Source organism: Pedobacter planticolens (genome assembly GCF_014172375.1).
Classification (GTDB): Bacteria; Bacteroidota; Bacteroidia; order Sphingobacteriales; family Sphingobacteriaceae; genus Pedobacter; species Pedobacter planticolens.
This window is the reverse complement of record NZ_WNXD01000002.1, coordinates 1-230,686: the sequence shown is the minus strand read 5'-3', so window position 1 is coordinate 230,686 and position 230,686 is coordinate 1. Positions and strand designations below refer to the sequence as shown.

Annotated in this window: 200 protein-coding genes (1 of these 200 cut by a window edge); 109 read left to right on the top strand and 91 right to left on the bottom strand. The window is 36.2% G+C overall.

The window, feature by feature from the left end; genetic code table 11:
- Window positions 1-6, bottom strand: the 5' portion of a protein-coding gene (locus GM921_RS09675; protein ID WP_182922444.1) for a hypothetical protein. The gene continues 1,041 nt to the left of window position 1, outside the view; 6 of the gene's 1,047 nt are visible here — the first part of the coding sequence; it begins with the start codon at window positions 4-6; its stop codon lies off the left edge, out of view.
- Window positions 7-322: 316 nt separating this feature from the next.
- On the opposite strand from GM921_RS09675, the gene GM921_RS09670 reads away from it, so the two are divergent.
- Complete coding sequence (locus GM921_RS09670; RefSeq protein WP_182922443.1) at window positions 323-1,537, top strand: ImmA/IrrE family metallo-endopeptidase; 1,215 nt, start codon at window positions 323-325, stop codon at window positions 1,535-1,537.
- Window positions 1,538-1,539: 2 nt separating this feature from the next.
- Complete coding sequence (locus GM921_RS09665) at window positions 1,540-2,169, top strand: P63C domain-containing protein (RefSeq protein WP_182922442.1); 630 nt, start codon at window positions 1,540-1,542, stop codon at window positions 2,167-2,169.
- 28 nt (window positions 2,170-2,197) lie between these two features.
- Here the strand turns inward: GM921_RS09665 and GM921_RS09660 are convergent, their stop codons facing one another.
- A complete protein-coding gene (locus GM921_RS09660; protein ID WP_182922441.1) occupies window positions 2,198-2,764 on the bottom strand; it encodes a hypothetical protein in 567 nt (188 codons plus the stop codon).
- 397 nt (window positions 2,765-3,161) lie between these two features.
- Between GM921_RS09660 and GM921_RS09655 the strand changes: the two genes are divergently transcribed.
- The 5 genes from GM921_RS09655 to GM921_RS09635 all read left to right on the top strand — a co-directional run bounded on the left by GM921_RS09655 (window position 3,162) and on the right by GM921_RS09635 (window position 10,556).
- Window positions 3,162-5,171 (top strand): reverse transcriptase domain-containing protein, encoded by a 2,010-nt coding sequence (locus GM921_RS09655; protein WP_182922440.1) that lies wholly within the window; start codon window positions 3,162-3,164, stop codon window positions 5,169-5,171.
- Entirely contained in the window at window positions 5,172-5,837 is a 666-nt protein-coding gene (locus GM921_RS09650; protein ID WP_182922439.1) for a hypothetical protein, read from the top strand.
- Window positions 5,815-7,476: a hypothetical protein gene (locus tag GM921_RS09645; RefSeq protein WP_182922438.1), complete on the top strand. Its 1,662-nt coding sequence runs from the start codon at window positions 5,815-5,817 to the stop codon at window positions 7,474-7,476. The genes GM921_RS09650 and GM921_RS09645 overlap by 23 nt, the downstream gene beginning before the upstream one ends.
- Window positions 7,477-7,660: 184 nt before the next feature.
- Window positions 7,661-9,247 (top strand): type I restriction-modification system subunit M, encoded by a 1,587-nt coding sequence (locus GM921_RS09640; RefSeq protein WP_182922437.1) that lies wholly within the window; start codon window positions 7,661-7,663, stop codon window positions 9,245-9,247.
- 43 nt (window positions 9,248-9,290) lie between these two features.
- A complete protein-coding gene (locus GM921_RS09635; protein WP_182922436.1) occupies window positions 9,291-10,556 on the top strand; it encodes a restriction endonuclease subunit S in 1,266 nt (421 codons plus the stop codon).
- Here GM921_RS09635 and GM921_RS09630 read toward each other — a convergent pair.
- The gene (locus GM921_RS09630) at window positions 10,549-11,733 is read right to left on the bottom strand and encodes a restriction endonuclease subunit S (protein ID WP_182922435.1); all 1,185 of its coding nucleotides are present in this window, start codon (window positions 11,731-11,733) and stop codon (window positions 10,549-10,551) included. The two genes, GM921_RS09635 and GM921_RS09630, sit on opposite strands and share 8 nt — an antisense overlap.
- Window positions 11,734-11,800: 67 nt before the next feature.
- Here GM921_RS09630 and GM921_RS09625 point away from each other — a divergent pair, with 67 nt between their 5' ends.
- The 5 genes from GM921_RS09625 (at window position 11,801) to GM921_RS09605 (ending at window position 21,752) form a co-directional block, all read left to right on the top strand.
- On the top strand, window positions 11,801-12,727 hold the full coding sequence (locus tag GM921_RS09625) for a tyrosine-type recombinase/integrase (RefSeq protein ID WP_182922434.1): 927 nt from the start codon (window positions 11,801-11,803) through the stop codon (window positions 12,725-12,727).
- Window positions 12,728-12,801: 74 nt separating this feature from the next.
- Entirely contained in the window at window positions 12,802-15,675 is a 2,874-nt protein-coding gene (locus GM921_RS09620) for a type I restriction endonuclease subunit R (RefSeq protein ID WP_202985648.1), read from the top strand.
- Window positions 15,676-15,695: 20 nt separating this feature from the next.
- Entirely contained in the window at window positions 15,696-16,835 is a 1,140-nt protein-coding gene (locus tag GM921_RS09615) for a hypothetical protein (RefSeq protein ID WP_182922433.1), read from the top strand.
- Window positions 16,835-18,751, top strand: a complete 1,917-nt coding sequence (locus GM921_RS09610; protein WP_182922432.1) for a phospholipase D-like domain-containing protein — start codon at window positions 16,835-16,837, stop codon at window positions 18,749-18,751. Before GM921_RS09615 ends, GM921_RS09610 begins: the two co-directional genes overlap by 1 nt.
- Window position 18,752: 1 nt before the next feature.
- A complete protein-coding gene (locus GM921_RS09605; protein WP_182922431.1) occupies window positions 18,753-21,752 on the top strand; it encodes a DEAD/DEAH box helicase family protein in 3,000 nt (999 codons plus the stop codon).
- 51 nt (window positions 21,753-21,803) lie between these two features.
- Here GM921_RS09605 and GM921_RS09600 read toward each other — a convergent pair whose 3' ends face one another.
- Complete coding sequence (locus tag GM921_RS09600; protein WP_182922430.1) at window positions 21,804-23,246, bottom strand: aminotransferase-like domain-containing protein; 1,443 nt, start codon at window positions 23,244-23,246, stop codon at window positions 21,804-21,806.
- A gap of 1,257 nt (window positions 23,247-24,503) precedes the next feature.
- On the opposite strand from GM921_RS09600, the gene GM921_RS09595 reads away from it, so the two are divergent.
- On the top strand, window positions 24,504-27,749 hold the full coding sequence (locus GM921_RS09595; RefSeq protein ID WP_182922429.1) for a dsDNA nuclease domain-containing protein: 3,246 nt from the start codon (window positions 24,504-24,506) through the stop codon (window positions 27,747-27,749).
- A 27-nt stretch (window positions 27,750-27,776) separates the two neighbouring features.
- On the opposite strand, the gene GM921_RS09590 is transcribed toward GM921_RS09595, so the two are convergent.
- Window positions 27,777-28,175, bottom strand: a complete 399-nt coding sequence (locus tag GM921_RS09590) for a hypothetical protein (protein ID WP_182922428.1) — start codon at window positions 28,173-28,175, stop codon at window positions 27,777-27,779.
- A gap of 126 nt (window positions 28,176-28,301) precedes the next feature.
- Here GM921_RS09590 and GM921_RS09585 point away from each other — a divergent pair, with 126 nt between their 5' ends.
- The 9 genes from GM921_RS09585 to GM921_RS09545 all read left to right on the top strand — a co-directional run bounded on the left by GM921_RS09585 (window position 28,302) and on the right by GM921_RS09545 (window position 35,865).
- Window positions 28,302-28,898 carry a UPF0758 domain-containing protein gene (locus tag GM921_RS09585; RefSeq protein WP_182922427.1) on the top strand — a complete coding sequence of 199 codons (597 nt, stop codon included), beginning with the start codon at window positions 28,302-28,304 and terminating at the stop codon, window positions 28,896-28,898.
- 302 nt (window positions 28,899-29,200) lie between these two features.
- Window positions 29,201-29,584 carry a single-stranded DNA-binding protein gene (locus GM921_RS09580; protein ID WP_182922426.1) on the top strand — a complete coding sequence of 128 codons (384 nt, stop codon included), beginning with the start codon at window positions 29,201-29,203 and terminating at the stop codon, window positions 29,582-29,584.
- Between the two features lie 14 nt (window positions 29,585-29,598).
- Window positions 29,599-30,060 (top strand): hypothetical protein, encoded by a 462-nt coding sequence (locus GM921_RS09575; protein WP_182922425.1) that lies wholly within the window; start codon window positions 29,599-29,601, stop codon window positions 30,058-30,060.
- 184 nt (window positions 30,061-30,244) lie between these two features.
- Entirely contained in the window at window positions 30,245-30,784 is a 540-nt protein-coding gene (locus GM921_RS09570; protein WP_182922424.1) for a PRTRC system protein E, read from the top strand.
- An 11-nt stretch (window positions 30,785-30,795) separates the two neighbouring features.
- Window positions 30,796-31,014: a PRTRC system protein C gene (locus GM921_RS09565; RefSeq protein ID WP_182922423.1), complete on the top strand. Its 219-nt coding sequence runs from the start codon at window positions 30,796-30,798 to the stop codon at window positions 31,012-31,014.
- The gene (locus tag GM921_RS09560; RefSeq protein ID WP_182922422.1) at window positions 30,998-32,167 is read left to right on the top strand and encodes a hypothetical protein; all 1,170 of its coding nucleotides are present in this window, start codon (window positions 30,998-31,000) and stop codon (window positions 32,165-32,167) included. The genes GM921_RS09565 and GM921_RS09560 overlap by 17 nt, the downstream gene beginning before the upstream one ends.
- The gene (locus tag GM921_RS09555; RefSeq protein ID WP_182922421.1) at window positions 32,160-32,870 is read left to right on the top strand and encodes a PRTRC system protein B; all 711 of its coding nucleotides are present in this window, start codon (window positions 32,160-32,162) and stop codon (window positions 32,868-32,870) included. The genes GM921_RS09560 and GM921_RS09555 overlap by 8 nt, the downstream gene beginning before the upstream one ends.
- Window positions 32,867-33,661 (top strand): PRTRC system ThiF family protein, encoded by a 795-nt coding sequence (locus GM921_RS09550; RefSeq protein ID WP_182922420.1) that lies wholly within the window; start codon window positions 32,867-32,869, stop codon window positions 33,659-33,661. Before GM921_RS09555 ends, GM921_RS09550 begins: the two co-directional genes overlap by 4 nt.
- Window positions 33,662-33,825: 164 nt before the next feature.
- Window positions 33,826-35,865, top strand: a complete 2,040-nt coding sequence (locus GM921_RS09545) for a DUF4365 domain-containing protein (RefSeq protein ID WP_182922419.1) — start codon at window positions 33,826-33,828, stop codon at window positions 35,863-35,865.
- A 49-nt stretch (window positions 35,866-35,914) separates the two neighbouring features.
- Here GM921_RS09545 and GM921_RS09540 read toward each other — a convergent pair whose 3' ends face one another.
- Window positions 35,915-37,354, bottom strand: a complete 1,440-nt coding sequence (locus GM921_RS09540) for an AAA family ATPase (protein WP_182922418.1) — start codon at window positions 37,352-37,354, stop codon at window positions 35,915-35,917.
- Between the two features lie 188 nt (window positions 37,355-37,542).
- Here GM921_RS09540 and GM921_RS09535 point away from each other — a divergent pair, with 188 nt between their 5' ends.
- Together GM921_RS09535 and GM921_RS09530 are read left to right on the top strand one after the other, a co-directional pair.
- Window positions 37,543-38,250 carry a hypothetical protein gene (locus GM921_RS09535; RefSeq protein WP_182922417.1) on the top strand — a complete coding sequence of 236 codons (708 nt, stop codon included), beginning with the start codon at window positions 37,543-37,545 and terminating at the stop codon, window positions 38,248-38,250.
- A gap of 462 nt (window positions 38,251-38,712) precedes the next feature.
- Window positions 38,713-40,149 (top strand): amino acid permease, encoded by a 1,437-nt coding sequence (locus tag GM921_RS09530; protein WP_182922416.1) that lies wholly within the window; start codon window positions 38,713-38,715, stop codon window positions 40,147-40,149.
- 324 nt (window positions 40,150-40,473) lie between these two features.
- On the opposite strand, the gene GM921_RS09525 is transcribed toward GM921_RS09530, so the two are convergent.
- Both GM921_RS09525 and GM921_RS09520 read right to left on the bottom strand, forming a co-directional pair.
- On the bottom strand, window positions 40,474-41,202 hold the full coding sequence (locus GM921_RS09525) for a hypothetical protein (RefSeq protein WP_182922415.1): 729 nt from the start codon (window positions 41,200-41,202) through the stop codon (window positions 40,474-40,476).
- Window positions 41,203-41,486: 284 nt separating this feature from the next.
- A complete protein-coding gene (locus tag GM921_RS09520) occupies window positions 41,487-43,199 on the bottom strand; it encodes an ATP-binding protein (protein WP_182922414.1) in 1,713 nt (570 codons plus the stop codon).
- A gap of 706 nt (window positions 43,200-43,905) precedes the next feature.
- Between GM921_RS09520 and GM921_RS09515 the strand changes: the two genes are divergently transcribed.
- The 3 genes from GM921_RS09515 to GM921_RS09505 all read left to right on the top strand — a co-directional run bounded on the left by GM921_RS09515 (window position 43,906) and on the right by GM921_RS09505 (window position 47,861).
- Entirely contained in the window at window positions 43,906-44,538 is a 633-nt protein-coding gene (locus GM921_RS09515) for a DUF6266 family protein (protein ID WP_182922413.1), read from the top strand.
- Between the two features lie 381 nt (window positions 44,539-44,919).
- Window positions 44,920-45,609 (top strand): hypothetical protein, encoded by a 690-nt coding sequence (locus tag GM921_RS09510; protein WP_182922412.1) that lies wholly within the window; start codon window positions 44,920-44,922, stop codon window positions 45,607-45,609.
- Window positions 45,610-45,707: 98 nt separating this feature from the next.
- Entirely contained in the window at window positions 45,708-47,861 is a 2,154-nt protein-coding gene (locus tag GM921_RS09505) for an alpha-L-fucosidase (protein WP_182922411.1), read from the top strand.
- A gap of 164 nt (window positions 47,862-48,025) precedes the next feature.
- Here GM921_RS09505 and GM921_RS09500 read toward each other — a convergent pair whose 3' ends face one another.
- Window positions 48,026-48,886 carry an AraC family transcriptional regulator gene (locus GM921_RS09500; protein WP_182922410.1) on the bottom strand — a complete coding sequence of 287 codons (861 nt, stop codon included), beginning with the start codon at window positions 48,884-48,886 and terminating at the stop codon, window positions 48,026-48,028.
- A gap of 147 nt (window positions 48,887-49,033) precedes the next feature.
- Here GM921_RS09500 and GM921_RS09495 point away from each other — a divergent pair, with 147 nt between their 5' ends.
- The 3 genes from GM921_RS09495 to GM921_RS09485 all read left to right on the top strand — a co-directional run bounded on the left by GM921_RS09495 (window position 49,034) and on the right by GM921_RS09485 (window position 55,046).
- A complete protein-coding gene (locus tag GM921_RS09495) occupies window positions 49,034-49,720 on the top strand; it encodes a GNAT family N-acetyltransferase (protein WP_182922409.1) in 687 nt (228 codons plus the stop codon).
- A 389-nt stretch (window positions 49,721-50,109) separates the two neighbouring features.
- Entirely contained in the window at window positions 50,110-53,157 is a 3,048-nt protein-coding gene (locus tag GM921_RS09490) for a SusC/RagA family TonB-linked outer membrane protein (RefSeq protein WP_182922408.1), read from the top strand.
- Between the two features lie 11 nt (window positions 53,158-53,168).
- Window positions 53,169-55,046, top strand: a complete 1,878-nt coding sequence (locus GM921_RS09485) for a RagB/SusD family nutrient uptake outer membrane protein (protein ID WP_182922407.1) — start codon at window positions 53,169-53,171, stop codon at window positions 55,044-55,046.
- A gap of 97 nt (window positions 55,047-55,143) precedes the next feature.
- Here the strand turns inward: GM921_RS09485 and GM921_RS09480 are convergent, their stop codons facing one another.
- The gene (locus GM921_RS09480) at window positions 55,144-55,506 is read right to left on the bottom strand and encodes a hypothetical protein (RefSeq protein WP_182922406.1); all 363 of its coding nucleotides are present in this window, start codon (window positions 55,504-55,506) and stop codon (window positions 55,144-55,146) included.
- Window positions 55,507-55,669: 163 nt separating this feature from the next.
- On the opposite strand from GM921_RS09480, the gene GM921_RS09475 reads away from it, so the two are divergent.
- The 6 genes from GM921_RS09475 (at window position 55,670) to GM921_RS09450 (ending at window position 60,700) form a co-directional block, all read left to right on the top strand.
- Entirely contained in the window at window positions 55,670-56,551 is an 882-nt protein-coding gene (locus GM921_RS09475; protein ID WP_202985647.1) for an urea transporter, read from the top strand.
- A 25-nt stretch (window positions 56,552-56,576) separates the two neighbouring features.
- On the top strand, window positions 56,577-56,882 hold the full coding sequence (locus GM921_RS09470) for a GNAT family N-acetyltransferase (RefSeq protein ID WP_182922405.1): 306 nt from the start codon (window positions 56,577-56,579) through the stop codon (window positions 56,880-56,882).
- Between the two features lie 74 nt (window positions 56,883-56,956).
- Entirely contained in the window at window positions 56,957-57,547 is a 591-nt protein-coding gene (locus tag GM921_RS09465) for a TetR/AcrR family transcriptional regulator (protein WP_182922404.1), read from the top strand.
- A 13-nt stretch (window positions 57,548-57,560) separates the two neighbouring features.
- Complete coding sequence (locus GM921_RS09460) at window positions 57,561-57,785, top strand: hypothetical protein (protein WP_182922403.1); 225 nt, start codon at window positions 57,561-57,563, stop codon at window positions 57,783-57,785.
- A gap of 4 nt (window positions 57,786-57,789) precedes the next feature.
- Window positions 57,790-59,067, top strand: a complete 1,278-nt coding sequence (locus GM921_RS09455) for an MFS transporter (protein ID WP_182922402.1) — start codon at window positions 57,790-57,792, stop codon at window positions 59,065-59,067.
- 178 nt (window positions 59,068-59,245) lie between these two features.
- Window positions 59,246-60,700: a glycoside hydrolase family 30 protein gene (locus tag GM921_RS09450; RefSeq protein ID WP_182922401.1), complete on the top strand. Its 1,455-nt coding sequence runs from the start codon at window positions 59,246-59,248 to the stop codon at window positions 60,698-60,700.
- Between the two features lie 9 nt (window positions 60,701-60,709).
- On the opposite strand, the gene GM921_RS09445 is transcribed toward GM921_RS09450, so the two are convergent.
- The 3 genes from GM921_RS09445 to GM921_RS09435 are packed head-to-tail and all read right to left on the bottom strand — an operon-like array spanning window position 60,710 to window position 62,860.
- Window positions 60,710-61,552: a hypothetical protein gene (locus tag GM921_RS09445; RefSeq protein WP_182922400.1), complete on the bottom strand. Its 843-nt coding sequence runs from the start codon at window positions 61,550-61,552 to the stop codon at window positions 60,710-60,712.
- Between the two features lie 22 nt (window positions 61,553-61,574).
- Window positions 61,575-61,979 carry a hypothetical protein gene (locus GM921_RS09440; protein ID WP_182922399.1) on the bottom strand — a complete coding sequence of 135 codons (405 nt, stop codon included), beginning with the start codon at window positions 61,977-61,979 and terminating at the stop codon, window positions 61,575-61,577.
- Window positions 61,979-62,860 carry a hypothetical protein gene (locus tag GM921_RS09435; protein WP_182922398.1) on the bottom strand — a complete coding sequence of 294 codons (882 nt, stop codon included), beginning with the start codon at window positions 62,858-62,860 and terminating at the stop codon, window positions 61,979-61,981. Before GM921_RS09435 ends, GM921_RS09440 begins: the two co-directional genes overlap by 1 nt.
- A 367-nt stretch (window positions 62,861-63,227) precedes the next feature.
- Here GM921_RS09435 and GM921_RS09430 point away from each other — a divergent pair, with 367 nt between their 5' ends.
- From GM921_RS09430 to GM921_RS09410, 5 genes are all read left to right on the top strand, one after another.
- Entirely contained in the window at window positions 63,228-65,201 is a 1,974-nt protein-coding gene (locus GM921_RS09430; RefSeq protein ID WP_182922397.1) for a DUF1800 domain-containing protein, read from the top strand.
- Between the two features lie 7 nt (window positions 65,202-65,208).
- The gene (locus GM921_RS09425) at window positions 65,209-66,480 is read left to right on the top strand and encodes a DUF1501 domain-containing protein (protein WP_182922396.1); all 1,272 of its coding nucleotides are present in this window, start codon (window positions 65,209-65,211) and stop codon (window positions 66,478-66,480) included.
- A gap of 146 nt (window positions 66,481-66,626) precedes the next feature.
- Window positions 66,627-68,189 (top strand): M20/M25/M40 family metallo-hydrolase, encoded by a 1,563-nt coding sequence (locus tag GM921_RS09420; protein WP_182922395.1) that lies wholly within the window; start codon window positions 66,627-66,629, stop codon window positions 68,187-68,189.
- A gap of 147 nt (window positions 68,190-68,336) precedes the next feature.
- Window positions 68,337-69,854, top strand: coding sequence for a glycoside hydrolase family 10 protein (locus GM921_RS09415; RefSeq protein ID WP_182922394.1), 1,518 nt, complete (start codon window positions 68,337-68,339; stop codon window positions 69,852-69,854).
- A gap of 1 nt (window position 69,855) precedes the next feature.
- Complete coding sequence (locus tag GM921_RS09410; protein WP_182922393.1) at window positions 69,856-70,050, top strand: hypothetical protein; 195 nt, start codon at window positions 69,856-69,858, stop codon at window positions 70,048-70,050.
- 101 nt (window positions 70,051-70,151) lie between these two features.
- Here GM921_RS09410 and GM921_RS09405 read toward each other — a convergent pair whose 3' ends face one another.
- The 4 genes from GM921_RS09405 to GM921_RS09390 all read right to left on the bottom strand — a co-directional run bounded on the left by GM921_RS09405 (window position 70,152) and on the right by GM921_RS09390 (window position 76,721).
- Entirely contained in the window at window positions 70,152-71,006 is an 855-nt protein-coding gene (locus GM921_RS09405; protein WP_235969817.1) for an N-acetylglucosamine kinase, read from the bottom strand.
- A gap of 18 nt (window positions 71,007-71,024) precedes the next feature.
- The gene (locus GM921_RS09400) at window positions 71,025-72,338 is read right to left on the bottom strand and encodes a TolC family protein (protein WP_182922392.1); all 1,314 of its coding nucleotides are present in this window, start codon (window positions 72,336-72,338) and stop codon (window positions 71,025-71,027) included.
- Window positions 72,328-75,456: an efflux RND transporter permease subunit gene (locus tag GM921_RS09395; RefSeq protein WP_182922391.1), complete on the bottom strand. Its 3,129-nt coding sequence runs from the start codon at window positions 75,454-75,456 to the stop codon at window positions 72,328-72,330. Before GM921_RS09395 ends, GM921_RS09400 begins: the two co-directional genes overlap by 11 nt.
- A gap of 146 nt (window positions 75,457-75,602) precedes the next feature.
- Entirely contained in the window at window positions 75,603-76,721 is a 1,119-nt protein-coding gene (locus GM921_RS09390; RefSeq protein ID WP_182922390.1) for an efflux RND transporter periplasmic adaptor subunit, read from the bottom strand.
- Window positions 76,722-76,865: 144 nt separating this feature from the next.
- Here GM921_RS09390 and GM921_RS09385 point away from each other — a divergent pair, with 144 nt between their 5' ends.
- Window positions 76,866-78,674: a M61 family metallopeptidase gene (locus GM921_RS09385; protein ID WP_182922389.1), complete on the top strand. Its 1,809-nt coding sequence runs from the start codon at window positions 76,866-76,868 to the stop codon at window positions 78,672-78,674.
- Window positions 78,675-78,851: 177 nt separating this feature from the next.
- On the opposite strand, the gene GM921_RS09380 is transcribed toward GM921_RS09385, so the two are convergent.
- The 3 genes from GM921_RS09380 to GM921_RS09370 all read right to left on the bottom strand — a co-directional run bounded on the left by GM921_RS09380 (window position 78,852) and on the right by GM921_RS09370 (window position 80,967).
- Window positions 78,852-79,328, bottom strand: a complete 477-nt coding sequence (locus GM921_RS09380; RefSeq protein ID WP_235969816.1) for a hypothetical protein — start codon at window positions 79,326-79,328, stop codon at window positions 78,852-78,854.
- A gap of 473 nt (window positions 79,329-79,801) precedes the next feature.
- Entirely contained in the window at window positions 79,802-80,116 is a 315-nt protein-coding gene (locus GM921_RS09375) for a hypothetical protein (RefSeq protein WP_182922388.1), read from the bottom strand.
- Window positions 80,117-80,250: 134 nt separating this feature from the next.
- A complete protein-coding gene (locus GM921_RS09370) occupies window positions 80,251-80,967 on the bottom strand; it encodes a pirin family protein (RefSeq protein WP_182922387.1) in 717 nt (238 codons plus the stop codon).
- A gap of 242 nt (window positions 80,968-81,209) precedes the next feature.
- Here GM921_RS09370 and GM921_RS09365 point away from each other — a divergent pair, with 242 nt between their 5' ends.
- Window positions 81,210-82,352 (top strand): putative sensor domain DACNV-containing protein, encoded by a 1,143-nt coding sequence (locus GM921_RS09365; RefSeq protein WP_182922386.1) that lies wholly within the window; start codon window positions 81,210-81,212, stop codon window positions 82,350-82,352.
- Window positions 82,353-82,361: 9 nt separating this feature from the next.
- On the opposite strand, the gene GM921_RS09360 is transcribed toward GM921_RS09365, so the two are convergent.
- A complete protein-coding gene (locus tag GM921_RS09360; protein ID WP_182922385.1) occupies window positions 82,362-82,523 on the bottom strand; it encodes a hypothetical protein in 162 nt (53 codons plus the stop codon).
- Between the two features lie 446 nt (window positions 82,524-82,969).
- On the opposite strand from GM921_RS09360, the gene GM921_RS09355 reads away from it, so the two are divergent.
- From GM921_RS09355 to GM921_RS09335, 5 genes are all read left to right on the top strand, one after another.
- The gene (locus GM921_RS09355; protein WP_182922384.1) at window positions 82,970-83,257 is read left to right on the top strand and encodes a hypothetical protein; all 288 of its coding nucleotides are present in this window, start codon (window positions 82,970-82,972) and stop codon (window positions 83,255-83,257) included.
- 28 nt (window positions 83,258-83,285) lie between these two features.
- A complete protein-coding gene (locus GM921_RS09350; RefSeq protein ID WP_182922383.1) occupies window positions 83,286-83,639 on the top strand; it encodes a PadR family transcriptional regulator in 354 nt (117 codons plus the stop codon).
- Window positions 83,640-83,650: 11 nt separating this feature from the next.
- Window positions 83,651-85,261: a PspC domain-containing protein gene (locus tag GM921_RS09345; protein ID WP_182922382.1), complete on the top strand. Its 1,611-nt coding sequence runs from the start codon at window positions 83,651-83,653 to the stop codon at window positions 85,259-85,261.
- A 106-nt stretch (window positions 85,262-85,367) separates the two neighbouring features.
- Window positions 85,368-87,818 carry an outer membrane beta-barrel family protein gene (locus GM921_RS09340; RefSeq protein WP_182922381.1) on the top strand — a complete coding sequence of 817 codons (2,451 nt, stop codon included), beginning with the start codon at window positions 85,368-85,370 and terminating at the stop codon, window positions 87,816-87,818.
- 17 nt (window positions 87,819-87,835) lie between these two features.
- A complete protein-coding gene (locus GM921_RS09335; protein ID WP_182922380.1) occupies window positions 87,836-88,207 on the top strand; it encodes a hypothetical protein in 372 nt (123 codons plus the stop codon).
- Window positions 88,208-88,283: 76 nt separating this feature from the next.
- Here GM921_RS09335 and GM921_RS09330 read toward each other — a convergent pair whose 3' ends face one another.
- From GM921_RS09330 to msrA, 3 genes are all read right to left on the bottom strand, one after another.
- Complete coding sequence (locus GM921_RS09330) at window positions 88,284-91,007, bottom strand: carboxypeptidase regulatory-like domain-containing protein (protein WP_202985646.1); 2,724 nt, start codon at window positions 91,005-91,007, stop codon at window positions 88,284-88,286.
- A 302-nt stretch (window positions 91,008-91,309) separates the two neighbouring features.
- Entirely contained in the window at window positions 91,310-91,942 is a 633-nt protein-coding gene (locus GM921_RS09325) for an NAD(P)H-dependent oxidoreductase (RefSeq protein ID WP_182922379.1), read from the bottom strand.
- A gap of 198 nt (window positions 91,943-92,140) precedes the next feature.
- Entirely contained in the window at window positions 92,141-92,740 is a 600-nt protein-coding gene (msrA, locus tag GM921_RS09320; protein WP_182922378.1) for a peptide-methionine (S)-S-oxide reductase MsrA, read from the bottom strand.
- A gap of 223 nt (window positions 92,741-92,963) precedes the next feature.
- Here msrA and GM921_RS09315 point away from each other — a divergent pair, with 223 nt between their 5' ends.
- Window positions 92,964-93,926, top strand: coding sequence for an isopenicillin N synthase family dioxygenase (locus GM921_RS09315; protein WP_182922377.1), 963 nt, complete (start codon window positions 92,964-92,966; stop codon window positions 93,924-93,926).
- Between the two features lie 180 nt (window positions 93,927-94,106).
- Here GM921_RS09315 and GM921_RS09310 read toward each other — a convergent pair whose 3' ends face one another.
- Both GM921_RS09310 and GM921_RS09305 read right to left on the bottom strand, forming a co-directional pair.
- Window positions 94,107-95,939 carry a serine hydrolase domain-containing protein gene (locus tag GM921_RS09310; RefSeq protein WP_235969815.1) on the bottom strand — a complete coding sequence of 611 codons (1,833 nt, stop codon included), beginning with the start codon at window positions 95,937-95,939 and terminating at the stop codon, window positions 94,107-94,109.
- Window positions 95,911-97,542: an amidohydrolase gene (locus tag GM921_RS09305; protein WP_182922376.1), complete on the bottom strand. Its 1,632-nt coding sequence runs from the start codon at window positions 97,540-97,542 to the stop codon at window positions 95,911-95,913. Before GM921_RS09305 ends, GM921_RS09310 begins: the two co-directional genes overlap by 29 nt.
- Window positions 97,543-97,726: 184 nt before the next feature.
- Here GM921_RS09305 and mutL point away from each other — a divergent pair, with 184 nt between their 5' ends.
- The 7 genes from mutL (at window position 97,727) to GM921_RS09270 (ending at window position 105,760) form a co-directional block, all read left to right on the top strand.
- Window positions 97,727-99,577, top strand: a complete 1,851-nt coding sequence (gene mutL, locus GM921_RS09300) for a DNA mismatch repair endonuclease MutL (RefSeq protein WP_182922375.1) — start codon at window positions 97,727-97,729, stop codon at window positions 99,575-99,577.
- 2 nt (window positions 99,578-99,579) lie between these two features.
- Window positions 99,580-100,287, top strand: coding sequence for a rhomboid family intramembrane serine protease (locus GM921_RS09295; protein ID WP_182922374.1), 708 nt, complete (start codon window positions 99,580-99,582; stop codon window positions 100,285-100,287).
- Between the two features lie 88 nt (window positions 100,288-100,375).
- Window positions 100,376-101,125, top strand: coding sequence for a rhomboid family intramembrane serine protease (locus tag GM921_RS09290; RefSeq protein ID WP_235969814.1), 750 nt, complete (start codon window positions 100,376-100,378; stop codon window positions 101,123-101,125).
- Window positions 101,125-102,243 carry an endonuclease/exonuclease/phosphatase family protein gene (locus GM921_RS09285; RefSeq protein ID WP_182922372.1) on the top strand — a complete coding sequence of 373 codons (1,119 nt, stop codon included), beginning with the start codon at window positions 101,125-101,127 and terminating at the stop codon, window positions 102,241-102,243. Before GM921_RS09290 ends, GM921_RS09285 begins: the two co-directional genes overlap by 1 nt.
- A gap of 47 nt (window positions 102,244-102,290) precedes the next feature.
- Window positions 102,291-103,751, top strand: coding sequence for a cysteine--tRNA ligase (gene cysS / locus GM921_RS09280; protein WP_182922371.1), 1,461 nt, complete (start codon window positions 102,291-102,293; stop codon window positions 103,749-103,751).
- A 144-nt stretch (window positions 103,752-103,895) separates the two neighbouring features.
- A complete protein-coding gene (locus GM921_RS09275; protein WP_235969813.1) occupies window positions 103,896-104,750 on the top strand; it encodes a nuclear transport factor 2 family protein in 855 nt (284 codons plus the stop codon).
- A 131-nt stretch (window positions 104,751-104,881) separates the two neighbouring features.
- Window positions 104,882-105,760 (top strand): glycerophosphodiester phosphodiesterase family protein, encoded by an 879-nt coding sequence (locus GM921_RS09270; RefSeq protein WP_182922369.1) that lies wholly within the window; start codon window positions 104,882-104,884, stop codon window positions 105,758-105,760.
- 1 nt (window position 105,761) lies between these two features.
- Here the strand turns inward: GM921_RS09270 and GM921_RS09265 are convergent, their stop codons facing one another.
- From GM921_RS09265 to GM921_RS09255, 3 genes are read right to left on the bottom strand one after another with little or no spacing between them, the layout of a single operon-like run.
- Entirely contained in the window at window positions 105,762-106,724 is a 963-nt protein-coding gene (locus tag GM921_RS09265; protein WP_182922368.1) for an AAA family ATPase, read from the bottom strand.
- A 3-nt stretch (window positions 106,725-106,727) separates the two neighbouring features.
- A complete protein-coding gene (locus GM921_RS09260; protein WP_182922367.1) occupies window positions 106,728-108,089 on the bottom strand; it encodes a peptidylprolyl isomerase in 1,362 nt (453 codons plus the stop codon).
- Between the two features lie 59 nt (window positions 108,090-108,148).
- Window positions 108,149-108,634, bottom strand: a complete 486-nt coding sequence (locus GM921_RS09255) for a hypothetical protein (RefSeq protein ID WP_235969812.1) — start codon at window positions 108,632-108,634, stop codon at window positions 108,149-108,151.
- A gap of 213 nt (window positions 108,635-108,847) precedes the next feature.
- On the opposite strand from GM921_RS09255, the gene GM921_RS09250 reads away from it, so the two are divergent.
- Together GM921_RS09250 and rdgB are read left to right on the top strand one after the other, a co-directional pair.
- Window positions 108,848-109,459, top strand: a complete 612-nt coding sequence (locus GM921_RS09250; protein ID WP_182922365.1) for a hypothetical protein — start codon at window positions 108,848-108,850, stop codon at window positions 109,457-109,459.
- Window positions 109,452-110,030: an RdgB/HAM1 family non-canonical purine NTP pyrophosphatase gene (gene rdgB, locus GM921_RS09245; protein ID WP_182922364.1), complete on the top strand. Its 579-nt coding sequence runs from the start codon at window positions 109,452-109,454 to the stop codon at window positions 110,028-110,030. Before GM921_RS09250 ends, rdgB begins: the two co-directional genes overlap by 8 nt.
- A 6-nt stretch (window positions 110,031-110,036) precedes the next feature.
- Here rdgB and GM921_RS09240 read toward each other — a convergent pair whose 3' ends face one another.
- Window positions 110,037-112,268: an OstA-like protein gene (locus tag GM921_RS09240; protein WP_317170972.1), complete on the bottom strand. Its 2,232-nt coding sequence runs from the start codon at window positions 112,266-112,268 to the stop codon at window positions 110,037-110,039.
- 71 nt (window positions 112,269-112,339) lie between these two features.
- Between GM921_RS09240 and tilS the strand changes: the two genes are divergently transcribed.
- The 3 genes from tilS (at window position 112,340) to bshA (ending at window position 115,419) form a co-directional block, all read left to right on the top strand.
- Window positions 112,340-113,674, top strand: coding sequence for a tRNA lysidine(34) synthetase TilS (tilS, locus tag GM921_RS09235; RefSeq protein WP_182922363.1), 1,335 nt, complete (start codon window positions 112,340-112,342; stop codon window positions 113,672-113,674).
- Window positions 113,674-114,156, top strand: coding sequence for a hypothetical protein (locus tag GM921_RS09230; protein WP_182922362.1), 483 nt, complete (start codon window positions 113,674-113,676; stop codon window positions 114,154-114,156). The genes tilS and GM921_RS09230 overlap by 1 nt, the downstream gene beginning before the upstream one ends.
- 123 nt (window positions 114,157-114,279) lie before the next feature.
- Entirely contained in the window at window positions 114,280-115,419 is a 1,140-nt protein-coding gene (gene bshA, locus GM921_RS09225; protein ID WP_182922361.1) for an N-acetyl-alpha-D-glucosaminyl L-malate synthase BshA, read from the top strand.
- A gap of 1 nt (window position 115,420) precedes the next feature.
- Here bshA and GM921_RS09220 read toward each other — a convergent pair whose 3' ends face one another.
- Complete coding sequence (locus GM921_RS09220; RefSeq protein WP_182922360.1) at window positions 115,421-116,527, bottom strand: lactonase family protein; 1,107 nt, start codon at window positions 116,525-116,527, stop codon at window positions 115,421-115,423.
- 135 nt (window positions 116,528-116,662) lie between these two features.
- A complete protein-coding gene (locus tag GM921_RS09215) occupies window positions 116,663-118,123 on the bottom strand; it encodes a pseudouridine synthase (RefSeq protein ID WP_182922359.1) in 1,461 nt (486 codons plus the stop codon).
- A 219-nt stretch (window positions 118,124-118,342) separates the two neighbouring features.
- Between GM921_RS09215 and GM921_RS09210 the strand changes: the two genes are divergently transcribed.
- On the top strand, window positions 118,343-119,116 hold the full coding sequence (locus GM921_RS09210; protein WP_182922358.1) for a lytic transglycosylase domain-containing protein: 774 nt from the start codon (window positions 118,343-118,345) through the stop codon (window positions 119,114-119,116).
- 167 nt (window positions 119,117-119,283) lie between these two features.
- Window positions 119,284-120,336 carry a ferredoxin--NADP reductase gene (locus GM921_RS09205; RefSeq protein ID WP_182922357.1) on the top strand — a complete coding sequence of 351 codons (1,053 nt, stop codon included), beginning with the start codon at window positions 119,284-119,286 and terminating at the stop codon, window positions 120,334-120,336.
- Between the two features lie 69 nt (window positions 120,337-120,405).
- Here the strand turns inward: GM921_RS09205 and GM921_RS09200 are convergent, their stop codons facing one another.
- On the bottom strand, window positions 120,406-121,284 hold the full coding sequence (locus GM921_RS09200) for a pirin family protein (RefSeq protein WP_182922356.1): 879 nt from the start codon (window positions 121,282-121,284) through the stop codon (window positions 120,406-120,408).
- 78 nt (window positions 121,285-121,362) lie between these two features.
- Between GM921_RS09200 and GM921_RS09195 the strand changes: the two genes are divergently transcribed.
- Genes GM921_RS09195 through GM921_RS09185 form a run of 3 tightly spaced genes read left to right on the top strand, consistent with a single transcriptional unit; the run spans window position 121,363 to window position 122,611 of the window.
- A complete protein-coding gene (locus tag GM921_RS09195) occupies window positions 121,363-121,695 on the top strand; it encodes an ArsR/SmtB family transcription factor (protein ID WP_182922355.1) in 333 nt (110 codons plus the stop codon).
- A gap of 16 nt (window positions 121,696-121,711) precedes the next feature.
- On the top strand, window positions 121,712-122,179 hold the full coding sequence (locus GM921_RS09190) for a DUF6428 family protein (RefSeq protein ID WP_182922354.1): 468 nt from the start codon (window positions 121,712-121,714) through the stop codon (window positions 122,177-122,179).
- A 9-nt stretch (window positions 122,180-122,188) separates the two neighbouring features.
- Window positions 122,189-122,611 carry an arsenate reductase ArsC gene (locus GM921_RS09185; RefSeq protein ID WP_182922353.1) on the top strand — a complete coding sequence of 141 codons (423 nt, stop codon included), beginning with the start codon at window positions 122,189-122,191 and terminating at the stop codon, window positions 122,609-122,611.
- A gap of 115 nt (window positions 122,612-122,726) precedes the next feature.
- On the opposite strand, the gene fabV is transcribed toward GM921_RS09185, so the two are convergent.
- On the bottom strand, window positions 122,727-123,935 hold the full coding sequence (gene fabV / locus GM921_RS09180; RefSeq protein ID WP_182922352.1) for an enoyl-ACP reductase FabV: 1,209 nt from the start codon (window positions 123,933-123,935) through the stop codon (window positions 122,727-122,729).
- 239 nt (window positions 123,936-124,174) lie between these two features.
- On the opposite strand from fabV, the gene GM921_RS09175 reads away from it, so the two are divergent.
- Together GM921_RS09175 and uvrA are read left to right on the top strand one after the other, a co-directional pair.
- Entirely contained in the window at window positions 124,175-124,435 is a 261-nt protein-coding gene (locus tag GM921_RS09175) for a hypothetical protein (RefSeq protein ID WP_182922351.1), read from the top strand.
- A gap of 486 nt (window positions 124,436-124,921) precedes the next feature.
- On the top strand, window positions 124,922-127,768 hold the full coding sequence (gene uvrA, locus GM921_RS09170) for an excinuclease ABC subunit UvrA (RefSeq protein WP_182922350.1): 2,847 nt from the start codon (window positions 124,922-124,924) through the stop codon (window positions 127,766-127,768).
- Between the two features lie 261 nt (window positions 127,769-128,029).
- Here the strand turns inward: uvrA and GM921_RS09165 are convergent, their stop codons facing one another.
- The 7 genes from GM921_RS09165 to GM921_RS09135 are packed head-to-tail and all read right to left on the bottom strand — an operon-like array spanning window position 128,030 to window position 133,419.
- The gene (locus GM921_RS09165) at window positions 128,030-128,566 is read right to left on the bottom strand and encodes a 4'-phosphopantetheinyl transferase family protein (RefSeq protein WP_182922349.1); all 537 of its coding nucleotides are present in this window, start codon (window positions 128,564-128,566) and stop codon (window positions 128,030-128,032) included.
- Window positions 128,556-128,807 (bottom strand): acyl carrier protein, encoded by a 252-nt coding sequence (locus tag GM921_RS09160; RefSeq protein WP_182922348.1) that lies wholly within the window; start codon window positions 128,805-128,807, stop codon window positions 128,556-128,558. The genes GM921_RS09165 and GM921_RS09160 overlap by 11 nt, the downstream gene beginning before the upstream one ends.
- 1 nt (window position 128,808) lies before the next feature.
- Entirely contained in the window at window positions 128,809-130,086 is a 1,278-nt protein-coding gene (locus GM921_RS09155) for a beta-ketoacyl-[acyl-carrier-protein] synthase family protein (protein WP_182922347.1), read from the bottom strand.
- A complete protein-coding gene (locus GM921_RS09150; RefSeq protein WP_182922346.1) occupies window positions 130,076-130,525 on the bottom strand; it encodes a 3-hydroxyacyl-ACP dehydratase FabZ family protein in 450 nt (149 codons plus the stop codon). The genes GM921_RS09155 and GM921_RS09150 overlap by 11 nt, the downstream gene beginning before the upstream one ends.
- Before the next feature lies 1 nt (window position 130,526).
- On the bottom strand, window positions 130,527-131,615 hold the full coding sequence (locus GM921_RS09145; RefSeq protein ID WP_235969811.1) for a type III polyketide synthase: 1,089 nt from the start codon (window positions 131,613-131,615) through the stop codon (window positions 130,527-130,529).
- Window positions 131,576-132,286 (bottom strand): methyltransferase domain-containing protein, encoded by a 711-nt coding sequence (locus GM921_RS09140; RefSeq protein ID WP_202985644.1) that lies wholly within the window; start codon window positions 132,284-132,286, stop codon window positions 131,576-131,578. Before GM921_RS09140 ends, GM921_RS09145 begins: the two co-directional genes overlap by 40 nt.
- A complete protein-coding gene (locus GM921_RS09135) occupies window positions 132,286-133,419 on the bottom strand; it encodes an NAD(P)/FAD-dependent oxidoreductase (RefSeq protein WP_182922345.1) in 1,134 nt (377 codons plus the stop codon). Before GM921_RS09135 ends, GM921_RS09140 begins: the two co-directional genes overlap by 1 nt.
- Window positions 133,420-133,534: 115 nt before the next feature.
- Here GM921_RS09135 and GM921_RS09130 point away from each other — a divergent pair, with 115 nt between their 5' ends.
- Entirely contained in the window at window positions 133,535-135,034 is a 1,500-nt protein-coding gene (locus GM921_RS09130; protein ID WP_182922344.1) for an NAD(P)H-hydrate dehydratase, read from the top strand.
- A gap of 45 nt (window positions 135,035-135,079) precedes the next feature.
- Here the strand turns inward: GM921_RS09130 and GM921_RS09125 are convergent, their stop codons facing one another.
- The 4 genes from GM921_RS09125 to GM921_RS09110 all read right to left on the bottom strand — a co-directional run bounded on the left by GM921_RS09125 (window position 135,080) and on the right by GM921_RS09110 (window position 137,929).
- Window positions 135,080-135,913: an anti-sigma factor gene (locus GM921_RS09125; protein ID WP_182922343.1), complete on the bottom strand. Its 834-nt coding sequence runs from the start codon at window positions 135,911-135,913 to the stop codon at window positions 135,080-135,082.
- Between the two features lies 1 nt (window position 135,914).
- Window positions 135,915-136,466: an RNA polymerase sigma factor gene (locus GM921_RS09120; protein WP_182922342.1), complete on the bottom strand. Its 552-nt coding sequence runs from the start codon at window positions 136,464-136,466 to the stop codon at window positions 135,915-135,917.
- Window positions 136,467-136,530: 64 nt separating this feature from the next.
- Window positions 136,531-137,412, bottom strand: coding sequence for a lipoyl synthase (gene lipA, locus GM921_RS09115; RefSeq protein WP_182922341.1), 882 nt, complete (start codon window positions 137,410-137,412; stop codon window positions 136,531-136,533).
- Between the two features lie 103 nt (window positions 137,413-137,515).
- The gene (locus GM921_RS09110) at window positions 137,516-137,929 is read right to left on the bottom strand and encodes a GNAT family N-acetyltransferase (protein ID WP_182922340.1); all 414 of its coding nucleotides are present in this window, start codon (window positions 137,927-137,929) and stop codon (window positions 137,516-137,518) included.
- A gap of 125 nt (window positions 137,930-138,054) precedes the next feature.
- Between GM921_RS09110 and GM921_RS09105 the strand changes: the two genes are divergently transcribed.
- Window positions 138,055-138,459 (top strand): OsmC family protein, encoded by a 405-nt coding sequence (locus tag GM921_RS09105; protein ID WP_182922339.1) that lies wholly within the window; start codon window positions 138,055-138,057, stop codon window positions 138,457-138,459.
- A gap of 49 nt (window positions 138,460-138,508) precedes the next feature.
- Window positions 138,509-140,023: a malate:quinone oxidoreductase gene (locus GM921_RS09100; protein WP_182922338.1), complete on the top strand. Its 1,515-nt coding sequence runs from the start codon at window positions 138,509-138,511 to the stop codon at window positions 140,021-140,023.
- A gap of 141 nt (window positions 140,024-140,164) precedes the next feature.
- Here GM921_RS09100 and ytxJ read toward each other — a convergent pair whose 3' ends face one another.
- The 3 genes from ytxJ to GM921_RS09085 all read right to left on the bottom strand — a co-directional run bounded on the left by ytxJ (window position 140,165) and on the right by GM921_RS09085 (window position 141,973).
- Window positions 140,165-140,497 (bottom strand): bacillithiol system redox-active protein YtxJ, encoded by a 333-nt coding sequence (gene ytxJ, locus GM921_RS09095; RefSeq protein ID WP_182922337.1) that lies wholly within the window; start codon window positions 140,495-140,497, stop codon window positions 140,165-140,167.
- Window positions 140,498-140,689: 192 nt separating this feature from the next.
- Window positions 140,690-141,181 (bottom strand): 6,7-dimethyl-8-ribityllumazine synthase, encoded by a 492-nt coding sequence (gene ribH, locus GM921_RS09090; RefSeq protein ID WP_182922336.1) that lies wholly within the window; start codon window positions 141,179-141,181, stop codon window positions 140,690-140,692.
- A gap of 123 nt (window positions 141,182-141,304) precedes the next feature.
- Window positions 141,305-141,973, bottom strand: coding sequence for a tetratricopeptide repeat protein (locus GM921_RS09085; RefSeq protein ID WP_182922335.1), 669 nt, complete (start codon window positions 141,971-141,973; stop codon window positions 141,305-141,307).
- Window positions 141,974-142,097: 124 nt separating this feature from the next.
- On the opposite strand from GM921_RS09085, the gene recF reads away from it, so the two are divergent.
- Window positions 142,098-143,201 (top strand): DNA replication/repair protein RecF, encoded by a 1,104-nt coding sequence (gene recF, locus GM921_RS09080; protein ID WP_182922334.1) that lies wholly within the window; start codon window positions 142,098-142,100, stop codon window positions 143,199-143,201.
- Window positions 143,194-143,484: a DUF721 domain-containing protein gene (locus tag GM921_RS09075; protein WP_182922333.1), complete on the top strand. Its 291-nt coding sequence runs from the start codon at window positions 143,194-143,196 to the stop codon at window positions 143,482-143,484. Before recF ends, GM921_RS09075 begins: the two co-directional genes overlap by 8 nt.
- Before the next feature lie 35 nt (window positions 143,485-143,519).
- On the opposite strand, the gene GM921_RS09070 is transcribed toward GM921_RS09075, so the two are convergent.
- From GM921_RS09070 to GM921_RS09060, 3 genes are all read right to left on the bottom strand, one after another.
- Window positions 143,520-143,693 (bottom strand): hypothetical protein, encoded by a 174-nt coding sequence (locus tag GM921_RS09070; RefSeq protein ID WP_182922332.1) that lies wholly within the window; start codon window positions 143,691-143,693, stop codon window positions 143,520-143,522.
- A 59-nt stretch (window positions 143,694-143,752) separates the two neighbouring features.
- Window positions 143,753-144,523 (bottom strand): FKBP-type peptidyl-prolyl cis-trans isomerase, encoded by a 771-nt coding sequence (locus tag GM921_RS09065; protein WP_182922331.1) that lies wholly within the window; start codon window positions 144,521-144,523, stop codon window positions 143,753-143,755.
- An 88-nt stretch (window positions 144,524-144,611) separates the two neighbouring features.
- The gene (locus tag GM921_RS09060) at window positions 144,612-145,031 is read right to left on the bottom strand and encodes a nucleoside-diphosphate kinase (protein ID WP_182922330.1); all 420 of its coding nucleotides are present in this window, start codon (window positions 145,029-145,031) and stop codon (window positions 144,612-144,614) included.
- Between the two features lie 114 nt (window positions 145,032-145,145).
- On the opposite strand from GM921_RS09060, the gene GM921_RS09055 reads away from it, so the two are divergent.
- From GM921_RS09055 to GM921_RS09030, 6 genes are all read left to right on the top strand, one after another.
- Window positions 145,146-146,156: a DHH family phosphoesterase gene (locus tag GM921_RS09055; protein ID WP_182922329.1), complete on the top strand. Its 1,011-nt coding sequence runs from the start codon at window positions 145,146-145,148 to the stop codon at window positions 146,154-146,156.
- Between the two features lie 54 nt (window positions 146,157-146,210).
- Window positions 146,211-147,203, top strand: a complete 993-nt coding sequence (locus GM921_RS09050; RefSeq protein WP_182922328.1) for an FKBP-type peptidyl-prolyl cis-trans isomerase — start codon at window positions 146,211-146,213, stop codon at window positions 147,201-147,203.
- Window positions 147,204-147,299: 96 nt separating this feature from the next.
- A complete protein-coding gene (locus GM921_RS09045; RefSeq protein ID WP_182922327.1) occupies window positions 147,300-148,067 on the top strand; it encodes a TatD family hydrolase in 768 nt (255 codons plus the stop codon).
- A 65-nt stretch (window positions 148,068-148,132) separates the two neighbouring features.
- Window positions 148,133-148,531, top strand: coding sequence for a GxxExxY protein (locus tag GM921_RS09040; protein WP_235969810.1), 399 nt, complete (start codon window positions 148,133-148,135; stop codon window positions 148,529-148,531).
- Window positions 148,532-148,698: 167 nt separating this feature from the next.
- Window positions 148,699-149,715 (top strand): asparaginase, encoded by a 1,017-nt coding sequence (locus GM921_RS09035; RefSeq protein ID WP_182922326.1) that lies wholly within the window; start codon window positions 148,699-148,701, stop codon window positions 149,713-149,715.
- Window positions 149,716-150,096: 381 nt separating this feature from the next.
- A complete protein-coding gene (locus GM921_RS09030; protein WP_182922325.1) occupies window positions 150,097-151,512 on the top strand; it encodes an MBL fold metallo-hydrolase in 1,416 nt (471 codons plus the stop codon).
- 466 nt (window positions 151,513-151,978) lie between these two features.
- On the opposite strand, the gene GM921_RS09025 is transcribed toward GM921_RS09030, so the two are convergent.
- From GM921_RS09025 to GM921_RS08995, 7 genes are all read right to left on the bottom strand, one after another.
- On the bottom strand, window positions 151,979-153,493 hold the full coding sequence (locus tag GM921_RS09025; RefSeq protein ID WP_182922324.1) for a glycosyltransferase family 39 protein: 1,515 nt from the start codon (window positions 153,491-153,493) through the stop codon (window positions 151,979-151,981).
- A gap of 786 nt (window positions 153,494-154,279) precedes the next feature.
- Window positions 154,280-156,238, bottom strand: coding sequence for a beta-N-acetylhexosaminidase (locus GM921_RS09020; RefSeq protein ID WP_182922323.1), 1,959 nt, complete (start codon window positions 156,236-156,238; stop codon window positions 154,280-154,282).
- Between the two features lie 58 nt (window positions 156,239-156,296).
- Complete coding sequence (locus tag GM921_RS09015; protein ID WP_182922322.1) at window positions 156,297-156,749, bottom strand: hypothetical protein; 453 nt, start codon at window positions 156,747-156,749, stop codon at window positions 156,297-156,299.
- A 5-nt stretch (window positions 156,750-156,754) separates the two neighbouring features.
- Window positions 156,755-157,264 carry a GNAT family N-acetyltransferase gene (locus GM921_RS09010; protein WP_182922321.1) on the bottom strand — a complete coding sequence of 170 codons (510 nt, stop codon included), beginning with the start codon at window positions 157,262-157,264 and terminating at the stop codon, window positions 156,755-156,757.
- Complete coding sequence (locus GM921_RS09005) at window positions 157,264-157,596, bottom strand: 1-deoxy-D-xylulose-5-phosphate synthase (RefSeq protein WP_182922320.1); 333 nt, start codon at window positions 157,594-157,596, stop codon at window positions 157,264-157,266. The genes GM921_RS09010 and GM921_RS09005 overlap by 1 nt, the downstream gene beginning before the upstream one ends.
- Before the next feature lie 83 nt (window positions 157,597-157,679).
- Window positions 157,680-159,098, bottom strand: a complete 1,419-nt coding sequence (gene dacB / locus GM921_RS09000) for a D-alanyl-D-alanine carboxypeptidase/D-alanyl-D-alanine endopeptidase (RefSeq protein ID WP_182922319.1) — start codon at window positions 159,096-159,098, stop codon at window positions 157,680-157,682.
- A gap of 195 nt (window positions 159,099-159,293) precedes the next feature.
- On the bottom strand, window positions 159,294-160,286 hold the full coding sequence (locus tag GM921_RS08995) for an aspartate-semialdehyde dehydrogenase (RefSeq protein WP_182922318.1): 993 nt from the start codon (window positions 160,284-160,286) through the stop codon (window positions 159,294-159,296).
- Between the two features lie 50 nt (window positions 160,287-160,336).
- On the opposite strand from GM921_RS08995, the gene GM921_RS08990 reads away from it, so the two are divergent.
- Window positions 160,337-162,139 (top strand): lamin tail domain-containing protein, encoded by a 1,803-nt coding sequence (locus GM921_RS08990; protein WP_182922317.1) that lies wholly within the window; start codon window positions 160,337-160,339, stop codon window positions 162,137-162,139.
- Window positions 162,140-162,209: 70 nt separating this feature from the next.
- Window positions 162,210-162,548 carry a YtxH domain-containing protein gene (locus GM921_RS08985; RefSeq protein ID WP_182922316.1) on the top strand — a complete coding sequence of 113 codons (339 nt, stop codon included), beginning with the start codon at window positions 162,210-162,212 and terminating at the stop codon, window positions 162,546-162,548.
- Between the two features lie 43 nt (window positions 162,549-162,591).
- On the opposite strand, the gene GM921_RS08980 is transcribed toward GM921_RS08985, so the two are convergent.
- From GM921_RS08980 to GM921_RS08920, 13 genes are all read right to left on the bottom strand, one after another.
- Window positions 162,592-163,467 (bottom strand): TIM barrel protein, encoded by an 876-nt coding sequence (locus GM921_RS08980; protein ID WP_182922315.1) that lies wholly within the window; start codon window positions 163,465-163,467, stop codon window positions 162,592-162,594.
- 23 nt (window positions 163,468-163,490) lie between these two features.
- Window positions 163,491-164,720, bottom strand: a complete 1,230-nt coding sequence (locus GM921_RS08975) for a nucleoside permease (protein WP_182922314.1) — start codon at window positions 164,718-164,720, stop codon at window positions 163,491-163,493.
- A gap of 66 nt (window positions 164,721-164,786) precedes the next feature.
- A complete protein-coding gene (locus GM921_RS08970; RefSeq protein WP_182922313.1) occupies window positions 164,787-165,482 on the bottom strand; it encodes a 3-keto-disaccharide hydrolase in 696 nt (231 codons plus the stop codon).
- Between the two features lie 18 nt (window positions 165,483-165,500).
- Entirely contained in the window at window positions 165,501-166,958 is a 1,458-nt protein-coding gene (locus GM921_RS08965) for a Gfo/Idh/MocA family protein (RefSeq protein WP_182922312.1), read from the bottom strand.
- Between the two features lie 22 nt (window positions 166,959-166,980).
- A complete protein-coding gene (locus GM921_RS08960) occupies window positions 166,981-167,364 on the bottom strand; it encodes a c-type cytochrome (RefSeq protein WP_182922311.1) in 384 nt (127 codons plus the stop codon).
- 7 nt (window positions 167,365-167,371) lie between these two features.
- Window positions 167,372-168,424, bottom strand: a complete 1,053-nt coding sequence (locus tag GM921_RS08955) for a sugar phosphate isomerase/epimerase family protein (protein ID WP_182922310.1) — start codon at window positions 168,422-168,424, stop codon at window positions 167,372-167,374.
- A 3-nt stretch (window positions 168,425-168,427) separates the two neighbouring features.
- The gene (locus GM921_RS08950; RefSeq protein WP_182922309.1) at window positions 168,428-169,585 is read right to left on the bottom strand and encodes a Gfo/Idh/MocA family protein; all 1,158 of its coding nucleotides are present in this window, start codon (window positions 169,583-169,585) and stop codon (window positions 168,428-168,430) included.
- A complete protein-coding gene (locus GM921_RS08945; protein ID WP_182922308.1) occupies window positions 169,585-171,285 on the bottom strand; it encodes a GMC oxidoreductase in 1,701 nt (566 codons plus the stop codon). The genes GM921_RS08950 and GM921_RS08945 overlap by 1 nt, the downstream gene beginning before the upstream one ends.
- A gap of 19 nt (window positions 171,286-171,304) precedes the next feature.
- The gene (locus GM921_RS08940) at window positions 171,305-171,961 is read right to left on the bottom strand and encodes a gluconate 2-dehydrogenase subunit 3 family protein (protein WP_182922307.1); all 657 of its coding nucleotides are present in this window, start codon (window positions 171,959-171,961) and stop codon (window positions 171,305-171,307) included.
- A gap of 218 nt (window positions 171,962-172,179) precedes the next feature.
- Entirely contained in the window at window positions 172,180-173,088 is a 909-nt protein-coding gene (locus tag GM921_RS08935; protein ID WP_182922306.1) for a sugar phosphate isomerase/epimerase family protein, read from the bottom strand.
- A gap of 50 nt (window positions 173,089-173,138) precedes the next feature.
- The gene (locus GM921_RS08930; protein ID WP_235969809.1) at window positions 173,139-176,036 is read right to left on the bottom strand and encodes a TonB-dependent receptor domain-containing protein; all 2,898 of its coding nucleotides are present in this window, start codon (window positions 176,034-176,036) and stop codon (window positions 173,139-173,141) included.
- Window positions 176,037-176,283: 247 nt separating this feature from the next.
- The gene (locus GM921_RS08925; protein WP_182922304.1) at window positions 176,284-177,303 is read right to left on the bottom strand and encodes a FecR family protein; all 1,020 of its coding nucleotides are present in this window, start codon (window positions 177,301-177,303) and stop codon (window positions 176,284-176,286) included.
- Between the two features lie 97 nt (window positions 177,304-177,400).
- Window positions 177,401-177,967 carry an RNA polymerase sigma factor gene (locus GM921_RS08920; RefSeq protein WP_182922303.1) on the bottom strand — a complete coding sequence of 189 codons (567 nt, stop codon included), beginning with the start codon at window positions 177,965-177,967 and terminating at the stop codon, window positions 177,401-177,403.
- A 189-nt stretch (window positions 177,968-178,156) separates the two neighbouring features.
- Here GM921_RS08920 and GM921_RS08915 point away from each other — a divergent pair, with 189 nt between their 5' ends.
- Both GM921_RS08915 and GM921_RS08910 read left to right on the top strand, forming a co-directional pair.
- Window positions 178,157-179,104: an NAD-dependent epimerase/dehydratase family protein gene (locus GM921_RS08915; protein ID WP_182922302.1), complete on the top strand. Its 948-nt coding sequence runs from the start codon at window positions 178,157-178,159 to the stop codon at window positions 179,102-179,104.
- Window positions 179,105-179,188: 84 nt separating this feature from the next.
- Window positions 179,189-179,917, top strand: coding sequence for a YebC/PmpR family DNA-binding transcriptional regulator (locus GM921_RS08910; RefSeq protein ID WP_182922301.1), 729 nt, complete (start codon window positions 179,189-179,191; stop codon window positions 179,915-179,917).
- A gap of 57 nt (window positions 179,918-179,974) precedes the next feature.
- Here GM921_RS08910 and GM921_RS08905 read toward each other — a convergent pair whose 3' ends face one another.
- The 11 genes from GM921_RS08905 to GM921_RS08855 form a co-directional block, all read right to left on the bottom strand.
- Window positions 179,975-180,751: a carboxylesterase family protein gene (locus GM921_RS08905; RefSeq protein WP_182922300.1), complete on the bottom strand. Its 777-nt coding sequence runs from the start codon at window positions 180,749-180,751 to the stop codon at window positions 179,975-179,977.
- A 197-nt stretch (window positions 180,752-180,948) separates the two neighbouring features.
- The gene (gene bglX / locus GM921_RS08900) at window positions 180,949-183,246 is read right to left on the bottom strand and encodes a beta-glucosidase BglX (protein WP_182922299.1); all 2,298 of its coding nucleotides are present in this window, start codon (window positions 183,244-183,246) and stop codon (window positions 180,949-180,951) included.
- Window positions 183,247-183,272: 26 nt separating this feature from the next.
- A complete protein-coding gene (locus GM921_RS08895) occupies window positions 183,273-184,601 on the bottom strand; it encodes a glucoamylase family protein (RefSeq protein ID WP_182922298.1) in 1,329 nt (442 codons plus the stop codon).
- Between the two features lie 10 nt (window positions 184,602-184,611).
- Window positions 184,612-186,294, bottom strand: a complete 1,683-nt coding sequence (locus GM921_RS08890; protein ID WP_182922297.1) for a glucoamylase family protein — start codon at window positions 186,292-186,294, stop codon at window positions 184,612-184,614.
- Between the two features lie 62 nt (window positions 186,295-186,356).
- Window positions 186,357-187,259 carry a LamG-like jellyroll fold domain-containing protein gene (locus GM921_RS08885; protein ID WP_182922296.1) on the bottom strand — a complete coding sequence of 301 codons (903 nt, stop codon included), beginning with the start codon at window positions 187,257-187,259 and terminating at the stop codon, window positions 186,357-186,359.
- Window positions 187,260-187,270: 11 nt separating this feature from the next.
- Window positions 187,271-188,818 (bottom strand): RagB/SusD family nutrient uptake outer membrane protein, encoded by a 1,548-nt coding sequence (locus tag GM921_RS08880; protein ID WP_182922295.1) that lies wholly within the window; start codon window positions 188,816-188,818, stop codon window positions 187,271-187,273.
- 27 nt (window positions 188,819-188,845) lie between these two features.
- The gene (locus GM921_RS08875; RefSeq protein ID WP_182922294.1) at window positions 188,846-191,872 is read right to left on the bottom strand and encodes a SusC/RagA family TonB-linked outer membrane protein; all 3,027 of its coding nucleotides are present in this window, start codon (window positions 191,870-191,872) and stop codon (window positions 188,846-188,848) included.
- Window positions 191,873-192,126: 254 nt separating this feature from the next.
- Window positions 192,127-195,030 (bottom strand): ligand-binding sensor domain-containing protein, encoded by a 2,904-nt coding sequence (locus tag GM921_RS08870; RefSeq protein WP_182922293.1) that lies wholly within the window; start codon window positions 195,028-195,030, stop codon window positions 192,127-192,129.
- A 70-nt stretch (window positions 195,031-195,100) separates the two neighbouring features.
- Window positions 195,101-195,472: a DMT family protein gene (locus tag GM921_RS08865; RefSeq protein WP_182922292.1), complete on the bottom strand. Its 372-nt coding sequence runs from the start codon at window positions 195,470-195,472 to the stop codon at window positions 195,101-195,103.
- Window positions 195,469-196,398, bottom strand: a complete 930-nt coding sequence (gene trhO / locus GM921_RS08860) for an oxygen-dependent tRNA uridine(34) hydroxylase TrhO (RefSeq protein ID WP_202985643.1) — start codon at window positions 196,396-196,398, stop codon at window positions 195,469-195,471. Before trhO ends, GM921_RS08865 begins: the two co-directional genes overlap by 4 nt.
- A 149-nt stretch (window positions 196,399-196,547) precedes the next feature.
- Complete coding sequence (locus GM921_RS08855) at window positions 196,548-199,001, bottom strand: DUF5686 and carboxypeptidase regulatory-like domain-containing protein (protein WP_182922291.1); 2,454 nt, start codon at window positions 198,999-199,001, stop codon at window positions 196,548-196,550.
- 141 nt (window positions 199,002-199,142) lie between these two features.
- On the opposite strand from GM921_RS08855, the gene kbl reads away from it, so the two are divergent.
- The 10 genes from kbl to GM921_RS08805 all read left to right on the top strand — a co-directional run bounded on the left by kbl (window position 199,143) and on the right by GM921_RS08805 (window position 208,006).
- Entirely contained in the window at window positions 199,143-200,330 is a 1,188-nt protein-coding gene (gene kbl / locus GM921_RS08850; RefSeq protein ID WP_182922290.1) for a glycine C-acetyltransferase, read from the top strand.
- A 28-nt stretch (window positions 200,331-200,358) separates the two neighbouring features.
- The gene (locus GM921_RS08845; protein ID WP_182922289.1) at window positions 200,359-201,291 is read left to right on the top strand and encodes an alpha/beta hydrolase; all 933 of its coding nucleotides are present in this window, start codon (window positions 200,359-200,361) and stop codon (window positions 201,289-201,291) included.
- 118 nt (window positions 201,292-201,409) lie between these two features.
- Window positions 201,410-202,450, top strand: a complete 1,041-nt coding sequence (pheS, locus tag GM921_RS08840; RefSeq protein ID WP_182922288.1) for a phenylalanine--tRNA ligase subunit alpha — start codon at window positions 201,410-201,412, stop codon at window positions 202,448-202,450.
- The gene (locus tag GM921_RS08835; RefSeq protein ID WP_182922287.1) at window positions 202,450-202,863 is read left to right on the top strand and encodes a Rieske (2Fe-2S) protein; all 414 of its coding nucleotides are present in this window, start codon (window positions 202,450-202,452) and stop codon (window positions 202,861-202,863) included. Before pheS ends, GM921_RS08835 begins: the two co-directional genes overlap by 1 nt.
- The gene (locus GM921_RS08830; RefSeq protein ID WP_182922286.1) at window positions 202,863-203,438 is read left to right on the top strand and encodes a TetR/AcrR family transcriptional regulator; all 576 of its coding nucleotides are present in this window, start codon (window positions 202,863-202,865) and stop codon (window positions 203,436-203,438) included. The genes GM921_RS08835 and GM921_RS08830 overlap by 1 nt, the downstream gene beginning before the upstream one ends.
- A 50-nt stretch (window positions 203,439-203,488) precedes the next feature.
- On the top strand, window positions 203,489-204,631 hold the full coding sequence (locus GM921_RS08825; protein ID WP_182922285.1) for a hypothetical protein: 1,143 nt from the start codon (window positions 203,489-203,491) through the stop codon (window positions 204,629-204,631).
- Between the two features lie 672 nt (window positions 204,632-205,303).
- Window positions 205,304-205,414, top strand: coding sequence for a phenylalanyl-tRNA synthetase subunit alpha (locus GM921_RS08820; RefSeq protein WP_182922284.1), 111 nt, complete (start codon window positions 205,304-205,306; stop codon window positions 205,412-205,414).
- Between the two features lie 178 nt (window positions 205,415-205,592).
- A complete protein-coding gene (rlmD, locus tag GM921_RS08815) occupies window positions 205,593-207,023 on the top strand; it encodes a 23S rRNA (uracil(1939)-C(5))-methyltransferase RlmD (RefSeq protein ID WP_182922283.1) in 1,431 nt (476 codons plus the stop codon).
- The gene (locus GM921_RS08810) at window positions 207,020-207,589 is read left to right on the top strand and encodes a hypothetical protein (protein ID WP_182922282.1); all 570 of its coding nucleotides are present in this window, start codon (window positions 207,020-207,022) and stop codon (window positions 207,587-207,589) included. Before rlmD ends, GM921_RS08810 begins: the two co-directional genes overlap by 4 nt.
- Before the next feature lie 3 nt (window positions 207,590-207,592).
- On the top strand, window positions 207,593-208,006 hold the full coding sequence (locus tag GM921_RS08805) for a hypothetical protein (RefSeq protein ID WP_182922281.1): 414 nt from the start codon (window positions 207,593-207,595) through the stop codon (window positions 208,004-208,006).
- A gap of 119 nt (window positions 208,007-208,125) precedes the next feature.
- Here GM921_RS08805 and GM921_RS08800 read toward each other — a convergent pair whose 3' ends face one another.
- A complete protein-coding gene (locus tag GM921_RS08800; protein WP_182922280.1) occupies window positions 208,126-208,836 on the bottom strand; it encodes a head GIN domain-containing protein in 711 nt (236 codons plus the stop codon).
- Between the two features lie 135 nt (window positions 208,837-208,971).
- Here GM921_RS08800 and GM921_RS08795 point away from each other — a divergent pair, with 135 nt between their 5' ends.
- The 4 genes from GM921_RS08795 (at window position 208,972) to hemH (ending at window position 212,192) form a co-directional block, all read left to right on the top strand.
- Window positions 208,972-209,481, top strand: a complete 510-nt coding sequence (locus GM921_RS08795) for a phosphoribosyltransferase family protein (protein ID WP_182922279.1) — start codon at window positions 208,972-208,974, stop codon at window positions 209,479-209,481.
- Window positions 209,482-209,534: 53 nt separating this feature from the next.
- On the top strand, window positions 209,535-210,158 hold the full coding sequence (locus GM921_RS08790) for a lysophospholipid acyltransferase family protein (protein ID WP_182922278.1): 624 nt from the start codon (window positions 209,535-209,537) through the stop codon (window positions 210,156-210,158).
- Window positions 210,159-210,217: 59 nt separating this feature from the next.
- Complete coding sequence (locus tag GM921_RS08785; RefSeq protein WP_182922277.1) at window positions 210,218-211,066, top strand: 4-hydroxy-3-methylbut-2-enyl diphosphate reductase; 849 nt, start codon at window positions 210,218-210,220, stop codon at window positions 211,064-211,066.
- Window positions 211,067-211,178: 112 nt separating this feature from the next.
- Window positions 211,179-212,192 (top strand): ferrochelatase, encoded by a 1,014-nt coding sequence (hemH, locus tag GM921_RS08780; RefSeq protein WP_182922276.1) that lies wholly within the window; start codon window positions 211,179-211,181, stop codon window positions 212,190-212,192.
- 2 nt (window positions 212,193-212,194) lie between these two features.
- Here hemH and GM921_RS08775 read toward each other — a convergent pair whose 3' ends face one another.
- Window positions 212,195-213,403: a 3-deoxy-D-manno-octulosonic acid transferase gene (locus GM921_RS08775; protein ID WP_182922275.1), complete on the bottom strand. Its 1,209-nt coding sequence runs from the start codon at window positions 213,401-213,403 to the stop codon at window positions 212,195-212,197.
- 66 nt (window positions 213,404-213,469) lie between these two features.
- Between GM921_RS08775 and GM921_RS08770 the strand changes: the two genes are divergently transcribed.
- The 6 genes from GM921_RS08770 to GM921_RS08745 are packed head-to-tail and all read left to right on the top strand — an operon-like array spanning window position 213,470 to window position 219,153.
- A complete protein-coding gene (locus tag GM921_RS08770; protein ID WP_182922274.1) occupies window positions 213,470-214,780 on the top strand; it encodes a UDP-glucose dehydrogenase family protein in 1,311 nt (436 codons plus the stop codon).
- 2 nt (window positions 214,781-214,782) lie between these two features.
- Window positions 214,783-215,772, top strand: a complete 990-nt coding sequence (locus GM921_RS08765; RefSeq protein WP_182922273.1) for a UDP-glucuronic acid decarboxylase family protein — start codon at window positions 214,783-214,785, stop codon at window positions 215,770-215,772.
- A complete protein-coding gene (gene galE / locus GM921_RS08760; RefSeq protein WP_182922272.1) occupies window positions 215,772-216,791 on the top strand; it encodes a UDP-glucose 4-epimerase GalE in 1,020 nt (339 codons plus the stop codon). Before GM921_RS08765 ends, galE begins: the two co-directional genes overlap by 1 nt.
- Window positions 216,792-217,358 carry a hypothetical protein gene (locus GM921_RS08755; protein ID WP_182922271.1) on the top strand — a complete coding sequence of 189 codons (567 nt, stop codon included), beginning with the start codon at window positions 216,792-216,794 and terminating at the stop codon, window positions 217,356-217,358.
- A gap of 2 nt (window positions 217,359-217,360) precedes the next feature.
- Window positions 217,361-218,413 (top strand): dTDP-glucose 4,6-dehydratase, encoded by a 1,053-nt coding sequence (gene rfbB / locus GM921_RS08750; protein WP_182922270.1) that lies wholly within the window; start codon window positions 217,361-217,363, stop codon window positions 218,411-218,413.
- Window positions 218,414-218,415: 2 nt separating this feature from the next.
- On the top strand, window positions 218,416-219,153 hold the full coding sequence (locus GM921_RS08745; RefSeq protein WP_182922269.1) for a tyrosine-protein phosphatase: 738 nt from the start codon (window positions 218,416-218,418) through the stop codon (window positions 219,151-219,153).
- Window positions 219,154-219,180: 27 nt separating this feature from the next.
- Here the strand turns inward: GM921_RS08745 and GM921_RS08740 are convergent, their stop codons facing one another.
- Both GM921_RS08740 and GM921_RS08735 read right to left on the bottom strand, forming a co-directional pair.
- A complete protein-coding gene (locus GM921_RS08740) occupies window positions 219,181-220,413 on the bottom strand; it encodes an ABC transporter permease (protein WP_182922268.1) in 1,233 nt (410 codons plus the stop codon).
- A gap of 89 nt (window positions 220,414-220,502) precedes the next feature.
- On the bottom strand, window positions 220,503-220,856 hold the full coding sequence (locus GM921_RS08735; protein ID WP_182922267.1) for a HesB/IscA family protein: 354 nt from the start codon (window positions 220,854-220,856) through the stop codon (window positions 220,503-220,505).
- An 89-nt stretch (window positions 220,857-220,945) separates the two neighbouring features.
- Here GM921_RS08735 and GM921_RS08730 point away from each other — a divergent pair, with 89 nt between their 5' ends.
- The 3 genes from GM921_RS08730 to dnaA all read left to right on the top strand — a co-directional run bounded on the left by GM921_RS08730 (window position 220,946) and on the right by dnaA (window position 224,654).
- On the top strand, window positions 220,946-221,476 hold the full coding sequence (locus GM921_RS08730; protein WP_182922266.1) for a DUF7935 family protein: 531 nt from the start codon (window positions 220,946-220,948) through the stop codon (window positions 221,474-221,476).
- A 5-nt stretch (window positions 221,477-221,481) separates the two neighbouring features.
- Window positions 221,482-223,029 (top strand): acyl-CoA mutase large subunit family protein, encoded by a 1,548-nt coding sequence (locus tag GM921_RS08725; RefSeq protein WP_182922265.1) that lies wholly within the window; start codon window positions 221,482-221,484, stop codon window positions 223,027-223,029.
- A 194-nt stretch (window positions 223,030-223,223) separates the two neighbouring features.
- Entirely contained in the window at window positions 223,224-224,654 is a 1,431-nt protein-coding gene (gene dnaA / locus GM921_RS08720) for a chromosomal replication initiator protein DnaA (protein WP_173272629.1), read from the top strand.
- 122 nt (window positions 224,655-224,776) lie between these two features.
- Here the strand turns inward: dnaA and GM921_RS08715 are convergent, their stop codons facing one another.
- The 5 genes from GM921_RS08715 to GM921_RS08695 form a co-directional block, all read right to left on the bottom strand.
- Window positions 224,777-225,316 (bottom strand): NUDIX hydrolase, encoded by a 540-nt coding sequence (locus GM921_RS08715; RefSeq protein ID WP_182922264.1) that lies wholly within the window; start codon window positions 225,314-225,316, stop codon window positions 224,777-224,779.
- Between the two features lie 6 nt (window positions 225,317-225,322).
- The gene (locus GM921_RS08710) at window positions 225,323-225,715 is read right to left on the bottom strand and encodes a hypothetical protein (protein ID WP_182922263.1); all 393 of its coding nucleotides are present in this window, start codon (window positions 225,713-225,715) and stop codon (window positions 225,323-225,325) included.
- A 115-nt stretch (window positions 225,716-225,830) separates the two neighbouring features.
- Entirely contained in the window at window positions 225,831-226,610 is a 780-nt protein-coding gene (locus GM921_RS08705; protein WP_182922262.1) for a TPM domain-containing protein, read from the bottom strand.
- 11 nt (window positions 226,611-226,621) lie between these two features.
- A complete protein-coding gene (locus GM921_RS08700) occupies window positions 226,622-227,068 on the bottom strand; it encodes a TPM domain-containing protein (protein ID WP_182922261.1) in 447 nt (148 codons plus the stop codon).
- 77 nt (window positions 227,069-227,145) lie between these two features.
- The gene (locus GM921_RS08695; RefSeq protein ID WP_182922260.1) at window positions 227,146-227,727 is read right to left on the bottom strand and encodes a LemA family protein; all 582 of its coding nucleotides are present in this window, start codon (window positions 227,725-227,727) and stop codon (window positions 227,146-227,148) included.
- A gap of 216 nt (window positions 227,728-227,943) precedes the next feature.
- Here GM921_RS08695 and GM921_RS08690 point away from each other — a divergent pair, with 216 nt between their 5' ends.
- From GM921_RS08690 to GM921_RS08680, 3 genes are read left to right on the top strand one after another with little or no spacing between them, the layout of a single operon-like run.
- A complete protein-coding gene (locus tag GM921_RS08690) occupies window positions 227,944-229,482 on the top strand; it encodes an NAD(P)/FAD-dependent oxidoreductase (protein WP_182922259.1) in 1,539 nt (512 codons plus the stop codon).
- 35 nt (window positions 229,483-229,517) lie between these two features.
- The gene (locus GM921_RS08685; RefSeq protein WP_182922258.1) at window positions 229,518-229,985 is read left to right on the top strand and encodes a DinB family protein; all 468 of its coding nucleotides are present in this window, start codon (window positions 229,518-229,520) and stop codon (window positions 229,983-229,985) included.
- Between the two features lie 22 nt (window positions 229,986-230,007).
- Window positions 230,008-230,367, top strand: coding sequence for a CoA-binding protein (locus GM921_RS08680; RefSeq protein ID WP_182922257.1), 360 nt, complete (start codon window positions 230,008-230,010; stop codon window positions 230,365-230,367).
- Window positions 230,368-230,686: the final 319 nt, after the last annotated feature.

Below are 230,686 nucleotides of genomic sequence, written 5' to 3'. Positions count from 1 at the left end.
ATCCATCTGATTTGGTTTGAGGGTTAATTTATTTGGTCAAACAGTATTGATGTATTGGACATCAAGGTGTTTAAGCTAAGATAGTTATTTATTCCATCAATAATTTACGGTTTACAATATTCTGAACTCAAACTTCACGTTGAGCCCTCAATGTTTTGCTTGCCATGGATGGGCCTTGTGTTTGGGCATCATGTTCATTCTTTCCAGCTGCTTAGATTTAAATGTGGATAAAAAGTCGGGCATTTTCGCCCGACTTTGTTTTTTATTGCTTTTATCAGCATATTTTGTTATATATTTGTTAGGGGAAAACGCCTGATACTACATGGACAATAAAAACAGACACTCGGATATCGATAGACTTTTGAATAGGATCTTTACGGAGGACTCCAAGGTCAACTATTACCCTTTGCAGGAGTTGTTCGAACAGAGGCTTGAGTACTTGAACATCACCAAGCACCATGCGCAGAATATTCTGGATATTGATCATAAGACGTTGAGCTCCATACTTTCTGGCGATGCAAAAAAGGTCGATTTTGTTACCATTCTAAAACTGTCAGATTTTCTGGAGATATCCGTAGAGGAGATCATTAATAAATACTTCAAGCTGGTCCATGACATCCATCATGAAAGCATTACAGCGGCTAAAAAGCGGAGCTTTATTGTCAATAATTTCAATTTGACCAGCTTAAAGAAGATTGGGTTCATTAATAGTATCAATGATTTTGAGCATATCGAAAAAGCAATTGTGACTTTCTTTGGGTACGAATCCGTGTTCGACCACAACAAGCATCGGGTTACCGCGGCATTCAGTAGCGGCAAAAGGAGTACGAATAAGGAAAACTTGAGTTTCTGGTATGCAGCTGCCTGTCAGAGCTTGGACAAAACACCTAATCCCTATCAATATGACCGGGAGGGACTGATCGAGTATTTTCCGCAGATCAGGTGGCATTCAATGAACGTAGAAAGAGGTTTGCTGCTGGTAGCACAGGCACTGTTCAAGTTCGGTGTAACCTTGATTGTAGTTCCAAAGTTTACCACTGATCTCCATCTTCGCGGAGCAACAATGAAATATAGGGACAAGCCGTGCATCGTGCTTACAAAATATACTGCATTCTATGGCAGCATGTGGTTTGCATTGCTGCACGAACTCTTTCATGTTTTGTATGACTGGGAAGAAATCAGGAACGAAAAGTATCATATTACAGGAGAAACGGAATCGATCCATATCAGTGAGCCTGAGGCCGATAATTTCGCTAGGCAATATTTATTTGCCGATCAGAAGATGGATGTTGTGAAATCCCATATTTCCGATGCGAAATTTGTAAAGGCCTATGCCGAACAAAATCATGTTCATCCTAGTATTATCTATACTTTTTACTGCTGGGACACTGCTAAGGACTCTGATTATGCAAGGTTCAATAAGTTTATGCCAAATTTTGACCTGGTGCTGGAAAGGTTTAATACCAGTGAATTTTCGAAATTTAGCCCTGTTCCGAAAATATCTAACAAAAGGAACGTGGACATTTATACAATTTGATTATGAAGGATAAAAAAAAGACAACCAGCGGAGAAAACGCGGTTGACAAGGAGCTTAAAAGGACCCTGGACAGAGAAGAACAGCAACGGCTACTTTTTGGAGCGGATGCACTTTTGCCCCAAAAGTCGTTTGATATCGAACTGGAGAAACACCAGTTGCGCAGCGGTCTGGAGTTCACGATCAGGGAGGTTAAGGACGTCATCAGCGAACTGGCAGGAGCATACTACCCAATGTTTCCAAACAGCATTCCGTTTTTCAAGTTGATGTTCAAATTGTGCGGATGGGACAACCTGGATGCCAACGCGTTCATTAAACCACCAGTGGTTGCCATTTATATCAAGAAGTATATCTATGCGCGATTTGCCCAAGAAGTGCTTCCGACGCTGTTATTAAAGGAGAATCCCTTGGTCAGCGGCTACATTAAGAAATACAAGCTGTTCCAGTTCCTTAATGCTGATGGATTGCGGCTATTGGAAACGTACATTCAACAGGCGATTGCGATGATGCAAGAGTCAAAAGATTGGTACGACTTTGAATTGAAGTACACCAAAGAATACAATTTGCCCATGCAATTAAAATGTGTAGAGGTTAAACCTGTAAAAGTAGTGAAGCTTTATCCCGATCAAGCTTAGTGTAGATGCAATTTGGTCACAATACATACTAACGGTGTTTTTCGGGACTGGTCCGAGACCGATTTGCAGTTTCAAGCTGTTCTGTAAGTAAATCAATTCGTTTTTTTGATTGTTCAGCTAAGGTTTTGATACTATCAACCTCATCGTTTGTTTGTTGAAACCTGTTGGAATTGGCTGTCTGAAGATAGATGTTCCAAGCGCCAAAACAAAGTAGAACAAAGGAAAACAATAGCGTTGTGTTTTTTCGCTTTTCGTCTTTTGCCTTCCAATTGAACTCTATTTCTTTTCTTTCACTTTCCTGCTGGGCTAAATTCCTTGATTCGACCACTTTCACTTCCTCTCGTTGCGCCTTTTGCTCAAAAGTTCCATTTTTGATGAACCTTTTCCCGTCCACAGTGAGCTGGTAGGTTCCGCCGCCGTCTTCGAAGATCTTTTCTGCCAGGCCCATATTTTCGAGTTCGTCCAGGCAGTAGTCAATATCATCGTGACGAAGTGGCAATTCCGCTTCAAAATCCATGACTGATTTTCTTTTTTGATGAAGGTCGAGCATGATCCTGTCCATCAGTCTGAAATCCTCCATTGTAGTTTTTTTCATCACAAATTTAAATTAGTCCATCAACGCAATTTCTAAAAATTCACTGGTTAAAACAAGGAATATCCAGAATACAAAGAGATATACCCTATCCGACAAATCATGTGCGGAGGATTTAGAACAAAATATTATACCATATCGTTGCCAAACCAAGTTGGATAAATAATGTACACTAAATTTGAGTTTAGTTTTATTATATTTGAATTTAATAGGGCCTGCTAAGAAATTGAATCTTTATGCTGGGTTTTTCATTAAACCAATGATCGGCATACCAGCCAAGTTTTCTTGGGGAGAACGGTTATATATACTATTGAGATACATCTTGTTACTATTTTGTTTGATATATTGAATTTTGCAGGCCCTTTTTATCTAAATCCATGTGAATAGTCCATTTAAGCAGATGGCCGAGGAGCACCGCTCTGAATTAAAGGCAAAGTTCCAAGAAGTCGCTACAAAGAAGGATTTTTTTGACCTACTGATGCGTGCTATAGAATGTCTACCGATAAGCAACAGCGAAACTCATCGGTTTAAGGAAAGACTAAAGAATTTCCACATCACCGATAGCAGGGAAAACTATCATAGCTTTACGGTCAGAAAATCGTCTGGAAAGGACAGGTTAATTAACGCGCCTGTCGCACCGCTTAAATTTTTTCAACGACTTGTTAATGTAGTATTATCGTGTGTATTCGAAGCGCATCCAAATGCCTTTGGCTTTAGAAAGAATGGTTCCATTGTACAGAACGCTTCATTGCATGTAAACCAGCATTACGTTTTCAACATTGATTTAAAGGATTTTTTCACATCAATTGACGATGTTATGCTCATTTCAGCCCTTGAAAATGCTCCTTTTGGGTTTAAAGGCAAAAAATCCCTTCTAGGGCAAGAAATAGTGAGATTGTGCACTATGAAAATGGATTTGGCAATGCCTGGTCAGGGAACCCAAAGCAGCAAAGAAGTTCGTGTACTACCTCAAGGCGCCCCGACTTCGCCGCTATTATCGAATGTAGTCTGCCTAAATTTGGACATAAAGCTCACCGGATTAGCTAAACGATTTGGCATCACCTATTCCAGATATGCCGATGACATTACATTTTCCTCTAATAGAATGGTTTTTGGTCAAAGCTCATCCTTTCTACAGGAGCTCAAAAAAATAATCATTGAGCAGAAATTTTCGATCAATGAATCCAAGACCAGGTTACAACACATGTCCCAAAGACAGGAAGTCACGGGCTTGGTCGTGAACAAAAAGATTAATGTAGAACAAAAGTTCATCAAGGCTGTAAGAATGTACCTATATTATTGGGAAAAATATGGCTATCCAAATGCCCAGGGAAAATATTATGCAGATCAGGGAATAGACTACTATTACCCGGAATCAAAGTCGCTGTTAGATACTCTTGATGGTAGGCTCAATTTCCTGAAAATGGTAAAGGGTGAGGATGATAGCACTTATGTCAAATTGGCGCAGCGGTTTAAAAAACTAAGTGGCAGTTTATCGACAAGAAAACACGCTAATCTTAATCCAACCTCTAGTGAGGTCTTTGAAGAACATCGTCCAGTTGATGTAGCAACCTTTCTACGGCTTTTCCAGCATGGTGAAGGCTTAAAGTACCTGACACACGATTATGATCTTCCGGGAAGAGAATTTCAATACGATAAAATCATGGACCTTGCCGGAAGGGAGTTTAATGGTGCGTTCAGGAGCTATTCCATTACGCGATCCCTATACGCCCGGGCAAAGCATTTTTGCTTTGAAAGAAGGCCAAAATGGTGGCGATGGGAAAATGGCAAAAAAATAGATATCAATGTTGGCTGGGGCTCTCCGGAACTCAAAGAATGGATAGCTGATAATCCGGGTGTCCATCCTATCCGGATGAAGGTCTTTCGGGACCAGTTTATACGTCCATTTAAGGAAAGCATACAGTTCAGGGCGCCAATGTTGCACCAGGCTGTTGTGCAAACCTTGGAGGAGAAGTTTGGAGAAGAGTTCCAAAACTTCGAGATCGAACTGATCAATTTAGAGAGTGCAGAGTTTTTTACTGATGTAGATATTTTTCTGGGAGGGGTAAGGCATATTTTGGATGGTATCCTCGAAAGAGTTGATGTCTCGAAAAGAATTAGGATCGAATTTAAGCGGCAAATTTTCGGTAATCATAACATGAAAATCCTTGAAATTACACACATTCGCTCCAAATGCCACAGAGATGCTAATATCGTCGATTTGATGAACGGCAATTTCCGAGAAGTAGCAAGAGCTTTTAAGGGCCTCTGTAACTGGTCAATTACTTCCAGTTTTTCTGACGGCAATTATACCTTGAAGGTGTTGGATGATAATCCGGGCTCACCTAGCAAAATGAGCGTTGATGAAGACGCAGTCTATGGTTTCACGCATACCTTATCTTTCTATTAGATGATTTATCTGATCGATGACAACCGAAGGTCCCAGCAGAAAGAATATGGATGCGATTATTTGCAAGCAAAAACGTATAACCATATCTTGGAACCGGTATATATATTAACTGCTGTTGATGATATTTCACGCTTTGAAAATGCATCCTGCATCCTTCTGCATGAATCTTTCCCCGATTTCAATGCTGCTGGACAGGTGCAACTTGGGAATACAGCAGTGGCGGAGAAGGTTAGGGGATTAGCTCGTGAAAAAAATATCCCAATCGTCATCTTCAGCAACGGATTTATCGAAATCGAATATACCGCTGTCAAATCGAGTTCTATTACAGGAATGAACAAGCGGCTCATGTACAGAAATCTAAAGGATTTTTTGGATAATTTTGTAGAGGAACAGCGTATCGAACTTCGCATTTTGATATATGGTAAGAACTTTATTTATAAAGAATTGCTGTTTTTGTACAGCAGGATTGCAAGTGTCATCAATAGCGGAGAATTAGAAGGTCAAAGGAAGAAAGTAGAGTTGCTTGTGATCAGATTTGCTGAACTCTGCAACTCAAAGGACAAGGTGGCGAAAGCATTTGCGGAACTGGAAATGCATGCTTTTTTGAAGTACTTAGAAAAAATCATTAATGCTGTAAACAAATATGGAGTCAACATTTATAATTAATGATAGCGAAAACGCTTTTACAAAAAAGGTAATTTCTGAATTGAAGATCACTCCGATCGACTACTATGATTTACGTGATGATATTGAGATCGATAGGTTCGTAACGGAAAATCTAAAAGATAAAAAAGTGGAGAGGTTACTGATCCCAACATCTCTTGGGGAAAATTCTGATAATAACATTGGTATCCGTATCGGGCTGCACATACGGCTTAGCCAGAATATTGGTGAAAAATACCTGGTGCCAATTATCTTTATCTCGGATCGGTCTCTTGAAACGCTACTTCTAGATCAGGATAACCGTTATTCATTGATTGCGGCGACCCAGGGCAGTGTGCTTGTTGGACAGGATGTAGAAGAAATTGCAGCCCACCTAACTCATATCAGACCAGCGGACAAAAATGATTTTGGGTCAAAAGTACTTAATAATCTAATTATTAAAGGTTCGGAAACGATGGGCCCACATTCGCTGGCAAATGAATGGGGAGTTATCCAGTTCGATAAGGTTGCCAACCTTGCTAGCCTACTCCCATCATCTCCTGCTTATGCAAAACGAAGCTCTTTATTCTTTAAGTACCTGTCAGCAAAAAACAGATCGAAATTGATTAGTCTTGGATCGCCCGCTGCTGCTATAGGGACCGGGCCAAATCTGATACCTGCTACCGGAAAGAAAATTCTTTATATTGACGATGAAGGATACAAGGGCTGGACAGCTGCATTGGGTAAGGCATTCCATGGAGGTACTCTTGCCGCCATTACTGGGGAGCATCTTTCGGAAGCGGATTTCTTTGCCGAGATCAGCAGCAAACTGGCCATGGATTGGGACCTTATCCTGCTCGACCTTCGCCTTTTGCCGCTTAAAGAGGATTTGGGCGGGCATATTCTTCCAATTGCAAGTTATAGTGGCACAAAAATCCTGAAGGAGATAAAGATGGGCAATGAAGGGGTGCAGGTAATTATCTTTACTGCCTCCAATAAGGCATGGAATATGCGTGACCTGCAAAAGCTTGGTGCGGATGGTTACTATATCAAAGAATCCCCAGAATATCTGATGCCGGATCATTTGAGTCTTGAAAACTATAACAGCTTTAAGGCACAGGTGCTGGAGTGTTTTGCCAAGGTACATTTAAGACAGCTATATGTTGCGAAGGAAAATGCCAAGGCCCAAACTGTAAATACTCTTGTGGATTTTATGGCTTTTTCGGCCCTCGCACTGGATGAATTCTTCACGCTTTTAAAACTTGACCTGAGAAAAAGTGCATTTTTGAGCCTCTTTCAAATAATAGAACTGTACGCCAAATCTGTTATCTCAGGTTCCCCGGTATCGGTTGTTGACCTTAACGGGGTTACGGTATGCATTAAAATCGGGCTCGATTATCAGTTAGTTTTTCATCAGGATGCTATAAATGGAAATTATTTTGAGAAAGCTGTGGGGTTAAAAAACCCATATAAAGATTCTGCCCTTGGAAATATTTCATTTGTGATCGCATTTAAGTTTGGCCAGGGGAATGTGGAGCTGAGGAAAGTTGCCGATCTGGTCAAGAAGCGAAATGATATCGCGCATACGGGTACTGCAAATCCAAACATGCAGGATTTTGACGATCTAATTGGCCTGATAACTCTCTTTAGATCCAATTCTTGATTATATTTTATGGCTAAGTGGCCATAGTATATAAATCTAGGTTGCATTTCAGGCATTTTGAATTCAATAGTGTGTAATCCTTAATGAGGTTTGTGCTAATCTTATAGGTGCTATTTCGATTTTTTTAAGTTAATAGTATTTAATAGTTTTACTTGCGGGGAAATGCCCCTATTAAACAGTTATAATGTCAGAAGACCAAAAAAAGATTTTAGAGCAGCAGCTCTGGAATATAGCCAATACGCTTAGGGGAAAAATGAATGCGGACGAATTCCGCGACTACATTTTAGGGTTCATCTTTTACAAGTACTTGAGCGAGAAGATGGAGATTTTTGCCAATGAGATCCTGAAACAGGACAAGATCAAGTTTAAAGAGATGTCTCCAAAGATGGCTGATTTTGAGGAATCCATTGAAGTGATCCGGGAAGAAGCATTACAAAAACTTGGCTATTTTCTAAAGCCAGAGGAATTGTTCAGTGAACTTGCAAGACGTGGCAAGGGAAATAACGAAGATGAAACTGCATTTGAGGAGGCTAAGACCAATTTCATTCTTGGAGACCTGCAGAAAGTGCTGACCAATATCCAGTTGAGTACAATGGGTACAGAAAGCGAAGAAGATTTTGATAACCTGTTCGAGGATATGGACCTCAACAGTACAAAGCTTGGCAAATCTGCAGAAGCAAGGAATGCGATCATTTCTAAGGTGCTAAACCATTTGGATAAGATCGATTTTAAACTGGAACATACAGAGCTTGACGTACTGGGCGATGCTTATGAATACCTTATCGGCCAATTTGCAAGTGGTGCTGGTAAAAAGGCGGGTGAGTTTTATACACCTCAAGAAGTATCAAAAATATTGGCCAAAATCGTAACAACAGGTAAGCACAAGCTAAAATCGGTCTACGATCCGACATGTGGTTCGGGATCGCTATTGTTGCGCGTTGCTAGAGAGGTGAAGGACGTAGCCATGTTCTACGGTCAGGAAATGAACCGCACAACGTACAATTTAGCTAGGATGAACATGATCTTGCACGGTGTTCATTACAGGCAGTTTGATATCAAATCTGAAGATACCTTGGAATATCCACAGCATGTGGGACACCAGTTTGAAGCAATCGTGGCTAATCCGCCATTTTCTGCGCAATGGAGTGCTAATCCTCTGCATCTCAGCGATGACCGTTTCAGTCAATATGGTAAACTTGCCCCTGGAAGTAAGGCAGATTTTGCATTTGTACAGCATATGGTGCATCATTTGTCCGATAATGGAATCATGGCGATTGTCCTTCCACATGGTGTGCTTTTTAGAGGAGCAGCAGAACAGCATATTCGAAAACACCTGATAGAAAAGAACAATTATTTAGATGCTGTAATAGGATTGCCTGCAAATATTTTTTATGGTACGAGTATTCCAACTTGCATTCTTGTTTTCAAGAAATGCAAGGAAAGTCCTAATGATGTACTTTTTATAGATGCGAGCAAGGAATTTGAAAAGGTGAAGACGCAGAATATGCTCCGTGATGAACATATTGATAAAGTTGTCGACACTTATCGTAACAGAACGGTTATTGAAAAGTATAGTTACAGTGCATCATTAAAAGAAATAGAAGAAAACGATTATAATTTGAACATCTCAAGGTACGTAGAGACCTTTGAGGCAGAAGAGGAAGTCGATATACATGCTGTAATGGCGGAAATAAAAGAGCTTGAAATTAAAAGAGCGGAGTTAGATAAGGAGATTGATGTTTATTTCAAGGAATTAGGCCTAGTTTTTTAATTGGAAATCCTTAATGTAATCTAAAGAGATATTGAATACTGCAATGGAAGAAACGAGAAAAAATAAAAGCAATGTTCCGAATTTGAGATTTCACGGGTTTGACGGCGAATGGGAGTTAGATAGATTAGAAAATCTGGATATTAAAATTATTGATGGAGATAGGGGTAAAAATTACCCTAATGGAGGTGATTTTTCAGATGAAGGTTATTGCTTGTTTTTGAATGCAAAGAACGTAACAAAACTCGGTTTTTCATTTTCTGAAAAAAGTTTCATCACAAAACAAAAAGATGAATCATTGCGGAAAGGAAAGTTAATGAGATCAGACCTTGTATTAACCACTCGTGGATCGATTGGCCATGTTTGTTATTATGACGCATCAATTCCATTTGAGAATTTGCGGATAAATTCTGGAATGGTTTTGATAAGATGTGGTCAAAATAAAGTGCAATCAGAATATTTATATAAATATTTTAATTCAAAACAATTACAGAACATAATATCGATGGTATCTTTTGGAAGTGCGCAACCTCAATTGACTGTGAGCGAAATTTCCAAATTTATGATCTCTTTTCCACAAATCAATGAGCAGAATAAAATTGCATCTTTTATATCTTTAATTGATGAGCGCATAGAAACCCAAAGCAAAATAATTAAGAATTTAGAATCTCAAATGCGACTGCTCCGCGATAGTATATTTTCAAGAACATATCGATTTAAAAGTATAAAAGGAATTGATGTTCAGCAGTGGAGAACTGAAAAATTGAAAGATCTTTCACAGAAATGCATTTTTAAAAATAAGGATTCAAAAATTACATCTGTATTTACTAATTCTGCAGTACAGGGCATAGTCAATCAACGAGATTTTTTTGAGCGTGACATAGCAAATAAGAATAACATAAGCGGATATTACATTGTTGAACGCAATGACTTTGTTTATAACCCCAGAATATCAAAAGAAGCACCGGTCGGTCCAATATCAAGAAATAAAATCGGTACAGGTATCATGTCTCCATTATATACGGTCTTCAGATTTTTTAACGAAAATGTAGATTTTATTGAACAGTTTTTTAAAACCGAAATATGGCATCGGCATATGGCTGAAATCGCTAATTTTGGCGCGAGATCAGATAGAATGGGCTTTTCAAGTCATGATTTCTTTGAAATGCCCATCGTTCTTCCCGAAATTAATGAGCAAGAATTGATTGCTAAATTTCTCACTTTAATTAACGATAAGATTGAGGTTGAAAAAAAAACTCTGGCAATGTATAGTAGCCAGAAAGAGTTTTTAATTAGAAATTTATTTATATAAACAAATTGGTTAGAAAATATTTTTTCTGTGAGTTATATTTTTCCAAAATTAATTTTTCAGTTCTTAGTTTTTGATCCATCAAGAACAGTGTCTGACCGATTTTTTCTTGCTCTAATTTTGAACATACTTTAATATTTATTTTACCAAGATCATTTGCTGATATTGCTGGATAACTTGTTCCAGTGCAGCGAATCATAACTTGTTTGTTGAATTTTGGCTGGTTTAATAAATAATACATAAAGGTGGTGCTACCATTCGCTCTTATCTGAGCATACCCTGTTGAAGCAACCCACTGTCGATTATCTTCAGAAATATAGATTAAGTTATTCATCTGATAGGGCCTAACACATTGAAAAATAATATCTAAATTTTGTAGAACTCTTGCTGCTCTACTCGGAGCTTCAATCTTTTTAAGGAATTGTTTTTTTTGAAGAACACCCTTTGCTACTGATTCAAGGTCTATATATCCAAACTCTTCTTCTAAAGGTGGTGATTTCGGATTAATCACACATTCTTGGTTTAAAGTTGTCTCTTTCCAGTGTCCATTTATTCTAGGAAATCTAATTTTTTGGTCAAAGAGCATTTCACCTAGCTTTATGATTGAGGATTCTAACTTCTTAATTATTTTGCTTTGGGTGTCGATTCTTATATCGATAAGGGATAGAAAATGAGAAATTTTTGCCTGCTCCGCATCCTGAGGAAGGTATATATTTAAAGAGTTCAGAGATTCTTGATTTATATTAGTATTCGCACTTGTAGAACTTAATGAAATCAGGTCATTCCGAAATTTTGGATTGCAAAAACAATATTTCTTATAATTGAGGTCAATTTTAATTTTTGTATCTCTAAATCTTATTAAAAAGCCACTATAGACTGTTTTTGGCAAATCTTCCATAATAACAGAGGTTTCTCCAACACCTGATTTTTTCACCGAAGATCTAATGAATAATACATCACCTTTTCTCAATTCATATGCGTCAATTTCCTTTTTGTTTGCATTTACTAACCCAAAATGCTTCCCAAAATAAATAGTTGGTTTTCCGAACACGTCCATTAAGTTTATAAAGGGCACTCCATGGCCAAAGTCATCACTTGACTTATTAATACCATTTTTAAACTCGCCGATTTCTTCTAAACTTAGTTTGCTCCAATCTGAACTAAAGCCCGTAAATCTCAAATTCGGAACATTGAGGATGTGGGAATTGCATTGTTCTTAACTTTCGGGTTTTAACCCTTAACAGATTATGGACAAGAACAAAACAATCTCCGAGATCATCCAATTGTGGAAGACCGACAAAAAACAGTACATCAAATCCTCTAGCTTTTCAGCCTATGCGCTGCTGATCGAAAACCATCTCATCCCCGCCTTTGGCGATCGGTCCGAGCTCAATGAGATCGATGTGCAGGCCTTTGTGCACCAGAAACTGGCCGCTGGACTGGGCCAGAAGTCGGTCAAGGATATCCTGATCGTGCTGAACATGGTGCTCAAGTTTGCAGGTAAGAGAAAGTGGCTGGACTATGTGCCCTTTGATATCCTTTATCCCACCGATAGGGAAAAGAGCGAAGTGGCGGTGCTGAACCGTTCCGATCAGAAAAAAGTAATGGGGTATGTCGAAGCCAATTTTACCTTCCGCAATCTGGGGATCTTCATGTGCCTGAGCGCTGGGATGCGGATCGGGGAGGTCTGTGCGCTGAAATGGGAGGACGTGGATACCGAGCAGGGGGTGATAAGGGTGCGCCGGACGATCCAGCGGATCTATGTGGTGGACGAAGGGGAGCGGCGGACCGAACTGGTGATCGATACGCCAAAGACCAAGAATTCCATCAGGGATATCCCAATGGGAAAGGATCTGCTTCGGATGCTCAAGCCGATGAAAAAGATCGTGAACAGCTCGTTTTTTGTGCTGACCAACGAGGCCAGACCGACCGAGCCGCGTACCTACCGGAGCTACTACATGAAAATGATGGAAGAGCTGAAGATGCCAAGGCTGAAGTTCCACGGGCTGCGCCACAGTTTTGCGACGCGGTGCATCGAAAGCAGGTGCGATTATAAGACCGTGAGCGTGCTTCTGGGGCATTCGAATATTACCACCACGCTGAACCTATATGTGCATCCTAACCACGAGCAGAAGAAAAAGTGCATCGACCAGATGTTCCGGGCGTTGAGATAGGATGTTCCTATTTTTTACATTTCCCGCTTATTTAACCAACCCGTTTTTATTAACCGATTACTATTGTTACTTTCATGGCAACGCAATCACCAAATAATTATATGTCCAAACAGTCAGAACAGATCCTAGAAGAACAGCTGGTTTTACAGCTGGGAAAACTGGGCTATCACTATATTTCCATTGCCGATGAAAAGGCGCTGCTGGGCAACCTGAAATCCCAGCTGGAAAAACACAACGGCATTTTGCTGTCCACTGTTGAATTCGATAAGGTACTTAATATACTCAACAAGGGCTCGGTCTTTGAAAAGGCCAAGCTGCTGCGCGAGCGCCAGCATATCGTTCGCGATAACGGTGATAACCTCTATTTCGAGTTCTTGAACGTGGAACACTGGTGCCAGAACCAGTACCAGCTCACCAACCAGCTCAGCCAAGAAGGAAAATACCGCAACCGCTACGATGTGACCTTGCTTGTCAACGGGCTGCCTTTGGTTCAGATCGAGCTTAAACGTCGGGGCCTAGAGATGAAGGAGGCCTTCAACCAGATCAACCGTTACCAGAAGCACAGCTTTGGCGCAGGCCAGGGGCTGTTCCAGTACGTGCAGCTCTTTGTGATCAGTAACGGGGTGAACACGAAATATTTTTCCAATTTCGGGATCCACCGCCAGGAATACCTGCAGACTTTTCACTGGACGGATGAATCTAACAAGCAGCTCAATAACCTGCTGACCGAGTTCACCGATACCTTTTTAGAGCCTTGCCATGTGAGCAAGATGATCTGCAAGTACATCGTGCTCAATGAGACCGAAAAAAAACTGATGGTGCTGCGGCCCTACCAGTACTATGCGGTGGAGAACATCATCAAAAAGGTGACCGAGAACACCGTGCTCAATGGTTACGATGTAGAAAAGAACGGCTACATCTGGCACACCACCGGAAGCGGAAAGACGCTAACCAGTTTTAAGGCCAGCCAGGTACTTTCTAGGATTCCAGCGATCAAAAAGGTGGTATTTGTGGTGGACCGAAAAGACCTTGACTACCAGACCAACCAGGAATACGACAAGTTCAGCAAGGGCTGTGTAAGCGCGGCCGATACCACTGATGACCTGATCCGAAAGCTCAATGATCCTTCGGTATCGATTATCGTGACCACGATCCAGAAACTGAACAATGCGATCACCGGGCGCAGCATCGCAAGGATGGCCAAGATCCAGCACCAGCGCATGGTATTCATCTTTGATGAGTGCCACCGTTCGCAGTTCGGCGATACCCATAAGAATATTGTTTCCTATTTCAGTAATATCCAGCTGTTCGGCTTTACCGGAACGCCCATCCTTGCCGAAAACGCGGACGGGGAGAAAACGACCTCCAGCCTTTTTGGCAAGTGTCTGCACAAGTACGTGATCACCGATGCGATACGCGATGAGAACGTGCTGCGCTTTTCGGTAGAGTACGTGCAGACCTTTAAGAAAAAAGAGCATATCATTGATCTGAAGATCGCCGATATCAACGAGGCCGAAGTATTCGAGGCACCAGAGCGAAAGGAGGCGATCGTGGATTATATCCTGCAGTACCATTCCCAGAAAACCCAGAATGGCGCCTTTTGCGCAATGATGTGCGTACAGGATATTGATTCTGCGATCCAGTACTATGAACTGTTCCGAAGGAAAGGCAAAGCGGATGAGCACAACCTGAAAGTGGCGACGATCTTTAGTTTTGTGGCCAACGAAGAGGAGATGGGATTTGTGCCTGGAGAAAGTGGTGATAGCGGTAGCGAAGCCATCCGGCCTCACCGCCGTGAACTGTTGGATGAGTACATCGAAGACTTCAACCAGCTGTTCGGTACCTCGCATAGTACCAAGGACTCGTTAAGTTTTTATAACTACTATAATGATGTCGCCAAAAGGGCGAAATACAATGAAGTGGATATCCTATTGGTGGCCAATATGTTTCTGACCGGTTTTGATAGCAAGTATGTCAATACGCTGTACGTGGACAAAAACCTGCGCTACCATGGACTCATCCAGGCCTTTAGCCGGACCAATCGAACGTTTGATAAGAACAAGACCCAGGGAAATATCGTCTGCTTCAGGAATTTGAAGGATAGGACCGATGAGGCGATCACGCTTTTTTCCAACAAGGATGCGATCGATGAGATCATCGTGGAGCCCTATGTAGACTATGTCGAAAAGTTCAATGCCGGGGTAAAAAGGTTGCTGGAGATCGTGCCGACGGTATCGGATGTCGATGGACTGAAATCTGAAGAAGAGGACCTGAGCTTTGTGCTGGCCTTTAGGGCGCTGATCCGTTTGCAGAAAAAAATGGGCCACTATAACGAGTTTGACTGGAAGGACCTAGATATCGATGAACAGTTGTTTGCCGATTATACCAGCAAGTACCTGGACATCAAGGAAAAGATTGGTGACAGGGATCCTGGAGAAAAGACCTCGATATTGAACGATATCGATTTTGAGCTGGAACTTATCAGGCGTGATACGATCAACGTGACCTATATCCTGCAGCTGCTCATCAAGCTCAAGACAAAGAATAATGGCGCCGACCGCAAGTCGATCGAGGAAGAGATCGCCAATTTGTTGAGTACAGAAGTTTCTCTGCGCAGCAAGCGCGAACTGATCGACCGGTTCATAGTCGAGAACATGCCCAATATCACCGATGCGGACGATATCGCCAGCGAATTCGAAAATTTCTGGGGCATCGAGCAGAAAAAAGAGTTTTCACGATTAGTGCAAGAGGAGAACCTTTCTGCCGAAAAGACTGAAAGATTGATCGAAAACTATCTTTTTGCCGAGCATGAACCGCTAAGAGATGAGGTGATCGAGCTGATCGATGGGGAAAAGCCCAGTCTGCTGCAGCGCAGGAAGCTCGGAGACAGGATTCTGCTTCGGATCAAGGATTTCGTGGATACCTTTATGAACGGTGTAGCCGGTTAACAATTGATTTTTAAACTGCTATGTATTTTTTAACGCTCCAAGACCCTAACTATATGGTCAAAGGTTCCCGAGATCCCCTTGGATTTCAGGTGGCCTGGCAAGGTGCCGGTAGACACCTTATACCAGAACTTTCTACTGTTTCATCCAGTCTCCGTGATTTCCATATCATTGGTTTGGCCAATGCCTGCAAAGGCGAGTTTGATATTACAGATAGGGATTATCCAGCTTTTTTTCTTTGTTTGGAACAGTTGATGGCCTATGCCAGGCTCCAGAAATTTGCCGGGGAAGAAGGTTTTAATGGTATTGATCGTGCAAGAAAGATGATGGATGATAGCAGGGATCATGTAGAAATCTCCGTGTCCAACCAATTGCTGTCCAATCAGAGGAGCTATGGTATCTGGGGCAAGTACAGTAGACCATTTAATGATATGGGCCTTGCAAATGATGCTCGCTTTCAACAGGTGCAGCTCCAAAAACTAAAGTATAATCCCCTTCTTGAACAGCTGGTGTCGCAGCTCGCGAAAAAGCGAGGAACTTCTATTAAGGTCAAAAAGTCTGATGTCGGTGCCCTCGCAACTCCCTTATCAATCTCTTCAGCGGATGAACGGGATTGTTATATCGACCATTTGCTTACTGATACCTGTCATGGCCAATTATTAGATATGGTTAAAAGTTTCCCTGAACTTGTGGAAATGGAGTTCTATGAACGCCTTGATTTTATTATTGACAAAGCAATCGATCGGAAATTGGCTCAGGTACTTTTTAGAATCAAAAATACAGAGCGCATATTATCTCCGCTCAACAGGATATTCAGGTATCTCCAGTGCAAATCCTCTTGGACCGACGGGGAGCTTGCATCGGATGAGTTTATCGGTGCATGGGCTGCTACATTTGAAGGACACGAAAACTCCTATCTATCACCAGAAATTGGCAGGCTACTTGGTAGGGATAATCTTGAAACTGTCAGGGGATTAGTGCTAGTCAACGAAACAGTGTGTGCACGACGAAGATCAGAGCCCTGGATGCGCTTCAATGCTGCTGGGCTAGAGGTGAACCATTTTGAGGGCGCGTTTTTCTCAAGTGATTATGATCCTATGCGGAACCATGATTATACATATTTTATCAACACATGGTTCAATCTTTTTAAACAATTGAACTAATGGATAGGCATATTCTGAAAGAGCAGTTACGAGATGCCATTAATGGAAAACGGGTATTAGCAGCCGTATTTTACTCCTTTACATTCGATCCGCATTTTTTTGAAGATTATGTCATGCCGTTACTTGTGCCTTCACGAACATTTAGCGATGAGCACATTTATAATAATATCCTTTGGAGGCGTTGCCAGAAGGAAGGTCTTATACCCCATATTACTGTTTACTGTGACCATTTCGCAAAGGATTCGACCATGGCGCCAACATTGGGCTACCAAATGCGCTGCATCAGGCTGCCGGCGAAAAATGGTGCTTTGGTAAATTTCCATCCCAAGGAAAGCTATGTGTTATTGGAAGGTGGTACCATATTGCACCTGAACTGTTCGGCTAACTTGACAGCATCTGGATGGTGCGAGAATATTGAAACGGTCAGTTTGCGCAAACTGCTGCGAAATAGTCGGCCGAAAATTACCCGAAAAAACTTTTACCAAGGTACCATCAACGCAATCGCTGGACTTCATGGGAACGGAATGCTGTCTATTGCCGAAGAACTTATCGAACGGGAGCTGAACTACATTGATGATGATGGCCAGTATTTTTGTAATACCGAAAAATCATTTATGGATGTAATGGATAAGCTTATTGAACAGCATAGGCCGCACTTACTGGAAATCATTTCGCCGTATATGTATGGCGAGGCGTTGCTGCTTGGCCACTTGAACAAACATGGTGTTGGTCAAATCAGGTGCCTAATCCCATCGCTCAAGACCAACGAGATCCTGTTGGAAAAGCAAGTGTTTCTGTCTATGCGCGACAAAGGTGTCCAATGGTGCGGCTGGACGGATGTAAAAATCTCGGGAGAGGCGCGGAATTTGCATGCAAAAGTCTACAGGCTCTATTCAGAAGACGTTACGATAACCATTACGGGCTCGGTAAACTTTACCTATCCTGCATGGTCCTATTTTAGTAGCGATACCGATAACCAGGCCAATATAGAGTCTGCCATCATCTATATAGAGGGAGCTCAAGCTCCGTTGCTTGTTCCACGAGATATCAATGAAGATGAAATGGTATTTTTGGAGAAATCGGATATACTGACCACGGAATCGACTGACCCTGGTCTAAGAAATGCTCCCGACCTTTCTTTTATCCTAAACTGGACGGATGGTACCCTTGCCTATGCACTGCCGAAAGCATCGAAGGAACCTATACCATTTAAAAGCATCCTTGCTGGAAAACAAATTAGCGAAAAGAAGGGCAAATTTACACTTTCCGATAGGGATATATCTTGCCTGAGCAAAAATGCACTGATAGAAATTGTAATGGGCGAAAATGTTTATAGCTACTATCCTTTGCAACTGGGTGTGGAATGCCGGCCATTGGGTTTCGATATAACCGCAGTGACAATATTAAGGTTCTGGATGTTCGAGGATATTGAGCAGGTGGAAAACTTGTCCTTAGAACTCGCAAACCAGCTCACAGGAGAATCGGGTGAGATCGGTGATGAAATTGAAGACCAGATATCGCTGCTCAATGAATTCGCCCACCATTTTACTGCGCTGAACAAGTTGGAAGGTAGGTTGTTCGGTCAACATCTTGCCGGAAGGGCAGCACATGATGATATCAGCTATTATCTGCTTTCAGAGAACCTTGAAACTGTTCCTTTTTATATCAATGGCCTATGTGGACAACTCGAGAGGCACCTGGTCAGCCATAGTTTTGTTTGGATGGTCCTTCAGGTGCTGATAGTCAGGTTCTATGACAGATCGCTGTCGGTTTTTGTTCGCAAGGAGCAGTCTAAAGTCCGCAGGTCGCTTAGACAGAAACGTAATGGTCTGGCTGTATATGCACTTTCGCTCGAAAAAAAGGTAGATGGGCTGCCGGAAAAATCACAATGGGTAATCGAACAGCTTAAAAAATAGTATGGCCTACAAACAGATCGACATTTCAAGCGTCATCGACCTTAAGTCACATGATGGTATTTCTGAGAAGATTGCCCAAAGGCAGTTCGATGTTATAAAAAAAGGGTTTGAGTATTTATCCAACGCTGAGAACAATGTAATTTACATCGCAGATGAGGTCGGACTTGGAAAGACCTACATCGGGCTTGGTATAGCAACCTTGCTAAAACATGCATCTACAAAAAAAGGGCCTTATTGCGATGTCATGGTGGTGCCGAAGAAAAACCTGCAGGATAAATGGCTGAAAGAACTTCGGAACTTTGGCTCGCACAACTATCTCACTAGCAGCGCAGGGCACTTGGCTTTGCTCGAAAATGATGAAATCATCAAAGACAGACTTAGGCCAATTGAGGATAGTGAACCTTTTTCCATCTTGAGAATGACATCCTTTAGCAGCCTATCCAGTTATCGAAAGGGACATCGGGAGTACCTAACAAATGAGGTCTTTGGCAATAACGGCTTTTGTAGGGAAATGCTTTTAAGGGCGCGTGATCTTAAGTATTTTAATAAGGATTTTAAAACAGAGCTGCTGAAATTAGTAGCGTGCTTGCTAAACGCGATGTCCAATAGAATTGACTGTCTGATTGTCGATGAGGCACACAATTACAAACATGGCCTTGGCGTGAATGCCTCGAACCGAAATATAGCAACCATGTTGTTACTGGGGGCCGGAAGAGATGATAAGATCCTAAGCGATTTCCCCGAGCTGAAAGACAGGATGAAGTCTTCCTTGGCCAAAAAGGTTATCTGTCTCTCGGCCACTCCAAAGGACCGTGACATTATGGAGGTAAAGGCTCAGTTGGACTGTCTACTGAAGAAACACCCACTTCGAAAATGCACAGAGCGTGAAGAGGTGTTAAATGCACTGCCAGGTATATTGATAAGGGGTAATATGGAATATTTCCTAGAGGAACAGATCTATTCCAGAAACCAATGCAGGCACGAGCATCGCAATGGGAACGTGGATCTTGCCGAAAAAGCAGTGCAGATCGAACTAGGGAATGGTTTCGATAGTGTTTTCTGGCAGCTCCTTCAGTTCCAGTCTATCCGGCATCTTTCCCAAAAACCAAATGCATCCTTTGAGATCGGTATGCTAGCTGGTTTTGAAAGCTATCAGGTCGATATGGATAAAAAGGTAGCGGCGCAGACTGACGACGATGGAAGAGATGTGGTTCAAAAAGAATACGAAATCGTGCAGCACCGTAACCAAAAAGACAGTGAGGATGCCAACATCATTAGGGAGATAGTAAATTCATACAGGAAAAATTTTGGTCATCAGCCACCGCCACATCCCAAGCTTTCAAGGTTGGAAACAGAGGTTACGAACCAGATCACAAATCAGCAGAAATCGTTGATCTTCGTGCGAAGGATTGCAACAGTAGATGAGCTGGTTAAGCGTCTTATACTTCGGTATGATAGAGACATCATTCTAAATGGGGCGTTAAAGTTCACGGGCAGATATACCAAGTATGAGTCTGAAGATGTGGGGTTGATGAAAAAGGCATTCGCAAATTCCCATGATCAGGAGAGGATCAGCCATGCAGTTTCTTCATTCGCTGCATTCCCACAAGTTGTTAAATGGTGGCGAAAGTTGTCGAGCCCGGCAAAGTCTGACCTAAAAGACATGATCAATTATTGCTATCTAAGGGGTGAGGCAGATGTTTCCAAGGTGATCAATATGATTATTTCTACAAAGAAGCCTTCACGTGCTAACTTGAGCACGGTTCTCCATGCCCTAGAACTTGCAAGTGAACGGTATTTTGAGCAGATTGACCTAGAGGATTTTACTGCTGCGGAAAACGAAGAAGAGGAATTACGATACGATTCTTTTTTTAAGTCGTATTTTACCAAGAGACATAAAGAAGGCTTTCTTTTCAAGCAGAAGGTTTACCGTGAGAATTTCTTTGATCTAAACATTTTTTTAGTAATGCTGAGTGATCCCAAGCTCAAGGATTTAGCGCAAAAAACTGCATGGAGAACAGATTTTAGTTTAGCAAGTGCCGAACGGTTGACAGGCAAGCGTTTCACGGTAGCACAGGAACTGTTCAGAAATTCCCTTTTGCAAGAGGATCCAAAACCTATTGATGGCCGCAGGTACCATGCCAAAGAATTAAAAAAACAGACCTTTATCACTGAGCTTTTGCTGATCCATTGTAAAGATGAGTTATATAGCTGGGTATCGAAACACTCGACTGTTTCAATGAGAGAGTTTCTAATCCATTTTATGGCTTTAAATGCGCTGCTTATTTCTATATTCCAGAATGGAAGTGGTCTTTTACCTGCATTCGTTGCCAATTCAACAGGAAAAAAAATCAACAAAGAGTTGATTAATCTATTAGTGCCAACAGATGCCCCGTTTCATTTTGTGTTCCAAGAAGTCAGAACCATTTTAAAAGATTATAACTTGATCATCTCAGTTAATTTCCAGCATCGGGATTCCCAGAAGATACTTTCCCAGCTGAACAATATGTCTCCAGTCGTTGGCGCGAGCGGACAGGATAAAAATAGAAGCACGATTGCTACGCGGTTTCGTATGCCCGGTTTTCCATATGTACTGGTCGCCACGGATATTTTCCATGAAGGAGAAGATCTCCATACCTATTGCCAACAGGTATACCATTACGGTATAGCTTGGAACCCAAGTGGAATAGAACAACGTACGGGCCGGGTAGATAGGATTAATTCTTTAAGCTATCGATTGCTTAATAGCACGGGAGTTCGCACTTTTTCCAATAAGGTGCAGGTTTATTATCCGTATCTGTCGAAATCGGTAGAAGTCAACCAGGTTGTCAAGCTTCTTGGCCATATCAATACCTTTGTCAGAGATTTTAATAATATTGAAAATTCAAACAACTATGACAGCACTGTAGGCTTGACTGACCAAGTGACTGAGGACGATATTCCCAAGGCCATTCAGGAGAGACTTCATTCAAAATATGATATCGAGTTTTTCCAAGGATAATAACTGCTCACTTCGGGACGTTCAGGAAGTGACAACTTTTGACCGAGCCCCTTAACGTTTTTGCTTTGAAAGCATTAATCGGAGCTTTATAGCCACTTTCCTACATTCGACTTCGCTAAGCTGACTGAAATCGAGACGCATCATATTTATTGGGTCAGTCGAACGCCGCCGGTAATTTGTTGACTTTAGTATGTGACCTTCATTCTTAAGTATTTCTATTATTTGAACAAGATCTTCGTTTTCAGGGAAACTTATCCAAAGCGCCGTACCGTATTCTGGCAACTCGTAGGTTATGCGTTTGCCAAGCTGATGACGCAATATTTCATCCAGCGCCCTTAGATGCTTTAGTTTAATAAGCCTGATTTGCCTAGAAAGCGGGATTATTTCATTAGTGTTCAAAAGATTTCGGATATTCTTTTCTTCATAAGGATCTCGGTATCCTTTATCTATTTCAGTTAACAGGCTCAAATGGCTAATGAATGGGATGGGGGCAATAACCGCCCTAAGATGCTGCATATAGGCCGTTGTTCTACTGATTGCGCAACAATGTATGACATGACCGTTATGTTCGTTTTGGGCCATGGGTTTTAAGGGCGACTTTCCCCACCAAAATTCATGATCATCATCCTCTTCAATAATGTAGAAGCCATTCTCCATCGCCATAGCGATCAGTCTCAGTCGGGTCGCCTCATCCATTTTTTCACAAAATGGATATGAACTGTTTGGTCTCACATAGATTGCTCTTATTACAGTCTTTGATAGAATGAGTTCAATTCTTTTCAAAATATTGATATAGGTTGTCTCGATATTAAGAATCTCATTATTACAGTGCCGTAGCGAATGGCAAACAATCGTATCCAGAGGAGCGGTATTTATAATAACACCACTTTCAGAGGAAATCGAACTGAAAATTGCGTTTAGGCATTCAGCACGGCCCCTGACCAACCGCAGATTTTCAGGCACGATCTTAAATCCTCGGATTAGAATATAAGCGAATACATATTTAGTCAGCTTATCTGGTCCCCATATTCCTAAGACGACACCAGTGTTTAGATCTGAAGAAAATTTTCTGGCTAATTTTTTAGGCAATACTGTCTTTTCGATCAGGGGGAGTCCGATTTCGACGAACTGTGTTGTTGTTTCAGTTGCACAATTGTTAAAAGGAATATATTTTAACAACGGAATAGGCAGCTGGGTTAAATTGGGGCCAGCTTTGTCGGAAATCTGGTCGGTCGGCAAATGTTTCGCAACAGTTGCTTTGCTGCCCCTCTTGTGAGCAAGCCATCCTATAGCGATCAGCTTGGTATAGACCCGAAGTGCCGTATTGCAATTGACCTTATTCAATTGCGCAATTGCCCGGTGCGAGGGAATAATCTCTCCAGGCAGCACCGCCCGGCTTTTGATCACTTCGATCATGAACTCTTCGATCTGAAGGGAACTGGGCTTTTTTCCCGTTATCGGGATTTCCCACAGCGAAAGGTCGTGTTCGGGCATAGGGTACTTGAGGATCTATATCTGGTTCAGGCCACGAATCTAGTACATTTATGGCAAATCGCAGGATCAGGGAAGTGGCCTGGCTTTTATTTACGAAACCGCCCTATCAATACGCCGTATATTCGGGGGGAGCGTTTGATGAAATGTTATGTTTTAATTGACTTGTCAATTTATTTTAAATTTTTCTCGTTGTCTATCAATGGGTTAGCAGTGGCCTGTTCATTTTGGTGAAGACTGCCCCAAATTTATGCTTGTCATGGGACCCAAATTTGGTGATTGCCGTATCGGTCCTTGGTTGGGCAGGGCGGGGCCGGTTTTTGGTGTACATTAATTCTTTTTATTTAATTGAAAATCAGATGCTTATACATAGATACGTCTGACCCTTTAGCAAACGTGTCTATGTATAAGAAACTCAAATACATTTTTGAATATTCCTTTTATCGTTATGTAGTAATGAAATAATGATATCCTCCACCACATCCTGGAAATGGATCATAGCAATCCTTAACGATTGTGACGTTTGAACTGTGTTATCGGTAAATCGTCTCACGCTCAACAAGGTTTCCATCCTTAAATTTTTCTTTGATCGACTGGGGCTTGTTCCTTAATGCCCATTTAAAAATCCAATCGGTCAGGTTCCTGGCGATCGAAAACTTAACTGCCAGCCATGTGATAATGCTACTCAACATATTGTCAATTTTTAATTCCTTATTTATATAATAACTACTTTGCTCTATTTTATTTTTTTGCCGCTAAAATGCCATTCGCTAATATACCAGGCTACTTTCAAATGGTAAACGACAAGTCGTTTTAAGTACCGGTAGCATTACATCTCAAAAGTGGGAAGATTGAAATGCTTCCCAAAGGACAGGCTATCTCACTCGAATTGACTTTGGTATTAATATTATGTACTGTAACTTTTATTCTTTACCATACCCTATAGATAAATTTGGTTGTTTTTATCATAATCCAATTTGTGCGCTATCACGTCAATTATTTTCAAATGGCGTGCTAACGAAATTATTGAAAACGATATTTAAGATATACCCGAGGTATAGCCGAAATAGCGACGATTAAATTGACATAAAATCATAGGTTGTCAATACGGCTCGCCAGTTATTCCATGGTTAACGATCCAATCACCTAAATATCTTTACGATCTAAACATGTTGAGAAAGAAAGCTTCTAAACATGTCAAACAACATGATAATTGGATAATTTCAATACATCTTATTCTTTTATGTACTTTAGCTATATATGGCGCTCTCAACTCTGGTCATCTTTTCAAAGGACACTGATGCTGAACAAGTAATAAAGGGTTACAACTATCAGTTTCTGCGCACTGTTGAAACATGGCTTGAAAACTATCTTGCGAAAACAGATGGAACTATCTATTGCGAGTACGAAGACGATATCTTTGTGCTCGACCAAAAAAACAGAATAGCCGATTTTAGGCAGCTGAAACTTTATTCTTCCAAGAATTTCTCTTTCTCCAGCCAAGAGGTCATCAAGGCAATCAGCCACTTTTTTGTCTTATTTGCGAAATACAACAATAATAACAACCAGCTCCATTTTACTTTTGAAACAAATGTTTCGATTTCGGGGAACTATGCGGGAAATGATGCTGCATTATTACGCCAATGGATGGAGAACCAGGAGTCTTTGAGCCCGGAACTGAAAAGCGAGTGCGCCAATAAGGTCAGAACGATCGTCCTTGAATATGCTATGCCATTTGGCAGCGATACAAAAGATGTTTTGCTCCGAAAGAAAATCAACCGGGCAAAACTTCAGTTAGAAAAACTTCCACAAAAGGTATGGGAAGATTTTATCTATACAATCAGATGGCAGTTCGGCCAAATTGATGCGGACAGGGCTATAGAAAATTCAATAGCCAACTCCTACCGATCGATCAGCGAAATTGAGTTCAGTGCGGCAGAAAAAGTTCCAGAAACAATATTTACAAAACTTTACTATCTGGTCTCAGAAAAGTCAATGGGAAAACGGCCGGAAGACCGAAAAGTCGACCGCACGCTTTTGGAATCGGTACTATTGAAATCAGGGGATATCGGAGACCAATGGTATGAAGCGGATTATGCAATTTGGAAAGATGTCGAAAATGTGCAGTATTTTTTGGCTTCAGAATTCCATCAGATCCTACATGCCTCAAGCTACTGCAGGCGAAAAACCTACCTTGCCGACCATGCTCCTTTTTGGATCAGCCTACTTGAAAAATATATCAGCCTGGAACAAATACCAGAGTTTTGGAAGTTTCGGGCCGTTTGCGAAATTTGTTGGCTAAAATTCCCTATCAGACGCAATGTTAAACCTACTGGAAGCCTGAAGGGTATGGAAAAATACATTGCACAACTTTATGCTCAAAAGTTCGATGTAACCGACAAAGAGCAAATGGAGGATGCCGTAAACCTGTTTGGCAATATCCGCGGCGCCAAGGCACTAAACGAAGTCGATCTTGATATTGTAACAATTGATTCGTGGGCTTCAGAGCTTGGTAGCATCTTACACACGGCCCTAGAGGGAAACCTAAATGATGACCAAAAATGCGATTGTCACGAAATGCTTGCGAACTTGCTTATGCAAAAGGCAGTGGTTGCAGATTCAAAAGCCCTCGACAATATATTTGTCCATTTTGAAGCGATAATTATATTGTCACCGACTGCGCCTAAACATGATGTGGTCCGCTTATCAAGACGGATAAACAGGTATGTCGAAATTATGATCTATCATCATGCCGATATCAGATTGATCGAACGGCTTGAGGAAATATCTGATAAATTGATGCCAATTGCAAATGCCAAGAAAGGGGAACTGGCTACTGCGGATATATATCGCCAGAGATCGCTAAAATATGTCAAATCCGATGAACCAAAAAGTATTCTCAGAGCATTGGACTACCTCCATAAAGCTAAAACTATCTATTGCCAAGATGCCACCATGGACATGTATATCGGTTCCATGTATTTGCTTTCAGTCCTATATACCCATGCTGGGAACAACTATGCAGGTAAATATTATGCCATGAGTGCGATATGGAGCGCTAAAGACGCATCTGCGCTTCATAAATACATGTCGAACGGTTTTGCCCATATATTGAATAATGATTTTAGGCAAGGAGCGTGGATAAGCTGCTTAGAGACATTTAGGAACTATATCAGAACCAGGGTAGATTTTACAGATCCCGTTATGGATCCTTCTACCGATTATTTGCTTGCGGAGGCCATAAATCAAATATCGATCATTCTCTCAATCTTACCTAGGCATATCCCAGAAACACTTCAGTTGTGCCAAGATACAATCCGTGAAATGGGCACATTATACACGAATTTTATAAAGCCGATCAAAGATGATGTGGACGATACCATTGCAACTGTTGATATTCCTGAATTTGTCCGCCAAAGGTGTGATGATTCTTTCGTGAACGATCTTGGACCAAATCGAAGAATTAGGTTTAGGGCATTGGGGAGCACTTGGAATATCGAATTTCCAAACACTTGGAAACAGACAAGCCTAGCAGAGGAAGTTGTAGCCGAATTGCAGATTATCCTTCTGCAATTTGGCTTGGCAAAAAACGATATGCACTTTCTAAGGGGGCATATCACGGTACATATTGAGATTTCAGATGTCAACCGCATGCCCCAACAGATGGAATCTAATGAAGAATATGCTTGGAAAATCTTTACTGCAGAGGCAAAGAACATGGAAAAGTTCACTATTCAGATGCAGGCTTCGAGAATCACAATGGCAATCAAAATCATCCTTGAGGAACTAAGTTTATTGCCTGATAGGGAATTTCAGATAGAGGTCGATAATTTCTTCAAGGAAGAAAATCTTGCTGGAAAAACGCTTCCAGGGTATCTTTATCAAAGATTGTTCAGAAACCTGATCCCGTCTAAAAATTTTGAAAAATCAAAAAAGCATACCATCGCGCATTTACCAATCGACATCTCCCTGAACGAAACAGAAGCATTGCGCTGGGATTCATCTTTAAGCGATCTGTACGATAAGGACAAATCATTGGACATGATCAAAGACAGATATGAACTTACTCATGAGGTTATACACCTTACGATAGCTGAACTGAAAAACGATCCTGAATTTGTAGGCTTTGTAAAGGAGCTAAGGGAAAAAGGGTGGTTGGATTGGCAAATACTAATGGCTATCTATAATTCTGTTCTCAATCACAAAACTAATGGGTACGTTAGGAGAGAGGATTTTCCTTCTAATGAAGCATTTGAAAAGGAGTATCAGAGGGTTTTTCATGTGCTGAAACATAAAAATGAATCTTTGGATTTCAGGCCTCTTTCCCTTTCTCATTTTCGGACAGCTAGATTTACGTTGGAGCTTGAACAGACTACCGTCTATGTTCTAAAAAATTTCGGGCTAGAAAATAAAAGCAGATTTCCGAATTTCTCCGCCATTAAGGAATTGCTAGATATCCGCTTTAATTTTGCTATTGACGATATACCAGAGCTCAGCTACCTATAGCTAAGTGGTCCCTGAACCTAATTTTAGCTAAATTTCTACCTGTTTAGGGTTGGTTACAATCATAACTTTTTCCTCTGGAAGCTCACGCCAACCATAATCGTAAATAAACCGATATTCTCCCGCCCTGGTAGATAGGTTGCTGGTAAAGTAATGGAAGTTAAATCCTTCGTCCAGTAGCTTATATCGGCTGACTGTTTTTGGGCCATGTTCATCGATTCCTTGTTGGGTCAAAATCTTGTAATTACGTTTCAATATGTTATTAATTTGTCTAATGAATATCGGTTCGTACCATGCCAGTTTTTTTCGACGTTCCCTATTGCCGTTATTACGGCAGGTATCATTGCAATAGGCTTTATCGGCCCTACCGAAAAGTTCTTTTCCGCAGAATGCACAGTCGCGGTGCTGGGGTGACAAGAGTGATGCCATGTCCTTAACTTTGTTAGCTGTCAATGGATTATCCGATTTATAAACGGTTAGATCGGTTATTTTGTTTGTGATACGGCTATCGGGTCTGGACCTGCTGAACTTTGGGGTTCACCAATTCTGATAGTTATGAAAAGCAATATCATGTACAGCGAGGAATTTCCCTCGGGGCCGATGCGCCACTATTTTTTTGATTATAAGCAGGGGCCGCTCGGCCACCGATTTATGCAGATCACCTGTAGCGAGAAGCAACCGGATGGGACATATGCCAGAAACCGTGTCGTGTTCTTTGAGCGGGACCTGCCCATGGTTGTTCAGGCACTTTCCTCGCTCTGCCATCATGCAGGACACCTGAAATTTTTTGTGCCCAAGGAAGCACCATTTGAGGTCAAGCGTGAAAAAGGCATCCCATCTTGGGAACCTGATATGCGGCCACGGAAAAGGATGCTGGCCCATGGGCCGTCTGCACTTTCTGACGCGGAACTGGTTGCGATACTCATCGGTTCCGGTACGCCTAAGGAAACGGCGGTAGCCTTGGCCGCCAGGATGCTCCATGCTTTTGGCGGACTTAAAGGTCTGGCCGGGGCAAGTTATAAACGGCTTGGTCGGTTTACGGGGATGGGCCTTGCTAAATGCAGTGCGATACTTTCTGCCATTGAGATTGCGGTACGACTTTTTTCAGATACCGCCAAGCTCAAACTGCTTCCTCCACCTTCCGATCCTTAATTTATTTTATCGCCCTTATTGTTGATCAAGCTATTTTTTAAGTGGTTTTAATTGATGGTTTTGGCAAATGTCTTTTTCAACGAAACGGACAAAAAGGCGGCGAATTTCGTGACCTCCGCTGGCTGCGCACGCATAATGGCCAGCTTCGCTGTCCACCCTTCGGGACTTATAGTGCTCCGCTGCGCTCTCGAGGTCACGGTCTTCTTTGCTTTCTTTTTTTCCGTTTTTTCTTTTGAAAAAATCTCTTGAGAGGACGGTCGAAAAGGAGCAACAGTTCAAATTTTTTACTTAAAAAACCAGTTATGGAAATTACAGGAAGATTGACCGCTGATGCAGAGGTTGCAACGGTCAAAACAGACAAAAAGGTGGTTCGCTTTACCGTTGCGGTCAATGACAGCTACCGAATGGGAGAGGAACGCAGGGAGATTACGAACTATTTTGAATGCTCGTATTTCAGAAACGAGTGTATTGCCGAATACCTTAAAAAAGGGGGTATAGTGCAAGTGTTCGGGCGTGTTGGCGTTCGTGCCTACATCGCAAAGGACGGGGAAGCAAAAGGTGCTTTGACCTGCCATGTTTCGGAAATCAAATTGTTTGGCGGTACGCCCAAAGCGGAAAAAGCGGAAGGCTCGACCGCAGTTTTACAGGTGGCAACAGCAGACAAAGAGGACGATTTGCCATTTTAAAATAGGGGGATGACATGGAAAGCATAGATAAGGATTATCTCAAAAACGAAATCGAAAACTTTAAGTCGCAGTTCTGCCCTTACGGTTACTTGGATATCCAAAAAGCGGTAGCTGATGCGATTGCATCGGGGCATGATGGGGACTGGGCATTTGAGCAGGTAGAGCAGTTTAGCGAATCCTGCGAAACCAAGATAGCGAACATCGACCCCTGTTATGTGGTGATGGATTCCATCCTGCAGATTGCAAGAAATGAAATCGAGGAAATTTCGGGATTTGATTTGCAGAACGATGCAGGTTTTGATGTGTACGGAAACTTTATGGGTTCTACCTATCTGTACAAGGATGAAGATGTAGAGAAACTCAAGGCTGTGCTTTCAGAGCATCCCCTTTCGCTTGGCAGTTTGTCGGACTCTGCAAAGTATTTCCTTTCGGAAATCGAAATTGATGTCGAGGAACTAATCAACATGGAGGATTAACAAATAGGTTATGGTAACTATCTGTATATACGATTCGACCGATACCCAAGAGGAAATGGAGTTCCTCTTGGAAGAAATCCTGCGCCTTTTACGTGCAGGGTTTACTAGCGGTTTTTATCCGCATTGGGAACTCGTCAAAGAGTTCAATACCGATTTGCCCAACTAACCATTCAAAAAACAAAACATGGAAACAAATTTTTTTAGCCAAATCAAGCAGTTGCCAAAGGCGGGTGCTTGGAAAATAAACATTGCCTTTGTGCAAGATGAAATCATGCTTGTTTCGGTACTGCTGGAAAAGGAAGCAGATGGCAAGGCACTCGCACCGATTGTCTTTAACGGTACGGCAAAGGAACTTGACGAGGGGTTTTTTGGGGCGATTTCTGCGCCCGTTCAAAGTACCGCAGAACTTTTTGCTAGTGTTGATGCCCATCTCTTGAGCATCGAAAAAGCCAAGAACGAAATCAAGCCAAAAACGGAAAAGAAACCTGCTGAAAATGGTTCGCCAACTGCAAAGATAGAAGATAAGGCAGAGCGCAAAAAGCGTTATGACGGTCTAATCGAAAAGGCAAAAACGCTCAACGGGCAGATGAAATACGAAGAAGCGTTGGCGGTATTGCCATCGAGTGAAGATTTTCCCGAAAAGGGCGAAGAACTCGATGGACTGCGTACAAAGCTGGAGGAGCGCAAAGCGCAGAAAGAGAAAATGTCATTGTTCACTACCTAAACTTAAGTCTCATGCTGATTACAGAAATTTTAAAACGGGTGTTCATCTTTGAGGTGAACCGCAGGGAAATCAGATTGGACGACCCCCGCAGAGAGTTCTCGCCCGAAGAAGTGAAGCACTTCTATTCAGGGTCCTACCCGATACTCACCAATGCGAACATCGAGGGTCCCGAAATCAAAAGGGACGAGGTGCAGTACCGTTTCATCACTACGCTTGGAACGAAAGGCTGAACATGAAAACCAAGAAAGCAAAAATAGTAGCAATCAAAAACTATACAAAGATATGGCACTTGCACCAACAGTTAGGGCGTATGGCGGAAAGACTCAGCACACCGTTAGAACAGGCAGATTTGCAATCCCACAAAAGCAGAAGCGCACCAAGAGATTTGATAGACATGCTTTTCTGAAACAGGAATTTGCACCCCTGCTGTCGGATTTCCATGATGAACTATTCTATCAAAAAGAAATCGAAAAGGGGTTTTACTGCTCGGCAAAAAACCTGTGCAAGCTGTACGGGTGGGAGGAATTCCCATTAAGCCCAATGCCTTATCCCTTTAACCTAGCTGTGGGGATGGATATTTTAAGGGAACGGTTGAAGATAGCAGATGGGGATTTGGATATCCGACTTTTGCAGGATTCAAATTTCCCTGCAAGGATCGCTACGGTAAAGACCTGTCCATCGGGGAGTGTGCTGTTTTATCTTCCCGTTGCACCGATGCTTAGGCTGATTGAAAAAAAAGAAAGCCAAATCGTGGGCGAATTATTGCTGTCCGTTTACGCTTACCTTTTCCAAGTGGTCGGGATTGAACATTTTGCAGGGGAAGAATCCTATCTCGGCTACACCTATGCCATGCTAGAAGATTGGTGGGACAACGATGAGGATTATCAGCAAGAGGACAAGGTAGCACATGATGTTTTCTTCTCTGAACTATGGGAAAGGGGAAAGGTTTCGCTGATGATGATGGCGCAAAGGGAAAACTTTGAACTGTTCGCCCATCGGATGGAATGTTTTAGCGCAAATACAACAGCAGAATGGGAGTTTGAAGAGACCGCAAGGGAAATCTTTGCCCTTTATCAGCAATACCCTGCTCGTGGCATAGGCGGAAACATATTTCCCCCATTTGGGAATGACGGGGACGAGGCGACCATTCGGGTGGAGCAGTACATGCACTTTTTTTGGGACTTCAATGAAATGGTACATGACCAGTTCATGGACTGCATCAACGCCGAACTGAACGAATGCTGTCTGATAGACGAACCGACCACGCTCCAATATTTTGATGTCCCACAATCCAAAGATACCCATGACCATGATTTTGAAACAAGGCTATTCGCCCTGCTCCATGAACTTTCCGATAACATAATTGATTTATCCCATGAATGACCTAACAGAAATCATTGCCGATGGCTATAAGCCATTTAAGGCGTTGCTCTTTTATCGGGGCAAAAAAGAGGAATACTATATCGAAAGCTATGATATCGGTTTGAGTGGACGGGCAATCAATGCCCATCCGCTTTCAGTTGACGAAAGCCAACAATTGGCAGATGCGCTCGACAATAGCGAGGAACTCAAAGCTACCTATCTAAGGGGAAACGGAATGTTTCCCCAAAACCTGCTCTACCTCAACAGCGAAAAGGATGGCTTTGCAGTATGGCATACACCTTCCAAACAAGTCAACCTGTTCTTCAAAGCAGATTTGGGGATAGCTGATGGGATGGCACAGATACCGCCCATGCTTTGGAAAGCGGGCAAGCACTCTTTGCAGGTTTTTGCAATGAAAACCGATGACCGTCCAATCGAATCCGAACAGCTTTTCCATGCCCCATTTTTCAATGTATATGAAAGTGGAGCGGTCTGTATGGGGAACGTGAAAAAACAGATTCCCAATGGATGTTCGCTAATAGAGTTCATGTCCCTTTGGGAGAAATTCTACTTCAACAGCACCTTTAGCCACACGCTGAACAGCGGTGCGGTAGATGGTGAAAAAACCGTCGCACTATGGAAAAGGCAGATGGAAAACCAGACTGCTTTTCCCTTAGCCAAACTTGTTAAATCCAAGATTTCACTTAAAACACTACTGAAATGAAAAAGCAGAAAGAGCGTGTACATATCGTGCCATCCTATTTGCTGAACCCGACCAATCCCATTTCCATCAATCTCATTGGTGCAGGTGGTACGGGCAGTACTTTCCTTACCGCACTTGCAAGGATGAACTTTGCACTTCGGGAAATGAACCATTGCGGTTTTGAGGTAACCCTGTTCGACCATGACGTAATCGAACCATCCAATTTGGGCAGGCAACTGTTTGCCGAAAGTGAACTTGGTCTGAACAAGGCGGTCGCCCTGATCAACCGCACCAACAGGTTTTTCGGCTCAAAATGGAAAGCGGTGGATGAACGGTTTGAAAAGGTGGCATCGAAAACCGACAGCTATTTGGCTAACATCACTATTTCCTGTGTAGATACCGTAGAATCTAGAAAATGCATTGCAGAAATCCTAGTTCCACAGGAGCGTTTGAAGAACCACAGGGACAGACCACTGTATTGGCTTGATTTGGGAAATGGCAGGGATTCGGGGCAGGTACTGCTTTCTACCATCGGGGAAATCAAACAGCCCGAATCGGAAAAGTTCAAAACGGTAGCTAGTCTAGCCGATATTTTTGAAACCTTTCCTAATATCCTTGAGGGTGTATCTGACATAGAGGAACCTAGCTGTTCACTTGCACAGGCACTAAACAGACAGGACTTGTTCATCAATTCGGTGCTTTCCAACATGGGCGCATCGCTCCTTTGGTCGATGTTCAGATTAGGCGTTCTAGAATCTAGAGGTTTCTTTTTGAACCTTTCGGATTTTCGCTCTACGCCAATTCCAATCTGAAATAGGCTGGAAATTTAATTACAGGAAGATGGTTCAGTCCATTTTTTAAAATTTTTCCAAGTGCCTGATAAGTGCTGGTTAGAAATTCAACCATTTAAGCTTTGTACTGCTAGCAAACGTATCTTTTAAATTTATTCGATATCTTCGTAGAGCCAGATAAATTAATGACCAGAGAAGAATTCGATAATCAACCACTGCCAAAGTCGGATGCCAATGCCAACCTGGAAACAGTTTCCCGGAACAAGTTGCGTGCGATGTTCGAGGTTGAAGATTTTGAGATCCGTGACGAACTGCAATATGACAGGGGAATTGACTTTTTTATCGAAGTTAAACTGAACGGCAATCATACCAACCTCAGGTTTCCGGTACAGCTTAAAGCGACGAACTCTTTGTCAAAGAATATAGATGGAAGCATTTCTTTATCGATACCTGTAGTAAATATAAACTATCTCCTCAATGACGGTCTACCTGCCTTTTATGTTTTGTACCATGCCGATGAGGATATATTTTATTACGAACGTGCCAAAGAGGTTGACGACAGACTAAGGGAAAAATACCCGAACGCTCACTATCCCCAGAGTTTTACCATCAAATTCAAGAATCTGCTGAATGGGGATGTCATAGGAGGCATTCGCACCGAAATCCTCAGCCATGGCTATCTTAGGCGAGCGATCAACAAAGCACTGAAGCTTTCCGAGGATGGCAAAGAGCTCACCGAACCAGTTGTTATCCAAAAAAACCAGCATGTCTATAGCCCAATCGAAAACATAAAATTTCTGGAGAACTTCGGATTCCGTTTGCTGAATGATGGCCGCTTTTCTGAAATTTTGGATATTGAAAAGCGTTGCTACCCTCAGGAAATCACGTCCCCTACATTTCATTTTATATGCGGAACCGCCGCCCACTACAAAGGATTACATTACGATGCACTTCGCCATTATAAGCTAGCGGACAGGTATGTAGAGGCACTTGATCCAGAAGTGAGGAATATGCTGTTATATCACAGGGCGCAATCAAAGCTTAACCTGGGAATGATCGATGCTGAGCAAAGTGAAGGTTATATGGAAGCATTGATGGATTCGGAATATTTGGGTCTGTTTCTTAGGTTGCAAAAAGCGTTCAAGACTTGGTATATAAGTTCAGATAGGAATTCAGAAAAATTATTACGGTTTCATGAAGAAGTCAATTCTGTTTTGGCTTCACCGCACTGTAGTCCAAGCATAAGTATGATTGCGGAAAGCTATGTCCTGAGTGTTGAAGGTCATCGCCTGAATGATCAGTTGTTGGATTATCTTATAAAATTAAGGGATTCCATGGGGACCTACTCTCTCTCTCCAAAAGCGTCTAGGCTAAGGGACGAAGAGGTCAGCCAATACAACCAACATTTCACGGAATTGAAAGCGAAAGCACAAAAGGGAGGAAACCAGTTTACCTATCATGCGATATGCCTGAACGGGATTAAGATTTTATATATCAAGACATTCTACGCAGATATCGTTATGGGGATGGATAGGGCTACCTTGACTATTACTTCCCACTTATCAGAAGAAGAAAAGGAACTGCTCAGGGATCAAGCGGCATGCGCGGGACACATCGCACTGATGTATGAACAGATTGGGGTTTCCGATAATATGATTGCTGCGCTATCCCAACAGTATGAGCTGTTGCATTTCGTTGGTGATTTGGAACTGGCAGAATCTGTGCTGAAGGACATGGAAAATCGAATAAAGGATAATGAGTGGCATGGACTTGAATCTAAAGTCACTTATCTTAGGAACGGAGGAACCTCGCATGAGCTCTTTACTGCATTTGTAACATCAACTATTTCCAAGGTAAAAGAGAAAGAACAACAAGGTGTCATTTTACAGAATGAAATCGAAAAGATGGATATGGAGGACCGTCAAAGTAAGCCGTCAATAACAGGAGAGAAAATTTATCTCCAGGTTTTTCCCTTGGGCAGTTTTTGCTTTTCAAAAGAGAAGCTGGAAAGTGTTTTTGAGGTTTTGAATGTTACCGCCAGCGCAAAGGAATGCATAATGAATATAATGAAAATTGGTGCTATGCCAATTGTCAATGCTTTCCGAAACCCCATTGTCAATGAGGGACCAGATGGAGGCTTCTCGGCAGAAAGAGGACCTGAGAGCCTGGAAAGAATACACAAGGTACGTAAAGACCTTCGAGAACTCGGAGCCTATAGGATATAGCCAAAAATCTGTACCGTTGCAGTGATACGTCGCATTAGCTTTTTTTGGATTATATATCAAACAATGCGTCCATGGTAATTTCTTTCTGGACAAGGCCTGGATAATTAGCCGCATTCTTTACCCCAAAGGTGGTCATCATAGTAAGAAACAATGTTTTTTTTGTTTTGGTCTGGTTCCGGAAAACAGTAAGCTTGTTCTCCAGTTCGGTTGCATATCCCTTACTGATCTCAAAAGTACCTGAAGAGAACTTCATTTCACAGATGTTGATGCATGAATCATTCCTATCGATCAACAAGTCTATCTGCGCTCCTTTTTCTGTTTTTGTTTTTGGCTGGTACCTCCATACAGACACCTCTGCATATACAGCCTCGATCCCGATCGCTTTTTTTAGTTGTGGGATATGCTTCATACAGATGCTTTCGAATGCACTTCCGCTCCAGCTTGTCCAGGAAATCCCCGTGCTGAACCTAAGCCATGTCCCACTTCCGGTTGCCTTGCTACCTTCAATGAACTTGAGGTAAAAAAGTGAATATTCATCGGTAAGCTTATAAAGCGCATCCTTACTGGTTTTTCCGAAGGGAATGTAAGGGCTTATGAATCCTGATTCGCTGAGTTCTTCCAATAACTTGGTTGCATAACCGCCACTTGTCAGTTTACATGCTTTGATGATTTCTGTGCGGCTCATTCCTTTGCCTTTTTTTGCCAAGGCCTTAACGATATCTATATGGTTCTGTGCACTATCGAAAAGGGAATGGTACAGGTTCTTGAATTCATCATGAAGTAGTCCGTCTTTGGTAAAGCACAACCTGTCTATCGTCTGGGCTGCGCTGTCACCGGGTTGGATTTCCTTCAGGTACTGGGGAATGCCTCCCATAGCCATATACAGCTGTAAAAGCTGGTATTTATCGAGGTTGATATTTCTATGTTTGAGATAGGCAGCTGTTTCACCAACTGTAAAGGGCAGGAGCCTTATTCTTTTTGTTACCCGGTTGTGCAGCCCGCCACGGTTATTGATAACCTTTTTGATCATCCATGAGGCAGCCGATCCACAGATTACTACAATAAGGTTTTCTTCCTTGGAAGCCCAGCTGTTCCAGAAATTCTCAAACGCGGGAAGAAAGCCGGATCTTGGAGTATCGATCCATGGGAATTCATCTATGAATATTACGCTTCTACCTTTTTCCAGCAGCGGAGAAAGATATTGCTTGAGCATGCTGAACGCCTGTAGCCAACTTGTCGGTGTGGCCAAAGGTATGGTCGTTCCAGTAGCTGCTGTCAGGGCAAGGCTGAAGCTTTCCAGTTGCTGTTCTAACGAGGCATGGTGTATTCCGGAAAACTCAAAAACCGGTGGTTTTGAAAACCCGTTCCTGATCAGAAAGGTTTTTCCCACACGTCTACGACCGTAAACGGCAAGTAGTTCGGCTTCCCCGGATTTTTCTATCATCCCGAGTATTGCCTTTTCCTCTGTTCTTCCTATTACTTTTTCCATAAACCTAAATTTTATTGGTATAAAGGTATGAAATAATTAGTTTTGGCGCAATATAAATTTTATACCACGCCAAAACCATGTTTTTTAATTGTGTTTTGGCGCAGTATAGTTTTTTATAACGCGCCAAAACTATAGGTGTTGCAAAAAAAAATTCAGTAATTTGTAGTCCAACAAACCAGATAGCTTAGATGAAAACAAGCCAATTCCAGTCCCTGCTCAACAGGCTGAACAAAAGAACCGAACACAAAGATATTTTCCTTTCCCCGTTATCAAAAACAGTCGATTACGGAAAATATTGGGATGAGCTCCCTACACCAAAAATGTCGATCAGCTCTGGTGACGGACCATATTCCTTTTATTTTATAAAGAACGAGCATGGTGTTTATGTAGCGGTCGTACTGGACATGTGTACGGACCTGCATTGGTACGTGGGTCCAAAACACAGGAAGAAAGGGATTTTGACCAATGCGATGGCACAGGTCATATTGCCTGATCTATCCACAGGAAGGGAAACCCAACAGATTTCTATCGATCCACAGCAGCTTTCAGAAGAAGAAGTGGAAGCGAGCCAAGCAGTAGCCCTAAACCTGGGCTTTGTTTTTAGGGATTCCGGGGACAGGGGATTTGTTTACGAACTGGACCTGGCCAAACTCAAAAAAAGAAAGCCTTCAATGGCTTCCAAGGGAATGAGCGAGGAGCGCCTGAAGGAACTCAAAAGAAAGCTCAACTATCATTCCCGTTCATTATGGGTGATCGAGTCCGAAGTGGCCGCTGCATTCGGAAATGTCCGTTATAGTACCCAGTTGATGGAGCTCGTCGATGGGATAAGAAAACATACCTGGAAATTAGAAGATGTCTATTATGATTTTAAGAAAGCGAACGGGGAACAAAGCTAGGGTTTGCCCATGCTGCGCTAATAAATAAAAAATGTGTTTTTATTTTGTGAATTAACTGATTATCAGTAAATTTGAAGTAGAAAGCAATTGCAACTAGATACAAGTTTTCAAAGCAGTGAGTTATTCGGTGAGTCCAAAATGAACTGTTTGTAAAACGTTGAAAATAAGACATTTAGCGAGTAGGTTCGATTCCCCTACGGGCTACAAAAAAACCATCAATCACATCCGATTGGTGGTTTTTTTATGTCCTTATCTTTCGCCCAATCTCTTCACCTACAAAAATTCCTCACCTAATTTTTACGCTTGATCTAAATAAAGCTTTCAAGTTTAAATAACTCCATGCAACCAAAAAATGAAATCCAAACAGGTTAAATAAAGGAAATTTTAAAATAATCAATATAAGTTCCCATTTTTGTTGAAATTTTTAGGGATACACCTAGTGTAAAGTAAATTTCATAGATTTTGAAACAAACAAGCGAAAAACCTGAGGGTACAAAACTCAAAAGAGGGTTACAAAATAGGCATATTCAGTTAATTGCTCTCGGCGGAGCGATAGGGACGGGATTATTTCTAGGTATTGGTCCTGCAGCTGTATTGGCTGGCCCATCTGTAATTTTAGGCTACGCACTAGCAGGTATTATTGCCTTTTTTATTATGCGCCAGTTAGGCGAGATGGTAGTTGAAGAACCTGTTTCGGGTAGCTTTAGCCACTTCGCCAATAAGTACTGGGGATCTTTTGCTGGCTTTGCTTCTGGTTGGAACTATTGGGTGCTGTATATCCTAGTAAGTATGTCGGAGCTAACGGCCATTGGTATTTACGTACATTTCTGGTGGCCTGAAATCCCACTGTGGACATCAAGCCTTTTCTTTTTTATAGTTATTAATGCCTTAAATCTTACTTCTGTTAAGGTGTATGGCGAGGTAGAATTCTGGTTTTCTATTATAAAAGTGGTAGCCATTATTGCCATGATTATTTTTGGTGTTTACTTGCTGTTTAGTGGTAATGGAGGCGAACAGGCAAGCATTCAAAATTTGTGGAATGACGGCGGGTTTTTCCCGAAAGGTTTGTTAAATGTAGATGGGAAAGGGGGTTTTCAAGGATTGTTTGCTGCAATTGCATTAATCATGTTTTCATTTGGTGGACTAGAATTAATTGGGATAACAGCTGCGGAAGCTGAACAGCCCGAAAAAACAATTCCAAAGGCTACTAATCAGGTTATTTACCGAATTCTGATTTTTTATGTGGGTGCGCTCGTAATCCTATTTTCGTTATCCCCATGGAAAAACATTACCACAGATAGTAGCCCCTTTGTTATGGTATTTGAAAGTTTAAAAGGCTTTCAGTTTAGTCTTTTAGGCAAAACCATTTACTTTACAAGTTTAATAGCTAATGTGCTTAATGTTATTGTGTTAACGGCAGCGCTGTCTGTTTATAATAGTTGTGTTTACAGCAACAGCAGGATGTTATTTGGGTTGGCAGAACAAGGAAATGCACCTTCATTTTTATCGAAGCTCAATAAGAACTCAGCGCCTATAAATGCAATTCTAATATCAAGCTTGTTTGCAGCAATATGTATTATCATCAATAAGCTAATGCCCGATAAAGCATTAGAGATTTTGATGTCATTGGTTGTGTCATCACTAATTATCAATTGGCTAATGATTAGCATTACTCATTTGAAATTTAGAAGGAGTAAAGACGCTGATCAGATAAAAACCAAGTTTCCATCTTTTATCTATCCATTATCAAATTATATATGCCTAGTATTTCTGGTGGGTATTTTAGTAATTATGTGGCTAACAGGATTAAAAATGTCAGTTGAGTTAATTCCAGGATGGATTTTACTACTTTATGTTTGCTACCTGTTTGTGAGTAAAAGGAAAAGCAATAATCGCTGAAATAAAACACAGTTGTAGGATTTGCTATTTATCTACTAATGCATTATAATACCCATTTGTAATTGTATAAACGTATTTGAGAGCGGGATTTTTTGTTTTACATACGTGTTAAAATATTCGAGAATTCACATACCAACAGTGAGTTTTACAGTAAGGTGCAATTTTGAGCGATTTTGGAGTCACTATTGCGAGATCAAATGCCGAATGACAACTGGTTCCATCATGGAACATCTTGACTTGAATGTGCTGCAATTGCTAGCTTTGTTAAGCGACTGAAAAAAGTTTGTGATTAATTGAGAGGTATTCCAAAAGTATCCACATCTTTCACGGTGCAGGGTTGTTATTGAAAATTAACACATTGGACCCTATACTTTTTGGATAATAGACCTGATAACCAAAAATCTTGGTTGGGAAAGGAAGTTCTTGTTTAACTCTCGAGCCTCGGGAATAGAAATATGGCCCACGGTAATATTTTAAAGAGTCAAGAGGTTCCGAGTTGAACGAAATCTTAAATATCATCTTTTTGGTCAGAAGATAATCCAAGCTTTTAACAAAATAGTTATCCAGTCTTTGCCCTGGCTTTAAGAATAGCGGTTCCTGCATATTCAGAACATTCAAGATCGTAGTTTGCTCCTTTGGCGCCACTTTGGTATAGGCCTTCAGTAAACTGTCCTGATAGTTTCTTAGGTAACGGATGTTTGGACTAAACTTTTTACTTAGGCTATTTGCATCGTCATAAAATGTGGTATGGTTGATTTTGTTGGTTTCGGGATCAAGCTGATAAGTATGAGTATCAATATTGATCTCCTTCCAAACCTTGCCTTCTTTTTGATAAAAATGTACTCCCGAAAAGGATGCAAATAGATCAAAGCCGGGTATATAAATAGCCTTATCGGTATGATTAATAATGGAAACTGACATAGCTATTTCTTTTTTTCCAGTGCTGGTTTTGTTTTCCAGCATTTTAAATTGAACCTCTATGGGCTTTTGTACTTGTGAAAACCCAGCAAATGAGATAAGGGTTGCCAATGCTAAACTAAAAATTTTTTTCATGATCTTTTTTAACTAGGGAAAAGCTGTAAGATTTGATGGAAATCACATGCTGACTTATCATGGATTAGCAATACTTTATTAATTTAAAACATCAAATCATTGGTATATCAAGTTATTAATTGTAAAGCAATAAGTTATATTTCATTGTGTTGGTGTTCTTCACTTGCGTTTTTCAAAATAGGCTCCAACACCTCCAAAAGCTCCATTAATTGTTCTAAATATTTCCCGTCACCGCTACTTTGAAACTAGGCTTTTATGGTTAAAACCATAAAAGCCTTTTTCGTTTATTCAATTGTTTGGAGATTGATAGGGATAGTAAACCAAAAGGTACTTCCCTTGCCAAGCTGGCTCTCTACTCCGATTTCTCCATCATGACGTTTAATGATCTCTGAACAGATATAAAGCCCTAATCCGAGCCCCGAATAGTTCTTGCTTTCGTAACTTGCCCTATAATAGCGATCGAAGAGATGAGGAAGAGTTTCAGGTGAAATTCCTGGCCCTTTATCTGTCACCGATATTTTTGCGTTGCTGCCTTGTTTTTCTATTTTTAGGTTAATTGTTAGCGATTTGGGTGCGTACTTAACTGCATTGTTCACAAAATTAACAACCACCTGATCAATCCTGTGCTGATCTGCATGGATCTTAAGGTCACTATCACCCTCAATAATAAGCTCATATTTTCCGCCAACACGTATATGATTACAACATTGCTGGAGCATTTCTGCTATTGAAAAAGTTTCCAAATCCAACTTAAGCTGACCCTCAGCCATTCGATTCATATTTAAAAGATCGCTAACCAACACGTCCATTTTCTCCATGCTCCGATTAGCCTGCTCTATAAGCTTTATATGTGTAAGCGAAGTTGGATTGTCTTTTATTCGATTTAGAAGCTGTAGTGATGCCTTTAGGCTTGTAACAGGTGTTTTTAGCTCATGACTGGCAATACTAAGAAAATCGTCCTTACGTTGTTCAAACAGCTTACTCTCGGTAATATCCGAAGTCATTCCAACCATTCGATCAACCTTTCCATTCTTGTCATATCGTGGTCTTCCATGGGCACTAATCCAATGGATAGAACCATCACGCCACTTAACTGGATATTCTGCCTTATAAATATCATTCCTATCGATGGCAATCTTTACCAAGTTCTTAATCCTATCACGATGATCAGGTAATATTGCATTGAAAAGATCAGGATAGGTAAATGGTTCATCTTTTCCATAACCATAATTTGCCTTAAACTGCGGTGTACTGTTCATTACTCCAGTAGACAGCATTACTTCAGTTGACCCAAGTTTGCTGGCATCTAATGCTATCTCTAATCTTTCTCTCACTTCTAGCGCCGAATTACGAGAATTAATCATCTCCTCATGCGACATTTTAAGCTCTTCATTTGTGGCCATCAGTGCTTCATTGATGGTTCTCATTTCCTCCTGCTGTTCAATAATTATTGCATTTTTTGTCTGATGCTTTTCAATTTCTTCAAGTGCAGAGAGGCGTAATTCAATCTGATCCATAATGGCAGCTGCCATTCCAGCCAATATTTGCCTTTCTTTTTTAGAAAATATCCTTGGTGTTTTGTCTATGACGCAAAGGGTACCGATAAGAAAACCATCATGTGTGGTAAGCGGCGCTCCCGCATAAAAACGAAGACCAAATTCCCCTGCAACATTGGGGTTAGCTATAAGGCAGGGTTCCTTCAGTGCATCTTCAAAAACGGTCACTTCTGGGTCAAGAACTGCGAGTGCACAAAGGCTTTTGCCACGATTTGCTTCCTTTGCATTGCCCATGCCAACATTTGCCTTGAAAAAAACACGTTCTGCATCAACAAGCGATACAAGGGAAATAGGAACTTCAAAAATCTGGGTGCATAACCTAACAATGTTATCAAATGATTCTTCCGATGGACTATCCATGATGCGGTAGCGTTTTAGCGCTACCAATCTTTGAGGGTCGTTGGCGGGAATGATGTTCTTCCCAAAAGTATTTTCGATCATCTGCACTTGCGAGGGTCAATTCAATTAAAAGTACTTAATTGATATGGGTTTTCCCATTGCTTCATCTAAATTTTATACAACTATAGGGAATAAAGCTAGGGTATACGTTAACAATATGCCATTTTCTATTAGAATTTTGCAGATACTCAAAAGGTTACACGTTTAAAGCAAGAAATTATGGACGAGTTAAGAAATTGCAAGATATGAGCAAAACGTATTCAGCAGAATTTGTTAACTCTAAAATCCAAGGGCATTGTATAAATCTCTCATCCCAGCTACAAATGCCACTTTACGATAAGTAGAGCAGGGTTTTTGCTTTTGAGGAAATTCGATCTTTCATAAGGTATTTAATATTAATAAGAGAAGCAAAAATTGTTTTAAGGCGATACTGCTGAGTGCCAACTTTTTTTGTTATAGTTATCGTCCGATAGTATGGAGGTCAGGCTTGAGAATGCTTACTATTTAAATTAATTTAACAGGGATTAAACAGGGGGTTAACAGGGACTTTACAGGGACAAAACACGGATAAATCCCTATATAGCCCCTGTAAAATCCCTGTTTATTTTGAGTAAAGCATTAGTTATACTTTAAGTTGTCAATAATCTTTCCTACCTTGTTAACGATGACTAGATAAATTAGTCACAAATCTCATTACCATAGTAATGGCATCCCTCTTGAGATTTACACAATACTAAAAACTTAAGAAATGGCAATACTAAAAAACGGAGCTAAGGGTGGCTTCTCGGGTAAGGTAGGCTCTGTTATAGGCTATCAGTTAAATGGTCAGGATGTTATTAGGGGATGGTCAAAAAAAAGAACAAAGAAACCTAGTAAACTAGAACAGGCGAATAGAGATAAGTTTGCACAGATGCAGACATGGCTCAAACCACTCTTGGACTTTTTGCGTGTTGGTTTTAAAAATTATGCGCCTACTTATCAAGGCTTTGTAGCAGCAAAATCTTACAACAGTAAACACGCATTCAAACAAAATGCCGACGAGACTTATTTAATTGATCCGGCGTTGGCATTGGTGAGTTTCGGTTCTATGCCCTTACCACAAACTATAAGCATGGAACTGAATGGCAATGAAATTGTTTTTAACTGGAGTAAAGAAGGAAACTATCAGGGAATAGACCAAGCTATGGTATTGGCCTATGTTCCAAAAACTGGCGAGGCTGTGTATGATCTTGCGGCAGCAAAACGACATACGGGCACAGCTATACTTCCAATGCCACCCAATTCTGCTGGCCATGAAGTGCAGGTTTATATAGCTTTTGTAGCTTACGATCAAAGTGCACAAAGCAATAGCTATTATTTAGGTGTACTATCGTTAACTTAGTGACTTAAGTCACCTCAATGCCGTTTATTCTATAAACTAGGTAATGTTTTAATGTTTCTACATTATTTTTAAATTATTTTACGCAATCGTTTGCGTGTTATTATTTTTATTCCAATATTTGATTGCTTTATGTTATACATGATTTGAAGTCTTTTTAGCTATAAAGGAGATTTTAAAAGGTGTATATGATGCAATATGCTTAATAGTGAGGGAGTTAGTATGTATTTAGGTTTTATATTCGCAATCGTTTGCGTAGTGCTTTATTTCTGCTTTTTTAGATAATAATTTACATTTAATTCATAAAACATGCTGATCCTAATTACAATTTAAAGTCTACTCAATGCTCGCTTAATATTATTTGAAAAAACAATGTCCTTAAAAATGATGCAATTATCTAAAGTCACTGTGCAATTTTTACCAGAAGGTGGAAGTTGGCTGAGCGATAAAAAACAGAAAATGGCTTTTAAAGCTATCGGTGTAGACGGAAAGAGTTTAATTATACATGGAGAGATAGTAGATTCTAAAGAGATTAAAATTGTTGAATTTCAATCTAATGTTAAAGGGATGGGTTCTTTTGTCTTTACACCACAGGCTGGTGAAAAGTATATTGCAAGGATAGAAACAGCTAATGGTTCTTTTAGTAAAACCTTGCCTTTAAGCACTAATAAGGGAACGACATTACAGGTAAATAATAATCTAAATTCTGATTCAATTCATATAACGGTTCATTCGGATTTACGTGATCAGGAACTTACGTTGGTTGGACTGGCTAATGAGCAGTTGTATTTTATGACGCAAATTATGGCTAATAAGCAAGTAAGTAATTTTGTTTTGCCTAAAAGTATGTTTCCAATTGGGGTTTCACAAATTACCTTGGTTAACAAAAATGAACAAGTTTTAAACGAACGATCGTTTTTTGTGAATAAAAGCGGTCAATTTAATGTACAAACGACTAATACCCTATCAAATGCAAATTTGAGGGGGAGCATTGAAGAACCTAGCTATTATTTTAATATGCCTAGCGAACAAAAATTCAATGATTTAGATATTCTAATGCTAATGCAAGGTTAAAACCCTACAATTTAGTTTATCAACTCTCAAATGTGATATTTTATGCTTACTATTTAAGCATTATTTGTTTATTTGCATCGACCACAAATCAAAATCATATGCAACTTAAACCTCTACTTGTTCTAGTATTAGCGCTCAGCTTATCATCCTCTATTCATGCTCAAAATTATCAAGCTAACTGGCAAAGTTTAGATACTAGGCCTATTCCAACATGGTTTGGTCAAGCTAAGTTTGGTATATTTATTCATTGGGGAGTGTATTCTGTTCCCGGATGGAGTAAAAAAGGCGACTATGCCGAATGGTATCAAAATGGATTAAATAGCAAAGATACTGCTCGTATTGCGTATCAAAAAAAGCGTTTTGGCGATCGTAGCTATTATGATCTGGCTAAAGATTTTAAGGCCGAATTGTATAACCCAGATGAATGGGCTAAAGTTATTGAACAATCGGGTGCAAAATATGTAGTGCTAACCTCTAAACACCATGATGGTTACGCCATTTGGCCAAGTAAAGAAACAGATAAAACCTGGGGATTTCCTTGGAATTCGGTTACTACTGGTCCGCATAGAGATTTATTAGGAGATTTGTTTACTGCTTTGCGCAAAACTAGCGTGAGGCCAGGTATGTATTATTCTTTGTACGAATGGTATAACCCATTGTATCAAAAAGATAAAAAAAGCTACGTGGATAAGCATATGTATCCGCAAATGTTAGATTTAATTAATACCTATAAACCTGATGTTTTTTGGACGGATGGTGATTGGGATCAGCCAGCAGAAACTTGGCGTTCGCAAGAGTTTTTGGCGTGGTTATATAACTCAAGTCCGGTTAAAAATTCGATAGTAACCTACGATAGATGGGGTAGTGGTATTCGTTTTAATCATGGGCAGGTATATACACCAGAATATCAGCCAGATCTTGATTTTGAAGATCATGCTTGGGAAGAAAGCAGAGGCATGGGATATTCTTATGGTTACAATCGTGGAGAAGATGCTTGGGATTATAACACTACACAATCACTGATTATTTCTTTAATAGATAAAGTGAGTAGAGGCGGTAATTTTTTATTGGATATTGGGCCAGATGAACACGGAAAAATTCCACCAATTATGCAGGAGCGTTTATTGCAAATGGGCGATTGGTTGAACCTGAATGGAGAAGCAATTTATAATACCATTAGATGGAAAAATGCTTTTCAATGGAGTGAAGGAAATCAGAATTATCAATCTAAAAAAGTGGAAGGAGATTGGAAAACTACTAACGATTACATGACTAAAATCACCATTGATCCAGATCCAGGTTTTGCGGTGAAAGAGGTTTTTTATACGTATAATCCTACCACTAATTCATTGTATGCTATTTTGCCAAAATACCCTTCTAGCAAAAAAATCACTTTAAAAAATATTGTGTTGCCTACAAATGCTTCAATAAGCTTGTTAGGTAGTACAGCGAAAGTAAGTTGGCATACTCATAATGATGCAACAGAAATTAATTTACCAGAGTATGATCCAAATGTATTTAAAACGCCGTATGCGTATGTACTAAAAATTGCAGGGTTTGGTCAGTTTGCACATAAACCAGAAATTGATGTAGTTCAAAATAGCAAAACTTTACAAACTACGGTTCAGCTAACAACTAATGCAACAGCAATTTATTATACAACCGATGGTACAGAACCAACAACTAAATCTGCCAAGTATAGCAAACCCTTTAATGTAACCACTAAAAGCACTATTAAAGCTATCGCGATGCAAGAAGGCGCTTTAACAAGTAATGTAAGTGCTAAAGAAGCAAATGTTTATCAGTGGAAAGCTGCGACTAAAGTTGCTGCAAAACAAGGAATAAAGTATGAATACCTTGAGCTTGAAGGTAAGATTAATATGGAAACCATAGCAAATGCTGCAGTTAAAACCAAAGGAATTACCGGTACTTTATCAATTGACAAAAAAGAAAGAAAAGATAAATTTGCTTTCCGTTTTACGGGATATGTGTATGTAGATAAAGATGATTTATATACTTTTTATCTAGACTCTGATGATGGAAGTAAACTTTGGATAGATAGTGAAGAGGTGGCAGAAAATGATGCTGCTAAAGGCAAACCAAAACCAAGTGGAGCAATTGCACTAAAAAAAGGATATCATAAAATTGATTTACGATACTACGATAGTGGTGGAGGTAATAATCTAACGGTAAGTATGGAACCTTTAAATGGTAAGAAAGCAACAATTACAGCCTCGCAATTATTTCATTAGAAGTATTGGCCGTCTTTGCGAGGAAGAATGACAGCTTGTCCCGACTTTTCGGGAAAGCAATCTTTATTGTAGGATAGATTGCCTCTCCCGATGAAAAATCGGGATCGCAATGACGAGCGAAAGGACTAAACTTCACATCAATTCTTAACCCGAACTTTCGTTGTTTAATCTGTGATAAACGACTTTTGATACTGCAATGGACTTTTTCCTGTTATGCTTTTAAAGTACTGATGAAAGCTGGCGAAGTTGTAAAAACCACTATCGTAACAAACTTCTTTTACACTTGCTTTGCCATCCATTAAAAGTTTGCAGGCATGACTAACTCTAATTTCATTGATAAATCTGGAGTAGGTTTTCTTGCTTCGCGATTTAAAATATTTACAAAAAGAATTGGGACTAATTTTAGCTACTTCGGCAATAGTTTTTAGGTCAATTCGCTCCTTGAAATTAGAAATCGTATAATTATAAATAGAGTGCATGCGATCTTTTTCTGATTCTTGAAAGTGGTATTTGAAACCTACAGAAACTAAATACTTTAATTCTTTGGCGGCTGCAATAGATAATAAAGATTCCATTAGGTTAATAATTTTCCGACAGCCATCGGTTTCAATTACCTTGGTAATTAGCTTTGCAATTTCTTTTTTTGCAGGTCCCACCACTTGCACGCCTAATTGTGCATGTTGTAAAAGGTCTTTCAATTCCTTGTTTTCCGGTAGGCTCAAAAAATCAGATCCCCAGAAATTTTCATTAAAGTGAATTACCCTTACATCCACATCGTGATCATCTTCTGTAATATTATCAAAACGCCAATAATGCGGCACATTACTACCTACTAAAATTACATCACCAGTATTAAAAGTTTCTATACTGTCGCCAATGAACTGCATACCACTTCCTTTTGCAAAATAAATGAGTTCTACTTCTGGGTGGTAATGCCAGTGACTATTAATATCTGCAACAGTATCTTTTCTCGAACTAAAAGAATGAATTAAGTCTGTTGATACTTTTAAAAGTTGCGGTTTCATAATTACATTAATGAAAAAAATTCAGCATTATTGTTAAATATCAGTTAAAAATAAATAAAATATCATAGTATCGCTTATTATTTAGATTGAAAAATAATAATTCGGCTTTTTGATATCTTTGCGTAACAGAAGAAAATAAAAGGCAAAATGGAGCATATACTAGATAACCCGATTTACAATTCACTACAAGCTGCTCACCACATTTTTGCTAGTGGAACAGAGAATGTAAAATATTATTCGGGAGATATTGCACCATTTGCAGGATTAAAAGATAATTCGATAGAAGATTTTGAAAGCCTTTATGAGAACAGCGCTGAAGAAAGTACATTCGTAGTTTTTACACCAGTAGCATATGATATTCCTAATCGATGGAAATTAGTTCATCAAATTGATATGTTTCAAATGGTTTATGAGCCTAAAGAGCTTCCTACAGAAAATGATTTAGATTTTATGAATTTGGATATATCTCATGTGGAAGAGATGTTGGCGCTTGTTAAATTAACAGAACCTGGTCCATTTCGCTCAAGAACAATAGAACTTGGAAATTATACTGGTGTATTTAATGAAGATAAATTAGTTGCAATGGCTGGTCATCGGTTTAATCCAACGCCTTATGTAGAAATTAGTGCAGTGTGTACTCATCCAAATCATTTAGGAAAAGGATATGCTTTTGGGCTTATTCGCGAACAAATCAAAAGAATACTGGAGAAATCAGAAACTCCTTTTCTACATGTAAGAAACGATAATGATGGTGCGGTTAAACTGTACAAAAAATTAGGATTTCATATCAGAACTGAAATGATTGCTTATGTGTTTCAAAAAATAGCAGTTTAATCCAATATTTTTACTATCCCAATGGGAAAACACCACATAAAAATTCAGACTTTTTCAGCAAGGCTGGTGTTTTTCTAGTTATTCTTAGTTAACAATTCACGCGATTTAACAAAGTTGCTAATCTCAAATAGCTTATTTCTGAGCTATTATAGAGCATTCTGTATTTTTTTTCAGTTATTTTTCATTGTGCGTGAAGCGTATTGCTCAAAAAATCTTAAACGCGTCACAGCAATATTACGGTGCGATTTTATTGGTTTTGCATTGCGGATTAAGCGTATCATAATATTTATAACTATCTAATTATAAGCTATTTATGCTATTTTTTATTTTGTTATTCTGTAAATTTTAAAATAGATTTACCTTACAAAACTATTCTAACCAAATGTAACATGAGAAAAAAAATTACCCTACTTATTAGTATGGTCCTTTTCACCTACGTATTCTGTTTCGCTCAGGATGTCGCAATAAAAGGTAGTATAAAGGACAAGAATGGAACTCCATTACCAGGGGTTTCAGTAAATGTTAAAAATTCAAAAGCTGCGGTTTCGTCCGATGGTAATGGGGCATATTCAATTACCGCCCCTGGCAATTCAACTTTAGTATATTCTATGATAGGATATAAAACCCAAGAGGTTGCAGTGAATAATCGAAGTCAAATCAACATTGAATTAGTCGAGTCTGTAAATGAACTTTCAGATGTTGTGGTAGTAGGCTACGGTACAGCGCTTAAGAAAGATGTAACGGGAGCAATATCTAGCGTAAAAGCGGCGCAGCTAGAAAATGAAAATCCACAAAGTGTTGCCGATATCCTTAAAGGAAATATTGCAGGCTTAGCGGTTAGCATGAATACAAGTGCTAAAGGTGGAGGTGATTTGTTGGTAAGGGGAAAAACGACCTTAACAGCAAGTACATCACCATTAATTGTTTTAGATGGAGTAATTTACATCGGGCAACTTTCAGATATCAACCCAAATGATATTGAAACAATTGATGTATTAAAAGATGCAAGTTCGCTTGCCGTTTATGGTTCTAAAGCTGCAACTGGTGTGGTAGCCATTACTACTAAAAAAGGTAAATCGAGTACACCTACAATTAACTTCAATACCAATTTTGGGATTGCTACACTTTCTAAAGATCAACCAGTTTATGATGGACCTGGCTTTTTAGCTTGGCGTGGAGATGTAGCAAGAAGCACAGGAACCAGCCCAGCGTATATTTATAATGATCCTGATAATTTGCCCGCTGGTGTTACCATGACGCAATGGCTTAATGGACAAACTACTACAAATCCAAAAGATCTTTGGTTAACCAGATTAGGCCTGCTTACTAACGAAAAAAATAACTACTTCGCTGGTAAAACTATAAATTGGTATGATTTATTATTCCGTACTGGTCAACGCCAAGACCATACCTTAAGCATGTCTGGCAGAAAAGATGAGATCAATTATTACATGTCTCTCGGTTATTTAAAAAATGAAAACCTAATTGAAGGTGGCGAATTTAGTACAGTTAGAACCAGAGTAAATTTAGATGCAAAAGCTGCTAAATTTTTAAATGTTGGTATTAACTTTCAATATGCCGACCGCGATGAGGGCTCTATAGAAGCAGATTGGGGCCAATTAACAAGTTTATCTCCTTATGGTGATTATTACAATCCTGATGGTTCATTAAGAAGAATTCCAACTGATGACAATGGTTTGAATGCAAGAAATCCGTTCTTAAACCCAACCTATAACAGCAGAATGGTAAGATTAAATACTTTATTTGGAAGTATTTATGCCAAGGCAACTTTACCATTTGGAATTACTTACCAACTAAATTTTAGTCCGGGTATAGATATGTACCGTACATTCAATGCATCTTCTTCATTAAATCCGAACGTTACCACGCCGGGCGGTTCTGCTACACGAGCGCAAGAAACAAGATACAATTGGCAGGTTGATAATTTGCTGAAATGGAATAAAACGATTGGTAAAATCCACAATTTTGATGTTACCTTCTTAGTAAATGGTGAAAAATACCAATCATGGTATACCTTATCAGGAAATGAAGGATTTATTCCGAGTGATATTCTTGGGTACCATAACTTAGGTAGCGGTATTAAGGCAAGTGTGAGTAGCGATGATCAGGCTTATAAAGGTGATGCTTTAATGGGCAGAATCAATTACTCATTAAAGAGTCGCTATAACTTTTCTTACACTTTACGCCGTGATGGTTTTTCTGGCTTTGGGGCTAATAATAAAAGAGCAACCTTCCAATCTGCAGCAGTAGCTTGGACATTTACAGAAGAAAGTTTCTTGAAAGATATCAAATGGCTTAATTATGGAAAGCTAAGGGTTTCTTACGGGGAAAATGGAAATAGAGTGGTAGATCAATATTCGAGTTTATCTGCCGAAGATTTGGTGAAATATCAATCTGTAAATGCAAGTGGAGTGCCAGCAGAAGTAAATGGCTTAATTGGTGGCGCTAGAATTGGAAACCCAGAATTGAAATGGGAGAAAACGAAATCATTAAACGTTGGTTTAGATTTTGGAATAATTAATAACAGAATCAACGGTGCCTTAGAGTACTATGATAAAAAAACATCAGATTTATTGATTAGTCAAACCTTATCAAACGTATCTGGAGCATCTAATGTAATTTCTAATATTGGTGCAGTTAACAATAAAGGTTTTGAACTTTCTATCAGTAGTAAAAACATCACCTCTGGTAAAATTTTATGGAATTCTAATGTGATATTCTCTTTAAACAGAAATAAAATCATCCGCCTTGCGACACCAAATAATGATTTGGGTAATGGATGGTTTATTGGAAAAGACATTGACGTAATATGGGATTACAAAATTTTAGGGGTATGGCAAACTAGTGAAGTTGCTGAAGCCAACAAATTTAATAAAGGGATAAAACCAGGTGATTATAAATTACAGGATGTTGATGGTAATTACATTTATAACGATGCAGACAAGCAGTTTTTGGGCTATCGTAATCCTCGTTTTACTTGGGCGGTTAGAAATGAATTTAATATTTATAAAAGCTTCGACCTTTCGTTCCAATTGATCTCAAATTGGGGACAAAAAGCGCAGGATAACCAAGGTTTAAATCAACCAGGTAGTGTTGGTTTTGGTCGGACTAGTTCTTATGTTGTTCCTTACTGGACAGTAGATAATCCAACAAATGAGTATGCTCGTTTAAGTTCTGGCTTAAGTGGAACCAGTTTTAATGTGTACAGAAAAAGCTCATTTATTAGATTAAATACGGTAGCGCTTTCTTATACATTGCCAACTGATTTAATCAGCAAAGTGAAATTACAAAGTGCAAAATTGTATTTCAACGTTAATAACGCAGCACTTTACGCACCTGATTGGAATACATGGGATCCGCAAAATAATGGTCCAACACCAAGATATTATACACTAGGACTAAATATTTCATTATAGAATTTATAGATATGAAAATTTTAAATAAAAGATTAATTATAGCACTGGTCGTTTTAATGACTGCTGCTAATAGTTGCAAGAAGGCTGATCTTGATTCAGGATTTCTCTCGAAATTTGAGCCAGAAGTGGCTTTAAGTAATGTTGCCGGAATGAAGGCTGCATTAGCAGGATTGGGCTTAAATGTTAGACAAGAGTTTTTTGGAGATATGGCTCCGATAGTTACAGAATCTATTTTCTCTGATGTAGCTGTAGATGGCACAACCGATAAAAGTACGCAAGCTCAGGACATGAATACCAGAGTAACGCCTGATGCTGAGTTAAATAACCCGGATTTTAATAGAATTGGTTTCTATTGGATAGAGGGTTTTAAAGGCATTAGGTATGCGAACACGATTATTAATAACATCGATAAGGTTACGTTTAAAAATGATGCTGAAAAGAATTCAATCTTAGGATCAGCCTTATTTTATCGTGCTTACTATTACTACAGATTAGTTCACCAATTTGGTGATGTGCCGCTAATTTTGAAAGATTTAACTGAACCAAGGCTTGATTATTTTTCTACAAAGCGTGATGTTATCCTGAAAAAGATGAAAAGTGATTTGTTGTTTGCTGAAACTTGGGTATTAGATAACGTAGATAGAGGTGAAGTAACAAAAGGTGCAGTAAGTCATTTATTAACAAAAGTAAACTTGGCTTTGGGCGATTTTGATGATGCCATTACATCTGCAAATAATGTAATTAATGGAGGAAAATATTCATTAATGAGAACCCGTTTTGGAAGTACTGCAGGAGATGCAACAAAAAATGTGGTGTGGGATTTACATAGAATGGATAATAAGGCAATTGCAGCGAATAAGGAAACTTTATTTTTAGCAATTGATAGAGAAACACTTGCAGGCGCAACAGCTTTTGGCTCTCAGGTAATGCGCAATTGTGTGCCTGCATGGCATTTTGCAAATCTAAGAACCCCATCAGGATTAAACCCAGCCATTGTAGATGGTGTTACGGTAGAAATTCCGTTAACGTTAATGTATGGTAGAGGAATTGGTAGGTATCGCGGAACGCCATATAGCACCAAATACATCTGGACAGACAATACTGATTATCGCCATGCGCCAGGTATGTGGATAAACATGACTGATTTGGTGTATAATAACCCAGCGTTAAAAAATTCTTCTAATCCAACAGAAAAAGCATTGTATGGCAAACCATTGGTTGATGCAACCCCTGCAAATATCAACAACATGTTTTTGAATAAAGGCTTAGATACCATCCGTCACTTTTTTGGCTGGCCACATTATAAAACGTTTATCAATACAACAAACGCTTTGGCAGTTGATAAATATTGGTCACCACCTAGAGGAACGAACACCGATTGGTACATTTTTAGATTGGCAGAAACGTATTTGTTAAGAGCTGAGGCTTATTATTGGAAAGGTAATTTACTGTTAGCAATGGCCGATATTAATCAGGTAAGATCAAGAGCAAATGCAACTTTACTTACAGATCCTAATTTGGTAACTATCGGTACAATATTAGATGAACGAGCTAGAGAATTGTATTATGAAGAGCCACGTAAAACGGAATTAACCCGTATTGCCTATATTTTTGCAACTACCGGCAAACCAGCATACAATGGTAAAACATACAATTTGGCAAGCTTTTCTGACAATAATTTTTTCTATGATAGGATAATTGAAAAGAATGATTTTTACAAGAATCAAGTGCCTACAGTTTCTGGTGTAAACTTCAAAATATCTCCATATCACGTTTTATGGCCAGTTCCTGGAAGTGCGCAACGATTTAATACAAATGGGCGTATTAATCAGAATAAAGGATATAGTGGGTATGAAAACAATGTTGCACCGCTTGATAAAATCCCATAACTAGTTATAAGAACAGAATTGGTAGTTTATAAGTTAGAGGCAGTGCTTGAAAAAGGCTGCCTCTTTTTTTATTTTAATAGAATTGATTTTTACAGACTTAGTACTTCCTTCTTAAATCCAGTTTCGGGATTTTAGTAATCAGAAAAAGCGCAACCGTTGTTATTACAATTTGTAAAATAACCAGACTTATTGCGAACGTATTAAACTGAGGAGAAGAAGTCTCTAAATTGAATAAGCGATGTATATTTTTGAGAATCAAAATAATGAGCAGATACTTTGCCCAAGTAAAACGTCTTTTAATTAAAAAGACAGAAAAATACCTCAGCCCTAAAAATACGCCAGCAATAAATATATCTCCCCAATCATCGAGTCCACGAACAAAGACTATTACAAGTCCAATTATAAAACTGCATAGCACCAGATTAGAGGCAATTGTATAGTTTTTACTAAATTTATTCATTGGAGATCATCAATACAGATAGTTTCAAATATCGAAAATTCTTTTTTAAATTCCATATAATGAGAATTAAGCTACAATAGATAAAAGCATGGTATCAAAATATCAAATAAATCGACATATTTGTTTAACCATAGCATATATTTTTTAACCAAAAATGAACGTAATGATGGCAAAAAAACAATCACTTTTTATTGCTATTGCACCTTTTCTTAAAGGCGTTGCACAAATTATGTTACAAGAAAATGCTTGGACAGGTTTGCTTTTTCTTGTTGGTATATTTTGCGGTTCATTAACAATGGGCTTGGCTGCAATTTTTTCTGTGCTAGTTGGAACGTTTACTGCCAAGTTCTTTAAATATGATGAAGGCGAAATTAATAGTGGATTGTATGGCTTTAGTGCAACGTTAGTTGGTGTAGCCCTAGTTGTTTTTTTCGAACCAACAATTATGATTTGGCTTACTATTTTTATTGGTTCCATGCTAGCTACTAGTATTCAGCACTTTTTTATAGTCAAAAAGATACCTGGATTTACTTTCCCTTTCATTTTGGTTACTTGGGGGTTTTTAGCAGTATTTCATTATTTTCCTGCATTGGTAACACTTCAGCCACAAACTGTAGATGTTGCTGGCAATAGTGATTTAATTCTTTTTCCTCATGCCATTGGGCAAGTTATCTTTCAAGGGAGTGTTTGGGCAGGAATCGCTTTTTTTATTGGGGTGCTTATTCACAAACCAATTGCAGCAGTTTACACATTGATAGCAACACTAATAAGCGCAGGTATAGCCTACCAATTTGGAGAACCTTTGCACGATATTTATTTAGGTCTGTTAAGTTATAATGCAGTTTTATGTGCCATCACTTTTGCGGGTACAAAACGAGTTGATTTTATATTAGCCTTGCTATCTATTGTATTATCGGTGTTAATTATGATTATGATGAGAAAGCTAAATTTACCAGCATTAACATTCCCTTTTGTAGCTGCTACTTGGTTTAGTTTAATTGCGAAACATATATTTCAAGCAAAACGACAAGAAATCCCTCAATAATTCTAATCAATTAATTCAAAATATCATGGAAGATATTAAGCTAAATTTAAATGATAAAGGTCGTGGTGCTTTTGTTATTATGGATGGAGAAGAGCAACTAGCAGAAATGGCATTGTCTATTTCTGGCGGAGATTTAATTGTATATCATACAGAAGTTGCACAAAAAGCAGAAGGTAAAGGATTAGCGAAAAACTTGCTTAATGAAATGGTAAGTTATGCCCGCAAACACGGACTTAAAGTAGTGGCACTTTGCCCTTATGTTCATGCTCAATTCAAAAGACATCCAGAAGAATTTGAAGATATCTGGAAGAAGTCCAAAGAAGATTTATAGTTGATGGATTTTTAAATTACACAAAGAATACAAATTAATTTATAAGTGAATGAATATTCATTTATATTTGTGCCATGAGAACTAGAGATGAAGATAAGGTCAGCTTAGTTAAAAAAATGGCTATTAAAAGTGTAGTTAAAGATGGTTTTGAAGGGTTTAGTATGAACAAACTTGCCAAAGCTTGCGAAATATCTGTCGCAACACTTTACATTTATTACAAAGATAAAGACGATTTGCTCATCAGCATTGCTAAAGAAGAAGGTGATGCCATGGGCGATGCGATGATTAAAAATTTTGATCCAACAGTTTCTTTTGAAGAAGGAATGCGGGTGCAATGGCAAAATCGATATGCCTACATGCTCGAAAACCCATACTCTATCTCATTTTTTGAACAATTACGTAACTCAACGTATCAAAGCCGATTTTTGGATAATTACATGCAGAAATTTAAACTAGTTATTGGGCAATTTATGGATAGTGTGGTAAAAAGAGGTGAGATTAATCCTATGCCATTAGAAGTATTTTGGTCTATAGCTTACGCACCATTGTATGCGCTAGTTCGATTTGATACTGAAGGTCATAGCGTTGGAGGCAGGCCTTTTAAAATGACAGACAAAATGTTATGGCAAACTTTCGATTTAGTCATCAAAGCCTTAAAAAATTAATTTTAAATCCCTTATGGACAATTTTGATCATATCTTATTATTTAAAACCGACATTAAAAGCGAAGATTGCAAAGCCAAACTACAAGCTATTTTAAATGGTTATGAAGGTATTGAGCAATGGAATGTTGCTTTAGATGACCAAGATTGCATATTAAGAATAGTATCTCACACGTTAAATCATCAACAAATTATAGAACTTATTACTAATCATGGTCACTTTTGCTGTGAATTAACCTAATCCAATGAAACAAGAAGTTATTCCATTCACAGGCTATCAAAAATTAGTGATTTTTCTTTTAGCAATTACACAATTTACCGTAATATTAGATTTTATGGTAATGTCGCCATTGGGCGATATTTTAATGAAATCAATGAGTTTAAAACCATCTGCCTTTGGTATTGCAGTTTCTGCCTATGCCTTTAGTGCAGGTATTTCTGGCTTACTTACAGCGGGTTTTGCCGATCGTTTTGATCGAAAAAAATTATTGATGTTCTTTTATTTCGGCTTTATTGTCGGAACATTTTTTTGTGGTTTAGCGCACACGTATGTTGAGTTGGTTGCTGCAAGAATTATTACGGGTTTATTTGGCGGTGTAATTGGCTCAATTTCAATGGCAATTATTACCGATTTATTTAGCTTACAACAACGCGGACGAGTAATGGGATTTGTACAAATGGGTTTTGGTGCTAGTCAGGTTTTAGGTGTGCCAATCGGACTTTATTTAGCGAATTTTTGGGGTTGGGAAGCACCTTTTTTAATGGTAGCATCGCTGGCAATTATTATTGCAATCATCATTTTGATTAAGTTAAAACCAATTACAGCACATTTAGCCATTCAAAAAGATAAATCAGCACTCTTGCATTTATGGCATACAGTAAAAAAACGTAAACATCGTATCGGTTTTACATCAACCGCATTATTATCTATTGGTGGTTTTATGATGATGCCATTTGGTAGTGCATTTGCCATTAATAATTTAAAAATAACCAACGAGCAATTACCCATGTTGTTTATGATATCAGGCTTAAGTTCGCTCGTTATTATGCCAATAATTGGTCGTATGAGTGATAAAATTAGCAAGTTTAAAATATTTGCGGGTGCTACTATTTGGATGATGGGAATGTGCGTATTGTACACAAATCTTTCTGCTACACCATTTTGGATTGTAGTTATTCTTAATATTTTAATGATGATGGGGGTGATGAGTAGAATGATTCCTTCATCGGCCTTAACAAGTGCAATACCAGAAATGGAAGATCGTGGCGCTTTTATGAGTATTAATGCATCGTTACAACAAATAGCTGGTGGTGTGGCTGCGGCAGTTGCCGGAATGATAGTAGTTCAAAAAACTAAATTTAGCCCGCTCGAAAACTATAATATTGTTGGCTATGTAATTGTTGTAATTTCCATTATCAGCATATTTTTAATGTACAGAGTGAGTAAAATGGTTACTGAGAAAAGTAGCGAAATAGATTTAGCTAAAGTAGAGGAAGAAATCGTATTAAGCGAAGGAATTTAACGAGTTGCTTGCTTGGCAACCACTACAAATCCACTACTCAATTTGTAAACTAGTTGGTTTTAAGAGATTAGGCAAACCTTTGCGTAGAATTATAAGTTTACGGTTGGTCTAGCTATTGGTTTGTGCCTTTAAAATGAGGAAATTGCAATTCGTTTTATCGAACCAATTTTAAATACAAATGAACAAATCCAAAAAAATCATTTTATTGGCTGCTTTAACTTTTGCTAACGTAGCATCTTTTGCACAGCTAAAATCAACTTCTTTTTCGACTAAAAAGATAACAGTTTATACTACTGTAAAAGGTTCAGATAAACCGATGGAAGAAACAGGGGTATTAACCTTTAAACCTCTAAAACAACCTGTAGAAACGCAGACTTTGGTTTTTGTAGATCCTAGTAAAACTTTTCAAACGTTTTTAGGAATTGGAGGAGCAATTACAGATGCCTCTGCAGAAGTTTTTGCAAAAATGCCTAAAACAGCCCAGCAAGAATTATTAACTGCGTATTACGATAAAAAGAAAGGTATTGGCTATACAATTGCTCGTACAAATATCAATAGTTGCGATTTTTCTAGCGATATTTATACGTATGTTGAAGAAAACGATAAAGCATTAAAAACATTTAATATCGATCACGATAGAAAATTTAAAATACCTTTAATAAAACAAGCTACAGCAACTGCTGGAGGAAAAATCAATCTATTTGTAAGTCCATGGAGCCCGCCAGCATGGATGAAAACCAATAATAACATGTTAAAAGGTGGTTCTTTATTGCCAGCTTACAATCAATCTTGGGCAAATTACTATGTGAAATTTATTCAAGCCTATGAAAAAGAAGGCATACCAATTTGGGGCTTAACCGTTCAAAATGAACCAATGGCAACTCAAAAATGGGAATCGTGTTTATATACTGCCGAAGAAGAAAGAGATTTTATTAAAAAATTTTTAGGCCCAACGTTGCACAAAAATAATATGGCTAGCAAAAAGCTAATCGGTTGGGATCATAATCGTGATTTAATTTATCAACGTGCATCAACTTTGTTAAATGACCCGCAAACAGCTAAATATCTTTGGGGCATTGGTTTTCATTGGTATGAAACGTGGACAGGAAGCAGTCAAAATTTTGAGAATTTAAAAAGAGTGCATGAAGCTTTTCCTTCAAAACAATTAATTTTTACTGAAGGATGTGTAGAGAAATATAGTTTAGATCGAATTAACGATTGGTCATTAGGCGAACGCTACGGATTTTCTATGATTAACGATTTTAATGCAGGTACAGCTGCCTGGACAGACTGGAATATCCTTTTAGATGAAAACGGTGGACCAAATCATGTGGGTAATTTCTGTTTTTCGCCAATTCATGCCAATATCCAAACGGGGAAATTAATGTATACCAATTCGTATTACTACATCGGTCATTTCTCTAAATTTATTAAGCCAGGGGCGAAAAGAATTATTAGCTCTCCAAGCCGCTCAATGCTGATTAGCACAGCGTTCCAAAATCCTGATGGTTCTATAGTTGTAGTGGTAATGAACAGCACCGACCAAAAATTACCTTATCACTTATGGATGCAAGGAAATGCAGCAGAAACGGTGAGTTTACCGCACTCCATTTGTACATTGATTATTAAGTAAGTAGTATGGTCAGCGAATTTGCTTATTCTTTTCCGAAAGACTAGTAGATCTAGAAACGGCATAGGAAATTCCTCCGCTAGAAACTTGGTATCCTGTAGAAACCGTGTACACTAATTTTTCGGCAATTATACCCGTAGCATTATCTAAAACATACGTGCCATTAGAATTGCTATTAAGCAATGTAGTAAAAATAGAACTGCTAAATTTTATAATGGTATTTTTTTCGTTAATGTCTTCTATCCAAAACTTTGTCACTAATTTCTGCTTATTAATTTGAACAGAATCAGTCCATGCGTAACCTTTTTTATAGGTGCTATTAATGTTCATATCAGCCAATAAACCTAATAAAGCTCCTTTTTCAAATGTTTCCATTTGTATACCTGCAAATGAGATTAACGTATCGGTAGCTAGTTCGCTTTTATATTCTGTCGAAGATAAAAGCACACCATATTTATCAATTGCAATATCAACAGGTTTATTCAGCATAAAATTTAATGCCTTTTCAATTTTAGAAGTACTATCTCCCTTCACTTCCGAATTATAATGGAATTGTTTACCAAGCGCATCAATTAAATTATCCATTTTTTTAATGGTTACATTTAATCCATAACCCTTATCATCAGCAGTAGTTACTTTATATAATTTAGTAAGAGAAGAAGTGGTATTAACAGTTAAAGTTTGATTTCCACGTTGAACCACAGCTTTAGAATTTGATAGAACTTCTCTTTGAAACTCGTTACCTATTTTAAAATTGAAAACACGATGCTTCTCTTGCGCCTTACTAGTAAAAGACAGCAAAATAAATGAAAAGAGTAAGGTTATTTTTAAAGTTAACTTAATATCGTTATACATGAAGATGGCGTTAATTTTAGACTTAAGGATTAGTTAATCTTAATTCTGGAAGCGGCGGAATTGGCGGAACGGGAGGTAAAATAGGAAGTGCTGGTAAAGTAATAGCTGTTGGTGTAACTGGGGCAGCTGCAGCCGCAGTAGTTGTTGCAGGAGTTGGAGCTGGCGGAGGTACAGGAGTTGCTGGAATAGCCGGGATAAGGTTATTAGGTACTACTGTATTTACGGGTGTTAAAGTAGGCATTGTTGGTGTAGCCGGAACCGTAGTTGGCGTAGCTGTTGGTGCTACGGTTGGTACAGATTTTGGTAATGTTGGCGTAGGCAAAGGAACTTTCCAATCGGAATTATTACTACTACCACTCTGCGCACTTGCGTCTTTTACACTAAAGGCTGCTATAATTAACAGCAAAATAAAAATGTGCTTTTTCATTAGTTAATATTTTTATTGCGTTTACCTAAATAAATTGGATAGGATAACGTTCCTAGCATAGAAACTTTATCGCCCGAATATTTTGTTAAATTATAAACTCCTAATCCAAGAGTAAGGGCATTGTTTTTTATTGGCCTTACACCTGTAGAGAACCCTAAGTTTAATCCAGACCATTCTGCATTAATATTTATTTGATCAAACACCTCATACGAGACATTTGCGAAAACTCCTGTGCCATATTTACCTTTACCAGCAGCTATATCAAATGGGCTTTTGTGTAAAAATCTTCCAGTACCAAAACCAATGGTATACCCTAAAGCAGAATAGCCAGCACGTTTAGAGCGAACAGTTTGTACAGCATGACTAAAAGCAATATAATAGGTCCCATCTGGAGAATCTGATACATCTGGATTGGCAAACAATTGAACTCCACCAACAGAAATACTACTGGCCTTAAATATTTGTCTATTAACAACTAGGTTTAGTGAAAGATCACGTAGTTCAGTCACTCTTGTCACATTTACACTGGCAGAAATATTAACGCTTTTTTCAGGATTACCAAACGTAAGGCCGAATGCAGATACTAAATCTGGTTTATTACTGTATGCTGTAGGATAAATACTACCTAATACACCAAATGCATAAGTACCATAACTACCCCATGCAGATGGAGTCATCAAACTCTGTATTCCATTATTTGGTAACATGGTTTGCCCAATTAATAAAGGACCTTTTTCTGCAATTAAAGAATCCATTTTCTTTTTTAATTCTTTTTCGAAATTATTTTGAGCACATGCAAGTTTAGGACTAAGCATATACACAGCAATTGCAAAAAGAAAACCAGTTTTTAATAGATGATTTATTCTTATTGCCTTAATCATGAATTTGGAGCATTAATGTCTATTCTTTTGAGCGTTAAACTTAGGCTAACTAGGTAAAAACCTAATTAACATTTACAAAGTAAATAAAAGTTATAACAAATAATTGCTTTTTTTTAAACAAATACTATTTAAGTGTTTAACACCCAAATATTTGAAAACCTAGTTTGTTCTTTACAGTAACAGTTAAAACTATGAACTTTCAGTCCATATAGCTTTCAGCTCCTAAAAATTTAGCCACAGGTTAGTAGATAGATCCGATTATAGTTTAATCTGTGGCGATAAACTTAAAACTTCAATTCATTTTTTTCGTTAGTACTATTAATCCTTCTCTAATTTTCGTTGTCATAGCATTGTAATTGCCAACCAGATGAAAAAAAATATTCACAACTTTTATGTATGCAGCATCACATTTATTTGTGCACTGTTGCTTTCTTCCTATGTAAGAACCACGCAGCCAAACGAGCAAATTTCGTTGCCGTATAAAAAGGCAGGTTTAACAGAGCAACAAGCTGCGGCACATTTATTAAGTCGTTTTACGTATGGCGCCAAAGAAGGCGATGTAGAACGAGTGATGAAAATGGGCCTAGAAAAATGGTTAAAGCAACAACTAGATGGTGATCTAGAAGACACTGCCTTAAACGGAATGCTTGGCAATTTTGATGCAATAAATTTAACCAATACAGAGGTAGAAAATATTTTTCCGAGAAATGTAGTTAGGCTTGCGGTAAGAGATGGTTACATCCACAAAGACTCAGTAAACAAAGCCAATAGTAAAGAATATAGAGCAACATTAGCTAACTATATGAAAGAAAAAGGTTTTAAACCTCAACAAGAATTATATCGTCAGTTCATCAACCAAAAAATACTAAGAGCCGCTTATACTCATAATCAATTAAAAGAATTGATGACCGATTTTTGGTTCAATCATTTTAATGTGGCATTGAGCAAAAACCAATGCGCTTCTTTTATTCCAGCCTACGAACGTGATGTGATACGCCCAAACGTTTTTGGCGATTTTGACAAATTAGTATTGAATACAGCTAAATCTCCAGCAATGCTGATGTATTTAGACAATTTCAGTAGCACAGGGACTAATATTCCTGTTCTAGAATCTGGAGGCGATATGATGATGAGCGATCAAACCGCACAAAGACGTAAAAGAGGTCAACTTGCAGCTCAAGTCGCTAAAGCTAAACTCCCTCAAAATAACAACAAAAAACAAGGACTAAATGAAAATTATGCCCGCGAAGTAATGGAACTGCATACATTAGGTGTTGATGGCGGCTATACGCAAAGCGATGTTACGCAAGCAGCCAGAATTTTAACCGGCTGGACAATAGCACCAATGGGCGAAAATGGGTATGGTTCACCAATGAAAAAAATACTAGAAAAAGCAGGTGATGATAACCTGAAAAAACGCGGTTTTGTACACGATGGAGATTTTCTTTTTGTGATGAACCGCCATGATAATGGAGAAAAAACAGTTTTAGGACAGAAATTTCCCGAAGGTGGTGGATATGAAGAAGGAGTAGCATTATTAGAAATGTTAGCTCATCATACTTCTACAGCAAAATTCATTTCTAAAAAGATTGCTACACGTTTTGTGAGCGATAACCCACCACAAAGCCTAATAGATAAAATGTCCAAAACATTTTTAAGCAGCAATGGCAATATTAAAAGCGTATTAATGACCATGGTTAGCGCACCAGAATTTTGGTCGGCAAATGCCTTAAGAGAAAAAACAAAATCTCCTTTTGAACTTGCCATAAGTGCCGTTAGAAGTTTAGACGCAAAAATTAATCAGCCGTACCAATTATATACATGGATTAACAAAATGGGCCAACAAATGTATTATTACCAAGCTCCAACTGGTTTCCCAGATAGAGGTCAGTATTGGATAAATACAGGTTCACTATTAAACCGCATGAATTTTGGTTTGGCCCTAGCTTCACAACGTATCCCAGGTATTACGTTTAATTTAGCGGCGCTGAATGATAATCACGAACCAGAAAGTGCAGAAGCCGCCTTATTAATTTATAGTAAATTGATGATGCCAGAGCGAAAACTCGATGAAACCATAGCAAGACTAAAACCCATGTTAAATGACCCGAACTTAGAAGGGAATGTGGCTAAAGCTGCTGCAAAAACTGCACCGCCACAACAAATGAATACTATGGCAAATGAAGATGCTAATATAATGGAACAGGGTACGGATAAGGAAAAACTAAAAGGAAAAAAAGCATTGTTTAACAAAGAACCAGCACAAAAAGCGGGTACAAATACAATGCTTGCTCAAGTTGTAGGGGTTATTATTGGATCACCAGAATTTCAACGTAAATAAATTTATCATGACTTCAAGAAGAGGATTTATCAAAGCTGGAGGCTTAGCCTTATTTGGAATAAGTTTAGGAGGCATACCAGGGTTTTTAGCTGATGCTGTTGCTGGAACGGTAGCGCCAGGCTTATTTAAAAAGAAAAAAATAATGGTTTGCATCTTTCAAAGAGGTGCAATGGATGGGTTAATGGCAGTAACACCTTTTACCGATCAATATTTAAAAGCAGTTCGACCAAACTTATTCATGTCAGCTGCGCAAGGCGGAAACCAAAAATCATTAATTGATTTAGATGGTAGATTTGGTTTACACCCATCAATGAGTGCTTTTGAACCTATGTTTCGCGAAAAACGACTGGGAATTGTACACGGTATTGGATCGCCAAATAATACACGTTCTCACTTTGATGCACAAGATTTTATGGAATCTGGAACGCCATTTAATAAAGGAACGGCAAGCGGTTGGTTAAATCGTGCAGTTGGCTTGTTAGGTCATGAAGCGGCAACTCCTCTACAAGCAGTGAGCTTAACTTCATCATTGCCAAGATCATTTTATGGCGATAATCCAGCAGTTGCAATCAATAATTTGGCAGATTTTAATATTCAATTAAGAGGAAATCAAGCAGGTGCCAATATGGCTTCAAAAAGCTTTGAAGATTTGTACGATCAAACTTCATCGGGCTTACTAAAAAACACTGGTAAAGAAAGTTTCGATGCCATGAAGATGTTGCAAAAAACGAATGTTAAAGATTACAAACCAGAATATAATGCTGTTTATCCAGCTACCGCATTAGGTAATTCATTAAAACAAATTGCCCAATTAATTAAAATGGATGTAGGCATGGAAGTTGCCTTTGCAGAATCTGGAGGTTGGGATACACACTTTAATCAAGGTACAGACACTGGGATCTTTGCCCGCAATGTAAATGATTTGAGCAACAGCATCATGGCTTTTTGGACAGATATGGGTAAATATCAAGACGAAGTAACCGTAATGACTATGACAGAATTTGGACGTACCGTTGCTCAAAATGGAACTGGTGGTACAGATCATGGTCGTGGTTCTTGTAATTTCATTTTAGGCAATAGCGTAAGCGGTGGCTTGGTTCATGGATTAATGAATCCCTTAGCTAAAGAAAACTTAGAAGATGGAAGAGATTTAGCGGTAACGACCGATTTTAGAGCCGTGTTTAGCGAAGTAGCAGATAAACATTTGGGTATTCATAACGATACTATCTTGTTCCCAGATTGGAAAGGGAAACAGATTGGAGTGATGAGAGGAGTTTAAAAGTATATCGTATTTAGTTCTTAATATTTAGAGATGGCTCGTGTAATTACGAGCCATTTTTTGTTGTAACTTATTTGATGATTATTGATTAAAACTAATGCAATTCTTATCTTTCAAACAGGAAATAAACTAACAAAACTTATAAAATGAAAACTACCCAAAAATCTAAATTGTTGCTGTTTGTAGCAGCAATGCTGAGCAGCAGTTTAACTTTTGCACAAACCAAAGAAGCCTTTGTGGCAAATGTTACTAAAGAAGCAACTGAAAACTCACAATTAGAAAAATTAGCTCACGAACTATTTGATGTAGTTGGCCCAAGATTAGTTGGAACACCGCAAATGAAACAAGCAGGAGATTGGGCAGTTAAAAAATATAGCGATTGGGGCATCTCAGCCAAAACTGAGAAATGGGGCGAATGGCGTGGTTGGGAAAGAGGAATTACCCATATTGATTTAACAAGCCCAAGATTAAGAACTTTAGAAGGCACACAATTAGCATGGAGCCCATCAACTAAAGGGAAAGGTATTAACGCCGAAGCAATTGTATTGCCATTAGTTGCAGATTCAATGGCTTTTGTAAACTGGTTGCCCAATGTAAAAGGCAAATTGGTATTAATTTCCCAAGCTCAAATTTCTGGCAGACCAGATAAAAACTTCGAAGATTTTTCTACGAAGGATGGCTTAGCGAAATTTAAAAAAGATAAAGACGATGCTGCAAAAGCATGGAGAGATAGATTAGCTAAAACGGGTTTAAATGCTAAAAATTTAGCTTTGGCGATAGAAAAAGCTGGTGCTGCTGGTATCATCATCAACAACTGGAGTGCAGGTTGGGGAGTAGATAAAGTGTTTGGTGCCAATACAACTAAAATTCCTACGGTAGATTTATCTGTTGAAGATTATGGCTTAGTGTATCGCTTAGCAGAAAGTGGAAACAAACCGAACCTTAAAATTCAATCAGAATCTAAAGAGTTAGGTGTAGTACCAACTTTTAATACGTTTGCAGAAATAAAAGGTACAGAAAAACCAAATGAGTATGTAATGTTATCAGCTCACTTTGATTCATGGGATGCATCTAGTGGTGCAACTGATAATGGAACAGGTACTATTATGATGATGGAAACGATGCGTTTGTTGAAAAAATTCTATCCAAATCCTAAGAGAACAATTTTAGTTGGGCATTGGAGTAGCGAAGAACAAGGCTTAAACGGTTCAAGAGCTTTTGTAGAAGATCATCCAGAAATTGTAAACAACTTACAAGCCTTATTTAACCAAGATAATGGTACTGGAAGAGTAGTTAATATTGGTGGTGCAGGTTTTGCAAAAGCGCAAGACTTTTTACCTAGATGGTTAGCTGCAGTTCCTGATACCATTAAAAATCAAATCAAAACAAGTTTCCCTGGCACTCCAAGTGGTGGTGGTTCTGATAATGCCTCATTTGTTGCAGCTGGAGCATTAGGCTTTTCTTTAGGCGCATTACCTTGGGATTATTTCAGTTATACTTGGCACACTAATCGTGATACGTACGATAAAGTTGTATTTGATGAAGTGAGAAACAATGCAATTTTAGCGGCGATATTAGTTTACATGGCTAGCGAAGATCCAGAAAGAACATCTAATGAGAAAGCTGTTTTGCCAGTTAACCAACGTACTGGTCAGCCTGGTGTTTGGCCAGCCCCAGTTAAGGCAAACCGCAAAGGTGGTTTAAATTAAATTGTAAATAAACTAAAGAACTGTCAGTCTGAACTTGTCGAAGACCCTTTGTAATAGAAGGCGTTTCGACAAGCTCAACGTGACAAATTTGATATGAGTTTCGGTCGGTGAGACACCAACCGATAACCATTTGAAAAAGAATCTATCATGTTTAAAAAATCTACACTACTTGTTTCATTCGTTTTATTATGCTTTCAACTTTGTTTAGCTCAAAACGATGTAAAAAATAACCCACCAAAACCAATGCGTGAATTTAGAGCCGCTTGGATTGCAACTGTAGCTAATATCAATTGGCCAAGTAAACCAGGATTAAGCACTGCTGAACAACAACAAGAAGCCATCGCATTGCTAGATTTATTGAAAAAACTAAATTTCAATGCAGCCATTTTGCAAATCAGACCTCAGGCAGATGCCTTGTATAAAAGTGATTTAGAACCTTGGTCGTATTTTTTAACAGGCGAACAAGGTAAAGCACCAGAACCTTATTATGATCCATTGCAATTTTGGGTAGAAGCAGCACACGATCGCGGATTAGAATTACATGTGTGGTTAAATCCTTATCGTGCCCATCACACATCTGGTGGAGAAGAAAGTGCAACTTCCATTGTAAAATCAAGACCAGAATTAGTGGTTAAATTAAAAGATGGACAATACTGGATGGATCCATCGAAAAAAGAAGTGCAAGATCATTCGGCTGCGGTGGTAAGAGATATTGTGAAACGTTATGATATTGATGGCGTTCATTTTGACGATTATTTTTATCCGTATGATTCTTATAATGGCGGTGCCGATTTTCCTGATGACCAAAGTTGGACTGCTTATCAACAAGGTGGTGGTAAATTATCGAGAGGCGATTGGAGAAGGGAGAGTGTAAATACTTTTATAGAGCGTATTTATAAAGAAATTAAAGCGGAGAAGAAGTATGTAAAATTTGGTATTAGTCCATTTGGTATTTGGCGACCAGGTTACCCTGAATCTATTGAAGGATATGATCAATATGATAAATTATATGCGGATGCTAAATTATGGTTAAACAAAGGTTGGATAGATTATTTCAGTCCTCAACTGTATTGGAAAGTAAACGATATTCCGCATAGTTTACCAGTATTATTAGGTTGGTGGCAATCTGAAAATACAAAAGGCAGACATTTGTGGCCAGGTATGAATGTTGGTTTAGGTGGCGATGATAAGAATGTTGATGAAGTGATTAATCAAATTATGATTACCAGAGGGATGTTGCCAAACAGTAAAGGTGCACTGCATTGGAGCATTGCTGGTTTAGTAAAACATGAAAAACTGAGACAAGGATTAGTAGATGGGCCATATAAAAAAGAAGCGATAGTGCCAGCTAGTGAATGGTTGGATAAAAAAGCACCTGATATGCCTATTGTAACTGTTGCACCTAAAGATTCGCTATGGCAAATTAAATGGAATCATCCAGAAAAGAGCGATGTGTTTAGATGGATTGTGTATTATAAATATGGTGATAAATGGAATTATCGCATTATGAACCGTAACGATAGTAGCCTAGATGTGTTAGTGGCGATCAGTAAATCAGCGAACATTAAAGATAAATTATTGCTTACTGCATTTGGAGTTACTGCTGTTGATAGAACTGGGAATGAAAGTGAGTTTCACGAGTATTTAATTGGGCAAGGGAACTAACATGAAAAAACATTCGAAAGAACAAATTGAAGCTACAGCTAATTCTATTATGGAACATTTTATTCCGAAAGATGCTGCAGAACAAAAGCTGAGTTTTCACTTTACCATTCCGCCTTCTTCAAATTATAAAGTGAGTTATGAAAAGGATGCCAAAGGGAATTGGGCTTTTAAAGACTACGAGGTAGATGAGAAGTAAGTTTTTCTTTTAATAAACCATGTCAGTCTGAGCTTGTCGAAGACCCGCTAGATAAATCCTTCGACAAGCTCAGGATGACAAATGCCTAACTGAGTTGCAAGCTAAGCAGTTATTCCTTCTTTTTTAAGGATGTATTCAAAAATACCTTCAATAGGTTTCTGTAAAACCTTGCCAACTTTAATGTTATTCTCTGCAAAAACAGCTCTTAATTCATCTTGATAATAAAAAGCAATGGAACCTACAAAATGACATTCGAGGGTTTTGTAGGTTTTATAGTCTTTAATATTGGTATCTATAAATTCTTGAAAACCATCTTTTAGTATTTGCTGAATAAAAGGATGGGTTTTGTGCCCAACCATAAAGCGACTAAATGCTGCTAAATAAGAGTTAGGGAAAGGCTTTTGATAAATATTGGTAATTACACTGTCTTTATCTACCTCAAAATCTTTTGCAAAGGCTTTGCTCAGCTCTTCGGGCATGGTGTTGTATAGGTAAGAAACCAATACTTTTCGACCGAAATATGTACCAGAACCTTCATCGCCTAGTACATAACCTAAACCATGTTTGCCAGCGTGTACACTAGTTCCGTCGTAATAAGAAATGTTAGAACCAGTACCCAAAATGCAGGTTAATCCTTTTTTATCGCCGCAAGTTGCATAAGCAGAACCAATCAAATCGTGGTCTACACTAATAAATGCATTTGGAAAAAAAGTGGAAAGTCCATTAGAAATAGTTTCATGTTTATCTGGAGATGAGCAGCCCGCACCAAAGAAATATACTTCTTTCATCATATTTGCGTATGCAGAAATATCTTTGTTTTTAGAAAGAATTTTAACCACGTCTTGGGCATTCACAAAATAAGGATTTATCCCTTGTGTGCTAAACTTAATTGTGTGGTTTGGGCTGTAGGCCATCCAGTCTGTTTTGGACGAACCGCTATCTGCAACTAAAATCATGCGCTAAAAATAGTAATCTTATTGAATATTTAAAGTGCCGCTTAACTCTTTTAATGCAATTTCTGCCAATTTAGCTTGATATTGGATTTCTAAATACCTACTATTCGCATCTAAAGCATTTCTTTGAGCCTCTCTAAGCTCCAATGGAGCAATACTTCCTAAGCGATATTTTTCTAAAGTGATATCTAAATTTTGTCTAGCAATATCAACGTTTCCACGTTCTAGTTTAACTAATTCTAAGTAAGTGCTATAATTTTGATAAGCCGAAGTTAATTGCGCAATAATGTCTTGTCTGGTTTTAGTTAAGGTCAATTCTGATGAACTAATCTCAATTTTCGCATTGCGTTCATTTTGTCTTTGCAAAAAGCCATTAAATATATTTATGCTTGCCGTTAAGCCATAGGTTAACCCATTAGCTCTAAGACTGGTGTTAAAGCCAGTTGGCGTGGTACTGCGATTAAATTCATAACCACTGTTTAAACTTACTTGAGGATATCTTCCCGCTTTAACTTGTTTTAAAGTTAATTCAGCAATTTTTTTATTGATAAAAGCATTTTGCAAATCAGGGTTTAATTGTTCTGTTTGTCCAACAAGTTCAGTGTAGTTTAAGTTTTTATCAATATCAATCTGATCGTTAACCGAAAACCTAATGTTTACATCTCTAGCCATCAATTGGTTTAAAGTCACCATATACGTAACCAAAAGATTTTTTTGTTGTAAATAAGTTGAGGTATCGGTATTGTAATCTACTTTGGCAGAAAGCACATCTAATTTAGAACCGCGACCAAGCTCTAGCTTATTATTAGCAATTTTTAAGCGAAGATCAGAAACATCCATTGCGCTATCTGATGCTAACACCAATTGCTGTTGTTTAGCCAAATTGTAATACCCTGTAATTACGCTAGAAACTGTGGTTAATATTTGTGCTTTAAGATTGATTTGTCCTTGTTGCTCTAATGTTTTTAATCGATCGTAATTGGCAAACATTCTAAAACCATCAAAAATGGTCCAATCTAAACCCACACCATACGACATGTTTGTACTTCTAGCGCCATCGGTTTTTCTTTGCGTACCGGTAGATTGAGTTTGAACTGTATTTTGTCTGCTTCCGCCAGTACTAAAACTACCAACTGCAACAGGTAATATGCCTGCATTGCCTAAATTCACATTGTTTTTGGCAATGGCAACATTGTTGTTTACTAATTTAATGTCGTAATTGTTTTGCAAAGCGATACCAATAGCATCTTGCAGGCTTAATTTTTCTTGGGCAAACACACTATTTGCACTAGCGAGCCATAGGGCGATAAAAAATATAAAGTGCTTAGTTTTCATTATTTAATTCTTTCTCTCTTGCTTCATCAGCCAATGCTGAATTTAATGAATCTGTTAAATCTTTATTCTCTTTATGTTCTTTACTCCAATACGAATAGATAGCTGGGATAACGAACAACGTTAAAACCAACGAGAATAACGTTCCGCCTACAATTACAATACCCATACTCATACGGCTTTTTGCAGCTGCACCCAAAGCCATAGCAATAGGTAATGCGCCAATGGCGATGGCTAAACTTGTCATTAAAATTGGTCTTAACCTCGAAACAGCTCCTTCTCTAATCGCATCATGTACAGATTTACCTTGCTCTTTTAACTGATTGGCAAACTCTACAATTAAAATACCATTTTTAGTTACCAAACCTATCAGCATAATCGTACCAATCTGACTAAAAATATTCCAACTTTGGCCACATAACCAGAGGGATAAAAATGCACCTGCAACTGCCATTGGTACTGTTAAAATAATAATAATCGGATCTTTAAAACTTTCAAACTGTGCCGAAAGAATTAAATAAACCAATACCAATGCTAAGCTAAAAGCAAACATGGTGTTAGATGAACTTTCTTGAAAATCTCTTGATTCCCCACTTAAATCGGTGGTAAACGTTTCATCCAATACTTTTGCAGCAATATCATCCATGGCTTTAATTCCATCTCCAATACTTTTTCCTGGTGCTAAACCAGCAGATACCGTTGCTGATATTAAACGGTTGTTTCTATACAATTGCGGCGGACTACTTTCTTCTTTCGCAGTAACTAGGTTATCTAACTGTATCAATTCTCCTTTATCGTTTCTTACATATACCGAACTTAAATCTAAAGGATCTTTACGGTCACTTACATCAAACTGACCAATTACTTGATATTGTTTTCCATTCATAAAGAAATAAGAAAAACGTTGACCGCTTAAACCTAGTTGTAAGGTTTGGGCAATATCTACAATAGAAACGCCTAAATTTTTAGCCTTATCTCTATCAATAGTTAAATTAATTTCGGGCTTGTTAAATTTAAGGTTAACATCTGATGTTGAGAAAGTAGGATCTTTAGAAACCTCATCCATAAACAAAGGAACTTTCTCACGTAACTTCTCAAAGTTTTGAGCTTGTAAAATATAACTGATTGGTAAGCCACCACGTCTGCCAACAGAAATAGTAGGTTGCTGGTTTACGGTTACTTTACCTTCCGAATATTTTTTAGTGATTTTAGTTAGTTTATCGGCAATGTCTTTTTGACTACGCTTTCTTTCTGAAGGATCTGTTAAACCCATTCTCATGAAACCAGAGTTGGTAGCACCCGCACCGCCAAAACCTGGAGAAGTAATGGTAATGTTTACTTTTTTCTCTGGAATGGAATCCGCTACCATTTGGCTCAACTTAGAAATAAACTTATCCGTATACGCAAATGACGAACCTTCTGGTGTGGATACGTTTACGTTTATGGCACTTCTATCATCATAAGGAGCAGTTTCTTTTGGTAATAAATTCCAAAACAAAACTATTAAACCCGTACATACTACAATAATTGGAATGGCTAACCATCTTCTATTTAAAAATGCATTTAAATTAGATTTATAACTCTCATTTAATTTTACAAAATAAGGCTCGGTAAAACTGTAAAATTTAGATGGTGTATGCCCGCCCTTTTTCATCAAGTAAGCATTTAACATTGGCGTTAAGGTTAGCGATACAAACGCCGATATTAATACAGCGGCACCAATTACCACCCCAAACTCCCTAAACAGTCGCCCAACAAAGCCTTGCAAAAAGATTACGGGTAAAAATACCGCGGCCAACGTTACTGAAATAGAAATAACAGCAAAGAAAATTTCATTAGAACCTTTAATGGCAGCTTCAATAGGCGAGTAGCCTTCTTCTACCTTTTTAAAGATGTTTTCGGTAACTACAATACCATCATCTACCACCAAACCTGTGGCGAGTACAATAGCCAATAAACTCAATACATTAATGGAATACCCAAAAATGTACATGATAAAAAACGTGGCAATCAGCGATACTGGAATATCAATTAAAGGTCGTAATGCAATTGCCCAATCTCTAAAAAACAAGTAGATAATTAAAATTACCAATAGTAACGATAGTAAAATAGTTTCGGCAACCTCAGTAATAGATTGTTTAATGAAAATAGTACTGTCTTGCGAAACATTTAATTTAATATCGCTTGGCATATCTGCCTTTAATTTATCGTAGCGTTTATAAAACTCTTTGCTAATATCTAAATAGTTTGCCCCAGGTTGAGGAATAATAGCAACAGCTACCATCGGTTTCCCCGATTCGCGAAGTACAGTTTCTTCGTTTTCAGAACCCATTTCTACTAAAGCAATATCTTGCAGTTTAACTACATTGTTGCTATCGCTTTTAATAATTAGGTTATTAAACTCGTCTGCAGTGGTTAATTTACCTAAAGTTTTAACTGTAAGTTCGGTTGTTGCGCCGGTTAATTTTCCCGAAGGTAATTCTACATTTTCTTTATCAAGCGCAGCTACAATATCTTGAGATGTTAAGCCATAAGAAGCCAATCTATTAGGGTCTATGCGAACACGCATGGCATATTTACGTTGCCCCTGAATTTGCACGCTACTTACACCAGGGATGGTTTGAATTCTATCTGCAATTACATTTTCGGCAAAATCACTTAAATCCGTTACGCTTCTCTTATCACTTTGTATAGTCATAGAGAGAATGTTGTCCGAATTTGCATCAGCTTTGCTTACTACGGGTAAACCATCTATATCTTTTGGTAAACTACGAGCAGCTTGAGAAACTTTATCGCGAACATCGTTAGCTGCTTCTTCAATATTTTTACCTAAATCAAATTCTATGGTAATGTTACTTGTACCCTGATTACTTGAGGATGAAATATTTCTAATTCCATCAATAGCGTTGATAGATTTTTCTAAAGGTTCGGTAATTTGAGATTCAATAATATCTGAGTTTGCACCAGGATAGGAGGTACGCACCGAAACAACCGTTGGATCTATAGATGGATATTCACGAACCCCTAAAAAGTTGTAACCAATTACCCCAAACAGGAGAATTAGTAAGTTCATTACAATTGCAAGAACCGGTCGCTTTATACTTGTGGTTGATATACTCATTATTTTTATTCGTTCATTAGTTCACTTGTGTCATTAGTTCACTTGTGTCATTAGTTCAATGGTTCATTAGTTCATTCGTGTCAATTGTTCATTGGTTAGATTGCTTAGCCTAATGAACCAATGAGCTAATGAACTAATGATTATGCCTAATGAACAGCATCTTTCTTTTTACTGCCGGCTATTTTAACTTTCACATCTGCATCTGGTTTTAATGACATTGCGCCCGTAGTTAATACAGTATCGCCAACGTTTAAGCCCGAAGTAATTACAATATTATCGGCAGTACGTGTACCCGCTTCTACTTTAACCTGTTTTGCTTTTCCATCTTTACTGATGTATACCATTTTTCCGTTTAAAACTGGAATAATTGCTTGTGTTGGTATTAAAATAGCATTCTCTTGTGTAGTAAGTGCTAGTTTAACTTTTGCAAATGAACCCGGTAAAAGTTCATTGTTTGGGTTTGGCGCTAACGCTTTTAGTTGCATGGTTCGGGTTTGTTGATTGATGCCTGGTTCTATGGCAAATACTTTTCCTTTAAAATGTTTGTCAGACCCATCGGTAGTAAAAGAAATTTCGGAGTTTAATTTAATCTGACCAATGTATTTTTCTGGTACCGAGAAGTTAATCTTAACAGGATTAGTACTTAAAAGATTGGCAATTACTGTAGCTGGTGTTAAATATTCACCAACAGAAATAGAACGCAAACCTATTTTTCCACTAAAAGGAGCTACGATGGTAGTTTTAGCTAATTGTGCTCGTACAATTTGTGCTTGTGCTTTTAACGATTTTAAATTCGCCAAAGCAATATCATATTCTTCCTGACTGATAGCACCTTTTTGTAGCAATTGTTTTGCTCTGTTTTCGCTAGTGGCCGATAAGTTTTGTTTAGTCAATGCATCTTGCAATTGCGCCTGAATATCTTTATCGTTAATTTTTAATAAAACAGCACCCTTGTTCACATTGGTTCCCTCTTTAAAATAGATGCCAGTTACCAAGCCAGAAACCTCGCTACGTAACACAACAGATTCGTTGGCTTCTATGGTACCTGTAATTTCTAAATCGTTGGTAAAAGAACTGGTTTTAACTACAATACCATCTACAGATAAAGAAGAACCACCGCCGCCGCCACCTTTTCCGTCTTTTGCACCCTTTCCACCTTTTGGTCCGCCGCTGCCTTCAATTTTTTTGTTTTCAGAAATTCTATAGTATATTAAATAAGCTAACCCTAAAGCGAGAAGGGTATAAATGATATATCTGATCTTCATATGTGTTTTATGATTTGGATAACGTACAAAAATATTTAATTGTTTCCTTTATAGGATGATGTACTTAATATGTTACAGCTTATTAATTAATTTAGCTTCCTAAAAAAGCAAGAAGTTCTATTTTTGCGTTAAAAGATTTCAACTATGTTTATAAAAAAATCAATTTTCGGATTAATTGTATTCCTATCCATAACTATGGCGGCCAAATCACAAGTTAAAATAGCTTTTCAAGTAAGCTTTACAGAGCCACAAGCGCACTACGCAGAAGTAGAGATGAACATGGCAGGTATTGCCACTAAAAATTATGTAGATGTAAAAATGCCAGTATGGACACCAGGTTCTTATTTGGTACGTGAATTTGCTAAAAGCGTAGAAGGTTTTGGCGCTACAGTTGGTGGTAAAGCTGTTAAAGCAGAAAAAGTAAATAAAAATACCTGGAGAGTTTACACTGCTAAAGCAAATGCTGTAAAAATTAATTACCGTGTATATGCTTTCGAAATTTCGGTACGTACGGCATTTATCGATGCTTCTCATGCATTCTTATCGTCGGCAAATATTTTTATGTTCCCTGCCGGGATGATAAAAACACCGAGTACTGTAAAAATTATTCCGTTTACAGGATGGGATAAAGTAAGTACAGGTTTAGAACCAGTAGCTGGACAAAAATTCACTTACACTGCACCAGATTTTGATATTTTGTACGATAGCCCACTAGAAGTTGGTAATCAAGATATATTTGAGTTTACAGCTGCGGGTGTAAAACATGAAGTAGCTATGTATGGTGGTGGCAACTACGATAAAGAGCGCCTAAAAGTAGACATGGCTAAAATAGTTGAACAAGAAACTGCTGTTTTTGGCGAAAACCCGAACAAACATTATACATTCATTGTACATAATTACGCACAAGGTGGAGGTGGTTTAGAACACTTAAATTCTACTGTTTTAGGTGCAAGCAGAAATGCATACAGTAGTGAAAGAGGATATCAAGGTTTCTTAGGTTTAGTTGCACATGAATATTTCCATTTATGGAATGTGAAAAGATTACGCCCTATTGCCTTAGGCCCATTTGATTATGAGAATGAAAACTACACCACAAACCTTTGGATTGCAGAAGGATTTACTTCGTATTATCCAAACAAAGTGATGTTAAGAGCAGGTTTAATTAATCCAGAAGGTTTTGTGAATGCTAATTTAGGCGGCATTGGTACGGTAATGAATACGCCAGGATCCAAAATTAACTCTGCTGCAGAATCTAGTTTCAATGCATGGATTAATCCAGCGTATCGTCCATCAGAAAACGGGAATAACACCTTTATCTCTTATTATTCGAAAGGACAAGTAATAGGTAATTTAATGGATTTAGAAATTATCAATGCTACAAAAGGTGCTAAAAGTTTAGATGATGTAATGAAGGCAATGTATTTACAATGCAAAACTTTAAAACGTGGCTATACTGATGCAGAATTTAAAGCAATGGTAGAGAAAGTAAGCGGTATCAGTTTTACTAACTTCTGGGATAAATATGTTACCGGTACAGTAGATATTGAGTATGCTAAATATTTTGCCTATGCAGGTATTAATGTAGTGAATGAGAACGAAGGCAAAAGCATCCCTTATTTAGGCGCTAGTGTTGCAAGAACTTCAGTAGGAACTGGTAAAGTTATTATTGGTAGTGTTAGTCGTGGTTCTGGTGCTTGGAACGGTGGCTTAAACGTGAACGACGAAGTAGTTACTATTGATGGCGCACCTGCTGAAATGGCGTTAGAAAAAATGAGCCAAATTACCAGCAAAAAAGTTGGAGATGTAATTAAGGTAAGCATTGTAAGAGATGGACTTAAAAAGGATTTAGACATCACCTTAACAGCAAACCCTGCCGTAAGATTTATAAGCACCATTAATGAAAATGCAACTCCATTGCAATTGGCAGTTCGCAAAAAATGGTTTGGTAATTAATCGATCGATAGAACGTCATTCCCGTGAAAACGGGAACCGTAATGCGTAAAAAAACCTCTTATTGCATTACGATCCCCAATCAAGTTGGGGATGACGAGCAGTGTTGGGAATGACGCAAACAAAAAATCCCGTTAGGTTTTACCTAACGGGATTTTTTATGAGTGTAATTATTTGTTCTTAAAAAGTAAAACGTACACCTAAACCAACATCTCCGCTATAAAAATCAGTATCAGGAGTTAATTGTAAAGTTGGGATCCAATCTAAAGATAAATTGATTGGAGCACCGTTAAACTTGTAATCCAAACCTAAAACACCGTTTAAGCCTAAGTAAACATCGCCATCATAACCTTTTACTTTTACAGAGCCAATTGTACCACCGCCACCATAATACCAAGTTAAGCCAGGAGCACCATTAATAGGATTGTATACTTCATATAAACCTGTTAGTCTCAGATAATCAACGTTTTTGTTGCTTCTAAAGTTTCCAATAAGCTCTAACATGGCGTTTTTGTTTAAGCCAGTTTTGAAACTTATTCCATTAGCAGATCCAAAGCGACCACCAATAGCATTTTTGTAAGACTGAGCTTTCACAGTAGATGTGCTCATTGTTAAAATGGCAACGCCAGTAATTAAAGTAAATAGTAATTTTTTCATAAATCAAATATTATATATTAAATAGTTTTCATCAACATAACAAGATTTGTGCCGTAGTGTTTGATTAAAGAAGATTTTTTAAATTTTTATTTGAATAAGAAGCTATTTACGCAGCAAGATTTAGGCTTTATAGTAGCCAATTGTAATATGCTTTTGTCTCTTTGTAGGTTTACAAAGCCACGTTGTAGGTTTACATAGCCTCATTGTAGGTCTACAAAGCCACGTTGTAGGTCTACAAAGCTTCATTGTAGGTTTACAAAGCTCCATTGTAGGTCTACAAAGCCTCATTGTAGGTTTACAAAACCTCATTGTAGGTTAACAAAGCCTCATTGTAGGTCTACAAAGTCTCATTGTCGGTTAACAATTGGTCATTGTTATATGCTTTTTGCTCAATGTAATATTACAATTGAGAATTTTCTGTGAAATCCTGAACAAAATAAAGGTCAAAAACTATTTTGTTTAGCCGCTTTGTACTAGTGTTTGGTGTTGCTGTTTAAAGCTTGATGTATTTCTGCAAATAGTAATCCGCTTCCGCCACCGTAATGTTTTACAATGGGTAAGTTTGGTTTGCTTTTAACTAAATGCGCTTTTAATTTCAATTCTTCATCTTCGTCAATGCCAGCACCAATAAGTACAATTTTAAAATCCTTTAGTAAACAAACATCAAATGCATCATCTATAGAGAAAGCAATAGTTGCTTGCCATATTCCATCTCTATCAATTAACCTAGCAATGGTTTCCATGATGGGTTTATTAGTGCCTATGATTAGTATTTGAATGAGTTGCATTTCTGTTTAATTAAATTAGTTATAAACCTTTAGCCCGTCATTCCCAACTTGATTGGGAATCCTAATGCGATAGTAGGTTTTTAGTGCATTACGATTCCCGTTTTCACGGGAATGACGAGCGTGGTAAGTATTTATTAAAATTCCATCGGAACTTCCATTAACAAAAACTCTGCATCAGCTATTGCTTTTATTTCAACCGAATTCGTATCCCAAATACCAAAGCCATCTCTGGTATCTAAAGCCTCACCGTTTACTTCTACTTTTCCTTTTAGTACAAAAACATATAAACCATTTCCTTCTTTATGAAACGAATAAGTTTTAGTCGTGTTAGCATCAAAATTGGCTAAATTAAACCAAGCATCTTGATAAATCCATACCCCTGCATCGTCTTTATTTGGCGATAAAATCTGCACAAACTCATTTTGTTTATTGGCAGTGTTTACTTCAATCTGATCGTATCGTGGTGTTACATTTCTTTTGTTGGGGAACAACCAAATTTGTAAAAACTTAGCAGGTTTTGTTGCATCAGGGTTGTATTCAGAATGATAAATTCCTGTTCCAGCACTCATCACTTGTATTTCTCCAGCTTTAATAGTTGCCGTGTTTCCCATGCTATCTTTATGTTGTAATTCTCCTTCCAACGGGATAGAAATAATCTCCATATTATCATGAGGATGTTCTCCAAAGCCCTTTCCACCAGTTACAATATCATCATTAAGAACTCTTAACGCACCAAAATTAATGCGTTCCGGATTGTAATATCCAGCGAAGCTGAAACTCTGATAACTTTTTAACCAACCATGATCTGCCACCCCTCGGGTGTTAGCTTTGTGTACTACTGTTTGTGCCATAACTGTTATAATTTATTGATACAAAGATAAGCTCATAGCTGTTATTAGATATTGATGTAGGATAAGAAATCTTAAACCACATAGGTACATAGCACACATAGTTAAGCGAATTAAAGTCTGTGTTTTCTATGTACCTATTGTGGTAAAAGAAATAATCTATATGGTAAAAAATAAAAAGTCGATGAAATGTAAACAGTAGCTACAAAACTTAAAAAGCAAACCGAAAAACATAACTTAGTGAAATGGTAAATAGAGCAACATACCAAGCGGCTAAATTAGTTGCTTCTAAAATAGAATTGCATTTTGCAAAACACTTAGCAGAAGCTAATGCCAAAGGCGAACAAGATTTAGCCCCACAGCCGCCTGCACGTGTAATTGAAGCCATATTAGATGCTGCTTTTTGGTCGAGCTTGCGCAAAGAAGAAGGTCATTCTCCAAAAATATCTATTGCTTTTTTACCACCAGAACAAGCAGGGAAACCCTTACTTTTTAATCAGAAATTACCCTTAAACCCAAATGTATTAACCAAATTGGCACCAGGCGTAGAGCGTGGTGGTATTCATATTGGTGTATGGCACGATGGGTATAACCTACATATTTGGGGCACTACCTTAAATATTCCAAACTATTGTTTTGTGGTGGATGTTTCGGAGCCAGCGCTACTGGTAATTAAACACCGTAGAATTTACGGCTTCGGCAAATACACCAACGTAGCAGTATTAAAAGGCGACCAGATTAAAATTGTAGAAGACAAAAGTGTGGCTAGCCCAGATTGTCCTTCTATGTTGATGTCGTTATTAGATTTAACTGCACATTCTTATTGGAATGACTCTGCAAATATTTTAATTCAATTAGCAGTTTCTATGCGGGCGCATGGGCGAGGAGGGGCGCTATTGGTTGTTCCTCAAGATACAAAAGACTGGGAGTGTTCGGTAATTCAACCTATTAGTTATGCATTAAACCCATCTTTTAAAGGTTTGGCAGATTTAGTGCATAAAGATAGACCTGATGCGAGTGAGATATTTTGGCAAAGTGCGTTAAAGAGAGAAGTAGATCATTTAGCTGGATTAACAGCAATTGACGGCGTAACTATTATTACGGATCAATATCAATTGTTGGCATTTGGTGCTAAAACTGGCAGATCAAATAGTAGCGGACATATTCAGGAATTATCTTTTTCTGAACCGATTAATGGTGGTGATGCGGTGGTTGTTCATCCCGCAAAAATTGGAGGAACTCGACATCTTTCTGCTGCTCAATTCGTATTTGATCAAAGAAATGCACAAGCTTTGGTGGCTTCACAAGATGGACACTTTACCGTTTATAACTGGTCGCCCACTTTAAATATGGTGCAAGCTCACCGAATTGATACGCTATTGCTATAAAATTTCTATTTAATTAGTAAAAAGTACAGCGCCAATAATTCCCATCACGTATAACAGAACCATTACCAAACGGTCTGTTCTAACTCTTTCCTTTAGTGTTAATGGGCTGACTACTTTCACCACTTTATGCCTAGCATAATGGATAATTGGTAGGTGTAATTTGATAATCATAGGATGATGTTTTGATAGGATATTTTTCTTATTACAAAACTTAAGCCAATGATTAAGAAGCTATTAAATTGTTGAAAAATTTTATTTTTCTTAGTGTAGTTTGATGGTTTTGTCCTGCTGATCGTAGCTGAAACATAATCTTTATTGCCATTCCAATAAAACGCGTCATTCCCGTGAAAACGGGAATCGTAATGCGTAAAAAGGCCTGCTACTGCATTACGATTCCCAATCGAGTTGGGAATGACGAGCATGGAGGAGAACCTTTTTTAAATTTAAGATAATCGAATTGAGTCTTCGACTACGCTCAGACTGACATATTATAATTCTGTTGTACTATTTCTTAAACAGGTTGAAGTATACACGGTTCTTTTTTTATGAACGATTATCATCCTAACCTTTAGCAATGCAGAATTTTACTCTTTAGTCTCCTCAAAACCGTCATTCCCGTGAAAACGGGAATCGTAATGCGTAAAAAGGCCTCCTATTGCATTACGATTCCCAATCAAGTTGGGAATGACGAGCGTACAGGAGAACTTATTTTATGTCAGTTTAACCCAATTTCTACGACAAATAATTGCCTAAATCAAGGTGGTGTTTGTACACTAAATTTATCAAAATCTATAGATTATGCCGGTGATTACAAATTTTTAGTTGAAGGCATTAAAAATTATTATATTGATTATCAGTATTTTATATCATTTTATAAAATAATTATAGTACTATGTATTGCATAATACTATATGAAACATATATCTTTGTTTTATGATAGCAGAAAATACGCAAACACAAATGCGAAAAGGCATACTTGAATATTGTGTGCTTTTAATTATATCGAGAGGAGAAATTTACGCCTCAGATATTATCGCCGAATTAAAGCAGGCAAAACTACTTGTAGTTGAAGGAACTTTGTATCCTTTACTAACCCGCTTAAAGAACAACGGATTGTTGAGTTACAATTGGGTTGAATCTACATCTGGTCCGCCACGTAAATATTATGTGCTTACCGAAGATGGCAAACAGATTTTAAAACAATTGGATACCACTTGGGAAGAATTGGCTTATGCCATTACCACTTCGCAGCATGGTGCAACTAAACCAACAGACGCTCAAAATTAAACACAGCAAACATGAAAAAGACACTTATAATAAATATTGGTAACTCCATCATTCACATTGAAGAGGATGCCTACGAGATATTAACGACTTACCTGATTGAGATTAAACAACATTTTGCTAAAGATGCTGATGATTTTGAAATCGTAACGGATATTGAAAATCGCATTGCCGAAATGTTTTCGGAAATTTTACAAGCTGCTCAAAAGCAAGTTATTGAATTGGCCGATGTGCAGAGCGTAATTGCACAAATGGGTCGTGTTCAAGATTTTCAGACAGAGGATGAAGAAGAAGCTCCAAAAGCAAATCCATATACAAACCACATTGGTAATAAAAAACTGTATCGCGATACAGATGAAGGTGTAATCGCTGGAGTTTGCGTAGGCGTTGGTCATTATTTAAATATAGAAGCCCGTTGGGTAAGACTAATTGCTTTCTTGTCGATATTTTTAGGCGGATCGGGTATATTGGCTTATTTCATTTTATGGTTTGCGATGCCAAGAGCGGTTTCTAGATCAGAAAAAATGGCAATGAAAGGTGAGGCAACTAATTTGTATGGTTATCAAAGAAGTTTTGATGAAGAGCTTGCTGCTTTTAAAGAAAACATGAAATCTGCTAATGCACACCTTGGGCCAATGGTTAAACGTTCAGGGAACTTTATTACCGAATTGATTGACGTTTTAGGCAAATTTTTAAGCGGTACGGGCAAAGTAATTATGAGAATTATTGCAGGCTCATTTATTGTTTGCGGTTTTGGTATGATGATTTGTTTGATTATATGCTTAGCTGCATTTTTAGGTTTCTGGGATTCGAACGCGTATGATTATTTTCCTTTATCTATCATAAACCAAGGTTTTAGAAGTGAAATTGTATTGGGTGCTTTTGTAACCCTATTTATTCCGGTGTTGGCATTGGTTTTATTTGCCGTAAGAGTTGCCTTTAATAGAATGGCAATTAATAAAACAGTTTCTTTTGCTTTATTAATTATCTGGTTGATCGGTGTCTCTTCAACAGTTTATTATGCTGCTAAAATTTCATCAGAGTTTCAAGAACATGCAGAATTGGTGCAAACTATAGAGTTAAAAACTTATCCAACCTATGTAATTGATGTAGATAAAAGTATGGCTTTGAGTAAAGATGATAGCTTAGCATATCGCATTAACGAAATGGATTTTGGAAGACGGATCATTGTTGATGACTCTGACGATCATCCTTTTAGAGTTCCACGTAATGTGCGTATAGAAATTATAAAAAGCGAGAACAGTAAAACTACGATGGTACAAACCTACGAATCGCAAGGGAAAACATTCCAAGTTGCACTACAAAATGCGCAAAACATTAATTATAAATACACCCAAACAGATTCATTACTAACGCTTAGTCCGAGATTAGATTTGAAAAAAGAAAGTATTTGGAGAAACCAAGAAGTACATATTACATTAAAAGTACCTGTTGGCACCCATCTATTTTTGAATGATAATATTTACAACTACCTACAATTCTACTATTATTCTTGCAATACAGATAATGAAAAAGATAGCGAATACAGAGAATGGGTAATGACGGAAGAAGGTTTAAAATGTAAAAGTGAATTGGACAAACCACAAGAAGAAACTCAACCTTAAATAATTTTATCAGCCGATAGCTATCGGGTCAGAGCAAAGCGAAGAAACTCTATTTAAATGCCACATTCGCTTTGCTCTATTTGATAAACTCAACAACAGAGAAATCATGAAAAATTTACTAGTGTTAATTACATGCCTTTTGGTGTGCGGGGCTTCTTTTGCCCAAAAATTAAATAAAGTTTCTGGCAAAATAACAAATGAGAAAGCCGAAAACGTACCGTACGCCATTGTTAAACTAGTAAGCTTGCCAGATAGTGCGCTTGTTAAAAGTGCATCGGCAGATTTAGATGGTGGTTTTGTTTTAGAAGATGTTAAAACTGGAGATTACCTACTGTTGATAAATATGGTTGGATATAAAAATTCAACAACTGCAAAATTTGTAGTTAGTCAAGATGTAATACTTCCGACAATTAAAATAGAAAGTTTAACCAAACAACTAAAGGAAGTTACCATACAAGGCAAAAAACCTTATATAGAACATAAAGTAGATAAAACGGTTTTAAATGTGGAAGGTAGCATTGTTTCATCGGGCAATAGTGCGTTGGAACTTTTAGAGAAAGCACCAGGAGTTACAATTGATCGTCAAAATGACCAGATTAAATTGAATAATAAATCGGGTATTACGGTTATGATTGATGGTAAAACCAACTTTTTATCTGGTGCAGATGTAACTACTTTGCTGAGCAATATGAGTAGCGATCAAATTGCAACGATAGAATTGATTACCAATCCGTCTTCAAAATACGATGCTGCTGGTGCAGCAGGAATTATAAATATTAAACTAAAGCGTAATAAGGCTTTTGGTACTAACGGAAGTTTATCATTAAATACTGGTCAAGGCGTAATGCCTAATTTCCCGAAAGATATGTATCGCGTTGGTTTGAGTTTAACTTTAAACCATAGGGTAAACAAATGGAATGTTTTTGGAACAGGTGCTTTTAATAGAAAAGTAGCTTATAATACAACAAACGTACTTCGTAATACTTTAACCAGTAGTTTGGCAAGTTCTTTTAATCAGAATTTTTTAAGAAATACAAAAGGTGTTGCTTACATGGGTAAATTGGGTGCAGATTATTACCTGTCTGATAAAACAGTTATTGGCGTAATGGTTGATGCAAATACGATAAATACCAAGCTGGATAATGTTAGTCAAACACATATTAATGAAATGCAAAACAATGTTGCAACTACTAATTCGGTTAATCAATTGGCACTTTCAAATTCTCCAGTAGGAAATGTTACCGCAAACTTTAACCTAAAACATGATTTTAATAAAGAAGGAACAAACTTAACTTTCGATGCGGATTACTCTGGTTTTAGTAATGAAAAGAATGATAATTTTAATGCGAAATATGTAGACAACGCAGGGTCTTTAACCAAAACCACTGATTTAAGAAACTTTACTGACGCTCAAATAGATGTTGTAGCTGCAAAATCTGATTTTACCTGGGCAGTAAACAAAACAATAAAAGTAGAAGCAGGTTTAAAAAGTAGTTATGTAGTTACACATAATGAGTTAGTTTCAGAACAATTTTTAAGTGGAGCTTGGCAAAACGATGTGGGAAAATCTAATAACTTCATTTATAAAGAAAACATTAATGCAGCCTATACTAACTTTGCTAAAGAATGGAAGAAATGGCAAATCCAATTAGGATTAAGAGCAGAATACACACATTCTAATGGTAATTCTGTAACGAGCAATAAAGTAGTGGACAGAAATTATCTATCTATCTTCCCAACATTTTTTGTAAACCAAACCTTAAATAAAGACAATAGCATTAATTACTCTTTCAGTAGAAGAGTAGATCGTCCAAATTATCAGCAATTAAATCCATTTGTTTTTTACATGGATCCTTATGCATTGGATGAAGGAAATCCGTACTTAAAACCACAGTTCACCTATAATTTTGAAGTTGGGTATAACTATAAAGAAGTATCATTCTCTTTAAATTATGCTGATACTAGAGATATGATTACTCAAATTAGTCAGCAAAATGAAGAGACAAGAATTATTAATGTAATTCGTAAAAACTTAGGAAGAGCACAAACCTATTCTGCCAGTTTATATTTCCCTGTTAAGGTGGCTAAGTTTTGGAGAATGCAAAATAACGTAAGTATGTTTTTCTTGAAATTTGATGATGGCAATTTAGAAGGCGCAAAATATACGGCTAATAAAGTAGCTTATAATTTAAATACTAATCAGTCATTTACTTTACCTCAAAACTTTTCATTGGAAGTTAGTTTTTGGTTGAATTCGCCAAGCATACGTGGAGTAGAGCAAACTACAATTACGCAATATGCGGTAAATGCTGGTATTCAGAAAAGCCTGATGAATAAGAAACTGAAAATTAGATTGAGCATGGATGATATCTTTTTAACCAACCATTGGGAAGGGAAATTGCAATATCAAAACGTGAACTTAAATGTTGTTAATCACTATTTAAGTAGAAGAGCTGCGTTTACAGTTAATTATGCTTTTGGAAATCAGAATGTGAAATCTGCAAGAAATAGAAACACAGCAACAGATGATATTAAAGGTAGGGCAGGAAGTAATTAACTTTAAAAAACAACAACATGAAAAATAAACTTTATTTAATCGCACTTATTTGCGCTATGCTAGCAGCATGTAATTATAATGGATCTAACCAATCTATTAGCGTTAGAAAAACAGAAGCGGCATACAATTTTGAAGCTTCTTATCCCGAAAGGAAAACCGCAAAAGTAATAGCATACATTGAAAGCACTTTAAAAGATGATCATCTTTTCCCTACTGAAAAAAGTAAATTGAATTCGGAAGTTGTACTAACAGATAGCACTCGGTTTTATTTAAAAGCGGAACCAGGTTATATTGTTATCGATGTGAAGAAGCAAAAGAACTCTTTTACTTCTTATCAAAAGATGGAAGAACTATGTATGGGTATTAAAGATGTAATTAGCGAAAATTAAAAAGGCCGATGAAACATCAGTCTCTATGTTAAATTTAGGTGCGGCAGAGATGCCGCACTTTTATTATGTACTATCTTTATTTAACCGTATAACGATAAACTGCTCTGCCTACATTTCCATTTTTATCAATACCTTCTACTACGGCACGGTAAGTTCCTCTGCCATCAGCATTAAAAAACTCGAAACTCACATTGCCTTTATCATCCGTAATTAATTTAGGATTCCAATAAATGGTAGTGCGTAAATCGCTATTTGGGTATGTAACCGATGGAAGATATTTTGGAGAATAAAACTCACGTTCTTTGCTATATCCCATTGGATTAAAGGTAATGATGTTTGTTTTTGGTAACATATCCATCAACTCTTGTTTGCTTATTTTCTTACCAACTGGTGCTTTTTTAGTGTTAATTACCAATACCCCTTTTGTTCCATACATTCTATCCACCGTTCCTAAATCATCTTTTAAAAATATTTCTACAGACTCAACTTCGGCAGCATTTACACTATTAACTTCTATAGCATCTACTGGATTTCCATTAATAAAAATTTGAACTGGAGTTCTCCCACCTTGATTATAATCTCTAGAAATATAGAATTTATCAATATCAAAAGTTAGTCCAGTAGCCATTGTTTTTAAACAAGTTAAAAACTGAGCACATCCAGTTGTAAGACGATCTCCAGTAATTAAATGATCGGGTATAGAACTTAAACCTGATAAAGCGCCATGGTCTGCATGACTTGGTTTTTTAACCGCTGCACCTTTAATTTCTACCGTTTTAAGGGTGCGTAAGTATCTGTATTGTTTCTGACTGTTACTTAAATAGGCAGAAAGAACGGTATCAATATTGGTTACTTCATCTGCTACGTTACTATTTTTTGCAGCGCCAGCAGTAGGAATTCCATCTAACATAATCATTAAATTAGCCGCATTAGCATTGTATTTAGCGCTAACTACTACTTGCGAAGAGTCTGGGAAAGTTAAATTCTGAAAATTAAATAATCCCATGTTACTTGTAACAGTTTCTGAAGAAATGGGTTTGCCTGGAACCATTAAACGCATGGCGCCCTTTTTTATCGGCATGCCCGTACGATCTCTCAATGTACCTGTAATGTTAATTCCTTGTTCTGGTAAATACGTAACAGCGGGATAATGGCCAGCCAAAATATCTTTATAAGTAAATCTGCGATATCCTTGTGTAAGCATCAACTTATCTAAATCAGCTAGTTTCTTCTCGTCAGTTTTGGTGAAATAGTAATTAGGTTTTTCGATGTAGCCTTTTAAATCTGAGGTAAGCAACAACGAACTTAAAATAGTGGTTTCGTTATTTTCATCTACAGGTACTTTTTGTTCATCAATAACCGACACAGAAAAATCGCCAGCAGTTGGTAAGCCAGCACTTTTAGCATCTAAAGTCATTTTTACTTTTTGACGAGGTTTGTAAACAGGTAAATCTGATTTAACAGCCAAATTCATTGCATCTGTATGCAAAACAAAAACTAATCGTTCACTTAATGGCTCATTATTAGCATTAAACAATGTAATTTGAACAATCCCCGATGGGAAATTCTTTTTAGGAATTTTAGTGATAATTACTTGATTTTTAAGATTGGCTTTAGCTGCATAATAAATTACACTAGAGTTTTGCGCTACAACAAAAAACGATTTATCTGTATTAGCTTCATAAAATGAAGTATTGGCTAATATTTTAAGGTTAATAAACTCTGCGTTCGAATTAATTACTTGCAAGCTGATACCCGAAGCAGCAGCTTTAGGTAAATCGTAAGTTTTTATAGTACCATCTTTAAATGTAACCTTAGCTTTGTAGTTTTTTCCACTTTCTGGAGTAATATAAAACGAACCCATCCCCGCGTAAGAAGAAGTGAACGTAGTCAACTCATTATTCTGATCGTCTATAATAACTCCCTTTGCATCAACTCCTAAACCCGAAACTTTAAGCGCTTTAAAACCAACTTGATTAGGTATACCGCTAATTAATTGTCCTCCTTCTGGGAAAAACTGAAAATCAACGTTATTAGCAGTTTGTTTTAAGTTAAAACTAGCACTTGCCACTTCCTTATCAGCAATATTAATATCGGCTATGATTGTTCCTTTTGTAATAATCTCTTCGGTTTTACTGTTTACCACAACATTTAAAATACCATTTTGGTCTGTAGTTCCTTTACCTCTTAACACAACATCGTAATTAGAAATAACTTTCCAGTTTACGGTTTTATTCGCATAGGGTTTCTTAGCAGTATCTTTAAATTGAATTTTAGCTGTGGTTTTTAAATTCTTATCGCTCTGCTCATTACTATATGAAATATTGGTGATTAACTGTTTATCAATTGCCTCGCCAAGCACAATGGTTTTCGTAAAGAAATAATCATTACTAAAGTTCAACATCCATAAGGTATAGGCTCTCACATAATAATTTCCCTGCTTATAATTTTGCATGTTAAGCGGAATATTTCCATACGCAACACTATTTTTAATGGGTAATTTAACAGTTTGCACTAAAGAATCTTGCGCATTCCAAACTTCTACATACACTATTTTACTTAGGGGCGAAGGTAAATTTTGCTCTATCGTAACATAGGCTTTAAACCACATGGTATCTGCAACTGCATAATACGGTTTGTCAAAATGCAGATAAACTTTCTCTACAGGTTGTTCATCAGATAATCTTTTAGTCTTTGTAATGATGTTGTTTAACGCAATACTATCCTGTTGTGCAAATGCAGATAAATTAAGGACAAAGGTAAAAGCGACTAGCGTAAAGAGAATTCTCGTAAATTTCATCAAATTGGATTAAGCGTATGAAACGTTTGCTAATATATTGATTATTGATTGATGGATAAGCATTGTAACCAATCTTTAACATATTTTTACAATTGAAATTTAAGGCAAAAAGAAACGGATGCCTTGTTTTCAAAGCATCCGTTTCGCTTTTTAGAGCAGGTCGTCATTGCGAGTCTCCGATTTTTCATCGGGACGAAGCAATCTTTCTAATCATGAAAGATTGCTTCGTCGCTACGCTTCTCGCAAGGACGATTTGATTATGCAACAGTCCTTAAGACTATCATTTAATCGAACTCAGTTTATTATTTAAATTCAATCACAAATTCTGATAACGGCTGACGAACTTTTTTCAAGTTAACTAACCAATCACCAGCTTCATCGCGATAGCCTAAAGCTATAATTGCAACACTTTTTAATCCTTTTGCTTTTAATCCTAAAATTTCATCGTATTGCGCATTGTCAAATCCTTCCATTGGTGTTGCATCTACTTTTTGTATCGCTGCTTCGGCCAATGCTATTCCAAAACCAATATAAGCCTGACGAGCTGCATGGTTAAAGTTTATTTCTTCACCTCGTGGAACATAATTGCCAACTAACATTTTTTGGTAGTCAGTTGTGCTTTCTGGTGGCGTACCGCGTTCGTTGTGTGTGTGCGCAAAAATGCCATTAATCCTATCTTCAGTATAATCATCCCAAGCTGCAAAAACCAAAAGATGAGACGAATCTATAATTTGAGATTGGTTAAATGAATGTGGTAACAATGTTTGTTTTAAATCTGGGTTAGTTACCACAATAACTTTATAAGGTTGTAAGCCAGAAGAAGTTGGTGCTAAACGAGCAGCTTCTAAAACCTGATCTACTTTTTCTTGTGGAACAGCCTTGCCGTTCATTTTTTTAGTGGCATAACGCCAATTAAGTGCTTCTATTAAACTCATTTTATTTATATCAATTTTATAATACAAATGTGATTAATATAAATTGATCTCTTCTTGATGTATGATAAGTAAATTGTCATTTTAGGCGTAATGACAATTAGATTGCGAAATGGATTTTTGGCCACAGATGCGCACAGATAACACAGATTTTTTAGAATAGATAAATATTTAAGCCTAAAATCTGTTAATCTGCGGCTATCAATTCTTCAACTTTGCTCTAAACAACTTCTCCAACTTCTCCATTTTAGGTAAAATCACCAAACGACAATAAGGAAGCTCACCATTCTTTATAAAATAATCTTGATGATAATTTTCAGCCACATAAAAAGGTTCAGCTTTTACAATAGTAGTTACCACAGGTTTTCCAAAAGCATTATCCTTATTTAGTGCCGCTTTATATTTCTCAGCAGTCTCTTTTTGTTCATCACTATGGTAAAATATTACCGAACGATACTGCGTACCAACATCTGCACCCTGTCTATTTAAAGTTGTAGGATCATGGCTTTTCCAAAAAACCTCTAACAATTCATCGTAACTAATTTTTGCAGGGTCATAACTAACCTCAATAACTTCAGCATGATTAGTAGTTCCAGTGCAAACTTCTTCATAAGTAGGGTTAGGAACATCGCCACCTTCATAACCAGATTTTACACCCGTAACGCCATTTAAACGTTGAAATAAAGCTTCAGTACACCAAAAACAACCCATTCCGAATGTTGCTTTTTGTAGTTTTTGTTTTTGAGCGTCAGCATCTTGCATAGATAAAAGAATTAAAACCATAATTGTGATATATTTCATCTTGATTTATTTTACTACGTAATAATACGTAAAACAAGATATTAAAGTTTCTTAAAATTAAAAAAGGACTTCCCTTTGATAATGTGTATTTTTAATTGCGAATTCATTAATTTGTTAATAACTTAACCTATTGTTATATAGTTTGTTTAGTAACAAAAAACAGAGCGATTGAGTTTTATTAACATATCTTTTCTAAATTTAATGTTCATTTAATAAAAATATTATGTCTACACCGTATATCCCTTGCCTTGATTTAGGTACATACATCAATGGTAATGAAGAACAACGTAAAAAGTTTTCTGACGAATTAGGAAGAGCTTTTAACGATTCTGGTTTTGTAACCATCACCAATCATGGCGTAAGTCAAGAATTGATTGATAAATTATATAAAAATATTAAAGGCGTTTTTGCTTTGCCCGTAGAAACCAAACGCAAATACGAAAAAGTAGAATTAGCTGGTCAGCGTGGTTATACAAGTGCTGGTAAAGAAACTGCAAAAGGAGCTAAAACAGCAGATTTAAAAGAGTTTTGGCAAATTGGTCAAGAAGTAAGCGACGGCGATGCGATAAAAACTGAATATCCTGATAATGAAGTATTAGAAGAAATACCAGAATTTAATCCAGTAACCAGAGAAATTTATCAGAAACTGGAAGAGAATGGTAAACATTTATTACGTGCCATTGCAACCTATTTACAGTTGCCAATTAACTATTTCGATAAACACGTGCACAATGGAAATTCTATTTTAAGAGGGATTCACTATTTCCCAATTGAAAACCCAGAAGCATTACCAGATGATGCTGTACGTGCAGGAGCACACGAAGATATTAACTTAATCACCTTATTAATTGGTGCAAGTGCCGATGGTTTAGAAGTTTTAACACGTAGCGATGAGTGGTTGGCTATTAAAGCAGAACATACAGATATCGTTGTAAATGTTGGCGATATGTTGCAACGTTTAACTAACAATAAATTAAAATCTACTACGCATAGAGTGGTAAATCCGCCACGAGAATTGATGAAAACTTCACGTTTCTCAGTTCCATTTTTCTTACATCCGCGTAGCGATATGGATTTAACCTCATTGAACTCTTGTATCGATGCAGAACATCCAAAAGTATACAGCGATATGACTGCTGGAGAATATTTAGATGAAAGATTAAGAGAGATAGGGTTGAAGAAATAAGCTTTCGCTATTCTCTGAATGACAAGTAAAAAAGGGTTTCACATTGTGAAACCCTTTTTGTTTAACCTTTTTGAGAAACATTGTTTTTAAAACTAATCACATTTTATCTACTTTGCCATCCTCATCTATTAATTTGATGTTTTTGATAACGAGGGGCTAGATTCTTCGCTTGCGCTCTATCTATTTCTTTCCTTTATCAATTGCCCTATTAATTGCATCTTGTATGCGAGGGCGAATATTCATTCTGCCTAATTGTTCGCTTACCGTTGGGTTAACACGATTAGATAAAAAGATGTAAACTAATCCCCTAGATGGATCTACCCAAACACCAATCCCTGTATAACCCGTATGCCCAAAAGTTTGAGAAGATGCCAATTCTGATGGATATTTTTTAGTCAAATCTGGATCCCAACGGTCAAAACCTAAACCTCTTCTGCTAACATTAGATTGTTTGCTGGTAAAAGTTTCTACGGTTTGAGGTTTAAAATATTGTTCGCCACCGTAGGTTCCTTTATTTAACAGAAGTTGATAGTAAATGGCTAAATCGTTAGCGTTTGCAAATAACCCTGCATGACCAGCAACGCCACCTTTTAAGGCTGCGCCTTGATCATGTACATAACCTTCTAATAAGGTTTTTCTAAACACCTGATCGTCTTCTGTTGGTATGATTTGATCTTTACTGAAACGATTACGCGGCAAATAGCCTGTGCTATGCATCCCCAATGGGGTATAAAAATTATCTAGCACATATTGTTCTTCGGGTTTTTGGGTAATATGCTCTACGATATCTTGCATTACGTACATGCTAATGTCGCTGTACACATACGTTCCACGTGTTTTTATAGGCGAGTTTAACATTTTTGGCCACATAAAATCGCTAAAAAACCCTTTTCTTATGTAATATCTATCGGCTACTTTGGTGGGGAATGCGGCTGATGAATCTCTAGCATAATCGCCTTCTTTTATGTAGTTATGAAAAGGAATGTACGGAATAAAGCCTGCTTGATGCAGCATTACTTCGCGAACATTTATGGCGTTCATTGGTGTATTACGAGCTCTTGGAATGTAATAGCCAATGTTGGTGTCTAACTTCAATTTACCTTCCTCTACTAAACGCATTACGCTTGGGGTAGTTGCTGTGATTTTGGTTACAGATGCTAAATCGAAAATATCAGTTACTTTATCTGGCATCACATTATCGTAGGTATGGTAACCGAATGCCTTATTGTAAATCACTTTACCATCTTTAGCTACTAAAACTACCATGCCTGGCGATGCTTTTCCAGCAATTCCTTCGGCAACAATTTTATCAATTTCGTTTAAATCTTCACTGTTTACATTCGCGTCTTCTGGAACGGTATATTTTAAACGTGTAACTGTGGTTTTAAAACCAGAACCTGCAGTATATTTTCCAGAAAATACTTTGCTTAATGTTTGTTGTGCAGCTATTCCGCCAAAAATGATTTGAGGAATAACCATAGCGGCTTCGTTGTTATTTTGTGGGCTCCAAACTATAGGTGAGTTTAAATTATCAAATGAACCTAGGCTTTTTCCATCGCCGAATACGGCTAAAACTACATCTTTATGTTTTGCTACATCGCTTATAAAGTTTAAAAAGCGACCGTTAGTTGCCATTTGATCTGTAATAGGGATGATAACAGTGGTGTAATATTTCAAATCGTCGGCTAAATCATTTAGCGTAGCTGAATCACGGTATTTTTCAGCGCTTAGTGATTTTACATCAGCATATTTATTTAATAAACTATCAAATGATGATTGGTATGCAAAACCTAAGTTGATGGAAACGAATTTTTTATCTGCCAGTTTAGTAACGGGAACAAAACCTTGTTGATTGTTTAATAAAACCGAACTATTGGCAATGGTAGTTATGTTTTTTAATCGGTTTTCGTTTTGTTTGTGATCTTGGGCGCATGCACTTAAAGTAAAAATTAGGATTAAACAAGCGGCGATTGTGCCAATTAGGTTATTTGTTCTCATATACTTTTTCTCCATTTAGGTAGGTTTTTAATACTTTGTTTTGTAATATCTGTTGGTGATTTGCTTTCATGATGTCGTTTTCTAGGATGACGAAATCTGCAAATTTGCCAACTTCTAGGCTTCCTTTTTCTTTTTCTTCAAAATTTGCTTTTGCTGCCCAAATCGTCATTCCTCTTAAAGCTTGCTCTGGTGTTAAGGCGTTTTCCATTTGAAATCCACCTTGTGGGAAATCTTTAGCGTCTTCTCTTACTGTTGCTGCATAAAAAGTAAGCATTGGGTTTATTTGTTCGACCGGGAAATCGGTTCCTAAAGGTATCCAACCATTTTGATCTAGTAATTGTTTGTAGGCGTAGGCACCTTTTACTCTTTCTTTTCCTAAACGATCTGCAGCCCAATACATATCTGATGTGGCATGTGTAGGTTGTACAGAAGGCACAACGCTGGCACTACCAAATAGGTTAAAATCGCTTTGTGCTACAACTTGAGCGTGTTCTATTCGCCAACGCTTGTCATTTTTGCCGCCTAAAACTTGGTTGTATATTTTTAAAATGGTACGGTTTGCAGAATCGCCAATAGCGTGTGTACACATTTGAAAACCGTGTTCGTTAATTTTTTTTGCTACTTCTTCAAAGTGTTTACTATCACTTAACAGGAAGCCAGATTTGTTTGGCATATCACTATACGGATGTAATAAACAAGCGCCACGAGAGCCCAAAGCGCCATCGGCATATACTTTGAACGAGCGCACATTTAGTCGATCTGTTTTTATTTTACCACGTTTAAATAAGTAATCGTAGTTTTTTTCGGCATCTGAAAGCATCACATACAAACGCATTTTTAGTGTTTTGTTGTTATGCATTTTTTCGATAAACTCAACTGCATCAAAATTTAAACCGCAATCATCAATTGTAGTTAAGCCAGCAGCGAAACAGTTTTTTTGCGCATCTAACAACATCTTTGTCGCTTTTTTCTCATCTGGAGGAGGGATTTTATTTGCAACTAATTCTACTGCATTATCTACAAGTAGGCCAGTTAATTTTCCATCTTTTTCTACAATCTCACCTCCAGTAAGTGTAAATGATTTGGTAATGCCTGCCGCATTTAAAGCACTTTGGTTTGCAATAGATGCATGTCCATCAATTCGTTCTAATAAAACCGGTCTGTTCGGAAACAATTCGTCCAGTTTTTCTTTACTCGGAAATTGTTTGTTTTGCCAATCGTTTTGGTCCCAACCTCTGCCAGTTAACCAACCATCGGGATGTGTTTTTGCAAATTCAGTGATACGATTTAATACACCTTCCCAGCTTGTTGTTCCTGTTAAATCTGCACTTTGTAAGCTTTCGCCGTAGCCAAAAAAGTGAGCATGTGCATCAATAAAACCTGGGTAAACTGCTTTTCCATTTGCATCTACTTCTTCCGTTGCACCATATTGTTTAAGAATATCAGCACTGCTACCAACGGCTAAAATTTTGCCATCTTTAACAGCCATCGCCTCTGCTATATCAAATTTGTCGTTGACGGTATATATTTTTGCATTATAGATGAGTAAATCTGCTTGTGGTTTGCCGCAACCAAATAAAATTAGCAGTAAAGCAAATAGAGGGAGTATTCGTTTCATCTTTTAAAGATATAAATCAGTTTACAGTTTTTAAGTAACAAAATTAACCACAGATAAAAAAGGATGAACACAGATAAATGTTTTTTTATCTAAATCTGTGCGCATCTGTGGTGAAAGAAATAGCAATTTGACAATTAGATTAGCCTTATTTTCGCTAAATTAGCGCCCTTACTCGAGAATATAAATGTCTGATATTATACAACTTTTACCCGATAGTGTTGCCAATCAAATTGCAGCAGGAGAGGTGGTGCAAAGACCTGCATCAGCGGTAAAAGAATTACTAGAAAATGCCATAGATGCAGGTGCGGATAAAATACAATTGATTGTTAAAGATGCTGGAAAAGCCCTAATCCAAGTTATAGACAATGGTTGTGGCATGACGATTACGGATGCTAGAATGTGTTTTGAGCGTCATGCAACTTCTAAAGTTCGCAAAGCGGAAGATTTATTTGCCATTCGTACCATGGGTTTTAGGGGTGAGGCAATGGCATCAATTGCTGCGATTGCGCAAGTAGAAATGAAAACCAAACGCCATGAGGATGAATTGGGTACATTGATACAAATTGAAGGCGCTTCTTTTATTAAACAAGAACCTGTTGCTACTGCAAATGGCACCAGTATTTCTATAAAAAACCTTTTTTACAACACACCTGCTCGACGGAATTTTTTAAAGAGTAATCCGGCAGAAATGCGTCATATTATTGATGAATTTCAACGCGTTGCATTGGCAAAACCACACATCGCTTTTAGCTTACATCACGATGGGTTAGAAGTTTATCGCTTGCCAGCATCTGCCATGAAACAACGTATTGTGCATTTGTTTGGTAATAATTACAACGAGCGATTAATTCCGGTAGAAGAAGAAACAACCATTATTAACCTAAAAGGATTTATTGGGAAACCAGAATTCGCCAAAAAAACCAGAGGAGAACAGTTCTTTTTTGTGAATGATCGTTTTATTAAGGATGCGTATTTAAATCATGCAGTAAATAAAGCATATCAAGAATTATTACCTGATGATAACTTTCCGTTGTATGTGTTGTTTATTGATATTGATCCTGCAAAAATTGATGTGAATGTTCATCCAACTAAAACTGAGATTAAATATTTGGATGAAAAATCAATTTATGCGATTATTCATTCGGCAGTAAAAAGATCATTAGGTAGATTTAATATTAGTCCGACTATTGATTTTAACCAAGAAACTGGTTTTAGTAATATGATTAGTCATAAAGCGCCAGAAGATATTGTGCCACCTAGCATTGCTTTTAATCCAGATTTTAATCCTTTTGGCGCAGAAAAAGCAATTAATAGTGGAGGAGGCGGTTCTTATCAAAGAAGCCCGGGTCAAAGCATGGCTCCAAGTAAAAATTGGGGTTCGTTGTATGAAATAAGTAATCATCATGTTCCAGAGCAAGTTTCTATAGATTTAGGAAATCAGAAAGATGATCAATTTGAGCCTGTTCAAAAGCAATTTATGCAGATACATCATCGTTATATTGTTTCTCAGATTAAATCGGGAGTAATGATTATCGACCAACAAGCTGCACATGAACGAATTTTATACGAACGATTTTTGTTGCATTTGGACGATAGAAAAGGAGCATCGCAACAAAGTTTATTCCCGCAAACAGTAACACTTAGTCCTAACGATTATGAGTTGGCCAAAAGTTTACTAGATGATATTAAAAGTTTAGGTTTTGAAGTAAGAGAGTTTGGTAAAAATACTTTAGTAATTGAAGGTATTCCAGTTGATTTAGGGAGTACAAATATTAATGAAACTCAATTGTTTGAACATTTAATTGAGGGTTTTAAAAACTCGCAACAAGAACTTAAATTAGATAAACGAGATGCATTGGCCAGAAGTATGGCGAAAAATAGTGCAATAAAAGGAGGGACGGCTTTAAGTCAGCAAGAAATGAATACCTTAATTGAAGAACTTTTTGCCTGTAAAACACCTAATTTTAGCATTAGCGGAAAACCTGTTATACAAACAATGGCTTTAACAGAAATTGCTCAGAAATTTGATAAATAAATATGAATAATCTAAATATACCGCCAGTTGTAAAGAATTTACTCATTATTAATGTGATTTTCTTTATTGCGACTCTTATGTTTAAAAACGGTGATGAATTTACATTGGTAAAGTATTTGTCTGTATTTTATTTCGATTCACCTTTCTTTAAACCATGGCAACCCGTTACTTATATGTTTATGCATAGTCCAGTCGACTATTTTCACATCATATTTAATATGTTTGCCCTATACAGTTTTGGAAGTGCCTTAGAAGTAAGATGGGGAGCAAAAAAATTCTTTGTCTTTTATTTTGTGACAGGGTTAGGTGCTTTGGGGCTACAATGGGCTGTTCAAGCTTATGAGGTTTATTCGGTTTTAGGAAGCATTACATTTGATGTTACTCAAACTCTTAACATAAGTCCGGATAAAATGCAACTCCTTAATGATATTTATGCCGGACCAATGCTTGGTGCTTCTGGTGCTATCTTTGGTTTGCTGGTTGGTTTTGGTATGCTCTATCCAAATGCGGAGCTATTTATTATGTTTATCCCAGTGCCAGTAAAAGCGAAATATATTATTCCAATTTATATATTGGTAGAATTATTCTTGGGCGTTGGTAAGTTTCAAACCTCGGTAGCCCACTTTGCCCATTTAGGCGGGGCTTTAATTGGCTTTATTTTAGTGAAACTCTGGAAAGATAAAAATACCCCTTACGATTATTATGGTTAGCAATTTGTGGCTTGATTTTAAATTAAAGTTTTTTAAATCTGATAGTGTTGTGTTACCATACATTGGTATTAACACTATAATTTTTGTTTTGGTTTCAATATTTTCGTTAATAAGTTTTCTTGCAGGACAACAGGGGTTTATAACGAATTTAATTAACGAATATATTACATTTCCGGCTTCTTCGAACCTATGGTTAACTCGGTTTTATACTGTTTTAACGTATCAGTTTTTTCATGCTGATTTCTTTCATGTTTTGTTTAATATGTTGTGGTTGTATTGGATGGGACAACTGTTCTTAGATTTTTTAAAACCACGCCAATTTCATTTTGTATATTTTGCCGGAGGTGTTTTTGGCGCAATATTTTTTGCCTTAATATATAATGTTTTACCAGCTTATAAATCATTTGCTGATAGCGCCATTTTAATCGGGGCATCAGCCTCAGTAATGGCAATTTTTACAGCCATAACAACTTTGGTCCCAAATTTTAGCATTCATTTATTGCTAATTGGTCCAATTAGAATCAAATATCTTTTGGCCGTATACATCTTCTTAGATATTATAGCCATAGAAAAATTTGATGGTGGAAGTCTCTCACATTTAGGAGGTGCATTATTAGGGTTTATCTACATTAAATTATTGCAGAATGGAACAGATATTACCAAAATATTTGAGCGAAAACCAAAACTGAAAGTAGTTCGAAATGAAAATGTAAAAAAACAAGAGTTCGTTGTTAATCAGAAAGAAATAGATGCGATATTAGATAAAATTTCTAAAACTGGATACGATAAATTAAGCAGAGACGAGAAAGAAACTTTGTTTAAGGCAAGCAAGAATTAATGAAAAAAAGTAAATTAACCTTTTTCGATAAACTGATTATTTTTATAGCACTAATAGCTGCTGTAGGCTTAGTCTGTGGAGCACTTGCCGGTAAAAATGATCCTCGAGAACATATCGTTTTAGCTTTTTTCGGATTAGCGTATCCTTTTTTTCTATTGGCAAACGTAATTTTATTACTGTGGTGGGTTTTACGTAAAAAATGGATTTTTTCTCTACTAACACTTGTTATAATTGGCGCTGGTTGGCATTCATTAATCGCCACATTTGGTCTTTTCGGCAATGCTGGAAAAAATGAAAAAACGGAAACTAGTTTAATTAGAGTAATGACTTATAATGTGCATAATTTTAAGCCCTATGGCGAAGAAATAACGCAAGAAGTTAAAGAAAAGATGTTGGGAATAGTTAAGGCACAAAACCCTGATATCATCTGTTTTCAAGAGTTTTATAGTCGTTATAAAGGGCCATACGATACGGTTGATAGTTTAATGAAATTATTAGATACGAAATATTATTACTTTCAACCTACCATGAAAAGCCAGTCGGAAGCTATTGGTTTGGCTATTTTCTCCAAGTATCCAATAAAAGATAAGGGTAATATTGTTTTTAATCCAGATGCAGGAAATGAAAGTATTTTTGTTGATTTGGAAATTAATGGTCAACCTTTAAGAGTTTATAATGTTCACTTACAATCCATTTCATTTGGAAGAGAAGATTATAACTATTTGGAGAAAATTACCAAAGAGATGGATGCAGAAATGAACTCCTCGAAAAGAATTTTAAGGATGTTGAAAAGCGCTTTTAAAAAACGAAGTTCACAAGTTGATTTAGTGAAGGCACACATGAAAACTTGCACCACACCTTATATAATTGCTGGCGATTTTAATGATACGCCAGCGTCTTATGCTGTTACTAAAATGACAGATTCGCTTAATAATGCTTTTATTAAACAAGGACAGGGATTAGGAAGAACTTATAATGGTAAATTTCCCAATTTTCAAATCGATTATATTGCCACCACTAAAGATATTGAGGTTACAAATTATCACATTATCCAAGCTAAATTATCCGATCATTTTCCTTTACGTAGCGACTTGCGCTTAAAAACAACTAAGCACTAATGTTGGCTTCATCTATCTATTAAACGCTTTTTATTTACATTTACAGCATGAAACAAGATCTTCAATTATACAATACCATTTCACGAAAAAAAGAACTATTTAAACCATTAAACGCCCCACATGTAGGTATGTACGTGTGCGGACCAACAGTTTATAGTGATGTGCATTTGGGTAATTGTCGCACTTTTATTTCATTCGATTTAATTTTCAGATACTTAAAATATAGTGGATATAAAGTTCGCTATGTAAGGAATATAACCGATGCTGGCCATTTAGAAGGAGATAGAGACGAGGGCGATGATAAATTTGCAAAAAGAGCCAAACTAGAGCAATTGGAACCAATGGAAATTGTTCAGAAATATACATTAGGTTTCCACGATGTGATGCGAGTGTTTAATACCTTGCCGCCAAGTATTGAACCAACTGCAACCGGGCATATTATCGAGCAAATTGAAATGATAAAAACAATTATCGATAATGGTTATGCTTATGAAGTTGATGGAACCATATATTTCGATGTAGAAAAATACAGTCAAAAATATAACTACACCATTTTAACCAACAGAAATTTAGAAGATATGTTGGCAAATACCAGAGAGTTAGGCGGACAAGACGATAAACATGGCAGATTAGATTTTGCGCTTTGGATTAAAGCTAAACCAGAAACGTTGATGCAATGGGCCTCGCCCTGGGGCATGGGTTTCCCGGGTTGGCATATCGAATGTTCGGCAATGAGCGCTAAATATTTAGGTCAGGAATTCGATATACACGGTGGCGGAATGGATTTAGCTGCAACACATCATACCAATGAAATTGCGCAATCTGAAGCTTGTAATCATCATCAACCCGCAAAATATTGGATGCACACGAATATGTTAACGGTAAATGGTACGCGTATGTCTAAATCGGCAGGTAATGGGTTCTTGCCAGGAGAATTATTTACAGGTAATCATCCGCTGTTGCGTAAAGGATATAGCCCGATGACGGTTAAGTTTTTCATGCTTCAAGCACATTATCGCAGCACACTAGATTTTTCTAATGATGCTTTAGATGCATCCGAGAAAGGTTTTAGAAGATTAATGAATGCGGTTAGCTTATTGCCAAAACTTACAGCAAGCGATAATAGTGAGGTAGAAATTGATCCGCTCCGAATGAATTGTGAAAATGCAATGAACGACGATTTCAATAGTCCTGTGGTAATTGCAGAATTATTTGAAGCTGTCCGAATTGTGAATACTGTTTATGATGGTGCTTTAAAAATTTCTGCAACAGAATTAGATAAATTAAAAACCTTAATGCAAGATTTTATCTTCGATGTTTTTGGTCTGAAAGATGAAGATGCCAGCAATACAGAGCTAAATGAGGTTTTAGATATGGTAATCGCACTGCGAAAAGATGCCAAAGAAAATAAAGATTATGCAACTTCTGATATGATTAGAGTTGGCTTGCAAAACATCGGCATTCAATTAAAAGATAGCAAAGACGGAACAACTTGGAGTAAAAGTTAAACAATATCAACAGAAACATATTGAAATCCGTACTAGAAACTATTTATAAAGAAAAGCCATCCACATAATGTGTAATTGTTAATTACTTTTTAGGAAGTCTTATCGTTCAAATCATATATTCGCAACACTATTTTACTTATCATGATGAAAAAGATTATTTATTCAGTTTTAATTGCCACAATTAGCGTGAGTGCATTTGCGCAAAAATCAGATGGCACAACCAAATCTTTGGTAAACGCAGAAAAAGCATTTGCAGAAGAAGCAATTAAAGATGGAACAAAAGCTGCATTTAATAAATATGCAGCATCCGATGCGTTGGTTTTTAGACCAAATCCTGTAAATGCAAGAACTTTTTATGCTACTGCACCAGATATGAAAAATTTAAACTGGACACCAACTTTTGCAAGAGTATCGAGAAGCGGAAATTGGGGTTTTACAAGTGGAAATTACGTAGTTAACGGAGAGAAAAAAGCTTATGGACATTATCTTTCTGTTTGGAGAGTGGAAAATGGCAATTGGAAATTCATTTTAGATTTAGGTGCTGAAACGAACAAGCCTTTAAATAAAACAACAACAAGTTTTGCAGAACCTAAAGACCATTTTATTCCAAAATATACCACAGAAAAGGAATTAAAAGCAGGTAGAGAAGTTATTCTGACTACAGAAAAAACATTAAATACTACGTTGAAATCATATGGGGCAAGTGCTTTTTCGGGTTTTTTAAATAAAGATGCACAATTGATGTTTCCAGGAACCGAAACAATTGTTGGAAAAGAAAATATTCAAGCATTTAATAATAGAATGATTGATAAAATTAGTTTGAAAACAACTTCAGCTGATAAAGCATTAGGGGGAGATTTAGCCTATACGTATGGTGTGGCTACTGTAGATTATAAAACTGATTTACGAGAAAGTTTTCATTATGTATTTATCTGGGAACGTCAATCTGATGGAAACTGGAATATTATGAGCCAAATTTTTACTTTGGCAGAACGTTAACCAAAATAACCAAATATAAATCTTAAGGATTTTGGCTTTGCTGAAATCCTTTTTTGTTGGTTTATGTTTGTGCGATTATCAGAACCGAATAAATTTTAAAATTTGGCGTTATTATTGACTACAACTCAACTATGAAAAAACACCTACTATTAATTTCATTATTAAGTATTTCTCTGAGCGTTTTAGCTCAACAAAAATTCGATGTGCAAGGTCATCGCGGTGCTAGAGGAATCATGCCAGAAAATACAATTCCAGCAATGATAAAAGGATTGCAACTAGGTGCTACAACCTTAGAAATGGAGATTGTAATTTCTAAAGACAAAAAAGCAGTAGTTTCTCAAGAACCTTATTTTAATCACGAATATAGCTTAACACCTGATGGAAAATCAATCTCATTAAAAGACGAAAAAAAATATAACATCTTTAAAATGGATTATGAAGAAGTAAAGAAATTCGATGTAGGTAGTAAAATCCATCCTCGTTTTCCTGGTCAGCAAAAAATTAAAGCCTATAAACCTTTATTGGGAGAATTAATAGATTCCGTTGAAACGTATGTGAAACTGAATAAATTGGCAAAACCAGATTATAACATCGAAACTAAGCTAATCCGCAAAGGTGATGTTGAATTTCAGCCAAGTCCAGAAGAATTTGTAGATATCATCATGGAAATTGTGAAAAAGAAAAAGTTAGAAAAACGCGTGATTATTCAGTCTTTTGATATTCGTACATTACAATATCTGCATAAAAAATATCCTAAAATGCGTACTTCATTAGGCATAGATGAAAAGGAAGATTTTGAAAATAATATTAAAGATTTAGGATTTAACCCAACCATTTATAGTCCGTATTCTGTTTTAGTAGGTAAAAACTTAGTGGATAAATGTCATGCTGCGGGTGTGAAGATTATTCCATGGACGGTAAACTCAGTAAAAGATATTGAGTACATGATGAACCTTGGTGTTGACGGAATTATAACGGATTATCCCAATTTAATGGGGCAGTTGAAATAGGCTAAAATAAATCTTTAATAATCTGTTCGATAGATAAACCTTCAGCCTCAGCTCTGTAATTACGCACAATTCTGTGTCGTAAAATAGGTTCTGCAACTGCTTGAACATCTTCAATATCAGGAGCATATTTGCCAGAAATAGCTGCATGACATTTAGCGCCTAAAACTAAAAACTGTGATGCTCTTGGTCCAGCACCCCAAGAAACATAATTATTAATTGTTTCTGAAGCTAATGCAGTATTTGGACGAGTTTTAGCAGCTAGTTTAACAGCATATTCCAATACATTATCAGTCACCGGAATATTTCTAATCAGTTTCTGAAAATACTGAATTTCTTTAGCGCCGATAATTTTCTCTAGCTTAACCTCTCTATTGCTTGTTGTGTTTTTTACAATTGTTAATTCATCAGCAAATGCTGGATAATTTAACTGAATATTAAACATAAAACGATCTAACTGTGCTTCTGGAAGTGGATAAGTTCCTTCCTGTTCAATAGGATTTTGAGTAGCTAAAACGAAGAAAGGTTGAGGTAAAATGTGAGTATGACCCGCTGCGGTAACCGCTTTTTCTTGCATGGCTTCTAATAAAGCAGCTTGCGTTTTTGGCGGTGTACGATTAATCTCATCTGCCAAAATAATATTAGAAAATATTGGGCCTTTTATAAATTTAAAGTGACGATCTTCTCCTAAAATTTCTGCTCCAATAATATCACTGGGCATTAAATCTGGTGTAAACTGTATACGATTAAAATCGAGGTCTAAAACATTTGATACAGTTTGAACTAGTAATGTTTTTGCCAAACCAGGTACGCCAACCAATAAACAATGCCCATTGCTAAAAATCGCAATCAAAACAGATTTTATGATTTCATCCTGCCCAATAACAACTTTACCAATTTCGGCTTTAATGTTTTTAAAGGACTGGTGTAGGGCATCTACGGCTTCGACCTCGTTATTAAACTGCATTCTTTATTTCTTATCCTTATTAACCCAAAGTTTCATCTCATCACAAGTTGCAAACTCATCATCAACCCTAATATAAGTAGTTTCTTTGCGTTTTTGGAACCATTCGCTCATTACACGAGCTTCTTTTTCTTTTTGAGCTCGCTCTTTAAATTTAGGATAATCTTGATCTAAATTACCTTTATGAGGAGGTATTTTAGATTTCAATAAGAATATTTTATAACCTTCTTTTCCATCTTGTGCACTGTTAAATGCAACAGGTTTAGAGATGTTGCCAACTTTCATAGTATCAATTACAACAAACACAGCAGGGTCTATTTTTTCTACTGGAATAAAAGTTGTTCTTGAAGTTTGGTTATCTGCATACAACATCATACCGCCATTGTATTGAGTTTCCTTATTATCTGAATACAGCGAAGCAGCAGAAAAGAAAGGTAATTTTTTATCGTTAATGTCTTTGTAAATACTATCTGCTTTTAGTCTCACTCGCTCTAAACTTGCAGGAGTAGTTTGTGGCCTAATTAAGATATGTCTTGCATGTACTTGCTCACCACGACGCTCAATTACTTGTAAAATATGGTAACCATTTTCAGTTTCGAAAACTGGAGACATGTCGCCAGCTTTTAATTTAAATGCCCAAGCAGTAAATTCTTTCACCATCATCGTTCTATCAAAAAAGCCTAAATCTCCACCTTCTGATGCCGAACCTGGATCTTCAGAATACGTTTTAGCTAAGAAACTGAAATCTTCACCACTTTTAATACGTAATCTAATCGCATCAAGCTTATCGAAATATTTTTGTTTTTCTGCTTTAGTTAATTTTGGATATAAAGCAATCTCACCAACTTCTACTTCAGTACCAATATCTGGCAAACTATCTTTTTTATACGTATCGAAATACTTTTTAACCTCTAACGGAGTAACGTTCGTGTTTTCAGTAATTTTTGCTTGCATTTTCTCAGCAATTAAACCTTCTTTAATGTCTGGTCTCATTTCATCTTTGTACTGCAATACAGATTTTTGAAGAAATTGTTCTAAGCGCTCTTGTCCACCCATACGTTGTATCTGGTAACGCATGCGTTTATCTAGCGCATCATCAACTTGGCTATCATCAACCATAATTGAATCTATTTCTGCTTGTTGTTTTAATAATTTTTGAACCAACATTTGTTGCAAAAAATAACATTTTGCTTTTTCATCTGCCGGATTACCTTGATTCAAATAAATAGCATATTGTTGATTTAAATCAGATAATAGGATAATATTACTTCCTACCACAGCAACAACTTTATCGAGGTTTGTTTTTTGAGCTTGTACATTTAAAAACAGACACATTAAACCGCCTGCTAATAATAAAAATTTCTTCATTCTTTTTTTGTTCAATTGTATTTCTATTGCAAAGTTAATATTATTCGGCGCATAGCTAATTAAAGCTTGGCCAGCTTTCTCAGTTCGTCTTCGTTAACTTTTACCGTGTATTTTGTTCTTAATGTTTTAATCCATTCGTTTTCTAAGCTTTGCTGATAATCTGCAGTAACTTGCCCACGCACATCATCAAAACTTTTACCACTGTAAGCGTTCACATTTTTGTTGTAAAATTCTTCAATTGCGGCTTCGCTATCTTGTATTTTACTCCAAATCTTTTTTTCGGATATGTTAAACATCAAAACGCCTTCCCTGTATTCGTTCATAATAAAATTATACTCGATATTTTTTGGGGAAGTCTTTTTTTGAGCTTTTAAAGCATTTTCGTATCCGTTAATTTCTTTTTTATAAGCAGTATCAGCATCTAAATTCATTACTCTTGCCTCAGTAACCTTTAATTTAAAATTTAGGTAAAGATTTAGGTAAGACGCTAAATCCTGATAAGTTGCAGTTGCAATACCCGCATGATTTTTCTTATAAACCCACATAAACTCCTTGCTGCTTATAGATTTCCCATTAACAGAAGCAACATTTTGTGCAAATGTAATGCAGGTAAAAAAACATAAAATAAAAATGCAACAGACTTTTCTCACAAAAGACAACAGCTATATAATTTTAATGGATAAAAGTAACAATTTAAGGCGCTATAATAAGATATTTAACTAATTTTAACAGAAAATAATTTTCATTAAAAAGATAAGATGGCCAACCAACTAACAAGTAACGCCGAAGCTTTGCGTTTATTTTTTACCGACGATATTTATTTGGTGAAAGATGATAGTCAAATTGCTTTTGCAGAGCCTGTTATGATAAAATCTGAAGTTGTCCCAAAGGAAACTGTTATTACGTCAATAATGGAAGTAAACACAGTTGAAGATTTACCTCTTATCGTGGAAGAACCCAAACCAATTCTAAAAAGGAATTTTAACTTCGAGTTTTTGGGTAAAAATCAAAAAGGCATTCTGATTTTAGTAAATGATAACGTAAATAAAGTGAGTTCTGAGCAAGGAACAGAGCTATTACGAAAACTGGTAAAAGCCATCGAACTCACAAATAATGACTTTGCATTGGTCAACTATTCGAAGTATAATGATGCAACTTTTGAAGATTTAAGTGAATTTTTTAATTGCCAGTTAGTATTGTCTTTCGGTGTTGAAACGCAGCAATTGGGTTTAGCTACACAACCTTTACATCAATTGTTAAATTTAGGTGATACACGATTAATTTTTACCTCGAATTTGCATGATTTAGATAGCGATCAGGCTAGTAAAAAAACATTGTGGACAAGTTTACAGCAGTTAAAGAATGGCTAATCAATTAGTTTTTGCTACCAATAACGCCCATAAAACACTTGAGGTTAGCGAATTGTTAGCGCCTAAATATGAGGTTTTAAATTTAGCAGGTATTGGTTGTGATGTAGATATTCCAGAAACTGGAAATACATTTGCAGAAAATGCAACTTTAAAAAGCACCTACGTAGTAGAGAATTATCATATCGATTGTTTTGCTGATGATAGTGGTTTGGAAGTTGAGGCTTTAAATAATGAACCTGGAATTTATTCGGCAAGGTATAGTGGCGCCAGAGGCGATGCAGAAAACATGAAGTTTTTACTTCAAAAAATGGAGGGCATAACCAATCGTAATGCCCGATTTAAAACCGTTATTTCTTTAATCCAAAATGGTGAAAACCACCTTTTTGAAGGCGTAATTTATGGCAAATTAAGAACAGTTCCAGTCGGAGAAAAGGGTTTTGGCTACGATCCGATATTCGAACCAAAAGGCTATTCTATTACGTTTGCTGAAATGGAAATGGAACAAAAAAATAAAATCAGTCACAGAGCGTTGGCTATGCAAAAACTAATTGCTTTTTTGCAAGAAAACTAAGTCCTATTAATTTACAGATTGAATTTTCGTTTTAGTTGTATCAACTTTTACTGGAGAGACAACAGCAGGTTTAATTGGTGTTGTTCTCCCTTTACTCGGATCTTCTACCACTGGTTTTTTAGCTGGTAAAATTGGTTTTATGCCAGATGGATCACGTCCAATTACTTTTACTGCTGATTTTGTGGTAGTGGTTTTGGATGCAACTTTAGCTGCTGGTTTACCTTTAATAATATCAGCTTTGCTAACCGGCCTCAATTCCGGCTTCCAAATAAAACCTGTTAAAAGTGTTTCTTTCGGTAATTTATTAATAGGATTTGTTGCGCCTTCGGCCTCTTTAATGTACAAAATGTCTGTTAGCTCTTTGTCTTTAAATAGAAATTTAATTCGACTACTCACAGATTGATTCATGTTATCGTATTTGCCTTTATCATCTTTAGAATAGTAAATGCTTTCGGCATTGCCATCCACATACATGTTTCTCATTTCCCCATCCTTAAAAAAGCCTGTAATTTTCTTCCCTTTTACCTGATTAAATTTGGTAGAATCTGTTTCTACGTTTACCAAAAATCCGTTTTGTAAAACTTGAAAACTGTGAATTTTATCATTCTTGAAAAAAACGTGAATGGTATCACCTGTTTGTTGTGTTCCTTCCGACCATAAAATGGGATTTTTATACCAACGTAAAGTAGAATCTGCTGCTGTATAAAACAATGAATCGGCTTTTGCCTGCATATTAGATTTAAAAACTCTCACATTGTGAAATGCTTTAATAACCCGAGTTCTAACCGTATCTGCAGGATTAAAAACTGCAACACTATCTTTTTTAAGCGGATTAGTACCTGCAATTTTCGGTTTAACTCCATTTACAGCAGTCGAAATTGCTTTTTTATCATCTGATTTTGCTGCAATTTTTTTATCCGTTTTAACAGAATCCTTTTTACTCAGAACTATCGTTTTATTTTGGACAGACGCCAGCGCAACGGCTTTTATGCTATCTGCTTTTAAACTATCGGTACTAATTTTAACTTTCGTACTATCCAATAATTTTGGTGGTGGGGGATTGTTTTTTAAATCTTTAGCCTTTTGTTCGGCTAGTTTTCTTTCTTTTTTGCTCAGTTTTTTCGTGTCAGGATTTGCAACAATAGGTTTTTTCACTGCTTCAGTTGCAGCTGCTGCTTTTCTAGCTTCAACTTTTTCTTTCTCCTTTTCCTGTTTTGCTTTTTCATCTTCTGCACCTACCTCATTATCTTTCTGAATAATGGGTTTATTCAACAACTTTAAAGTATGTTGTAAAACTTTCTGCGTTTCTAACGTATCTGCTCCAAGCCATAAAGTATCAGGTATTTTCTTATTATTCACCGTAATGGAATCTTTCGTTCCCATCCCGAAATACGCATTTTTGGTCACTACTGCACGTTCATCCGCTTTGTAATATTCACCTAATTGTCCTCGTAAAAGCGTTCTGTCAGAAGTATCAATAAATACAATATTCTTTACAGCCTTGCCGTACCCGATTTTACCGTAATAATATAAACTATCACCTTTTAAAGATTTTGTATTTTGTGTATATAGATTTTTTTTACCGAAATACGCATTTTCACTTTTGGTGTTGTAAGCACCATCTTCAGTATATAAATTATCGTCTTTTCCTTTAATATTTGTTGGACCGTAAAAATAAGTCCAATTGGTAAGCGTGTTGTAACGTAGTGTATCAGACTTGATAGTGCTTTGGGGCGTAACAACTACAACATTATATCTAAAAAAAGCATCCTTTGAGCTGGCAAAATACCACCCTCTTTTACTAGTAAGAACTACGTCTTTATTTACAATTTTACCACCAGTACTATATTCTCCAATTCTGGTAGCCATGTTGTAATCCAAAATATTGGTAGTTAAAGTCGAAGTTGGGTCAATCATTTTTACATTACTTGATAAATGCGCCTTTTTTGCATTTCCATCATAATTTAAAAAATCAGAGTAAATATTAACTGTATCACCTTGGTTAATGTGAACATTTTTAAAAGCTTCAAAATAATTTCGATCTTTATAAAAAACGGCACTATCAGATCTTAAAGTAGCATTGTCTTGTCTAAAAACTGGATTTATAACATAGTTTACATTTGTTTTAGTGTCCACGGTCAAACGATCAGAGGAAACTAATTCAATTTTAGTCCGCTGTTGCGCAAACAAAATGCTCGGGAAGAGTAATAAAAAGAAGAAAAAGCGTAATTTCTGCACTTTACAAAGTTATGTTTTATTTTTTTTTAATGTTGTAAGCTTATCACGGTTAAATTAAATATTTTTGAAACATGTTACCGCTACAGCAGTTTACAAATTACATCAAAAAAAATGCCCTTTTCTCTGCACAAGATAAAATCTTGTTGGCGGTAAGTGGCGGTAAGGATTCGGTTTTGATGGTTCAGCTATTTAAACTCGCTGGTTTTCAATTTAGTATAGCGCATTGTAATTTTAATTTGCGGGGAGATGAATCTCAACGTGATGAGGCTTTTGTAAAACTCTTAGCAACAACTTTAGAAATACCTTTTCATGTAGTACATTTTGATGCGAAAACCTATGCCAATGAACATCAAATATCAATTCAGATGGCTGCTAGAGATTTGCGTTATCAATGGTTTGAAACTATTAGACAAGAAAACAACTATGATTTTATTGCTTTAGCGCATCACCAAAATGATTCCATCGAAACATTATTGCTTAATTTAACACGTGGCACAGGCATAAGTGGCATGCATGGTATTTTACCCAAAAGGGATAAATTAATAAGGCCATTATTGTTTTTATCGCGACAACAAATTGATGAGTTGATAAAAGAAAACGACATCAACTTTGTTGAAGATAGCTCAAACGAAAGCACAAAATATGCTCGCAATAAAATACGCTTAACCGTTATTCCGCAACTGCGGGAAATTAACCCAAATTTAGAACACACTTTTGCCCAAAATATAGCTCGCTTTGCAGAAACTGAAGAAGTTTTACAAGGTGTAATTGTGCAAACTCGTAAAGAAATTGCAAGAGAAATTGATGGTGTAGTTTATTTTTCAATTGAGAAAATTAATGCGCTAAAACCTCAAAAATTAATCTTTTTCGAGTTGTTAAAACCTTATCATTTTACCGATGGCGTAGTTGATGAAATTTTAGAATCGTTAACAAAACAAAGTGGGACATCATTTTATAGCCACACCCATCGTGCAACTATTAATCGTAATGATGTAATGATATCGGCTTTGCCTAGAGAACAAACGCATGCAAATCATTTTATTCACCCAAAAGATGAACGAATTTTAATAGAAAATCAGCAAGTTTTAATTGCTTACACTACTTCAAACGCAGTAGAGGATAATCGAAATAAAGCGTTTATAGATGCAGATAAGTTGATATATCCGCTTATTATTCGTTTTAAACAAGATGGAGATCGATTTATGCCATTAGGGATGAAACAATATAAAAAGTTAAGCGATTTTTTAATTGATAATAAAGTACCATTGCCACAAAAAGAAAAAATTCCGCTACTAATTAATGGGAATGGAGAAATAATTTGGGTTGCAGGTTTACGGCAAGACAATAGATATAAAGTGAATGCAACAACAAAAAAAGTTGCTATATTCGAATTGTTAAATGTATAATGGATCATAAAAATATCTATATCGAAAAACAGTACATCGGCCGCGATTATATCCGAATCTGTATTAGGCTCGTAATGGCAGCTTTTTGTTTTGGCGCCTATGTGTATGAGCGTGATCGGGATAATACTGTAGACCTTTTTTTGGTAGTTGGTTTCGGAATTATTGGCGTTTCTATTATCCTTTTGTTTCTTATTCAATATAAAATACGCATTGAAAATAAAAGTGTAGTAATTGATGGGTTGTGGACAGCTAAGAAAGTAAAAATAGATTTGAACAGTATTATAAAAGTGCGCAAAGCGACGTATAGCAACTTTATGTTCAATAATCCGGTGTATAATTTACATAAAAAAGGAAGCATTCGCTTTTATTCATCAGGTAAAGATGCCATTGTTTTAACCGATAGAGATGGGTTAGAATATTTTATTGGCACTCAACGTCCTAACGAAATGTATTTGGTGATTCAAGAAGAAATGAGAAATTAATTTTCTTTCCCTACATCATTTTATTCAACATCAATTTTATTACCAATAGATAACACAAATTAAATAAGATATAGGTTAATTTGCTTTTGTAAAACTTACGGTTTACATTTTATAAAATTATTGATGAAAATAGGAATTGTTTGTTACCCTACATTTGGTGGAAGCGGTGTTGTTGCTACCGAATTAGGTAAAGCTTTGGCGAATGAAGGCCATCAGGTTCATTTTATCACGTATAGCCAACCAGCTCGACTAGATTTTTTCTCGGCCAATTTGTTTTACCACGAAGTTTCGGTAAGAGATTATCCATTATTTGATTATGCTCCTTACGAATCTGCTTTAGCAAGTAAATTGGTAGATGTTGTTCGCTTTGAGCAATTGGATATTTTACACGTGCATTATGCCATTCCTCATGCTTCGGCGGCATTTATGGCTAAACAGATTTTAGCAACTTTCGGTATTAATATTCCGTTTGTAACCACGTTACATGGTACAGATATCACCTTGGTAGGTAAAGACGCAACATATAAACCTGTGGTAACTTTTTCTATCAATCAAAGTGATGGTGTAACTACAGTTTCTCAAGATTTAAAAGAAGATACCTACAAACACTTCGAAATTGAGAAAGACATTAAGGTAATTCCGAATTTTATAGATTTTAACCGATTTAGTTTAAAACCTAAAGATCATTTCAAAAAAGCAATCGCTCCAAATAACGAACGTATTTTAATTCATACTTCTAATTTTAGAAAAGTAAAACGTACTGAGGATGTGATTAAGATGTTTCAAAAAGTCCAGGAGAGAATTCCTTCTAAATTACTAATGGTAGGAGATGGACCTGAACGTACTGCAAATGAACAATTATGTAGAGAACTAGGTATTTGTGATAATGTTCGGTTTTTAGGTAAACAAGATGCTGTTGAGGAAATTTTATCGGTTTCAGATTTGTTTATTATGCCATCAGAATCTGAAAGTTTTGGTTTGGCAGCTTTAGAAGCTATGGCTTGCAAAGTTCCAGTAATTACATCTAACGCTGGCGGTTTGCCAGAGTTAAATATCGACGATTATTGTGGTTACATGTGCGAAGTAGGCGATATTGAGGATATGGCGAATAAAGCAATCACTATTTTAAGCAATGAAGATACGTTGAACTATTTTAAAGAAAACGCGTTAAAAAGAGCTCAAGATTTTGATTTAAAGAAGATATTGCCAATGTACATTGATTACTATAAAGAGGTTATAGAAAAATCTTTAGTAGCGAATTAATCTATTTACTAAAAATCAGACAAACTGGTACACCCACATTAATTCTTTTGCCGCTATCTTTTAGTTTTCCAGTAATTTTATTCCGATTAAAAATTACAACATCATTGGTATATTGATGTGCCACTAACACATGATTTCCGCTTGGATCTATTGCGAAATTTCTAGGACCTTTGCCCAACGTGCTTACTCGTTCTACAAATTTTAACATCCCAGTGGGAAGAATAGCAAATACAGAAATTGTATTTGCATCACCACGATTTGTTTCATATAAAAACTTCCCATCGGGAGATACATGAATATCTGCTCCATCTATTTTTCCAGTAAAATCTTTTGGAGAAGTAGCGATTTCTTGAATTTTCTTCAAACTTCCATTGAAATAATTAAATGCAGTAATACTTCCATTAAACTCATGGGTCAAATACGCAAATTTCTCATTCGGACTAAAAGTTAAATGTCTTGAACCAGTACCTGCGTTTGTTTTAATGACAGTTTTTATGGTTAATATCTTATCAGGACTTGCAGAGTTGTAGTTATAAATGTAAATAAGATCTTCACCTAAATCATTACATATTAAATAGTTATGATCTGGTGTAAATTGAACCTGATGTACATGAGCACTTTCTTGTCTTTTTTTAGGATCTATGCTTTTGCCAGTATGCTGAATGATTTGTTTGGCATCAGTTAAAGATCCATCCGCATTGCGGCCAAAAACTGAAATTGTACCTCCACTATAGTTTGCCAAAATCACATTTCTATCATCAAGAGAAATAAAACATGGATCAGCACCTTCGGAAGATTTTTTATTAAGAAAAGATAAATCTCCACTTTGTGAATTAAAACTAAAAGCACTTACGGCGCTATTTTTACCATCTTCATTTACACTATAAACGAATTTTTTATTATTGCTAACAGCTAAATAACTCGGATTAATAACGTTTTTAGCAATACTTTTTAAGTTGGTTTCTGCTGTTTGGCTATTATAATTATAAACGTAAATCCCTTCGCTATTGCCTTTATTGGTATATGTTCCAATTAGCAAATTATAGTTTTGTGCTTGAGCTTGAAAAGTTAGAAAAACAGCTAATAAAATGAAGAAATATTTTTTCATGGTAAATGGATTTCAATTTTAGTGCAAAGTACGCAAAGAAAAAAATATGCAAAACAAGATTTTCGATTTAGCTAAAAACACAAAAGTCGCTAGTACTAACTAACGACTTTTGAGAATTTCCGCTTTTCGGATATATTATTTTATCAAATGTTTAATCTGAATTAATTCATGTTCTTCTAAGAAACGCCATCTGCCGCGTGGCAAATCCTTTTTAGTCAAGTTGCCATAAACTACACGGTCAAGTTTAACTACATCGTATCCTAAATGTTCAAATATTCTACGCACAATACGGTTTTTACCACTGTGAATTTGAATACCAACTTCACGTTTTGTAGCTCCGGCAACATAAGAAACATTGTCTGGCTTAATTAAACCATCTTCTAATTCTAAACCAAATTGAATTTTATTGAAATCGCCTTGACTTAAACTTTTGTTTAATTCTACATGATAAATTTTAGTGATACCATTTTTTGGATGCGATAATTTATCGGCTAATTCTCCATCATTGGTCATTAAAATCAACCCTGTTGTATTTCTATCTAAACGACCAACTGGATAAATGCGCTCACGACTCGCTTTTTCTACCAATTGCATTACCGTTCTACGCTCTTGAGGATCGTCGGTAGTTGTGATATAATCTTTAGGTTTGTTTAATAAAACGTAAACTTTCTTTTCGCGTTTTAGTAATTCGCCATTGTAACGTACTTCGTCTTTGTAAGGATCAATTTTATGGCCTAATTCAGAAACTGGAGATCCATTTACAGAAATTACTCCTGCTTCAATTAATTCATCCGCCTTGCGACGAGAACAAATACCTGAATTAGCGATATAACGATTTAAGCGAATTAAGCCATCATCTTCTTTTGGTTCAGGAGTTTTTCTCGCTCTAGTTGTAGGTGCTACGCGTTCGCCACGATCTTCTTTGCCTTTATAGCCTCCTTCGTCGCGTTTTCTGTACGGGCGACTATCTGTACTTCTAGATGCGCCACTTTTTCTATCTGCAAACTTAGATTTATCGCCGTCGGTTATAAAATTATCTTTTTTAACGTAGCTGCGTTTGCCTTCAGTAGATTCATCTCTCGAACTGCCTTCTTTATATGCTTTTGGTTTGTAACCAGAATTACCACTTTCTTTTTTCTCCCAAGGTTTAAAGCCGCCTTTACTATCGGTTTTAGGTTTAAAATCTTTTGAGGCTCCTTCTCTATCTGTTCTTGGTTTGAAGTCTTTTCCAGATGATGGTCTTGGTGAGTATGGTTTAGAATCACCATCTCTTGGTGTTCTTGGTTTGTAGTCTTTTGATGCGCCATCTCTATCTGATCTTGGTTTAAAATCTTTTCCAGATGATGGTCTTGATGAGTATGGCTTTGAATCGCCATCGCGAGATGCTCTTGGTTTATATTCCTTTCTGTCGCCAGTAGCAAAACCAGGTTTGCGTTTTTCTTTATCGTCTTTTTTGTCAAAGCCAGAACTTTCTTTTCCGTCTTTGTCGCTAAATCTACTTTTGGGTTTATCAGTGCCTGCAGGTCTTCTGCTTGTACTTCTATCGCCCGCCTTGGACTTGTCATCGCGACTGTTCCTGTTATTGTTTTTTATCATGATACGCTTTTAGCCACATAAAATATGCGGGTGCAAATTTAATAAAAATGTATCAATGTATTTCGTAAAAATTGAGCTAAAATAACAAAAAAGAAATCTGCGTTTAAGTAGGTTTAAACCTTGATTTTGATAGGAAAACACGTAACTATTTGATAATTAGATAAATGTATTGTACCTTTGCCGATACAAATATAATTGTTCACCAAAAAAAGGAGGAAGATGATAAAGAAACACCTCATTCCATGTACGGTAATTTTAACATTACTGGTTATGGCAAAAGTGTTTGCTTATAAGCTGCCAGAAGTAAAAACAAGTCTAAAGAAAGACAACAATACCACCATAAAAAAAGAAGCTGAAGAGCCAGCATTTACATTAGCTCAACTAGAATTTGCAGATGAAAACTTGCCTTCGGGCGATGCAAGGATTAACGGTAAAATGAAGAGAATTTTAGCTTCTTATGCCTACCAGAATCTGCAAACCAATCGTTTACACCGCAAAGCCGCAGAATGGTTTCCAATTATTGAACCGATTTTAGCAGCCTATGGCATCCCGAACGATTTTAAATACATGCCTTTAGTAGAATCAGGTTTACAGAGCGGTACGTCTCCAAAAGGCGCATCGGGTTATTGGCAATTTATGCCAGGAACTGCTCGTACTTACGGATTAAAGGTAAATGGCAACGTAGATGAACGTCAAAACTTGAGAAAATCTACTATCGCAGCTTGTAAATATATTAAAGAGCTATATGGTATTTTTGATAGCTGGACTTTAGTCGCAGCGGCTTACAATGTTGGCGATGTCCACATGAAAAGACAAATCAACAAGCAAAATCAAGATAATTATTTTAAAATGAAATTGAATCGTGAAACAGGTGGATATGTTTACAAACTCATTTCAATGAAAGAAATTCTTGAAAACCCAGCTCGTAATGGTTACAGAAGTCAAAAAGCATTAATTGCTTATACCGAATCTCAACCTACTACAGTAGAATAAGATTTCGAGACTTAAAATTATTAAAGCCATTCGCAGTACGCGGATGGCTTTTTTGATTCTTTTATGGGTACTGTCATTCAGAGCGCAGCGAAGAATCTCATTCGATAAATTGCTAAAATAGATTCTTCGCTGCGCTCTGAATGACAAATGTTTACTATTTTAGTCCCATGTCGCTGCAAAAACTCCGTGTTATTTCTGTAAGTAAACAAGCTGCCGAAGTTTTAACTATAAATTTCGGAACCTTAAACGGCGAAAAGCTGAATTACAAAGCAGGTCAGTTTTTGCCATTAGTTTTTCAGGTAAACGGAAAAGAGTTGCGACGTTCTTATTCTTTTTGTAGTTCGCCAGATGTAGAAGAACCAATTTCTATTGCTGTTAAATTAGTAGAGAATGGAGAGATTTCAAGGTTTATCCATCATCAAATAGCCATTGGCGATACAGTAGAAATAGCAAAACCAAACGGACAATTTATTTATCAGCCAGATGGTGAAGTTAAAAGAACAGTTTTTCTATTTGCTGCCGGAGTTGGAATTACACCACTTTTATCAATTTTGAAAACGGCATTGGTTACCGAAATCTATTCTAAAATTGTATTAATTTACAGCAGTCGCTCTGCTGAAGACACCTTGTTTATAGAAGAAATAGCGAAATGGCAAGTAGAGCATTCGGCTAGATTAAAAGTTATTCACTTGTTTAGTAATTCGAAAAATCTATTTAGGGCAAGATTAAACGGTTTTCTCATCAACCAGTTGGTGAAAGAAAATATGGAATTTGACGCTAAAGATGCGTTGTTTTATACTTGCGGGCCAGTAGATTACATGGATGTTTGTCGTATTACATTGTTAGGCGCAGGTTTTAAACCAAATCAAGTTAAGCGAGAAACATTTGTACTGCCAGAAGATGAGGCTGATGAAGATGATGGAACAGAGAAAATAATTGATAAGAATACGTATTCAGTTAATTTACATTTTAAAGGAGAAATGCATCATTTGCTAGTTCCTTGGCCTAAAAGGATTTTAGAAGTTGCACTCGAAAATAAAATTGATTTACCTTATAGTTGTAGTGGTGGCGTTTGTAGTACGTGTACAGCAACTTGTATTTCTGGTAATGTGAGAATGGATTACAATGAAGTTTTAACTGATGATGAAGTTGCCAAAGGCAGAGTTTTGGTGTGTACAGGGCATCCTACAGTTAATGAAACGACGATAACTTGGGATTAGGTTTTTTTAACCACATAGAAACATAGTCAACATAGAAAGCAAATAGCTATGTATAAATACGTGGTAAGATTACAACCTTCTCTCTGGTAATGGAACAAAATCAGTTTCTCCTGGCACTGGCGGATATTCTTGATTTAACCATTTCGTTTTAGCTTCTTCAATTAATTCTTTGCTTGAGGCTACAAAATTCCAATAGATAAAACGTTCTTCGGGGAAAGGTTCGCCACCAAAAATGTAGATGGTAGTATTTGCTTGCATGATAAACTCACAAAGTGAACTTTCTTTCGCTACTAATAATTGTTTTGGCTCGAAAGTGTTTCCATCGTTTTCAATAGCACCTTCTAAAATATAAATTCCACTTTCGCCAAAAAGTTCATCGCCAATTTTTACTGTTATACGAATTGTACTTTTCAATTCTACTAAATACAAAGGACTATAAACTGGAATTGGAGATTTATGTCCTAAAACTTCACCTGCAATTAATTTATATTGAACTCCGTTATTTTCCCAAGTTGGGATTTCATCCGCCTCTGCGTGAAAAAATTCGGGCTCCATTTGCTCTAAATCTTTTGGCAAGGCTACCCAAATTTGTAAACCATGCAAGGCTTTAGTAGAATGACGAAGGTATTCTGGAGTTCTTTCTGAATGAACAATCCCTTTTCCAGCTGTCATCCAATTTACTTGACCGGCTTTAATTTCTACTTCAGTTCCTAAACCATCTTTGTGCATCACATTACCTTCAAAAAGGTAAGTGAGGGTAGATAAACCGATATGCGGATGCGGTGGAATGTCTAAATTTTTATGGTCACTCATTACGGTTGGACCCATGTGATCGATGAAAGAAAAGGGACCGACCATTCTTTTTTCTCTGAAAGGCAACAATCTGCCAACCATAAAATTGCCAATATCACTTGGCCTTTCTTCAATAATGAGCTTAATATTTGACATGTTCTTTTTTTATTTAAAGATAATAATTTGGATTGTATAAATCTATATCGTAATATTGCAATATTAAAATATAAAACAATGGGCGCATCTAAAACGGAACACTTTACACAAAAGCAAAATGAAATTGCTGCACTAATGAAGGCGTTGGGTCATCCCGCTAGGGTTGCTATTATTGATTATTTGTTGACGGTTGATACTTGTATTTGCGGAGATATTGTAAATGAATTACCATTGGCGCAACCAACGGTTTCTCAGCATTTGAAGGAATTAAAAAACGCTGGATTAATTAAAGGAAATATAGAAGGGAATGCGATCTGTTATTGTATTGATGAAGAAACATTCGCTAAGTTTCAAAATTTCCTGTCGGAGGTTTTTGGGAAAATTAAAGTGCAAAAGAATAACTGTTGTTAATTTAAATTACTATAAAATGAAATTATCAGAAATTAAAACTACGCTAACTACAGCTGAGGCTGTGAATTTTATATTGGAAGATGGGACTTTGGTACCTGAGCATTTTCATGTAACTGAAATAGGTGTGGTGAGCAAACACTTTATTGATTGTGGTGGAACGGTTCGTACAGAAAAGAAAGCTAATTTCCAGTTGTGGGATGCTAATGATTTTGAGCATCGCTTAAAACCAGGTAAACTATTAAACATTATTGGGCTATCTGAAAAGGTTTTGGGAATGGAGGATTTGGAGATAGAAGTAGAATACCAAAATGATACAATTGGTAAATACGGATTGAATTTTAACGGAAAGGATTTTGTATTGACAAGTACTCGAACGGCTTGTTTAGCGAAAGAAGCCTGCGGTGTTCCGGCAGAAAAGCAAAAAGTAAATTTGGTTCAATTTCCGACTGCAAATGTTTGTGCACCAGGTGGCGGTTGTTGTTAATTGTTAAGCATGAAGAAGATATTAGTGCTTTGCACTGGCAATAGTTGTCGTAGTCAAATTGCAGAAGGTTATTTGAGGTATTTTGCAAAGGGTAAAGCTGAGATTTACAGTGCTGGAATTGAAACGCATGGTGTAAATCCTAAAGCTATTGCTACTATGGCGGCAGATGGAATTGATATTTCTAACCATACTTCCAATAACATTGATGAATATAGAACTGTAGATTTCGATTATGTGATCACGGTTTGTGATAATGCGAAAGAGAATTGTCCATTTTTTCCTAGCAAAGCGAAGAAGTTTCATTACAATTTTCCAGATCCTGCTAAGGCGAAGGGAACTGAAGAAGAAATTGTAGCGGAGTTTAATAGAGTTAGGGATTTAATTAAAAGTTATTGTCATCGCTTTATAAAAGAAAACCTCATCCAAAATTAATTGAATGAGGTTTTCTTTTCGTTACTCTGAACTTGTTTTACTGTGTGGCTTTCCGCTTCGCTACAGCTTAGAGTCTATGTTTGGAAAGATGCTGAAATGAATTCAGCATGACGGGTTATTCTTCTTCTTTAGCTTCTACTAAACCAGGTACATCTACCATTTCGTTTACATCGGCTTGGTAATTTACGCCAGCTACATCAAAACCAAATAGGTTTAAAAAATCTGTTTTGTAACCTGCTAAATCGCCTATGGCTGGTAAGTTTTCTGTTGTAGCGTCTTTCCATAGGGTAGCTACACGAGCTTGTACATCATCACGCATTTCCCAATCATCAATTCTGATGCGGCCTTCTTGATCTACAGGAACATCACCATTGGTGTATAATCTATCTTTAAATAATCTGCCGATTTGCTCAATACAACCTTCATGAATACCTTCTTCTTTCATTATTTTATATAATAACGAAATGTATAAAGGGATTACAGGAATTGCTGAACTTGCTTGTGTAACTAAGGCTTTGTTTACCGAAACGTAGGCTTTTCCTTTTAGGTCGGCTAGTTTATCGGTGATGGTAAATGCAGTTGCTTCTAAGTGGTTTTTTGCCATGCCAATTGTTCCTTTGCGGTAAACTGCTTCGGTTACGGCAGGGCCGATGTAAGAGTAGGCAACTGTTGTAAAGCCATCGGCTAATAGTTTTTCTGCTTTTAAAGCATCAATCCACATGCCCCAATCTTCGCCACCCATTACGGCTATTGTGTTTTCTATTTCTTCTTCGTTAGCTGGCTCGATAGATACATCTGAAACTATGCCTGTATGAAAATCGACTGTTTTATTGGTAAATGAACCGCCTATAGGTTTTAAAACTGAACGATGTGTAATACCTGTATTTGGGTTTGTTCTTACTGGCGATGCTAAGCTGTAAATGATTAAATCGATTTGACCTAAATCTGCTTTGATTAGATCGATGGTTTGTTGTTTTACTTCGTTTGAGAAGGCATCTCCGTTAATGCTTTTTGCATATAAACCTGCTTTATTAGCTTCGGTTTCGAATGCTGCGGTGTTGTACCAACCTGGTGATGCGGTTTTGCCTTCTTTTGGTGGTTTCTCGAAATAGACACCTATTGTTGAGGCACCTGAGCCAAATGCACTTGTAATTCTGGATGCTAAACCGAAGCCGGTTGATGCACCAATTACGAGTACTTTTTTAGCGCCATCAATTGGGCCTTGAGATTTGATATAGTTAATTTGATTAATTATGTTTTGCTCACAACCTTTTGGGTGTGCGGTTAAACATATAAATCCTCGCATTCTAGGTTCAATAATCATAATTTTTTAAAGCTATTACTTAAAAATTAACGCTGGTTTAAGTTGGCAGCGTTCTATTCTTCAAAACTATCCTTAATTTCTTTCCATTCCAAATATATAGTTCATTAGTTCATTTGGTTCAGTTGTTTATTGGTTCATTAGTTCATTGGGGTGTGGTGGGTTTATTGGGGTTTTATTAGATCAGTTGGTTGAAGCCAAAGCAATTAATATTAAAGTGCGTGGTATAAGCGGGGGTAGTGTTGGTGTTTGCAGAATGGTTTATTGCAGTTTCGGAATATACTATTGCTGTTTCGGAATGGACTGTTGCAGTATCGGAATGGATTGTTGCAAGTTCGGAATGTACTGTTGTAGTATCGGAATGGATTGTTGTAGTTTCGGAATGGGTTGTTGTAGTATCGGAATGGATTATTGCAGTTTTGGAATGGACTGTTGCAGTTTCGGAATGTTTTACTAAAGATCCTTCACTTCGGCAACGCTCAGTGCAAGCTCGCTCAGGATGATAACCGTTTTAACCCATAGACGAATTGCAGGTGTTGGTTTGTTGCACTGTTTTTGGTTTATTAAACCCGATTGAAGTGGAAATACTTTTTGTGTTGCATCATCTTGTTGTTGAATTGCACTGTTTAAAGGTTTCTCGGCTGCGCTCGAAATGACGGAAGACGTTGATGCAAAAAGATTGTAACGGAAAGCGGGGCTTGCTTAAATAGGTGTTACTGTGTTGGCTTTTCGAATTTTATTTACCACAGATGAACACGGATTGAATAGTTTATTTTACCACCTTAGACACCTAAGAGAATCTTAGCTGGTGATTTATTTAACCACAAAGACGAGAAAAGATTCGGATGCATAGAGATTCTTCGCTGCGCTCTGAATGACAAATTTTTTTAGACAAAAAACTGTGTTTTAACTAGTGAAGATCAATAGCTTTTGTGCTTAAAAATCGTTATTTTTGCAGGCTGTTTTTTAATACGGAACAAAGGAAATTTATGAGCAAAAAGAACATTGACCTAGGTGAGCAAAAAGATGTTGAGGTGTATGGTGCTAGGGTGCATAATCTTAAAAATATTGATGTTAGTTTCCCTCGAAATAAGCTGGTTGTAATTACTGGTTTGAGTGGTAGTGGCAAGTCGTCGTTGGCTTTTGATACGATTTATGCGGAGGGGCAGAGGCGCTATATGGAAACGTTTAGTGCGTATTCTCGTCAGTTTATGGGGGGTATGGAGCGCCCTGATGTGGATAAGGTTTCGGGGTTGAGTCCGGTTATTGCGATTGAACAAAAGACGACGAGTAAAAATCCTAGATCGACAGTGGGTACGATTACCGAAATTTATGATTTTATGCGTTTGTTGTATGCTCGTGTTGCGGATGCTTTTTCGTACAATACTGGGGAGAAAATGGAGCGGATGAGTGAGGATCAGATTTTGAAGAATATTTACAAAAAGTTTGATTTGATGCCGGTAAATATTCTGGCGCCTGTGGTTAAAGGGCGTAAGGGGCATTATAGGGAGTTGTTTGAGCAGATTAGGAAGCAGGGTTATGTGAAGGTTCGTATTGATGGGGAGATTAAGGATATTACTGCTAAAATGCAGGTTGATCGCTACAAAATTCATGATATTGAGATTGTTGTTGATCGTTTAATTGTAGATGAAAAGGATCATAAACGATTATTAGATAGTATTCAGACTGCGATGCGTTTGGGTAAGGGGATTATTAAAATAAGTGATAAGGATAATAATGTTGCGCATTTTAGTAAGTTTTTAATGTGCCCTAGTACGGGGATTTCTTACGATGAACCGCAACCGAATAGCTTTTCGTTTAATTCGCCTTATGGTGCTTGTGAGCGTTGTAATGGGTTGGGTTATATTTTTGTGGTTGATAAGGAATCGGTGATGCCGAACATGAAACTAAGCATTTTAAATGGTGGTTTGGCTCCTTTGGGCGAGTACCGCGATGTGTGGGTGTTTCAGGTGTTGAAGGCTTTGGCTAAAAAGTATAATTTCTCGCTTTCTACTTCGCTAGAAAAACTGGGTGATGAGAATATTGATATCATTTTAAATGGTACGCATGAGTTGTTGAGCGTTGCGGTTGAGTATAATAAGTGGAATGTGCAGAATTATCAAATCACTTTTGATGGGATTATTAAGTTGTTGGAGGAGCAGGAGGAGAAAAAAAGTGATACTGCGGCGGCTGATGATATGGATAATTTTAGGAAGCTGAAAACTTGTCCGGAATGTAATGGTGCTCGTTTAAAGAAAGAGAGTTTGCACTTTAAAGTGGATGGTAAGAACATTTTTGAGCTTGCCGAAATGGATATTTTTAGTTTAAAAACTTGGTTTACGGATGTTGAGAATCGTTTAAACGATAGACAAAATACGATTGCGAAGGAGATTTTGAAGGAGATTAGGGCTCGTATTGGTTTTTTAACTGATGTTGGTTTAAATTATTTATCGTTGGATAGAACTGCTCGGACGCTTTCTGGTGGGGAGGCGCAACGTATTCGTTTGGCTACACAAATTGGTTCGCAGTTGATGAATGTGATGTACATTTTGGATGAGCCGAGTATTGGTTTGCATCAGCGTGATAATGAGCGTTTGATTGGTGCGTTAAAAAATCTTCGCGATTTAGGGAATACGGTTTTGGTGGTGGAGCATGATAAGGAGATGATTTTGGAGGCTGACCATGTGATTGATATTGGTCCGGCGGCGGGTGTGCATGGGGGCGAGGTTGTTGCTCAGGGAACGCCAGCTCAGATTTTAAAATCAGGAACTTTAACTGCTGCTTATTTGAATGGGAAGAAGGGAATTGAGGTTCCGAAGAAGCGTAGAAAAGGGAACGGACATAAGCTATCTATTATTAAAGCTACTGGTCATAATTTAAAAGAGGTTTCGGTTGATTTTCCGTTGGGTAAATTTATTGCGGTAACTGGTGTTTCGGGGAGTGGGAAATCGAGTTTAATTACGGAGACATTGTATCCAATTTTAAATCACCACTTTTTTAGGGCGAAAAAACATCCTCTTCCTTATGAGAAAATTAATGGTTTAAAGGAAATTGATAAGGTGATTGAGATAGATCAGGTACCAATTGGACGTACACCGAGGTCAAATCCATCTACGTATACTGGCGTTTTCTCTGATATTAGAAATTTGTTTGTGTTGTTGCCAGAGGCGAAAATTCGTGGTTATAAACCTGGTCGTTTTTCTTTTAATGTAAAAGGCGGTCGTTGTGAAACTTGTCAGGGTGCGGGAATGAAGGTGATTGAAATGAATTTCTTGCCAGATGTTTCGGTCCCATGTGAGGAATGTGGGGGAAGAAGATACAATCGTGAGACTTTAGAGGTTCGTTATCGTGGGAAATCTATTAGTGATGTGCTGGATATGAGCATTGAAGAGGCTTGTGGTTTTTTTGATCAGATGCCTGCGATTTACCGTAAAATAAAAACGTTGAATGATGTTGGCTTGGGGTATATCAGACTGGGTCAGTCATCTACTACACTATCTGGTGGTGAGGCGCAACGTGTTAAATTGGCTACTGAACTTTCTAAAAAAGATACTGGAAAGACCTTTTACATTTTAGATGAACCGACTACTGGTTTGCACTTTGAGGACATTAATGTGTTATTGGGTGTGTTAAACGAGTTGGTTGAAAAGGGGAATACTGTTTTAGTGATTGAACATAATTTAGATGTGGTAAAGGTTGCCGATTGGGTGATTGATTTGGGTGAGGAAGGTGGTGCTGGTGGTGGTCGGATTATTTTTGAGGGTACGCCTGAGGGGTTAATTCAGAATCCGATTAGTTTGACTGGAAAGTTTTTGAAGAAGGAGATGGAGGGGTAGGATAATCGTCTTTGCGAGGAACGAAGCAATCTTAAAGCGATAGGTTATATTGCGGAGATTATTATTAGAAAAGCAGATACAGAAGCCCGATTATTGTTAGTCGGGCTTTTTGCTACAATCTTTTTGTGCTTCGACAAGCTTAGCATGACAAAAAGGATTTTCGCTTCAATCCCGTTTAGATAACTATGATTGTTTGACGAGTTGGTGTTTTACTGGTGTTGTAAGATTGCTTCGTCATTCTCCTCGCAATGACGAGATGGCTTATAAGACGGACGATACTATAGCTAGGTATTTGCCATGATGGCTAACAGAAGCTAAATGACTTTCTCGGTTAGTTTTGCTTATCAGGTTTGGGATTCCGTTTGAGTTTTTTTCTAAGGAGTAATTGAGAGATGTTGAGTTGAAATCCGATAGGTAATTACTCGTATTTTCAAGATAAGTAGTTTGAATGCTACTAAGGTTTTCGCTTGTTGAGGACGCAATGGTGTGAATGAAATTTTGATTGATTACACTTTTAATGTGTATTATTTTGCCTTCAAAATCAACAAAGTTACCAGCCGTATTACTAATACAAACGAACTTTTTTGGGCTATAAAATCTTTCAGAAGTTTCTCTATTAATGATTTTATAAGCAGCTTCTTTCATACTCCAAAATAACCAAAGTGTAGTTTCTGGATTAGTGGAGGTAAGAATTTGTTGTTGCTCTTGAGCGGAGAAAAGTTTATCTAAATATCCTTTTCTACGCCAATTGCTTTCTAAACTTGCTTTTTGCAAATCTACAATGTCATTACCCAGCATTTTCTGCTTGTTTTTCTTCTATTACAGCAATGGTAGCCTTTACAGTTAGCATTTTATTCATAGAAGCATCGTCGATGGTTATTCCAAATTTCTCTTCAATATCTAAAACAATATCAACCAAGTTAGCAGAATTGATTTTGAGGTCTGTTAAAAAATCAGTGTCTTCTGTAATGTTTTCTAGTGCAGTTTTATCATCCACATAAGGTGTGATAATTTCTTTGAGATCGTTAATTATTGGCATTTTATTGTTTTTTAAATTTTTTAAAGATAACACAGGCATTCACATCGCCAAAACCAAAATTGGCTTTTGCTAAAATAGTAAGTTCTTTGTTTATTAATTTAGTGGGAATGCAATCTGGATCAATTATATTTTTTATTTCGGGATGTAAATCTTCACAATTGATGTTTGGAAATATAAAATCATCAGCTAATTGCAAAACCGAAGCAACACATTCCATACTTCCAGCTGCGCTTAATGGATGGCCAATCATTCCTTTTAAGGAATTGATGTAAGGGAAATCTTTGCCAGATCGGTTAAGTGCCTTTGACCAGTTTTCAATTTCTAAAGAATCCTTTGAGGTTGCAGTTAAATGTCCGTTAATGACATCGATATCTTTTGATGTTATACCCGCATTTTTTATTGCATCTGTAATGCACCTTTGAACAGCTACTGGATTTGGAGCAGTCATTGTTCCTAACCCACGTTGACCTCCAGAATTTACATTTCCTCCCAAAACTTCGGCATAAATTTTAGCCCCTCTTTTTAAAGCGCTTTCTAAAGATTCAAGTACTAATGCGCCAGCACCACTTGAGGGAACAAATCCACTTGCGGATGCACTCATAGGTCGGCTTCCTTTTTCTGGTTCATGATTGTGTTTATTGGTACACACCCTCATGGCATCAAAACCTCCCCAAATGTACGGGCCGCTATCAGTTGAACTACCTGCTAGCATTCTTGTAGCTTGTCCAGATTTAATGCGTTCGTATGCCATTAATACACTTTCGGTTCCTGTCGTACAGGCAGATGAATTAGTCGTTATTTGATTCCCTAATCCTAATTTCCCGCCAATAAAAGCGCTTACGCCACTTGCCATAGTTTGTGCTACAGCAGTACTGCCCAGTCTACGAACCTGTAAGTCATCAACTTTGTAAATTGACGATCTAATTTTATCTATTCCAGAGGTGCCAGTTCCGAAGATCGTACCGCTTTCCCAATCAGGATCTTCATTATTTTCTATGGATAAACCAGCATCTTTCCAAGCTTCTAATGCGGCTATAACCCCATACACGATCGCCGTACTTTCTAAAGATTTGAGTTCAAGTTCAGTAAAAGCAGCTTGAATAATTTCATCGGTTAGGTCAGGTTTTCCAGAAATCTGACAAGAAAATTTTAATGCTTCCAATTGTTGGTCATAGCGAATACCAGAAACACCATTTTTTATCGCTTCTTTAAATTGTGTAAGGTTTATGCCATTTGACGAAACTATTCCTAAACCTGTTATTACAACTCTATTGTTCATGCGATTTTTCAGTTATCATTCCAGCAATATTTCCTTTGCAAACAATTTCTCCGGCCTCGTTTTCCATCTTAACGTTACAACTTAATTTATTGAAACGAAAGTAAACTTTTTCACTGGTTACCGTTACTTTTTCGTTTGGAAAAACTGGCTTTAAAAAATCTATGGTGCTTGATGTCAAAGCTACTGTAGCTTTAGCTTGCAGATTGTGATCTCCCAAAAGATAAATACCTAAACAAACCAATCCAATTTGCGCCATAGTTTCGGTCAATATTACACCTGGTGTAACAGGGAAATCTTTAAAATGACCTTTGTAAAAGTCTAATTCTTTAGCGTACGTGTAGGTTCCTTTTGCTCCATTTTCATCAATGTGTAGTAGTTCATCAACAAAAAGAAATGGTTTACTGTAAGGAAGTTTGTCTAAAATTTGTTGTGCATTCATATTACCACTGCAATATAATTCTTTGCGCTGAAAAACCCGGTCCGAAACTTAACATTAGACCTTTTTCTCCTGATTTTGGCTTGGCGTCCATAAAACGTTCGAGCACATATAACACAGTAGCGCTCGACATATTGCCGTACAATCGTAGTACTTCCTTAGTTTCATCTATGTTTTTTCCAAGTTCTCCGAAAAGAGATTCGACAATTTGCACAATTTTTTTTCCTCCGGGATGGAAGATTAAATGGTCAATATCTTTAATTTCTAATCCGTGTTTAGCTAAAAAAGGATGAATAATTGTTGGGAAATGTTCAGTAATTGTTTCTGGAACTGTTACATCGAGTACCATTTGTAAGCCTGTATTGGAAAGTTTAAAACCCATCATATCTTCGGCATCGTAAAAATGGTACATTTCTTCTGCTAGCATTTCTGGGCCATCATCAGCTGGATTAGAACTTAACAAAGCACAAGCGGCGCCATCTCCAAAAATAGCTGCACTTACAATGTTTGCCATCGAAAAATCGTTCAATTGAAAAGTTGCGGTTGGAGATTCTACTGCAATTACTGCGGCTCGCTTACCCGGATTTGCTTTTAAAAAGTTCTTGGCGTAAATCATACCAGATACACCAGCAGCACAACCCATTTCAGTTACGGGAAGTCTAACAATATCTTGTCGAAGTTTTAACAAATTAATCAAATAAGCATCAAGCGATGGAATCATAATGCCTGTGCAACTTACGGTAATGATAAAGTCTAAATCTTGAGGTTTCCAATTTGCTTTTTCCAATGCGGTTTGCAAACATTTTGCGCCTAATTTAATTCCTTCTCTGCAATAAATGTTGTTTCGTTCTTCAAACCCCGAATCACTAAAAATTTCTTCTGGCGATAGGATAGAATAACGTCGATCAACCGCAGCGTTTTCGAATATTTTTTTAACTTTTTTAACAAAACGATCCTCTTTTCCGCTTAGCCAATTGTCTAACAAAGGCATGATTTCGTTTGTAGGCCTCGAGTAATTTGGTAGGGCTTTGCTTACTGCTTTTATTTTTACGCTCATGCTGTTTTTATTATCCATTGGTAGCGGAATGCCCATTTCCAGTTAATAGAACAAAATTTTAAATTTAGTTGTTTTGAATATCGTTGTAAATCAGTTTTTTTAAATCCTCTTAAGATGGAAACTAAACCATCTTCTCTCGACATGTCATTTAATCGGAAAACAAAGCACAATGTATTGAACAAATAATAGGCGATCGCACTGCGATGTAAATCATTAATCACAATACCTAACTTTGCTATATCTTTAAAATTTTGTAGTAATGTGATGATTTCTTCGTCTGTAAAATGATGCAAAGTTAAGGTGCATAACATGATATCACATTCTGTGGTTTTAGCTAAATCCTCAAAAATATCTTTGCATTCGTAGCTGATATTTTGATACTTAATCGATAAACTTCGAGCATGTTCTATCGTGAAATTATTTGCATCAATCCCTATTAATTCAAAGTTTAAGTTGTTGTTTTTGCCATAATCTGCAAGAGCTCTCAACATATCACCATTTCCGCATCCTATATCTATAATACGAATAAGTTGGTGCTTTGGTTGGATGCGGATTAATGCTTTAACACCATCTAATGTAACTTTATTGCCGCCTAATAATCTGTTAATGCTGGCAATTTTATCAAGTGCATCTCTTAATATTTCACCTTCTAACTGAAAATCGTCCATTATTTCAGGAGCAGTACTTCTACGACTAGTATCTATCATTATTTATTAGGAATTAGTGGTTTTCCATGCGTTTTTTTAATGATTTGCTTAAGTAAGAAAGGCACTTTTATTACGCTTGTCAATAATACATCAGTTAGTTTGTCTTTTCTTAAAATAGAAGATAAAATACTTCCCATTTTTAAACGAGAACGAAATTCTTTATCCCATAGAGAAGTATATTTTTTTTCGAGTTCAATTCTTGAAGAGATAATTCCATCAAAAAATTGAAGTAGCAATTCTGAACAGATTTTAGCGCTATGAATTGCCATTGCCATCCCATTCCCGCAAAGCGGATGAATAAGTCCGGCAGTATCTCCAATAAGTAAAATATGATCGACAACTGCAGTTTTAGCTCCAAACGCTAATTGACTAATGGTTAATGGATCATCGAATAGCATTTCACTGTTTTCGAAAATCTCTTCTAAGTGTTTATTTTGATATAAAACTTTCTGCTGATACGTTTCTATGTTTTTATGTGCTTTGAACGTAGCATAATCTGCTAAGTAGCAAATATTAACATGTTGATTTTCTACTTTGGAAACACCACAGTAGCCTCCCTTAAAATTGTGTACAGCAACTAAATCATTTGGGAAGTTGCCTTTGTAATGTGCTTTAATAGCTAAGTAAGGCGATTTCTCTTTAATAAATGGTCGATTTAATTTTATATCAATAGAAGAACGTTTGCCATACGCACCAATAACTTGTTTTGCCGTAAATTCTTGTCCTGCTAAACTATGCACATAGAAAATATCGTTGTTAAAAGTGATTTTACTTACCGTATCTTCTATGATTTCAACTCCCTTTTCCAGCAGTTGCTGATAGAGAAAATTATCGAATTCATACCTGCTAATCCCAAAACCACCTAAAGGCAAATTAATATGTATGCTTTTTCCCGAAATTGTACTAAGCTGTAAACGGTTAATGTGAGTTGGGTATAATTTGCTGATATCAATATTTAGCCACTCAAAATAGGGAAGAACTTCGTTTGAAATGTACTCGCCGCAAACTTTATGGTGTGGATAGGCATTTTTTTCAATTAGAATAACTTTTAAACCAGCTTTATAAAGGTGAAGGGCTGCTGTTAAACCAGCAAGTCCACCACCGACTATTAAAACATCTGATTGAAAGGGCATAATTTAAAATAACATCATTTATAAAAATATAACATATTAAGCAGGTATTTGTTATTGATGAAACTAAAAACCATAATCATTAATTATCTTTTATCAATTTACCCTAACTTTATCTATGCAAACTTTATTAACGGCTGCCCAAATGCGAAATGCTGATGCGTATACCATAAAGCATCAATCTATTTCTTCTATTAATTTAATGGAAAAAGCGGCAAAAGCATTTGTGAAGGTTTTTAAAAAGGAAGTTTCAAATAAAGAATCTAAAATCTCCATTTTATGTGGACAAGGAAATAATGGGGGAGATGGTTTAGCAATTGCAAGACTTTTAGATGACGAGAACTATAAAAATGTTGTTGTCTATTTAATTACTTTTTCTACTGGACAGAGCGAGGATAACAAGAAAAACATAAAGCGATTGTTGAAGTTAAAGGTTCCAGTTACGATTATTAAAGAAGCCAAAATAGTAAAGAATTTACAATCTGATGTACTAATTGATGCAATTCTTGGATCGGGATTAAATAAGCCTTTGCAAGGAGATTATGCAACTGTAGCAACTTTTGTTAACGGTTTAAAAACCAAGGTTATTTCAGTGGACGTACCTACAGGATTTAATTCGGAAGGTGGAATAGCTGAAAAATATAATGGCATTAAAGCTGATTTAACCATTTGCTTTCAACGACCAAAAATCAACTTTTTCTGTCCCGAATCTGTAAAAGCACTAGACAAATTTAAAGTTGTTGATATTGGTTTGGATGAAAATTTTATCGAAAGCCAGAAAAGTGAATGGAAATTAACGACAGAATCGGAGATACAACAACTGCTAAAACCTAGAAAGAATTTTAGTCATAAAGGTACATACGGACATGCATTACTAGTTGCTGGAAATAACACAACGATGGGAGCAGCACTCTTATCAGCGAGTGCTTGCTTACATACTGGAGCAGGTTTAACTACAGTTTGTCTCCCACAAAGCGGATTAACTGCTTTGAATACTGCTTTGCCAGAAGTAATGGCTTTGCCAAGAAATCAGTATTTAGCAATGGAGGCTTTTGATCGATTTTCAGCTATTGCAGTTGGTCCAGGTTTAGGTGTAGAAGAAGAAAACGAAGAGTTATTAGAAAAATTAGTCAATTTAAGGAAGCCTTTAGTACTAGATGCAGATGCACTCACCATTTTAAGCCAAAGAGGAGATTTACTATATGAATTACCTGCACAAAGTATTTTAACGCCACACATGAAAGAGTTTGATAGGCTGTTTGGTGAACATAAAAACTGGTGGAAACGAGTTGAAACAGCTAAAAGAGAAGCCATAGCGAGAGATTTAATTTTTGTGCTAAAAAATCAATACACTTTTGTTTGTTTGCCAAATGGGAATGTGCATATTAATCCGACTGGAAATCCTGCAATGGCTTCTGGTGGCATGGGCGATGTTTTAACAGGAATAATTACGGCTTTAGTTGCTCAATCTTATTCTTCGGCTGATGCCGCAATTTTAGGAACGTATTTGCATGGAAAAGCTGGCGACGAATTAGCAAAAGAAAGATTTACGGTGAGTGCTTCACAAGTGGTTTTGCAAATTCCGAAAACAATGAAGAAATTGTTAGCCACAGATTAGAACAGATAAACACAGATTATATTTCTGCAAAATCAGGATGCAAAACTAGATTGTTACGCCGCCCATTACAACCATTTTTTCCATAGTTGGGTTTTGACTTCCGCCCATTGGCTCGATTGTAACTGCAAAAGCTTGTGCTTTTTCAATGGTTTCCATTTGTTTGACAGCTTCTTTAGCGTTGTCGCCAAATACACCTAAACTTACGGGTTTACCATCCACTAATGCCCACAATTGGTATTCGTGAGATTGATCTGTTTTAGGCAAATCCATTGCAGCGTAGTTAATTAAGATATTTTTATTGGTTTTATTCCAGTATACCAACATATTCGCTTTTGGAGAATTTTTAACGCCAGCCAATTTAACCGTAGCCCATTCGTTAGTTTCAGTCATGGCTATTCTGTTTTCCATGCCCGCTTTATTAAATTCCAATTTAGAAACTGTAGTTGCAAATTGATCTCTCTGCGTACTTAAACTTGCAATTTCATCGTGTGCAGAATTTAATTTATTGTAAACTGAGATTAATGCAGCAATGCTTATCACCAATAATGCTACGCAAGCCACTAAGGCAAAACGTAATATTTTAATTTTTCCATCATTTGCGCCTTCATATAAAGGAACAATTTTAGGTTCAGCTTTAATTTTATCAGTTGTAGTAGGATTTAATTGTGCTACAATTTTATCTTCCAATGCTGCAGATGGTGTAATTGCATTTTCTAAAGCGTAAGATTCCATAGCAAGCTCGATTGCCAAAATTTCTGCTTTCACTTCAGCATGTTTGGCTGCCATAGCTTCAACTTCACTACATTCTTGAGCTGTTAATTGCCCTAAAACGTAAAGTTCAAGTATGCCAGATTCGATATATGCTTTTACTTCTTCCACCTCAATTAAATTTTTTCCTCAATTCTAATATAGCCATTCGAACACGTGTTTTTACAGTGCCCAAGGGTAAATTTAGTTCCTCTGCAGTTTCAACATGCGTATAACCTTTAAAATAGACCATGTCTAATACGTCTTTAAAATCAGGTTTAAGATTCGTCACCATTTCTTTTAAACCTAAAGTATCCGCATTAAAACTAACCTTTTTTTGCTGGTCAATGAAATCTACGTTATTTTCTATGTCTTGGTTTTTATTGGAGTTCTTAAAATCCTTAGATCGTAATTTATCAATGGCTAAGTTACGAGCAACATTCATCATCCAAGTAAATAAACGCCCTTTTGATGAGTCGTAACTACCTGCAGAGTTCCATATTTTCACGAAAGTTTCTTGTAAAACATCTTCGGCAACTTCGGTTTGTTGTATAACACGAGAAATTACACCGAACAAAGCCCCAGAATACATATCGTACAATGCTTTAATTGCGATAGTATCCTGCCTTTTTAAAGCATTAACCAACTCTTCTTCAGAAAGGGATATTTTTTTTGCTGTTGCCAAGATTGCTAATATACAGAATCTATAACAGCGAAATCAAGAATTTGTTTGTATACAACTTATGGCTCTAAAAATCGAATAAATGTTTTTCTGCGTGATAAGATGAGCGTACTAAAGGGCCGCTTTCTACATATCTTAAACCTTTCGCCAAACCTATTTCTTTGTATTTCGCAAACTGATCTGGGTGTATCCAATCTACCACAGGATGATGACTTTTTGTGGGTTGCAAATACTGACCTAATGTTAAAATATGTACACCATTTGCTACCAAATCATCCATCGCTTCTAAAACATCTTCTTCAGTTTCGCCTAAACCTAGCATAATACCAGTTTTAGTTCTCAATCCAAATTCAGATATTCTTTTTAAAGCTTCTAAACTTCTGTCGTATTTCGCTTGGATACGCACTTGTTTAGTTAACCGCCTTACAGTTTCCACATTGTGCGACATTACTTCTGGTCTTTCTTCTAAAACGCGATATAAATTATCCCATTGACCTCTAAAATCTGGAATTAAAGTTTCTAACGTAGTTTCTGGGCTTTCACGTCTGATTGCTTGTAAAGTTTCTGCCCAAATAATAGAACCGCCGTCTTTTAAATCATCGCGATCTACCGAAGTAATAACGCAATGTTTCACTTTCATCAGTTTTACTGAATTAGCAACACGAGCAGGTTCATCAGTGTCAACCGCTAAAGGTCTGCCTGTAGCCACCGCACAAAAAGAACAAGAACGTGTACAAATGTTACCTAAAATCATAAAGGTAGCAGTGCCAGCACCCCAACATTCGCCCATATTTGGACAATTACCACTTTCGCAAATGGTATGTAGTTTATGCGTATCTACAAGACTTCGCACTTGCGCATATTCCTTGCCAACAGGCAATTTTACGCGTAGCCAATCTGGTTTACGAGGTTTTTCTGTTGCAACAGGAACTACAGGAAGTTCAATCATGTTACAAAGTTAAGCAATCTTGCCGAAATGTTGTAGTAGGGAAATGTTTAAGGGTTGTAATTTTGCGAAGAATGATGAACTTTTTAAATCTCCATTCCAAAGGTTATTTGTTCTGTGAAAAACCAACATTCTCATAAAACTTATGGCTTTCAGTTCGAACGATATTACACCGAACTCGAATTTTAGCTATTCCTAAAGAATTACTCCATTCTTTTACGGCTTCAATTAAGCTTTTACCAATATTTTGTTTTTGCCATTGGCGATCAACAACTAATCCTCCTATTTCTGCAAATACAGGAGATTCTATTCTAACTGCTCTAAATCCATGAATCCATCCTACAATATTCCCATCTAGTTTAGCTACAAATACACAATCATTTTTGCTATTAACAATTTCTTGAATTCGCACTAAAAGATTTTCTATCTCATTTTCGTAGCCAAGTTGAGTAGATAATGCTGTTATTTCTTGTGCATCTTTTGAGGTAATAGCTAAAAGTTGGGTTATAATCTTTTCCAAATTGATGTTGTTTTAAGCTAATATAAAAAATAGCACAAATAAATATTCATTTCAATCTCAAATTGATGTGTTAATACTTTCTATCTTATTCAAAATCTGTAAATTTGCAGCTCAAAATCGTGAAAATGGCTACTTCAAAAATTACGTATACTGGCGGATTAAGAACTTCGTCTATTCATTTAAAATCTGGCAATGAAATTATAACCGATGCTCCTGTAGATAATCAGGGTAAAGGTGAAGCTTTTTCACCAACTGATTTATTGGCAACATCTTTAGGTAATTGCATGTTAACTATTGTTGGAATTACGGCTAAAGCACATGATTTTAACATTGACGGAACAACTGCGGAGATTACTAAAATTATGGGGGAAAATCCACGCCGTGTAGTAGAAATTGTAGTGGATTTACAATTTCCTGCAAATAAGTATACTGAAAAACAAAAAGCGATTATTGAAAATGCGGCTAAAACTTGTCCGGTTTCATATAGCCTTCATCCGGATATTAAACAAAATATAACTTTTAATTATTAGCATTAATTATGCTTTGTAAATGCAAACCTTTATAGGTTTAGTTTGAGAAATGAGTAGAAAAAGAAAGACGGTTGTTGAAACCGACGCAGATGTAATTTTAATTGGTGCCGGCATAATGAGCGCCACACTTGGTTTACTTTTAAAAGAATTAGAACCTAATTTAAGCATAGAAATTTACGAACGCTTGGATATCGCGGCAGCGGAAAGTTCTGATGCTTGGAATAATGCAGGTACTGGCCATTCGGCATTTTGCGAATTAAATTACACTCCTCAAAAAGAAGATGGTTCTGTAGATATTAAAAAAGCAGTTGAAATTGCCGAATCTTATGAGGTTTCTAAACAATTTTGGACTTATCTAGTCGAAAAAAATATTCTTTCAGATCCATGTTTGTTCATTAGAAATATCCCACATTTAAGTTTTGTTTGGGGTAAAGACAATGTCGATTTTTTGAAAACTCGTTATACTAATTTGCAAAAATGCAATCTGTTTGAAGATATGCAATACAGTGAGGATCCGAATACAATACAAGAATGGGTTCCGCTAATTATGGATGGAAGGAAGAAAAAGGAAAAAGTTGCGGCTACCAAAATGGATTTAGGCACAGATGTAAACTTTGGCTCCTTAACTCGTGAAATGTTTAGCTATTTGAGTAAACAAGCAAATGTTAGCCTAAATTTTCATCATGAAATACGTGAATTGGATAAAACCGAAGAGGGTAATTGGAAAATTAAAGTTAAGAATCTAGAAACCGGTAAAAAACAAAGTCGATTGGCGAAGTTTGTATTTATTGGTGCTGGTGGTGGCTCTTTACCTCTATTAGAAAAATCTGATATCCCAGAAGGAAAAGGATTTGGTGGTTTTCCAGTAAGCGGACAATGGTTGAAATGTACAAATGAAGAAGTGATTGCTAAACACCATGCAAAAGTGTATGGCAAAGCTGCAGTTGGTGCGCCACCTATGTCTGTTCCGCATTTAGATACTCGCATTATTAATGGCAAACAAGCTTTATTGTTTGGTCCTTATGCGGGGTTTTCGACCAAATTTTTAAAACACGGATCGTTTTTGGATTTACCTTTATCTATCAAGTTTGATAATATCCGTCCAATGGTTTCGGCTGGACTAAAAAATATCGATTTAACAAAATATTTAATAGAACAAATACGCCAATCTCCTGAAGATAGATTTGAGGCTTTAAAAGAATATTTACCAAATGCTGATTTTAAAGATTGGGAATTGGAATATGCTGGACAAAGAGTACAAGTAATTAAAAAGAAAGCAAGTGGTGGTGGGATTTTAGAATTTGGAACAGAGGTAGTTAGCGCAGCTGATGGTTCAATTGCTGCTTTATTAGGGGCATCGCCTGGTGCTTCAACTGCGGTTTCTATTATGCTTGATTTATTGGATCGTTGTTTCAAAACGAAATTGCAAACTGCCGAATGGCAAACGAAAATTAGAACGATGATTCCAACTTATGGAGAAAAATTAGCAGATAATACTTCGCTTTGCAAAAAAACTAGATTGCGTACTTCGGCTGTGTTGAAGTTGAATAGTTTAGATTCGTAACCACAAAAGGAACAAAAGTAAACTATAGCTGGACTTATTAATTGCAGAATACTTTATGTTCTTTTGTTCCTTTTGTGGTGAATTAAAAAGGAAAATCTAGAACCTAGCTGAACTTAGGTTTTTAAGGTGGTTATAGTATTTTTAAGCTGTAATCGATTCTACAATTTCTTCAGCAGAAATATCGCTATGTGATAAATCTAAAACACATTCACCATCTTTTATCAAGAGCACTTGTGGTGATTCGTGATGAACCTGAAAAGTTTCGGCAATTAATGCAGAAATATCTCTGTGCGCTATTAAATCTAAAAAGTAAAGAGGTGTATTTTCGGGAATGGTTTCCCAATCTAATTCGAAATGTTTTTTAGCCATTAAACTAATAGAACAACGTGTGCTATGTTTAAAAATTAAACTATAACCGTTTGCTTCTTTTATTAATTTGACTTGTTCTGGGGTGTTAAGACTTATCCAATGCATTTTTATCTTCTTCTTTTTCCTTCCGGATAAGAACTATAAGCAGCACACAAATGAGGAGAGCAAGATTCTAATATCGCTATTGCGCAAAACATAAATAATAATAGAATAACTATCTTTTTCATCGATTTGTGTTTAAAATTTTCTTGATTAAAGTTCTAATTTACAAATTTTTATGAATATCAAGCAAGCTTGTTAAATTGTTGCAGAAAAGTGTGCCATTTTTAAAGCAGTAATAGCGGCTTCATCACCTTTATTGCCATGTTTGCCACCTGCTCTGTCTATCGCTTGCTGTTCGTCATTGGTGGTTAAAACTCCAAAAATTACAGGTTTACTATGTTTAATGCCAACATTTGTAATACCATTTGCAACAGCTTCGCAAATAAAATCGAAATGTTTAGTATCACCTTGTATCACACAACCTAAACAAATCACAGCATCTAAACCAACATTTTTAGTTAATAAAATTTCTGCAGCACCAGTTAATTCAAAACTTCCCGGTACCGGCATTGAAATAATATTTTCTTCTTTCACGCCGTGCTTTATCAACGTATCATAAGCGCCTTGATATAGTGCGCCTGTAATTTTAGCATTCCATTCTGCTACTACAATTGCAATTTTATAATCCAAACCATTTGGGATGGTAGTATGAGAAAAATCTGAAAGGTTTTTAAGATGTGTTGCCATGCTACAAAGGTAAATTTATTGTTTAAATGTTAAAAGGTTATAAAGTTGTAATGCTGTCATAAAACAAAAAAAAAGACCCTGAATTAACAGAGTCTTTTAATCTTAAATCCGCAATGCGGAAAATTATTTTACTTGAGCTTGCACACGAGCAATGTACTCATCAATCATAGTAGCTTCTTGGCTATCAGGATATTGAGTTTTGATTTTAGTGTAAGCTTCTTCAGCATTTTTTAAATCTTTAAGGGTTTCATAAACCAAACCTAATTTTTTAAGAAACATTGGTGAAGTAAATTTATTACTTGCTTTATCAGCTGCTTTCTGATAATAAGTTGCAGCTTGTTTGTAATCTTTCAACTCGCTATAAGCATCGCCTAATAAACCTAAAGCTAATGGATCTGCAACTGGACTGCCTGTAGCTGTATATTTTCCTAAAGCTTCAGCTGCTTTTTTAGCATCGCCTTTACGCAAATAAATGCCACCTAAATAAAGATTAGCTAAGTTTGCAGATTTAGTATTGTCATACTCTTCAGCAATTTTTTCTAGACCTGGGTAACCACCTTCGCCATTAATCGCTTTGTTTGCTAATGAGTCTACGCCAACGTATTGCTCTGCTTTATACATTTCGCCAGCAGCTTTTTCTGCTCTATTTGGCAAGTATGAGTAAAAATAATAAGCGGCAATAGCTCCTAAAGCTAAAATTGCAACACCTATAAATAAAAAACTTTTACCATTCTCTTCTAAAAAACCACCTTTTCTAACTGGTTGACTTACTGTTTTATCTGTTGTAGACATTTATTTAAAAAAATTAAGGATTGCAAAAATACGTTTTTCAATCAAAGTATCAAGTTCTTTTTAACTATTTAATTAAACTTTAGTCGATTAGCATTAGTAAAAAAGGTAAATTGCAGCCCAATTTATGTGGTTAAAAAATATTACTCTTCTCAATTTTAAAAATTATTCATCAGCCGAGCTTCGCTTTGCAAAAACTGTAAATGCGTTTGTAGGCAATAATGGCGCTGGTAAAACTAATTTATTAGATGCAATACACTATTTATGCCTTTGCAAAAGTTACTTTAATCCAATAGATAGTCAGCAAATTAAAACCAATGAAGATCTTTTTTTAATACAGGGTGATTTTGAGCGAAAAGAAAAAAACGAAAAGATTACCTGTGGCTTAAAGCGAAATCAGAAAAAGCAATTTAAACGAAATAAAAAAGAGTACGATAAGTTGGCAAATCATATTGGACTTTTCCCATTAGTGATGATTTCTCCTTACGATGTTAATTTGATTATGGATGGGAGTGAGGAACGACGTCGGTTTATCGATAATGTGATTTCTCAAACTGATGCTAATTATTTAGATGAACTGATAACATATAACAAACATCTTTTAAATCGCAATGCGTTATTAAAACAAGTTGCAGCTACCAGAAAACTGGATGTAACCTTATTACAGATTTTAGATGAGCAATTAATTCTATCGGGAAATAAGATCTTTGAAAAGCGCAAAGAGTTTTTAGCGGAATTTATTCCATTATTTAACAAGCATTATAAGTATATCTCTGATAATGCCGAAGAAGTATCTTTAAATTATCAATCGCAGTTAAATGAACAGAGTTTTGATGAATTGCTAGCTCAATCTATAGAAAAAGATAGAATTTTAGAACGAACCACGACTGGTATCCATAAAGACGAATTGTTATTTGCCATTGGCGATATGCCTTTGAAGAAATTTGGTTCGCAAGGACAACAAAAATCTTTTTTAATTGCTTTAAAATTAGCACAGTATAGTTATTTGCAAAAGTTTAAAGGCTTTAAGCCTTTACTCTTATTGGATGATATTTTTGATAAATTAGATGATCTTAGAGTGCGAAAACTAATGGAAATGGTTTCTCATCACGATTTTGGTCAGCTATTTATTACTGATACAGGAAAAGAAAGAGTGGTTTCTGTTTTTAATGAAATTAAAGTTGATGTAACTTTGTTTGAAGTTGATAATGGAATAATTAAACATGCGTAAGCCAAATGATATATCATTAAAAGATGCCATTACCAAAATGTTGTCGGTTTATCGATTGCGTGGAAAGTATGATGAAACAGGCGTTGTTGTACATTGGCCCGAATTGATGGGTACTGCAGTCGCCAATCGTACTACGCAAATTTATGTAAGTAATAAAAAGCTTTTTGTTAGAATAGAATCATCAGTTATTAAAAACGAATTAATGATGGTGAGAACAGGTATTATTCAAAAACTGAATGAAAGAGCAGGTTCAGAAGTGATTACTGAAATTGTTTTCTTATAGCAAAAAACCAGTGCAACAATAGTTGCACTGGTTTTTTAATCTTTATTGCCAAATACTTTAGAAATTATCCAAATAATTAAAGCTAAAACAATTACTACTACAATTATTGCAGACCAAAATCCTGCTTTAAAAATTCCTTCAATTAATTCGCAACTGCTTAAAGTTGTCGCTAATAGGGCAATAAATGCTAGTGAGGTATATTTTTTCATGGTAATCTGATTTGTTTTTTAATTTAAACAGACCAGATTACAATTAGTTTGATTTTTAATTATTCACCAATTTTAATCAATTCTATTTCAAATATTAAAGTACTAAACGGAGGAATACTTCCATCTGGAGTTGCTCTGCCGCCATAAGCCAAATTATAGGGAATAAAGAAACGATATTTCGATCCTGCTTCCATTAATTGTACGCCTTCTGTCCATCCAGAAATTACTCGATCTAGACCAAAAGTTGCTGGTTCGCCTCTTTTGTAAGAGCTGTCAAATTCAAATCCATCAAGTAAAGTGCCTTTGTAATTAACCGTTACCACATCAGATGCTGTAGGTTTAACCCCAGTACCTTGTACAATAACTTCGTACTGTAAACCACTAGCTGTAGTTTTAATACCTGGTTTAGTTTTGTTTTGTGCTAAAAAAGCAGCGCCAGCATTTACATTAGCCGAATACTTTTGTTTATCAGCATCTTCCTTTTGTTTATTAAAACTGGTAAAAAGATTATTAATCACAGTTTGACATTGCTCTTGAGTTAAGGTTGGGTTAGCTTTTGCAAAAACATCCTTTATGCCTTTATTAAACAATTCGTAATTAATAGTGTTTAAACCACCATTTTTAAAACTGCTCGCCACATTTATCCCAAGGGCATAACTAGCAGAATCTAATGTGTTTTTAAATAGAGGAGTTTTATTAGCTGTTATTTTTGAAGGAGTTTTTAGTGTAGTTGTAGGTTTTTTAACTACTGTAGTTTTCTTTGCAACTGTTTGTGCATTTGCGCTTAGTCCAACTAAGGTAACTAGCGATGCAAGCATTATTTTCTTCATAGATTATTTTTAAGGTCGAAATATAGATAAAAAAAATAAGCACCTTAAATAAATAAGGTGCTTAGAAATTATTTTTATGGAGATTTAATTAAAAACGCTCTGCAGCAGTAAAAAAGAAATCACCTTCAATTTGTGCATTTTCATCAGAATCAGATCCATGAACAGCATTTGCATCAATAGATTTTGCATATTTCTGACGGATTGTTCCTTCTGCAGCTTCAGCAGGATTAGTAGCACCAATTAAAGTTCTGAAATCTTCAATTGCATTATCTTTTTCTAAAATAGCCGCAACGATAGGTCCTGAAGACATAAAGCTAACTAAATCATTGTAAAAAGGACGTGCTTTGTGTACTGCATAAAATTCGCCAGCAGTTTCTGCAGTTAATTTTGTGTATTTTAAAGCAATGATTTTAAAACCTGCGTTTGTAATATCATTTATGATTGCGCCAATATGCCCGTTTGCAACAGCATCAGGCTTAATCATTGTAAATGTTCTATTTGTACTCATTGTATATTTAAATCAAATTTTTTGCAAAAATACAATTCTTTACCTTAATATTAAAGCTATTGAATAAAAGCTATCAATTAATTCTAAAATTATTAGCTTTGCAGGCGAAAATTTATGATATCAATTTCAGAATTAAAAACAGTACTGGCTACGCCACAAAAAATTGTAATCACAACGCATCATAAACCTGATGGCGATGCAATGGGATCTTCTTTGGGGTTATATGCCTATTTAATTCAAAAAGGACATCATGTTAATGTGATTACCCCAACAGATTATCCAGATTTTTTGCACTGGTTGCCTAATAATTCTGATGTAATTATATATACCGAAGCACAAGAACAAGCGATTCGATTAGTAAATGAAGCGGCTTTAATTTTCTGTTTGGATTTTAATTCTTTAAGCAGAATTAACGAATTGGGAGATCATATTCGCAACGCATCTGCTTTAAAATTAATGATTGATCATCATTTAGAACCAGAAGATTTTGATGATTATCGCCATTGGAACATTAATGCGTGTGCAGCTGCTCAGTTAGTTTACGATTTTATACTGAACGAACTAAATGATGGCGAACTGATTAATAAAGATGTTGCAACTTGTTTGTACACCGGTATTATGACAGATTCTGGTTCTTTCCGTTTCCCTTCTGCAACTTCATTAGTGTATAGAATTGCAGCAGATTTAATTGATTTAGGGGCAGAACATTGGCGCATTCATCAATTAGTATACGATAATGCCTCAGAAAACCGTTTACGTTTCTTGGGTCATTGTTTATCTAACAAATTAGAAGTTATAAGAGAATTTAATACTGCAATAATTACAGTTACTGCAGAAGAGCTAAAAAAATATAACATTGCCACAGGCGATACAGAAGGCATCGTAAATTATGCACTTTCAATTAACGGCATTAAACTAGCTGCATTTATTATTGAAAGAACTGATAAAGTTAAATTATCTTTACGCTCTACTGGAGATTTCCCAGCAAACGAAATATGTAAAAAATATTTTAATGGCGGTGGACACAGAAATGCTGCAGGTGGTGCTTCTGATAAAAATTTAGTAGATACAATAGCAGAATTTAAATCAATATTACCCGAATATAAAACGCAATTATTTCAATAACATAAAACCAAAAGAGTAAGCACTCTAAAATCAATCTAAAAAATAGAAAATATAATGAAAAAAAGTTTAGTAATTCTTTTTGCAGCTACATTAGGCTTAGCTGCTTGTAACACAGAAAAAAAAGGTCCAGGAGGTTTGTTATATACTATCCACCATTCAGAAGGAAAAGAAAAAATTAAAGAAGGCGATATCATTAAAATGCACTTTATTATTAAAAATGATAAAGATTCAGTTTTTTACAGCTCATTTGAAAATGGAGTTCCTCAAGTATTCCAAGCACAAAAGAAAATGTATGCTGGCGACCAACAAGATGCTTTAACATTGGTAGGAGAAGGTGATAGCGCAACTTTTAAAATCAATTTAGATACATTGGCTTTCTACACCAAACAACCTAAAGGCGAGCAATTTAAAAATGATAAATACCAGACCTTTGTTGTTAAAATAGAAAAAGTATTCAAAAAGAATGCTAATGAAGCAGATTCTACTTTCCAAAAAAGAGCTGGCGAATTTTTCCAAGCAGATTATAAAGCTACTATGGAGAAAGTAAAAAATGCTGAGCCTGCAAAAATCAAAACTTATATTGCAGATAATAGCCTTAAAACTAAAACTACAGCAAGTGGGTTAAACTATGTAATTTCTGCTCCAGGTAATGCTGATAGACCAGCAATGGGCGATACAGTTGAAGTAAACTATACTGGTAAATTAACCAAAAAAGATAAAGACGGTAAATACAAAGTATTTGATACAAGTGATGCGAAATTAGCTAAAGAATGGAAATTAGATCGTCCGGGTAAAGTTTTTGGTCCAACTAAAATGGTGATGGGCGGTACTGTACCAGGTTTTACAGAAGCTTTAACCTTAGTTGGTAAAGGCGGTAAAATAATGGTTATTATTCCTTCTAACTTAGGTTGGGGTGACCAAGGTGCACCACAAGCAGGTATTGCTCCATACGCTCCAGTTGTATTTGATGTTGAAATTGTAAACATTATTAAAGGTAAGCCAGCTCCAGTTGCGCCACCTGTACCACTTCCAGCTCCAAAAAAATAATTAAAACGTATAAAATAATTAACCTCGTTCATTAAATTGGACGGGGTTTTTTTATGAATATAGTTCAGCATTGCTGAAATAAAAATACCTTTGTATATGTTGTTAACTGATACTCACACTCACTTTTATTACGAAACTGATGCAGAAAAGCAAGCCTTATTAATGGAGCGTTGCTTAGTTAATAATGTAGAACGTTTGTTTTTGCCAAATGTAGATGTTGCTTCTATTAAAATGATAGATGATTTGGTTGCAAAATATCCTGCAAATTGTTTCGCTATGGCAGGTTTGCATCCCTGCGATGTGAAAGAAGATTATCAAACACAATTATCAATTATACATCAAAGTATAGCGGGTAGAAAGATTTATGCCATTGGCGAAATAGGCATCGATTTATATTGGGATAAAACAACATTGAGCATTCAGCAAGATGCTTTTAAGCAACAAATTAAGTGGGCAAAAGAGTTAGGTTTGCCAATTGTTATCCACTGTCGTGAAGCATTTGATGAGGTTTTTGAAGTTTTAGAAGAGGTAAATGACAATAAATTGCGAGGTATTTTCCATTGCTTTACTGGCAATTTAGCACAAGCAAAAAGAGCAATAGCATTAGAGTTTTATTTAGGCATTGGTGGAGTGGTAACTTACAAAAAAGCAGGTTTAGATGTAACACTTGCAGAAATTTCATTAAATGATATCGTATTAGAAACCGATTCCCCTTATTTAGCACCAGTACCGTATCGTGGTAAACAAAATGAAAGCAGTTACTTAATTCACATTGCGCAAAAAGTAGCAGATATTTATAACATTAGCTTAAACGAAGTAGCCGAAGTAACTACAGAAAACTCAAAGAAGATATTTAGGGTTTAAAAAACACCGAGACCACTGAGCATTGCACTGAGAAATGAAGGTGTTTTGTAACTATTTGTTTTTCAATGTTATTTGTAGCTTGCGAAATGTCGGAGGATTTTTTAACAAGCGGAATAATTGGATCTGCTATAGAAGTGCATACTGCTTTAGGCCCTGGGTTACTTGAAAATACATACAAAGAATGTTTGTATTATAAACTTTGCAAGCAAGGGTTTAATGTCGAAAAGGAAAAAGCCATGCCAGTAATTTTTGAAGAAATAAAACTAGATTGTGGCTATAGGATAGATCTCTTGGTAGAGAATAAAGTAGTTATTGAATTAAAAAGTGTTGTCGCTTTAAATGATGTGCATTTGGCACAAACCTTAACTTATATGAAACTTGGAAACTATAAAACTGGTTTATTAATAAATTTCAATGTTTACAGGCTAAAAGACGGTATTAAGAGATTAATAAATGGATTTTAACCTTTTGTCAGCATACTTTCTCATTATTATTCTTTGTGTTCTCTGTGTATTCTCCAGTTCTCTGCGTTAAAAATACGTGAAGTTAAAGGAGAATTAAGTCTTAATCATTCTTAATTCCTTAATGTTGAATATTTCTTTGCGTTAAAAATCATTTATATTTGTTGCCAATGACAAAAATTCTCATCATATATACAGGCGGAACAATTGGGATGGTAAATGATGCCAAAACAGGTACCTTAATTCCTTTTGATTTTGAACAAATTCAAGAAAACGTACCGGAATTAGCCCGACTAGATTATCAATTATCAGTTCATTCTTTTAATCCAATTTTAGATTCTTCTAACATGGATCCAGAAATTTGGGCAGAACTAGCAAAACTAATTAAAGATAAGTACGAAGAATTTGATGGCTTTGTCATATTGCATGGTTCAGATACGATGTCGTTTACTGCTTCTGCACTAAGTTTTATGTTGCAAAATTTAGCAAAGCCAGTTGTTTTAACGGGTTCGCAATTGCCAATAGGCGAGATTAGAACAGATGCCAAAGAGAATTTAATTACAGCATTAGAAATTGCAGCAACAAAAAAAGGTGGCAAAGCAATGGTGCCAGAAGTGTGCATTTATTTCGACTATCAATTATTTCGTGGCAACCGATCTATCAAATATAACTCAGAGAAATTCGAAGCATTTGCCTCGCCAAACTATCCAATTTTGGCAGAAGCAGGTGTGAGCTTGTCTTTTTATCCTAATTACATATTACCAATCCCTTATAAATCGTTTCAAGTTCATACCGTTTTCAATGCAAATATTGGGGTGTTAAAAATGTATCCAGGTATAACCGAAAACGCTGTAAAAGCAATTACCGAATCGGGAGTTGATGCCATCGTTTTAGAAGCATTTGGCTCTGGAAATACAACAACAGCACCTTGGTTTATCGCTTGCTTGCAAAAAGCCATTGCTAACAACAAAATTATCATAGATATATCACAATGTAAAGGTGGTTCGGTGCAATTAGGCATGTACGAAACTAGTAGAAAACTGCAACAAATTGGTATTGTAAGTGGTTACGATTTAACGTTTGAGGCAGCTGTAACCAAATTAATGTACTTAATGGGTCAAGGTTTAAGCATACCTGATGTAAAACAATTGTTAGAGGTTTCTATTGCTGGCGAATTAACCAATTAGTTGATTTGTTCAATAGAACTAAGGTAAGAGTTATCGATTTTTACCTAAACTGATTTAAAATCTTGACAGTACAAAGAAAACTACACCCCATATACCTATAAATATTAATCCTGTATATACTTCCCATTTGCGCTTCTTTATATCTTTTGTAATAAATAATCTATAAAGGAGATATACAACAAATACAATAATAAACCCAGGGATCATGAAAACTTGCATATGCGATAAAATTATAATCAAATATAAGAAATTTGAAAGCCATGAATTAGAAATAATAATTGCAGCTAAAATGTACTGATAACTTTAAGTAAAACTTCTGCAATTATGATGAAGATCATATCACTTATATAAGATTAACACTTATTTTTGTTAAAATTGATTATGAAGATTAAGCAAATATATACTGGATGCCTAGCCGAAGCGGCTTATTATATAGAAAGTAATGGCGAAGCCGCTATTATTGATCCGCTACGCGAAGTAACTCCCTATTTAAAAAAGGCGGCCGACAATGGCGCAAAGATTAAGTATATATTCGAAACTCATTTTCATGCTGATTTTGTTTCTGGGCATGTAGATTTAGCAGAAAAATCTGGTGCCACTATTGTGTACGGGCCAACTGCCAAAACAGATTTCAAAGCACATATTGCTACTGATGGAGAACAGTTTAAAATCGGCGAAATTACAATTACAACATTACATACACCTGGGCATACACCAGAATCTACTACTTATTTATTAACTGATGCAAACGGCAAAGATCATTGCATATTTACTGGTGATACCTTATTTATTGGAGATGTTGGCAGACCAGACCTAGCGCAACAAGGTGAGCTAACCATGGAAGATATGGCGGCAACACTTTATGATTCACTGCATAACAAAATCTTAACTCTTGCCGATGATGTGATAGTTTACCCAGCTCATGGTGCAGGTTCGGCTTGTGGCAAAAACATGAGTAAAGAAACCTTCGATACACTAGGTCATCAAAAAGAAGTTAATTATGCTTTAAAAGCAAAATCTAAGGAAGCCTTTATTAAAGAAGTTACAGATGGTATTTTGCCTCCACCACAATACTTTGCTAAAAATGCAGCCATGAATAAGGGCGGTTATGATAGCATTGATGAAGTATATGAGAAAGGTTTAGTTGCTTTATCGCCCGAAGAATTTGAGTTAAAAGCGAACTTAACTGGTGCTTTAATTTTAGATACGAGAGATCCACAAGTATTTGCACAAGGTTTTATTCCTAAATCTATAAATATTGGATTAAACGGTCAGTTTGCGCCTTGGGTTGGTGCTTTAATTACCGATTTAAAACAAGAACTTTTATTAGTTACCGATGATGGCAAAGCCGAAGAAACCATTACTCGTTTAGCAAGAGTTGGGTACGATTATACGATTGGTTATTTGGCTGGCGGCATACCTGCTTGGCAAAATGCAGGAAAAGATATAGATCAAATTGAATCTATTTCGGCAAATGAGTTTGAAACAATTTTAAACGCTAATGATGCTATAAATGCATTAGATGTGCGTAAACCAGGCGAGTACGAAGCTGAACATTTAGAAGCTACACTTACTCGTCCGTTAGATTATATTAACGACTGGACTACTGAGGTTAACCCAGATGAAACCTATTATATTCATTGCGCTGGCGGTTATCGCTCTATGATTGCGGCTTCAATTTTAAAAGCTCGCGGTATAAACAATGTAATTGATATTGCCGGTGGTTATGGTGCTATCAAAAACACAAACTTAAAACGTACCGATTTTGCTTGTCCAAGCAAAGCGATGAAAGGGTAAAACACCCTGTCATCCAGATATACGTTTTGTCATTCAGAGCACAACGAAGAATCTCTTTACCACCTAAGACACCCTAGATCATCTTAGCCAGATACCTTAGGTGGTAAATAATTGTAAAGCAAAACTAGCATTTCATCGCTCCCGATAGTCCCGCTTTCCGTTACAATCTTTTTGTATCAACGGTTCTCCGTCATTTCGAGCGCAGCCGAGAAATCCTTGGAACTGCATTCAACAATAGATATTCGCAACACAAAAAGTATTTCCACTCCAATCGGGTTTAAATAGCTCAAAACAGTGCAATAAAACAATACCTACCAGTAAGAACTTAGCACCTGCTGTATGCAATGTTAGAACACCATAAGGCATTTAAAAGCAAATTAAACTACGAGCTAAGATGATCTAAGGTGCCTTAGGTGGTGAAAAAGAGATTCTTCGCTTCGCTCTGAATGACAAACTAAAGTAATGCCTAATCCTTTCTCTTAGCTATTTCTCGCTTTAAAATAGCGTTAATATCCATTTTTGGATTACTTAACAAAATAATTTGTGTTCCTTTTTCACGGGCAAATTTGTTTTCAATTGTATTGGTAATTAAGAGATTGTTAAAAAGCACATGCTCTTTAGATCTATCGGTGTTTTCGGCTTCCGCAACTCTAATCATGTACTTAATTTCTTTATCTAAAGAGATCCAATTGATGTAATCGGGAGAAAAGGAATTGGCTTGTAAACCTTTAATTTTCGTGTAATAATTAATAGCGCCGGCTTCTCCGTAATTATCGCAAAGTATCATTACATGTTCTTTATCAGCTATGCTAGTGTATAGTGAATCTGTTTTTGAAGCTAATTCTTTCCAACCCAACATGTCTGCAAAATCTTGTGAAATAGGATGAGTTTTACCGTCTTCCCATTTATGTTCGCTAAAAGGTTTATGCAGTTTGGCAGCTTCGGCATATTGCTCTGGGCTTCTTAGGGGAAGGTCAATTCTTAACATCGGTAAAAACAATAATAAGATGATCGCGATAGCTACATAGCGTAAATACTGTTTCCAACCATGTTGTAATAATTCACTTAAATAAATGGCGCCAAAGGCGAAGAAAATTGGGTATAAACCTATTGCATAATAGGCTTTGGCTTTTAAAAAGATAAATATGGCGATGGTAAATAGGTAAGCCCAAAATAATAATTGATAGTTTTTATGGGGCTTGTAAGTAAAGAAGGAAACGAAAGCTGCTATAATGATGAATATAGAACCGAGGAAAAAGAAGATTTGCTCTTTTACAAAATCCATCCGTTCTACATGAACTAATTGAGTATCATTTAATTCTTTTAGGTGTTTAAATACTGGAAAATCGTTTTGAAACTGCCAAATGAGATTGGGACTAATTAGTAATGCAGCGAGTAAAATAGCGCCATAAAAATGTGGTTTTAAAAATAGGTTGGGGTGCTTGCTGAGTATCAAAGCGGGTAATAAACCTAAGAGGCAAAAGGTGATGTTGTATTTATTTAAGAAGCCTATAGCAAAGCTGATGGCCAAGTAATAGAGCCATTTGTAGTTTTCAGTTTGGATAAATTTAATGAGTGTGTAGTAAAGTAATGTCCAGCAGAGGATATCTAAAGAGTTAGGCTGATATAATATGTTTATTCTTAAAAGGGTAGAAAAAGTTAGGGCGGTTGCGGCGAGGATACATGCGTATAGGCTTCCCTTTAGGGTTTCGATGGTTTTCCAAACTACTAAAATAGTAAGCGCACCAAATAGGGCAGGGAAGAATTTAATCCAGAAGTAGGAGTTGCCTAGTTGTAAGATTAACCACGAAAGCCAAGAGGTGACAGGTGGAACGGAGTGATAACCCCAGGCTAAATGTTTGGCTTGATCGAGGTGTAAAAACTCATCGCGATGTAGTTCGTAAATTGGATTTACAACTAGATACTGAAGTATTATTTTTATAAGGATGAAAATGAATAGAATGATGGTTCCCTTTTTCATACAAGAAATTTTTGTTTATGGTTGTTTGGTTAGAGGACAAGTTAAAGGTTATTATTACAATTCTACTAATCTGAGTTTCTTTTTAGCTCATGCTCGTCCTTCCCAACTCGATTGGGAACCACGAAGTGCTCAGCGCAGCTAATCCTAATGCAATTTAGTTTTTTTACGCATTACGATTCCCGTTTTCACGGGAATGACGAACAAAACCCTACCCTTGCTATGAATTGGGTGTAGGCAATGAACGAAAATGGACGGATTTTGATGAAAATGATAAGTATTGAATGGAAAGTGATAGTATTTGATAGTATATATTTTTTACAAAGTGCCTCTATAGCCTTTAAAGGCATATTTCATGTTTTATTTTCGAATTTGTATCGCATACAATGACGTTTGTTCCGCATACAATGGTCTATGTACCGCATACAAAGGTCATTGTTCCGTTTACAATGACGTATGTATCGCATATAATGATGTAAATCTTCCGTATTATTTCAATTGTTTGCTCTACAAGAGGCTTTGTTCCGCATACAATTGGCATTGTACCACATACAATGTCTATTGTTTGTGGTATAATTACAGATGTATGGCTTTAAATTTGGTGTTTAACTAAGCAAAAGGGCGAGCAATTAAGTTTTGTCCCCACTTTACATAAATGCCTTGCTTATAATTATATATTTAAATTCAGTCCTTGCTTATCACTAAACAAAAAAAGTTCAGCATCCAATAATGTATGCTGAACTTCTATATATGAATTACAAGCAGATACTTGCCTTAGGCTGTATCTAATTATTTCTTACCTGCTCGTTTGTTTAATTCCTCAATTGGCATATTCATCATTCTACCTACTGGGGTTTTACCACGATAAGTAATTACCTTTAAAACGGTAGCATCTATAGGTGGCACTAATGGCGCAGTATATTTAGGGTAAAAACGATCTGGAAAAGAATTATCAAAGCTGTAATAGATATCCAAACCTTCTACTTCGGTGCTTAAACTAATTGATAAATTTCTATCCGCACTGCGTTTTACAGAAAAAATAGGATCATAAACACTTGGTGCGTATTTGGTCTCTGCAATATCTAAACGTTTAAAATGTTGTTCTGTACGAGCAAAAAAGTTAGTCCAATTCTTTTTTTCTTTAGGGCTCCAAACTGATTCGGCTATGGCAAAACCACGTGGCCAAGTCATGTATTCTGCCTGACGGATGTTATACACTTGTTCCGTCCATAGGTTTGCTTGACCACCTTTAATATAAACTGGATTTACTCCTTCCGGTACGGGTTCAAACTCGTAGGTTTTACTTAACCTGAGCGATGCATATATTTTAGGTTCGGTAATGGCATCTGCCTGCATATAATCTAGGTAGGCAAATTGGGTTGGGCTCATTACTACTTCATGACCGGCTTTTGCGGCTTCAGTGCCGTATTTCATGGAGCGCCAACTCATCACTGCTGCACTTTGTGAAACGCCGCCTTCTAAAACTTCATCCCAAGCCATAAACTTTTTGCCTTTGGCAACAATAATTTTTTCTACTCTTTTTTCAAAATAAGCTTGCACTTCGGGGATGGTCTTTAAACCTTCACGTTTCATTAATTCTTTTATCTGATCGTTCTTTTCCCAGAAGGTATGTGAAACTTCATCGCCACCAACGTGGATGTAAGGGAAAGGGAACAACTTAGCTACTTGTGAAAACACAGTATCTAAGAAAACATATACTTTTTCGTTGGCAGGGCAAAGTGTATTATCTACTAAACCAATAGGGGGAGCACCACGGCTCCAATCCATAATTTTTTCGCCACTGCGCACTTTATAAGTTGCTGCTTCTGGCGTACAAGATAAATCTGGATAAGATGCTATTACTGCCAAGCTATGTCCAGGAACATCAATTTCTGGCATAATGTCTACAAAACGTTCTTTAGCATAGGCTACCAATTCTTTGATATCTTCTTGCGTGTAAAAGCCGCCATAATTACGAGGTTCATCTGCCGTAGGCGGAATAAAATCGCCAAAATTACCTACACGTTTTACATTCCATGCACCAACTTCTGTTAGTTTTGGTAAGCCTTTAATTTCAATTCTCCAACCTTCATCATCAGCTAAGTGTAAATGCAAAATGTTGTATTTATAGCGCACCATTGCATCTATATATTGCTTTACTTCTTGTTTGGTAAAGAAATGTCGGGCAACATCAAACATTAATCCTCGCCAACCTAAACGTGGGTAATCTGTTATTTCTACGCAAGGCATAGTCCATTTTATGCCTTTAATTTCTTCTTTACTTTCTATTTCTTTTGGTAATAATTGCAATAGGGATTGTACACCATAAAATAAACCAGCAGGCTTATTCGCTCTAATGGTAACTTGTTTTAAGCCGACTGTTAAATGGTAACCTTCTGTGCCAAGTGTTGCGTCTTGCTTATCGTTTAAAATTAATTTGATAGTTGCAGTTGCAGATGGTGTGCTTAAAGTGTTTACATAATATCCGGTAGGAGTAGATAAACGTTCTTGTAAAAAAGCGACAGTTTGTTTTAACTCTGGAGATTTACTGGCTTGTATTATAATGTTTGCAGGTAATACAAAATGTCCAGCTTGCTTAACGACCGAAACGGGTTCTGGTATAATAGCTATTTCACTATTTGAAATAGGTTCGTTATTGGCAAATGTTTCGGCATTGCCTTCTATTGATTGTGCAAAAAGGTTAATGTTAACGAATAACAGGAATAAAAACGGAACTGTAAGTTTCATGTATGACATAATTGGGATTAAACTTAAAACTGCAATTTACTTTTTTTAGCCTAAATAGTTATTTGTTTTTACGAAATAGATAGGCAAGTGGAAAACCGATACAAATAATAAGGATGCCGCAACTTATACTAGCGGATGACCATGAGAATGGAATTTTTGCAGCTTGAGAATTTGGAACAACTAATAAATTCATCACTAACCATATAAAAATGCCATATAGAATGGCAATAAGCACTGAGTTTTTGAACCATGACCACAGCTTTGCATAGCTAAACGCAAAGAGAATTGTAAATGCAAACGCAATGGCGAAATGTAATAGTAATCCGAATAAAATCATTCCCTCGCTGCCTGTCATTGCTGTTTTACCAAATACGGCGCTGGCAATGTATTTTAGAACTATGGTGGGATTTCTCTGCGTATTAAGATAAAAATTTAAGAACGCTGCCAGAATATCTAGTGTTCCAACTAGTAGTCCAGCTTTAATAATTAGTTTAGCATTAAAGTTTTTCATACTGATTATACATTAAGTGGTTTTCTAACTGCGTAGATTAATTCATCGTAAACTGTTCCGTTTTTGTAAAAGGTTTCTTTGAGTTCTGCTTCTAAAGCGAATCCTACTTTTTCTAAAACTCGTTGCGATTTGATATTGGTATCGAATGTTCGGGCAAAAATTCGAGTAATGTCAAATGTTTTAAAGCCGTAGTTGACCATTAATTTTACGGCTTCTGGCACAATGCCTTGTCCCCAGTATTCTTCGGCAATCCAATACCCCATTTCAGCATTTTTACAATAGAAATCTGCTTGCGGATGAACTCCAATAGAACCTGCAACTTCACCGTTAACTACAATGGCAAATATTTGTAACGGAGTGGATGATAAAGCTAAATTAATAAAAGCCACACCATGATCTTGAGTATAAGGGAAAGGAAATTTGTTGCTTAGATTTTTAGCGATATTATAGTTGTTGGCGTGTTTTACCAAACTATTTAAATCACTAAGTTGGAAAGGCCGAAGTTCAAACTGCATTATTTTTTGCCATTAATAACCATGATATCTATATTCTTTTGAAGATTTCTAATTGTTGTCCAATATTCTTCTCTTACATCCTCGTCGATATAAATTGGAAGTCTTTCTCCATATAATCTATCATTTCCATCTTTCTTGCATCCAGAAATCCAATATTCATTACCAGTTTCTATATCAAAATAATTTGCTTTAAAACCTCTGCCATTTAAAGTCTGAAAAGTACGACCATTATAATGTACTGATTTGCCAGTTTTGGAGAATTTAACTCTTCCAATCCTTGCTTCATCTGTAAGGTCTTCTTTACACTCTATATACATTATTCTAGTATCCATGTTAAGCTAAATAAATGTGAATATAAAAAATGTTTTCTTTATCAGAATAGATTCCTCGTTCCTCGGAATGACAAGAGTTGTAATTATTTTAAAGCATCTAAAACTTTAAATAGCTTTTTGCTAATGCCAGAGCCATTGTAGTTATTAATATTTATGACCGCAATGTACTTGTTGCCATTTTTATCAGTATAATATCCAGCATAAGCTGAAACATCATTGATACTTCCACTTTTTAATATCATTCCGTTGTTTTCTGGAAAGGACTTATAATAGGCTGCAAACCAATCTTCTTTTTGTGCTTGAAATAGAACTGAAGCCATTGCTAAAGTAGTCACTCGAGTTCCTGGAGAAAGCCCGCTGCCATCTAAAATGTTCAATGCATTTTTATCAATCCCTTTTGCCGACCAAAAATTAATAACTGCCGATGCACCGTTTCTAGTACTCGGTGTTTTTCCTTGTTTCCAAGCAATGGTTTTAAGTAATTGTTCACCGTAAAGATTTATGCTTTTCTTGTTAAACCAATAAACGATCTCACTTAAATCAGGAGAACTTGTTGTCGCTAGTTTTTGTGTTATAGTCGGTAAAGCTTTTCCTTCTAAATTTAATCGTCTTGCTGTTGTTGCTTCTTTTGTACTGGAAATATTTAATCGTGATAAAGTATCTTGTAAACGGTAAGCAGCATCATAAGCAGGATCTGGTAGTGCTAACGAAATTCCAGCTTTGCTGATACCCATTCCCCAAGTACCACGTAAATAAGCCAAATTGCTATATGGCGGTAAAAACCCATAGGCATTATCGCCAGACCCAGATGAACCAGTTTTAAGTTCGTTTATTACTTTTAAATAAGGCATTGCCGGAACTATTTTCTGAATACTAACCTCTGCGTCGGTACTTCCGCCAGGTTTTAAATGAATATCAAACTGATTTTCTCGCCAAGCCAATGCTGAACTTCCAGCACCATAATAGTTTCCCATGTCTTGCCAAATCCAACCTTCTGGCATAGATTGAGTACCGAATAAGCTATCGTCACCAATTATCGAACCTTCGATTTTCTTTATGCCAGCAGATTTAATTGCACTTAGCCAAGAGTTTAAAACTACATTCTCTTTTGTTTGTTCATAACGCCATGAACCTAAAGTGGGATCTCCACTACCAATAATGATTAAATCACCTTGTAAAGTTCCATCAGGCTTAATTTTTCCGCTATAAGCAAGTGTGGTTTGGTATTTGAAATCTTTACCCAAAACGCTAAAAGCAGTAGCTGATGTTATGGTTTTTAAAGTAGACGCAGTAGCCAAACCTATATTTTCGTTTTTAGCAAAAATTACTTTTCCAGTTTGTGCATCTAATACGCAAAGTGATGTAATAGCATATTTTGCTTGTGAATCATCTACTAAATTCTGATAGGCTTGTTCTAATTTTGCTATTGGAAATTGCGCAAAGCTTGATAGTGAACAAAATATAAATAGGAGTTGGAGCTTAAGTGATTTCGTTGATAACATAATAAATGTGGTTATTGTGGAGTAAAATTAAACTAATCTCAGGATTCTTTAATTATTTAACATTAAGAAGTTAAGATTATTAAGAAAATGACTTAAATTTTCTTAATCCCTTAATGTTGAGAAGAAATAAAAACAGGTTACATAAAAAAAGTGATGCTGTTCACATCACTTTTAATTTTTTAATTAAGGTGTATATTATACCAATTCTTTTCTTACCAAATACTCGGCAATTTGAACTGCATTTGTAGCTGCACCTTTACGCAAGTTATCGGCAACAATCCACATGTTTAAAGTGTTTGGCATGGATTCATCTCTACGAATACGACCAACAAAAACCTCATCTTTTTCATGCGCATCTTTTGGCATTGGATATTTTAAATTAGCAACATCATCTACCACAATAATACCTTCTGTTTTTTCTAATAATGAAGTAACTTCAGCTAAATCAAATTCATTTTCAAACTCGATGTTTACTGATTCTGAGTGACCACCCATTACCGGAATACGAACTGTTGTAGCAGTTAAACGGATATTCTCATCACCCATAATTTTACGGGTTTCGTTAATCATTTTCATTTCCTCTTTTGTATAACCATTTTCAGTAAATACATCAATTTGAGGAATAACATTTAAATCTATTTGGTATGGATAAGCCATTTCGCCATCATAAACACCTTTACGTTCGTTCATCATTTGGTCAACTGCCTTAACGCCAGTACCCGTAACCGATTGATAGGTAGAAACTACCACACGTTTGATTTTATATTTATCGTGTAATGGTTTTAAAGCTACCACCATCTGAATGGTTGAACAATTTGGATTAGCAATAATTTTATCATCGATAGATAATGTATTTGCATTTACTTCTGGAACAACTAATTTAATAGCTGGGTCCATTCTCCATGCCGAAGAATTATCAATAACTGTTGTGCCAGCCTCTTTAAAACGAGGAGCATGTTCTAAAGAAGTGCTTCCACCAGCAGAAAACAAGGCAATATCAGGGCGCATTCCAATCGCAGTATCCATGCTAACGATTGGAAACTGTTTACCCTTAAACGTAATTAACTTACCAACGCTCTTTTCAGACGCAACTGGAATTAATTCTGTCAATGGGAAATTTCTTTCTTCCAATACTTTTAACATCACGGTACCAACCAATCCGGTGGCGCCTACTACTGCAACTTTCATTTTTTCTCTGTTTTTTGTTATATTTAGTAAATTCTTAATATCTACCAAATATGAGAAAAAGTTTACTTTTTTTAATGCTACTGAGTGTTAAACTTACATTCGGTCAAGTGTCTGATGACTTTAGTGATGGAAATTTCACTACAAACCCAAATTGGGTCGGAAGTACATCACTGTTTAATGTCAATGCTACAAAGCAATTGAAGTCTTCGCTAAGTGCTACTGCTCAAACAGTTACATTGTCAACTGCAAATACTTTTGCGACAAATGCTAAGTGGGAATTCTCTGTGCAAATGAGTTTTGATCCCTCCGCAAGTAATTTGGCAAGAATTTATTTAATTTCTGATAATCAGGATTTAAGTGGTTCATTAAATGGATATTTTGTTCAAATTGGAGAGAGTGGCAGTACAGATAGTTACGATTTGTACAAGCAAACAGGTACAACCGTAAGCAAAATTATTGATGGACCTGCAAAAACTAGAGTTGATGTAAACAGTCTTTTGGCACGAGTTCGTGTAACTAGGAATGATGTTGGAAAGTGGGAATTGTACACGGATATTACTGGCGGAACTAATTATGCTTTGGAAGGAAGTATAACTGATTTAACCTTTACCAATTCAGATTGGTTTGGTGTGTTTTGCAAATATACAGCCACACGATCTACCGGTTTTACTTTTGATGATTTTAGCATTACAGAACTAATACCAGATGTTACACCTCCTACTTTGGTAAGTGCAAAAGTGTTAGATGAACTGACTATTGAAGCTGTTTTTTCTGAGCGATTGGAATCTACTTCTGCCTTGATGGCGAATAATTATACGATAGCTAATTTGGGTAATCCAACTTCTATAACAACTACAAGCTTGCCAACTGTTTACAAATTAACGTATGCTTCGGCTCTGCCATCGGGCGATTACAAATTGACAGTTAATGATTTAAAAGATTTAAAAGGAAATTTAATTGGTGCTAATAACACCGCTTCATTCTTTTACTTGAAGCCTTACATCCTTAAAAAAGAAGATGTATTAATTAGTGAGATTTTGGTTAATCCGAAAGCTGGCGGAGTTGATTTTATAGAGATTTACAATAACACAAATCAGGTTTTGGACTTGGCAGCATTGCAATTGGCAAATGTAGATGTTAGTGGAAATCCAGCTAGTATTAAAAATGTTAGCACTACAGCTTTATATATGCCGGCTAAAACGTATTGGGTTTTAACAACTAAGTCGGATGTAATTAAGGAGCAATACAATGCAGAATTCCCTAATCAGTTTATACAAATGAGCAGTTTGCCAGCTTATAACAACGATAAAGGTGCTGTAATTTTATTAGGATCACAAGGGGTGTTAGATCAATTTGATTACATTGAGAAAATGCATATAGCTCTTTTGCAAAATGCAGATGGAGTTGCTTTGGAAAGAGTTTCATTTACAAAACCGACAAATGAACTCGGTAATTTTAAATCAGCGGCAGCTACAATTGGTTTTGCTACACCAACTTATCGAAACTCACAAGAAGAAGATCCAACGCTTGTAAAAAGCAATGTTAGTTTAGCTAGTAAAACTTTTTCTCCAGATGGAGATGGTTTTGAAGATTTATTGCAAATCGATTATAAGTTTGTAAACAATGGAAATTTAGCAAGCATTAATATTTATACTGATAAAGGCGTATTAATTCGTAAGCTAAAGCAAAATACAACTATTGCAACTGCAGGAAGTTTTAGTTGGGATGGAATGAATGATAACGGTCAGCAAAGTAAAGTGGGTATTTACGTAGTTAAGTTTGATACTTTTGCTTTAAATGGTAAAACTGAGCATTTTAAACAAACTTGTGTTTTGGCAGCAAAGCTGAATTAGAACCTTAAGATAATCACTATTTTTTTAAACAATATGAAAAAGTATTTGTTGTTTTTGAAAAGACGTGGTTATGAAATATGGAAAGCTAATCGAGAAAATTCTCGCTCAAAAATCTAATAATAATGCTCAAGTTGCTGTGGCAATAGTAGCAGGCTTAGCTGCGGGTGCAGTAATTAGTGTTTTGTTTGCGCCAAAAAAAGGAACAGAAACACGTAAATTCATCGGCAATACTGCAAAAAATGCTGGCGATGGTTTAAAAAACACCTATGCTTCTTTAAAAGATAAGATAGTGAACACTAAAGCAGAGGATATAATTCTTAAACCAAAAACTCGTTCTGTTCCGAAAAAGCGGAAGTCAATTAATAAAGAATTGATAGCGGAAGTAAGTCGTAAAGAAAAACAATCTTAAAATTAAAGCGAGATAATATTGAATTATCTCGCTTTAAGTATTTTTACAATAACTGAGTGTTAACGTAATTGAAGCTTGTTTTTATTGAACCTAATTCGTCAGGTTTGTAGTTAAATTCGTGTTCAACAAAATAGTGTTTTACACCCGCCATTTTTGCACCAGTAAATATCGATTTAAAGTCTACAGCACCCTGTCCAACTTCTGTATTTACTTCATGTTTGGTTTTGTCCATGTCTTTAATGTGCCACATGGTAAAACGATGTTGGTGAGTTTTAAAAAGTGATAATGGATCTACATCAGATCTTACAACCCAATATAAATCCATTTCAAAATCGACTAGGTTTTTATCAGTTTCTGATAACAAAATTTCATAACCAGTTGTATCGCCAAACTTTGTAAATTCAAAGTTATGGTTATGATAAGCTAATCTCAAGCCAGATGCTTTGCATAAAAGTGCAGCTTCGTTAAGTTTTGCTGCAACTTTCTTATAATCATCAGCTGTTTTTCTAAGGGAATCTCCTAAATAAGGAACAGTAACATATTCAGCTCCAGTAATATTTGCAGCTTCGATGTAAGATTTTAGCTCATCGTTATTTTTGCCAGCAATAAAATTATCCATGGCATAATGACCACTAGGCGCTTTTAATCCGTTTTGTTTTAATAAACTAGCAAAAGCTTTTGCATCTAAACCCCAAAAACCATCTTTAGCAGAATAGCCATACGTTTCTACTTCTTTATAACCTATCGTGGCAACTTTTTCAATTATTCCTTTAATATCTTTTCCGATAATATTTCTTAAGCTATATAGTTGTAAACCAACAGGATGTTTTTTAACAGCAGCGGATACAAAAGATGGAGTAATGGCAACAGCAGCAGCCAATAAACCAGTTTGTTTAATAAAGTCTCTTCTCGAATTCATGATCATTGGTTTAAATCTTAAAATTATATTTCAGTTTCTGATTTAGTTTTATCGTTAAAAAGTAAGGCAAATAGTATAAATACAACAAATGCAATTCCTGCTGGGATAATCCAAATCATTTTCCAATTTTCTTCACCACCTACTTTATACATTTCGGTAATTTGTCCTGCAACCATAAAACCAATAAGCATGCCAATACCGTAAGTAGCTAACGTAATTAGACCTTGTGCAGAGCTTTTAAACTTTTCACCTGCTTTAGAGTTGGTGTAAATTTGACCAGAAACAAAGAAGAAATCATAACAAATTCCATGCAATGCTATACCAATTAACAACATAAAGCTCAATTCACCTGCATTGCCATAGGCGAATAAAATATATCTAACTGCCCAAGCAAGCATACCAACAAGGATAGTTTTCTTGAAGCCGAATTTTTTAAAGAAAATAGGAATAAACAATAGAAAAATTACTTCCGAAGCTTGTCCTATCGTCATTTTCCCAGTAGGATTATCGACACCTATTTTAGATAAGAATAGATTGGCATTTTGATAGTAAAAAGCTAAAGGAATGCAGATTAAAATAGAGGAAACAAAGAAAATCAAGAAGTTTCTATCTTTTAATAGTTTTAAAGCATCTAATCCTAAAATATCAGATACGGTTACTTTCTCGTCTTTTGAAACTTTAGGTGGAGTTTTTGGGAGGATAAAACTAAATAAGCCTAATACTAAAGATGCAATGCCAGCCATAAGGAAAGTATTTTTTAATAATCCCGCCGTGGTGCTTTCTTGAGAATCCCAATGGAAAAAATAGCTAATTAATAAACCAGCGGCAATCCAACCTAAAGTTCCCCAAATTCTGATGGTAGAAAACTCTTTTTCAGGATCTTCCATTTGATTAAATGAAACAGAATTTACTAAGGCCAACGTTGGCATATATACAATCATATAGCCAAGTGCATAAGGATAAAACACGCTTATATCAGTTGCATTATACATTTGATACATTAAAATGGCTCCAACAATATGCAAAACACCTAAGATTTTTTCAGCATTAAAATATCGATCTGCAATTAATCCAATAATAAATGGAGCAATGATTGCGCCCCATGATTGAGTTGAAAAAACTGATCCAGTTTCTGGACCAGACGCTCCTAAATTCGTTGCCAAAAATGTACCTAGTGTTACAAACCATGTGCCCCAGATAAAAAATTCTAGGAACATCATGAAAGATAATTTAATGCGAGTTGTTGAGTTCATTTTATGTTTGGTTAGTTTATTTATTAGTGATAGTTAATGGCTATGACCCATTAACTATCAACTGTTTTACAATTCTTTAATAGAAATATTTTTATACCACACTTCATCTCCGTGGTCTTGCAATGAGATTTTCCCAGTTTTATAAGTTCCAAAACCTTCCCAAGTTTTAAATTTACTGCCTGCAATTAAAGCTTTCCAATTGTCATCCCACATAGTGGTATTTACTACTTTTACGCCATTTAAAATGAAAGTTAAATTTCCTTTATCACTAATAATCTCTGCTTTATTCCATTCGCCTACTGGTTTTACAGGTTCTACATCACTTTTAACCAGGTCATATAAGTTTCCAGCTCTGTGCTTAGTTATTTTTCCATCGGGATGCCCATCATTATCCAAAACTTGCATTTCTAGGCCAGTGCTATACGTTTGATTGTATTTTGGATCTTCGTGAATATAAAATATAACGCCGCTATTTGATTTCGGAGCAACTTTCCACTCTAATTTTAAATGGAAATTGGTGTATTCTTTATCGGTTACTAAATCGCCACCTCCGTCTTTGCCTTTTGTTTTTGGATCTAAATGTATGGCGCCATCTTGAACTTGCCAAGCACTACCAACTGTTGTTTTTCCGTAAGTATGCCATCCTGTTGTAGTTTTTCCATCAAAAATTGGAATAAAACTTTTTTTTGTTTTGGTGGTTTGAGTAGTAGAGCTGCAACCCATAACCGTTAATATTAATGCCGAAAATATATATTGTTTCATTTTTTTAAATTTTACTTATTAAACGCCTAAAGTCCATCCTTTGCGGTATTCTCTTTTTACAAATTGATTTACTTCATCAAAATTTGTCACTTTCATTGCGTTATTATCCCACAATAATTTTTTGTACCTGCCAGGATAAATAGTTTTACCTTCTGCATTTTTACCCTGAATATCAGCTGCGCGAATAGCTAAATTTGCCATTAATAAACATTCAGTTAACGGTCCAGCAATTTCAAAAGGAGAGCTCAGTTCTTTTTTGCCATGACCGGCGATACAGGCCTCAACCCATTGCGCATAATGTCCGCCTTCTCCGCCAGTTACACGTGCAAATTTCGCAGGCACTTTAATATCTTTTGTTTTACTTAATGGTAAAAGTTGTGGATTTCTTCCATACGTTTCTGATGTCATTTTACCTTTGGTACCGATAAATAAAGTTCCATTTCCACCATCACCAAATTTTTCATTTGCCATTAATTCTTCCGGTCTTGTTGGCTGAATTCCACCATCCATCCAATGTACGGTTACATCACCTATGGTTTTATTGGTTTTAGGGAATTTTAAGGTTACATGGCTCGAAGGAGGGCAGCTATCAGGGAAATATCCACGTTTAAATTCATCAACATAAACTGAACCTACACTTGCTTCAACTTCACTTGCATATTTTAAATTAAGTACGCTAAAAGGTGTTTCTAATAGATGGCATCCCATGTCGCCTAATGCTCCTGTCCCATAATCCCACCATCCACGCCAGTTAAAAGGCACTAATTTATTCACATAATCTTTATATGGAGCTGTTCCTAACCATAAATCCCAATCCAATTCTGCTGGTACTTCTGCTTTATTTGTCGACCATGGAATACCTTGAGGCCAAACAGGTCTATCCGTCCAAGCATAAACAGTATGCACATCGCCAATTAGGCCAGCGTCATACCATTCTTTCATTTGTCGTGGACCATCATTTGAAGCGCCTTGATTTCCCATTTGGGTAACCACTTTATATTTTTTAGCAGCAGCGGTTAATGTACGAGCCTCGAAAATATCATGAGCTAAAGGTTTTTGTACATATACATGTTTGCCTAATTGCATGGCTGCCATTGCTTGTACCGCATGGTTATGATCTGGAGTAGAAACCGTAACTCCATCGAAGTTTTTATGTTCTTTATCGAACATTTCTCTCCAATCTTTATAGAATTTAGCTTTAGGAAAACGTTTCACACTTTCTGCCGCTCTACGAGTATCTACATCACATAAATAAGCAATATCTGCTTTGCCACTTTCGGATATTAAACGAAGATCTGAATCTCCTTTGCCACCTACACCAACACCAGCAACAATTAGTCTATCACTTGGTGCTAAATATCCTTTACCGCCTAAAACATGACGAGGTACAATCATAAATGCAGCAGAAGCAACGGCGGTAGTTTTTAAAAAATTACGTCGACCTTGTGCTTCTACATCTTTTTTTGCCTTATCCATTTTAAATTTTTTAAGGTTAATCTTATTTTTTTAGCGTTAAAATATATTTCACCATTGATTTAGCTTCGTCATTTGTTATTTTAGTGTGCGGTGTCATCGGAACACTTCCCCAAACGCCTTTACCACCCTTAACAATTTTCTCTGCTAATAAATTTACATTTTCATCTGTGGCAGGATATTTTGCCGCAATTTCCTGATAAGCAGGGCCAATTAATTTATTTTCTTTGTGATGACAGCCTACGCAATCTGATTTTACAATCAATAATTCGCCTGGTTCCATAGCCGATTTAGATTCGACTGGTGCAGGAGGTGGAGTAGTAGAAGCTGTGTCCGAATCAGAAGTTGAGCCACCACATGCAGCTAATAAAAATGTAATTGCGCTTAAAAATAAAAGTGTTTTTTTCATGTTATTGTTATATGCCTAAAATTTTCTTGTTAAAGTTTGCATCGCCACCTGCTGAAGCAAAGTCATCAAATGCTTTGGTAGTGACTGGAATAATGTGATTTTTTATAAATTCAGCACCTTCTCTGGCGCCAGTTTCCGAATCTTTAATGCAACATTCCCATTCCATTACTGCCCAACCTTTGTAATCGTATTGTGCTAATTTGCTAAAAATACGTTTAAAATCTACTTGTCCATCGCCAGGAGAGCGATAGCGACCAGCCCGATTTGCCCAACTTTGATAGCCGCCAAATGTGCCTTGTTTTCCTGTCGGATTAAATTCTGCATCTTTCACATGAAATGCTTTAATTCGCTCATGATAAAAATCGATGTATTGAATATAATCTAGTTGTTGTAGTACAAAATGCGACGGATCATATAATAAACAAGCTCTTGGATGATTATTCACTTTTGCCAAGAACATTTCATACGTTTCTCCATCAAATAAATCTTCTCCTGGATGGATTTCGTAGCAAACATCTACACCGCAATTATCAAATTCATTTAAAATCGGTGTCCAACGTTTAGCTAATTCTGTAAATCCATCATCAACTAATCCTTCTGGTCGTTGTGGCCATGGATGAAAGGTATGCCATAATAAAGAACCACTAAAAGTTGCATGTGCATTTAATCCTAAATTTTGAGAAGCTTTTGCCGCATATTTTAGCTGTTGTACCGCCCATTCTGTTCTAGCTTTCGGGTTATTCTTCACTTCGTCCGCCGCAAAAGCATCAAATAATTGGTCGTATGCTGGGTTTACAGCAACTAATTGCCCTTGTAAATGAGTAGAAAGTTCGGTAATCACTAATCCGTAAGAAGCAACTTTTGCAGTTAATTCATCAGCGTATGTTTTACTTTCAGCAGCCAATTTTAGGTCGATAAAACGCTTATCTAAAGTTGGCATTTGGATGCCTTTAAAACCTAAATTAGCAGTCCACTTACAAATTCCATCTAAGGAATTAAATGGGGCTTCATCTCCAATAAACTGGGCTAAGAATACGGCTGGTCCTTGTATTGTTGTCATTTTTTAAATTTTAAAATCGTACCATTTCTGATCTGATTTACTCGAAGCTACTACATTTTCTATAAAAGCCATACCACGAACGCCATCTTCCGCATTCGGAAAATCAAGCATTTCTGCACTAGGTTGCTCGCCATTTTGTTTAGCAGTTAAGGTTAATGCAAAGTTTTTATAAATGTTAGCAAAAGCTTCTAAATATCCCTCTGGATGACCTGAAGGTGTTCTAGTATTAAATTTAGCAATGGCTGATAAATAAGTATTGCCAGTTTTATAAACTTGCATAGGTTGATCGAGCCATTTTATAAGTAATGTATTTGGCTCTGCCTGATGCCATTCTAATCCACCTTTTTCACCATAAATTTTAATTTTCAAAGCATTTTCTTCTCCAGCAGCAATTTGCGATGCCATTAAAGTTCCATTAGCGCCGTTGTTAAATTTCAATAGCACATTTCCATCATCATCTAATGCCCTGCCGTCTACTACGCAATTCAAATCGGCACAAATTTTATCAATTTGTAAACCCGAAATGTATTCTGCTAAATGCGCTGCATGTGTGCCAACATCTGCCATGCAGCCACTAATTCCACTTTTCTTAGGATCAGCACGCCAAGCTGCTTGTTTATTATCAGCCGGTGCTGGTAAGCTTAACCAACCTTGCGGATATTCTACACAAACTTTTCTGATGTTACCAAATGTGCCATCTTTCACCATCTGTTTGGCTTGCTTCACTAATGGATAACCAGAATAGGTATGTGTTAAACAAACAAATAATCCAGTTTCTGCTGCTTTTTCTTTTAACGCTTTCGCTTCTGCTAAAGTTAAGGTGATGGGTTTGTCAATTACTACGTGAAATCCATTTTCTAAAGCTAACATTGCGGGTTCAAAATGAACGTTATTTGGCGTTACAATACTTACAAAATGCATTCTTTCCGATTCGGGAAGTTTGCTTTCTGCAGTAATCATTTCTTTATAATTGGTGTATATTCTATCTTCTGGCAAGAATAATTCTTTTCCAGAGGTGATTGCATTTTCTGGATTAGAACTTAGCGCACCGCAAGACAGTTCAATTAAACCATCTAAATTTGCTGCCATGCGATGAACGGCGCCAATAAAAGCACCTTTTCCACCGCCAATCATCCCCATTCTTATCTTTCCTGTCGCCATTAAATATTACCTTTTTTCAATTCGCTAACTGCAAAATCACACGCTCTTGCCGTTAAAGCCATATACGTTAATGAAGGATTTTGACAAGCAGCCGAAGGCATACATGAACCATCTGTTACAAATACGTTTTTAACTTCATGCATTTGATTCCATTTATTTAAAACAGAAGTTTTAGGGTCTTTACCCATACGAGCTGTTCCCATTTCGTGGATAGCCATACCTGGAGTAGAACCATTATCGTATGTTTTAACATCCTTTATTCCTGCCAACTCTAACATTTCAGCAGCATCATTCATCATATCGACACGCATTTTTGCTTCATTGTCTTTAAATTCACAATCAATCGCCAATACATTTTGCCCCCATTTATCTTTTTTGGTTTTATCGATATAAACACGGTTTTCGTGGTATGGGAGTGATTCTCCGAAGCCGCCTAATCCCATGTTCCAAGATCCAGGTGTAGACATTAAGTCTTTTACATCACCACCAAAGGCTAGTTCGGCAACTTCTGCATGCCAGTTGCCTCTACTTGCTCCGCCTTGATAGCCGAACCCACGTACATAATCACGTTTATCGTTACCAATGTTTCTATAACGTGGGATATAAATTCCATTAGCTCTCTTTCCAAACGTGTACTTATCATCAAAACCTTCTGCTTGGCCAGATGCACCACAACGGAAATGGTGATCCATTAAATTATGACCTAATTCGCCGCTGGCATTACCTAATCCATTCGGATGTTCTGGAGAAGTAGAGTTTAAAAGTAAAAATGTACTGCCCAAAGTAGAACCATTTACAAAAACTATTTTAGCATAATATTCGATGTGCTCATTGGTTTCAGAATCAATAATTCTAACTCCTTTGGCTTTTTGAGTTTCTTTGTCGTAAATAATCTCATTTACTAAAGAAAAAGGTCTTAAAGTTAAATTTCCAGTAGCTTGAGCTGCAGGGAGGGTAGATGATTGGGTGCTGAAATAAGCGCCAAAAGGACAGCCACGACTACATAAGTTTCTGTATTGGCAATTTCCTCTTCCACCATGTTCAACGGTTAAATTGGCTACACGGCCAATAGTCATAATTCGACTTTTTTTGTAATGATCTTCGATGCGTTTTTTAACCGATTTTTCAACGCAGTTCATTTCCATTGGTGGTAAATAATGCCCATCAGGAAGTGATGGAAAATTATCTACTGAACCACTAATTCCTGCAAATTTTTCTACATAATCGTACCAAGGAGCAATATCTTTATAACGAATAGGCCAGTCTACGCCATGCCCATCTTTTAAATTATCTTCAAAATTTAAGTCGCCCAAACGGTAACTCTGACGGCCCCACATTAGCGACTTTCCGCCTACATGAAACCCTCTATACCAGTCAAATCGTTTTACTTCGGTATATGGGCAATCATGGTCATTTACCCAAAAACTCTCATTAAATTCGGTATAAGGATAATCTCTTTTTTGTACAGGATGAGATTCTTTTTGTGTTTCGGTTAATCTGCCGCGGTGTTCAAATTCCCAAGGCTTTTTCATTGCCGTAGTATAATCTTTTATATGTTCTACGTTTCTGCCACGTTCTAACATCAAAACTTTTAAGCCTTTTTCTGTTAATTCTTTTGCTGCCCATCCACCACTAATTCCAGATCCTACAACAATGGCATCATATGTATTTTGTGCGGTTGCTTTTGTATTTAAATTCATTATAAAATGATAATAAGGTTTAAGACCAAACTCTTTGACCAGGTTTCATAGTCATGTTTCCATCATAACGCCCAGGAATTTCAACATATTCGTAAGCTTTTGTAGCGCCAATTTCTGAAGTGAAGAAACCTAGTAGGGTTAAATCACGAGCAATTGCAAAAAACATTGGTTTCGTTTTTTTCTCATCTTTCATGGGTGCTGCTTTTACTGGGCTAGTTTGCTTTTCATCAGTTTTGTCTGATTTCCCAGCTTTTTCAAGTTCTTCTTTTTCTGTTTTTTGAGCTGCTACAGTCTCATCTTTAACTTTAATGATAAGTTGTTCGCGTTCTTTAACTGAAATTTCGAAAAATGATTTGCCAAAATCTTTTTTGGATCTAGTTTCAATATCCTCTAACCCTTTTACAAAAGCTTTTTGTGCATCTTCTGGATAGCAATCTTTTACCATCATAGTAATAAATGGCCCAACGTTGGCTGCTTTAGCTCCTGGAGATTTTGCTGTTGTAGGGATAATGATATCGGCAATTTCTGTAATTAACTTTTCCTGATCTGCTGTAAATAGATTTGCACTATTTTTACCAGGTTCGTTACAGCTATCAAATAAAGTGGCAATTGTTGTAGCGGATAATGCTCCACCAATTAAAAAAGCTACACTTTTTACGGCTTCTCTTCTGTCCATATGATTTGGTTAAGTTGTTTTGAGCAATTAAATTAGGTAATAATATTTTAAAAGTAGAACACTTACGATTGAAATTAATAAGTTATTGTACAAAGTACACTTTGAGAGTACGTTATAGCGATGTATGCTTTGTAAAAATTATCTTACATTATCACTTTGTTTTTATTAAAAGTTAAACCGTTAGCTATGATAAGGCATGTTGTAATTTGTTTTAAGGATTACACTACTAAGTTCTTTTTGATATAATTGTAGCTTTCGGTAATACTCTGATAAACGTCTTTTTTAATCACATCTTGTTCTGTGAAGATATAAGCTAAGCCAGCTAATTTTGATTCGGCAAAAATGCTTTTGAAATCAATTCTTCCTGAACCTACTTCTGCAAAAACGCTTTTATCCTGTTTATCCATATCCTTAACATGAAACATTGTGAAACGACCAGGGTTTTTCTTAAACATTTCAAGTGGATTTAGTCCTGCATTTATTGCCCAAAATAAATCGAGTTCAAAGCTTACTAGTTTAGGGTCGGTTTCTTTTAGTAAAATATCATAACCAGTAACGCCATTACCCTGATCTTTAAATTCGAAATTGTGATTGTGGTAAGCAAGTTTTATGTTCGATTTACTGCAAAGCTCTGCCACCTCATTAAATCTCGCTGCCATCTTTTTATAATCATCAAGGCTACCAGCAGTTCTAATATCGGTTGGTAAAGCTGGAATTACAAAATACTTTTGCCCTACTGTTGCGGCGGTTTCAATGTAGGTTTTTAAAAGAGTATCCTTACCTGTGGCTAAAAATTCGGTTGTATTGTAATGCCCGCTTGGCGATGTTAACTTATTTGCTTTTAATAAATTAGAAAAATATTTAGCTTCTAATCCCCAAAAGCCTTTTACTTCGTATTTGCCTGGATAGCCATAATAAGTTTCTACTTGATTGTATCCAATTTTTGCAACCTTAATTATTGTTTCTTCTAAATTTGCTGTGAGTTGCTCTCTTAAAGTAAACAGTTGTATACCTATTTTACTGTTTTTCTCTGGACTGGCTAAAGCTGATGAAAGGAGCGAAGGGCTTAAATATGTTGCAGCTGTTACAAGTCCTATTTTTTGTAAAAATGATCGTCTATTTGTCATGGTGATTTTAAATTTTAAAAGCCGGAGCTGTTAAACTCCGGCTTTGGTTATTAGAATGAGTAAGCTAATGAACCCCAAAAAGTACGTTGTAATAAAGTTCTTCCTATCATTAATGCTCCTGGAGTTACCGCAGAAAAATCTCTGAATTGATCTCCACGAACATCACCTTCGGTTAATACTCTTGCATTTAGTAAATTATCTGCCCAAAATCTGATGGAAACTTTTTTAGTGAAATTATATCCAGCTCCAGCCTTCATTACCACATAAGCAGGCAATTCATAACTTTCACTAGGTGAAGTATAGCGACTACCAATATAATTTGCAGCAACATAAAGGTTTATGTTTTTGTACTCGTAATTAGCCCCAAGTTCTGTATTTAGTACAGGTACTCTTTCTGTTCTATTACCAGTAAAACTGTAAACTTTATCTCCTAATTGAGCTAATACAGCCGAATTTGTTCTTGTTGATGCGTTGTAATCTGTGTATTTCGAATCTTGCAATGTACCGGTAAACCTTAAGCTTAATGGTTTAATGATTTTGTAAGATATTTCATATTCAGCACTCCAGGTTCTGGTAGAACCGAAAGCAATTAAAGCCTGCGTACCAGAAGTAATAGTTGGAACATTGATAGTTAATGAAGTGTTTTTGATGGCCGAATAACTTCCAGATGCAAAAATGGCTAAATTGTTTTTCGCATACTTATAGCCAATTTCGGCCAAGTAAACTGGGCGTTTTTTAATATTTGCCGCATTATAAGCAGTAGCATTGTAATCGCCAATGTTTGGTGCGTTATAGGCTTTTGTTAAACGGGCAAATAAACTTGTGGTACTGCTTACCTTATAATTTGTTCCGATAGATGCAGCCCAATTAGTTATAGTTTCATCGTAAGCAGTATAACCAGCTATTGTTGGGTTTGCCGCTGCAGTATAATTTGGAGTTCCATCGGTATTAAAAGCATAAAATGGTCTACGACCTTTTACATTCTGATTATCTATTCTTACGCCAAGATCCAATCGCCATTTATTATCGATTTTAATCTCATCACTCGCATAGGCGGATAAAGTTCTAGTATCTCCAATAACAGTTGTTTTGGTTTGTACTGTTCTAGTTGCTGCTGTTGGCGATTGTAATAAAACATGTGGGTTTTCTTTAAATTCTGAAAACGAACGGAAAGCATATCTCAAATCATCACGATTGTATTGATGGATACCTGCGCCCAAACTTAGACTATGACTTTTAAAAGTTTTCTTTAAATCTAAATAATCAACAAATTGCTCATCACTGTTTAATTGTCCACCAGCAGAAGAAGTAATAACCTGATCGCCAGCTGTAAATGGTGCAGGAGCACCACCTACATAATAGTATGGAGTGGTAGTTGTTCGTGCAGTAATGCCACTTGGAATTGAGAATGTACTATTTGTACGTGTTTTCTGATAACGGAAATTGTTTACAATTTGCCAACCTCCATCAGTTAAATAATTAAATTGAAATCCTCCAGAACCTAATTTGGTATGCATACCATCTTTTAGGCTAAAGTTATGAGCAGAACCAGCAGGATCAGTATAACTCCAATCGGTTTCAATTGGTGTAATAGATTGACTAACCATATCATAATTACCATATTTAGTTGGTTTCCCAGTTCCATCATAAGGGTAATAACTAGTTAATAACCATTGTACTTTATCATTAATGTACTTGCCATATACTCTAATAAAACCCTTATTGTTTTTGAAATTAAAAGTCATGTTTCCTTTAACTTGTCCACCTTCATTTGCAGGAGAATAGCCGGGGTTTACTACACCTTTATCTGTTCTAAAAAAACCACCGATATTATATTTCACAAGATCACTAATTTTGCCACCTGTATTTCCATCAAAACGATATAAGCCTTGCGAAAACCCAGTTGTAAATTTAAACTGTCCATATTGTTTATCCGCTCCAGTATAACTGATGTTATTTACAACCGCACCAGGAGTATTGGCTTGAATAATAGATGCATTACCACCTCTAATAGCTTCAATATTTTGTATAGTTAAATCTGTTTTATAATATTGATCTATAGATGGATTAGAATTAAATCCAGTTGGTAACAACGGCAATCCATCTTCTTGAATACCTAGAAAGATATAACCACCTTGCTGCGGAAAACCTCTTACCCAAACATTACCAGGCCCATCACCACCTGTACTTTCAACTGTTAAGCCAGGAATTGCTTTAAGTAAATCGGTACTATTTAATGGCGCACGATTAGAAATATCTTTACTGCTTACGGATGTTAGCGCCACACTACTTTCTAATTTTTTCTTCGGATTACCGCCAGTAACTACAATGCTTTCTAATTGTAGTGCATCTTCTGATAAACTAATGTTTAGTGTTTCATCGGCATTGCCATTAGCTAAATTTACTTCTTTAGAAATGTAGCCAACGTAGGTAAGTACTAAAATTCTACTATCAGCAGTTAACCCTTTTAGCGCAAATGCACCATTAGCATCAGAATTAGTGCCAATAGTTGTTCCTTTAACTGCAATAGAAACACCTACTAATGGATTGCCTTTGCTATCGGTTACTTTACCAGTAACCACACCATCAAATAAGCTTAGAGGTATCGGCTCTGCCTGATTATTGGCATTTATCGCATATAGTAATATTTGATCTTTAATTATTCTGTAACCTACGTCATAAGATCTTAGCGAATTTTCTAAAAAGTATTTAAGTTTTTGATTAACTAAATTGATGGAAATTTTTCTGTCAGAATTAATTAGTTTCGGACTGTAAACGAACTTTACATCAGCAAGTTTACCTGCTTTTTCAATAATTGTTTTAATGTCTTGGCGCTCGGCCGTTATGGAGATTTGTTTATTCAAAAAACTTTGTGCCTCCACATCTTTGGCGAGAGCGCTACATGTGAAGATGGTGATGGCCAGAATTTGATAGATTGAATTTCTCATTGCATATAGAGCCAGGGAAATAAGTTGTTTTTTTTTCATAAATTTGGTTATTGTTCATTAAATAATCGGATTTATTGGACATAGAAATACCCTAATACATGCTGAATGTATTTAACTGGCCGGCAATGCCCTACATTGCTGGCTTTGTTATTAAGAAATATATTAGGAAAGTTGAGCCGCGACTAGGAGCTGTTAGAAGTGGAATTTTTCATCATGGTTACATTTAGTTTATATATTGGTTAATTGGTTACTTTTTATTTGAAACAAGTATAGTGGTTCCTATTACATCATATTTACCAGAAATAGATCCGCAGATAAGGCTAAGTTGTTCATACAGGCCTTTGCTATTCATATCTCCAGTAAATGTATAATCTAGTATTTCGCTGTTTGCCGATTTAATTTCTATACCGTATGCTTTAGATAAGGTTTTGAAAATTGCACTCAATCTTTCTTCTTTAAAATTATAATCAGCTACTTCTCGTTTGTTATAAGCTACCGAGAGCAGAATTGGTTCTTCGACCACAGTACTATTAATAACATGGTTTTTATAAACGCCTTTTTGGTTAGGCGTTAAAAGTACTGGTTTGGCTACTTGTGTTCCGGGTAAAGTAATCAATCTACAATCAGTATTTTCATCAATCCTTACTTTCCCTGTTCGTACAGATACCTCGGCTGGTAAATCATGAGCCGATTCTTTTATAAAAAAACTAGTCCCTAAAACCCGAACAACTAGATTATTATTGTACACATAAAATGGTTTTCTAGGATTTTTACTGATCGAAAAGAAAGCATCACCTTTTAGGTAAACTTTTCTGCCATTAACTGCAAAAACCTTAGGGTAAATTATACTTGCATTAGGTTTTAACGTAATTTCACTTTTATCACTCAATAAAATTAAAATAGGTTTTGAAGAGGTATTTGTTTTAGAAATAAGACTTAATTCGCTGTTTGCATTAAGAAAAGATTGCTCAGAACGGTTACGAGTAAGGTAAAGACCTGAAATAACAAAGGCAATAGTTATAGATGCAGCAATGGCAACTTTAAACCAAACGGGTTTTAATGTTCTAGTTTTTGTTGGCTTTTGGGTGTGTTTCTCTAATTTCAACCAAATAGTATCCTTCATTTCATTTAACTCAACTGATGAAAGATTTTTAATGTTTTTATCGCCTAGTAAATTATACCATTGGTTGAGCCAGATTTTTTCACTTTCGGTACAGTTTCCCTGTTGATAGCGGGTAAGCAAATCTAAAAACGACTGTTTGTTCATAAAGAAATATTTGGGTTATTAACTACAAGTAACTTAATAAGGGCGTAACCCTAAACCTAAACTAAACTTATGTTTAATTTTAATGTAAGTAGCTGTATTACAGGTATAAAAAAATATAGAATTTTTTAAGATATTGCTTAAGACGTTTTAGTGAACGTGTAATATGATACTCTACCGCCTTCTCAGAAATTTTTAATTTTGATGAAATATCTTTTGTAGATTGATTACCATATCTACTTAATCGAAACACTTCTTGAGTTTTTGTTGGAAGAGAATTAAGCCCTTCTTCAATCAGGCCTGATAAATCTTGCAAATCTACCAAGTTCGAAGTGTCTTGATAATCTTCCTGAAAACTTACCTGCTTATATTCTTTGTATTTGTTTTCGATAACAAGAGAACGAATGTGATTAATTACGCTCAATTTTAAGGAGCCAAATAAATAAGCTCTTAAATTTATAATAACTAAGCTTTCTCTTTTCTCCCAAATAGAAATAAAGATATTTTGAACCAATTCCTCCGCTAAAACACGGTCGCCAGTTTTTTTATAAGCTGTTGCAAGTAATTCCTTAACAAAAACATTATAAATGATTTCATAAGCCAAAACATCTCCCGATTTTAAACGCAATACTAATTCACTAGATTGTTCGGGTTCGATAGAGGTCATATTTAGTTACAGGAATATTACGTAAATGTAATAAATTATTTTATTGATGTTTTTGAATATACCCGATAAAAGAACTTCATTAGTTTGAACTATACACTAACAAATTGCTCAACAAAAAATCGAATTATTATTTTTAAGTGGCGCATATTTTTTACCTAGTTTGCAGCATTTTTTTACCTTTGCTACCGTATGAATGAGAAAATATTAGTACTAGGTTCTAACGGGCAAATTGGCACCGAATTAGTTACCGCTTTACGCAAAGGATACGGCAATGATAATGTGGTTGCTTGTGATATTCGCAGACCAGATTATGAAACTAAAAATGCTGGGCCGTTTGAGTTTGTAAACGTTTTGGATAAGGAAATACTTAAAGATATTTTTCAGAAGTATAAGCCTACACAAGTATATTTATTAGCCGCTTTATTATCCGCCACTGGCGAACAAAACCCAAAGCTAGCTTGGGACTTGAACATGAATGGTTTATTAAATGTATTAGACTTAGCCTTGATATTTAAAACTGCTAAAGTTTATTGGCCAAGCTCTATCGCAGTATTTGGGCCAAATTCTCCTAAAGATGCTACACCACAATATTGTACAATGGATCCCAACACGGTTTACGGAATTAGTAAACTAGCTGGCGAGCGTTGGTGCGAATATTACAATCAGAAATACAATTTAGATGTAAGAAGTATCCGTTACCCAGGTTTAATTAGCTGGAAAGCTGCACCTGGTGGAGGAACTACAGATTACGCCATTCACATTTTCCATGAAGCATTAAAGAAAGGAAGTTATGCTTCGTTTTTATCGGCAACAACAGAATTGCCAATGATGTATATGGACGATGCTATTCGTGGCACCATCGAATTAATGGATGCACCAGCAGATCAGATTTCTATTCGTTCAAGCTATAATTTTGGAGGAGTTCACTTTACGCCAGAAGTATTAGCTGCCGAAATACGTAAGCACATGCCAGATTTTAAATTATCATACACAGAAAACGATCCTCGTCAAGAAATAGCGAATAGCTGGCCAAAATCTATCGATGATAATTTCGCTAGAAAAGATTGGGCATGGAAACCAGAGTTCGATTTAGCAAGAATGACGGAAGATATGCTTGTTAACTTGAAGAAAAGCTAATTAAGGAATAAATAAAGGTAGAGGGCTGGAAGGTAGAGGGCGTAAGGTCTCATATCTCATATCTCAATACTCAATACTAATTATATGGGAAGAGCATTCGAATTTAGAAAAGAAAGAAAATTTAAGCGTTGGGCCAAAATGGCTGTGCAGTTTACGCGTATTGGTAAAGATATTGTAATGGCAGTTAAGGATGCTGGGCCTCACCCAGAAACTAACTCTCGTTTGCGTACTGCCATGCAAAATGCGAAGGCTGTAAATATGCCAAAAGATAGGGTTGAAGCTGCAATTAAACGTGCTTCAGATAAATCGATGGCCAACTACGAAGAAATTGTGTACGAAGGTTATGCCCCGCATGGCGTTGCTGTACTAATTGAAACTGCAACAGATAACACTAACCGTACGGTAGCAAATGTGCGCAGTTATTTTAATAAAACTAACGGTACTTTGGGTAAAACTGGTTCGTTAGATTTTGTGTTTAATCGTAAGTCTATTTTTAGGTTCGCCCCTGCAGAAAACTTGGATTTAGAGGAACTAGAATTCGAATTAATTGATGCTGGGTTGGAAGAATTGTATGTAGAATCTGACGAAGAAGGAAACGATATTGCAGTAGCTCAAGGTGCTTTTGAAAACTTTGGTCCTTTACAAAAGGCTTTAGAAGAAAAAGGTATTGAGTTGAAAAGCTCAAAGCTAGAGCGTATCGCTTTATCTCATCATCCAGTTTCTGAAGAACAGGCTTTAGATGTTTTAAAACTGATAGATAAATTAGAAGAAGACGATGATGTGCAAGCTGTTTATCATAATATGGCAGAGTAATATTTCTCTCTAATAAAAAAGAAAGCCCACCTAGATTATCTAGGGGGGCTTTCTTTTTTACTTTTGATTACTAAACAACCAAGGCAACAGATTAGGTTCTGCAAAAGCAGAATCCCAACTGTTATGATTGGCTTTTGGATAGATGGTAAACTTGGGTTCGTGGCCCAGTTTTTTTAATTCTCTATATATGTTAAAGGAGAATTGAGGGGCAACAACATCGTCTAATCTTCCATGAAAAATCCATAGTGGAACGTGCTGATATTTTTTTACATTTTGAATGTTATCGCCACCGCAAATAGCAAATGCTGCGGCAAAGGTTTTGGTTCTTCGTCTTAGGATTTCGAATGTTCCCATACCACCCATAGATAAACCACCTACATAAACTTTGCTCTTGTTAACAAAAGATTGGTTTACGAATTGATCTGTTAACTTTAATAAAAGTGCCATCGGCTTTGTAGGCTCACCACCTTTTTGAAAAGTGAAAAAACGTTTACCACTTACTTCTTCAATTTCTACATTAGACCAATAGTTATCTTCTGCGCATTGAGGGAAAATTACGATAGTGGGGTAGGTTTCCCTGAAATTATCTGTTAGAAATAGTTTGCCGCCGTGTGTTAATTGTTTTTCATTGTCATTACCCCTTTCGCCGCTGCCATGTAAGAAGAAAACAACTGGGTATTTTTTTGTAGCATCAAAGTTTTCAGGGTATAAAATTCTATACTTTAAGGTATCAGTACCTTGAATGAAATTTTCTTTTTTGTACTTGGATAAATCTTGAGCAAAACCTGTCGAGATGGTAAATAGGAGTAGTAGGAATAGAATGGTCTTTTTCATGTTGATAATTTTTGTTATTCAGGTGTTGTCATTCAGAGTGTTCTTTGTCATTCAGAGCGCAGCGAAGAATCTCTTAGTTAAATGCTAAATAAACTCCCCGTCATTGCGAGTTTACGAAGCAATCTTTCCAAACATGAACACTATAACTTGTAATTCGACCTAGGGATCCTTCGCTGCGCTCTGAATGACAAGATTATTTACTTAACTAATTTAAAATCGGCTTCTTTTACATCTCTCACATTTGGACCTACAAATACTTTGAAATCGCCGGATTCGGCTACGAATTTTAGGTCACTGTTAAAGAATTTTAAATCTTCTTCAGTTAAACTAAAGGTAACTACTTTGCTTTCTCCAGGCTGTAATTTAATTTTTTGAAATCCTTTTAGTTCTTTAACTGGTCTGGTACTTGTGCCTACTAAATCTCTTGTGTACAATTGAACAATTTCCTCGCCAGCTACTTTACCTGTATTGGTTAGGGTAACGTTAGCTATTAATTTCTGACCTGGTTTTAACGTGTTGCTACTTAATTTAAAGTTGCTATAATCGAATGTAGTATAGCTTAAGCCAAAACCAAAAGGATATAAAGGTTCATTGCTTACATCTAAATAATTAGATTGGAAACGAGTAAACCAAGGTTTATCTCCTAGTGGTCGGCCAGTATTTTTATGACTGTAATACAGTGGAACTTGCCCGATATTTTGAGGGAAAGTAACGGTTAGTTTTCCTGAAGGATTTACATCGCCAAATAAAACATCACCTATGGCTCTTGTTGCTTCGATACCACCAAACCAAACATTTAAAATTGCAGGAACGTTTTCGCTTTCCCACTTCAACGTCATTGGCCGACCTGCAAATAAAACCAATACAACAGGTTTGCCAGTTTTTAATAAAGCAGCTAACAACTTTTTCTGTGTTTCGGGTATTCCAATATCTGTACGACTAGAGCTTTCACCACTCATTTCGGAAGCTTCACCTAAGGCGGCTACTACAACATCAGCTTTGCTAGCCGTTTTTACTGCTTCGGCAATTATTTCTTCTTCAGGTCGGTTGTCTCTCGGAATATCTCTACCGTGTGCGGTTGCCCAAGTTTGCTGATTTGCATCGGCAATTAAGTTAGATCCTAAAGCATGAAGAATTTTAACATCTTTACCTGCAACTTCTGTTAAACCTTGCAACAAAGTTGGAGCTTTGGCTAAATCTGCATTTACACTCCAAGTGCCTGGCATATTTGTACTGGTATTTGCCAACGGGCCAATTACAGCAATGGTACCAGTTCTTTTTAGGGGTAAAGTCTGATTATCGTTTTTTAATAATACAAAAGTTTTAGTCGCGGCTTCTCTAGCAAATTGAATATTGGCAGGTGTTAATATTTCAGTTTTAGCACGTTCTTCACTGCAATATCTAAAAGGATCTTCGAACAAACCTAATTTGTATTTCGCTTCTAAAATTAAGCGACAGGCATTATTTATTTGAACAATAGTCACTTTGCCTTCTTTTAACGATTGTTTTAAGGTTAGGAGATAGCCTTCGCTCACCATATCCATATCTGTACCCGCTTTTAAGGACAAGGCAGAAACCGTTTTTAAATCGCCCAAACCATGATTAACCAATTCTACAACACCAGTATAATCTGAAGCTACAAAACCTTTAAAGCCCCATTGTTTGCGCAAAACATCAGTTAATAACCATTTGTTGGCGGTTGCTGGTACTCCATTAATATCATTAAAAGAGACCATAATACTACCAGCGCCAGCATCAAGCGCAGCTTTATATGGAGGGAGATATTCGTTGTACATTCTATCTAAACTCATATCGGTAGTGTTGTAATCTCGCCCAGCTTCGGCAGCGCCATATAATGCAAAGTGTTTTACGCATGCCATTAAGGTGTTGTTTTTAGACAAATCATTCTCTTGGTAACCTCTAACCATTACTTTGGCAATTTGCGAACCGAGATAGGTATCTTCTCCGCTTCCTTCTGCAATTCTTCCCCAACGAGCATCACGAGCAATATCTACCATAGGCGAAAATGTCCAGTTTAAACCATCGGCACTGGCTTCGATAGCAGCTACACGAGCAGTTTTTTCTATTAAGAGTAAATCCCAACTGGCAGCTAAAGCTAAAGGAATTGGAAATGTAGTTTTATAACCATGAATTACATCTTGTCCAAAAATTAACGGAATTTTTAGACGACTTTTCATAGCAATTTCTTGTGTCCTGCGAATTTTCTCAGGAGTTGTCATGCTGAAAATTCCGCCAACATTACCTTTTGCAATTTTAGCTTCTACATCTGTACTTACCGTAGCGCCTGTTGTTGCTTCTCCACCTGTAACCAAATTTAACTGACCAATTTTTTCATCAACAGTCATTTTAGATAGTAAGGAGTTAATGAATGTATCCATTTTCTGCTGTGCAAGATTTACAGTTTTCTTTTGCTGAGCGAAAATAGAATTTGATAGTAGAGCGGCTAATAGAAATAGGCAACTGATTTTTTTCATGGTGTGTGTATTTGTGTTATTCGATTTTATTTTTTGTAGGTAAAGCCAAGTTTATCTAAGCCTTTTTGAACTTCTGGTGCACTCATAAATAAGTTCCATAGTAAACCCGTTCTTCCGTTTTCTATCATCACTACGATTGGTCCTTGATCTATACCTAAATATCTTTTAGGATACCAATTTGCGGTTTCGCTATAGGCATCGTAAAATCCGTACTCTCCCCAAACGTGACCTCCTAAATCTTCGTATAAATGCCTCATCATTTTTAGCGATTCTTTTGGTGTATATGGATAGGAAGCTAAAGCAGCGGTTGGAGAAATTACACCTACATCATTTTTAGGGCTATGTGCCGAATATCCGTTTACAGAATAACTTGCTGTAAAACCCCAAGAGTTTGCACCATATCCTTTAAATTTTTTAGGGTTTTCTAAGGCGTAATCGTAATGAATTAAAGCGTGGTTTGTGTTTTCTTTCCAGTAATCTGCATAGCGATCTTTTAATCCCTTTGGGTTTAACCCTAAATAAGAATATTGAGCCCAAAATAATGGCCCGACGTTATTTTTTTCACCATTATGCGCTAATTTAATCTGATGACCATATAGGGTAAAATCCGTATTGATTGCGCCATTTTTAGCCCAACCTTCATGGTAAACTTCTGCTGGAATTGTGTGCGTAGGAGAGGCTGCTGCCATAATGTACATAATTAAACATTCGTTATAACCTGTTACTGCGAAATTCATTTTCCAACCAATATTTGGCGACCAATGCCAGTACAAAACATTTTTTCCGCCGTTGCGATACCAATCGAAATCTACTTCTTTCCACAATTGATCTATTTGTGCGGCTAGCGCTTTTTCTTGTGGGTTGCCATCTTTAAAATACTGACGAACGCAAATTAATCCCTGCATTAAAAATGATGTTTCTACTAAATCTCCGCCGTCATCATTCTTGCCAAAAGGTTTTACTTTTCCAGAGGGATAAATCCAATGCGACCAAGCTCCATGAAAACGATCTGCTTTTTGTAGAAAGTTTACGCTTTTTTGCAAGCGTTCAAAACCTTGTTGGCGAGTAATAAATTCACGTTCGATGGCAACCAAAATTGACATAACCCCAAAGCCAGAAGCTCCAGTAGCAATTACATCTTTGTCTTTATCAGGATAAATATTATCGCTATGAAAACGTTCTCTTGCTAGGCCAGAAATAGGTTCGGCACCATCCCAGAAATAATTGAAGGTTTGTTTTTCTACAAGCGTGAGTAATTGATCATCAGTTAATTTTTTTTGTATTGGAGATTTGCTTTGCTGACCAGTGCAGCTACTTAACGTAAAGAGTAGGGCTAGTGTATATAAAAGTTTCATTGTTGTTCGATTAAAGGTTAGGGCTAGTAAGCCCTATATTTTTCATTCCTGTTTTTATTTCTGGAGCACTCATAAATAAATTCCAAAGTAATTTGGTACGATGGTTTTCTATCATAATAATAATTGGCCCTTGATCTATTGCTAAAGTCGAGGAAGCAAACCAAGGATCATTTAGTTTAAAAGCATCTACAAAACCATATTCTTTCCAAATTTTATCACCTAGTTTATAATAGAAAAATTTAAGTGCTGCCATTGATTCGGTTGGCGTATACGGGAAGGATGATAAGGCTGCGGTAGGAGCAATTACGCCTAAATCATTTGTTGGCGAACTGGCTGCATATCCAGTTGGAATATCGCTGGCAGTAAGTCCCCAACAGTCGGCACTGTAACCCACATTTTTTGCTGGATTGGCAACACAATAGTTATAGTTAATTAAGGTATGTGCCTTAGTTTGAGTTTCATAATTAGCATAGGTATCTGTTAAACCAATAGGATTAATGCCTAAAAAGGAATAATGTTCTAAAAATAATGGGCCTCCATTTGCTGGCCCTAAAGGAAGTTGAATACCATAATAACTATTTCCATTTTTCATAGCTCCGTTTTGCGCCCAACCATTATCATAAACTGTTTTAGGGATGGAAGAAGTTGGAGAAGATGCAGCCATTACATAAGTTATTAAACATTCATTCCAACCTTTTATGGGTAAATTCATATCCCAATTATAAGTTGGACTCCAATGCCAATACAAAGTATTACCATTATCTTTTCTAAACCAAGCCCATTCTACATCGTTATAAAGTGTGGTAATATCGCTTCTTAAAGTAATTTCTGCGGCATCGGTGCTTGTAAAGTATTGTCTGGCGGTAATTAAACCTTGCATTAAGTAAGAAGTTTCTACTAAATCGGCTCCGTTATCTTTTGTGCTAAAAGGAACGGTTGCTCCTGTTGCGCCATTTAACCAATGTGGATAAGCGCCATGGTATTTGGTTACATTATTTTTGAGGAAACCTACAATCTTTTGTAATCTGGCTAAACCTTCGGCTCTTGTAATAAAGTTTCTGCTAATTCCTGTTACAATTGCCATGATGCCAAAACCAGAACCACCAGTGGTTACTATATCTCCTGATGAATTCCTTTCTCGTGCTAAGCCACTTGTTGGATGTGCAAAATCCCAAAAATACTTAAAGGTTTGTTTTTGAACTAGGGTTAAAAGTTCATCATCGGTAATGCGGAGGAATTTGTCGGTGTTATCTAATCCAGAAACTAATGTTATACTAACAGGGTTGATTAAATTTCCTCCGCCAGCAGATTTTAAATTGTTATTGATAGTAAGTGTGTAAGTTGAAAATGATTTTAAATCACTTTGTGGGGTTATAATTACTATTTTATTTCCATCCTGATAAGTAATGGCGATAGAGATTGAATTTCCAGTTGCATCTGTTAATGCAACACCACTGCTCGTTGTGCTTGTATTAATAGCTTCGGTAAAGCTGAATTTTATAATGGGTTTTAAATTCGAAACACTGTACTTTAAAGTTCCATTGTAGACGTCATTAACCGTAAAGGATAAAGAGGTATCTGTATTTTTTGGAGTTTCGGTACCGCTTTTTTTGCAGCTATAAAATGATATAGAGAACAAAATAGCACAGAATAAATAAATATTTGAAAGGGAGCTAAATGTTTTGAATTTCATAGGAGGAAGCTTTATAAAAACGCAGCATCAATAATAGCGATGCTGCGTTTGATAGATATTAATTATTTACCAAGCTTACCTAGATTATATAAAGCCTTAATGTGTGCATCTGGCAATACAGTATTATAAATTCTTACTTCGTCTATTGACCCAGTCATGGCAGCATAGCTTGCATCAGCATTTACCGTTTTACCAGGGATAAGATTATAATTTGCACCCATAATTATTTCACTTGGTTCGTAAGAATTAAAAAGACTATTTCCAACTCCTCTATTTGGATAATTTCCAACTTTAATCCCGTTGGCCCATATATTAAATACACCAGTAGCATTATCATAAGTAAGAATTAAATGAACCCAAACATTTGCTCCTATTTTTGGAGAAAGATTTACTGAACCATAGTTATTTATATTGTCTTGTTGTCCACCACTTACAGTTGTAAAATATGGGTGAATTTGTATATAATCTGTATTGGTAGCAGGATTTGCATTTGTTTCAAGAATAAAATCTAAACTTCCATTAAACAAGCCAGGTCTGGCTATTTGGAATAGCATAGTTTTTTTCGAACCATTATTTAAAATTTGTACCCATTCGCTAATGGTGAATTTTTTTAACGCAGCGGTTTTAACTGCATCGAATTGTTTTGCATAATAAAGATAACCAGCATTTAAACTAAGCGCTTGCCCCTTTATACCCGCAGCAATGTAGCTATCATTTGCAGACGAAGTAGGTGCAGTACCAGTTTTTAGCTCGTTTTTATTACCATCGAAAGACCAGTAAGCAACCAAATTTTTTGAATAAATTTCATCTGAACTAGTGTATCCATCAATTTTACCTTGATAATCAGCGGGGTTAACATCTGGAAGATTATTAGGGTTTCCATCTTTTTTACAAGACGAAAAAGTAGTAGCTACTAGAACTAATCCTAGTAACCAACCTTTTATATATAAATTTGAAAATTTCATGTGGTTAATTATTAATAGTTAGGGTTTGGAGTTAGTTTATTTGGCTCTTTGCTCAAATCTATCTGAGTTTGTGGAATTGGTAACAGAACATCACGAGCCTCAACAAAACCTGGTCTACCAGCAGCAGTCATTGCAGTTCCTGCTATTCCCCATCTTACCAAATCAAAGAAACGATCGTTTTCCATTGCTAACTCAACTCTTCTCTCTTGACGAATAGCATTACGCAATAAATCTTGGTCGGTTGTGGTTACGTTAGGCAAAATTGCTGCATTACCATTTCTAGCTCTTGCACGAACACTATTTAAATCAGCCAAAGCTGCAGTAGTGTTTGTAGCTCCACCTAGTTCGTTTGCGGCCTCTGCATGCATTAAAACTACATCGGCATAACGTAAAATACGAATGTTCATCCACCAGCCAAATCTATTGCCTACAGATGCTCTTCTGGCAGGATTTGTATATACTTTATGATTATATATTGGGTTTACCCAAGTTGTAGCTGTGTTTTCACCATAATAGGTTTTATAAGTTGTAGTTGCTGTACTTCTATATAAAAAGGTTCTCGCTTTACGAGGATCCCCAGGTTCATAGGCGGCATCTAAAGTCGTACTTGGTACATTAAACCCATCCCCTAAGTTCCACTCTACCGATCCTCTGACGCCTTGGTTTGCAGCATATTGAACGCCATTTGCAGTTGGTACTGATGATGATGCAGTTGCTTGAACTTCGAAAACACTTTCTTTACTATTTTCACCTTCTTCTCCAAAAATCTTGTCATAAGAAGTTGATAAATCATACTGCCCATTGTTCATAACCGCATTAGCTGCTCCCATTGCTGCGGACCATTTCTTTTGCGTTAAATAAACTTTTGCCAATAAGCCATTAGCGGCCCCGCTTGTTGCTCGGCCTACAAATAGTACATTCCAATTTATTGGTAAGTTTGCAGCTGCAAATTGTAAATCGCTTTCTATTAATACATAAATTTGTGCTGCTGTGCTTTGTGGACCACTTGGTTGAGTCACAGTAATTGGTTTAGTGATTAGTGGAATTCTACCAAATAGCCTAACCATATTAAAATAGGCATACGCACGCAAAAATTTGGCCTCTGCTTCTGATTGTATTTTGTTAGCTGGTGTTGAAACAATATCCTTATTGTTCTCTATTTGATCTAAAGCAACATTACATTTATCGATCATGCTGTAATATTCTGCCCACATGCCATTTATAATTCCATTTCCAGCTGATACTGGAAAAGTTTCAAAGGTTTGCACATTCGCACCTCCATCATTTGCTGAACTGCCAATATCAGCATCATCACTTCTTACGCTAGTCGATAATACAAATCCGAACGAGTGAACTCCATATGCTCTTAAACTAGTATAAGCACCAAATAAAAACTGATCATATGGCCCAGATCCACCTGGATAAGGATAGTTTTCATCGGTATATTCTCCCTGTTTTTGGGTATCTAAGAATTTTTTACAACTCAAAGCTGTAGAAACTAGCGTTATTGCAATTAATGCAATGCTAACTTTCTTTGTTGTTTTATATAATATTTTCATTTGTATAAATAATTAAATGATAATTGGTTAGAAAGTTACATTCAGACCAAAAGAATATATTGCAGGAACTGGGTATATGCCATTATCTGCACCACCACCTAAAATGTCTCCGATTTGAGCTTCTGGAGTGTAACCAGTTGCTTTTGTCCATGTTTTAACATTTTGGCCACTAACAAAAACACGTAATTTTTGTACACCTATTTGTTTCATCATGTTTGCGGCAAAAGTGTAGCCCAATTGTATATTACGTAAACGGAAGTAATCTCCAGGCTCTAAATAATAAGTGCTAAATAAATAGTTATTGGTACGATTTCTATTTAATATAGGTTCTATATTGCTAGTTCCAGCGCCTGTCCATGCATTTAATCGGTTACTTTCATAATTTAATTGCGCAAAATTCCCTGTTCTACGTTGAGTATAGATCATGTTGCCTGCAACTCCTTGGCCTTCAATTGAAGCATCAAACCCTTTGTAATTCATACTTAAGTTTAAACCATAACTATAAGGGGGAAAAGGTGTACCTAAATAGGTTCTGTCTAAAGCTGAAATAACTCCATCATGATTTACATCTTCATAAGAAATATCACCAGGAGCAGAATCGGCAAAGGCTCCTTTGCTAGCAATATCAGCAGATGTTTGGTAAATGCCTGTTTGTCTATATCCATAAAAATAACCAATAGATTTTCCGGTTTCGGTTACATTGATACCCCCATTACCTAAAATCTGGAAATTTGTTGCATTACCAACAGAATTGACAATGTTTTTATTGTAACTAAAATTACCTGAAATATTATAACCAAAATCATTTCCAATTTTATCATTCCAGCCTAAGCTAAACTCAATGCCTTTATTGGTTATTTTTCCAAGATTGGTAAAAGTAGGTTTGGTAGTTCCTGGTAAAGTTAATGAGGTTAAAATTCCATCAGTAGTTTTATTGTAATAAGTAATTTCAGTACTTAAACGGTTTTTTAAAGCCTTTATCTCTAAACCTATATCAGTTCCCTGAACAATCTCAAAACGTAAGTTAGGATCTGGGAAATAGGCCGTTGTAATAGCTGGATAGACATTATTGCCAAAAACAGCAACAACAGAAGTTGCTAATCCTTGTTGATAAAGATTTGCATCTACTCCATTCGAATTACCTAATCTACCCCACGCAGCACGTAGTTTTAAGAAATCAATTCCCTTAATATTGTCTTTAAAGAAATCCTCATCACTCGCAACCCATCCTAAACCGATACTGCCAAAAGTTCCCCATCTGTTTTCTGGAGCAAATCTTGAGCTACCATCTCTACGGATTGTTGCATTTAACAAATATTTGTTGTTGTAAGCATAGCTAACACGGGCAAAAGCGCCTACGTTAGATTCTTCTGCACCACCTCCACCATTAAATGTTGGATTGTTGGCATTGATGATATTATCAGATAAATACCAAAATTTTGGATCAAAAGGAACATTTAGAGTGGTATCTCTTCTAGAACCGCTCAACGTAGTGCTTGATGCGAAAACAGAAGTGAAACCAACAAGTGCATTAATTCTATGTCCGCCTTTAAGCTCTTTATTATAGCTTAAAGTATGATCTTGCTGATATTTTCTACTTTCAAACGTATTTTGACGAATTTCTGTCCTCGCTGCATTATCAAATGTAGTAGCAGTTGGTATTGCACCTTCACCTAGTCTGATGAAGTTAAAAGGAAGCGGTGTGTAACCTCTGGAATTATTAAACCCAAGATCTGTGTAAAAAGTAGATTTTAAAGTAAAGTCTTTTAGGAATTTGATTTCTGCATATACACTTCCATTAAATCTATAACCTCTGTTAATAGCACTATTTCTAGTGCGATTTAACTCTGCAACTGGATTTGGCACCTGACCAGATTGGAATGAAGGCATAGCATAATAAGTGTTTGCATCTGTTTGTATTGGTACGATTGGCGCAGCCCAAAGAGATCTATTTAATGTAGCAGATGTCGGTTCATTTCTCCAATGAAAACCTGTTAAATCTGCACCAACTTTAATGTTATCAGTTATTCTGATTTCTTCATTTAAACGAGCTATAAACTTTTTGTAGTTATTGTATTTTACAACTCCATCTTGATTGTTATAGCCTAAACTAAGCAAGGTTGTTGATTTTTCTCCATTGTTAGATATGCTCAATGAATTTGTATTAATAAATGCATCGCGAAGAATTTCATTTTGCCAATTTGTATTTGCAGTATAATTGGTATAGTCAAAAGGTGCTGAGCCTGTATTTGCTAATTGAGCAGAATATAGTTTTTTAAATCCTGCAGCATCAGTAACATCTATTGTATTTACTACGCGTTGTATACCTACTGTACTTTGAAAGTTAACAGTAGTTTTACCTCTTGCTGCTCTTTTTGTTGTTACTGCAATTACACCATTTGCACCTCTCAATCCATAAATTGCGGTAGAGGACGCATCACGTAATAAATCTATAGTTTCAATATCATTGGGATTTAGAAAATCGATATTATCTTGTAATAAACCGTCAACAACATATAGTGGATTTGCATTTTTGGTACTCGAAATCCCTCTTAAACGAACTACAGGACTTGATCCAGGTGCTCCATTGTTTACTACCGTCATTCCAGGAACTTTTCCTTGTAATGCGGAAATAGGATTTGTGACTGCAAACTTTTCAATGTCAGCACCCTTAACACTTGAAATAGACCCAGTAACATCTACTTTTTTCTGTGTCCCATAACCTACAACAACAACTTGTTGCAAATCGTTGGCAGAAGTTTTAAGATCAACATTAATAGTGGTTCTATTGTTAATGGCAATCTCTTGCGTAACAAACCCAATATAGGTAAATACTAAAGTGCCATTTGCTGGCGCAATAATGGAGTAATTTCCATTAGCATCTGTTTGCACTCCGTTGGTTGTTCCTTTTATTATAACACTTGCCGATGGTACAGTTACGCCTGTATCATCTTTTACCACACCCTTAACTGTAACATTTTGGGCCGAAGCAGCGTTTAATAGGAATAAACAAAAGAAGGTTAAAACAGAAAATTTTGTAAAGATTTTTTTCATACTGTTGTTCATATTTGTTTAATTGATTAATCTAATTTTCTGTTTTTGTTTGATTATTACAAGTAATAGCACCTATACATTAATACATCAAAGTATTGATGAGTACTATCTCATACTCATAGATAAAATTGATTTTTGGCTCAAAAACGACGTTTTTAGAGTGATAACAAGAAAATTACAGGTACTACAAAATGAAATTTGAGAACACATGTTGATGTGAAGAAAATGGAGTTATGAGAGGTAATGATGTAGTACTAAAGTTCCATTAAAAACTCAGTTAAGTTTTTATCGTGTGGTACTTCTAATTTTTTGCGCAAACGATAGCGTCGTATTTCTACACCTCTAAGTGATATGTTTAAGAGTGAAGCCATTTCCTTACTGCTCATATTCATGTGCAGGTAAGCGCACAATTTTAAATCGTTTGGAACAAGATCTGGGTGGTTAGCTTTTAACTTTTTGAAGAAACTTTCATGGGCTTCATTGAAACTGCTTTCAAATAAATTCCAATCACGTTCATCATTCATTCCGTCATCAATTACTTTTTGAATTTTGCGAAGTTGATCTTCAGAAAGCTTTTTGCCGTTTTCATCTTTTAGCTTAGTCATTTCTTCACTTAACTTCTGCAGCAATTCGTTTTTATACACCAAACTCATTGCAGAATTTGCTAATTCTCTGTTTTTACCAGCTAGCTCTGCTTGTAGTTTTTCGGTTTGTATTTTGATGATTTGCTTTTCTGTAGCTTCAGCTTCTTTTTTTAGAAACTCTTCTTTTTCGAGTTGTAGCTTTTGAGAAATAGATTGTTGATCTCTATTTAATTTGGCTTCGTATATTCTTTTACCTGCTATCAGCGTAACTACACCAACTAAAGCGTAAAAAACAATAGCCCAATTACTGCCATACCAAGGAGGTAAAACAGTAAATTCAAAAACAGTAGTATCACTTATAGTTTCTTCATTTATTTTAGCTCGAACTTTAAAGGTGTAAGTTCCTCGGCTAAGGTTGGTGAAATCTTTTTGTGTTGCCGAACTCCAATCAGACCATTGTTTAGAATATCCTTCTAGGTAATATTGAAACTTAATTTTTGATTGGCGATAATAAGGCAATGAAAAAGAAATACGAATATTATTTCTACTAAATGGAATTTCAATGGTTTCTCCGCTACTTCCATTTTCTGTAATGGTAGAATACGTATCTGTAATATCTTCTATTTTCCTAATTAAAACCGAAGGCAATTTTAGTTTCTCTTGCTTGTTTTCGGCATTAGTGGTGTTATATATTACAAAACCATCATCCACACTAATGAGATAAATCTTGCTACTTATTTGACTGATGTTTTCATAATACTGCACCATTCGTCCATCTAGAATGCTAAATCTATTCGAATCGATCAATATTTTGCCCGGTTCACTTAAATTAACCAAGCTCATTTTACCATGATTAATAAACCAATATTTTTTTAAACCAGCATTGATAATTTTATTAGAAGAATAGAAACTGCCCAAATTTTTATTCAGTACATCATATTTGGTAAAGCGATTGCTGATTTCGTCGTACACAAGAAAACCTGAATCAGAAGAGAAAATAATCTTGTTCTCTACATTAAAAATGTTGATGTTATAATTTCCTGGCAAGCCATTTTTTTCATCGTAATACTTAATGTTGGTTGCTCTTTTTAAATCGGCACTTAACGTTAATTTGTATAAACCTTTATACGCATGGCTTATCCAAATATCTCCTTTTGTGTCTTGCTCCACATACCTAGATGGTGCATCGAAACCTAAAATTTTATGACTAAATTTCCAATTTCCAGCGGCGTCTTTTGCGAAAATAACCAGACCATTATACGTTCCCTGAATTAAGAAATTAGGATTTGAGTTTAGTTTTTTAATCGTCCATCCGCCACTAATACTCGATATTCTTTCCATTCTGTCGCCAACAATATTGAAAGTTCCATCATTGTGACCGCATATTAACTGACCATCTATTTCATTAAGTTCCCAAACTTGTCCTTGTGAATTGGGTATCAATTTAAAATCAAAAGAATTAAATAAGTTTCCGTTTTCAGGTAGCCAAGGGCTAGCGAATAAACCTTGATTTGTGCCTAAGTATATTTTGTTTTTTACGATTAAGCTTGAATAAACTGTACCGAACTGACCAGCTTTATCGAAATAGAAATATAGTGGAGAATTTAGTTCTATTCTATCAATTCCATTATCTAAACCCGCCCAAAGATTTTGTTCGTTATCTGCATATAAACTTAATATGGTATTGTTTTGCAGACCGCTGGATTTATTTATTCGTTGTACAACGTTTCCATCTTCATCAATAATAATTAAACCATTTAAAATGGTTCCGTAAGCATAATATTTGTTTAAAATTTTTACGCCGTTATTCAGTTGATAGGTTTTAAGAAACGAATTTGCAGCACTTACCATTGGGCTAATAGTTTGACCATCGTAAATGAAAAGTCCGTTTTTACTTGTGCCAATAATAAAACTGTTGTTTTTGTAAGGAAGAATAGAAAGTATACCTGTTTTTAAAAGCGTTTCACTTCCAACTAATGGAACTAAGTTTTTCCCTTGTAACTCAAAAAGACCTTTGCCTAAAACTTCAGCAAAAAGATGGCTTCCTACTTGATGCAGAAATAAAAATGCACTTGGCGCTTTAATAACACTTATTTTTTTGTTTTCGTAGCTATAAATAGTAGAAAAGGATTGAAAAATAATCTTTTTTCCAACCACATAAATCTTCCAAATTTCGTCCGTTATTTTGTTGGGTTTCGGAATTAAGTTAACTAATGACGTATAAGTAAGATGTTTATTTTGATAAGACCAATAGCCAAATTCGCCAAAACTTCCGGTATAAATCATTCCATTTGCATCTGTAGCTACGGCACGTACTATTTGACGATTTGGCATTTTATACTGTTGCCAGTATTTGCCATCGTACGTAAGTAAACCTTCGGCATTGCCAAAATACATTAACCCATTTTTGTCTTTTGCTATCGACCAATTCTGATTGCCTGATAAATAAGATGACTTAGGGTAATTTTGAACATAAGGAACTCCTATACTTTGTATATCGCTAGCCAAAAGGCTAGTTGTACTAAGTAGAAATGCCAAAAAGACAAGGAGATATTTAAAAGATTTATTTTTCATTTATAGCAAAAGCACGACGCTAAATCATTGCAAAATAAATATTTAAACTGTATAAATGATGATGGTATTGTTATTTCTTAATGAATGCAAAGAAAACAGCAAGGATTATTAGCGCAAATGCTACCATGTGATTCCATGCAATTTTCTCTGTTTTAAAAAATAAAATAGAGAAAATAAGAAACACACTAATTGAAATAGCTTCCTGAGTAATCTTTAATTGCATTAAACTAAACGGGCCGCCATTTTCTTTAAATCCTAATTTGTTTGCGGGTACTTGAAAAATATACTCAAACAATGCAATTCCCCAGCTAATGGCAATAATGGTAATTAAACCCAAACTTTTACTCCATTCCATATCCTTAAACTTTAAATGGCCATACCAAGCCAAAGTCATAAAGGTGTTGGAGATAAATAAGAACGCTATGGTTATGAATGCTCTCATGCTTTTGCAACTTGTTGTGGAACTTTTACATAATAGCCAGTTCCATCATATGGGCGTTTGCGAGGATGCGTGGTACATTCTACTGAACAGCAACCTTGTAAATTATCTCCGCACTCATCACACTGTGTAAAATGCTCATTGCACTCTGGGTTGGCACAATTAATCATTTTTGGTGTGGTTTTGCCACAGTTATAACATGTAGAAACTATGGTTGGATTAACAGAATTTACATCAACTGCTATACGATTATCGAAAACATAACATTTACCTTCAAAATCTTTTCCGCCAGCTTCTTTACCATATTTAATAATACCGCCATGTAGTTGATACACATCTGTAAAACCGTGGTGCAATAGCAAAGCTGATGCCTTTTCGCATTTAATGCCGCCAGTACAATAGGTCATTATCTTTTTGTCCTTGTATTTTGCTAATGCATTAATTTGATCTGGAAAATCACGAAAGTTCTCAATATCAAGGGTTACTGCGTTTTTAAATTTGCCTAAATTATGCTCGTAATTAGAGCGAACATCTAAAACAATTACATCATCACGGTCTAACATTTCGCTAAACTCGGCAGGTTCTAAATATTTACCTGTTTTTTCATTAGGATTGATAATGCTGGTATCGCGTAAGCCAGAATGCACAATTTCAGCTTTATATCTACAGTGCATTTTAATGAAAGAAGGTTCGGTAACCTCATCAATTTTAAAATCTGTTTTAGCAAAACGCTCGTCGGCTTTTAAATGCCTCATATAAGTTTCGCAAGCTGCTGCAGTTCCAGAAACAGTCCCATTTAACCCTTCTTCGGCAACAATAATGCGACCTACAAGGTTTAAAGATTTACAAAAAGCTAAATGATCTGTAGCAAATTGTTCTGCATTTGCTATTGGCGAATAGCAATAATAAAGTAAGGTGTTGTATATCATAATTCATTGATACCGCTGCAAACGGCGTTTAATGCGTGGCAAAGATAAGTAAATTAGTCAGGAAGACTGAAAGTCCGGAAGTTTAATTTGCAACTTTCTATAATTGGCTTTAAAAACTTCGGACTAAAGACCTCGGACTTTCGGACTAATTAAAATCCATACGTTATCCTGAACCCTTGGTCAACCTTTTTATTTCCATCGTATGCATAGCCATAACTTGCTCCAAAACCTAAACGTTCAACGCCAAAATAAAACTCTTTGTAATTTCTTTTACCCGGTTGAGTTAAATAGTTTACACCTACAATTTCTTCTAATTTTAACTTGCGTAACAATGGGATTTTATTAATCATAAAGCCAGCAAAGTTATGCTCAAAATGAACTTCTACATACTCACGACTTGTACTGTATTGATAAAAGTCTAAAAATCTAAATTTCCTTAAGTTAGGGGGGAACACTGTCGAATTATTTCCTCTAAAATGTTTGCTATCTGGATAAAAAACAGAGGTATTATTTAAAAATTTACCTGCGCCTACCACAAAAGAAGAATAACCTAATAAACCTGTGCTAATACGGTCCTGATAGATTTCTAAATTTACCAAATCATAATCTACATCACTACTTAAAATGCCTTTAATCCCTTTGGTATAACCTAATTGAAAACGAGGATATTTCGATTCTTGATAGAATTTTCCATCTGGTCTAGTGATATATTTTTGCCCAATTGTATACGTTAATCCTGCCGAAATACTTACAGCAGTATATGTTGGAAATAATGGTGTTTCAGAGTTTGGAGTAAACGGATTGTTGGATGTATATTCTTCATCCTTAAGATCTCGAAGTTTATAATTACTGGTATTTTTTAAAGTATAGTTTTTATTGTAATCTATACTTGCCGAAGCTTGTAAACCATCTGCTAATTCTCTTGTAGTATTAATATTGGCAAACTCTTTTTTATAAAACTTAGAAAGATTTCTTTCAAAAAGTAGCGTATTAATGGAATTAGAAAGTAAACTCATCGAACCATATCTATTAAGATCTGAAATATCTGAGCCAAAACTTGCACCTATGCTCGCTCGTTTTAGTGGATCGTAATAATAACTCCCGCTTAAATTTGCTGTAAAAACATGATTAGAAAACCCATAACGAACTTCTGGTCTAATGGTATAGGTTTTTCTATCCTCTAAAACTTTTCGAAAGGTTACGCCGTATTTTAATCCAAATCCTTCAACTGTGTTATAAAAAACAGACCTAATAATTGGATCGAAATGGATATATTTTTTCTCGTATCGTTTATTAATATCGTATCCAGTTAATAACATTTTTACGATGCCAAATTCATTATGCTCTTTCTCTACAGAATCGAGGTAACGTTTAGATGTTTTACGCAGAGCGATACTGTCCTTCTTCTTATAATCGAACTTTTCTTCATCAGTTAACGGAATTGGACGAATATTCATCCAATACAATGAATCCTTTTTATTAACTGCTTTGGTCACCTTTAAAATCTCTGCCGTAAAATAATTTTTAGGGAAATTCGGATGAATATCGTAATTGCTATAAATACCTACATAATAACCTTCAAATTTAAAGCCGAGCACATTTCCATTAAATTGAAATTTAATATCTGAAGGCATGTAAACATTCTCGATTTTTATAAACTGCTGACTTATATTTAATGTATCTACAAAATTGATCCCTGCTGCTTCTGTTAAATTAAGATTTGTGCCCATTAAACGCCAACTATCATCAGCTATATAAACAATGCCTCTAAAAACTGGGTCATTTGTACGACGAGGGATTACCTCTATTTTATTAATAGTTACGCCATTTTCTTCTGTCGTTCCTAAAAGTTTGTATTTGTAATAGAATAAGGCATTATCCGCAATTGGCGAAACAAAACTTCTGGCACTTAACCCACTTCCTTCCAATAATAAGTTTTCGTAAAAATTGATAATTAAATCTGATGCCTTATTAAAACTGAAAGAGTTATTTCTGCCAGAAACTTTAGAAGAAACCATTTCTTCATGAATTTTATTTGGGCGCTTAAAACTGAAAACAGATTGAGATTCTGATAAATATAAAATCCCTTTTCTGTTGGTATCTAAATCAAGTGTTTTCTGAATATCCCTACCAAAAAACTTCTTTGGAGCGCCTACTAATTTTTGCAATCCTTTAATATACACATTACTACTATACGAATCCACTTCGTTTAAATGGGTTTTCCTATTTTTAATAGCTTGTCTAATTATTTCGTAAGCAGGATCTTCGGCATTTGGCCTAATGACTACGTTTTTAAGCGTATAGCTTTCTGATGCAAGCTTCTGGTTTAGCGTTAAATCAGTAGTAAGATTTACACTATGTTCAATAGTTTTAAATCCAATTGCCTTATATACAAGTGTATAATCTCCTTTGTCGAGTGTAAGTTTATAAACGCCATCTGCATTTGCAGAAACACCTTTAGCCGTATTTTTTACATAAACTGATGCAAAAGGGATAATTTCACCACCGGCCTCTGTTATTTTACCACTAATTTGATATTGTTGAGCTACTGAAACATTATAAAAGGCTAACATTAAAATTAGCAGGAGGTTAATTTTATTCATAAAAGGTGATAAAGTATAAATATCGGCTAAGTTCTAGAAGTTAACACAAATAATATGTTAAAGTTTGTTAACGAGTAAAATATTATATTTTTGCAAAGCGAATCGTTATTCCTACGATTGATACCTCCAAAATATAAAATCATGTATAAAACTCTACAACCTGTATTACAAAAAGAACTCGAAGAAATAGAAAATGCTGGCTTATTTAAACGCGAACGCATAATTACCACACCACAAGGCGCAGATATTAAAGTGAGCACTGGCGCTGAGGTAGTTAACTTTTGTGCGAATAATTATTTAGGCTTGTCATCTCATCCAAAAGTAATTGAAGCTGCTAAAAAAGCGATAGACGATTATGGATATGGAATGTCCTCGGTTCGTTTTATATGCGGTACACAAAATATTCACAAAGAGTTAGAAGCTAAAATATCTGAATTTTTAGGTACAGAAGATACGATTTTATACGCTGCAGCTTTTGATGCTAACGGAGGTGTTTTCGAACCTTTGTTTAATGCAGAAGATGCTATAATTTCTGATGAATTAAACCACGCTTCTATTATTGATGGCGTTAGACTTTGTAAAGCGCAACGTTTCCGTTATAAAAATGCTGATATGGCAGATTTAGAAGCGCAATTAATTGCTGCTAAAAATTGCAGACATAGAATAATTGTAACCGATGGTGCTTTTTCTATGGACGGTTCGGTTGCTCCGCTTGATAAAATTTGCGATTTAGCAGATAAATATGAAGCATTGGTAATGATTGATGAATCGCATTGTACTGGTTTTATTGGTAAAACAGGTCGTGGTACTCACGAACATTTCGGTGTAATAGATCGCATTGATATTATTACAGGTACATTAGGTAAAGCTTTAGGTGGCGCATCTGGCGGATTTACCTCAGGCAAGAAAGAAATTATCGATATGTTACGTCAGCGTTCACGCCCATATTTATTTTCAAATACATTAGCTCCAGCAATTGCAGGTGCATCTGTAGCGGTTTTAGATATGCTAAGTGGAACTACCGCTTTGCGTGATAAATTAGAAAACAACACTAAATATTTCCGTGAAAAAATGACGGCCGCAGGTTTTGATATTAAACCAGGTTTTCATCCAATTGTTCCGGTAATGCTATATGATGCTAAAATTGCACAAGCTTTTGCTGCAAAAATGCTCGAAGAAGGAGTTTATGTAGTAGGATTTTTCTATCCAGTTGTTGGACAAGGCAAAGCCCGAATTAGAGTTCAACTTTCTGCAGGGCATGAGCAACATCATTTAGATAAAGCAATTGCTGCATTTACAAAAGTTGGTAAGGAATTAGGCGTTATTTAGTGTTTCCATTTTATTTTTAAATCAAGTTATGAAAAGCATCTCGAAAGTTATTGCTATAGGATTTCTAGTACTGATGCTTTTCGCAACTTGTAAAAAAGTGGAGGAACCTTCTTATCAAACTAAAGCTGAGGCTCAACTATTTTCAAATTTAGCATACGGTAGTGATACAAAACAAACCATGGATGTTTATTTGCCGCCAAATCGAACCTCAAATACGAGCGTAATTATTTTAGTGCATGGCGGAAGTTTTATTGGTGGTAGCAAAAGTGATTTTAATCAGCAGGCACTATATTTAGCAAGTTGTGGCTACGCTGTTTTAAATGTAAATTATAGGTTGGTAAATGGAATAGGATTAACTGATAGATTAGAGCCATTGCATATAGCAAGCGAAATAAAGATAAAAGATCAAGTTAATGACGTAGCGACTATTGTAGATTTTGCAATTGCGCATGCCAAAGAATGGGTGGTTAGCAACAAGCGAATTGCACTTGCAGGCCATAGTGCTGGTGGTACTTTAGCCTTATTGTATAGTTACGATGCAAGAAATACAGGTAAAGTTCAAGCCATATCAAATATGGCAGGAGCTTTAGATTTAGTTTTTACAAATGTTTCAAATTGGCAACTGTATCCTTCTTATGTTTTTGAGGGTGGTTACCGTTACACGGGATTTGATATTTCAGTAGCTAATGAGAAATATTACAAAGATATCAGCCCCTTATTTAGTGCAAATGCGAATAAAAAGATATCAACTTTAAACATTTTTCCACAAAATAATACGGTAATGGGATTGCCAAACCAAGATTTATCAACCTACGATAGATTTACTGCAAGATTAGATGAACTTAAAGTGCCTAATGAATTTTTGTATGTTGAAGGTGCCGATCATAATTTTTCACAAACTGGTAAATGGCAACTTGTACTTGATTCAACAGTCGCCTATTTCAATAGAAATATAAAATAACTCTTTACAGATTAATTCTCGGGTTCTTAGTTCATTTTCTTGTAATAAATACGTTTCAAGTTAATATTTGAACCGACAGCATATAAAATATTTCTATAAATAGCTGTATATTTGGCAGATGTTACAAGACCAGATTACACAGTATACGGCAGAAATCAATTCATTTGATACTACTAGTGCCGAAGAACTGGAACAATTCCGCATTCGTTTTTTAGGAACCAAAGGTATTATTAAAGATATTTTTGATGAATTTAAAGCGGTTTCTCCTGAAGAAAAAAGAACACTTGGTAAAGTATTAAATGAGTTTAAGCAATTAGCCGAAGCGAAATATCAATCGTTAAATGAAAGTATTGCAGACTCGGGGATAAAGACTGAAGACTCAAAACTGGACATGACTTTACCTGGCGAAGGCTTTGAAGTAGGTGCTCGTCACCCTTTGGCTTTAGTGAGAAGAGAGATTATAGAAATATTTAATAAGCTAGGATTTAGCGTTGCCGAAGGTCCGGAAATTGAAGACGATTGGCATAACTTTTCTGCGTTAAATTTCCCAGAAGAACATCCGGCAAGAGATATGCAAGATACTTTCTTCATCCAAAAAGGAGGAGAAAAGGGCGATATCGCTTTGCGTACACACACTTCATCTGTACAAGTGCGTATGATGGAAGCTGGTCAGCCACCATTTAGAGCGTTGATGCCAGGTCGTGTATACCGTAACGAAGCAATTTCTGCAAGAGCACATTGCTTTTTTCATCAAGTAGAAGGATTATATGTAGATGAGAATGTTTCATTTGCAGATTTGAAACAAACCTTGTTTTATTTCGTTCAAGAACTATACGGCGAAGGAACAAAAGTGCGTTTCCGCCCATCTTATTTTCCTTTTACAGAACCAAGTGCAGAGATGGACATTTCTTGTACCATTTGTAAAGGAGCAGGATGCCAAATGTGTAAATATAGTGGTTGGGTAGAGATTTTAGGTTGTGGTATGGTAGATCCTAATGTATTGGAAAACTGCGGAATTGACAGCAAAAAATACAGTGGTTTTGCATTCGGGATGGGTATAGAACGTATCGCTAATTTAAAATTCGAAATTAAAGATTTGCGTTTATTCTCTGAAAACGATGTTCGTTTCTTAAAACAGTACAAAACTGCAATTATATAATGAATAGGCTGATCGGTTTATTTTTGATTGTTTTACTTGGCACATCTTGTGCTAAAGAAGAAAATCTAATACCCGATGTGCCAGTAAATTTTAGTGCACCATTAACAGATCCAAGATTAAGCCGATTAAGCGCAGCAGGTGGTGCGGTAAGTTTAACTAGTTATGGCGTTGCAGGTATTGTAATTTATCGCAGGGCTGATAATGCTTACGTAGCTTACGATCGTTGCAGTACCGTAAATCCACAAGCAAAAAATGCAGTTAATATCGATGATCCTAATTTAACGGCAACTGATCCTATATCTGGAGCTAAATATTCTTTATACGATGGCAGTCCAGTAAAAGCACCTGCTAAAACATCATTAAAACAATACAATGTTACCATTGCGGGTAATACTATACAGGTAATTAATTAATGGAACCAGAAAAAATAAAAGAAAGCATTATAAGAGCTGCTAAAGAGCTGTTCAGAAAATATGGTTACCATAAAACCAGTGTAAATGAGATTGCCAAAAAAGCACGTATTGCTAAAGCAACTATTTACAAGTATTTCGATAGCAAAGAGCAAGTTTTAGATGCTATTTTGATGGATTACCTAGATGTAAATCTTCATGAAATTTTAAGCAATAAAGTAACTTTTGCAAATGAAGAAGAACATTTAAAAGCATTAGTAATGAAAACCTGCCGTTTGTCATACACAGTTTGTAATGAGTTTATTGGTTGGGATTTCGTTCGTGAAAATGCCAATTCTCAAGAGTTCTTAAAACATCTTTCAGATCAACTAGAAGCACTTTTACTTTCGGCCTATTTAGAACTTGATCATTTTAAAAAGAACCCAGCTCGCCGTGGCGGATTGGCATTTCTTCTAAAAGCCAGCAAAAGCATAGTTTTCTCTTTCGCTTTCACTTCAGTTAGCGATGCCGATGTGCGCAAGAACTTTGTCACTTTCCAAAAAGAGTTATTGCCTTACTTGGTTAAGGCGGCATTGTAATTATTTGCCATCCATTTCTCATTAGAAACTTTTTATTAACTTGGATGTTCATGAGAAGAGCAATAATTTTAATAATTTTTATTTGTAGCTCAGTTATTAATTCAAGTTACGGTCAGGTTTCTGATTCTACATTATTAATAGGCAAACCAGCATTTTACTTAGTTTCGGATACAACTATTAGAATTGAGTTAACAAATTCTTTGAAAGGTTTTTTGAGAACTAGAAATGATACATCTAAACCTAATCCATACATAGATAAAGCATATTTAGCAAAAGATAATGCTCCATTTAATTGGTTGTTTAATGCTGAGGGTAAGATGCCAAATGGCGAGAATTTTTTCACACCCACTTTGTTAGCAATAATGCCTATTGGTAATGAAAAGTATATACTTAAACTTGCCTATATGGGTGCTGACGAGAAGCAACTTAACATTCCAAAATTAAATTTAATTACAACACTTGAAGCAAGGAAAAACAGTAATGGATATTTCTTCTATAATGCAATTGACTATAACACGAGGTTATATAATGTAAAACAAGTTGGTGACATTAAATATATCTATCCAAATAAATTGAATGATGATAAAGCAAAGGAGATGAATAGTTTTAATACATCTTTTGCCAAGAAATTTAATGTTAAGCCTTTAAAAATAACATATTATAAATGTGATGATCCTGAGCAGTTATTTAAAATGTTGGGTTATGATTATATTGAAAATATGTATTATTCTTTGTCTGGCGGATTCGCACATCAATGGACAAATACACTATTTGCAGGGAATAATTCAGAACTATATAAACACGAAGCTGTTCATTTTTATACATCGGTTTTGTTCCAGCATCAATTTAGAGAGGTAGATGAAGGATATGCCACTTATATAGGTGGTTCTGGTGGAATAGACATAGATAAATTAGCAGTTTTTGCTAAAACATATATTGCTAAAAATCCTAAAGATGATATTGGAGATTTAGCAACCAACTTTAAAATTCGTGTAGATGGAGGTGTTCCAATTACTTATATTTTAAGTGCACTTGTTTGTAAAGACATCGAAGAGAAACTAGGAATTGAAGGGATAAAAAAGTTATTCAGTCCAGAACCACAAGAGGATTATTTTGCAACTCTAAAACGTGTAAATGGGATTAGTAAGGAAGAGTTTCCTAATTACATTAAAACATTGTTGGCTAAATATTAAGTTTCTGAGAGACCATTTTTTGTGCTTTCGTCATGTCGACTGAAGCGAAGCTGAACGGAGAGATCTTTTCCAAATGCATAATTCAAAGATTTCTCCACTAAGGTCGAAATGACGGAAAACGCTTATACTATCAGTTGCTGTCTCACCACTCGAAATCCAAAACCAACTTTTCAAATCTTTCTAAACTTACCATCTTGCTCAATTGTAAGTTTAAACACGTAATTATTTTAAGTTTCCAAATCTTTTATGGTATTAGAAATAGAAAACTTTCTTTCGATTGTTCTTTACAATTGCATCGTAAAAGGATGCAAAATGGTTAAGGGTTGGGACGGACTTAGTTCGGGGTTAGTTCGGAGTTGGTTCGGACTTGTGACAATTGAACCCGAATTAACCCCGTCGCAAGTGCGAACAAAAGCCGAGCTAATAATTAAGCTCTTAAGAATGTGGTATTTTTCCTTCTCATAATCGTTAATATTCTATATTAGTTGTTATAACTTCTTTTTTCTGTCGGTTTGTGTATCACTGACCGAAATAATATTTGTGGTACTTTAATGCAAAGATTTCTCTACTAATGTCGAAATGACAGAAAAACTTAACAGAAAATTAACATATACCGTTTTGGTTTTTGGTTCATAATAAGCTATATTTGTATAATTATCAACATAAAACGCAATGAGCAAAGAAACTTTAGAGATTTCTGTAATGGTTGATGAACAATTTGATATGAGCTTTAACTTAGTAGAAGGCATTTTTGGATTAATCCTTAGAGTTTTTGGGAAGTAAGAAAATCAGTTGATTGTTTAGCTATGATAACGAGTTGCTCAAGCTCGAATGGGAAAATATGCTTTAAATTTTTAGCCACAGATTAGCAGATTTCTCCTAATTTATTTGTCTTATCTCTCTTTCCAAACCTTCTACCTTAAAGCCTTTTACCTTCTACCTTTTTATTATATTTGCAGCAATGAGTAGAAATAGAAAAAATGCTGAGCCGATACGGATTTCGGGACTGAGTATTATTGACATTGCCGAAGAGGGAAAAGGTGTTGGCAAAGCCGATGAATTGGTCATTTTTGTTGACAAAGCCGTTCCAGGTGATGTGGTTGATGTGCGTATAGTAAAAAAGAAAAAGAACTTCGCAGAAGCTATCGTTGAAAATATTCAAACCCCATCAGAACTTCGTCAAGATCCTTTTTGCAGTCATTTTGGTACATGTGGCGGGTGTAAATGGCAACACATGGATTATGAGGCACAATTAAAATTTAAGCATAAAAACGTAGAGGCTGCCTTACAACGTTTGGCAAAAATTGATACATCTGCAATGGAGCCAATTTTAGGTTCGGCGGTGAATAGGTATTACAGAAATAAATTAGAATATACTTTCTCGAATAAACGTTGGTTAAATGCTACCGACATGGAATTTGAAGCGGAAGGCAGAGAAATGAATGCCTTGGGTTTTCACGTTCCATTACGTTTTGATAAGATTTTAGATATTGAGCATTGTTATTTACAAGCCGAGCCGAGCAATAGTTTGCGCTTAAGTGTTCGTGAATATGCGTTAAAAAACGAATTGAGCTTTTACGATTTACGTAATCATGAAGGTGCACTACGTAACTTGATTATTAGAACTTCGTCGACTGGAGAAGTAATGGTTGTGGTTGTTTTCGCTTATGCAGAACAAGAGCAAATTAAAGGTTTAATGGAACATTTAAAAGTTTCGTTTCCAGAAATTACCGCGTTACTTTACATTGAAAATCAGAAAAAGAACGATACTATTTTCGATCAAGAAGTAATTACCTATGCAGGCAGAGATCATATTTTTGAGCAAATGCCAGTGGAGAATGGTGGCGTAGTTAAATTTAAAATTGGTGCTAAGTCTTTTTATCAGACTAACTCTGAGCAAGCGTACGAATTATATAAAATAACGAAAGAGTTTGCTGGTTTTAAAGGCGATGAATTGGTGTACGATTTATACACTGGCGCTGGAACAATTGCTAACTTTATTGCGGGTAGCGTAAAGCAGGTTGTGGGTATTGAGTATGTGCCAACGGCGATAGAAGATGCTAAATTTAATGCGTCACTTAACGGAATTGATAATACAATTTTCTATGCTGGCGATATGAAAGACATTTTAACAGGTCATTTTATTGCAGAACACGGTAAGCCAGATGTGGTGATTACTGATCCGCCTAGAGCTGGAATGCATGCAGATGTGGTAGAACGTTTACTAGAAATGGAAGCTGAAAAAATTGTGTATGTAAGTTGCAATGCAGCTACGCAAGCTCGTGATTTAGCTTTATTGAAGGAGAAATACGATGTAGTGCGCATTAAGCCTGTAGATATGTTTCCGCATACACAACATGTAGAAAACGTAGTTTTATTACAACTGAAATGATGAAAAAATGTTGGATTTATTTAGTAGCAATTGCTGTATTAGCGGCCTGTAAAGGCAATGTTAAAACTGAAGAAAAGTCTGAAAAACAGCTTGATTCGGCAAAAGCAAAAATGATAGTTGATACCACAAAACAAGTGGTGGATACTATTTTACTAAGTAAAACTGATACTGCATTTGTGGTTAAAAATAAACTAATTAAAGATGATATTGGTGATAAACAAAAGCAATACATCATTCAAATATTTTTTACAAATGAGCATTGGCCAATATTAATTTATAAAAATGCAATTGGCGCAGATTTAGCTTTAACAGGAGATTTAAATGGTGATAATCAGCCGGAATTACTACTGAGACAAAAATGGTTTAGCAATTGCTGGGCAAGTATAAATCTGTTTTCATTAAAAAATAATGAATGGAAATTAGTTAAGAAAGGCAGCATGTATTTCTGTTCGGATAAATATCCGCTAACTAAAAGAATTGTGAAAACCGATAAAGGTTATGGCTTATTAACGGATAGCTTAACCGATGATAAATTTATTACACTAAAAAAAGAGATCAAGTTTTAAGATATGGAGAGTGAAGAGTTATTGGGCAATTTAAGCTCAGATGAGAATGGGGCGCCAAAAAAGGAAAAGAAAAGTCCGCTAGTAAGTTTAGAAAAGGACTTAACATTTTATGCTGATTCGATTAAAGAAGTAGCAGTAGAAATTATGGTGGAAGGGATTTCTACTACGCCAATTTTTATAGCACATCAACACGAAGTAAGTATTGGTGAAGTGATCTTAAATAGAGCAGATTTAAATACGGATTGGACAATTCAAGCGTCAACGTTAGAAGAGTTTATTCAGAAAGGAATTATTCACCCTGATAAGAAAGAACAGTTTTTGAAAACCTACAAAAAACCAGAAAACTTTATGTGTGTTTTTGTGGTAGTTCCAGAAGGAGCGAACTTTATTTATTATCCTTATCCGAAAGGGAAGTAGGTTGATGGTCGATAGTCCATGGTCTATAGTCCATTGACCATTAGCCAATATGTCAAAAAGCCAATAGTGCATCCACACTATTGGCTTTTCCTTAAACTAAAAACTAAACTAAAATTGTACTAATTAACGTGATTAATATCACCACTTTTTGAAGAAGTGGTTTTCTTTAATGACGCATTTCCTTTATAATTTACATCGCCACCGCCACTTGCGCCAGCTTCTAATGCTTTGTTTACATAAATATTAGCATCGGAACCACCACTCACATTTGCTTTGGCGTAATTTACAATATAGCCAAAAGCATCTACATCACTACCGCCACTAGCATTTAACTGCATATTTTCTCCGCTACCTTTTAAATCGGCATCGCTACCACCACTTACATTTAAAGTAAGATCTTTACAGGCAAGCGTTAATTTAAGATCAGAACCTCCACTTGCTCTTAAGTTCAATACATCAGCTTTTAACGTGTTTTGAGTATACACATCAGAACCGCCAGTTGCCGCTAAGCTTTTCAACGTTTTAAAATTCACATACACTTTAATGCTTTGGCCTTTAAATAGTTTGTTCCAATTCACTCCTTCTTTTTTCTTTATGGTAATAGCACTTCCATTTTGTTCTACAATGACATCTTTAATTAAATTGTTATCACCTTTTATGGTTAAGGTTTCGCTAGCACCTTGCGTTAGGTACAAATCTATTCCGCTACTTACGGTAATGGCATCAAAACTTTTTACACCTACATTTTTGCTTTGCGCTTTGGTGTTCATATAACTTAAAACGGCTATTAATACTAAACATGCCGATTTGGGTAAACTGCTAATTCTCATAATTTATTTCTTTAAGGGTTGTATTCATTAGACGCATGTACCTATGCAAACGTTGCAAGAAATTGAAATTATTTTTTTATTTGATTTTGAGGCTTAAAATCGTTCTTTTGTACAGTACAATAAAAGCGCTTAGCTATGCCCGAAAATCAAGTACTTATTTTAGATAAACAACAAATCGAACAAAAGATTAATCGCATTGCGTATCAGATTTTGGAAGATAATTTAGAGGAGAAGGAAATTGTATTGGCTGGTATTTGGGATCGTGGTTATAAACTCGCCCTGCGTTTAAAAACTGTGCTACAAGAGATTGCAGGCTTTAAAGTGACTATGCTCCGTGTGGATCTCGAAAAACAGAATAGCAAATTAGTAGCAAAAACAGATTTACAGGAAACAGAGTGGAAAAATAAAGTAATTATTTTGGTTGATGACGTTTTGAATAGCGGAAAAACATTGGCTTATGGTTTAGGCGTTTTCTTAAATACTCCTCACAAAAAAATCCGTACAGTAGTATTAGTCGATAGAAGCCATAAGATTTTTCCAATTGCTACAGATTTTGTAGGATTAGAACTTTCTACCATTTTAAAAGAACATGTGGATGTTGTTATGGATGTAGCAGGAGAGGAAGATCGAGTTTATTTGAGCTAACTGACTAAGTGAATAAATTTGCAAATCAGCCCAATTTTTTGCAATTTCCCTAAATGTATCATTCTCGTAAAAATGGTTTTATCTTTCACTGTTATTCATGGTATATCAATTATATCTTAAAGAAAGATTTCTCTGCTTTTACCCATAATCAGCTAGTTATTAAGGAAGATGAAGCCGTTTTGTTGTTAGCAAATCGTTTCAGTTGGTGGGATGGTTTTATGCTGTTTCAATTAAATAAAAAAGTATTTAAAAAAGAGTTTCACGCCTTAGTTACTACGGATGATTATAAACAACTAAACTATTTAAAATATTTTGGCTGTTTTGCTCCAGAAAGTAAAGGTAAAGATGTGTTGGAAACCTTACTATATGCAGGTTCTTTACTTGATGATCCGAAAAATTTAGTACTGATTTTCCCGCAAGGAAAAATTAAATCATCTTATGTAGATTCTATTGCATTTGAAAAAGGGGTGATGCAACTTGTAAATGCTTCTAAGAAGAAATTTCAAACGGTGTTTTCTGTTATCCTTACCGATTATTTCAACAATAGAAAACCTAAAGCCAAAGCGTATTTAACTACTTGGCAGGCCGAAGAATATATAAGTTTACAGTTGCTTAAAAGCGAATACAATAAACATTATGACGCTGCGGTTTTAAAACAAACGCAAAAAGCATCTTAAGCTTTAAATTCTCATGCTCTTTTTGTGTATTTTTGCAGGTGTAACTGTGGTAATTTAAAATGGGATACAATTTAAACGTAACAATCGATAAATCTTCTGGCTTTTGCTTTGGTGTGGTGTATGCGATAGACATGGCCGAAGACATTTTAGATAATGAGGAATATTTGTATTGTTTGGGCGATATTGTACATAATGACGAAGAAGTAGAGCGCCTAAAAGCGAAAGGACTTCGTATTATCGATCATGAGCAATTGCATCAACTTTCTAATGAAAAAGTATTGATTAGAGCGCATGGCGAAGCACCTTCGACCTATGAGTTGGCTTTAAATAACAATCTAACATTAATTGATGCTTCTTGTCCGGTAGTTTTAAAATTGCAAAATCGTATCAAAAACTCTCATGATGATGATGAGCAAATTCTCATTTTTGGTAAACATGGCCATGCAGAAGTTATTGGTTTACAAGGACAAACCAATGGGAAAGCAATTGTTTTTCAGGATTTAGCAGAGCTAGATGAAATGAAATTGCCCAATAAATTCACTTTGTATAGCCAAACCACAAAAAGCACCGATAAATTCTATCAAATTAAAGATGAATTATTAAGTAGAGGTTATGATGTAAAAGCGAACGACACCATTTGCCGACAAGTTTCTAATCGGTATGAAGAGTTAGAGAAGTTTGTGGCAGATTTTGATAAAATTATATTCGTGTCGGGCAAAAAATCATCAAATGGAAAAGTTTTATATGATGTTTGCAAAAAATACAATACCAACTCTTACTTTATTTCCAATGTAGAAGAATTGGATAAAAATTGGTTTGCACCAAATGATAAAATCGGTATTTGTGGCGCAACATCTACTCCAATGTGGTTAATGGAAAAAGTAAAATTAGAACTGGAATCCTTATAATCTCTTCTTCTCAATCATCAAAAAGTAAATATTCATTCCTTAAAGATTTACATAAGCACTATCATTTTCACAGATTTAACCTTTAGCGTATATTCGCCAAACAAAACATAATATGAGTAAAAAGGGAGTTTTATTAGTTAATTTAGGTACACCAGATAGTCCAGAAGTTAAGGATGTAAAAAAATACTTAGATCAATTTTTAATGGATGGTAGGGTAATCGATATCCCTAAATTTAATAGAACTCTTTTGGTAAAAGGAATTATCGTTCCTTTTCGCAGTCTTAAAACTTCTAAATTATATAAAGAGATTTGGGATGAAAAAGGCTCTCCATTATTGTATTACAGTAAAATTCAAACGCAATTAGTACAAGAAAAATTAGGCGATGATTATCAGGTAGAATTGGCAATGCGTTATCAAAATCCTTCTATAGAAAGTGCTTTAGAAAGATTAAAAGCTGGCTTAGTAGAAAGTATTAAGGTAATTCCGATGTTTCCTCAATATGCATCGGCAAGTACGGGTTCGGTTATGCAATTGGTAATGGAGTTGGTAAGTAAATGGCAAACTATTCCTCCAATTTCATTTGTAAATTCTTTTCACGATAATAATTTAATGCTTGAAGTGTTTGCTGAAAATGCAACTAAACATCAGCCTGAAACTTACGATCATGTCCTTTTCAGTTTTCATGGTTTACCAGAAAGACAATTGTTGAAATGCGACCATACGGGAAATTATTGCTTGAAAAATGATGATTGTTGCGAAACATTAAACGATACGAATAAATTTTGCTATTCGGCTCAAGGTCATCATACAGCAAGCTTAATCGCTGCAAAGTTAGGTTTGTCAAAAGATAAATATACTGTTTGTTTTCAATCGAGATTGGGTAAAGAGCCTTGGGTGCAGCCATATACAACAGACGTTTTAAAGAAATTAGCTGCAGAGGGCAAAAAGAGATTATTGGTTTTTAGTCCTGCATTTGTAGCCGATTGTTTGGAGACTTTATATGAAATTACAGTAGAATACCACGAAGAATTTAAAGCGCTTGGTGGCGAACATGTACAATTGGTAGAAAGCTTGAATGATCATCCAAAGTTTATTGAGGCATTAGTAGAATTAGCGAAAAACTAAAATTAAGCAATTGCTTTTACAATAATTTCTGTAGCTCCTTTTTTCTGCTCCACATATTTTTCCGCATCTGCGGATGCCATTTCATTTGCTTTGAAATAGTCGAAAGCGCTAATTAGTTCATCGGATGTAGATATACTTTTGGCTGCGCCGATGGCAATTAAATCTTTGGCTTCTTGAAATTTATCGTATTTCGGACCAAAAGTTACAGGTAATCCAAATGCTGCGGCTTCTAAAGTATTATGTATTCCTGCTCCAAAACCACCGCCAATATAAGCTACTTTAGCATATTGATATAAAGAGGAAAGCATTCCAATATTATCGATAATTAAAATTTGAGATTTGTTAGTAGTCAACTGTGAGCTAAGAGCTGAAAACTTTATAGCATTCGGAAATAGCTTTTCAATCTCTTCAATATGTGAAATTCCAATCTCATGTGGAGCGACTATAAATTTCCAATCTGGGTACTTTTCAGTTAAACTAACTAACAATTTCTCATCTTCTAGCCAGGTACTACCTGCTATAAAAGTTGGAGAATTGCCTAAAAAATATTCAACTTCTTGTATTTTTTTAGGTTGCTGAGCATTTTCATAAACTCGATCAAAACGAGTATCTCCACTTAAACTGACTTTATCAATTCCAATACTTTTTAAAAGAGAAACACTTTCTTCATTTTGTACAAAAAAGTGTGTTACAAATTTTAATATTCCTCTATAAAAACTACCATACCATTTAAAAAATACTTGATCTGGTCTGAAAATGCCAGAAATTAAATAAAGAGGAATTTGCTTTTCGTGTAGTACAGCAAAATAATGATACCAAAACTCGTACTTGGTAAATACAGCAAACTTAGGGTTTACGCTGTTTATAAATTTTTTGGCATTGCTTGCTGTATCTAATGGTAAATAAAAAACATCCGCCAATGCGTAGTTTTTTCTAATCTCATATCCCGAAGGAGAAAAAAAAGTGACTATAATTTTTTGAGAAGGATCATTGGATTTCAAATTTTCTAATACTGGTCTGCCTTGTTCAAATTCTCCTAAAGATGCAAAGTGAAACCATATTGGTCTATCATTACTATTGATTTTTCGTTGGATATTTTCAAAGATATTTTTCCTTCCAGCCACAAATAATTTGGCTTTGGCATTAAAAAGCGATGCCAACCTTAATAATAAGCCATATATTACAATCCCAATATTATAAATCCAAAGCATTTTGTGTCTTAATTTCTTATCTTCGTCCGAAGATAAATGAATAAATTTAAAACCTTCAATTAATATATGAAGATAGCAGTAATTGGAACAGGATATGTAGGCCTTGTTACCGGAACATGTTTGGCAGAAACAGGAAATAATGTAATTTGTGTAGATATTAACGAAGCAAAAGTTGAAAAAATGATTGCTGGTGAAGTTCCAATTTACGAACCAGGCTTAGATGTATTATTTCACCGTAATATTGCTCAAGGTCGTTTATCATTTACAACCGATTTAGCGCTAGCAGTTAAAGAAGCACAGATTATTTTTATGGCTTTGCCAACGCCTCCAGGTGGAGACGGAGCAGCTGATCTTTCTTATATTTTAGGAGCTGCAAAAGACATTTCGAAACTAGTTACAGAATACAAAGTAATTGTAAATAAATCTACAGTTCCAGTTGGCACAGCAGATAAAGTTCAAGCAGTTTTTAAAGCGAATACTTCGATAGAAATAGATGTGGTTTCTAATCCGGAGTTCTTACGTGAGGGTGTGGCTGTTGATGATTTTATGAAACCTGACCGCGTTGTAATTGGTACAAGAAGTGAAAAAGCGCAAAAATTAATGACAGAATTGTATGCGCCTTATGTACGTCAGGGAAATCCTATTTTCTTTATGGATGAGCGTTCTTCTGAATTAACTAAATATGCAGCAAACGCATTTTTGGCAACAAAAATTACGTTTATGAATGAGATTGCAAATCTTTGTGAAATTGTAGGCGCTGATGTAGATGCCATACGTAAAGGAATTGGTTCAGATGAGCGCATTGGTAAGCGTTTTCTTTTCCCTGGTATTGGTTATGGCGGCAGTTGTTTCCCTAAAGATGTACAGGCTTTAGCAATTGCAGCAAGTACACATCAATATGATTTTCAGATTTTGAAAGCAGTTATGCAAGTAAATGAAAAGCAAAAAACAGTATTAGTAGATAAAGTATTAAAATATTATAAAGGTGATATTAAAGGTAAACATTTTGCACTTTGGGGCTTGGCATTTAAACCAGAAACTGATGATATTAGAGAGGCACCTGCTTTATATATAATTGATGAGCTGATTAAAAATGGCGCAACAGTTACTGCTTTTGATCCTGAAGCAATGAATAATGTTAAAGCTATAGTTGGAGATAAAATTAGCTTTTCACAAAATCAATATGAAACACTAGAAAATGCCGATGCATTATTAATTGCAACAGAATGGTCAGTGTTCCGTAATCCAGATTTTGAAAAAATGGATGAATTACTAACTAACAAGGTGATTTTTGATGGAAGAAATCTATTCGATTTACAAAAAATGATTGATTTAGGTTATTATTACAATAGCGTTGGTAGAAAATTAATAAGCTAAATATGGAACGAAAAAGAATATTGATAACAGGTGCGGCTGGATTTTTAGGTTCACACCTTTGCGATCGCTTTATTAAAGAAGATTTTCATGTAATAGCAATGGATAATCTAATTACAGGCGATTTGCAAAACATCGAACACCTGTTTAAATTAGAGAATTTTGAGTTCTATCACCATGATGTTTCTAAATTTGTTTACGTTCCTGGTAATTTAGATTATATCCTACACTTTGCTTCGCCAGCAAGTCCAATTGATTATTTGAAAATCCCTATTCAAACCTTAAAAGTTGGCTCTTTAGGTATTCACAACTTGTTAGGTTTGGCAAGATCAAAAAATGCTCGTTTATTAATTGCTTCAACTTCTGAAGTGTATGGCGATCCTACTGTAAATCCACAACCAGAAGAATATTGGGGAAATGTAAACCCAGTTGGACCTCGCGGTGTGTATGATGAAGCAAAACGTTTTCAGGAAGCGATGACAATGGCATATCATACTTTTCATGGTTTAGAAACTAGAATTGTACGGATATTTAATACGTATGGCCCGCGAATGCGATTAAATGATGGACGAGTTTTGCCAGCATTTATTGGACAGGCATTAAGAGGCGAAGACCTAACTGTTTTTGGTGATGGCAGTCAAACGCGTTCTTTTTGTTATGTAGATGATTTGATTGAAGGAATTTATCGTTTATTGTTTAGTGATTATGCTCAGCCTGTAAATATTGGTAATCCTGATGAAATTACAATGCTAGATTTTGCAGAAGAAATTATCAAATTAACAGGAACTACGCAAAAAATAATCTGTAAAGAATTACCAACTGATGATCCTAAACAACGCCGACCAGATATTACTAAAGCGAGAGAATTATTAAATTGGCAACCAAAGGTAGATAGAGCAGAGGGTTTGAAAATTACGTATGATTATTTTAAATCACTACCAAAAGAAGCGCTAGTAAATAAAGAGCATAAAAATTTTAAAACATATAATAAATAATGAAGAAAATATTAGTTACTGGAGGTGCAGGTTATATAGGTTCACATACGGTAGTAGAGCTTTTTAATACTGGATACGAAGTTATTATTGTTGATGATTTTTCGAATTCTGATCCTAAAATGTTAGATCAAATTGAGAAAATAAGTGGGAAGAAGCCAGAATTTGTGAAACTTGATCTTTGTGATGAGCAAGCAGTTCATGCATTTGCTAATCAACATAAAAACATTAGTGGCATTATTCATTTTGCAGCATTTAAGGCCGTAGGCGAATCGGTTCAACAACCTTTAAAATACTATCGCAATAATTTTTACTCCTTAATTAATATTATAACGGCATTTAATAGTAAGGTAAAGTTGGTATTTTCGTCATCATGTACAGTGTATGGTCAGCCAGATAAATTACCAGTAACAGAATCTGCACCAGTAAAAAAAGCAGAATCACCTTATGGGAATACGAAACAAATTGCGGAAGAAATTTTAGAAGAAACGTGTGCAGTAACTCCAGATTTAAGAGTAATCGCTTTGCGTTATTTTAATCCAGTTGGTGCACATGCATCAGCTTTAATTGGCGAATTACCTATCGGCGTACCGCAAAATTTAGTACCATTTATTACACAATCTGCCATTGGTAAACGTGGTGCAATTACTGTTTACGGCGATGATTACAATACGCCAGATGGTTCTGCAATAAGAGATTATATTCACGTTGTGGATTTAGCAAAAGCGCATGTTGCGGCAATTAAAAGATTAGAAGCCGAAACGGGAGATAATTACGAAATCTTTAATATTGGAACAGGAAAAGGTTCATCGGTATTGGAAATTATCAACGCTTTTGAACAATCTACTGGCGAAAAATTGAATTATGCAATTGGTGCACGTAGAGAAGGAGATATTGAACAAACGTATGGCGATGTAAGTCATTCGAATACAGTTTTAGGATGGAAAGCCGAGTTGGGAATTAATGAAATGATGAGTTCGGCATGGAATTGGGAGAAATATTTAAGAGATAACCCTTTTTAAATGAAACTAAGTGAGCACAAAGAGCTTAAAATAGAAATTTTAGCATTGCCACCAAAAGAGAAGGACAAATTATTACTTCGTTTGGTAGCAAAAGATAAAGTGCTTACTGAACATTTACATTTTTTACTATTAGAAGATGAAAGCCATCTGCGAGATCGCATAGCTACTATTAAGGAGCATATTCTGCAAAATATGCAGCATTTAAAAGAGTTAAAAAATGTAAGTGCTAAAGATGTTTTAGTGAATTTACGTAAATTGGCAAAGCAGGTTAATCATAATTTACGAGTAACAAAAGCTAATTTTGAAGATGTTGAGTTACGGATATTTCTTTTCAATAATACCATTACTCAATTTAAATCAGGTGTTTTTTCATCTTCTAAAAACTATGAACAACTTTTTGCGAGTTATTTTGTAAAATCTACTTTAATAACTTTGCGCAAATTTGATAAATTGCATGAAGACCTTCAATTTGATTTAAAAGAAGAAATAGATAAATTATTAACCAAAATATATAATGGAAACATGGCTGCAATTGCGCATGACCTAGGTTTGCCTAAACACATATAAGTATGAAGAAGATTTTAATTACTGGCGGCGCTGGTTTTATTGGCTCACATGTAGTGCGCAGATTTGTAAATAACTATCCTCAATATGAAATAATTAACCTTGATGCCCTTACATACGCAGGAAATCTGGCTAATCTTACAGATGTTGAAAACAAGAATAATTACAGGTTTGTAAAAGCAGATATTACTAACGCAGCAGAAATAAACAATCTTTTTAAATCAGAAAATTTCGATGCTGTAATTCATTTAGCGGCAGAATCTCATGTTGATCGTTCTATTGCAGATCCAAGTGCATTTGTAATGACGAATGTTATTGGAACTGTGAATTTGTTAAATGCAGCAAAAGAATATTGGAAAGGAGATTATGCAAATAAACGTTTTTATCATGTATCAACTGATGAAGTTTATGGTGCGCTAGGAGAGACTGGAATGTTTACGGAAAGTACAAGTTATGATCCTCACAGTCCATATTCAGCATCAAAAGCAAGTTCAGATCACTTTGTAAGAGCATATCATGATACGTATGGTTTAGATATTGTAATTTCTAACTGTTCTAATAATTATGGTTCGCATCATTTTCCAGAAAAATTAATCCCTCTGGCTATAAATAATATTAAAAATAATAGACCTGTACCGGTTTATGGTAAAGGTGAAAATGTACGCGATTGGTTATGGGTAGAAGATCATGCTAGAGCGATAGATGTAATTTTCCATAATGCTAAAACTGGTCAAACGTATAACATTGGAGGTCATAATGAATGGAAAAATATAGATTTAATTCATTTGTTATGTACTATAATGGACCAGAAACTAGGAAGAGCTGAGGGAGAATCTGCCAAACTAATCACATTTGTAACTGATAGAGCAGGACATGATTTACGTTATGCGATAGACTCCACTAAATTACAGAATGAGTTAGATTGGGTACCTAGTTTACAGTTTGAAGAGGGTTTAGCGAAAACAGTAGATTGGTATTTACAAAACGAAGATTGGTTAAATAATGTAACTTCGGGTAATTATCAGGCCTATTATGATAATCAGTACAAAGGGAGGTAATTTTGTTAGGTTGGTTTAAGAAAGAAAAAGAGCCCGAGTTCAATTTTTCGGTTATTGGAACAGATATGCATTCGCATATTATTCCAGGAATTGATGATGGAGCAAAAAGCCTTGATGATTCTTTATTACTAGCCAAACGTTTTCAAGCATTGGGGTTTAAAAAACTTGTTGCTACGCCTCATATCATGGCCGATTATTTTCGTAATACTCCAGATATCATACATAGAGCACTTGATATTTTACGAGAGGGTTTATTGCAAAATAACATTGATTTAGAAGTAAGCGCTGCTGCCGAGTATTATTTAGATGAAACTTTCGAGAAAAAAATAGAGAAAAAAGAAGTACTTAGCTTCGGAAAAAACGACTATTTGCTTTTTGAACTATCTTATATTAATCCTCCGCATAATCTGTTCGAAGTTATTTCAAAAATTCAAGATGCTGGTTATCAGCCAGTTTTGGCCCACCCAGAACGTTATCCATATTACTACGGCTCGTTAGAAAACTATCAACAAATTAAAGATGTAGGCTGCCTTTTACAATTAAATACCATTTCCTTAACAGGATATTATGGTAAAAGCTGCAAGCAAACCGCCGAAGAACTGATTGACAATTACTGTGTTGACTTTTTAGGTAGCGATATGCACCACCTTCGCCATGCTGATGCTTTAAGAGATAGTTTGAGTTTAAAAAGGTTGCAAAACATCTTATCGCAACCTCAAATTAGTAATCTCTTGTTGTAATTGGTAAACTGCCAATTGAGAACTGAATTACTCGTAACGCAGTGCCTCTACAGGATCAAGTTTAGATGCTTTTTTAGCGGGATAATAGCCTGAAACAATACCTACAATAACACATAAAGCAAATCCACCGAGAATAAATAACCATGGAATTAGAAATGAGCCTCCCATCGAAAAGGAGATTAGATTCCCAATCCCGATTCCGAGTAAAATTCCCAGTGCACCACCCATTAAGCAAATCACAACAGCCTCTATTAAAAACTGTTTTCTAATTACTGCTGGATTTGCACCTATCGCTTTCCTAATTCCTATTTCTCGTGTTCTTTCAGTTACAGAAACCAGCATAATATTCATTAAACCAATAGATGCACCAATTAAAGTGATTACGCCAATGGCTATACCACCAACTCTGATATAAATTAAATTCTCAAATAAAGTTTGTGCAACTGCATCACTTTTAGTGATTTCGAAGTTATTGGTTTCGCCTATTTTGACTTTCCTAATATTTCTAAATTCTGCGGTCGCTTCGCCAATAATGTTATCCATTAAATCGGTATTTGGCACCATTACAGTTACAGTATAAGATGGATTATTATTCGAATTAATCAGCTTTGCTTTAAATAAAGGCACATATACGGCTCTATCTGTATTAGAACCCATACTCGAACCTTTCGATACTAGCACGCCAATTACCTTCAATCGAGTACTACCAGCGGTGATAACTTTATCCAATGGCGATTCTTTTTTAAATAGTGTAGTTGCTATTTCACTTCCAATAATACAAACGTTATTGCCAGATAAAGCTTCAGCACTATTAAAATTCCTTCCTAAAGCTAGTTCTAAACCTTGTGAAGCTAATCCATTTTCGTCTATGCCTTGTATATTAGTATTTGGATTTGTTTTTTCTTGCTCGTATTTAACAGTAGAACCACCACTTGCAAAAACACTAACAGAGACTGTTGCGGGCGTGTTTAATCTTTCCTTAAATTTAATCGCATCTTCATAACGAATAGATTTAAATGGTTTTGGTCTTTTACCAGAACCTCCAATCCTAATTCCCGTACCTCTATTTCTAATATTAAAGGAGTTTGCACCCATGCTTGAAAATGCATCGGTCATACTCTTTTTAATCGCATCTATTGTAGTAAGAATACCCACTAACGCCATAAGACCAAGTGCTATGATTAATGCGGTAAGCATTGTACGAAGGCGATTACTTTTAATGGATTGTAGCGCAAGTCTTACGTTTTCGGTATAGGTCATTTGATGGAAATAAGATTCTGTAGGGATAAAAATAAAAAGTCCCGCTGTTAAGACAACGAGACCTATTAAAATGTTACAAATTTATATGCTTAAACCGAGAAACTTGTTCCGCATCCGCATGAACTTGCTGCATTTGGATTACTAAATGTAAAACCTCTTGAGTTTAATCCATCTTGCCAATCAATTTGCATTCCTAATAAATACATTTGATGTGCTTTATGCATATAAATTTTAATATCGTCTATAATAAATTCTTGGTCGCCGTCTTTCTTTTGGTCAAAACCCAAAACATAACTCATGCCTGAGCAACCACCACCTTCAACACCAACACGTAAACCAAAATCATCAGCAATTTCTTGTTGGTCTTTTAGTTTCAAAAGTTCTTTAACAGCGGTTTCGGTAAACGATACAGGCGCAAAAGCAGTTTCTACAGTATTACTCATGTTTTTAAAATTAAGAAGACAAATATAAATATTTATGTACATTTTTGCTCGTTGTACTTTTTAATATTACGGTATTCAAACAAAATAAAATGAACATCACACATTTTTTAACACAAGTAGCAATTCTTGCAACAGGTGGTATATTAGCGCTAGCGGCAGGTTATTTTTTAATTAAAAATGATATTCAGAATTATTTCCGATTCAAAACGCTCGAAGCAAATAAAGATAGTAGCACAGCTTTATTACCACTTCGATTACAGGCGCACGAAAGGCTAATCGTTTTTATAGAACGCATTAATCCTGCAAATTTATTGGTGCGTTTGCATCAGCCCGCAATTGAGCTTTCTGCATTACAATCCTTAGTTTTAAATGAAATAAAGGCAGAATACCAACATAATATCGCTCAACAATTGTATGTAGATTCTAGTAGTTGGAACGTAGTTCGAAAATTAAAAGATGATACAATTGCCATGATAAATAATGTTGTACATGGCTTGCCAGAAAATTCAACAGGTGTTGATTTAAGCAAAAAAGTATTGCAACACATGAGTGGGATAGAAGAAAATCCATACGAGTTAACTATCAATATCCTTAAAAAAGATATTCACGCTTTGTTTTAAGTATTATGAGCGATAAAAAATTTACAACTACATCGGGAATTGAGATAAAAGATATTTATACTTCTGCAAAACCTTTAACAGAAACTCCTGGAGAATTTCCATTTACCAGAGGGATTCAAAAAGATATGTATCGCGGCCGTTTATGGACGATGAGGCAATATGCTGGTTTTTCTACTGCGGAAGAATCAAATAAGCGTTACCATTATTTATTAGCGCAAGGAACAATGGGTTTGTCTGTAGCTTTTGATTTACCCACACAAATTGGCTACGATTCTGATCATGATATGGCAGATGGAGAAGTAGGTAAAGTTGGTGTAGCTATCGATTCGTTAAAAGACATTGAAATTCTATTTGATGGTATTGAATTAAAAAAGATTACCACATCAATGACTATAAATGCAACTGCATCTATATTATTGGCCATGTATATTGCCCTAGCTAAAAAACAAGGGGCAGATTTAAAAGAGATTTCGGGTACGATACAAAATGATATTTTAAAAGAGTATGCTGCAAGAGGAACATATATCTATCCTCCAAAACCTTCAATGCGCATTATTACTGATATTTTTGAGTATTGTAGTAAAGAAGTGCCTAAATGGAATACCATTTCTATTTCTGGGTATCATATTCGTGAAGCTGGCTCAACTGCGGTACAAGAATTAGCGTTTACATTGGCAAATGGCAAAGCCTATTTAAATGCTGCATTAGAAAAAGGACTAGATATTAATGTTTTTGCAAAGCGATTATCTTTCTTTTTCAATTGCCACAATAACTTTTTCGAAGAAATTGCCAAGTTTAGAGCGGCTAGAAGAATGTGGGCTCATATCACAAAATCGTTAGGCGCAACAGATGAAAAAGCAATGATGCTTCGTTTTCATACGCAAACTGGCGGTTCTACATTAACAGCGCAACAACCTTTAAATAATGTAATTCGAGTTACAAATCAAGCAATGGCTGCGGTTTTGGGTGGTACACAATCTTTACACACCAACGGATATGATGAAGCATTATCATTACCAACAGAAGCAGCGGCTAAAATCGCCCTGCGTACACAACAAGTTATTGCTTTTGAAAGTGGTGTAACAGATACGGTTGACCCATTAGCTGGCTCGTTTTTTGTAGAAACATTGACTGATGAAATTGAAGCAGCGGCATTAACTTATATAGAAAAGATAGATGCAATGGGTGGCTCGGTTAATGCTATAGAAAATGGGTATATCCAACAAGAAATTGCAAACTCTGCTTATCAATACCAAAAAGAAGTAGAGGCTGCAGAGCGAATTATTGTTGGGGTTAATAAGTTTACACAAGAGAAAGAAGGAATTACGGACGTTTTAAACATAGATGAATCGATAAGAACCATACAAACTGATAAATTAAAAAGATTGAAGGCTGATCGAAACAATGCTGCTGTTAATTTAGCGTTAACTCGATTAACTGAAGCTGCCAAATCAGATCAGAATTTGATGCCTTTTATCCTTAGTGCTGTAGAAGAATATGCCACACTTGGGGAAATAGCGGATTGTATGCGAAATGTGTTCGGAGAATATTAAAATTGATGTTAAAAAATAGTTATCAACACAAAAAATTTAGGTTAAGTGCTTTATGATACTGCTCCTGAACGACTTACAAATTAATTGAAATTTTTGTTCTTTTTGTTGATAATTTTTTGAATATTCGATGTTCCAAAAGGGCATGTCCGTAATGTCCTTATTAGAACTGAAAACCAACAAATTATAGAATAACAATGGAAAAAACTTGTACCGAAGTATGGAAGAACTGTCTTCAAATAATTAAGGATAACATTCCGACCCAAAGTTTTAAAACGTGGTTCGAACCGATATCAGCACTTAAATTAGAAGGGAAAGTTTTAACCATCCAGGTGCCTAGTTTATTTTTTTACGAATGGCTAGAAGAACACTATGTTGGTCTGCTTCGTAAAACAGTAAAAAAGCAATTGGGAGACGAAGGAAGATTAGAATATAATATCGTAGTTGATAAATCATCAAATAGCGGTTCTCCTTACACAACAAACATGCCCTCTAACGGAAATGGGGCAGAAGCGAAAATGCAATCAATGCCAATTCCTGTATCAATAAATAAGGATATTAAAAATCCGTTTATTATACCTGGGTTGAAAAAATTGACAGTTGATCCGCAGTTAAATGCAAACTATACTTTCGAAAATTATATTGAAGGAGATTGTAATCGTTTAGCTCGTTCTGCAGGTTATGCTGTTGCAGCAAAACCAGGTGGTACTTCATTTAACCCGTTAATGATTTATGGAGGTGTAGGTTTAGGTAAAACGCATTTGGCTCAGGCAATAGGAAACGAGATTAAACGTAGCATGCCGGATAAATTGGTCATCTATGTTTCTTGTGAGAAATTTTGCCAGCAGTTTGTAGATTCATTAAAGAATAATACGATTAATGATTTTGTGAATTTTTATCAAGCAATGGATGTAATCATCATGGATGATGTACACAACTTTGCAGGTAAAGAAAAAACACAAGATATCTTCTTCCATATCTTTAATCATTTACATCAATCGGGTAAACAAGTAATCTTAACATCTGATAAAGCGCCAAAAGATTTAGCTGGTTTAGAAGAAAGATTATTGAGCCGTTTTAAATGGGGATTATCTGCAGATTTGCAAATTCCAGATTTAGAAACTCGTATTGCTATCCTTAAAAAGAAAATGTATGCTGATGGTATTGAATTACCTGGCGAAGTGGTAGAATATGTAGCGCACAACATTGATAATAATGTTCGTGAATTAGAAGGTGCAATGGTTTCGTTATTAGCGCAATCTACTTTAAACAAAAAAGACATCGATTTGGCCTTGGCGAAACAAATGTTGAAGAACTTTATCAAGAATACATCGAAAGAAATCTCGATGGAATATATTCAGAAATTAGTTTGTGAATACTTCGAAGTTCCGGTTGATATGGTGAAATCGCAAACGCGTAAACGTGAAATTGTACAGGCTCGTCAAATCTCAATGTATTTGTCAAAAAGCCATACCAAGTCATCATTAAAAACTATTGGCGCTTTCTTTGGCGGTAGAGATCACTCAACAGTAATTTATGCTTGCCAAACGGTAGAAGATTTAATAGAAACAGATAAAAAGTTTAAAGCTTACGTAAACGATATTCAGAAAAAACTGAAAATGAGTTAATTCATTCGTTATTGCGAGGAGGAACGGCAGAGCAATCTTTTATGCAAAGTTTCTTTAGATTTAATTTAATAAAAAAGGCCAGATAAATTATCTGGCCTTTTTTGTATGAAAGTATTATAAGATTACAAATGCATCAATCCATAATACAAACCAGCCACATGTAATGCTTGATCTATTTTATTCTCTTTCAGCAATTGTTTAACTTCTTCAATCGTATATTCTTCAACATTTAAAATCTCATGCTCATCTAAATGTTGTTCGTGAGTTTTAACGCCACCTTTTAATAAATATGTAAAAGTTTTATTGGTAGAAGTTGCAGGATTTGGATAAAGTGTAGCAATCAATTCGCAGCTTTCAAAACTATAACCAGTTTCTTCTTGTAATTCGCGTACAATTGCAGTTTCAGGTTCTTCTCCATCATCTATTACTCCACCAGGAATTTCTAAAGAGATAATATCAGCGGCAAACCGATATTGTCTAACTAAAATGATTTTATTTTCTTTTGTTAAAGCAATTGCATTCACCCAATTCGGGTATTCCAATACATAATAATCATCTTTTATAGAGCCGTTTTGCAATTTGCAAGTATCAACTCTTAAAGTTGCCCACCTTTCTCGTACTAAATATTTAGAGGCAATTTTTTGCCATTTTAGAATTTCCATTCGTTTTTATAGGTATTGTTGAATTATTTTCTGCCTGCCCAAATTAATTAAATGTACAATTTGATGATCATCTATTAGACATTGATAAATCAGATTTAACTTTTGAGCAAACAAACCTGATTGTATTGGGTTATTCTCAAAATCAAGCTCACTGTAAAGAAAATCACTTAGTGCATTTAATTTCTCGGCATTAAGATTAGCTACCTTCAGCCAATTGCTAAAACCCTCGGTATCATTTTCTAGCAAGAGTGATCTATCCAATCCAAAACTAGAAGTTAAGGTTTCATTAAACAAATCTTCTGCTTCTTTTAACTTTAACTCTGTTTTTAAGCCAATTATTCTAGCCAAAACTTGAGCAAGCTTTTCTATTTCAGCAGTAATTAAATCTCGTCTGTACATAATTAAACTCTTGTAACATATCGTCTCCCCAGTTTTCCAATCTATGGACTATGGACTATGGACTATGGACTATGGACTATGGACTATGGACTATGGACTATGGACTATGGACTATTTACCAACTTCCACTACTACCACCACCGCCGAAACTTCCACCACCGAAACCTCCAAATCCACCGCCACCGCCACTGCTTCCACCACCAAAACCGCCTCCAAATCCAGAACCGCCACGGCCTCCGCCACCGCCTAATAACATGCTCCAGAAAAGTGCATCAGCAACTCCGCGTCCACCAATAACTTGGCTTCCACCTCCACCACCTTTTCTTAAAATAATAACAATGATGATAATAATGATCAGCACAATAAAACCTGCACTCCCTTTACCACCTTTAGATTTCGCTTTAGGGTTGTCGTTTTTGTATTCTCCTTTAATTAAAGATATAATCGAATTTGTTCCAGCATCAATACCAGCATAATAATCATTTGCTTTAAAGAATGGTTTAATATCATTTTCTATTATCCTTTTGGTATAAATATCGGGCAAAGCCCCTTCTAAACCATAACCAGTTTGGATTGATAATTTTCTATCGCCAATGGCAATTAATAAAATTACCCCATTGTTTTTGCCTTTTCCACCAATACCCCATTTGCGACCTAATTCAAGTGCATATTCGTTAATGTCGTAATCGCCAACTGATTTCATTAATACTACTGCAATCTGGTTAGATGTAGAATCATCATAAGCAACGAGTTTTTGCTCTAACTGCTGTACCTGACTTGCAGTAAGCGTTTGTGTATAATCATTAACTAAAGTGGTCGGCTTTGCCGGAAAATCTTGCGCAAAGCTGAAACTATAACTAAGCGTTAAAAGAAATAAGATGATTAATTTTTTCATCAATGGTTTCATTAGTTATTTGGTTCAGCTTGATCCATAAATATAATATCATTTGGCAACTCATTCACATCACCAGTTTGGTAAGGGAAAAATAAAGCTAATTTTTCGCCAGCTAATGAAACGCCAGCAACAATTCCTTCGGCTAAATTTCCACTTAAAAAATGAGCTTTCATGGCTACTTGTGCAGTTTCCCAAAAATCATTAGGAACAACTGTGTCAATTCCTCGATCACCGATGATGGCAAATTTTTTGTCTTCGTAAGCCAAATAGATGAGAACGCCATTATGTTGAGCCGTTTTATCCATTCCTAATTGAGCGAAATATTGGGTTGCTCTTTCAAAAGCACTGCCGTGACAATGTTTTTCAACAGCTATTCTTATTTCTCCTGAAGTTGCTTTTTCAGCTTCAGCAATGGCATTGGCAATTAATTCTTGTTCTTGTGTTGTGAAAACAGACATATTTTTTGTTTAATAAAGTAAAGGGTAATACATGTTTAGTTCATAAACACGTATTACCCTGAAATGTTAGTGTATAACTAAAATTCTACTTTAGGTGCGTTTTGAGCGCCAGCATCAGCCTTAAATGGAGTTTTAGCGCTAAAACCAAATAAACCAGCGGTTAAGTTAGTAGGAAAAGATCTAACTTTACTGTTAAACTCTTGTACTGCAGCATTAAAGTCTTTACGTGCAACAGTAATGCGATTTTCTGTACCTTCTAATTGTGCAGAAAGTTCACTGAATTGTTGTGTAGCTTTTAATTCTGGATAATTCTCAGTCAACACCATTAATTTGCCTAATGCTTGAGTAATTTGACCTTGTGCAGCTTGGTATTTCTCCATATTTTCAGCATTTAACTTGTCAGGATCTATAGTGATTTTACTTGCACTAGCACGAGCTTCAATTACGGCAGTTAAAGTTCCTTGTTCAAACTTAGCAGCGCCTTTTACAGTATTAACTAAATTCGGAATCAAATCAGACCTACGTTGGTACTGTGCTTCCACGTCTGCCCATTTATTTTTAACACCTTCATCCATTTTTACTAAGCCGTTATAACCACAACCGCTAACTAATGCGAGCAATACTACAACTGCAATTATTCCAATTACTACTTTTTTCATGTTATTGTTTTTGTTTTAGGTTTCTATTTCAATTTAGATATCAATATTCATACCTTGTTACGAAAACAGACAAAATACTGACAACTTGCCATAATTGGCTATTTAAATATACCAAATATTGGATAATGTGCAAATTGATAATCATTAACCGAATTGGGAACTGCGAACTGAAATCTGTATTTTTGTACTATTCGAGATAAAAACTCGACAAATGATATGCAAAAAGAAATCGAAATTACCGTTGCGCCAGAACATGTTGCTAACGAACAAGTAATTCTTCAAAACTTGGCTAGAGCTTTAAAAATTGAAATCTCTGCCATCAAACAACATAAAATTTTAAAGCGTTCTATTGATGCTAGATCACGTAAAGTGATTTACCGATTACAGGTTAGAGCTTATATTGATGAAAATCCGATAGCCGAAGACAACACTCTTATATATAATAAAGTAACTGCCGCTAAAACAGTAATCATTGTTGGTGCTGGTCCTGCTGGACTTTTTGCTGCACTACAATGTATTGAAAATGGTTTAAAACCCATCATCGTAGAGCGAGGTAAAGATGTAAAACAACGCCGAAGAGATTTAGCTGCTATTAATAAACAAGGTGTAGTAAATACAGAATCTAATTATTGCTATGGCGAAGGCGGTGCTGGAACCTATTCTGATGGCAAGTTATATACGCGTTCCAATAAACGTGGAGATATAAATAAGGTATTGCAGCTATTTGTACAACACGGAGCAGACCAAGGTATTTTAATTGATGCTCGACCGCATATTGGCACAAATAAGCTCCCTCAAATTATTACTTCCATCAGAGAAACAATTCAAAATGCTGGTGGCGAAGTATTATTTGATTCAAAACTTACAGATTTCATCATTGCAGATGGAAAAATAAAAGGAATAGTTATTAATTGCGAACAAGAACTTTTAGCCGATGCCGTTATCTTAGCAACAGGCCATTCTGCCAGAGATATTTACGAACTTTTACATCAGAAAAATATTTTAATTGAGGCCAAGCCGTTCGCATTAGGTGTGCGTATTGAACATCCCCAACAAATTATAGATAGCGCCCAATACCATTGCGATACGCGAAGTGAGTTTTTGCCACCAGCAAATTATAGTATGGTAGAACAGGTTAAAACTAGAGGAGTGTTCTCTTTTTGCATGTGCCCAGGGGGGATAATTGCTCCTTGTGCCACCGACCTAAACGAAATTGTAGTGAATGGATGGTCGCCATCTAAAAGAAATAACCCCTACGCAAATTCAGGAACAGTAGTGCAGGTTACATTAAATGATGTTCAAGGCTATGATCCATTAAGAATGTTAAACTTTCAATCTGAAATAGAACAACTCGCTTTTGAGGCTGGTGGAGGTAATTTAGTTGCTCCCGCACAGCGGATGATAGATTTTGTAGAGAATAAACTGTCGCTCGATTTGCCAAAGAATTCCTATCTGCCAGGTGTAAAAAGTGTAATGCTCGATAACATTCTGCCAGATTTTGTAGCGCAAAGTTTAAAGTCGGCACTTCCGTTATTTGGAAAAAAGATGAAAGGCTATTATACCAATGAAGCAATTTTAGTTGGAGTAGAAAGTCGTACCTCATCTCCAGTCCGCATCCCGCGGGATAAAGAAACCTATCAACATCCACAAATCACAGGCTTATTTCCTTGTGCCGAAGGAGCAGGTTATGCTGGCGGTATTGTTTCTGCTGCAATAGATGGTATCAATTGTGCTAACGCGATTTTAAACAATTAAAGAAATCTAAACGTTGTAATATAAATTCTTTAATCATGATTAATTTAGTAGACGAACTAAAAAAAGCATACAATGGAGATACTTGGCATGGTAATAATGTTTTAGATTTACTTTTAACAGCAGATCCTCAAAAAGTTTTTACGCATCCAATTCCTAATGCACACTCAATTGCAGAATTAACATTGCATCTCACCGCTTGGACAGAAGAGGTTGTAGATAGAATAGAAGGCAAAGCAGCAAAAACACCTTCCCTAGGAGATTGGCCAATACCGATAGAAAAGTCAGAACAAGAATGGGAGGTTATAGTAAAGGATTTTAAATCAGCTAACGAAAAGTTAATTGCACTCATTAATGGTTTTCTTCCTTTACAATGGTCAAGTGAAGTTAAGGATAAACGAATTCCAGAATTAGGAACAGGTGTAAATAATGCACAACTCATCAACGGATTAATTCAACATCATGCCTATCATTCAGGTCAAATCGCTTTACTCCTAAAATTTTAACTAAAAGCTACGAAATCATAATATGAAAAAGACATTAATTATAGGTGCAACTCCAAATCCAGATCGTTATGCTTACAAAGCTGCTCACATGCTTACTGCAAAAGGGCATCCAATTATAAATATAGGTATCAAGCAAGGTGAATTAGCAGGTGTTAAAATCGAAAAACCAGGCGCCCCATATCATGATATCGATACAGTTACCCTATATATAGGCCCAGCATTGCAAATTGGTTATTATGATTATATTCTAGAAACCAAACCTAAACGTGTAATTTTTAACCCAGGAGCCGAAAATCCTGAATTTGTAGAGATGTTAGAGTTACATAATATAGAGCCAGTAGAAGCTTGCACATTAGTATTGTTAAGTACAGGGCAATATTAGGAAAGCGATCTATAATATATATACTATAGCTATTCCCGCTAGCATTTCAATCTTTTATCTACAGGTATAGGTTTCAAGAGCTATACCGATTACAAAAAGCATTTCCATTTATATGAACTTTAGCGAAGGACTTTACTGTTCATGATCAAGAGTAATTGCTTGGTCTTGGCTTTAAAAAGCATGGTAAGAGTGTGTCATTTAAAACGGCCTTTAGAGGGGGTTAGTTCGGGGTTGGTTCGGACTTAGTTCGGAGTTAGTTCGGGGTTACGACGGTTGTATCCGAACCAACTCCGAACTAACTCCGACTGGAGTGCGAGTT

Coding starts and splice junctions, on each gene's coding strand:
- GM921_RS09670 (WP_182922443.1), top strand. CDS start 323: ATGGACAATAAAAACAGACACTCGGATATCGATAGACTTTTGAATAGG.
- GM921_RS09665 (WP_182922442.1), top strand. CDS start 1,540: ATGAAGGATAAAAAAAAGACAACCAGCGGAGAAAACGCGGTTGACAAG.
- GM921_RS09660 (WP_182922441.1), bottom strand. CDS start 2,764: ATGAAAAAAACTACAATGGAGGATTTCAGACTGATGGACAGGATCATG.
- GM921_RS09655 (WP_182922440.1), top strand. CDS start 3,162: ATGGCCGAGGAGCACCGCTCTGAATTAAAGGCAAAGTTCCAAGAAGTC.
- GM921_RS09650 (WP_182922439.1), top strand. CDS start 5,172: ATGATTTATCTGATCGATGACAACCGAAGGTCCCAGCAGAAAGAATAT.
- GM921_RS09645 (WP_182922438.1), top strand. CDS start 5,815: ATGGAGTCAACATTTATAATTAATGATAGCGAAAACGCTTTTACAAAA.
- GM921_RS09640 (WP_182922437.1), top strand. CDS start 7,661: ATGTCAGAAGACCAAAAAAAGATTTTAGAGCAGCAGCTCTGGAATATA.
- GM921_RS09635 (WP_182922436.1), top strand. CDS start 9,291: ATGGAAGAAACGAGAAAAAATAAAAGCAATGTTCCGAATTTGAGATTT.
- GM921_RS09625 (WP_182922434.1), top strand. CDS start 11,801: ATGGACAAGAACAAAACAATCTCCGAGATCATCCAATTGTGGAAGACC.
- GM921_RS09620 (WP_202985648.1), top strand. CDS start 12,802: ATGGCAACGCAATCACCAAATAATTATATGTCCAAACAGTCAGAACAG.
- GM921_RS09615 (WP_182922433.1), top strand. CDS start 15,696: ATGTATTTTTTAACGCTCCAAGACCCTAACTATATGGTCAAAGGTTCC.
- GM921_RS09610 (WP_182922432.1), top strand. CDS start 16,835: ATGGATAGGCATATTCTGAAAGAGCAGTTACGAGATGCCATTAATGGA.
- GM921_RS09605 (WP_182922431.1), top strand. CDS start 18,753: ATGGCCTACAAACAGATCGACATTTCAAGCGTCATCGACCTTAAGTCA.
- GM921_RS09600 (WP_182922430.1), bottom strand. CDS start 23,246: ATGCCCGAACACGACCTTTCGCTGTGGGAAATCCCGATAACGGGAAAA.
- GM921_RS09595 (WP_182922429.1), top strand. CDS start 24,504: ATGGCGCTCTCAACTCTGGTCATCTTTTCAAAGGACACTGATGCTGAA.
- GM921_RS09590 (WP_182922428.1), bottom strand. CDS start 28,175: ATGGCATCACTCTTGTCACCCCAGCACCGCGACTGTGCATTCTGCGGA.
- GM921_RS09585 (WP_182922427.1), top strand. CDS start 28,302: ATGAAAAGCAATATCATGTACAGCGAGGAATTTCCCTCGGGGCCGATG.
- GM921_RS09580 (WP_182922426.1), top strand. CDS start 29,201: ATGGAAATTACAGGAAGATTGACCGCTGATGCAGAGGTTGCAACGGTC.
- GM921_RS09575 (WP_182922425.1), top strand. CDS start 29,599: ATGGAAAGCATAGATAAGGATTATCTCAAAAACGAAATCGAAAACTTT.
- GM921_RS09570 (WP_182922424.1), top strand. CDS start 30,245: ATGGAAACAAATTTTTTTAGCCAAATCAAGCAGTTGCCAAAGGCGGGT.
- GM921_RS09565 (WP_182922423.1), top strand. CDS start 30,796: ATGCTGATTACAGAAATTTTAAAACGGGTGTTCATCTTTGAGGTGAAC.
- GM921_RS09555 (WP_182922421.1), top strand. CDS start 32,160: ATGAATGACCTAACAGAAATCATTGCCGATGGCTATAAGCCATTTAAG.
- GM921_RS09550 (WP_182922420.1), top strand. CDS start 32,867: ATGAAAAAGCAGAAAGAGCGTGTACATATCGTGCCATCCTATTTGCTG.
- GM921_RS09545 (WP_182922419.1), top strand. CDS start 33,826: ATGACCAGAGAAGAATTCGATAATCAACCACTGCCAAAGTCGGATGCC.
- GM921_RS09540 (WP_182922418.1), bottom strand. CDS start 37,354: ATGGAAAAAGTAATAGGAAGAACAGAGGAAAAGGCAATACTCGGGATG.
- GM921_RS09535 (WP_182922417.1), top strand. CDS start 37,543: ATGAAAACAAGCCAATTCCAGTCCCTGCTCAACAGGCTGAACAAAAGA.
- GM921_RS09525 (WP_182922415.1), bottom strand. CDS start 41,202: ATGAAAAAAATTTTTAGTTTAGCATTGGCAACCCTTATCTCATTTGCT.
- GM921_RS09520 (WP_182922414.1), bottom strand. CDS start 43,199: ATGATCGAAAATACTTTTGGGAAGAACATCATTCCCGCCAACGACCCT.
- GM921_RS09515 (WP_182922413.1), top strand. CDS start 43,906: ATGGCAATACTAAAAAACGGAGCTAAGGGTGGCTTCTCGGGTAAGGTA.
- GM921_RS09510 (WP_182922412.1), top strand. CDS start 44,920: ATGATGCAATTATCTAAAGTCACTGTGCAATTTTTACCAGAAGGTGGA.
- GM921_RS09505 (WP_182922411.1), top strand. CDS start 45,708: ATGCAACTTAAACCTCTACTTGTTCTAGTATTAGCGCTCAGCTTATCA.
- GM921_RS09500 (WP_182922410.1), bottom strand. CDS start 48,886: ATGAAACCGCAACTTTTAAAAGTATCAACAGACTTAATTCATTCTTTT.
- GM921_RS09495 (WP_182922409.1), top strand. CDS start 49,034: ATGGAGCATATACTAGATAACCCGATTTACAATTCACTACAAGCTGCT.
- GM921_RS09490 (WP_182922408.1), top strand. CDS start 50,110: ATGAGAAAAAAAATTACCCTACTTATTAGTATGGTCCTTTTCACCTAC.
- GM921_RS09485 (WP_182922407.1), top strand. CDS start 53,169: ATGAAAATTTTAAATAAAAGATTAATTATAGCACTGGTCGTTTTAATG.
- GM921_RS09480 (WP_182922406.1), bottom strand. CDS start 55,506: ATGAATAAATTTAGTAAAAACTATACAATTGCCTCTAATCTGGTGCTA.
- GM921_RS09475 (WP_202985647.1), top strand. CDS start 55,670: ATGATGGCAAAAAAACAATCACTTTTTATTGCTATTGCACCTTTTCTT.
- GM921_RS09470 (WP_182922405.1), top strand. CDS start 56,577: ATGGAAGATATTAAGCTAAATTTAAATGATAAAGGTCGTGGTGCTTTT.
- GM921_RS09465 (WP_182922404.1), top strand. CDS start 56,957: ATGAGAACTAGAGATGAAGATAAGGTCAGCTTAGTTAAAAAAATGGCT.
- GM921_RS09460 (WP_182922403.1), top strand. CDS start 57,561: ATGGACAATTTTGATCATATCTTATTATTTAAAACCGACATTAAAAGC.
- GM921_RS09455 (WP_182922402.1), top strand. CDS start 57,790: ATGAAACAAGAAGTTATTCCATTCACAGGCTATCAAAAATTAGTGATT.
- GM921_RS09450 (WP_182922401.1), top strand. CDS start 59,246: ATGAACAAATCCAAAAAAATCATTTTATTGGCTGCTTTAACTTTTGCT.
- GM921_RS09445 (WP_182922400.1), bottom strand. CDS start 61,552: ATGTATAACGATATTAAGTTAACTTTAAAAATAACCTTACTCTTTTCA.
- GM921_RS09440 (WP_182922399.1), bottom strand. CDS start 61,979: ATGAAAAAGCACATTTTTATTTTGCTGTTAATTATAGCAGCCTTTAGT.
- GM921_RS09435 (WP_182922398.1), bottom strand. CDS start 62,860: ATGATTAAGGCAATAAGAATAAATCATCTATTAAAAACTGGTTTTCTT.
- GM921_RS09430 (WP_182922397.1), top strand. CDS start 63,228: ATGAAAAAAAATATTCACAACTTTTATGTATGCAGCATCACATTTATT.
- GM921_RS09425 (WP_182922396.1), top strand. CDS start 65,209: ATGACTTCAAGAAGAGGATTTATCAAAGCTGGAGGCTTAGCCTTATTT.
- GM921_RS09420 (WP_182922395.1), top strand. CDS start 66,627: ATGAAAACTACCCAAAAATCTAAATTGTTGCTGTTTGTAGCAGCAATG.
- GM921_RS09415 (WP_182922394.1), top strand. CDS start 68,337: ATGTTTAAAAAATCTACACTACTTGTTTCATTCGTTTTATTATGCTTT.
- GM921_RS09410 (WP_182922393.1), top strand. CDS start 69,856: ATGAAAAAACATTCGAAAGAACAAATTGAAGCTACAGCTAATTCTATT.
- GM921_RS09405 (WP_235969817.1), bottom strand. CDS start 71,006: ATGATTTTAGTTGCAGATAGCGGTTCGTCCAAAACAGACTGGATGGCC.
- GM921_RS09400 (WP_182922392.1), bottom strand. CDS start 72,338: ATGAAAACTAAGCACTTTATATTTTTTATCGCCCTATGGCTCGCTAGT.
- GM921_RS09395 (WP_182922391.1), bottom strand. CDS start 75,456: ATGAGTATATCAACCACAAGTATAAAGCGACCGGTTCTTGCAATTGTA.
- GM921_RS09390 (WP_182922390.1), bottom strand. CDS start 76,721: ATGAAGATCAGATATATCATTTATACCCTTCTCGCTTTAGGGTTAGCT.
- GM921_RS09385 (WP_182922389.1), top strand. CDS start 76,866: ATGTTTATAAAAAAATCAATTTTCGGATTAATTGTATTCCTATCCATA.
- GM921_RS09380 (WP_235969816.1), bottom strand. CDS start 79,328: ATGAAAAAATTACTATTTACTTTAATTACTGGCGTTGCCATTTTAACA.
- GM921_RS09375 (WP_182922388.1), bottom strand. CDS start 80,116: ATGCAACTCATTCAAATACTAATCATAGGCACTAATAAACCCATCATG.
- GM921_RS09370 (WP_182922387.1), bottom strand. CDS start 80,967: ATGGCACAAACAGTAGTACACAAAGCTAACACCCGAGGGGTGGCAGAT.
- GM921_RS09365 (WP_182922386.1), top strand. CDS start 81,210: ATGGTAAATAGAGCAACATACCAAGCGGCTAAATTAGTTGCTTCTAAA.
- GM921_RS09360 (WP_182922385.1), bottom strand. CDS start 82,523: ATGATTATCAAATTACACCTACCAATTATCCATTATGCTAGGCATAAA.
- GM921_RS09350 (WP_182922383.1), top strand. CDS start 83,286: ATGATAGCAGAAAATACGCAAACACAAATGCGAAAAGGCATACTTGAA.
- GM921_RS09345 (WP_182922382.1), top strand. CDS start 83,651: ATGAAAAAGACACTTATAATAAATATTGGTAACTCCATCATTCACATT.
- GM921_RS09340 (WP_182922381.1), top strand. CDS start 85,368: ATGAAAAATTTACTAGTGTTAATTACATGCCTTTTGGTGTGCGGGGCT.
- GM921_RS09335 (WP_182922380.1), top strand. CDS start 87,836: ATGAAAAATAAACTTTATTTAATCGCACTTATTTGCGCTATGCTAGCA.
- GM921_RS09330 (WP_202985646.1), bottom strand. CDS start 91,007: ATGAAATTTACGAGAATTCTCTTTACGCTAGTCGCTTTTACCTTTGTC.
- GM921_RS09325 (WP_182922379.1), bottom strand. CDS start 91,942: ATGAGTTTAATAGAAGCACTTAATTGGCGTTATGCCACTAAAAAAATG.
- msrA (WP_182922378.1), bottom strand. CDS start 92,740: ATGAAATATATCACAATTATGGTTTTAATTCTTTTATCTATGCAAGAT.
- GM921_RS09315 (WP_182922377.1), top strand. CDS start 92,964: ATGTCTACACCGTATATCCCTTGCCTTGATTTAGGTACATACATCAAT.
- GM921_RS09310 (WP_235969815.1), bottom strand. CDS start 95,939: ATGGAGAAAAAGTATATGAGAACAAATAACCTAATTGGCACAATCGCC.
- GM921_RS09305 (WP_182922376.1), bottom strand. CDS start 97,542: ATGAAACGAATACTCCCTCTATTTGCTTTACTGCTAATTTTATTTGGT.
- mutL (WP_182922375.1), top strand. CDS start 97,727: ATGTCTGATATTATACAACTTTTACCCGATAGTGTTGCCAATCAAATT.
- GM921_RS09295 (WP_182922374.1), top strand. CDS start 99,580: ATGAATAATCTAAATATACCGCCAGTTGTAAAGAATTTACTCATTATT.
- GM921_RS09285 (WP_182922372.1), top strand. CDS start 101,125: ATGAAAAAAAGTAAATTAACCTTTTTCGATAAACTGATTATTTTTATA.
- cysS (WP_182922371.1), top strand. CDS start 102,291: ATGAAACAAGATCTTCAATTATACAATACCATTTCACGAAAAAAAGAA.
- GM921_RS09275 (WP_235969813.1), top strand. CDS start 103,896: ATGAAAAAGATTATTTATTCAGTTTTAATTGCCACAATTAGCGTGAGT.
- GM921_RS09270 (WP_182922369.1), top strand. CDS start 104,882: ATGAAAAAACACCTACTATTAATTTCATTATTAAGTATTTCTCTGAGC.
- GM921_RS09265 (WP_182922368.1), bottom strand. CDS start 106,724: ATGCAGTTTAATAACGAGGTCGAAGCCGTAGATGCCCTACACCAGTCC.
- GM921_RS09260 (WP_182922367.1), bottom strand. CDS start 108,089: ATGAAGAAATTTTTATTATTAGCAGGCGGTTTAATGTGTCTGTTTTTA.
- GM921_RS09255 (WP_235969812.1), bottom strand. CDS start 108,634: ATGTGGGTTTATAAGAAAAATCATGCGGGTATTGCAACTGCAACTTAT.
- GM921_RS09250 (WP_182922365.1), top strand. CDS start 108,848: ATGGCCAACCAACTAACAAGTAACGCCGAAGCTTTGCGTTTATTTTTT.
- rdgB (WP_182922364.1), top strand. CDS start 109,452: ATGGCTAATCAATTAGTTTTTGCTACCAATAACGCCCATAAAACACTT.
- tilS (WP_182922363.1), top strand. CDS start 112,340: ATGTTACCGCTACAGCAGTTTACAAATTACATCAAAAAAAATGCCCTT.
- GM921_RS09230 (WP_182922362.1), top strand. CDS start 113,674: ATGGATCATAAAAATATCTATATCGAAAAACAGTACATCGGCCGCGAT.
- bshA (WP_182922361.1), top strand. CDS start 114,280: ATGAAAATAGGAATTGTTTGTTACCCTACATTTGGTGGAAGCGGTGTT.
- GM921_RS09220 (WP_182922360.1), bottom strand. CDS start 116,527: ATGAAAAAATATTTCTTCATTTTATTAGCTGTTTTTCTAACTTTTCAA.
- GM921_RS09215 (WP_182922359.1), bottom strand. CDS start 118,123: ATGATAAAAAACAATAACAGGAACAGTCGCGATGACAAGTCCAAGGCG.
- GM921_RS09210 (WP_182922358.1), top strand. CDS start 118,343: ATGATAAAGAAACACCTCATTCCATGTACGGTAATTTTAACATTACTG.
- GM921_RS09205 (WP_182922357.1), top strand. CDS start 119,284: ATGTCGCTGCAAAAACTCCGTGTTATTTCTGTAAGTAAACAAGCTGCC.
- GM921_RS09200 (WP_182922356.1), bottom strand. CDS start 121,284: ATGTCAAATATTAAGCTCATTATTGAAGAAAGGCCAAGTGATATTGGC.
- GM921_RS09195 (WP_182922355.1), top strand. CDS start 121,363: ATGGGCGCATCTAAAACGGAACACTTTACACAAAAGCAAAATGAAATT.
- GM921_RS09190 (WP_182922354.1), top strand. CDS start 121,712: ATGAAATTATCAGAAATTAAAACTACGCTAACTACAGCTGAGGCTGTG.
- GM921_RS09185 (WP_182922353.1), top strand. CDS start 122,189: ATGAAGAAGATATTAGTGCTTTGCACTGGCAATAGTTGTCGTAGTCAA.
- fabV (WP_182922352.1), bottom strand. CDS start 123,935: ATGATTATTGAACCTAGAATGCGAGGATTTATATGTTTAACCGCACAC.
- uvrA (WP_182922350.1), top strand. CDS start 124,922: ATGAGCAAAAAGAACATTGACCTAGGTGAGCAAAAAGATGTTGAGGTG.
- GM921_RS09165 (WP_182922349.1), bottom strand. CDS start 128,566: ATGCTGGGTAATGACATTGTAGATTTGCAAAAAGCAAGTTTAGAAAGC.
- GM921_RS09160 (WP_182922348.1), bottom strand. CDS start 128,807: ATGCCAATAATTAACGATCTCAAAGAAATTATCACACCTTATGTGGAT.
- GM921_RS09155 (WP_182922347.1), bottom strand. CDS start 130,086: ATGAACAATAGAGTTGTAATAACAGGTTTAGGAATAGTTTCGTCAAAT.
- GM921_RS09150 (WP_182922346.1), bottom strand. CDS start 130,525: ATGAATGCACAACAAATTTTAGACAAACTTCCTTACAGTAAACCATTT.
- GM921_RS09145 (WP_235969811.1), bottom strand. CDS start 131,615: ATGGGCATTCCGCTACCAATGGATAATAAAAACAGCATGAGCGTAAAA.
- GM921_RS09140 (WP_202985644.1), bottom strand. CDS start 132,286: ATGATAGATACTAGTCGTAGAAGTACTGCTCCTGAAATAATGGACGAT.
- GM921_RS09135 (WP_182922345.1), bottom strand. CDS start 133,419: ATGCCCTTTCAATCAGATGTTTTAATAGTCGGTGGTGGACTTGCTGGT.
- GM921_RS09130 (WP_182922344.1), top strand. CDS start 133,535: ATGCAAACTTTATTAACGGCTGCCCAAATGCGAAATGCTGATGCGTAT.
- lipA (WP_182922341.1), bottom strand. CDS start 137,412: ATGATTGAACTTCCTGTAGTTCCTGTTGCAACAGAAAAACCTCGTAAA.
- GM921_RS09105 (WP_182922339.1), top strand. CDS start 138,055: ATGGCTACTTCAAAAATTACGTATACTGGCGGATTAAGAACTTCGTCT.
- GM921_RS09100 (WP_182922338.1), top strand. CDS start 138,509: ATGAGTAGAAAAAGAAAGACGGTTGTTGAAACCGACGCAGATGTAATT.
- ytxJ (WP_182922337.1), bottom strand. CDS start 140,497: ATGCATTGGATAAGTCTTAACACCCCAGAACAAGTCAAATTAATAAAA.
- ribH (WP_182922336.1), bottom strand. CDS start 141,181: ATGGCAACACATCTTAAAAACCTTTCAGATTTTTCTCATACTACCATC.
- GM921_RS09085 (WP_182922335.1), bottom strand. CDS start 141,973: ATGTCTACAACAGATAAAACAGTAAGTCAACCAGTTAGAAAAGGTGGT.
- recF (WP_182922334.1), top strand. CDS start 142,098: ATGTGGTTAAAAAATATTACTCTTCTCAATTTTAAAAATTATTCATCA.
- GM921_RS09075 (WP_182922333.1), top strand. CDS start 143,194: ATGCGTAAGCCAAATGATATATCATTAAAAGATGCCATTACCAAAATG.
- GM921_RS09070 (WP_182922332.1), bottom strand. CDS start 143,693: ATGAAAAAATATACCTCACTAGCATTTATTGCCCTATTAGCGACAACT.
- GM921_RS09065 (WP_182922331.1), bottom strand. CDS start 144,523: ATGAAGAAAATAATGCTTGCATCGCTAGTTACCTTAGTTGGACTAAGC.
- GM921_RS09060 (WP_182922330.1), bottom strand. CDS start 145,031: ATGAGTACAAATAGAACATTTACAATGATTAAGCCTGATGCTGTTGCA.
- GM921_RS09055 (WP_182922329.1), top strand. CDS start 145,146: ATGATATCAATTTCAGAATTAAAAACAGTACTGGCTACGCCACAAAAA.
- GM921_RS09050 (WP_182922328.1), top strand. CDS start 146,211: ATGAAAAAAAGTTTAGTAATTCTTTTTGCAGCTACATTAGGCTTAGCT.
- GM921_RS09045 (WP_182922327.1), top strand. CDS start 147,300: ATGTTGTTAACTGATACTCACACTCACTTTTATTACGAAACTGATGCA.
- GM921_RS09040 (WP_235969810.1), top strand. CDS start 148,133: ATGTTATTTGTAGCTTGCGAAATGTCGGAGGATTTTTTAACAAGCGGA.
- GM921_RS09035 (WP_182922326.1), top strand. CDS start 148,699: ATGACAAAAATTCTCATCATATATACAGGCGGAACAATTGGGATGGTA.
- GM921_RS09030 (WP_182922325.1), top strand. CDS start 150,097: ATGAAGATTAAGCAAATATATACTGGATGCCTAGCCGAAGCGGCTTAT.
- GM921_RS09025 (WP_182922324.1), bottom strand. CDS start 153,493: ATGAAAAAGGGAACCATCATTCTATTCATTTTCATCCTTATAAAAATA.
- GM921_RS09020 (WP_182922323.1), bottom strand. CDS start 156,238: ATGAAACTTACAGTTCCGTTTTTATTCCTGTTATTCGTTAACATTAAC.
- GM921_RS09015 (WP_182922322.1), bottom strand. CDS start 156,749: ATGAAAAACTTTAATGCTAAACTAATTATTAAAGCTGGACTACTAGTT.
- GM921_RS09010 (WP_182922321.1), bottom strand. CDS start 157,264: ATGCAGTTTGAACTTCGGCCTTTCCAACTTAGTGATTTAAATAGTTTG.
- GM921_RS09005 (WP_182922320.1), bottom strand. CDS start 157,596: ATGGATACTAGAATAATGTATATAGAGTGTAAAGAAGACCTTACAGAT.
- dacB (WP_182922319.1), bottom strand. CDS start 159,098: ATGTTATCAACGAAATCACTTAAGCTCCAACTCCTATTTATATTTTGT.
- GM921_RS08995 (WP_182922318.1), bottom strand. CDS start 160,286: ATGAAAGTTGCAGTAGTAGGCGCCACCGGATTGGTTGGTACCGTGATG.
- GM921_RS08990 (WP_182922317.1), top strand. CDS start 160,337: ATGAGAAAAAGTTTACTTTTTTTAATGCTACTGAGTGTTAAACTTACA.
- GM921_RS08985 (WP_182922316.1), top strand. CDS start 162,210: ATGAAATATGGAAAGCTAATCGAGAAAATTCTCGCTCAAAAATCTAAT.
- GM921_RS08980 (WP_182922315.1), bottom strand. CDS start 163,467: ATGAATTCGAGAAGAGACTTTATTAAACAAACTGGTTTATTGGCTGCT.
- GM921_RS08975 (WP_182922314.1), bottom strand. CDS start 164,720: ATGAACTCAACAACTCGCATTAAATTATCTTTCATGATGTTCCTAGAA.
- GM921_RS08970 (WP_182922313.1), bottom strand. CDS start 165,482: ATGAAACAATATATATTTTCGGCATTAATATTAACGGTTATGGGTTGC.
- GM921_RS08965 (WP_182922312.1), bottom strand. CDS start 166,958: ATGGATAAGGCAAAAAAAGATGTAGAAGCACAAGGTCGACGTAATTTT.
- GM921_RS08960 (WP_182922311.1), bottom strand. CDS start 167,364: ATGAAAAAAACACTTTTATTTTTAAGCGCAATTACATTTTTATTAGCT.
- GM921_RS08955 (WP_182922310.1), bottom strand. CDS start 168,424: ATGACAACAATACAAGGACCAGCCGTATTCTTAGCCCAGTTTATTGGA.
- GM921_RS08950 (WP_182922309.1), bottom strand. CDS start 169,585: ATGGCGACAGGAAAGATAAGAATGGGGATGATTGGCGGTGGAAAAGGT.
- GM921_RS08945 (WP_182922308.1), bottom strand. CDS start 171,285: ATGAATTTAAATACAAAAGCAACCGCACAAAATACATATGATGCCATT.
- GM921_RS08940 (WP_182922307.1), bottom strand. CDS start 171,961: ATGGACAGAAGAGAAGCCGTAAAAAGTGTAGCTTTTTTAATTGGTGGA.
- GM921_RS08935 (WP_182922306.1), bottom strand. CDS start 173,088: ATGACAAATAGACGATCATTTTTACAAAAAATAGGACTTGTAACAGCT.
- GM921_RS08930 (WP_235969809.1), bottom strand. CDS start 176,036: ATGAGAAATTCAATCTATCAAATTCTGGCCATCACCATCTTCACATGT.
- GM921_RS08925 (WP_182922304.1), bottom strand. CDS start 177,303: ATGAACAAACAGTCGTTTTTAGATTTGCTTACCCGCTATCAACAGGGA.
- GM921_RS08920 (WP_182922303.1), bottom strand. CDS start 177,967: ATGACCTCTATCGAACCCGAACAATCTAGTGAATTAGTATTGCGTTTA.
- GM921_RS08915 (WP_182922302.1), top strand. CDS start 178,157: ATGAATGAGAAAATATTAGTACTAGGTTCTAACGGGCAAATTGGCACC.
- GM921_RS08910 (WP_182922301.1), top strand. CDS start 179,189: ATGGGAAGAGCATTCGAATTTAGAAAAGAAAGAAAATTTAAGCGTTGG.
- GM921_RS08905 (WP_182922300.1), bottom strand. CDS start 180,751: ATGAAAAAGACCATTCTATTCCTACTACTCCTATTTACCATCTCGACA.
- bglX (WP_182922299.1), bottom strand. CDS start 183,246: ATGAAAAAAATCAGTTGCCTATTTCTATTAGCCGCTCTACTATCAAAT.
- GM921_RS08895 (WP_182922298.1), bottom strand. CDS start 184,601: ATGAAACTTTTATATACACTAGCCCTACTCTTTACGTTAAGTAGCTGC.
- GM921_RS08890 (WP_182922297.1), bottom strand. CDS start 186,294: ATGAAATTCAAAACATTTAGCTCCCTTTCAAATATTTATTTATTCTGT.
- GM921_RS08885 (WP_182922296.1), bottom strand. CDS start 187,259: ATGAAATTTTCAAATTTATATATAAAAGGTTGGTTACTAGGATTAGTT.
- GM921_RS08880 (WP_182922295.1), bottom strand. CDS start 188,818: ATGAAAATATTATATAAAACAACAAAGAAAGTTAGCATTGCATTAATT.
- GM921_RS08875 (WP_182922294.1), bottom strand. CDS start 191,872: ATGAAAAAAATCTTTACAAAATTTTCTGTTTTAACCTTCTTTTGTTTA.
- GM921_RS08870 (WP_182922293.1), bottom strand. CDS start 195,030: ATGAAAAATAAATCTTTTAAATATCTCCTTGTCTTTTTGGCATTTCTA.
- GM921_RS08865 (WP_182922292.1), bottom strand. CDS start 195,472: ATGAGAGCATTCATAACCATAGCGTTCTTATTTATCTCCAACACCTTT.
- trhO (WP_202985643.1), bottom strand. CDS start 196,398: ATGATATACAACACCTTACTTTATTATTGCTATTCGCCAATAGCAAAT.
- GM921_RS08855 (WP_182922291.1), bottom strand. CDS start 199,001: ATGAATAAAATTAACCTCCTGCTAATTTTAATGTTAGCCTTTTATAAT.
- kbl (WP_182922290.1), top strand. CDS start 199,143: ATGTATAAAACTCTACAACCTGTATTACAAAAAGAACTCGAAGAAATA.
- GM921_RS08845 (WP_182922289.1), top strand. CDS start 200,359: ATGAAAAGCATCTCGAAAGTTATTGCTATAGGATTTCTAGTACTGATG.
- pheS (WP_182922288.1), top strand. CDS start 201,410: ATGTTACAAGACCAGATTACACAGTATACGGCAGAAATCAATTCATTT.
- GM921_RS08835 (WP_182922287.1), top strand. CDS start 202,450: ATGAATAGGCTGATCGGTTTATTTTTGATTGTTTTACTTGGCACATCT.
- GM921_RS08830 (WP_182922286.1), top strand. CDS start 202,863: ATGGAACCAGAAAAAATAAAAGAAAGCATTATAAGAGCTGCTAAAGAG.
- GM921_RS08825 (WP_182922285.1), top strand. CDS start 203,489: ATGAGAAGAGCAATAATTTTAATAATTTTTATTTGTAGCTCAGTTATT.
- GM921_RS08820 (WP_182922284.1), top strand. CDS start 205,304: ATGAGCAAAGAAACTTTAGAGATTTCTGTAATGGTTGATGAACAATTT.
- rlmD (WP_182922283.1), top strand. CDS start 205,593: ATGAGTAGAAATAGAAAAAATGCTGAGCCGATACGGATTTCGGGACTG.
- GM921_RS08810 (WP_182922282.1), top strand. CDS start 207,020: ATGATGAAAAAATGTTGGATTTATTTAGTAGCAATTGCTGTATTAGCG.
- GM921_RS08805 (WP_182922281.1), top strand. CDS start 207,593: ATGGAGAGTGAAGAGTTATTGGGCAATTTAAGCTCAGATGAGAATGGG.
- GM921_RS08800 (WP_182922280.1), bottom strand. CDS start 208,836: ATGAGAATTAGCAGTTTACCCAAATCGGCATGTTTAGTATTAATAGCC.
- GM921_RS08795 (WP_182922279.1), top strand. CDS start 208,972: ATGCCCGAAAATCAAGTACTTATTTTAGATAAACAACAAATCGAACAA.
- GM921_RS08790 (WP_182922278.1), top strand. CDS start 209,535: ATGTATCATTCTCGTAAAAATGGTTTTATCTTTCACTGTTATTCATGG.
- GM921_RS08785 (WP_182922277.1), top strand. CDS start 210,218: ATGGGATACAATTTAAACGTAACAATCGATAAATCTTCTGGCTTTTGC.
- hemH (WP_182922276.1), top strand. CDS start 211,179: ATGAGTAAAAAGGGAGTTTTATTAGTTAATTTAGGTACACCAGATAGT.
- GM921_RS08775 (WP_182922275.1), bottom strand. CDS start 213,403: ATGCTTTGGATTTATAATATTGGGATTGTAATATATGGCTTATTATTA.
- GM921_RS08770 (WP_182922274.1), top strand. CDS start 213,470: ATGAAGATAGCAGTAATTGGAACAGGATATGTAGGCCTTGTTACCGGA.
- GM921_RS08765 (WP_182922273.1), top strand. CDS start 214,783: ATGGAACGAAAAAGAATATTGATAACAGGTGCGGCTGGATTTTTAGGT.
- galE (WP_182922272.1), top strand. CDS start 215,772: ATGAAGAAAATATTAGTTACTGGAGGTGCAGGTTATATAGGTTCACAT.
- GM921_RS08755 (WP_182922271.1), top strand. CDS start 216,792: ATGAAACTAAGTGAGCACAAAGAGCTTAAAATAGAAATTTTAGCATTG.
- rfbB (WP_182922270.1), top strand. CDS start 217,361: ATGAAGAAGATTTTAATTACTGGCGGCGCTGGTTTTATTGGCTCACAT.
- GM921_RS08740 (WP_182922268.1), bottom strand. CDS start 220,413: ATGACCTATACCGAAAACGTAAGACTTGCGCTACAATCCATTAAAAGT.
- GM921_RS08735 (WP_182922267.1), bottom strand. CDS start 220,856: ATGAGTAATACTGTAGAAACTGCTTTTGCGCCTGTATCGTTTACCGAA.
- GM921_RS08730 (WP_182922266.1), top strand. CDS start 220,946: ATGAACATCACACATTTTTTAACACAAGTAGCAATTCTTGCAACAGGT.
- GM921_RS08725 (WP_182922265.1), top strand. CDS start 221,482: ATGAGCGATAAAAAATTTACAACTACATCGGGAATTGAGATAAAAGAT.
- dnaA (WP_173272629.1), top strand. CDS start 223,224: ATGGAAAAAACTTGTACCGAAGTATGGAAGAACTGTCTTCAAATAATT.
- GM921_RS08715 (WP_182922264.1), bottom strand. CDS start 225,316: ATGGAAATTCTAAAATGGCAAAAAATTGCCTCTAAATATTTAGTACGA.
- GM921_RS08710 (WP_182922263.1), bottom strand. CDS start 225,715: ATGTACAGACGAGATTTAATTACTGCTGAAATAGAAAAGCTTGCTCAA.
- GM921_RS08705 (WP_182922262.1), bottom strand. CDS start 226,610: ATGAAAAAATTAATCATCTTATTTCTTTTAACGCTTAGTTATAGTTTC.
- GM921_RS08700 (WP_182922261.1), bottom strand. CDS start 227,068: ATGTCTGTTTTCACAACACAAGAACAAGAATTAATTGCCAATGCCATT.
- GM921_RS08695 (WP_182922260.1), bottom strand. CDS start 227,727: ATGAAAAAAGTAGTAATTGGAATAATTGCAGTTGTAGTATTGCTCGCA.
- GM921_RS08690 (WP_182922259.1), top strand. CDS start 227,944: ATGCAAAAAGAAATCGAAATTACCGTTGCGCCAGAACATGTTGCTAAC.
- GM921_RS08685 (WP_182922258.1), top strand. CDS start 229,518: ATGATTAATTTAGTAGACGAACTAAAAAAAGCATACAATGGAGATACT.
- GM921_RS08680 (WP_182922257.1), top strand. CDS start 230,008: ATGAAAAAGACATTAATTATAGGTGCAACTCCAAATCCAGATCGTTAT.